The sequence below is a fragment of the Paenibacillus mangrovi genome (genome assembly GCF_022898935.1).
In the GTDB taxonomy this organism is placed as follows: Bacteria; Bacillota; Bacilli; order Paenibacillales; family Paenibacillaceae; genus Paenibacillus_AQ; species Paenibacillus_AQ mangrovi.
Genome location: NZ_JALIRP010000002.1, coordinates 401,060 through 631,745, shown reverse-complemented (window position 1 = coordinate 631,745; position 230,686 = coordinate 401,060). Strand labels below are relative to the sequence as shown.

Annotated in this window: 175 protein-coding genes, 2 pseudogenes and 1 other annotated feature (2 of these 178 cut by a window edge); of the genes and pseudogenes, 163 read left to right on the top strand and 14 right to left on the bottom strand. The window is 47.3% G+C overall.

Going from position 1 to position 230,686, the window contains the following annotated elements; translation table 11 throughout:
* The 6 genes from MUG84_RS07505 to MUG84_RS07480 form a co-directional block, all read left to right on the top strand.
* Window positions 1-1,288 carry the 3' portion of a DUF2207 domain-containing protein gene (locus MUG84_RS07505; RefSeq protein WP_244722744.1) on the top strand. Its footprint begins 500 nt before the window's first position, so 1,288 of the gene's 1,788 nt are visible here — the last part of the coding sequence; the start codon falls outside the window, past its left edge; it ends in the stop codon at window positions 1,286-1,288.
* A 46-nt stretch (window positions 1,289-1,334) separates the two neighbouring features.
* The gene (locus MUG84_RS07500; protein WP_244722741.1) at window positions 1,335-1,883 is read left to right on the top strand and encodes a LemA family protein; all 549 of its coding nucleotides are present in this window, start codon (window positions 1,335-1,337) and stop codon (window positions 1,881-1,883) included.
* A gap of 13 nt (window positions 1,884-1,896) precedes the next feature.
* On the top strand, window positions 1,897-3,909 hold the full coding sequence (locus MUG84_RS07495) for an S-layer homology domain-containing protein (RefSeq protein ID WP_244722738.1): 2,013 nt from the start codon (window positions 1,897-1,899) through the stop codon (window positions 3,907-3,909).
* A gap of 143 nt (window positions 3,910-4,052) precedes the next feature.
* The gene (locus MUG84_RS07490) at window positions 4,053-7,391 is read left to right on the top strand and encodes an ATP-binding protein (RefSeq protein ID WP_244722734.1); all 3,339 of its coding nucleotides are present in this window, start codon (window positions 4,053-4,055) and stop codon (window positions 7,389-7,391) included.
* 178 nt (window positions 7,392-7,569) lie between these two features.
* Entirely contained in the window at window positions 7,570-8,328 is a 759-nt protein-coding gene (gene tatC, locus MUG84_RS07485; RefSeq protein ID WP_244722729.1) for a twin-arginine translocase subunit TatC, read from the top strand.
* Complete coding sequence (locus MUG84_RS07480) at window positions 8,321-8,521, top strand: twin-arginine translocase TatA/TatE family subunit (RefSeq protein ID WP_244722725.1); 201 nt, start codon at window positions 8,321-8,323, stop codon at window positions 8,519-8,521. Before tatC ends, MUG84_RS07480 begins: the two co-directional genes overlap by 8 nt.
* Window positions 8,522-8,601: 80 nt before the next feature.
* Here the strand turns inward: MUG84_RS07480 and MUG84_RS07475 are convergent, their stop codons facing one another.
* Window positions 8,602-9,336: a hypothetical protein gene (locus MUG84_RS07475; RefSeq protein ID WP_244722721.1), complete on the bottom strand. Its 735-nt coding sequence runs from the start codon at window positions 9,334-9,336 to the stop codon at window positions 8,602-8,604.
* Between the two features lie 151 nt (window positions 9,337-9,487).
* Here MUG84_RS07475 and MUG84_RS07470 point away from each other — a divergent pair, with 151 nt between their 5' ends.
* Both MUG84_RS07470 and MUG84_RS07465 read left to right on the top strand, forming a co-directional pair.
* Complete coding sequence (locus MUG84_RS07470; RefSeq protein ID WP_244722717.1) at window positions 9,488-10,276, top strand: gluconate 2-dehydrogenase subunit 3 family protein; 789 nt, start codon at window positions 9,488-9,490, stop codon at window positions 10,274-10,276.
* A gap of 24 nt (window positions 10,277-10,300) precedes the next feature.
* Window positions 10,301-12,016, top strand: a complete 1,716-nt coding sequence (locus tag MUG84_RS07465; protein ID WP_244722714.1) for a GMC family oxidoreductase — start codon at window positions 10,301-10,303, stop codon at window positions 12,014-12,016.
* A 146-nt stretch (window positions 12,017-12,162) separates the two neighbouring features.
* Here the strand turns inward: MUG84_RS07465 and MUG84_RS07460 are convergent, their stop codons facing one another.
* Window positions 12,163-12,810 carry a 3'-5' exonuclease gene (locus tag MUG84_RS07460; protein ID WP_244722707.1) on the bottom strand — a complete coding sequence of 216 codons (648 nt, stop codon included), beginning with the start codon at window positions 12,808-12,810 and terminating at the stop codon, window positions 12,163-12,165.
* A 167-nt stretch (window positions 12,811-12,977) separates the two neighbouring features.
* Between MUG84_RS07460 and MUG84_RS07455 the strand changes: the two genes are divergently transcribed.
* The 8 genes from MUG84_RS07455 to MUG84_RS07420 all read left to right on the top strand — a co-directional run bounded on the left by MUG84_RS07455 (window position 12,978) and on the right by MUG84_RS07420 (window position 19,415).
* Window positions 12,978-14,048 (top strand): lactonase family protein, encoded by a 1,071-nt coding sequence (locus tag MUG84_RS07455; protein WP_244722704.1) that lies wholly within the window; start codon window positions 12,978-12,980, stop codon window positions 14,046-14,048.
* Window positions 14,049-14,111: 63 nt separating this feature from the next.
* Window positions 14,112-14,744, top strand: a complete 633-nt coding sequence (locus MUG84_RS07450; protein WP_244722701.1) for a VOC family protein — start codon at window positions 14,112-14,114, stop codon at window positions 14,742-14,744.
* 240 nt (window positions 14,745-14,984) lie between these two features.
* Window positions 14,985-15,350: a hypothetical protein gene (locus MUG84_RS07445; protein WP_244722697.1), complete on the top strand. Its 366-nt coding sequence runs from the start codon at window positions 14,985-14,987 to the stop codon at window positions 15,348-15,350.
* A complete protein-coding gene (locus tag MUG84_RS07440) occupies window positions 15,350-16,306 on the top strand; it encodes an FAD:protein FMN transferase (RefSeq protein WP_244722693.1) in 957 nt (318 codons plus the stop codon). Before MUG84_RS07445 ends, MUG84_RS07440 begins: the two co-directional genes overlap by 1 nt.
* A complete protein-coding gene (locus MUG84_RS07435; RefSeq protein WP_244722690.1) occupies window positions 16,306-16,845 on the top strand; it encodes a ferric reductase-like transmembrane domain-containing protein in 540 nt (179 codons plus the stop codon). Before MUG84_RS07440 ends, MUG84_RS07435 begins: the two co-directional genes overlap by 1 nt.
* A gap of 35 nt (window positions 16,846-16,880) precedes the next feature.
* Entirely contained in the window at window positions 16,881-17,582 is a 702-nt protein-coding gene (locus MUG84_RS07430) for a response regulator transcription factor (RefSeq protein WP_244722686.1), read from the top strand.
* The gene (locus MUG84_RS07425; RefSeq protein WP_244722683.1) at window positions 17,555-18,892 is read left to right on the top strand and encodes a sensor histidine kinase; all 1,338 of its coding nucleotides are present in this window, start codon (window positions 17,555-17,557) and stop codon (window positions 18,890-18,892) included. The genes MUG84_RS07430 and MUG84_RS07425 overlap by 28 nt, the downstream gene beginning before the upstream one ends.
* A gap of 37 nt (window positions 18,893-18,929) precedes the next feature.
* On the top strand, window positions 18,930-19,415 hold the full coding sequence (locus MUG84_RS07420; RefSeq protein WP_244722678.1) for a DUF2231 domain-containing protein: 486 nt from the start codon (window positions 18,930-18,932) through the stop codon (window positions 19,413-19,415).
* A gap of 244 nt (window positions 19,416-19,659) precedes the next feature.
* On the opposite strand, the gene MUG84_RS07415 is transcribed toward MUG84_RS07420, so the two are convergent.
* Entirely contained in the window at window positions 19,660-20,430 is a 771-nt protein-coding gene (locus tag MUG84_RS07415) for an alpha/beta hydrolase (RefSeq protein WP_244722675.1), read from the bottom strand.
* A gap of 256 nt (window positions 20,431-20,686) precedes the next feature.
* Window positions 20,687-22,300 (bottom strand): type 2 periplasmic-binding domain-containing protein, encoded by a 1,614-nt coding sequence (locus MUG84_RS07410; protein ID WP_244722671.1) that lies wholly within the window; start codon window positions 22,298-22,300, stop codon window positions 20,687-20,689.
* A 293-nt stretch (window positions 22,301-22,593) separates the two neighbouring features.
* Between MUG84_RS07410 and MUG84_RS07405 the strand changes: the two genes are divergently transcribed.
* From MUG84_RS07405 to rbsK (MUG84_RS07315), 19 genes are all read left to right on the top strand, one after another.
* The gene (locus MUG84_RS07405; RefSeq protein WP_244722666.1) at window positions 22,594-24,846 is read left to right on the top strand and encodes a helix-turn-helix domain-containing protein; all 2,253 of its coding nucleotides are present in this window, start codon (window positions 22,594-22,596) and stop codon (window positions 24,844-24,846) included.
* A 422-nt stretch (window positions 24,847-25,268) separates the two neighbouring features.
* Window positions 25,269-27,332: a hypothetical protein gene (locus MUG84_RS07400; RefSeq protein WP_244722661.1), complete on the top strand. Its 2,064-nt coding sequence runs from the start codon at window positions 25,269-25,271 to the stop codon at window positions 27,330-27,332.
* A 153-nt stretch (window positions 27,333-27,485) separates the two neighbouring features.
* Complete coding sequence (locus tag MUG84_RS07395) at window positions 27,486-28,427, top strand: dihydrodipicolinate synthase family protein (protein ID WP_244722660.1); 942 nt, start codon at window positions 27,486-27,488, stop codon at window positions 28,425-28,427.
* Window positions 28,424-30,064 (top strand): extracellular solute-binding protein, encoded by a 1,641-nt coding sequence (locus tag MUG84_RS07390; protein WP_244722659.1) that lies wholly within the window; start codon window positions 28,424-28,426, stop codon window positions 30,062-30,064. The genes MUG84_RS07395 and MUG84_RS07390 overlap by 4 nt, the downstream gene beginning before the upstream one ends.
* Window positions 30,065-30,116: 52 nt before the next feature.
* Window positions 30,117-31,007, top strand: a complete 891-nt coding sequence (locus tag MUG84_RS07385) for an ABC transporter permease (protein WP_244722658.1) — start codon at window positions 30,117-30,119, stop codon at window positions 31,005-31,007.
* Between the two features lie 51 nt (window positions 31,008-31,058).
* Entirely contained in the window at window positions 31,059-31,961 is a 903-nt protein-coding gene (locus tag MUG84_RS07380) for a carbohydrate ABC transporter permease (protein WP_244722657.1), read from the top strand.
* 11 nt (window positions 31,962-31,972) lie between these two features.
* Complete coding sequence (locus tag MUG84_RS07375) at window positions 31,973-33,190, top strand: sialidase family protein (protein ID WP_244722656.1); 1,218 nt, start codon at window positions 31,973-31,975, stop codon at window positions 33,188-33,190.
* A gap of 21 nt (window positions 33,191-33,211) precedes the next feature.
* Complete coding sequence (locus tag MUG84_RS07370) at window positions 33,212-33,388, top strand: LamG domain-containing protein (protein WP_244722653.1); 177 nt, start codon at window positions 33,212-33,214, stop codon at window positions 33,386-33,388.
* A 21-nt stretch (window positions 33,389-33,409) separates the two neighbouring features.
* Window positions 33,410-35,077 (top strand): ribulokinase, encoded by a 1,668-nt coding sequence (locus tag MUG84_RS07365; RefSeq protein WP_244722649.1) that lies wholly within the window; start codon window positions 33,410-33,412, stop codon window positions 35,075-35,077.
* A 6-nt stretch (window positions 35,078-35,083) separates the two neighbouring features.
* The gene (locus MUG84_RS07360; protein ID WP_244722645.1) at window positions 35,084-37,174 is read left to right on the top strand and encodes a beta-galactosidase; all 2,091 of its coding nucleotides are present in this window, start codon (window positions 35,084-35,086) and stop codon (window positions 37,172-37,174) included.
* Between the two features lie 948 nt (window positions 37,175-38,122).
* Window positions 38,123-40,084, top strand: a complete 1,962-nt coding sequence (gene rbsK / locus MUG84_RS07355) for a ribokinase (protein ID WP_244722642.1) — start codon at window positions 38,123-38,125, stop codon at window positions 40,082-40,084.
* A 21-nt stretch (window positions 40,085-40,105) separates the two neighbouring features.
* Complete coding sequence (locus MUG84_RS07350; protein ID WP_244722639.1) at window positions 40,106-41,482, top strand: acyclic terpene utilization AtuA family protein; 1,377 nt, start codon at window positions 40,106-40,108, stop codon at window positions 41,480-41,482.
* Window positions 41,479-41,790 carry a DUF4387 domain-containing protein gene (locus tag MUG84_RS07345; RefSeq protein WP_244722635.1) on the top strand — a complete coding sequence of 104 codons (312 nt, stop codon included), beginning with the start codon at window positions 41,479-41,481 and terminating at the stop codon, window positions 41,788-41,790. Before MUG84_RS07350 ends, MUG84_RS07345 begins: the two co-directional genes overlap by 4 nt.
* The gene (locus tag MUG84_RS07340; protein ID WP_244722618.1) at window positions 41,787-42,716 is read left to right on the top strand and encodes an ABC transporter permease; all 930 of its coding nucleotides are present in this window, start codon (window positions 41,787-41,789) and stop codon (window positions 42,714-42,716) included. Before MUG84_RS07345 ends, MUG84_RS07340 begins: the two co-directional genes overlap by 4 nt.
* 13 nt (window positions 42,717-42,729) lie before the next feature.
* On the top strand, window positions 42,730-43,614 hold the full coding sequence (locus MUG84_RS07335) for a carbohydrate ABC transporter permease (protein ID WP_244722615.1): 885 nt from the start codon (window positions 42,730-42,732) through the stop codon (window positions 43,612-43,614).
* Between the two features lie 42 nt (window positions 43,615-43,656).
* On the top strand, window positions 43,657-45,111 hold the full coding sequence (locus MUG84_RS07330) for an extracellular solute-binding protein (RefSeq protein ID WP_244723366.1): 1,455 nt from the start codon (window positions 43,657-43,659) through the stop codon (window positions 45,109-45,111).
* Window positions 45,112-45,204: 93 nt separating this feature from the next.
* On the top strand, window positions 45,205-46,377 hold the full coding sequence (locus tag MUG84_RS07325) for an ADP-ribosylglycohydrolase family protein (protein ID WP_244722612.1): 1,173 nt from the start codon (window positions 45,205-45,207) through the stop codon (window positions 46,375-46,377).
* A gap of 5 nt (window positions 46,378-46,382) precedes the next feature.
* Complete coding sequence (locus MUG84_RS07320) at window positions 46,383-48,491, top strand: ADP-ribosylglycohydrolase family protein (RefSeq protein ID WP_244722599.1); 2,109 nt, start codon at window positions 46,383-46,385, stop codon at window positions 48,489-48,491.
* A gap of 29 nt (window positions 48,492-48,520) precedes the next feature.
* Window positions 48,521-49,411 carry a ribokinase gene (gene rbsK, locus MUG84_RS07315; protein WP_244722595.1) on the top strand — a complete coding sequence of 297 codons (891 nt, stop codon included), beginning with the start codon at window positions 48,521-48,523 and terminating at the stop codon, window positions 49,409-49,411.
* 393 nt (window positions 49,412-49,804) lie between these two features.
* Here the strand turns inward: rbsK (MUG84_RS07315) and MUG84_RS07310 are convergent, their stop codons facing one another.
* Window positions 49,805-51,094: an S-layer homology domain-containing protein gene (locus tag MUG84_RS07310; RefSeq protein WP_244722592.1), complete on the bottom strand. Its 1,290-nt coding sequence runs from the start codon at window positions 51,092-51,094 to the stop codon at window positions 49,805-49,807.
* A gap of 399 nt (window positions 51,095-51,493) precedes the next feature.
* Between MUG84_RS07310 and MUG84_RS07305 the strand changes: the two genes are divergently transcribed.
* From MUG84_RS07305 to MUG84_RS27620, 18 genes are all read left to right on the top strand, one after another.
* Window positions 51,494-52,861 (top strand): ABC transporter substrate-binding protein, encoded by a 1,368-nt coding sequence (locus MUG84_RS07305; RefSeq protein ID WP_244722589.1) that lies wholly within the window; start codon window positions 51,494-51,496, stop codon window positions 52,859-52,861.
* 6 nt (window positions 52,862-52,867) lie between these two features.
* Window positions 52,868-53,818, top strand: coding sequence for a carbohydrate ABC transporter permease (locus MUG84_RS07300; RefSeq protein ID WP_244722586.1), 951 nt, complete (start codon window positions 52,868-52,870; stop codon window positions 53,816-53,818).
* A gap of 22 nt (window positions 53,819-53,840) precedes the next feature.
* Entirely contained in the window at window positions 53,841-54,716 is an 876-nt protein-coding gene (locus MUG84_RS07295) for a carbohydrate ABC transporter permease (protein ID WP_244723363.1), read from the top strand.
* 152 nt (window positions 54,717-54,868) lie between these two features.
* On the top strand, window positions 54,869-56,086 hold the full coding sequence (fdhA, locus tag MUG84_RS07290; RefSeq protein ID WP_244722582.1) for a formaldehyde dehydrogenase, glutathione-independent: 1,218 nt from the start codon (window positions 54,869-54,871) through the stop codon (window positions 56,084-56,086).
* Window positions 56,087-56,259: 173 nt separating this feature from the next.
* The gene (locus MUG84_RS07285) at window positions 56,260-56,412 is read left to right on the top strand and encodes a hypothetical protein (protein ID WP_244722578.1); all 153 of its coding nucleotides are present in this window, start codon (window positions 56,260-56,262) and stop codon (window positions 56,410-56,412) included.
* A 323-nt stretch (window positions 56,413-56,735) separates the two neighbouring features.
* Entirely contained in the window at window positions 56,736-57,485 is a 750-nt protein-coding gene (locus tag MUG84_RS07280) for a basic secretory protein-like protein (protein WP_244722574.1), read from the top strand.
* Window positions 57,486-57,797: 312 nt separating this feature from the next.
* Window positions 57,798-59,567 carry a sensor histidine kinase gene (locus MUG84_RS07275; protein WP_244722571.1) on the top strand — a complete coding sequence of 590 codons (1,770 nt, stop codon included), beginning with the start codon at window positions 57,798-57,800 and terminating at the stop codon, window positions 59,565-59,567.
* A complete protein-coding gene (locus MUG84_RS07270; RefSeq protein WP_244722567.1) occupies window positions 59,545-61,179 on the top strand; it encodes a response regulator transcription factor in 1,635 nt (544 codons plus the stop codon). The genes MUG84_RS07275 and MUG84_RS07270 overlap by 23 nt, the downstream gene beginning before the upstream one ends.
* 109 nt (window positions 61,180-61,288) lie before the next feature.
* Window positions 61,289-62,992 (top strand): extracellular solute-binding protein, encoded by a 1,704-nt coding sequence (locus MUG84_RS07265; RefSeq protein WP_244722564.1) that lies wholly within the window; start codon window positions 61,289-61,291, stop codon window positions 62,990-62,992.
* A gap of 89 nt (window positions 62,993-63,081) precedes the next feature.
* Window positions 63,082-63,981, top strand: a complete 900-nt coding sequence (locus MUG84_RS07260; RefSeq protein WP_244722561.1) for an ABC transporter permease — start codon at window positions 63,082-63,084, stop codon at window positions 63,979-63,981.
* Between the two features lie 21 nt (window positions 63,982-64,002).
* On the top strand, window positions 64,003-64,887 hold the full coding sequence (locus MUG84_RS07255) for a carbohydrate ABC transporter permease (RefSeq protein ID WP_244722558.1): 885 nt from the start codon (window positions 64,003-64,005) through the stop codon (window positions 64,885-64,887).
* 275 nt (window positions 64,888-65,162) lie between these two features.
* Window positions 65,163-65,864 carry an RNA polymerase sporulation sigma factor SigK gene (sigK, locus tag MUG84_RS07250; protein ID WP_244722555.1) on the top strand — a complete coding sequence of 234 codons (702 nt, stop codon included), beginning with the start codon at window positions 65,163-65,165 and terminating at the stop codon, window positions 65,862-65,864.
* A gap of 246 nt (window positions 65,865-66,110) precedes the next feature.
* The gene (locus MUG84_RS07245) at window positions 66,111-66,782 is read left to right on the top strand and encodes a GntR family transcriptional regulator (protein WP_244722553.1); all 672 of its coding nucleotides are present in this window, start codon (window positions 66,111-66,113) and stop codon (window positions 66,780-66,782) included.
* 76 nt (window positions 66,783-66,858) lie between these two features.
* Window positions 66,859-67,530: an RraA family protein gene (locus MUG84_RS07240; protein WP_244722550.1), complete on the top strand. Its 672-nt coding sequence runs from the start codon at window positions 66,859-66,861 to the stop codon at window positions 67,528-67,530.
* A 36-nt stretch (window positions 67,531-67,566) separates the two neighbouring features.
* Complete coding sequence (locus tag MUG84_RS07235; protein WP_244722548.1) at window positions 67,567-68,634, top strand: mannonate dehydratase; 1,068 nt, start codon at window positions 67,567-67,569, stop codon at window positions 68,632-68,634.
* 31 nt (window positions 68,635-68,665) lie between these two features.
* Window positions 68,666-69,445, top strand: coding sequence for a glucose 1-dehydrogenase (locus tag MUG84_RS07230; RefSeq protein ID WP_244722544.1), 780 nt, complete (start codon window positions 68,666-68,668; stop codon window positions 69,443-69,445).
* 12 nt (window positions 69,446-69,457) lie between these two features.
* The gene (locus tag MUG84_RS07225; protein ID WP_425313169.1) at window positions 69,458-70,216 is read left to right on the top strand and encodes a DUF4432 family protein; all 759 of its coding nucleotides are present in this window, start codon (window positions 69,458-69,460) and stop codon (window positions 70,214-70,216) included.
* Between the two features lie 57 nt (window positions 70,217-70,273).
* Window positions 70,274-70,504 carry a hypothetical protein gene (locus tag MUG84_RS27620; RefSeq protein ID WP_483310665.1) on the top strand — a complete coding sequence of 77 codons (231 nt, stop codon included), beginning with the start codon at window positions 70,274-70,276 and terminating at the stop codon, window positions 70,502-70,504.
* A 250-nt stretch (window positions 70,505-70,754) separates the two neighbouring features.
* On the opposite strand, the gene MUG84_RS07220 is transcribed toward MUG84_RS27620, so the two are convergent.
* A complete protein-coding gene (locus MUG84_RS07220; protein WP_244722542.1) occupies window positions 70,755-72,215 on the bottom strand; it encodes a HEAT repeat domain-containing protein in 1,461 nt (486 codons plus the stop codon).
* Window positions 72,216-72,361: 146 nt separating this feature from the next.
* Here MUG84_RS07220 and MUG84_RS07215 point away from each other — a divergent pair, with 146 nt between their 5' ends.
* The 25 genes and pseudogenes from MUG84_RS07215 to MUG84_RS07100 all read left to right on the top strand — a co-directional run bounded on the left by MUG84_RS07215 (window position 72,362) and on the right by MUG84_RS07100 (window position 109,366).
* Window positions 72,362-73,267, top strand: coding sequence for an AraC family transcriptional regulator (locus MUG84_RS07215; protein ID WP_244722540.1), 906 nt, complete (start codon window positions 72,362-72,364; stop codon window positions 73,265-73,267).
* 1,054 nt (window positions 73,268-74,321) lie between these two features.
* Window positions 74,322-74,561 carry a hypothetical protein gene (locus MUG84_RS07210; RefSeq protein WP_244722537.1) on the top strand — a complete coding sequence of 80 codons (240 nt, stop codon included), beginning with the start codon at window positions 74,322-74,324 and terminating at the stop codon, window positions 74,559-74,561.
* Between the two features lie 9 nt (window positions 74,562-74,570).
* A pseudogene (locus MUG84_RS27615) lies at window positions 74,571-74,642 on the top strand (dockerin type I domain-containing protein); the annotation flags it as partial.
* Between the two features lie 71 nt (window positions 74,643-74,713).
* The gene (locus tag MUG84_RS07205) at window positions 74,714-74,956 is read left to right on the top strand and encodes a hypothetical protein (protein WP_244722534.1); all 243 of its coding nucleotides are present in this window, start codon (window positions 74,714-74,716) and stop codon (window positions 74,954-74,956) included.
* Window positions 74,957-75,012: 56 nt separating this feature from the next.
* Window positions 75,013-75,498: a hypothetical protein gene (locus MUG84_RS07200; protein ID WP_244722531.1), complete on the top strand. Its 486-nt coding sequence runs from the start codon at window positions 75,013-75,015 to the stop codon at window positions 75,496-75,498.
* A gap of 277 nt (window positions 75,499-75,775) precedes the next feature.
* Window positions 75,776-78,142: a helix-turn-helix domain-containing protein gene (locus MUG84_RS07195; RefSeq protein WP_244722527.1), complete on the top strand. Its 2,367-nt coding sequence runs from the start codon at window positions 75,776-75,778 to the stop codon at window positions 78,140-78,142.
* 179 nt (window positions 78,143-78,321) lie between these two features.
* Window positions 78,322-78,609, top strand: coding sequence for an MgtC/SapB family protein (locus tag MUG84_RS07190; protein WP_244722524.1), 288 nt, complete (start codon window positions 78,322-78,324; stop codon window positions 78,607-78,609).
* Window positions 78,610-78,636: 27 nt separating this feature from the next.
* Window positions 78,637-78,954, top strand: coding sequence for an ACT domain-containing protein (locus MUG84_RS07185; RefSeq protein ID WP_244722521.1), 318 nt, complete (start codon window positions 78,637-78,639; stop codon window positions 78,952-78,954).
* A gap of 125 nt (window positions 78,955-79,079) precedes the next feature.
* Complete coding sequence (locus tag MUG84_RS07180) at window positions 79,080-80,024, top strand: ABC transporter permease (protein ID WP_244722519.1); 945 nt, start codon at window positions 79,080-79,082, stop codon at window positions 80,022-80,024.
* Complete coding sequence (locus MUG84_RS07175; RefSeq protein WP_280521205.1) at window positions 80,018-80,917, top strand: carbohydrate ABC transporter permease; 900 nt, start codon at window positions 80,018-80,020, stop codon at window positions 80,915-80,917. The genes MUG84_RS07180 and MUG84_RS07175 overlap by 7 nt, the downstream gene beginning before the upstream one ends.
* Before the next feature lie 37 nt (window positions 80,918-80,954).
* Complete coding sequence (locus tag MUG84_RS07170) at window positions 80,955-82,556, top strand: extracellular solute-binding protein (protein WP_244723357.1); 1,602 nt, start codon at window positions 80,955-80,957, stop codon at window positions 82,554-82,556.
* A gap of 86 nt (window positions 82,557-82,642) precedes the next feature.
* Window positions 82,643-83,506, top strand: coding sequence for a sugar phosphate isomerase/epimerase family protein (locus MUG84_RS07165; protein ID WP_244722517.1), 864 nt, complete (start codon window positions 82,643-82,645; stop codon window positions 83,504-83,506).
* 39 nt (window positions 83,507-83,545) lie between these two features.
* Complete coding sequence (locus MUG84_RS07160) at window positions 83,546-84,676, top strand: Gfo/Idh/MocA family protein (protein WP_244722505.1); 1,131 nt, start codon at window positions 83,546-83,548, stop codon at window positions 84,674-84,676.
* 97 nt (window positions 84,677-84,773) lie between these two features.
* Window positions 84,774-85,208, top strand: a complete 435-nt coding sequence (locus tag MUG84_RS07155; protein ID WP_244722503.1) for an OmpL47-type beta-barrel domain-containing protein — start codon at window positions 84,774-84,776, stop codon at window positions 85,206-85,208.
* A gap of 483 nt (window positions 85,209-85,691) precedes the next feature.
* The gene (locus MUG84_RS07150) at window positions 85,692-87,443 is read left to right on the top strand and encodes a sensor histidine kinase (RefSeq protein ID WP_244722499.1); all 1,752 of its coding nucleotides are present in this window, start codon (window positions 85,692-85,694) and stop codon (window positions 87,441-87,443) included.
* Window positions 87,409-89,001, top strand: coding sequence for a response regulator (locus tag MUG84_RS07145; protein ID WP_244722496.1), 1,593 nt, complete (start codon window positions 87,409-87,411; stop codon window positions 88,999-89,001). The genes MUG84_RS07150 and MUG84_RS07145 overlap by 35 nt, the downstream gene beginning before the upstream one ends.
* 108 nt (window positions 89,002-89,109) lie before the next feature.
* Window positions 89,110-90,438 (top strand): ABC transporter substrate-binding protein, encoded by a 1,329-nt coding sequence (locus MUG84_RS07140; RefSeq protein ID WP_244722492.1) that lies wholly within the window; start codon window positions 89,110-89,112, stop codon window positions 90,436-90,438.
* Window positions 90,439-90,614: 176 nt separating this feature from the next.
* Entirely contained in the window at window positions 90,615-91,391 is a 777-nt protein-coding gene (locus MUG84_RS07135; protein WP_244722489.1) for a carbohydrate ABC transporter permease, read from the top strand.
* Window positions 91,392-92,222: a carbohydrate ABC transporter permease gene (locus MUG84_RS07130; protein ID WP_244722486.1), complete on the top strand. Its 831-nt coding sequence runs from the start codon at window positions 91,392-91,394 to the stop codon at window positions 92,220-92,222.
* An 18-nt stretch (window positions 92,223-92,240) separates the two neighbouring features.
* Entirely contained in the window at window positions 92,241-94,904 is a 2,664-nt protein-coding gene (locus MUG84_RS07125; RefSeq protein WP_244722483.1) for a glycoside hydrolase family 38 N-terminal domain-containing protein, read from the top strand.
* Between the two features lie 206 nt (window positions 94,905-95,110).
* Entirely contained in the window at window positions 95,111-97,306 is a 2,196-nt protein-coding gene (locus MUG84_RS07120; protein WP_244722480.1) for a glycosyl hydrolase family 95 catalytic domain-containing protein, read from the top strand.
* Window positions 97,307-97,654: 348 nt separating this feature from the next.
* Window positions 97,655-101,104 carry a glycosyl hydrolase family 95 catalytic domain-containing protein gene (locus tag MUG84_RS07115; RefSeq protein ID WP_244722477.1) on the top strand — a complete coding sequence of 1,150 codons (3,450 nt, stop codon included), beginning with the start codon at window positions 97,655-97,657 and terminating at the stop codon, window positions 101,102-101,104.
* A gap of 189 nt (window positions 101,105-101,293) precedes the next feature.
* Window positions 101,294-104,884 carry a glycosyl hydrolase family 95 catalytic domain-containing protein gene (locus tag MUG84_RS07110; protein ID WP_244722473.1) on the top strand — a complete coding sequence of 1,197 codons (3,591 nt, stop codon included), beginning with the start codon at window positions 101,294-101,296 and terminating at the stop codon, window positions 104,882-104,884.
* Between the two features lie 210 nt (window positions 104,885-105,094).
* Entirely contained in the window at window positions 105,095-107,551 is a 2,457-nt protein-coding gene (locus tag MUG84_RS07105) for a GH39 family glycosyl hydrolase (RefSeq protein ID WP_244722470.1), read from the top strand.
* A 255-nt stretch (window positions 107,552-107,806) separates the two neighbouring features.
* A complete protein-coding gene (locus MUG84_RS07100; RefSeq protein WP_244722467.1) occupies window positions 107,807-109,366 on the top strand; it encodes a carboxylesterase/lipase family protein in 1,560 nt (519 codons plus the stop codon).
* Window positions 109,367-109,723: 357 nt separating this feature from the next.
* On the opposite strand, the gene MUG84_RS07095 is transcribed toward MUG84_RS07100, so the two are convergent.
* Window positions 109,724-110,272: a GbsR/MarR family transcriptional regulator gene (locus MUG84_RS07095; protein WP_244722464.1), complete on the bottom strand. Its 549-nt coding sequence runs from the start codon at window positions 110,270-110,272 to the stop codon at window positions 109,724-109,726.
* Between the two features lie 350 nt (window positions 110,273-110,622).
* Here MUG84_RS07095 and MUG84_RS07090 point away from each other — a divergent pair, with 350 nt between their 5' ends.
* The 20 genes from MUG84_RS07090 (at window position 110,623) to MUG84_RS06995 (ending at window position 147,938) form a co-directional block, all read left to right on the top strand.
* A complete protein-coding gene (locus tag MUG84_RS07090) occupies window positions 110,623-111,435 on the top strand; it encodes an HAD family hydrolase (RefSeq protein WP_244722461.1) in 813 nt (270 codons plus the stop codon).
* 5 nt (window positions 111,436-111,440) lie between these two features.
* A complete protein-coding gene (locus MUG84_RS07085; RefSeq protein WP_244722458.1) occupies window positions 111,441-111,764 on the top strand; it encodes a DMT family transporter in 324 nt (107 codons plus the stop codon).
* A 39-nt stretch (window positions 111,765-111,803) separates the two neighbouring features.
* Window positions 111,804-112,898, top strand: a complete 1,095-nt coding sequence (locus tag MUG84_RS07080) for a putative 2-aminoethylphosphonate ABC transporter substrate-binding protein (protein WP_244722455.1) — start codon at window positions 111,804-111,806, stop codon at window positions 112,896-112,898.
* Between the two features lie 104 nt (window positions 112,899-113,002).
* Window positions 113,003-114,031 (top strand): ABC transporter ATP-binding protein, encoded by a 1,029-nt coding sequence (locus MUG84_RS07075; RefSeq protein ID WP_244722452.1) that lies wholly within the window; start codon window positions 113,003-113,005, stop codon window positions 114,029-114,031.
* Window positions 114,032-114,045: 14 nt separating this feature from the next.
* Entirely contained in the window at window positions 114,046-115,755 is a 1,710-nt protein-coding gene (locus MUG84_RS07070) for a putative 2-aminoethylphosphonate ABC transporter permease subunit (protein WP_244722450.1), read from the top strand.
* 457 nt (window positions 115,756-116,212) lie between these two features.
* Window positions 116,213-117,271: an Ig-like domain-containing protein gene (locus MUG84_RS07065; RefSeq protein WP_244722448.1), complete on the top strand. Its 1,059-nt coding sequence runs from the start codon at window positions 116,213-116,215 to the stop codon at window positions 117,269-117,271.
* 36 nt (window positions 117,272-117,307) lie between these two features.
* Complete coding sequence (locus tag MUG84_RS07060) at window positions 117,308-121,672, top strand: S-layer homology domain-containing protein (protein ID WP_244722446.1); 4,365 nt, start codon at window positions 117,308-117,310, stop codon at window positions 121,670-121,672.
* Between the two features lie 632 nt (window positions 121,673-122,304).
* Entirely contained in the window at window positions 122,305-126,096 is a 3,792-nt protein-coding gene (locus tag MUG84_RS07055; RefSeq protein ID WP_244722444.1) for an OmpL47-type beta-barrel domain-containing protein, read from the top strand.
* A 351-nt stretch (window positions 126,097-126,447) separates the two neighbouring features.
* Entirely contained in the window at window positions 126,448-127,524 is a 1,077-nt protein-coding gene (locus MUG84_RS07050) for a HupE/UreJ family protein (protein WP_244722442.1), read from the top strand.
* 592 nt (window positions 127,525-128,116) lie between these two features.
* Window positions 128,117-129,175: an Ig-like domain-containing protein gene (locus MUG84_RS07045; protein WP_244722439.1), complete on the top strand. Its 1,059-nt coding sequence runs from the start codon at window positions 128,117-128,119 to the stop codon at window positions 129,173-129,175.
* A gap of 36 nt (window positions 129,176-129,211) precedes the next feature.
* Window positions 129,212-133,525: an S-layer homology domain-containing protein gene (locus MUG84_RS07040; protein ID WP_244722436.1), complete on the top strand. Its 4,314-nt coding sequence runs from the start codon at window positions 129,212-129,214 to the stop codon at window positions 133,523-133,525.
* 282 nt (window positions 133,526-133,807) lie between these two features.
* Window positions 133,808-135,484 (top strand): FAD-dependent oxidoreductase, encoded by a 1,677-nt coding sequence (locus tag MUG84_RS07035; RefSeq protein WP_244722432.1) that lies wholly within the window; start codon window positions 133,808-133,810, stop codon window positions 135,482-135,484.
* A 295-nt stretch (window positions 135,485-135,779) separates the two neighbouring features.
* Complete coding sequence (locus MUG84_RS07030) at window positions 135,780-136,460, top strand: helix-turn-helix transcriptional regulator (RefSeq protein WP_244722429.1); 681 nt, start codon at window positions 135,780-135,782, stop codon at window positions 136,458-136,460.
* Between the two features lie 36 nt (window positions 136,461-136,496).
* Window positions 136,497-137,672 carry a MalY/PatB family protein gene (locus MUG84_RS07025; RefSeq protein WP_244722425.1) on the top strand — a complete coding sequence of 392 codons (1,176 nt, stop codon included), beginning with the start codon at window positions 136,497-136,499 and terminating at the stop codon, window positions 137,670-137,672.
* A 31-nt stretch (window positions 137,673-137,703) separates the two neighbouring features.
* Window positions 137,704-139,176: a Na+/H+ antiporter NhaC gene (gene nhaC, locus MUG84_RS07020; protein ID WP_244722422.1), complete on the top strand. Its 1,473-nt coding sequence runs from the start codon at window positions 137,704-137,706 to the stop codon at window positions 139,174-139,176.
* A gap of 99 nt (window positions 139,177-139,275) precedes the next feature.
* A complete protein-coding gene (locus MUG84_RS07015; protein WP_244722418.1) occupies window positions 139,276-139,659 on the top strand; it encodes a RidA family protein in 384 nt (127 codons plus the stop codon).
* Window positions 139,660-140,059: 400 nt separating this feature from the next.
* Window positions 140,060-143,200: a DUF4838 domain-containing protein gene (locus MUG84_RS07010; RefSeq protein WP_244722415.1), complete on the top strand. Its 3,141-nt coding sequence runs from the start codon at window positions 140,060-140,062 to the stop codon at window positions 143,198-143,200.
* Window positions 143,201-143,286: 86 nt separating this feature from the next.
* A complete protein-coding gene (locus MUG84_RS07005) occupies window positions 143,287-146,268 on the top strand; it encodes a family 20 glycosylhydrolase (RefSeq protein ID WP_244722412.1) in 2,982 nt (993 codons plus the stop codon).
* Between the two features lie 194 nt (window positions 146,269-146,462).
* The gene (locus MUG84_RS07000; RefSeq protein ID WP_244722409.1) at window positions 146,463-146,888 is read left to right on the top strand and encodes a MarR family winged helix-turn-helix transcriptional regulator; all 426 of its coding nucleotides are present in this window, start codon (window positions 146,463-146,465) and stop codon (window positions 146,886-146,888) included.
* Between the two features lie 3 nt (window positions 146,889-146,891).
* A complete protein-coding gene (locus tag MUG84_RS06995; protein ID WP_244722399.1) occupies window positions 146,892-147,938 on the top strand; it encodes a beta-carotene 15,15'-monooxygenase in 1,047 nt (348 codons plus the stop codon).
* Window positions 147,939-148,005: 67 nt separating this feature from the next.
* Here MUG84_RS06995 and MUG84_RS06990 read toward each other — a convergent pair whose 3' ends face one another.
* A complete protein-coding gene (locus MUG84_RS06990; RefSeq protein ID WP_244722395.1) occupies window positions 148,006-148,632 on the bottom strand; it encodes an FMN-dependent NADH-azoreductase in 627 nt (208 codons plus the stop codon).
* Window positions 148,633-148,834: 202 nt separating this feature from the next.
* On the opposite strand from MUG84_RS06990, the gene MUG84_RS06985 reads away from it, so the two are divergent.
* The 15 genes and pseudogenes from MUG84_RS06985 (at window position 148,835) to MUG84_RS06930 (ending at window position 164,978) form a co-directional block, all read left to right on the top strand.
* Window positions 148,835-149,716, top strand: a complete 882-nt coding sequence (locus tag MUG84_RS06985; RefSeq protein WP_244722392.1) for a helix-turn-helix transcriptional regulator — start codon at window positions 148,835-148,837, stop codon at window positions 149,714-149,716.
* A gap of 14 nt (window positions 149,717-149,730) precedes the next feature.
* Window positions 149,731-149,856, top strand: coding sequence for a hypothetical protein (locus MUG84_RS27240; RefSeq protein WP_280521203.1), 126 nt, complete (start codon window positions 149,731-149,733; stop codon window positions 149,854-149,856).
* Between the two features lie 65 nt (window positions 149,857-149,921).
* Entirely contained in the window at window positions 149,922-150,566 is a 645-nt protein-coding gene (locus MUG84_RS06980; protein ID WP_244723353.1) for a formylglycine-generating enzyme family protein, read from the top strand.
* A gap of 37 nt (window positions 150,567-150,603) precedes the next feature.
* Complete coding sequence (locus MUG84_RS06975) at window positions 150,604-151,305, top strand: MBL fold metallo-hydrolase (protein ID WP_244722389.1); 702 nt, start codon at window positions 150,604-150,606, stop codon at window positions 151,303-151,305.
* Between the two features lie 371 nt (window positions 151,306-151,676).
* The gene (locus MUG84_RS06970) at window positions 151,677-152,534 is read left to right on the top strand and encodes an amidohydrolase family protein (RefSeq protein WP_244722386.1); all 858 of its coding nucleotides are present in this window, start codon (window positions 151,677-151,679) and stop codon (window positions 152,532-152,534) included.
* A 16-nt stretch (window positions 152,535-152,550) separates the two neighbouring features.
* Window positions 152,551-153,309: an SDR family NAD(P)-dependent oxidoreductase gene (locus MUG84_RS06965; protein WP_244722383.1), complete on the top strand. Its 759-nt coding sequence runs from the start codon at window positions 152,551-152,553 to the stop codon at window positions 153,307-153,309.
* Window positions 153,310-153,327: 18 nt separating this feature from the next.
* Window positions 153,328-153,432: pseudogene (locus MUG84_RS27610) on the top strand (hypothetical protein); the annotation flags it as partial.
* A 147-nt stretch (window positions 153,433-153,579) separates the two neighbouring features.
* A complete protein-coding gene (locus MUG84_RS27235; protein ID WP_280521202.1) occupies window positions 153,580-153,702 on the top strand; it encodes a hypothetical protein in 123 nt (40 codons plus the stop codon).
* A gap of 207 nt (window positions 153,703-153,909) precedes the next feature.
* Complete coding sequence (locus MUG84_RS06960) at window positions 153,910-154,875, top strand: ABC transporter permease (protein WP_244722380.1); 966 nt, start codon at window positions 153,910-153,912, stop codon at window positions 154,873-154,875.
* A gap of 11 nt (window positions 154,876-154,886) precedes the next feature.
* Entirely contained in the window at window positions 154,887-155,771 is an 885-nt protein-coding gene (locus MUG84_RS06955; RefSeq protein WP_244722377.1) for a carbohydrate ABC transporter permease, read from the top strand.
* Between the two features lie 12 nt (window positions 155,772-155,783).
* Window positions 155,784-157,406, top strand: a complete 1,623-nt coding sequence (locus MUG84_RS06950; protein WP_244722374.1) for an extracellular solute-binding protein — start codon at window positions 155,784-155,786, stop codon at window positions 157,404-157,406.
* Between the two features lie 105 nt (window positions 157,407-157,511).
* The gene (locus MUG84_RS06945; protein WP_244722371.1) at window positions 157,512-159,767 is read left to right on the top strand and encodes a glycosyl hydrolase family 95 catalytic domain-containing protein; all 2,256 of its coding nucleotides are present in this window, start codon (window positions 157,512-157,514) and stop codon (window positions 159,765-159,767) included.
* A 166-nt stretch (window positions 159,768-159,933) separates the two neighbouring features.
* Window positions 159,934-162,252, top strand: coding sequence for a helix-turn-helix domain-containing protein (locus MUG84_RS06940; RefSeq protein ID WP_244722367.1), 2,319 nt, complete (start codon window positions 159,934-159,936; stop codon window positions 162,250-162,252).
* A gap of 7 nt (window positions 162,253-162,259) precedes the next feature.
* Entirely contained in the window at window positions 162,260-163,837 is a 1,578-nt protein-coding gene (locus MUG84_RS06935) for an extracellular solute-binding protein (RefSeq protein WP_244722363.1), read from the top strand.
* 49 nt (window positions 163,838-163,886) lie between these two features.
* Window positions 163,887-164,978, top strand: a complete 1,092-nt coding sequence (locus MUG84_RS06930) for a DUF3626 domain-containing protein (RefSeq protein WP_244722360.1) — start codon at window positions 163,887-163,889, stop codon at window positions 164,976-164,978.
* A gap of 80 nt (window positions 164,979-165,058) precedes the next feature.
* On the opposite strand, the gene MUG84_RS06925 is transcribed toward MUG84_RS06930, so the two are convergent.
* On the bottom strand, window positions 165,059-165,418 hold the full coding sequence (locus MUG84_RS06925; RefSeq protein ID WP_244722356.1) for a LytTR family transcriptional regulator DNA-binding domain-containing protein: 360 nt from the start codon (window positions 165,416-165,418) through the stop codon (window positions 165,059-165,061).
* A 212-nt stretch (window positions 165,419-165,630) separates the two neighbouring features.
* Entirely contained in the window at window positions 165,631-166,704 is a 1,074-nt protein-coding gene (locus tag MUG84_RS06920) for a M42 family metallopeptidase (RefSeq protein ID WP_244722353.1), read from the bottom strand.
* Window positions 166,705-167,141: 437 nt separating this feature from the next.
* Here MUG84_RS06920 and spoVAC point away from each other — a divergent pair, with 437 nt between their 5' ends.
* The 16 genes from spoVAC (at window position 167,142) to leuS (ending at window position 182,854) form a co-directional block, all read left to right on the top strand.
* Window positions 167,142-167,645: a stage V sporulation protein AC gene (gene spoVAC / locus MUG84_RS06915; RefSeq protein WP_244722350.1), complete on the top strand. Its 504-nt coding sequence runs from the start codon at window positions 167,142-167,144 to the stop codon at window positions 167,643-167,645.
* A 42-nt stretch (window positions 167,646-167,687) separates the two neighbouring features.
* Window positions 167,688-168,038: a stage V sporulation protein AE gene (gene spoVAE, locus MUG84_RS06910; protein ID WP_244723350.1), complete on the top strand. Its 351-nt coding sequence runs from the start codon at window positions 167,688-167,690 to the stop codon at window positions 168,036-168,038.
* Window positions 168,039-168,276: 238 nt separating this feature from the next.
* Window positions 168,277-169,233 carry an AAA family ATPase gene (locus tag MUG84_RS06905; protein ID WP_244722342.1) on the top strand — a complete coding sequence of 319 codons (957 nt, stop codon included), beginning with the start codon at window positions 168,277-168,279 and terminating at the stop codon, window positions 169,231-169,233.
* Between the two features lie 4 nt (window positions 169,234-169,237).
* The gene (locus tag MUG84_RS06900; protein ID WP_244722341.1) at window positions 169,238-170,488 is read left to right on the top strand and encodes a DUF58 domain-containing protein; all 1,251 of its coding nucleotides are present in this window, start codon (window positions 169,238-169,240) and stop codon (window positions 170,486-170,488) included.
* On the top strand, window positions 170,485-172,716 hold the full coding sequence (locus tag MUG84_RS06895; RefSeq protein WP_244722340.1) for a transglutaminase TgpA family protein: 2,232 nt from the start codon (window positions 170,485-170,487) through the stop codon (window positions 172,714-172,716). Before MUG84_RS06900 ends, MUG84_RS06895 begins: the two co-directional genes overlap by 4 nt.
* 97 nt (window positions 172,717-172,813) lie before the next feature.
* Entirely contained in the window at window positions 172,814-173,341 is a 528-nt protein-coding gene (locus tag MUG84_RS06890) for a YqeG family HAD IIIA-type phosphatase (RefSeq protein ID WP_244722339.1), read from the top strand.
* On the top strand, window positions 173,338-174,465 hold the full coding sequence (gene yqeH / locus MUG84_RS06885; protein ID WP_244722325.1) for a ribosome biogenesis GTPase YqeH: 1,128 nt from the start codon (window positions 173,338-173,340) through the stop codon (window positions 174,463-174,465). Before MUG84_RS06890 ends, yqeH begins: the two co-directional genes overlap by 4 nt.
* Before the next feature lie 33 nt (window positions 174,466-174,498).
* Complete coding sequence (gene aroE / locus MUG84_RS06880) at window positions 174,499-175,365, top strand: shikimate dehydrogenase (protein ID WP_244722323.1); 867 nt, start codon at window positions 174,499-174,501, stop codon at window positions 175,363-175,365.
* A 61-nt stretch (window positions 175,366-175,426) separates the two neighbouring features.
* The gene (gene yhbY / locus MUG84_RS06875; RefSeq protein ID WP_244722321.1) at window positions 175,427-175,717 is read left to right on the top strand and encodes a ribosome assembly RNA-binding protein YhbY; all 291 of its coding nucleotides are present in this window, start codon (window positions 175,427-175,429) and stop codon (window positions 175,715-175,717) included.
* A 15-nt stretch (window positions 175,718-175,732) separates the two neighbouring features.
* Window positions 175,733-176,335 carry a nicotinate-nucleotide adenylyltransferase gene (gene nadD / locus MUG84_RS06870; protein WP_244722319.1) on the top strand — a complete coding sequence of 201 codons (603 nt, stop codon included), beginning with the start codon at window positions 175,733-175,735 and terminating at the stop codon, window positions 176,333-176,335.
* The gene (gene yqeK / locus MUG84_RS06865; RefSeq protein ID WP_244722317.1) at window positions 176,307-176,885 is read left to right on the top strand and encodes a bis(5'-nucleosyl)-tetraphosphatase (symmetrical) YqeK; all 579 of its coding nucleotides are present in this window, start codon (window positions 176,307-176,309) and stop codon (window positions 176,883-176,885) included. The genes nadD and yqeK overlap by 29 nt, the downstream gene beginning before the upstream one ends.
* Complete coding sequence (gene rsfS, locus MUG84_RS06860; protein ID WP_244722315.1) at window positions 176,882-177,229, top strand: ribosome silencing factor; 348 nt, start codon at window positions 176,882-176,884, stop codon at window positions 177,227-177,229. Before yqeK ends, rsfS begins: the two co-directional genes overlap by 4 nt.
* The gene (locus MUG84_RS06855; RefSeq protein ID WP_244722313.1) at window positions 177,226-178,116 is read left to right on the top strand and encodes a CvfB family protein; all 891 of its coding nucleotides are present in this window, start codon (window positions 177,226-177,228) and stop codon (window positions 178,114-178,116) included. Before rsfS ends, MUG84_RS06855 begins: the two co-directional genes overlap by 4 nt.
* 99 nt (window positions 178,117-178,215) lie before the next feature.
* Window positions 178,216-178,986, top strand: coding sequence for a class I SAM-dependent DNA methyltransferase (locus MUG84_RS06850; protein ID WP_244722311.1), 771 nt, complete (start codon window positions 178,216-178,218; stop codon window positions 178,984-178,986).
* A gap of 108 nt (window positions 178,987-179,094) precedes the next feature.
* Window positions 179,095-179,823: a 3-ketoacyl-ACP reductase gene (locus tag MUG84_RS06845; RefSeq protein ID WP_244722309.1), complete on the top strand. Its 729-nt coding sequence runs from the start codon at window positions 179,095-179,097 to the stop codon at window positions 179,821-179,823.
* Between the two features lie 241 nt (window positions 179,824-180,064).
* Window positions 180,065-180,301 (top strand) — a binding site (T-box leader).
* A gap of 108 nt (window positions 180,302-180,409) precedes the next feature.
* Window positions 180,410-182,854 carry a leucine--tRNA ligase gene (leuS, locus tag MUG84_RS06840; protein WP_244722306.1) on the top strand — a complete coding sequence of 815 codons (2,445 nt, stop codon included), beginning with the start codon at window positions 180,410-180,412 and terminating at the stop codon, window positions 182,852-182,854.
* An 80-nt stretch (window positions 182,855-182,934) separates the two neighbouring features.
* Here leuS and comER read toward each other — a convergent pair whose 3' ends face one another.
* Window positions 182,935-183,768, bottom strand: a complete 834-nt coding sequence (comER, locus tag MUG84_RS06835; RefSeq protein ID WP_244722302.1) for a late competence protein ComER — start codon at window positions 183,766-183,768, stop codon at window positions 182,935-182,937.
* Between the two features lie 152 nt (window positions 183,769-183,920).
* Here comER and MUG84_RS06830 point away from each other — a divergent pair, with 152 nt between their 5' ends.
* The 6 genes from MUG84_RS06830 (at window position 183,921) to holA (ending at window position 191,251) form a co-directional block, all read left to right on the top strand.
* On the top strand, window positions 183,921-184,514 hold the full coding sequence (locus MUG84_RS06830) for a ComEA family DNA-binding protein (RefSeq protein ID WP_244722300.1): 594 nt from the start codon (window positions 183,921-183,923) through the stop codon (window positions 184,512-184,514).
* A 54-nt stretch (window positions 184,515-184,568) separates the two neighbouring features.
* A complete protein-coding gene (locus tag MUG84_RS06825) occupies window positions 184,569-185,087 on the top strand; it encodes a deoxycytidylate deaminase (RefSeq protein ID WP_244722298.1) in 519 nt (172 codons plus the stop codon).
* Between the two features lie 180 nt (window positions 185,088-185,267).
* Complete coding sequence (locus MUG84_RS06820; protein ID WP_244722297.1) at window positions 185,268-187,934, top strand: ComEC/Rec2 family competence protein; 2,667 nt, start codon at window positions 185,268-185,270, stop codon at window positions 187,932-187,934.
* Between the two features lie 275 nt (window positions 187,935-188,209).
* Window positions 188,210-188,758 (top strand): RNA polymerase sigma factor, encoded by a 549-nt coding sequence (locus tag MUG84_RS06815; protein ID WP_244722283.1) that lies wholly within the window; start codon window positions 188,210-188,212, stop codon window positions 188,756-188,758.
* Window positions 188,755-189,945, top strand: coding sequence for a zf-HC2 domain-containing protein (locus MUG84_RS06810; protein ID WP_244722280.1), 1,191 nt, complete (start codon window positions 188,755-188,757; stop codon window positions 189,943-189,945). Before MUG84_RS06815 ends, MUG84_RS06810 begins: the two co-directional genes overlap by 4 nt.
* A 286-nt stretch (window positions 189,946-190,231) precedes the next feature.
* On the top strand, window positions 190,232-191,251 hold the full coding sequence (gene holA, locus MUG84_RS06805; RefSeq protein ID WP_244722276.1) for a DNA polymerase III subunit delta: 1,020 nt from the start codon (window positions 190,232-190,234) through the stop codon (window positions 191,249-191,251).
* Window positions 191,252-191,420: 169 nt separating this feature from the next.
* Here holA and MUG84_RS06800 read toward each other — a convergent pair whose 3' ends face one another.
* The gene (locus tag MUG84_RS06800) at window positions 191,421-192,635 is read right to left on the bottom strand and encodes an MFS transporter (RefSeq protein ID WP_244722267.1); all 1,215 of its coding nucleotides are present in this window, start codon (window positions 192,633-192,635) and stop codon (window positions 191,421-191,423) included.
* A gap of 130 nt (window positions 192,636-192,765) precedes the next feature.
* Window positions 192,766-193,038 carry a 30S ribosomal protein S20 gene (gene rpsT, locus MUG84_RS06795; protein WP_244722254.1) on the bottom strand — a complete coding sequence of 91 codons (273 nt, stop codon included), beginning with the start codon at window positions 193,036-193,038 and terminating at the stop codon, window positions 192,766-192,768.
* Between the two features lie 162 nt (window positions 193,039-193,200).
* Between rpsT and gpr the strand changes: the two genes are divergently transcribed.
* The 19 genes from gpr (at window position 193,201) to mtaB (ending at window position 213,714) form a co-directional block, all read left to right on the top strand.
* Entirely contained in the window at window positions 193,201-194,202 is a 1,002-nt protein-coding gene (gene gpr, locus MUG84_RS06790) for a GPR endopeptidase (protein WP_244722251.1), read from the top strand.
* 172 nt (window positions 194,203-194,374) lie between these two features.
* Window positions 194,375-195,697 carry a stage II sporulation protein P gene (locus MUG84_RS06785; RefSeq protein ID WP_244722249.1) on the top strand — a complete coding sequence of 441 codons (1,323 nt, stop codon included), beginning with the start codon at window positions 194,375-194,377 and terminating at the stop codon, window positions 195,695-195,697.
* Between the two features lie 32 nt (window positions 195,698-195,729).
* Window positions 195,730-196,113: a hypothetical protein gene (locus MUG84_RS06780; RefSeq protein WP_244722246.1), complete on the top strand. Its 384-nt coding sequence runs from the start codon at window positions 195,730-195,732 to the stop codon at window positions 196,111-196,113.
* 83 nt (window positions 196,114-196,196) lie between these two features.
* Complete coding sequence (gene lepA, locus MUG84_RS06775; protein WP_244722241.1) at window positions 196,197-198,014, top strand: translation elongation factor 4; 1,818 nt, start codon at window positions 196,197-196,199, stop codon at window positions 198,012-198,014.
* A gap of 174 nt (window positions 198,015-198,188) precedes the next feature.
* Window positions 198,189-199,358 (top strand): radical SAM family heme chaperone HemW, encoded by a 1,170-nt coding sequence (hemW, locus tag MUG84_RS06770; RefSeq protein WP_244723347.1) that lies wholly within the window; start codon window positions 198,189-198,191, stop codon window positions 199,356-199,358.
* Window positions 199,359-199,482: 124 nt separating this feature from the next.
* A complete protein-coding gene (locus tag MUG84_RS06765; RefSeq protein ID WP_244722235.1) occupies window positions 199,483-199,950 on the top strand; it encodes an N-acetyltransferase in 468 nt (155 codons plus the stop codon).
* A gap of 149 nt (window positions 199,951-200,099) precedes the next feature.
* Window positions 200,100-200,618: an RNA polymerase sigma factor gene (locus MUG84_RS06760; RefSeq protein ID WP_244722233.1), complete on the top strand. Its 519-nt coding sequence runs from the start codon at window positions 200,100-200,102 to the stop codon at window positions 200,616-200,618.
* Window positions 200,602-202,260, top strand: a complete 1,659-nt coding sequence (locus tag MUG84_RS06755; RefSeq protein WP_244722230.1) for a DUF4179 domain-containing protein — start codon at window positions 200,602-200,604, stop codon at window positions 202,258-202,260. Before MUG84_RS06760 ends, MUG84_RS06755 begins: the two co-directional genes overlap by 17 nt.
* Before the next feature lie 167 nt (window positions 202,261-202,427).
* Window positions 202,428-203,462 (top strand): heat-inducible transcriptional repressor HrcA, encoded by a 1,035-nt coding sequence (hrcA, locus tag MUG84_RS06750; protein WP_244722228.1) that lies wholly within the window; start codon window positions 202,428-202,430, stop codon window positions 203,460-203,462.
* Between the two features lie 16 nt (window positions 203,463-203,478).
* Window positions 203,479-205,029 (top strand): TCP-1/cpn60 chaperonin family protein, encoded by a 1,551-nt coding sequence (locus MUG84_RS06745; protein WP_244722226.1) that lies wholly within the window; start codon window positions 203,479-203,481, stop codon window positions 205,027-205,029.
* A gap of 61 nt (window positions 205,030-205,090) precedes the next feature.
* A complete protein-coding gene (gene grpE / locus MUG84_RS06740) occupies window positions 205,091-205,690 on the top strand; it encodes a nucleotide exchange factor GrpE (protein ID WP_244722223.1) in 600 nt (199 codons plus the stop codon).
* 50 nt (window positions 205,691-205,740) lie between these two features.
* Window positions 205,741-207,588, top strand: a complete 1,848-nt coding sequence (gene dnaK, locus MUG84_RS06735; RefSeq protein ID WP_244722221.1) for a molecular chaperone DnaK — start codon at window positions 205,741-205,743, stop codon at window positions 207,586-207,588.
* A 111-nt stretch (window positions 207,589-207,699) separates the two neighbouring features.
* Complete coding sequence (dnaJ, locus tag MUG84_RS06730; RefSeq protein WP_244722219.1) at window positions 207,700-208,821, top strand: molecular chaperone DnaJ; 1,122 nt, start codon at window positions 207,700-207,702, stop codon at window positions 208,819-208,821.
* A gap of 215 nt (window positions 208,822-209,036) precedes the next feature.
* On the top strand, window positions 209,037-209,408 hold the full coding sequence (locus tag MUG84_RS06725) for a hypothetical protein (protein ID WP_244722216.1): 372 nt from the start codon (window positions 209,037-209,039) through the stop codon (window positions 209,406-209,408).
* A 60-nt stretch (window positions 209,409-209,468) separates the two neighbouring features.
* Window positions 209,469-209,672, top strand: a complete 204-nt coding sequence (locus MUG84_RS06720; RefSeq protein ID WP_244722213.1) for a YfhD family protein — start codon at window positions 209,469-209,471, stop codon at window positions 209,670-209,672.
* Between the two features lie 185 nt (window positions 209,673-209,857).
* Entirely contained in the window at window positions 209,858-210,829 is a 972-nt protein-coding gene (gene prmA, locus MUG84_RS06715) for a 50S ribosomal protein L11 methyltransferase (protein ID WP_244722210.1), read from the top strand.
* Window positions 210,829-211,509, top strand: a complete 681-nt coding sequence (locus MUG84_RS06710; RefSeq protein WP_244722206.1) for a site-2 protease family protein — start codon at window positions 210,829-210,831, stop codon at window positions 211,507-211,509. Before prmA ends, MUG84_RS06710 begins: the two co-directional genes overlap by 1 nt.
* 97 nt (window positions 211,510-211,606) lie before the next feature.
* Window positions 211,607-212,371: a 16S rRNA (uracil(1498)-N(3))-methyltransferase gene (locus MUG84_RS06705; RefSeq protein WP_244722204.1), complete on the top strand. Its 765-nt coding sequence runs from the start codon at window positions 211,607-211,609 to the stop codon at window positions 212,369-212,371.
* A gap of 2 nt (window positions 212,372-212,373) precedes the next feature.
* Window positions 212,374-213,714, top strand: coding sequence for a tRNA (N(6)-L-threonylcarbamoyladenosine(37)-C(2))-methylthiotransferase MtaB (gene mtaB / locus MUG84_RS06700; protein WP_244722202.1), 1,341 nt, complete (start codon window positions 212,374-212,376; stop codon window positions 213,712-213,714).
* Window positions 213,715-213,796: 82 nt separating this feature from the next.
* On the opposite strand, the gene MUG84_RS06695 is transcribed toward mtaB, so the two are convergent.
* Window positions 213,797-214,771, bottom strand: a complete 975-nt coding sequence (locus MUG84_RS06695; protein WP_244722199.1) for a Na/Pi cotransporter family protein — start codon at window positions 214,769-214,771, stop codon at window positions 213,797-213,799.
* A 143-nt stretch (window positions 214,772-214,914) separates the two neighbouring features.
* Between MUG84_RS06695 and MUG84_RS06690 the strand changes: the two genes are divergently transcribed.
* The 9 genes from MUG84_RS06690 to MUG84_RS06650 all read left to right on the top strand — a co-directional run.
* A complete protein-coding gene (locus MUG84_RS06690; RefSeq protein WP_244723344.1) occupies window positions 214,915-216,288 on the top strand; it encodes a class I SAM-dependent rRNA methyltransferase in 1,374 nt (457 codons plus the stop codon).
* A 287-nt stretch (window positions 216,289-216,575) separates the two neighbouring features.
* Window positions 216,576-220,085, top strand: coding sequence for a helicase-exonuclease AddAB subunit AddB (addB, locus tag MUG84_RS06685; RefSeq protein ID WP_244722193.1), 3,510 nt, complete (start codon window positions 216,576-216,578; stop codon window positions 220,083-220,085).
* Complete coding sequence (gene addA / locus MUG84_RS06680) at window positions 220,043-224,152, top strand: helicase-exonuclease AddAB subunit AddA (protein WP_244722191.1); 4,110 nt, start codon at window positions 220,043-220,045, stop codon at window positions 224,150-224,152. The genes addB and addA overlap by 43 nt, the downstream gene beginning before the upstream one ends.
* Window positions 224,153-224,221: 69 nt before the next feature.
* Entirely contained in the window at window positions 224,222-225,400 is a 1,179-nt protein-coding gene (locus tag MUG84_RS06675; RefSeq protein WP_244722188.1) for an exonuclease SbcCD subunit D, read from the top strand.
* On the top strand, window positions 225,397-228,813 hold the full coding sequence (locus tag MUG84_RS06670) for an AAA family ATPase (RefSeq protein ID WP_244722184.1): 3,417 nt from the start codon (window positions 225,397-225,399) through the stop codon (window positions 228,811-228,813). Before MUG84_RS06675 ends, MUG84_RS06670 begins: the two co-directional genes overlap by 4 nt.
* A gap of 261 nt (window positions 228,814-229,074) precedes the next feature.
* The gene (locus MUG84_RS06665; protein WP_244722181.1) at window positions 229,075-229,464 is read left to right on the top strand and encodes a hypothetical protein; all 390 of its coding nucleotides are present in this window, start codon (window positions 229,075-229,077) and stop codon (window positions 229,462-229,464) included.
* Between the two features lie 154 nt (window positions 229,465-229,618).
* The gene (locus MUG84_RS06660; RefSeq protein WP_244722177.1) at window positions 229,619-229,978 is read left to right on the top strand and encodes a histidine triad nucleotide-binding protein; all 360 of its coding nucleotides are present in this window, start codon (window positions 229,619-229,621) and stop codon (window positions 229,976-229,978) included.
* Between the two features lie 139 nt (window positions 229,979-230,117).
* Window positions 230,118-230,291, top strand: coding sequence for a 30S ribosomal protein S21 (gene rpsU, locus MUG84_RS06655; RefSeq protein ID WP_036712328.1), 174 nt, complete (start codon window positions 230,118-230,120; stop codon window positions 230,289-230,291).
* Between the two features lie 16 nt (window positions 230,292-230,307).
* Window positions 230,308-230,686 carry the 5' portion of a GatB/YqeY domain-containing protein gene (locus tag MUG84_RS06650; protein ID WP_244722174.1) on the top strand. Its footprint extends 65 nt past the window's final position, so 379 of the gene's 444 nt are visible here — the first part of the coding sequence; it begins with the start codon at window positions 230,308-230,310; the stop codon falls past the right edge of the window.

Sequence of the window (230,686 nt, the reverse complement as noted above, 5' to 3'; positions counted from 1 at the left end):
CGTCATGAAGGACGATATATTGGCGTACGGACACGGTCCGCTCTTGGGGACGGTGAATATTACCCAGGATGGCTCCTTGGAGTATCAGGTTAGCCCTCTGCTGGCCGGTCAGATGCTGGAAGCACGGGTGCTGTTCCCTCAGATCTACGTGCCGGACAGCACCAAAATCAAGAACACCCCGATGCTTGACCAAATCAAGCAGGAGGAACTGAAGTGGGCGGAAGACGCGGACAGCAAGCGAGCAACGAACCGGAATCCGCTGCCGCGAGCTCTTGTCTATGCCATCGCCGTCATTGTCTTCAATTTGGGGCTTATCGTCTTTCTATACTTCAAATACGATAAGGAACGGAAGCCGGACTGGCACGGCGCCTATTATCGCGAACTGCCCGCTGACGTAACGCCGGCTGTCGTGAGCTATTTAATGGACTTTAAAATTCAGACCCGCGATGTCTTGGCAACGCTCATTGATTTGGTCCGAAAAAAACATGTCGAGATCCAGGTTGTTAAGGAAACGGGCGGTTTCTTGCGCAAAGAAAAGACCGATTACCGGTTCAAACTGATCGACGAACGAACCAACGGACTGAAGCAGCACGAGGCGTTCTTACTTCACTGGTTTTTCAACCAACTTGGCCTGGACAACGAAGTATCCCTCTCGGACCTCCATCAATACGTCAAGAAAAAGGCGAATGCCCGTATCTTTACAAGGCAGTTGGCCGATTGGAAAGCCACGGCGACCAAGGAGGCGAAGCAAATGGGGTATTTCGAAACGTCCAATCCAGGCCTGAAGATCGCTGTCATCGCGTTTGCCGCGCAATTTATCGCCCTGCTATTTCTCGTGCCCGCCGAATACAATTGGCTTGCATTCTTAACCATTCCGCTCTTTTTATATGGGTTAAAAATCAAACGTAGAACGAAGACCGGCGCGACCGAGCGGGCGAAGTGGAGGGCGTTCCAGCGGTTTTTAGCCGATTACAGCCGAATGGAATCCAGCGAACCGATGGCCGTTCATCTGTGGGAGCACTATTTCGTTTATGCAATTCCGCTCGGAGTGGCGAAAAAAATGATCGCGATTGCCAATATTGATATCCGGCATGCGGGTTACGGCAACGATACCGTTTACGGAATGGTGGCAGACACCGGATTTTATCGACATTTTGAACATTTCTCGGAATCTTTCGATAAGACGATATCCGCTGCGCAGAGCAACGCATCGTCGAGAGGATCAGGCGGCGGCTTCTCTTCAGGCGGCGGTGGAGGAGGAGGCGGAGGAGGCCGCGGCGCATTTTAAGGCGCTTGGTCTCCCATATCATTCATTTGGAAACGGGGGGATCGATGTGGTCGGATATATTGTGATCGGAGTCATTGTTTTACTGCTGCTGTGGCTCATTTTTACCTATAACCGCTTGATCTTGTTGAAAAACCGGGTCCGTAACAATTGGTCACAGGTGGATGTCGTGTTGAAAAATCGTTTCGACCTCATCCCAAATTTGGTGGAAACGGTCAAAGGATATGCGGCGCATGAAAAAGAGGCGTTCACCCGAGTCAGCGAGTTGAGAACGCAGTACGCTAGCGCCGGCTCAGTACAGGAACAGGCGGCGGTGAGCGGTGAAATATCCGGACTCATGAGCAGATTGTTGATGGTGGCGGAAAGCTACCCTGAGTTGAAAGCGAACGAAAACTTTCTTTACTTGAAACAGCAGCTAACCGCAATCGAGGACAAAATCCGCTTTGCACGGCAGTTCTACAACGACACGGTGGAGGCGTACAATACCGCAGTCATGAGTTTTCCAACCAACATGCTTGCTGGCCTATTCAACTTTAAACAGGAACGGTTCTTTCACATCGATGAAGCGGAAAAGTCCGGACCGCAAGTTAAATTTTGAAAGGGGCTTCCCTATGTTTGATAAGAAATCGAGTTATGCTGTTTTCTTTGTTGCCTTGCTGCTAGTTTGTCTCACTCCGCTTCAATCCGCTACGGCGTTTGATCTTCAGTTAAAACCGGATTTTAGGATAGAGGCGAACCCGAACATTATCACAAGCCTTTATATGCCAAGTTCAAACGGTGTAGAGCGATGGGCGTTTGAAACAGGGGGGGGGATCAGCTTGTCCTCGCCTGCAGTCGGTGCAGACGGCACCGTATATGTTGGATCTACAGATGGGAAGCTCTATGCAGTCGATAAAAAGGGAAAGAAGAAATGGGAGTTCACAACGAAAGATAAAGTGTACTCTTCGCCGATAATTGGCGCAGACGGCACCGTGTATGTCGGCTCTAGCGTTAATCTATATGCAATCACTCCGGACGGAGAGCTGAAGTGGGCGTTCGAAGCAGGAGGCGCCGTAAACTCCATACCGGCAATTGGCGCAGACGGTACCGTCTATTTTGAATGCGAGGATGGGAAGCTCTATGCGCTCAAACCGGACGGTACGAAGATCTGGGAGTTCGCAACAGGAGACGGAATGAGTTGCAAGCCCGCCATCGATTCTAACGGCACCATTTACATCGGTTCCCGCGATAAGAAGCTCTATGCGATTAAACCGAACGGAACGAAGAAATGGGAACTCACTACAATCAATGAAGTGAAAACCTCGCCGGCGATCGGCACAGACGGTATCATCTATATCGCTTCCGGCGCCGAGAGACTGTACGCGATCAAGCCGGACGGAACGATAAAGTGGGAGTATCCATTGGATAAAGGGCTATATGGAGGGACCGTTTTTTCCTCGCCAACAATCGGTGCGGACGGCATCATCTATGTCGGATCGGGGGGATCAGGCATTTATGCAATTAAACCTGACGGAACGAAGAAATGGAAATTTGATACGGATGGCATTTTGATTACTGCGCCTGCATTCGGCGCAGACGGCACCATCTATGTGGGATCGGCCGATAAGAAGCTCTATGCGATTAAGCCGGATGGAACGAAGAAATGGGAGTTTAAAACCAATGGCCAGATAGTCGCTGCATCCGCGGTCGGTCCTGACGGAGCGGTGTATATTGGATCTGGCGACCACAAATTATATGCCATTGGTATGGTATATGTTAACGGAGTAAGCCTGAATAAATCCGTGCTCAAATTGGACGCAGGGCAAAGCGAGTCGCTGCAGGTGACAGTCACACCAGGCGATGCGTCATATAAAGAAATCATATGGTCGAGCAGTGACGATCGCATAGCGAAAGTGGACGTTACAGGCAAAGTGTCGGGCATTGGGCCAGGCACGGCTACGATTACGGCAACGTCAGAGGATGGTGGATACTACAAACAATGCGTCGTGACAGTAACGGCCGTAATGAACAACAATCCTCCTGCACCGGCAAACGATCCCCCCGCCGCGGCAAACCATCCTCCTGCTCCGCAAGCGGATGCGGCGAACCTGAAGGACATTGCGGGGCACAAGTGGGGTGCGGAAATCGCTAAAGCGGTATCGCTCGGTATCGTATTCGGTTATCCGGATGGCACGTTCCGGCCCAACGGGAACGTTACCCGGGCCGAATTTGCCAGCATGCTCGTCAGAGGGCTGCACCCTGAGGAGGAAGGAGCGCCGCTAACCTTCAAGGATAAGGATAAAATCGGAGCATGGGCGGTGAAGGCAGTACGGCAGGCGGTGAAGCTCGATATCATCCACGGGTATGAGGACGGTACGTTCCGACCCAATGCGAACATTACCCATGCGGAAATGATCTCGATGGTCATTCGCGCCTCTGGCCTCGTGGCGGACAATCCGCCGCAGACCGGATTCTCCGACGATGCGGACATTCCAAAATGGGCGAAGTCCGCCGTTTCCAAAGCTGTGAAGACCGGCATCATCAACACGGGAGATTTCCCAGACGGAAAATTCGTGCCACAAGCGATGTCTACCCGCGCGGAAGCCGCGTCGGCTATCGTCCGCATGCTGGAGGTTCGAGAATAGAAATCTTCGGCGGCGATATCGATTCCATAAAGATCCTTTGACCTCGTCAAAGGATCTTTATTATCCGGCTTGTCGTAAGGCATTTCTGCACAATAAGCGAATACAATTTACAAAGATCCGATTGACGATCGGAGGTGAGCCGTTTGGCAGGCTGCAGTTATCAGTTGTTAGGCAGTTTGAAAATTACCCTCGATGGCGAAGACCAATCGGAAATCCCCGGCAAAAAAGCCACACTGCTGCTTGCTTACTTGGTTCTCTCTTTTGATGCGCCTCCAAGCAGAAGGCAAATCGCTTTTCATTTCTGGCCCGATTCCACCGAGAAGCAAGCGTTGTCTAATTTGCGGAAGCTTCTTCACGATCTTCGGGAATCTGTTCCGAGAATCGACCGTTATCTGAAGATTACGCACGCATCCATCTGTCTGAATCGTGAACTGCCTTTTTATTCGGATATACACGAATTCGAACAGGCGGCGCAAGGAACAACGGTTTACAAGCTGCGCAGAGCGGTAGAGCTATACAGAGGAGAGCTGCTGTCCGAATTCGGTGATGAGTGGCTCGCGGCGAAGCGGGAGCGGCTGGCGCAGACGTACTTGACCGTGCTCGACAAGCTTGTTTTGATTTTGGAACGTCAGCGGGATTACGCGTCGGCTTTGTTTTTCGCGCATATGCTGCTCGTTCAGGACCCGTTAAGGGAGGAAACGTACCGCACGGTGATGCGGCTGCACGCCTTGAACAAAGATATGGCCGGCGTCGTGCAATCCTATCGGAAGCTGTGCGATGTATTACAAGCCGAACTTGGAATCGCGCCTTCGGAGGAGACACTGCATCTATTTGAAATACTGACGAAAAACGGGAGTGGGATAATAACGGCCTTGCCAAGCAGAGTCCCGCTGATCGGCAGAATCGGCGAATGGGAAGGCCTGCTGAGCGCCTGGAAGCAAATCGCGGCCGGCGGAAACGCCTTGCTTCTATTGAAGGGGGAGGCGGGAATTGGCAAATCCCGACTAGCCCTGGAGTTTAAGGCATGCTTGGAAAGCTTGGGGGTTCAAACCGCCTTCGCCGGATGCTATCCGTCGGTCAGGTCGCTATCCTATACACCGGTAACCAACTGGCTCCGGAGCCTTCCGCTGCCAAAGCTCGGTTCGGTGTGGCTGTCCGAATTGGCGCGTCTGCTGCCCGAACTGTTAGAGCGGTATCCGGACTTGCCGAAGCCGTCTCCGATTCAAGAGAAATGGCAGTTGAATAAGTGGTATGAAGCGATCGAACGGATGCTGCTGGCCAGCGAACCTCTGATGCTTCTCCTTGACGATATCCAGTGGAGCGACGAAGAGACGCTTCAGCTTCTTTCCTACCTAATCCGCAGCGATTCCAAAGCCAAACTGCTCGTGGTGGCGACGATGAGAACGGACGAGGATCCGGGCGATGCCGTCGCGCATGTTCTAGACGAGCTTCGGTCCGAGCGAAAGTTGACCGAAATCGAGCTGGCTCCGCTTAGCCGAGACGAAACGAACCACCTGGCGGCCGCAACGGTCGGCGATGCGCTGGCGGACCGCCATTCCTCAGTTTTATACGCGGAAACCGGCGGCAATCCGCTGTTTATTATGGAAACGTTGCGGGAATGGCAAGCGAGCGGGGACAGCGGTGAATTTCGTCTGTCGCAAGTGGCGAAATCCGTTATCGAGAATCGGTTGAACAGGCTGTCGCCGGTCAATCGCCAGCTTGTATCGATCATCGCCGCCATCGGAAGGCCCGTATCCTCAGCGCAATTGACGGTGGTTATGGACGTGGAGGAAGAGATGATTCTTGTGCGCACGGAGCAGCTGGTGCAATTGAAGGTTTTGCAGGAGGCTGGGGGCGGGAAATACGGCTTCACCCATGACATTATCAAGGAAACCGCGTACAAGGTGAACAATGAGAGCAGGCGGCGCAGGTGTCACAGGCAAATCGCGGAGGGGCTGCTCGCCTATCACCGGGGGCAGATCGAAGCGGTTGCCGGAGAAATCGCCTTTCACTACGAGCTTGCAGGGATGGAACGGGAGGCCACCTCCTACTATGAAATGGCCGCAACGGCGGCGGAGAAGATCTATGCCAATGACACAAGGATCAATTATTACCGGAAGCTGTTCAGCCTACTGCCTCCCGAACAGACTTTGCCCGTTCTGATGAAGCTCGGCGACGCTTTGATCGTAACGGGAGATTGGAACGAAGCGGAGAACACTTACAAAGAGTGGCTTGAGCGTTACGGATACTTGGTTACGATCAATGAGCGATCCTATTGCGACGTCGCGCTAGGCAACTGCTTGCGTCTGCTGGGCAAATACGAGGAAGCCGGGTTCCATCTGGAACGGGCGTCCTACCATTTCAAGCTAACGGAGGACCATGACGGACTCAGCTTCGCATACGGAACGCTCGGTATTTTGTATTATTTTATGGCAAGCTACGACAAATCGCTTCGTTATTTCATGGAAAGAATGGAGTTGCCTCATACCGGTAAACAAACGCAAGACGATATCCGGTTCCTCGGAATGATCGGCTTCCTGCATTACGACCAATGCGAGTACGACCAAGCGATTCATTGGTTCCAGAGACAGATCGGCCTCGCCAAGGAAATCCGGGACGCGTTTTTTGTCGGAGAAGCGATGGGCGGACTGGCTTTGGTTTATTTTGAGACGGACGATATGGACCTCGCTTACGACCGCATCGTTGAGAAGCTGAAGATCAGCAAGTCGATCGGGGCGCGAATGGGCTTCGCCATGGGACTAGGTTTTTTGGGCAAATATTATCATTTGCTCGGTTCCCGCCTGCAAGCGGAACAATGCATCGCCTTCTGCCTTGAAGAAGCGGTACGGATTCAGGATTGGCATATTGCCTCCGTCGTGCTCGGCATCGAAGGCTGCAATCTAATGGAGCAGCATCGGTATGACGAAGCCGACCGGTGGATCGAACGTTCGGCGCGGTTAACCAAGAAGCTTCGCATCCCTTTCTTCGAATGCGAGGCGCTCTATTTCATGAGCTTGCTGAGGGAGCGGCAGAATCAATACGCAAACGCTGCGGATGCCGCCGAAGAGGCGCTGAAGCTCGCCATTCGGCTAGGGCGGCGGGACTTGCAGGTCAAGCTGAATGTACAGCTGCTGCATCTAAAGACGGGCTTGAGACGGATCAGCCCCGGTGAGGCGATGGACGAACTGCGGTATATGGCGGAACAATACGCCGGTGAGCAGGACCAGGCTGCCATTCGCTTCGCGATGTGGCAACTGGAGCCCGACTCGCCCGAACTTCGGACTGCAGCGTTATCCTTGAACGAGGCGCTGTACCGGAAGTCGGGCAAACAGGAATATTTCGGACGATTGCGCGAGCTTGGAGGCTTTGGCCAAGTCATCGCAGCACGCCCGATACCGAAGCTCGCGGCAGAGGTCGTGCAGCAGAACCAAATTCCCCCGAACCTATTGGGCGATATCGATCATTTTTTACTGTTATTGTAAATCTGTGGACCCCTGTGAAATCGCCGTAAAAATGCTGGACATGCGCTAATAATATGTCATCATGCGCATTTCGACATATTCAGCAATAATTCTGCACAATCTGGATACAATATACATTACCTTGGAGCATCGGAGCCGGAAAACTTGGCGACGAGGCGCCAAAAGAGGAGGCGGTTCATTGATTAACAGTGATGAGTGGATCACCCATTTGACGGAGCTCCGAAAACGCCTGATCTGGGTAATGCTCTTTTTTATCCTGACACTGGCCGCGGGCTTGTACATGTCGCCAAAAGTGCTGCTGTACATTAAAAATCGGCCTGCCGCCGCGGATATCGCGTGGAATGTATTTTCGCTGACGGATGGCATGTTCATTTATATGAAATGCGGTTTTCTGGTGGCTGTTTTTTTCACTGTTCCACTGGCACTGTATCATATATGGGCGTTTGTACGTCCCGGACTGACCGAAGATGAGGCCAAGAAAACCTTCTGGTTTGTTCCGTTGGCGTTCGTTCTTTTTTTCATCGGGGTGGCATTCAGCTTTTACGTCGCTTTTCCGATGATGGTTACTTTCCTCTCCTCAATGAACAAGACGGTGGGAGCCGTGGAGACCTATGGAATGGACAAGTATTTTTCCTTGATGTTCAGCGTGGTATTTCCGCTAGCTTTAGCTTTTGAAATGCCCGCTGTTGTGCTGTTTCTGACCCGGCTGGGTATTTTGGGGCCGGCGCTGCTGAGAAAAGCCCGTAAATATGTCTATCTTGCCCTTGCTGTAGTTGGCTCCATGATCTCACCTCCGGACTTTGTTTCCCATCTGTCTGTGACTATTCCGCTCATTCTGCTGTTTGAGCTCAGCATTCTTGTTTCCCGGTGGTACTTGCATCGGAAAGAGTTGAACAATCCACTTATTGATCCGAAGGGAGGCACCAATCATGTTTAACAATATCGGGTTACCGGGGCTGCTTATCATTTTGATGATTGCTCTGGTGGTATTCGGTCCATCCAAGCTGCCGCAGCTGGGGCGAGCTGTAGGCGATACGCTGCGTGAGTTCCGTTCTTCAACGAAAGGCGTTGTTGAGGAAATTACAAATGAAGCCGTAGTGGAGCCAGAAAAACTCGCTGAGAAAAATTAGTAGATTAATTCCCAAACCAAAACACCTCCTCAAGCGCCGCAAGTGCTAAAGGAGGTGTTCATGTATTTAGGGTCAGCGGCTTATTTGCTTGGTCCGCTTTGATTGTTGGTATGCAGTTCGGCATTCTTTTTGACCGTCTCAATATTACTCTGATTGATGGGCTTGCCAGCACGCATGTCGGTTTTAACCTTTTCAATGGCTTTAATGGCCTTCGGATCATGAACGGTGTAAATCTTCACCTTTTTGCCGTATGCGCCTTCAACTTCTTGCTCAATCAGGTTCAGGTTTTTATCATTAATATCCCGTGAACCGATAGAATAACCGGTACCTTTAGGGCTCATGTAGCCTTTGCCGGATGCACCTTCCTGCGGGCTTAGAACTTTATGCGGCTGAGGCTTTGAGTTTTCCGTATGGGTATGCTTCTCAGGATCCCCGATATATACCGAGTCCTCCAGTGCCAATACCGTAACTCCTGTAATCCCCGCTGCCTCAAGACGGTTTTCAAGCGTAATCGATTCCGGAGTATCGTGCAGGCTGGACGTTCCGATGCGGCTATAAACCCCTGTACCCATACCACTGTAGGTTGTTCCATTCTGATTGGTCGTGAGTGCCTTTTCGCCATTATATTTTGGAATCACCTTGATGCTGTTTACATGCGGATGGCTTTCCGTGGTGTTCGTATGATGCGTGCCCGGTTGAGACTGGATCCGCACCGGCTGGGTTTGCGCCTTCTGCTGCGTGCCGGTATTACAGCCGGTTAAGGCTATAGCAACACAGAAAGCGGGGACGGCCATTTTTGCCCAAGATCCTTTCATTGATGATCCCTCCCTGGATAGGTTGAACATACAATTATGATTATCTTTTGGGGAATGCATTATTTGTGGGATTTTTCGACAAAATAACAAGAAAATGATGCTAAACCCAATTCGTATTGGGAAAAATTACATGGATCAGGAGGTTAGCTGTATGGCTAATGAGACGGAAGAGCAGGATTTAAAAGACGATAAAGAACCCGATCAGTCCAGGCGGAACTTCTTGAAAAATACCGGATATGCGGTGGGCGGACTGATCGTCGGCGGAGTGGTAGGCAGCTTACTGAGGACACCCAAAAAACCGACAACGAATACCGGAAATACAGCCGTAAATAAACCACCTGCAGCTGAGACCGTCAACTTCAACCAGGCGCTGATGTATTTCACCCAGGAACAATTCCTGATTACGGAGGCCGCAACAGAACGCCTTTTCCCTGCGGATGATAACGGACCAGGCGCCAAAGAGATCGGGGTCGCTTATTATATCGACCACCAGCTTGCAGGCGAGTGGGGAACCAACGGCAAGGAATATATGCAGGGTCCATTTTTTAAAGGCGAAACCACACAGGGATATCAGGGGCGCCTAAAGCGCAGAGAGATTTTTGACATTGGCCTTCAGGAAATGCAGAACTACAGCAATAAGAAATTCCAGAAAAAATTCAAGGATCTTACACCTGAGCAGCAGGATACCGTACTGAAAGCCTTTGAAACGGATGAGGTCAAGCTTACCACGATTTCTGCCAGCGGTTTTTTCAAAACGTTGTTCGGAAGCACGCTGGAAGGCGTCTATGCGGATCCGCTGTACGGCGGAAACGGCAATATGGCCGGCTGGAAGCTGAAAAATTTCCCGGGAAACCAGATGTCCTATACGAAAATTATCGAGCAGGATAAATTCGAGAAAATGCCGCCTGTCAGTTTGAGAGAGCATTTACCACATGGCTAATACAAAAAAACAGAGGTGATATCAATGGCAACCAAACTGCCTAAAACAGATGTCGTCATTGTCGGTGTCGGCTGGGGCGGCGGTATTATCGCGTCGGAGCTGACCAAAAACGGCTTGTCTGTCGTTGGCCTGGAACGCGGCAAAGAGCGCAAAACAGAAGACTACTACATGGTTCACGATGAACTGCGTTATGCGCTGCGATATGAAATGTTCCAGGATTTATCTAAAGAAACGATCACGTTCCGCGGCAACGAAAAAATCAAGGCACTGCCTATGCGTTCATACGGTTCATTTTTGCTAGGTGACGGACTTGGGGGTTCGGGTGTCCACTGGAATGGACAAACCTTCCGATTCCTGCCGTATGATTTTGAGATTAAATCCAAAACAGTTGAGCGATATGGAAAAAGCAAAATTCCGGACGGCATGGTCATTCAGGACTGGGGCATTACATATGATCAGCTCGAGCCGTATTTCAACAAATTCGAGAAGACAGCAGGGATTTCCGGTGAGGAGAATCCGCTGGGCGGCAAACGCTCGGAAAAATATCCGACGCCACCGATGAAAATAACGCCGGGCATGAAATTATTCTCCGAATCCTGCAAAGGGCTGAGCTATCATCCGTATCACATGCCATCCGCAAATCTGTCTGAGCAGTACACGAACCCGGACGGGATCGCACGGGCCGCCTGCCAATACTGCGGTTACTGCGAACGATTCGGCTGCGAATACGGCGCTAAGGCAGATCCGGTCGTTACGGTGATTCCGGTAGCCATAAACACGGGTAAATTCGAGCTTCGCACGCACTCGAACGTGAGGCGGATCCTACATAAAGGCGGCAAAGCCACCGGCGTAATGTACATCGACACCACAACAGGTGAAGAATACGAACAGCCTGCGGATATCGTAGTGATGACAAGTTACGTCTTTAATAATGTGCGCTTATTGTTAATGTCCGACATCGGCAAACCGTATGATCCCAAAACGGGAACGGGTGTGATCGGAAAGAACTACGCCTACCAGGTGCTCAAAGGAGCAGGTATCGGGTTCTACGAGGACAAGGAGTTCAACATCTTTGCCGGAGCGGGCTCACTTGGCATGTGCATCGATGACTTTAATGGAGACAACTTTGATCACAAGGATTTGAAATTTATCCACGGGGCAAACATCTCTTACAGTCAGACCGGAGCCCGTCCGATCCAGAACAACACGGTTCCGCCGGGTACGCCGACTTGGGGCAAGGACTACAAGGCTGCCTCGGTTAAATATGCGAACCGCCATCTGAATGTGGGAGCCCAAGGATCCTGCATGCCGTTCCAACACCATTACCTTGATCTTGATCCAAACTATAAAGATGAATTCGGCGACCCGCTTATGCGTATTACGTTTGACTTTGAGGATCAGGACCGGGAGCTGGTGAAATACATGGGAGCAAAATGCGGTGAAATTCTGAAACAGATGGGCGCGGATAAAGTCGTTGCCAATACGGAACTGGCTCCTTATGAAATCACGACGTATCAATCAACCCATAACACGGGCGGCGTCATCATGGGTGACAGTCCCGATACATCGGCGGTGAACAACTATCTGCAAATGTGGGACGCCGAAAATCTGTTTGTCATCGGGGCTTCGGCTTTCCCGCACAACAGCGGTTATAACCCTACCGGCACAGTAGGCGCACTGGCCTACCGGGCTGCCGAAGGGATTTTGAAATACCATAAGAAGCCCGGAAGTCTCGTTTAGAAAAATACAAAAAAGACCGCGAAAGAGAGAAATTGAACTGTGACGGCACATTGGAAAAAGTGTCCATCTTGAGGGTTACAGTTCAAAAGCTGCTTCTGCGGTCTTTTTGTGTGTAAAAATCTATTATTGCGCTGTTTCTTGACGGGTCATCCGCTAATGAAATTCTTTGCTCCCGGCAGCAGCCGCGATTTGGCAGGCTTCGCTTTTTTCTTCGCTGGGGCCGAGAACGGTTTATAACCACCTGGATACATCGTTCCGATTTTGCAGCCTAAAGCCAAGGACAACTGTTCAGCCGAGCTATGCTCTTCTTGACGGATCAGATTCAGAAATACATGTGCACAGGCTCTGGCGTCATCAAGCGCATCATGGTGCTGAAGCGATATGCCGTACCAATCTGCGAGTACATTCAGTTTATGCAATGGCATCCAGTTTAGCATTTTTTTGCTGAGCAAATACGTGCAGTAATATTGAAAGTTCGGATAATCGATGGAAGCACGATCGAGACAATAGCGAAGCACGCTCATATCGAATGAGGCGTTATGTGCCACGACATGCTTTCCTTCCAGCAGCGGCTCCAGGGTAGGCCAAAGCTCGTGAAAAGCGGGCATTCCCCGTACCATCGACTCGGTTATGCCATGAATCTGTACATTCCTGTAATCAAAGGGCTGACCGGGATCGATGAGCCAGGATTGCTCCGATACGACAGCACCGTTCTGGACCTCGACAAGCCCTAAAGAGCAAGCGCTAGAGCGGTTCGCGTTCGCCGTTTCAAAATCGATAGCCACAAAATCCATATGTTAAAACTCCTTACTGATAGAATCCGTAGAGTGATGATTTAAAGAGGTATCTACCAATACTATAGCAGGAGCGGGAGAAATACAATCTTCCATTTCTTTTGCGGGAAGTATGCAGAGAATGATACAATGAAACGTAAAAAATATAGTGAAGAGGCGATAACCATATGACAGTAGAAAACCAGCGAATGCTCGTATTCGTGGGTTCGTATGCCGAAGAATCCTCGAACGGCGTGTATGTATATGAATTGGATGAACAGAGTGGAGAGCTTACTCGCCTGAATCAGATATCTGGACTTAAAAATCCAACTTTCCTCAATGTGGATACGCCGCAGTGCCGCTTGTACGCTATCAGCGAGACGGTTGCAGAGGACGGAACCAAACGCAGCGACGCCGTATCCTATCGGATCCTGCCGGATGAAGGCAAGCTTATAGAGACCAGCCGCGCCAATGCACTTAACGGTCCGTCCTGCCACATCCAGCGCAGTGCCGATAACCGTTATCTGACACTGGCGAGCTATCATAAAGGATCCGTCAGTCTCGTTGAGCTGAAGGAAGACGGTACGATCGGCAGGGTGCTGGACATTCAAGAGCATAAGGGACAACAGCAGGAGCAGAAATCACATGTGCACTCCTCCTTCTATAGTCCGGATCAACGTTTCTTGTTCGTATGCGATCTCGGCCTGGATACCATTTTTACATACCGGATAGATGAGTCGGAAGGGAAGCTTATCCTCCAAGGAGAAGCCAAAGTCAAAGAAGGCGCCGGACCGCGTCACCTCGTATTCCATCCTAGCGGGAAGTTTGCTTATGTCATCAATGAACTTCAATCGACCGTAACAGCGTTTCATTATGATGCCGATAAGGGGTCTCTTACGGAGATCGAAACCGTTTCGACACTGCCGGCAGATACCCAAGTGGAAAACGGCTGCGCAGAAATTACGATTTCGGAGGACGGTCGTTTCTTGTACGGCTCGAATCGGGGCCATGACAGCATTGTTGTGTATGCGGTGGATCAGCAAACAGGCAAGTTGGAAACCATCCAGCATGTATCGGCAGAAGGCAAGCATCCGCGGCATTTTTCCATCGTACCGGGTGGACGTTATGTGCTCGTTGTGAACCGGGATACCAACAATCTGGTGGTATTTACGAGAGATTCGGAAACCGGTAAGCTGATCTACACGGGGAAATCGATTGAAATCTCGAAGCCTGTATGCGTATGGGCTGACCGGTTTTAAGAAAAAAAGGGCCGCCGCAGCATTTTCACTTCTACAAAAAGCATAGATAGGGAGGTTAAAGAGATGCACTTTATGGACGTTAAATTGAAGACGGCAGAACTTGTCCCATTGAAGCTTTTTTACGAGAAGACTTTGCAGGTACCGGTCATTGATGAGGGAGACGGATTTTTCTCGCTGCGGATCGGAGAAACTAGGCTGACATTTGAGGAGACGGAAGAGGGACAGCCCTTCTACCATTATGCCTTCAATATTCCCGAAAACCAGTTCAAGGAGGCCAAGGCCTGGCTAGCGGATAAAGTCACACTCAACCAGCATGAGGGAGAAGACGAGGCGGATTTTGTGTCATGGAATGCCCACGCCGTTTATTTTGAAGATCCGGCCGGCAATATCGTGGAGCTAATCGCAAGGCATAACCTGGATAACGCTTCGGATGAGCCTTTTAGCGCTAGCAGCCTGCTCTGTGTGAGCGAAATCGGCATTGTGAGAAATGAAGTGCCGTCATTTGTGGAAGAACTGGTCGGTCAGGGCCTTTCCAAGTGGAGAGAAGGCAGCGAAGAATTTGTTCCGGTTGGGGATGAGCATGGGCTACTGATCGTTGTAAAAAAGGACCGGCGCTGGTTTTTTGCCGAAAAGGATGCGGGGATTTTTCCGGTATCTCTGAATGTGAAAGGTCATGGCATCTTGGAATTTAGATGAGATAGCTGCAAAAGCGGACTTTCGCGTAAGCGAAGGTGCGCTTTTTTTGTTGCTTTTTAAAAAGGCCATGAAGCCTGCTCGTTTGGTGTATTAAGAAGTTTTTGTTTCTCATGTAAACGTCAGAATTGGCATCTATAATGAGCAAGGAAGTTATGAACTTTAGGTTGCAGAAAGACGATGGACTAGATGCGTTTTGCAAGCATTCTAGCTGAGAATGTATAAGGAAAGGTTGGATGTCATATGGCACGTCAAACGACCAAATGGATCGTTGGGTTATCAAGTATTGCTCTGTTTACAGGCTTGCTGTATGTGGAAGGTGTAACCCGCGATCAAGCGCAATACGATTCCATGGGATCGATAAATAAACAGACAATGAATGTGGGAAACGGTGTGGATCCCTCCAATAACGAAGTACAACAGGATACGAATCAGAAGGACTCTTCGAATGGTGAACAACAGGATACGAATCAGAAGGACTCTTCGATTGGTGATCAGCAGTCCGGAAAAATCTCGGGGCTGAATGGGGACCAGAGTGAGTTGAGTATCCCATCCGGGAGTTATTCGCCAACAACCCGCCGCAGTCATTTAAGAACTCGGAGATCTTAATGAAGCAAATCAATTTTCGCGCAATGAATACAGAGATTATGGTACAGGTCAGTGATGATATTTCACATGATGATGTGCATTGGGAAGATCTCGTTCGTGCTCAGTTCTACCAGGTGGAGTCGATGGCTTCACGATTCATTCCGGAAAGTGAATTGTCGAGATGGAATGCGTCCCCTGTAGGAATTCAGTTTCCTGTGTCAAAGGGTATGTTTCAACTGCTTGCTGAGGCTTGGGAGCTTGCTATCGCGACAAATTTCAAATTTAATCCGTTTATCGGCTCGAAATTACAAGAATTGGGATATGACCGTTCTTTTGAGCTCCTTGAATCCGTAACCGGAGAATTCGAATGTATTCCGGTTGAGACAGACGCAGCCGATTCCGTTTTTTCAGATTTTGACGCGTTGATATTGAACCTGAATGATCATACTGTTGTAAAAAACTATGATGCTAAGGTGGATCTAGGCGGTATTGGAAAAGGCTGGGCGGTGGATCGAACCTATCATCTGCTAAAGGATCAGATGCATGCTTCTTCTGGTGCGATTGATGCCGGCGGTGATATGATGCTGTGGAATGAGCAGACTCCTTGGGAAGTTGGCATTCAGCATCCGACGGAGGAGGATCAGGAGATCATTCAGCTCTGGGTTAAACGTGCGGGAATCGCAACATCTAATGTCCTGTATCGAAGATGGAGGCATCATGAACGAGTTCAGCATCACATTCTTGACGGTCAGACGTTCAAGCCGGCCGCTTCTGACATTGTTCAAGCAACCGTGCTCGGTCCTACCGTTGCAAGTGCGGAGGTGGCGTCAAAGGTCATATGTATGCTTACGGCCGACGAAGTGAATGGATGGATGGCTAGTCATTTTCCGGGATATGGTTATGTTCTCGTTACACGAAACGGAGAAATTAAGCTGAATCGAGAGGTACGAGATTTTGTAGAGGAGCTGCTATGGTAATGATGGAATATTTGACAACTTGGGGCGTTATTAAAGCAGCGGGATTAAGCTCTTATTTATTATTATTTGTTTCGGTATGTCTGGGGACATTTGCGCACAGTAAGTGGATCGTGCCTCGAAAACGAGCATTGATATTAACCACACATCAATGGACAGGCTGGTTTGGCTTAATGTTCGGAATTCTACATGGCACCGTATTGACGATAGATTCGTATAAACCCTTTCACGTTGCCGAAATCTTGGTTCCTTTCTTAACAAATGATATGCGTGTCGCTACAGGTTTGGGTATTCTCACGCTATATATGCTGCTAGCTGTACAAATTAGTTCGGATCTGTTGAAAAGGATCGGAAAAAAAGTATGGAGAACCGTGCATTATTTACCCTTTCCTGCTTACTTGCTCTCATTGCTGCACGGTATATTGGCAGGTTCGGATTCTTCATCTATTGCCGCGAGAATGATGTATGCTATTACAGGAGGGATATTCATCATCGTTATTGTTCTTCGCATGAGGCTGAGACCGAAAACCCTTCAAACCTAAATAGATGACATGCTTCAAAATGAAGGAGAGATGACATGCGAATATTGCTTGCAGAAGATGACGTGCGTCTCGGACCACTTATTGTACACATGCTGAATAAAGAAGGGCACACGACAGATTGGGTACAGGATGGGGTGGAAGCGCTGGATTATATTCATAGTACGTGTTATGACCTATTGGTCCTGGATTGGATGATGCCGCGCAAGGACGGTATAACATTGTGCAAAGAGTTGCGAACGGAAGGATATACGGGAGGTGTCATCATGCTGACAGCCAAAGATACCTTGGATGATCGGATCAGCGGCTTGGACGCAGGGGCAGATGATTATATTGTAAAGCCTTTTGAGTTCTCTGAGCTATTCGCTCGAATTCGATCTTTATCTCGGCGTATTTCACAGACCATTCAGGATGATTGGATAGAGGTTCCGCCATATCGCTTGCTATTAAACGAGAGAAGGCTTGAATGCTTCGATGAACAGCTTGCATTAACGATCCGCGAGTTTCAATTAATCGAGTTATTGATGAGGAATGACGGAAGAGTACTGCCTCGTCAATTATTGATTGATCGAATTTGGGGATACGATTCAGAGGTTAACAGCAATACGCTCGACGCCTTGGTGAAGAAGCTGCGCAAGAAGCTTGAAGGTTCCAAAGGGAATCTGCAGATCCATAACGTTCGTGGAACAGGCTACACACTGGAGGTACCCGGATGTTTGCTCGGACGAGTAGAAATCTAACGTTCTTTTATGCAGGATTAATGATTGTGTTCTTGTTATTAATGAATATAACGAGTTATTTCGTGTTGTCTTCGATGATTTATAAGGATCTGAATGAGAAGCTGGAGACCGTCGTAACGCATGAAATGAAAGAACATGCCAGTGAACTGACTGGTGGCCCAAATCAGAATAAAGGCAAACAGAACTTTCAAGAGAGGGATGATGCTAATCAGGAGAACAAAATCATAGATTTGCCGCTTCGGCCATTCTATATACTGCTGAACAAGCAAGGAAATATTGTTCGAACGGATGCGGTAGATGCGAATTTAGCTCATGAGATAACACGGGATGTAAGGGATTGGGTTCCACAGGAACAAGAGAATTTACATCGGGTCTATCATGTCGAACAGAAACATATTTACCTGATGCTTGCAGGCAGAGCCATCTATGAGAATGGGAATTACGTGGGAAGTATCATTGCAGGCATTGATATGACCGACCAGCGAAAAATACTGGAACAAATGACAGATACAATGATCATCATATCGGTTCTATTCTTTCTCGTATCTATTGCATTTGCCTATGTGATGTCGCGCCGAGCTATGAAGCCGATTATACACTCATTTGCTAAACAGCAGAAGTTTACTGCAGATGCATCCCATGAATTGCGTACTCCGCTGACGGTTCTACAGTCTTCGCTTGAAGTGATGGAGAGTGAGCCTGATGGAGGAAATTCCCCTTTTGGCAGACAGGTTATGGCAGATATGAAGGAGGAAGTCCAACGGATGTCGCGGCTTGTTGCAGATCTACTGACATTGGCGCGGGCTGATGCATCCGCAGTTCGGCTGACATATGAGGAATTTTCGTTCGATGAGGAATTCGAGCGGGTGTATCGGAATTTTCAGCCTATTGCTCAGCAAAGAGACATTGATCTTGAAATGCAGGCAGCAACGGAAGCCATTGTACGAGCAGATCAAGAACGAATAAGGCAACTACTGGTCATCCTTCTGGATAATGCGGTTCAATACACGTCTTCAGGCGGGAAAATTGTGATGAGAGCTACAGTGAAAGGCACATTACTTACGCTGCAGATTCAGGATACGGGAATCGGGATTCCCGCTGACAAATTGGAGGAAGTATTCGAGCGTTTTAGCAGGGTTGATGAAGCACGGAACCGTACTCACGGTCACGCAGGTTTGGGGTTATCGATTGCGAAATGGATTGTCGAATCGCATCGCGGTACCATTGGGGTCGAAAGTGAAGTTGGTGAAGGTACGATATTTATCATTACATTTCCGATTGTGATCGGAACCACGAAACAGAAAAAATAACTTTATTTTAAAAAAGATTGTCAAAGGAGATATCAAAATGAGCACACCATTACATCCGTTAATTGTCCATTTTCCAATCGCATTATTATTTGTAGGAGCTATTGTCCAAATCATAGCGTTGTGGAGACCGAAAATATGGGATACCATCGCCAATTTTACACTGATTACAGGGCTCATTACAGGTGTGATTGCTTATATGACAGGTGACGGTGGCGAGCGCTTTGCAAGACAGGTATTCGGAACATCGGAATCCGCTATTCATCGTCATGAGAATTTCGCATTTTTTACATTGATTGTGTTCGGCTTATTGATCGCAATAAAATTGTATCGAATGTTCCCGCTCATTCCACAGCTTAAGAAATATGCCAAATACAGTCTCTCCAAAGTGTTTATTCCGTTGATGCTCGTTTTATCCTTAGCAGGAGGAACGCTGATCTTCTTAACTGGACATTATGGCGGCGAATTGGTGTATCAATCAGGGAACAAAACGGTCAATTCAAGTACCGCTAAAAATAACGATTAAGGCTAAATAGATTTGAAAATAATGATCACTGTTTTGAATTTGGCTGCTGAAAAGCAGCCTTTTTTGTATACGAGATAAAGCAAAGTTTAGAACGCTTTTCCTCAGCCCCTCACGGAAAAAGAGGAGAGCAAAATGAATTACAGCAGTCATTTAATCCCCTACCAGGCGATGTACCCGGCAGGGGATCTTACCGTTTACGCAGGAAGTGTTAATTCTATCTTCTAAAGCCGAAAAGATCAAAAAATCATTCAGGAGTGTTCTTCACAAAATGATGATGCCGGAGCCAATTGACGCAGCATCCGAGCCATTGCCGGCAGAGCGGGTTCCCTTCAGACATTCCCAGACCATGCGGGCCTTCCTCAAACACATGCAGCTCAAAAGGAACGGCTGCCTTGGATAATACACCGGCAAACAGCAGGCTGTTTTCCACAGGAACAACGGCATCATCGGAGGTAGTCCAGATAAAGGTCGGCGGGCTGCTTGAGGATGCCTGTCGGTTGGATGAAAAGGCCTGTATTTGATCTGGATGAGGGTTATCGCCCAGGAAACGCTCACGGCTTCCCTGATGTGCATAAGGCTCCTCGAATGTAATTACCGGGTAGCCAAGCAACAGAAGATCTGGTTTAACGGTACCCGTAACGGCAGCGATGGAAGCGAGATGGCCTCCTGCCGAGAATCCGATCATGCCGACTTGCTGCGGGTTAACCTTCCACTGATGAGGAGTTTCCCGAACCCAAAGAATGGCATCCTCAACGTCCCGAATCAGGTCCGAAGGCGTAATTTGGTCAAGCTGATAATGAAGAACGCCGGCATGAATGCCGAGCTCATTGAACCAGCGGGCAACAGGTTCACCTTCATGCGGAGCAAGCAAATAGTATCCGCCGCCAGGTAGAACTAATACGAAGGGAAGCGCTTCTTGATCCCTGCCTTCAACGGGGTACAGTGTTAGAAGAGATGTGTTTGGCGAAACCTCAGCTTTCGAAACTCCCTCTGTGTGATGACAAATCTGCAGCATAGTCTAAACTCCTCCTATGTAATCGGTTTCAATTCAATGAGCGATAGCTCTTCATTGGGGTGATTGGACTTCCAGGATGAAATTTAATTTGTTTTGTGTTCATTTTAGATTTTGTTTGTAATCGAGTCAATATCGTTCTAAACGTAATCGAGCATAAGAATTTATATTTTTTCAAGGTTGGAGGGAGCCGGAATAGAGGTCACTCTTTATGTATCGTGCAAGGGATACCAAGGGCTTATTTTCATGAAGTGCAACATTATTGCTTGTTGTAGTCTTCCAGGCCTTTCTGCATGATCGCGATCATATCATCTACATGCATGCTCTTCAGTTTCGCGACATAGGCATCCCATTCCTGATCAATACCACCTTGAACGACCCAGCGAATGAATGTTTGTCTTACATAGTCCTTGACGTTCATCTGCAATTGCGTCAGTTTATCGCGGTCGTCTGGCGAATAGGTGACATAATTAGGGAAAAACTTGTCGAGCGGCGCGACAATGGGCTCGTACAGCTTAACAGCTTGAGAACGGTTATTATTGCTATTTCCCGGCAAGAAGCGGAGCTTGGAGGCTAAGTCTGGCGTGATCGCCGAGACTGCATCCACATTGGGGACTTCACCATCGTTTGCGGTTTCCGGCATAATGTCATAAGTACCGTCACTATTTTTTTTCGTGCCTGCTCCAAACAATCCGTAAGTTTCCTGCACGGACCAATCGGGATCAGCCAGCAGATCGGCCAATCGGGCGGAGGCGATAGGATACTTATTATTTTTGAAAATGGTAAACTGATTATTTCGTACAATCCATGTTTGCTGCCGATACAGCTGCTTCCGGCCGCTTTCGGCTGAGGGAGGAAGCATAGGCACATAAACGTCTGGATTCGGATTGTTGTAGGCTTCAATGGAACCGACCATCTCCGGTTTGGCTACCAGCTTGGTATAATAAGCTCCCCAGTCGTCCGTAAACACTTCAGGAGGAATCAATCCATCTTTATAAAGTCGATGTAAATAAGCCAAGGGCTTTTTGATCTCAGGGTTGAGTGCTTGGAAGAGGACTTTGCCGTTCTCTACCGCCACATAGCTATCATCTGGTACCAAGAGGCCGAAGGAGCCGCCATACAAATCCAGTTGACCGCCTACGTATTGATCCCAGCGAAAATAATAGGGAATCATATCTTTTGGAATAACTCCGTTACCGGCATTTGCTTTAAATTGCGCAAGTGCATACGCAAATTGCTCGGTTGTCTTCGGAACCTCCAAGCCAAGCTGATCTAACCATTTTTTGTTGATTAACCATTGATCGCGTATGCCCAAATAAACGGGATTTTGTTGAATGAGTCCTAAGCTGTAAATGCTCCCGTCTGCGGCAGTCATCGCTTTTTGGGCCGCCGGATTTGACTCGAGTGCTTTTATCCAATTGGGTGCATACTGCAGCAGGCTTGAAAAAGGGATGATATCCCCGGCGTTTTGAGCAATGGCGATTTGATACGGAGACGCGTCGGAACGCAGTAGTAGATCAGGATACTGACGGGAGGCAAACATTAAATTCAGTTTATCCCTATTATCGACTGAGATTTGCTTAATATCGAGATTAATTCCGCTATTTTTCTCCAGCTCCTGAAAAAACTTCGACTGATTGTAGTCGCCTTTATAGGAAGTAACAACAACAGTTTTAAGTGTAATGGGCTGATTGACAATCGGATATCCGGTCAAATTGACGGCGACGCCGTTCTCTATGATCTGGTTGCTGTTCGTTTCTACATAGCTGCCTGAAGCATTGTTGGAATTAGAAATGGCCGATTGTTTGCATCCCGATAGAAAGAGGGCATTCCATAATAAAACGATTAGAAGCAAACCGGCTTTATTGTTCACACTCAATCACTCCTTTCACATATGGATCATCGGTTGAATTCAATACTGTTAAATATCCTAACAATAACAAAAAGAAGATCGCTTAGTAAATATGCCATTGTAGAGGCATGGTTCATTGTTCTAAAAGGGCATATCCACGATGGATAAAATATACAATCAATGAAGGATATGCTATATTGAATGCAACTAAATTGTGAAAGCGTAATCAATTCCCATTTACGAACAGGATTCTGTGAAAGCTTGTTTTATAGTTGAGTGCAAGGACTAAGAGGATACTAAAGAGGGGGGTAATTATGTTTTGGCTACAACGAAACGTTTTGCAGACAAAGCAGCTGTTTCTGCGCTATTTGTTGTCATATATGCTGGTATTGGCTATTCCTCTCTCGATTATCGTCCTACTGGTTTACAATTATTTCTTCCATTTGTTGCAGGAAGAAGTAATCAAGAACAACGACAATATTCTCCAGCACGTCGTAACTTCCTTAGATCATCAAATCTCGGGGATGAACACGGTTGCCTACCAAATATATAACAATCCGGACCTTACTACGCAGCAAATCGGCGATGGCCCGTATAATACTTCCAAAGGGATTCGTCAATTAAAAAGCTATATTTCCGGAAATAACTTTATTAGCGATGTCGTCGTTTATTACAAGCAATTGAACAAATTTGTTTCCTCAACGAGGACTTATACGCTGAAAGAATTTTTGGCAGTCTATTATGGCGGAGCGGTTTCAGAGGATCAATTTCTAACCGCAGTCCGGGACATTGACGGCAATGGGGTATGGGTACCGGATGATACAGGCGGAGGAGAATTGGGGCGTGTCGTAAGCTATCTTATACCCAACAGCTCGAATTACGATAAACGCATGGTATTGTTTATCATCAAACAGCATGCATTTGAACAAATGATGAGCAGCAATAAAGGCAATGTGGTGGCAATAAATCCGGAGCGCAAGATCGTCGCCGCGTCGAAAGAGATCAAACGTCCTCAAGTACAGGATTTAATGGCTTTCATTCAACCTGACCGGATTGAACATTCTGTCATCACAAATATCAGCTCCTCGCCCCATTTCGTCTCATACATCCAGTCCCCAGAAACCGGCTGGAGCTATTTTATGATCATGCCCGTAAAAGAAGCGATGAGCCAAGTCTATGCCGCCAAAAATGCTTTCCTTGAAGCACTTCTGGTTATTGTACTAGCAGGTGGTACGGCTATCTTGTTCAATATGCGTTTAAACTACCGCCCCATTCGCCAGCTGCGTTTGTTTGCCGAATCGGAGACAGGAAGCATAGCAGAAACCGGAAATGAGTTCGAAGCGGTACGAATGACGATTAACCGGATCAATCATACGAATAAGATATTGAAAGATCAGGTCAAGAGCAATCATAGCGCCGTCAAAGATTATCTTTTGACCCATCTGCTCAGCGGGGTTTTCCCGAATGCGGAAGCGTTTAACGAAAAAGGCAGCGATTTTGGCCTTTCCTTTAGCCTGCCATTCTTTCGCGTCGTCATCTTTTCCGCGGCTGCCTTAGAACCGCAGCAGAGAGAGAGGGCTTCTATGCTTTCAACGCTATTGGAACAGGCGCTTCCTGACGGAATCGAAGGCTATGGCCGTATAAATATCGACAATCGGCTGATTCTCATACTTGCCAGCGGACGGGAATCGGACCGTAAAACGCTGCATGATGCTTTAACGCATATGCAGCAGCTCTTAATGAATGAGCTGCACTCTCAGGTTGCGGTTGGTGTAGGTAACCCGTACGATGCAGCAGGACAGATCGGCAAATCGTGCTTGGAAGCATACACGGCGCTTGATTACCGATTGGTGAAGGGAGCGGATCAAATCATTTACTTTGAAGACATCCGTATCGCTGCCGTATCCGATTTTCCTTACCCGGTAGAGGAACTAAGAGCCCTGGAATTGTCTATCATAGAAGGTAATACGGATCGAATCTCCTTCATTGTGGCGGAACTGGTGGACAAAATTACCCAGTGTGACATACCCTTGTTCGAAGCCCGCTGTCTCTGCTTTGATATTATCAATACGGTGCTGAAAGCGATGCAGCAGATCAACAAAAAGTTCGTTGGCCTGGACAAGGGGAATATAGACGTCCTATCCCTAGCCCAATTTGAAACGGTAAAAGAGCTTGGGCAGAGCATCACTGATGTTTGTCAAACTTTGTGCAAGTATATTAAAGATACTCGCGAGAAGCACGATGACGAGCTGCTGCAGCAATGGGTCGCGTATATAGAAACGAATTATCACGATACGAATTTTACAGTCCAGAACATGGCAGATCATTTTAACATGTCTCTTTCCAACTTAAGCTATTATTTCAAGAAATGCTTCGGGCAAAGCATTTCCGATTACATCAATTATCTGCGCATCGAAAAAGCCAAGCAGCTTCTAAGCTCGACCGAGAAACCACTTATTGAGATTATTTCTGAGATTGGTTACTGCGACGTATCCAGTTTCGTACGGAAGTTTAAGAAGGAAGTCGGGACGACTCCGGGAGGGTTTCGTAAGTACAAAAGCATATAAACGGTACAATATTATACTTCTGCTATAGAATAGGAATGGATGGACCGGCTTTTGGATAGCGCATTATCAATGCGTTTTATCGAAAGCCGGTTCTTTTGTTACCGGGAAAATGGCCAGAAGACGGCATGCCAATCCGTAAGCAGGATTCATCAAAGTAAATAGAGGTTATGCTGCTTGGGCAAACAGGCTTTGCTGAAGAATGGCATATCGTCATTTAACGGCATATTTACGTTTTCAACCTGCATCTGCTAACTTGAAAAAGCGATTCGATTCGTAAAATGGATGTGCAAACGATTACAATTCACAAGCAATATTCCTGCAGGAGGAACAAAAATTATTTTACGCGCTTATGGATGGACAAGAGACAGCCCGTATATGTCCTCGTGATGCCATCGAAAAAACATGCTGGGGAGGTATGGAGCATGACCGATGAAAAAGATTCAAAGGAGAAGTTAACCCGTAGAAAGCTGCTTGCTTCAATGGGCATGACGGGAGCCGCAGCGCTTCTATATGGAGTATCGGCCGGAGGAGCAAATGCCAGGGAATCTTCCTCCGTCACCGATTCCGTTTATGGAAACCAGGGTAATCCGGAACATACACCAGGCAGTTTTATCTGTGCCCGCGGCGTTTTTAGACCTCAGGTGCGGATCACGCAGGAGTGGGAAGTGCTGGAATTAACTACACCAGCTGGTGTCACAACTGGATACCGGTGGGCCGGAGCACGACCACACACGACTACCGCAGATAACCCGCTTGCTGACGGAGGCATTAGCGAAAATGCATGGGTAGCTGTATATCAAACCGGACTTGAAAAATCATTGGCCCAAATCAGCGGCGCAAGTCTTATCGGTGGCGTCAAGCCGATCTGGCGTATTATTGATTCCGATTTATGGCTCGTGGATCCGACTGCTGCAGTCAAGTCTGTTCTGGAATTAGCAGCCGAGAAAGGTGGGACGGTACTGCTTCCCGCCGGTACGTACGACTTTACAGCATCGGGAGGTAATATAGACTTGCCTCCAAATGTAATTATTTGCGGAGAAGGGGTTGGCGTTACAAATCTACTGTGGGATGGGGCCGGATACTTATTCCGTTACTGGAGAAATTCGACCACCTGGAGCGGCGCTGTCGGAACCAGTCATGCCATTGTAGATTTATCCATAAACGGAGGCATCAATCCAAATTCGATTGCGGTTGAAATCTCGGATACATATGGGTTCAAGCTTCGCAATGTTAGTATGTACGGTTTTACAGGCGGCGATGGCCTTGTACTACATACCCGTAATTTCTGGGTTGAAGGAACGACACTGGAAAATGTCTCTATTAGTAACTGTAAGCGCCATATCGTATTCAAACGTCAACCGGGAACATCTAACATGCCATCGTATGGTTATACTACGTTCCGTAATGTCTCCCTAAATGTTCGGGACGGTCAGATCGGGATGCTAGTCGGTGACAATGCGTATAACAACGCTCAGCATGAAATTTATAATGCAATTTTGGAAGTGAATATTTGGACATCAGGCGGATCGATTGGCATTGGATTTGGCAAAAATGGCACTATTCGTGACTCCAGCGGTATTTTCAGATGCGAGACGCCTCCGGAAGGAGCGGGATTTACCGGCAAATTCATTCAAATCGATGATCCGGAAACGTCCGGAATCATTAATTTCGACGGGCCGATAAGAACCTCTCATTTAAGCAAAGCGGAGGATTGGAAAAATACATGGCGTGATCTGCGATACCAGAAGCTGCGGGACATAGGTGAACCTAAGCCAGGTGTACAAAACTATGCGCAATGGTTTAGGGTGTGTCGTATTGGAAAGGATAAATCGTTATTCAGCGGTCGAGTCAGAACTGTTACGGATTACGGCAAGGCATCTTACCGTACAGCATCAGCCGAATTTGCTTTCGGAGTTCGAGGCAATGAGGCCGGAGGGTTTAAACCGGTATTTACAGTTGACGGGGACGGGTTTAACGGATCGGGGGATTTGTTCGCGAAATTTGCTGTGTATGCAGACGCAGCATCTAACTACTGGTTATATTTCCGCCGTCCCAAATATACGAACTACTGCGTGTTTGAGTACACATACGACTTGTATCCTCAAGGAACGTACGAATATTGGGATAAGGTAGAATCACCGGAGACGGATCCTACTTTGATCAAAGTGTGGGACTCTGTCTCGTACCCGTCGCAGTCCTCATATATAGGTGATGAAATTGTATTCACTGGGCAGCGGACTATCGTTACGGTAAATGGCGGTAATATCACTTACAATGTTCCCCACCTGCTAGGCATTGCCCCTGAGTGGTATATGGCTTCGGCGTTATCAGCCGATGCCAATATGACTGGAATTTCTTCGGTTACCGTCGACAAGAGCAACATCACGATCACATTCAAATCCGTGACACCTGCAGGGTCCGGAAACATCATAATGGCAGTAGAGTGGGGGCGAAAGCAGTTTAACAACCGGTTCCGTCCATCGTGATAGAGCATAAAGGCCAGCTTCTTGCCAATAAGAAGATAGAGCGTCGTCTTCTAATAAAATTTGATTTCACGGCACTCCTGATCAAACAAATCTAATAAGGCCTTTTGTTGAAATGGAGTCTGACACACAATACAGAAAAAAGGGGGACGAAACATGTTGAAGAATGGCGTCTGGCCTACAATGATTACACCGTTTACGGAAACGAAAGAAATCGATTATGAAGCGCTAGAGCAGCTGATCGAATGGTACATCGCCAAAGGCGTCGACGGCCTCTTCGCGGTATGCCAATCGAGCGAAATGTTTTATTTATCGCTGGATGAACGTGTACAGCTAGCCCGATTTGTGGTCGAACGGGCGGCTGGACGCGTTCAGGTCATCGCCTCGGGACATATATCGGATTCGCTGCAGGATCAGGTAAAAGAAATAGGTGCCATATCGGCGGCAGGGATCGATGCTTTTGTCATCGTCAGCAACCGGCTAGCCGGAAGGGAAGAATCCGACGACGTTTGGAAGCGGCATACCGAGCAGCTGCTGCGCCAAATCCCTGAGACGAGTTTCGGCATCTACGAGTGTCCGCATCCTTATAAGCGGCTGCTAACTCCCGAGCTGCTTCGGTGGTGCGCGGATACGGAGCGGTTCCTGTTTTTGAAGGATACCTGTTGTGATCCCGATCAGCTTACAGCCAAACTGAACGCCGTTCAGGGGACCCAGCTAAAACTTTTTAACGCAAATGCAGCCACTCTTCTGATGTCGCTACAAGCCGGGGCATCCGGCTACAGCGGCGTGATGGCCAACTTCCATCCTGATCTGTATGTCAAGCTGATTCAGTTGCAGCGGAATCATGCTGATGAAGCGGTCCGGCTGCAGCAATTTCTAGGGCTGGCATCTGTGATTGAACGTCAGTCTTATCCGCTGAATGCCAAGTATCATTTAGGTTTGGAAGGGCTTCCAATCGGTTTGCACGGACGTTCTGGAGGCAATGCCGGTCTGAGTGCATCGATGAAGCTTGAGATCGAACAGCTTAGGGGAATGGAGCAGCAAATCCGGGAGATGTTTAATCCCATACATTTTAAAGTCGGGGGGAGTATCGAATGAAAAGCAGAGTATCCAAATTTCTATCCTGTATCATGAGTATTGCACTCATCGGGGGGACATTAATCGCTTGTTCCGATGCGAAGCAAAACGAAGGCGTAATGCCATCATCGGAGGGCAATTTGCTTGACGGCGGAATCACGAATGCCACAGGTTTTCCAATTACGAAAGAGCCGATTACTTTAACGGTAGGCATTGCAAACGGAGCCCATATGGGAGATGTCACCCAATATAACCTATGGAAGAAAATCGAGGAAAAAACGAACATAAAAATCAACCTGAAAGTATACAGCGATGCCGAAAAAGCGAACCTGATGTTCAGCAGTCGGGACTATCCGGATATTGGGCTCAGGATGGATGCTTCCGATCAGGCGATGTCGGATGCCATTGATGCAGGAGATATCGTAGGAATCGATAATCTCCTGCAATACACCCCTTCCTGGAAAAAGTTCTTTGACACGAATCCGGAGCTAAAGAAGCAGGCGCTGATGCCGGATGGCAAATTGTACGGCTTTCCTTACGCGGTATTGAATGAAACTTCCTATAACTTGCGGGATCAATGGTTTATCAACAAAAAATGGCTAGATGAATTGGGGCTCCAGATACCTACAACGACGGATGAATTCAAAAACGTGTTAATGGCTTTCAAAAATAATGCAGGAAAAGGTTCAATACCAAAGAACGTCATCCCATACTACATATTGTACGGCAACAACATCGGCGGGCAATTCGATATATATGGCGCGTTCGGCGTGTATACCCCAGGCAGCTATTTTATTGTAGAAGACGGCAAGTATAAATCGCAGGCCACGAATCCCGATCTCAAAGAACCGATCAAATACTTGGCCGATTTGTATAAGAACGGGTTGATCGTTCCGGAAGCATTTACAGATGATTGGGGGAGATATACGGCTGCTATTTCATCCATCCCTCCTTTAGTCGGTTCAATGACTTCGTTTGGAGATCAAGGACAAAACGTGAGCGACGGGAAATGGTGGACCCCGATAGCGCCTCTGAAGTCTCCAAACGGCAAGAATCCATTAATTCGTCGTCAGACCAAAAGCATCTGGCCGCGAAACTATGTCATCTTCAAAAACAATAAGTATCCCGTGGCATCAGCAAGATTGGCAGAGCTCCTAGCCGATCCGGAATGGTCTTTAACGGAGAACTTCGGCAGCGAAGGCGTATGGTGGAAAAACAGCAGTGACGGCAAGTACGAATTATTGAGTCCAACCACCGAAGTGGCGGATGCCGATAAAGCGCTGGGCAATTACGGCATAGCTCTTCTGGATGAAGATATGTTCAACAACAAGATCGTCAACGACAATTTCAAGAAAGAAGGAACGCGTGAGTGGGCATATGAAAACATTTACAAGAAATATTTACCGGAAAAAAACCTGAACTATCCTCCCATGCCTAGCGGCTTGTTAAGCGACGAAGAGAAGCAGAGAATGACCGATTTGAGCAAATCGCTTAATGATTACATCAAAACCACGATTGCCAACTGGATATCCGGCAAGGGTGACATCGATGCGGAATGGGATGCCTATGTCAAGAAATTGAAGGATCTGGGGCTGGATGAATATATGCAGTTGAATCAAAAACAACTGGATGCCGCAAGTAAGTTAGGCCATGAGTAGGCGAAATAATCCGTCTCGAGATACTAAGAGAGGGGTGATAACCATCAATCGCGTGAAACAAAATATCGGGCTTTACTTTTTAGTTCTTCCCGCACTGATTTACGTCATCATGTTTGATTATGTGCCTTTGTACGGCGTGCTGATTGCGTTTGAGAATTTCAAGCCGATCAAGGGGATATGGGGAAGCGACTGGGTAGGATTATACCATTTTGCACGGTTTGTACATTTGGATGTATTCTGGGTGCTGATCAAAAATACGTTATCTTTAAGTCTTTACTCGCTTATTGCGGGTTTTCCGATACCCATCATCCTTGCTTTGGCGCTTAACAGCGTGACGAGCAAGAAATTCAAAAAGGTCGTGCAGACCGTAACGTATGCTCCTCATTTCATTTCTACGGTTATTTTGGTAGGGATGCTGAATGTCTTTCTTTCCCCTAGATTGGGCGTTGTCAGCCAGTTGCTCAATTCCATCGGTTTGACTAAAGGGCCTTTGATGACATTGACCAACCCGGACGCCTTCAGCCATTTATACGTCTGGTCGGGAATCTGGCAGGGTATGGGATGGGGAAGCATCATTTACCTGGCTGCGTTATCGGGGGTTGATCCTTCTCTGCATGAAGCGGCGAAGGTCGATGGAGCTACCAAATTCCAGCAGGCATGGTATATTGATTTGCCATCGATCATGCCAACCATCGTAACGTTATTGATCCTCAGCTGCGGCAATATACTCGGTGTCGGATTCGAGAAAGCTTTTCTGATGCAGAATTCCCTGAATTTAAGCACCTCCGAAGTGATATCGACTTATGTCTACAAGAGTGGATTACTTCAATCCCAGTTCAGTTTCTCTGCGGCGGTCGGGCTGTTTAATTCGGTTATCAATTTGGTACTGCTGTTGACTGTCAACAAATTAGCCAAGAAATTAGGCCAAAATGGAATTTTCTAAGCAGGATGGTTTTGACGGTTTGGCTACGCAAAAACTTGTAGGAGGGAAAGAATGAAGAACGGCGTGCGCAGAAGCAAGGCGGATGTCGTCTACGACACCGTAAACATTGCCTTTCTGACCCTGTTATTAATGATCGTGTTATACCCACTGTATTTTGTCGTCATCGCATCTTTTAGCGACCCTTCCGCGGTCGGAACAGGCAAGGTGATTTTATTTCCGAAAGGATTTAACTTAAACGGTTATGACCTGATATTTAAATACAAGCAGTTATGGATCGGTTACCGGAACACCGTTCTTTATACGATTGGGGGGACCGCGCTCAGCGTCTCCCTTACCTTGATGACCGCTTATGCGTTCTCGCGCAAGGACATGGTGGGGCGAGGGTTTATCGTCATGCTGTTCATTATTCCGATGTTCATTCATGGCGGATTGATCCCAACCTATTTGCTTGTACGGAAATTGCATATGATCGATAATCCGCTGACCGTTATCATCCTTGGGTGCGTCAGTATGTGGAATATTATCATCACTCGTACTTTTTTTCAATCGACCATTCCGCAAGAGTTATTTGAAGCCGCGAAGATAGACGGGTGCGGAAACATCGGCTATTTCTTCAAAGTGGTACTTCCGCTCTCTAAAGCAATCATTGCCGTACTTGTTGTGTTCTCGGCCGTAGGGCAATGGAATTCATTCTTCAATGCCTTGATTTACTTAAACGACAGAAATTTAATACCGCTGCAATTAGTGCTGAGGGAAATTTTGAGCAGTCAAACGCAAATGATGCAGCAGCTCGAACTTGGCATTGGAGATCAGGACATGGCTCAGAAAACGTTTTTGGCTGAATCCGTCAAATACGGCATTATTATCGTCTCGAGCCTTCCAATCCTTTGTATTTATCCGTTTGCCCAAAAGTATTTTGTTAAAGGCGTCATGATTGGTTCGTTAAAAGGCTAGGAGGCAGATTAATGAGAACGCTTGCAGATGAGTTTATCAAAATCTATGAATCCAGCGATCCCGCATCGATCTTCTGTTATAGCCCTGGCATAGCCAGGCTTGCCTCGGGACGACTCGTGGTTACGATGGACATCGGCGGACCAGGCGTGCATGGGCCATGCGGGAAAATATTCACGTCTGATGACCGAGGGAAATCATGGACCCACAGGGGAGACTTTCCGTTTGTCCATGCCCGGCCTTTTGTCGCCGGCCGTTCGTTGTATGTATTGGGACACGATGGAGACCTCATGGTTATACGCTCTGATAATGAAGGAGAAGACTGGACCGAACCGGCGGTCCTTACAAGAGGCGAACAATGGCATCAAGCGCCGTGCAACGTTCATTATGCGAATGAATCGGTATATTTGGTGATGGAGAAACATCTTTATCACAAGATTGAGGTATGGGGGGTCGGCGAATTGGCACCGATTCTTATGCGCGGCAGGACCGACGCAGATCTGACCAGGACCGAAAATTGGACGTTCGCCTCGGAACTTGCCTTCTGCGATGCCGTTCCTGCAGAGAAGCTGAATTACTTCGGCGTTCCGTTCTTTCATGCCGATCCGCAGCGGTACATCGATATTGCACCTGGCCGAGGCTGCGCTCCTGCAGGATGGCTTGAGACCAACGTGGTTCAATTCACCGATCCGGATCATTATTGGCATGATCCGCGCGGACGGACGTTCCATCTGTGGATGCGGACCCATACGGGCGGAAGCGGCTATGCCGCGATCGCCAAAGTCGTCGAGCAGGATGACGGCTCGATGATAACAATGCTTGAGAACGTCCCTTCCGGCAAGCAGGTTGTATTCGTACCTTGCCCGGGGGGACAAATGAAATTCCACATGATCTATGACGAAGTGTCCCGGCTATATTGGTTGCTTAGCACACAGCCAACGGACAGTATGACCAGAGCGGAACGATTGCCCGCTGACCGTTACAATCTTCCCAACAATGAGAGATCACGGCTACAACTTCATTATTCCAGAAACTGTATCGATTGGTGCTTTGCAGGCCTTGTTGCGGCTGGACCTTCGGCTAGACATTCCCGTCATTATGCCTCGATGGTTGTTGACGGGGAGGATCTGCATATCCTCAGCCGATCAGGCGATGAGCAGGCATTCAGCGCCCATAACGGCAATTTCATTTCCTTTCATACCGTCGCCAACTTTCGTGAACTTGTGTATTAAACCGGCAGCACATTTAAATACGTGTCCCAGGAGGACCGCATCGGGGGGAACCCTGGCGGCGGCAGCAACTTTATTGGAAAAATGGATGAATTGAAGATCTATCGCAAAGCGTTAACGCAATCAGAAATCGATGGTTTGTATGATAGTGTGAAACGCGGAAGGCACAGCAGCACCGGGGAAACCGGTGCTGTTTATTGACAAGGGGAAGGAGGAGGCGTGGTGAAACGAAGGTATTCGATCGGCATCGATTTCGGTACAGAGTCGGGAAGAGCATTGCTGGTCGACCTCACTAACGGTGAGGAAGTGGCTACTCATGTAACCGTATATTCGCATGGCGTTATCGGCGAGAAACTTCCTGGGAGTGGTCAAAAGCTGGGAACCGATTGGGCACTGCAGCATCCGGGGGATTATATGGAGGTACTGCGGCGATCGGTGTCGGAAGTGCTGCGTACTGCAAGCGTAAACATGGAGGATGTCGTCGGTATCGGCGTCGACTTTACGGCATGTACGATGATGCCTCTGGATTCCACGGGAACACCGCTTTGTTTGAAGGCAGAATGGCGGGAAGATCCGCATAGCTGGGTTAAGCTGTGGAAGCATCATGCGGCGCAGACCGAAGCCAATCGAATGAACGAAATCGCCAAGGCACGCGGGGAAACTTTCTTACCCCGCTATGGAGGCAAGGTGTCATCGGAATGGATGATTCCAAAAATATGGCAGATTTTAAATGAGGCTCCCCATATATATGAAGCGGCCGACATGTTTATGGAAGCAGCGGATTGGATCGTCATGCAGATGACAGGCGAGCAGATACGCAACAGTTGCGCAGCGGGTTACAAAGCATTATGGAATAAACGGGAAGGTTACCCTTCGCGCGGTTTCCTCCAGTCACTTGACCCGGCAATGGCGGATTTGGCAGAGACCAAGCTGCGCGGCACCATTGCCCCTCTTGGTTCTAAGGCTGGAGGCTTGAGCTGGGAAATGGCGGGGGTGATGGGCTTGTGCCCGGGCACGGCTGTTGCCGTAGGAAATATCGATGCCCATGCGATGGTCCCTGCTTGCGGTGTTGTAACCCCCGGCAAACTGGTCATGGCTATGGGGACTTCGACTTGCCATTTGATGCTGAGCGATAAAGAAGTGCATGCAGAAGGAATCAGCGGCGTTGTTGAAGACGGCATTGTGGCTGGTTTGTACGGATATGAAGCAGGACAGGCGGCAGTAGGGGACATTTTTGCCTGGTACGTAGATCATGCTGTTCCAGCGTATATAAAGCAAGCAGCGACAGAAGCAGGGATCACGGTTTATGAGTGGCTAGAGCGGGAAGCTTCAGCTTATTTGCCGGGACAAAGCGGGTTAATTGCTCTTGATTGGTGGAACGGCAATCGCTCCGTGCTTGCCGATGCCGACTTGTCAGGGCTGCTGTTAGGCTGCACGTTACAGACGAAGCCTGAGGAAATTTATCGGGCGCTGATAGAGGCGACTGCGTTCGGCACTCGCAAAATTATCGAAGCCTTTACTGACAGCGGCATTGACGTCGATGAGTTATACGCCTGCGGTGGACTGCCGCAGCGAAATCGTTTATTGATGCAGATCTATGCCGACGTAACCGGAAGGGAAATCAAGATCGCAGATTCTGTGCAAACCGCTGCATTAGGGGCAGCAATGTTCGGGGCCGTTGCGGCTGGTTCGGAAGAGGGCGGTTATGATTCGATCGTGGATGCGGCCGCCAAGATGGCGCAACTGCGCAAGGAAACCTTTAAGCCGAATCCCGCCCATGCTGCCATCTATGACGAGTTATATAAACAATACTCGGAGCTGCAAGATATTTTTGGCCGTGGAGGCAGCCAGGTCATGAAAAAGTTAAAAGAGATTAAAGTAAAAGGATGATTCAATATGGCGACTTCTCACCTACCGGTTACAAAAATTGCTCATATGCTTCATGGTGCGGACTATAATCCGGAACAGTGGCTGCAATATCCGGACATACTGCATGAAGATATCCGATTAATGAAACATGCCGTCTGTAATGTCATGTCTGTAGGAATTTTCTCCTGGTCCAGTTTAGAACCGGAAGAAGGTGTATTTACGTTCGAATGGATGGATCGGCTGCTGGACAGCTTTGCAGAGAACGGCATCTATGCTTTCCTTGCCACACCGAGCGGGGCACGACCGGCTTGGATGTCCTCCAAATATCCGGAGGTACTACGTGTGGAGGCCAACCGTGTCCGTAATTTGCATGGATTCCGGCATAATCACTGCTTTACCTCGCCGGTTTACCGCGAAAAAACAGCGATCATCAACCGAAAGCTGGCAGAACGCTACGGTGCCCATCCTGCTGTGATCGGTTGGCATATCTCCAATGAATTCGGGGGAGAATGCCACTGCGCGTATTGCCAGAACGCATTCCGGAACTGGCTCAAGCAGAAATACGGTTCACTTGATGCACTGAACCATGCATGGTGGACAACATTCTGGAGTCATACATATACGGATTGGCTGCAGATTGAATCTCCGGCTCCACATGGTGAAACGCAAGTTCACGGGCTTGTGCTGGATTGGAGACGCTTCGTGACCGATCAAACCCTTGATTTCTACAAGCATGAAATTAAGCCGCTTAAAGAACTGGCCCCTCATCTTCCCGTGACGACCAATTTTATGGAAGCCTTCGAAGGTCTCAATTATTGGAAGTTCGCCGATGTGATCGACTTCGTTTGCTGGGATTCATATCCAACCTGGCACGGGACTAAAGACGAACATGACCTGGCGGCATGGGTCGGGCTTAACCATGACATGTTCCGTTCCATCAAGGGCGGAAAACCTTTCTTACTAATGGAAAGCACGCCTAGCCAGACTAACTGGCAGCCGGTCAGCAAACTGAAACGACCTGGTATGCACATGCTTTCTTCCATGCAGGCCGTTGCGCATGGATCGGATTCGGTGCAATATTTTCAGTGGCGGAAAAGCAGGGGGTCTAGCGAAAAATTCCATGGCGCAGTGATCGATCATGCCGGACATGAGCATACCCGTGTTTTCCGGGACGTATCAGAGGTGGGTCAAGTGCTGGCGCAGCTGGATGACATTGTCGGAACGACGGTTCACCCGCAGGTTGCCATTATTTTTGACACTGAGAACCGATGGGCCGTTAAGCAGGCTCAAGGTCCGCGCAATATCGGCGTGAATTATGAAGAAACGGTAAGAATGCACTATAAGCCGTTCTGGGACATGGGTATTCCTGTAAATGTGATTGATATGGACTGTGATTTTTCGCCTTATAAGCTTCTTATCGCTCCGATGCTTTATATGGTCCGCCCTGGCGTGGGAGAGCGGATAGAACGTTTTATCGAAAACGGCGGAATATTCGTGTCCACCTATTGGTCTAGCATCGTCGATGAAAACGACTTATGTTTCCTTGGCGGATTTCCGGGACCGCTTCGCAAAGCGCTTGGCATATGGTCGGAGGAACTGGAGGGGCTTCATGACCGTGATGCCAATACCATCCGGATAACAAGTGGCTCCATATCAGGTTTGAAGGGGGAGTTCGAAGTCCGCGAAATGTGCGATCTTATCCATCTGGAGACCGCAGAGGCGATTGCCGAATATGGACATGATTTCTATGCTGGCCGGCCTGCTTTAACCGTGAACCGTCTCGGCAAAGGAAGGGCCTATTATCTTGCAGCTCGGGCTGAAAAACCATTTTATCATGACTTCTACCGTAGTCTGGCTGCACAGGAAGGAATCTCGCGAGTTCTTGATACGGAGCTGCCACAAGGTGTAACTGTTCAACTTCGTACAGATGGCGTACAGGATTTCGTATTCGTGCTCAATTTTACTGACCGTCACCAAATAGTTCAGCTGGATGGGCATGAGTACACATATGTACTGGGTGATGTAGCTGCTCATCAGTCCATTGAGCTTCAAGCATATGGGGTAGTTATACTCAAGCGCCAGAAGACGGAATACGGAATACGGTCCATGCTCCAATGAATGACGCCACAAAAAAATGAACGTACAAATCGATCCCCTTAAAGTCGCTCCTGGTGAAAGAATCGCACGTTCCTCGTTATGAGATCCGGCCAACATGCAGAAAGACTGAACCTTAAACTCTCGTTTTAACGGACAGCCCGCTAAAAGAAACCGGACCTACGACATCGGCTCGGTTTTCACTGCGATGCGGAAGACAGCTCTGGGGTATATCGCCCAGAGCTATTTCTTATTTCGTATCATTTTTTCTCAACTCGATCAATGAGTATATTCAACGATTTATGCTTGTTTTCTAGCTCGAGTTTAAAGAATATTCCAGTGTCAACGACTTTAAAAAACCTACCGTCCCCTTCAAATTCAAGAGATAATTCGTTTCCGTACTTTTTGTAACCTTTAATACGCGGTAGTAATCTACAGTCTCATTTCCGATAAGAAGAGGTGAATTGTTTAAAATGTCAGTCAGTGCCTTTTGATCCTCTGTGTTATCAATGATGCCACTAGTCTTTTCATCGGATTCACTCGAATTTATACAAAGAAAATGATTGACACGGCATATTTTTCATGCTAATTTGGTGTCACGAAATCATTTTACTAAAATAGTTTCGCCACCACTTTTCCAACAATTCGACAACTCAGCTCAGATTTACTTACCTCGCCTTAGACATACTGGCCATCAAAGCAACAAATTCACTTCACGACAAAACTCACCATCGAGACAAGACAAAACTCACTTCTTCTTAGACAACTTCCCACCAAGAAAAGACTAACTCATCTCTCAAACATCACATCTTTAGAACAAGACACGCAGGCAGGATGACTTTAAGAATCTAATAAGGCTCATCGGTTAGATTTCAAGACTACACCGGTTGAGCCGTTCATCGCAAATCATTTTACAGGAATCAATTTGACATTATGAGATTGATTTACAGTTGAATAAAAAGAGGTCGTAGGATGGATAAATGGTATAGTCCTTCAGAATCTTCGGGTTCAAGCACCGTAACGATCAAAGATATAGCGAGACTTGCAGGGGTGTCAATTGCAACCGTTTCCAAAGTGCTGAACAACAAGGATCAGGATATCAGCGAAGAGACGAGGGCCAAGATTAACAAGGTGATCAGCGACTACAACTATATCCCGTACCGTAAAGTCGTCAAGCGGATGGGGGCGAAAAGCGACACGATCGGACTTGTGATTTCATCGGGCGAGGTTGCCGGTAAGGAGTGGATCCGGGGAGCTGAAGCTGCGGCATATCAAGAAGAAATGAGTCTGATTGTATGCCATACGGATGGTCTCGAGTCAAAGGAGAAACGTTATTTTAAAATGCTCCGGGACCGCAATGCGGAAGGTATCGTGTTTGTGCCGAATTCGGGTTCGGGGCGTAAACAGGAAACGCCGATGGCCTTGGCCGGAGAGGATTGGCCGATCGTGGTTGTGGATCATCAAGAAGGTGGGCCGGACGCGCAGCATCTGGTGCTCGATTTTGAGCAGGGGATGTATATGGCTGTTCAGTGTTTGGCCGAGCAAGGGCACGAGCGGATCGGTTTTATTGGCGGTCCTTTAGATCATGCGCCCGAGCTTGCCAAGTTCGAAGGGTATAAAAAGGCGCTGTATGAAAACCACATCAACTTCGATAAAAGTCTTATTTTTGAAAGCGCATCCGGCAGCGAGAAGTCAGGTGGATACGAAGGTGCCAAGCAGCTTTTGTCCATGGGGGCGACAGCGATCGCAACCGGCAGCGACGTAATCGCATGCGGTGTCTATGCGGCGGCGGCCGAGCAAGCGATTCGGATTCCGGAGGCGCTTTCGGTTATCGGTTTTGGCGATTCGGATATCTGCAAGCTAGTCATTCCGACGCTCAGCTCGGTGCAGTTCCCGTTTTATAAAAGCGGTTTTGCGGCGGTGATGGCCTTGCTTGACCAAATCCGGAACCAGGAAAAGGGAAAGAAGCAGGTGTTCCAGCCTTCGATCATTTTTCGTGACAGCGTGGCTGCACCGCTTCATATCGATCTGACGCCAAAAGAGAAAATCTCCATTGTAGGCAGCTTGAATATGGACATCATCATGCGGGTACCGCATATCCCGAAGGTAGGGGAGACGATATTGGCTCAGGATGTCAAAAACGCTGCCGGCGGTAAGGGGGCGAATCAGGCGGTCGGCGCGGGCAAGCTGGGGGGAAAGGTGTACATGATCGGCAGGGTTGGAAACGACCTGTACGGCCGGGAGCTGTACAATAGCTTGATCAAAAACGGCGTGGATGCAAGCGGGGTTATCTTCGACGAGCTGCTGCCGACGGGGAATGCCTATATCCACGTGTCCGACAAAGGGGAAAACAACATCGTCGTGAACCCCGGGGCCAATTCCAGATTAAGCCGGGAGCAAGTGCAAAGCGTGGAATGGATTTTTGACGAGGTGTCGTACTGTCTGGTGCAGATGGAGATTCCGGCGGACACGATCCATTATGTGGCGAGTATCTGCAAACGCAAAAACGTCAAACTCATCATCAAACCCGCACCTGCGCATAATTTCAATTTCGACAACTTTGAGGAAGGTTTCCTGATCGTTCCCAATGAAACTGAGCTGGCGTTGATGCTACCGGGCGGGCAAAACATTGAGGAAAAAGCGTATCAACTGCTGAACATGAACTATCAAAACGTCATTGTGACGCTGGGTGAAAAAGGCTGCCTGCTTGTCAATGCGGATACGAAGCAGTACTTCGATGCAGCGGATTTTCAGGCGGTGGATACAACGGCGGCGAGCGATTCCTTTATCAGCGGACTGATTGTGGCGTTGGCGGAAGGCAAGGACTTGATCGAAGCCATCCGTTACGGTTCCCTGGCGGCAGGCATTACCGTCAGCAGGGAAGGAGCGCAGCCGTCGTTGCCCGATCAAGATACGATGCGGATATACATGTAAATGCATAATAGGGAGGCACAGATGAACATGGAGGAATACAAAGTTTTAGCACCGTGCGGCATGCTCGGGTATGGATTTCCGAAAGCTTCATTTCAGAAAGGCATGGAGCATAAACCGGACGCCATAGTCGTTGATGCCGGATCGACGGATGCCGGACCGCATAAGCTGGGTGCAGGGACGGCCATCGTCAGTAGACAGGCCTGCAAAAAAGATCTAGAGCTGATGATTACGGCCGGAGCCGCTGCCGGGATCCCGGTAATTATCGGCTCAGCTGGCGGCAGCGGCGCCCGGATTCATGTGGAATGGACGCAGTCGATCGTGATGGAAATCGTGAAAGAGCATGGGCTTAGCGATTTGAACATCGCGATCATCTGGGCGGATATTCCCCATGAGGCGGTGAAGGCCAGTCTGGCGGCCGGCCAATGCGAGCCGCTGAATATGACGGTTAAGCCACTTACGGAGGAAAGGCTTGAAGCGACAACCCGCATTGTGGCTCAAATGGGCCATGAGCCGATCGTCAAAGCGCTGGAGGCTGGGGCTGACATCATTATTTGCGGACGGGCCTATGATCCGTCGCCGTTTGCGGCGGCAGCCATCCATAACGGTTTTGATACGGCCTTATCCTATCATCTCGGGAAAATCCTCGAATGTGCAGCGTTATGTGCCGATCCCGGAACGACCAAGGACTCTATGCTCGGCATTTTGAAGAAAGATTCCTTTATCGTCAAGCCGCTGAACGACAAGCGGAAATGTACGACCATCTCGGTAGCGGCGCACACGTTCTACGAAAAGGATCATCCGTATTTGCTGCATGGACCGGGATTGATACTCGATCTAGAGAAATGCACATTCACGGAACACGGAGACGGCAGTGTCGAAGTTCGGGGCAGTAGAGTCCATGAAACGCCGATCTATAAAATCAAGCTCGAAGGGGCGGCGAGAACCGCTTACCGCACGTTTGTCGTCGCCGGCGTCCGCGATCCTCTGCTGATTACGAGAATCGAAGAAGTGGAGGAACTCGTCAAGCAGCAGGTCCAAGAGTATTTCGATGATATTTCTGAAAACGATTACCAGATTCGTTTTATCAATTACGGCTTAAACGGCGTCATGGGACAGCTTGAACCTACACCGACGCCAGGCCATGAGCTAGGAATCGTGATCGATGTCGTGGCGAAAACCCAGGAGCTGGCCGATATGATCTGCAGCTCGGCCCGTTCCACCTTCCTGCATTACGGTTACGAGGGACGGAAAGCAACGGCGGGAAATCTCGCTTTTCCGTTTGCCCCGAGCGATGTGCCGTTTGGTGCCGTCTATGAATTTTCCGTTTATCATTTGATGGAAACCCGTGATGCGCTTGAAATGTTCACCTGCGAATTCATTCAGGGGGGATCGAGATGAAGTTATACGATGCTGCCGCCGTGCTGCGCAGCAAAAACAGCGGCCCTTTCGAAATCACGGTAGATACCCTGTTTGACAATGCCGTAACGTACAACAAGATCAAACAGTCCGGGGTCATCAACAAAGAAACGATTTCCGAGCTGTACAATATTGCGCCTGAGGAGATTACGCAAATCGTTTTTTTCGATCAAGCCTTGGGGTTTAAAGTTACCTTTGCCCGTGGCGTGTCTTCCGGTTCATTCCTGGACCGCGACGTTTATGGAGCGCAGCAGCATGCGCCGCTAATGGAGCTGGAGGTGGAGGTATGAGCAGGGTGAGAACGCTGCCCGCTGACCCAAGGCCTTCCAAGCTCAAGCAAATCCGGGCCGATAAAATCCTGTATCTGATGCTGCTGCCGGCCATCGTATTTTATACCCTTTTTCATATTTGGCCGATTTATGAGATGAAGCTTGCTTTTTACGATTACCGTATTATTGGTGACGATGCTTTTGTTGGCTTCAAGCATTTCAAGGAGCTGTTTAATACGCCTATTTTCACCCAGGTTATCGTGAATACGCTGGTCATCAGCGCGATGAAGATGTTTTTGCTGTTCCCGCTTCCGATTTTATTCGCCCTGGCTCTGAATGAGTTTATGAACGGCGGTTTCCGGAAAACGGTTCAGGTCGTATCCTATCTTCCACACTTTCTTTCCTGGGTTGTCATCGCCGGTGTATGGTATGAATTTTTGTCGCCTTCGACCGGAGCCATTAACCAAATTCTGACGTTTTTCGGATTCCAGCCTCATGATTTTCTGACAGAGAAGAGCAGCATCCGCTGGGTGCTTGTTGCGAGTGAAGCATGGCGCAGCATGGGATGGGATTCCATCATTTATTTGGCGGCGATCATTGGCATCAGCCCTACGCTGTATGAAGCGGCGCGCGTGGATGGCGCCGGACGCTGGCATATCGTGACTCGGATTGTTCTGCCGCATCTGTTTATTCCAATGGTAACGATTTTTATCTTGAATATCGGCTTTATCATGAACGCGGGACTGGATCAAATCCTGAACTTTACGAACGATTCCGTCGCCAGTCACATCGATATTATCGATACCTTCGTGTATCGCATGGGTCTCTTGAACGGCCAATATTCCTTGGCTACCGCCGCGAATTTGTTCAAGAGCGTCATCGGCGTGATTTTGGTTCTGTCCACTCATTTCTTATCGAAAAAAATGACCGGCAAAGGCGCTTGGTAGGGGAGGTAATCAAGTGGTAGGTAAAAAATTCACGCTGCCCAAGCTGGCTATCGGACTGGTGCTCAGTTTGATTACGCTGGTGATGTTTATCCCGGTTATCAATATTTTCGCCAGAGCCTTTTCCCATCCTGACAAGGTGCATGAGTTGACCGGACTTGGCGTCATTCCAAAAGGATTCTCGCTGATTAACTTCCAGGTGGTGCTGAGCAACCCGATTGTCGGACAAGCCATTGGCAATTCGCTGTTTATTACGATCGTCGGCACCTGCTTCAGTCTGTTTCTTACTACGATTACCGCCTATGTGCTGACCCGAAAAAATCTAGTCGGCAAAACGCCGATCATGATTTTTCTGATCATCATTATGATTTTTGAACCCGGTTACGTGCAGGAATATTTCGTTATGAAGGATCTGCATCTGCTCGACAGCCTGTGGTCTATGGTCTTGTACCGGATGATCAACGTATTTTATCTCGTCATTATGATGCGTTTTATCGAGGAAATTCCGGAATCATTAATGGAAGCCGCCAAAATCGACGGAGCAGGGCATTTGCGCGTATTTGTCCGAATCGTGCTGCCCTTGTCCCGGATACCGCTGCTTACCATCGGCATGTTTTATGCCATTGCCAAATGGAATGAGTTTTTCAAATCGAGCATTTTCCTGTCCAGTCCAAACAAGACGGTGCTGCAGGTGCTGCTAAGACAATTTGTCGTCGAGCGGGACACCTCAACCCTTGTGGGGATTACAGAGCTGCTCAAGAACAGCAATGTGGCGCAGCTGGATTTCAATGCATTAAAAGCGGCTACCATCGTGGTCGCCATGGTTCCGATTCTTTTGCTGTATCCCATTATTCTCAAGTACTATACCAGCGGAGTGATGGAAGGCGGCGTCAAAGAATAATAGATAGGCTATTAAAAAGGGGAGGTTGAAGTCGTGAAAAAAATGTTGGTCATGGTTATGGCGGTACTTATGATTCTTACGACGGCTTGCGGTTCAGGAGGAAAAGAAACCGCGGCAGAGACGCCGGGAAGCTCAGATTCGGGAAATGGGGAACCGGTTACAATCAGCATTGTTTATAAAGATATGACTGCGGACGATCCATGGATCAAAGCCGTTGAAGAGGGGATGAAGGCGGAAGGCAAAAACGTAAAGCTGGAATTCGTTCCCGTGCAAAGCGGTACGTACTCCGAGAAATTGGGACTCCTGCTGCAAAGCGGCACAATTCCGGATTTGATCTACTTCCAGGGCGGCGATTACCAGTTTGCTATCACACAGAAGATTTTGGAGGATCTGACGCCGTACATTGAAAAATCGACTTATGTGAAGGCGGCGATGGACCCTTACAATCAGGAGCGTACCAAAAATTATCCGTACCTGGTATGGTTGTCGCCGACAACAACCAAGGTACCGGTCGTACGCCAGGACTTTTTCATTAAAACGTCTTCTGGCAAGACGCTTCTGGAAAATCCGAGCATTGATAACTACTACAATTTCTTCAAAGAAGCGAAAGAGAAAAACGGCGCCAAGTTTGCTTACACGGTACCTGGGGATCTGGACGAGTTGGATGCCGTATTCGCCCAGGCGTTTGGCCTCACCTCAACCTGGCTTAAGGGAGATGACGGCAAATACGTATTTGGCAGAACGACGAAATTCGAAAAAGACAAATTGGAATTTTATGCGAAGCTGTATAAAGAAGGGCTGCTTGATCCGGAGTTTCTGACCAAGAAATGGGATACGAAGGAAAAAGCGTTTTATGACGGACAAGCGGCCGTGATCGCTGGAACGCAGGGCAAAGTTATCGACATGTATAACAGCAAATCGGTTTCGCAGAACGGAAAAGACGCTACCGTGATGCCGCTGCCGCCGGCTAAAGGTGTAGGTGAAGGTTACCTTCCGATCGATGTCAGCAAAGAAAGCCGCGGCATCGCAATTTCCAGCGTGTCCAAGAACAAAGACATGGCCTTTGCCGTCTTGGAATTTCTGGCCAGTCCAAAAGGACAAATGCTGGAGAAGCTGGGGATTGAAGGCGAGCATTACAACATTGAAAACGACAAAATCAAATTTACGGATAAATACGCCGAGTGGTATGCACGTTTCGTAGGCAACAACGTAAGCTTCAAGCCGGACCATGAATTCGACCCATCGACGCCATTCCTGTCCGAAGCGGCTACGAAATCGCTGGACCTGGTAGCGTCCAAATCGACCAAGGATAACGCATTTATTATTCCGGAAGATATGCAGGCCAAATCTGACGCGGCAATGTCCGTATACAAAGAATTTGCTGCGAATGTGGTGACAGGCAAAATATCCATCGACAAGTTTGACCAATTCGTTCAGGACTGGAACGCTGCGGGCGGTGGTGATTTGACCGCCAAAGCGAATGAAATCATCAAATAATTGAACTGTCAGGCGCGGGGCTTAGGCTGGCGAAGAGCCATATAAAGCCCCCGCCAAATTTCTGCATTTTTCGTATAAAGGAGTGAAAGCCAGGTGATTTCTTTTGCAGACCGGGTCAAAGGCGTCGTTTTCGGAACCGCATATGGCGATGCGATGGGCGCGGTTGTTGAGAAGCTGACATACAAGGACATTCAAGAGAAATATGGCAGAGTAGAAACCACGCAGCAGAGGTGGTGGAAGTCGGAACTTCCGGAAACAACGAGACTCGGGCGTATGAGAGGGTTTGGCATCGTCACCGACGATACGCTCATGACGCTGGCACTCATGAAGGTATACGATACGGAAAAGCGCCATTTGGACGCATATGATCTGGCTAATGAATTCGTGAAGGAAATTGCCTTCCGGCCGCGTTATATTCCAGAGTTCGGCAAGGAAGCCCTCATTATAGACAGGCTGTTTTATCCCGAAAAACATATATTTACCCGGCATGTACTGGCGAACTGCGAACCGCGCGAAGGCGGATACGGCAATATGGTCAACTGCGGGGCGGCGATGTATATTGCACCGGTGGGCATCGTCAATGCCTGCAATCCGAAAGCGGCCTATGACGAAGCGATTTTATTCGCATCCGGACATCAGGTCAGCTATGGGCTGGAAGCGGCAGCGGTCATGGCCTGCTGTGTGGCCAAAGCGTTCGAGCCGGGAGTCACGGTGGAGGAGATCGTGGAGACGGCGCTGGTATATGCGAAAGATGGCACGAAAGAGGCGATAACCGATATATGCGCGGCCGCCAAAGTTCTTCGTCCTATGAAACAGGACCGCGATACGGTCGTACGGTATTTCCATGAAATGATCAAGAAATATTCTCCCATGGGAGATGACGTCAACCGCAGTATCGACAAGGTCGGCATCCCTTCGAATCACTATACGCCAAGCCGGCTGTTTGCGATTGAAGAGCTGCCGCTGGCGTTAGCCTATATCGTATTGCATGAAGGAGATTTGACGGAGGCGGTTAAGGATGGCGTCAGTTCGGGAAGGGATACCGATTCCATCGGGGTCATGATCGGCGCGATTCTGGGCGCGATGCATGGCGTACAGGCGATACCGGCCGATGAAATCCGGGCCATTGAAGAAATCAACAAGCAGGAGATCGACAAGCAGTGCGGCATTTTTACGGAAACGGCCGCCTCTATGATCCGTAAGGATCTGAAAGAACAGGAAGCACGTAGGGAATATATGAACAATATTCAATTAGGTGGTGCATAACAGCGATGATTCCTTCTAATTATGTAGAAAAAGTGTACGCCGGTTATTTGGGTATGAATGTGGGCATCCGTCTGGGGGCTCCGGTGGAACCGACTCACTGGACGTATGAAAGAATATATCAAACGTACGGCGATATTAAGGACTATGTCAAACCGTTCAAAAATTTTGCGGCGGATGATGACGCCAATGGACCGTATTATTTTCTGAGAGCGTTGTATGATGATGCGAAAGACCGAGACATCACGCCAAATGATGTGGCGCGTGCTTGGCTTAACTATTCCCGGGAAGGCATCGGGATGTTCTGGTGGGGCGGATATGGCGTAAGTACGGAACATACCGTATACATCAATTTGAAGCATGGCATTCCAGCGCCGCAGTCCGGCTCCATTCCGCAAAACGGATTAATCGTAGCAGAGCAGATCGGAGGTCAGATTTTTATCGATACATGGGGACTGATCACCCCTGGGAACCCGAAAAAGGCGGCTGATCTGGGCGAGGCGGCAGCCCGGGTTTCCCATGACGGGGAAGGTGTGCTGGGGGCACGGTTTTTCTGTGCGGCGATATCCAAAGCATTTGAAACAAGTAATATCAAAGAGATCATTGCGGAAGGACTAGCGCAAATTCCGGCGGAATCTACGTATTCGAAAGTGGCGCATGCCGTGCTGGATTTCCATAAAGAACATCCGGATGATTTTCGTGCCTGCCGGGAAATGCTGGAGCGCGATTGGGGCTACGACAAATATACAGGCGTATGCCATATCATTCCGAACGCAGGTGTTTGCGTGCTTGCTATGATTTATGGGCAAGGTGATTTCAACCGGACTGTTGAAATTGCGACAATGTGCAGTTGGGATACGGACTGCAATGCCGGGAACGTAGGAACGGTTCTGGGCGTAGCGTGCGGTCTGGACGGAATTGCGGACCATTACCGCCAGCCGATTAATGATTCGATCGTTATGTCGGGCATTTCTGGTTTTTTGAACATTCTCGATATCCCGACATACGCCAAAGAGCTTTCCATTCTCGGATACCGCATTGCAAAGGAGCCATGCCCGCAGTGGTTGACGGACAGTTATAAGGAAGATGAGATCTACTTTGATTTTGAACTGCCGGGCTCAACGCATAATATCCGGGTTTCGGATCCATTTCTCTGCCTGGTGAAGCATTCCGAGGAGATGGCCTATCAGGGCAAGGGCTCGCTTGAGATCGTTTTTGACCGGATGGCACGCCCTCAGAATGCCAAAGTGTATTACAAACCCTTTTACACAAGGGATGAATTTAATGACGAACGTTATTCGCCGACGTTTGCACCCAAAGCATATCCGGGACAAAAGGTCTCTATGCAGGTTTACCTGGATCAATGGTCCGGCAACGAAGCGATGGGCATTGCTCCGTATATCCGGCTCGCTACAAGCAAAAAGGAGCTGGTACAGGGATATATCAAGCTCGTTGACAAGGAATGGTTGCATGTCGAATTTACGATACCGGATGCCGAAGGCGAACTGATCGATGAAGTCGGGATCGTGCTCGAAGCCTATTCGCCGGCCAAGTTCAAAAGCATGGGGCGCATTTTTATTGATGAGTTCCGCATCAGCGGCCCATCGGAATACCATATCGATTTTGCTAAACAGCAGATCAATTTTGGATGCGTAACGCCATTTTCGCATAATCATGGGGCATGGTCGCTGGAGCAGGATGCGATGTATCTGATGACGGCCGATCCGGCTGAGGCTTATACAGGGAATTATTTTGCCAAAGATTATTCGGTATCGATCCGGGTCAATCCGCAGTATGGTTTCTCGCATTTGGTTGCCGTCCGGGCGCAGGGCGCGATGCGCGGGTATCATGCCGGCCTGGACGAAGACGGTGAGGTGTCCCTGTATATCAACAATTTCGGTTATAAAAAGCTGGCTGGGAGCAAGTTCGTCTGGGAGCTGGATCGCGAGTATGATGTGAGGGTAACGGCGCAGGGTTCCACAATTACGCTCGCAATCGATGGCGAAGAATTGATCAAGCATCAAGACGACACATTTGCTTACGGTATGTACGGCGTCACCACCTTGGGCGCAGCAAGAACGTATTTCCGCGATATTCGGTTGACAGAGCGAGTATAACATCCAAAAAATCTGAATCGAGGATATATATGAAAATTATTGTGATAGGCAGTGCAAATATGGATATGGTGATGGAGACTAGCCGTATTCCAAATAGAGGAGAAACAATGCACGGGGAGAAATTCTTTTTGTCATCTGGTGGCAAGGGAGCCAATCAGGCGGTAGCGTGCGCCAAAATGGGCACGGATACCTGGCTGCTAGGTAAAGTGGGAGATGATCTGTTTGGCAAGTCGCTGGTTGAAAGCTTGACCGGCTATGGCGTAAAATCCGATTTTATCGCGATTGAACCTGACACCACCTCTGGTGTTGCCGTGATTACCGTCTGTGAAGGGGATAATGCGATCATTCTCGACGGTGGGGCCAATAAGAAGGTGACGCCTGCGTATATCCGGCAATTTGAGGTAGATCTGTTGTCGGCCGATGCGGTGCTGCTTCAGCTGGAGATTCCGCTCGAATCCGTTTATGAAGCCGTTCGGCTGGTGAAAGGCAAGGTTCCGTTTTTTCTGAATCCTGCTCCAGCGATGCCGATCGACGAAGATATTCTACAGGGATTGGATTACTTTGTACCGAATGAGCATGAAGTTGCGTTTTACACGGGGCGCGAGATTCATGACGTTGCTGACGCTTTGGCTGCGCTGGATCTGCTGCGGGCGAAGGGCATCCGCTATCCGCTGATCACGCTTGGGGACAAAGGGGTCGCGTATTATAACGGCACCTGCAATGTCCATAAAGAAGGACGCAAGGTGAATGTCGTCGATACAACGGCAGCTGGCGACACGTTTGCGGGCACGCTGGCCGCCATGATTTGCTCGGGTAAAGGAATGGACGAAGCGGTGGATTTGGCCCAGCAGGCTGCATCCATTGCGGTTACGCGTTCAGGTGCGCAGCCTTCGATTCCAGCGATTAGTGAGTTGTCGTAAGCAGCTGCAAGAGATATTTGAGCCGTCTTTCCATTCGGGAAGGCGGCTTATTTTTTATAAGGAAGAAATCGACAGTTTTGGTGGAAGGGATACTATGTCGATCTAAAGAACATAGAGGGAGTTTAGTGCATTTCCCAAAAATGAAACTTTCCACTCTATAACAGCTTATGCAAGTAATATTGAATGGGTACAACAAGAAAAGTTAACAGCTGGGGAGAAGGTTGGAATGATTACAAAGAAATATAAAGATGGTCTTAATTTTGAAGACGAAAATTAGATATTTGGGATTAATCGAGGGTTGAATCTTTGCTTAGTGTTCCGCTAAAGGGTACGAACTCGATGAATTAATAAACAGCCATGACTTAAATGTCATGGCTGTTTATGCGAGATTAATTAATACACAGTTACAGCACTCTTATCCGTTGTTGCTTCGGTTGTGATCGAGTACGAACCTACCAAATTTTTTACATTGATCTGGAAATTCATTGGACCGGTAGGGTCCGAAGGATCAATAACATAAGTTGCTTTGTTAACCCATATATGATTCGCTTGCTCGGTAGAAGTGAATGAAGTAGGATTGCCTCCGTTAATTTTAAAGTTACTAAGCTTAGCAACCTCTTGATCCGTTGTAAACTTCAACGTGACAGTGTCACCGACAGTCGCTTTAGTCGGATCTTCGTTGCTCGAAACGATTGTTACATCACTGATGACAGGAGCGGCTAGAACAGTTACAGAGCTTCCATCACTCGTTGCTTCTGTAGTAATGGAGTAAAGCCCAGCTGCGTTCTTCACATTAATTTGGAAGTTTACCGGACCAACAGGATCAGTTTCTTCCAGCACATAAGTTGCAGTATTAGTCCAATTGTTTTCTGACCCCTCAGATTTAAAAGAAGTCGGGTTGCTGCCGTTAATTTTGAAGCCGCTTAGTTTCGTAACTTGCTCAGTCGTTGTGAATGTTAGCGTGATCGTATCACCGATCTTTGCTAGTGAAGGATGTTCATTGCTGGATTTAATGCTGACATTGCTGATTACTGGTGCCGTTGGAGTTTCATTAGTCACCGCATCAATTGCTTTCAACAGGTTGGAGGCCATAGCTGCGCCCATCTCTCTGTTAGAAATTCCTTTTGGATCGAATGTTCCATCCGGGAAGCCATTGACTAGCTTATATTTTTGTGCAAGGCCAATGAAAGGAGCTGCCCATGTTGAAACTTTGCCTGCATCTTTAAAAGTGAGGTCTGCATCCTGCTCATCAAGATCACTTTTCGTTTCCAGCGATTTCACCAAAATCGTCGCTGACATTTCTCTTGTTACAGGAGCATTAGGGTCAAACTTGTCTTTGCCTACACCGTTAATGATACCTGCTTGATATGCAGCTTCCACATAAGGGAGAGACCATCCGCTTACATCTGTGAACGAAGATGTCGTAGCGTCAGCTTTCAAGCCCAATGATTTCACCATCATCGTAACGAACTGAGCACGAGTCAAAGTTCCTTTAGGGCTAAAGTGGCCTTTATTATCCATACCTGTCACGATACCCTTGTTAAACAAGTCTTGAATGGCATCCTTTGCATAGGAATTCTCAATATCAACGAAGGAGTTCGTTCCACCATCCGCATATGCGGCCGGAATAGCTGCCACAGCAACCGTAGCTGCAATTAATACACTTGTAAACATTTTTTTCATTTCTAGTATTACCTCCCAAAACCTGAGCTCGTAGTTATGTATTCTGAACAAATAGCCAGACAACACGAGTTACATTATGGGGCTTAATACCTAGTCGACGCAACTGTTACTTAAAGGGAGGTATTCCATATATTGATCATTGTATCCACCGGTTGATTTGCAACAAGACGTCGATCAATGCACATCGTGATTAGGTAAAGGAAAGAAGATCAAACTCAGACAAATAAAGATCAATTTCATGTATGCTAAATCTCAGTTCAAGCAAGTATGTTTGTAGAGAGTATTCAGACAAATAGTGCGAGTAGTTGAGAGGAAGTGATAACTACCTGCCAAGAGAGACGTGAAGTATGCAATTTCGAAGGCGCTTTCAAAACACTTTTAATCTTAAGGGGTGTATGTATGAAGAAATTGCTTCTTTATGCTTCTGCACTTTTAATTAGTGTAAGCTTGGCTGGATGCAGCAGCGGCAGTAACAGTGCTGCATCCAGTTCTAGGGATACTGTAAAAGAATCCCCAAAAGAAGACCAGGAAAGTAATAAAACCAGCAAAGGTGAAAAGAAAAAATTGGTCGTTTGGACCTTTGTCGATACACACAATAAATATTATCAGGAAGCAAAAAAAGAATTCGAAAGTGCACATCCGGAAGTGACGGTTGACATTAAGCTATTGGAAAATAGTGCACTTAATGACAAATATACGATTGTGGCAAAGTCTGGAGGCAAGGATGCTCCCGATCTAATCGATGTAGAGCAATCCGCGTTTCCAAGGTATATCAAAGGTAATATACCTTTTGAACCGTTGGACATCTACATGCAAAGGGATAAATTAACAGATGCGATTCCGAAAGGGCGCCAGGCGCTGTATTCCGTTGACGGAAAGCCTTATGGAATTGAAATTGCCGCGTGCGTTTCGGCATTATATTACCGTAAAGATATTTACGATCAGGCAGGCATTGACGTCTCCAAAATCAAAACCTGGGATGAATTTGTAGGCATATCCAAAAAATTGCTTGGTAAAGATAAATTTATTTTCCCAGGAACAATCAAAGATCAAGGAAGCTTTGAGATGTTGCTCCGGCAAGAAGGAGGCGATATCGTAACAGCGGACGGTAAAATTGGCTTTAATACGCCGGAAGCTGCAGCGGTGTTGAAACGGATTCGCGCTTGGAAAGATGCCGGAATTATGGATAAAAACAGCCCAGATGGACCGCAACTTTGGGCAGCCTTTAAAAAAGGCAAATATGTAGCGGGATTTGGCGCCGATTGGTGGGCAGGCTTTTTGCTTCAAAACGCTCCTGAATTAAGCGGTAAATGGGCGGCTGTGCCGATGCCTCAAGGAGGACCGAATTCCTTACCGACAACTGTAGCGGGCGGTACAGGAATGGCGATCTCCAAATTCAGCAAGAACAAAGACCTGGCATGGGAATATTTGAAGCTTACGCATTTGAATACGAAGATGGTTGTTAAAGGATTCCAAATCATCAACTTGTTCCCTGCTCTTGAGAGCGCATCCAAAGATCCGACACTGCATGCGCAAAGTAAAATGACGGAATATTTCGGCGGCCAAGATCTCGCCAATCTATATGGAAACCTGATTCCAAAAGCGCCAAATCAAAACCAAGCTTGGTGGCGTCCGCTTGTCACTAAAGCATGGGATAAATTTGAGCCTGACTATCAGAAGGGGAGAATGACTTCGGAAGAATTCCTGACGAACGTGGCAAAAGAAACACAAAGCTCGATTGACGCGGAAGCAAGTAGGCAAAATTAAGGGGTAATGGAAGAAGAGATGCAGGTTTTACGTATCTCTTCTTCCAACCTTGAAGTGAGGGGGATTTTTTTGTTTAACTCGGTATTTCGCTTTAAGATGGCGCCATTTCTTTTTATTTGTCCGTTCTTTATCGCCTATGCGATTTTTGGTTTATATCCCTCATTATACGGTTTATGGCTCAGCTTCCATCAAGGGATGGATACGTATAATTTTGCCGGGTTGCAGAATTACATCCTCGTTTTGAAGGATCAATTATTTTGGAAATCTATGTGGAACGGTACCAAACTCACGATTGGGAGCCTGTTTTTTATTTTGCCTTTTGCTCTGGGGATCGCGCTCTTAATTAATAGACCTCATATAGCTAAACGAAAAGGTTATTTCGCCACTTTTTTCTTCTCGCCGAACATTACTTCCGCGGTAGCTGTAGGGATCATGTTTGGATTTATTTTTAACCATGAAAGCGGCGTACTCAACATGTTTCTCGGATTGTTCGGCATTGAGAAAATATCGTGGCTAGATGACCCGTTATGGACGATGCCGTCGCTTATTCTTCTTTGTACTTGGCGATATTTAGGTATAAATATTTTATACTTTATGGCGGGGTTGCAAAACGTGCCCGCCGATTTAATTGAAGCTGCTAAAATCGATGGAGCTAACCCTTTTCAGCGCTTGTGGCATATTACAATACCCATGCTGCGCCCGATCATGACTTTTATTGTATTTCAAGCGATTCTTGGTTCTTACAGCATGTTTGGCGAAGTATTTATATTGGCAGGGAAAGGTTTTGGCCCAGAGCAATCGCTTATTTTCCCGACCAGCTATATGTATGATACGGCTTTCCGGGGAAATGATTTCCCTTATTCTGCAGCCTTAGGCTACGTCTTTACCATACTGATGCTCATCATCGGATTAATTCAATTAAAATTCTTTAATGTGAGAAATCAAGGTGAGGGTTAAGGAGGGTAAAAGCTTGAATGAGGTGACAGTTACACGGAGCGTTAAGGTTCAAGAAGAAGCAAGATTCGTTGCTATCAGGAAACAGGTAGTACGTGGGAGCTCCTATTTGGTGCTTATTGTAATCAGCCTCCTGTTTGTTGCTCCGTTTTTGTTTATGATAGGAACATCCTTTAAACCATATAATGACATTGTAGGCCAACCCTTGAATCCGTTCCCGATGCATCCCACTTTAGAAAATTTTACGCACCTGTTAGAAAAGCTTCCTGTTGGTACGCAGCTAGTCAACAGTTTAACGATTTCCGTATCAGTTACTTTGTTGTCCATTTTATTTAATTCCTTAGTGGCGTTTGGCTTTGCCCGCTATCAGTTTAAGTATAAAAGTGTTCTTTTTACTGCAATGCTCGCTACCATTATGATTCCTGGACAGCTAACGCTCGTACCATCGTTTATTATGTTCCGTTCCTTTGGCTGGCTGGATACTTTCAATCCATTAATTCTTCCTGGCATTGTTGGCGCATTTGGTGTGTTCCTCATTCGCCAAGTGATGGTATCGATTCCTGAAGAAATTTACGACAGCGCCCGTATTGATGGTTGTTCGGAATTAGGAACCTTCGTACGGATTGCTTTACCTCTCAGCAAAAGTGCAACAGGCATTGTCGCTCTTTTGACGTTCATGGGCTCTTGGAATGATTATTTAGGACCATTAATCTACCTGACGTCGGATACGAAGATGACTCTTGCTGTCGGCATTACATTGATGAACAACCCGTACGAGATCGATTATGCGTCGCCAATTACCGGTGCTTGTTTAATGTCCATTCCAGTCTTAATTATCCTGAGCATTGTGGGTCATAAATATTTTGTCGATGGCTTGACAGCCGGATCTTTAAAGGGATAACTGATATGAGGTCATTGTTTTGACGGAGATTACTTTAGATATTCAACTCAAATCGCTGGAATCAGGCTTTGCTGTTAAAAAAATTACTGCAAGAAGCCTGGAAGAATGCTCTAAAAGTTCAAACCGGAAATATTTGATGGGAGTGAGGAGCAATGGCTGAAAATCGGGCTGTAGTTTATGTTGAACCTGGGAAAGTGGAGGTACGGGATATTCAATATCCGGATTTGGTTCTGCGGGATGGGCCAGGCGTTAATTCGCTTAATGTCGGCAGAAAATGTGATCACGGGGTAATTCTGAAAGTAGTAACGACCAATATATGCGGCAGCGATCAGCATATGGTGCGGGGGCGTACAACTGCTCCAAGCGGACTTGTATTAGGTCACGAAATTACCGGCGAAGTGATCGAGGTAGGTCGTGATGTAGAGTTTATCAAAAAAGGCGATCTTGTGTCCGTACCTTTCAATATCGCCTGTGGACGCTGCCGGAACTGCAAAGAGCGCAATACCCACGTATGCCTCAATGTAAACCCGGATCGACCCGGTTCTGCTTATGGTTACGTCGATATGGGCGGCTGGGTAGGTGGCCAATCGGAATATGTAATGGTGCCTTACGCCGATTTTCAGCTGCTGAAATTTCCGGATAAAGAGCAGGCGATGGAGAAAATTCTTGATCTCACGATGCTCTCGGATATTTTCCCAACAGGTTACCATGGTGCGGTTAGTGCTGGTGTGAAGCCGGGCGCTACCGTGTATGTTGCTGGTGCAGGTCCGGTAGGTCTGGCTGCGGCGCATTCCGCACAACTGCTTGGAGCTTCGATTGTGATCGTTGGGGATTTGAACAGCGCAAGATTGGCACAAGCGAGAAGCTTTGGCTGTGAAACCGTCAACTTGTCGGAGCATCCGAATTTATCCGAGCAAATTGAACAGATCTTGGGTGTCCCGGAAGTCGATTGCGCAATTGACTGCGTCGGCTTCGAGGCACATGCCCATGGTAATAATCATAGCGAAGCGCCGGCTACGGTATTGAACTCGATCATGCAAGTCACCCGGGCTGGAGGAAGACTCGGTATCCCGGGACTGTATGTAACGGGAGACCCGGGAGCGATCGACGATGATGCCAAGATCGGAACTTTGAAAATCCGTTTGGGTTTAGGCTGGGCTAAATCCCACACGTTTGTAACCGGACAGACGCCGGTCATGCAGTATCACCGCGATTTGATGACGGCCATCCTGAAAGGCAAAGCGCAAATCGCTAAAGCCGTCAATGCCACTAAGATTTCGCTGGATCAAGCTCCTGCTGCTTATTCGGAATTTGATAGGGGAGCCTCGAAGAAGTTTGTTATCGACCCTCACGGTTTAGTAAAAGCGTGAATAAAAATGCAAAAAAGGACAACCGCAACCTACGGTTATCCTTTTTTGCATTTTTCTTAGGCCTACTCAAAACGCATTAGATTTGCTCCCCCCCTTCCAATGAAGCGTTTCGAATTTCCGACGGCGTCCTGCCCGTACAGTATTTGATCCCAAGAACAAGCCAGGTGAATCCAATGGATTTTCACGCTTACTGGTTCACCGTAGAGCAGAGTGCGGAGAATCTGTTCGAATTGCTGGCCGCCAAAAGAAGCTATGTAGGAATAGAACTACTGGACAAAATCGATGGAAAGATTGGTGTTTACCGGTTCGAGGTTGATGGAAATTGAGGATGCCGTTTCACGTAAAAATTGGTCATAATAAAATCAATAATAGTCAGTGGAGGATTGTGTCGGTTAGACTTATAATCGGTTTAATAAAGCAGCTTACAGGATTCTGTCGGTTGCTTTATTACAGGATGATAGGATCGTCAAGACAAAGTGATCAATGAGTCATGAGAAATTAACATACAAAGGAAGGAGGGATATAGTTTTTTAATAGTTAACATGATTTCATGCTGATTAAAGGTCATACCGCTTAAAAGTATAGTCATCTAGAATCTTATATTCTATCTATCAAATCTGAATAATAGATCTAGGAGGATCGATCTTTCATGAAAAAGCTGTTAAGTAGTGTAGTCTGTGCAGTTATACTTTTAAGTACTTTAAGTACCCATCATGTTTTGGCAAATGAAAGCGCTAATAAATCTCATGTTGTTGAATCTGGGGGACAATATGAAAAACGTGGATATATCTTAGAAGTGATTAATGAGGTGGATAATCCAGCAATCAAGCCTATTATTAGTGATTTTGTTGAACTATATTTTGATGTCTATCCAAAATTATTAACAAAGTATGCTGCTGACCCAAAAACTGCAACCAAAAAAGTGATTTTAAAATTCGATCCTACATACGATGGAGTAGCATATGCAGATGATGGGTTGATTGTTGTAAGCTCTAAATGGATCCTTAATCATCCATGGGATTTAGGGCTATTTACACATGAATTAACACACATTGTACAAGCGTATCCAAGGTATGACGATGAGACATGGTGGATTACAGAAGGAATAGCAGATTATGTTAGATATGTATACGGACCTCACCATGATGATTGGAAATTTAGAGAACCCAAAGAAACTGATAATTATAATAGTGGTTATGGAGAGACTGCACGCTTTCTCTTATGGATCGAACAAAACAAGAATAATAAAGTAGTAGATATATTAAACAAACAAATGCAACAGAATACTTTCCATATTAATGATTTTAAAGAAATAACAGGGCAATCAGTTGAAGATTTGTGGGCGGAATATATTAACAATCCTGATGTGAAAACCAAATATAAAATTAAATCAGAGTAAAGAAAGAACCTGTCAGTAATCAAAAGCGTTCGGTACTGGAAAGAAGCGGGCATGGAGTCCGTGTCGTTCGGGGATAAAAAGCTTGGAATGTCAATCGAGTAACAGGCGAATGGAATCAACGGGATAAAGGATTGTAAAAAACAGGCTGCCGGCTGAGTCGGCAGCCTGTCACATAAAAATTGGTCATAATAAATCAAAAATAGTAAGTGGAAGATTATGTTGATTAGACTTATAATAGGTTAATAAGGCAGCTTACGGGATTCCGTCGGTTGCTTTATTTCTTTCATGGGATATTAGGAGGTGGGGAAACAAATGCGTCTACGGCAATCATCTATTTATCTCAACCTGGTATTAACCTTTTTATTGTCGATTATTCCAATGTATACCTTAAGTCTATACATCAACATGTCAGGTGCGGCAAGCGTCCGTCAGGAAATTACGAATTCGATGCAATCCCGGGTTCATTTCTACTTATCCTCGTATGAAGCCGAATTGAGTCGGGTGACCAAATCCATGCGGGATTTCATTAATGACGGCGACTTGTCTACTTTAAGCAATTTGTACCCGAATATCCCCACCTTTGAACGGTTTAAAATGTTGAATCGGTTGGAGAGCAAACTCTTTCTATTGAATAATTCTAGCCAGTATATTTCAAGTTCGAAGTTGTACATCCCCTCGATGGGAATTACGATTCATGGGAGCGGCTATGACGAGGCGGCCATTCCGGCTAAAGAAATAAGCGAGATTCGCTCTGTGCAATATAAAACGCTGTCGCCTTTTACCATGCTGGACGCCCGCCTCTTCATGGGCAGCTTATTCCCCTTAGGTCTAACCGCAGCGCAGGCGCCGACTTCGATCATTAAGGTTGAGATTTCTTTGAGAAGCCTGAGAGACGTGCTTAAGCAAATTCCCAATACAGCGGAAGGGGGGGCCGTATTATTTGCGAGAGAGCAAGATTGGTATATCACTTCCACCCAAGAAGCCCGAGAAGCTGCGCTTATTCAAACCTTGAAGAAGCTATGGGAGAACAAACCCAACGATCATAAAGCGGGAAGCGAACGTCTCAAGATTGACAATCAGTTCTACCTCGTCACGTACGAACCATCCGAGATGCTGGATGCAACCCTGCTCGTGTATGTGCCGGAGAAACAAATTCTCGATCCCCTTAGTCATTATTTCGTGATGCTGTTAGTGCTGTCCGTATTATCAGTAGCAGTAATCATCTTTTTCTCTTATTGGATTTATCGGATGATCCATAAGCCTCTGCGTTCACTTGTATCCGCTTTTCGCCGCGTGGAGAGCGGCAATATGGACATTTCGATCCCCTACAAAACGGCCTTTGAATTCGGTTATCTGTATCGGCAGTTTAATGCTATGATCAGCCGACTGAACACGTTGATCCAGGAAGTGTACGAACAAAAGATTCATAGCCAGCGCGCGGAGCTGAAGCAGCTGCAGTCGCAAATCAATCCGCACTTTTTGTATAACAGCTTTTTTGTCCTGAAGCGCATGATAGCGGCGGATGACAATAAAAACGCAATTAGCTTTGTTGAACACCTCGGTAATTATTTTCAATATATTACGAGAAATGCGGATGATGAGGTAACGCTGGAAGCGGAGTGGTTACACGCCCGTACCTATGCGGACATCCAGATGGCTCGTTTCCGCAAGAGACTGCGGACCGATTTTGTTGATATGCCGTGCACGTATGCTTCTCTGAATGTACCAAGGCTTATCATTCAGCCTCTTCTGGAGAACGCCTACCAGTACGGACTGCAGAACAAGATTACGAACGGAATCATCCGCGTTTCTTGTGAAGTAAAGATGGAACTGATTTGTATTGCTGTTGAGGACAATGGAGAAGAATTGACTGACGAGCAATTGAGTATTCTTGAAGCCAAACTGAATTCTCATAATGAACATATGGAAACGACGGGATTAATCAATGTGCATCGGCGTCTGCAATTGAAGTTCGGGACCGATGCCGGTGTCCTTGTAAAGCGCAGCTTCCTTGGCGGGTTGCGAACCGAGATATGCATTCCGATTAGGGAGGTACCGAATGTACCGATTGTTGATTATTGACGACGAAGATGTGATTGTGGACGGGATGGCCGATCTATTTCAAGAGCAAACAGACATGGAGCTGGAGGTGTATCGTGCCTACAATGTGCTAGAGGCGATCGATTGGCTCAAGCAAACGAAGATTGACATTGTTCTGTCCGATATTCAGATGCCTGGAATAACCGGACTCCAACTACAGCAGCGAATTATGGAGCTTTGGCCACGTTGCAAGGTCATTTTCCTGACAGGCTATAACGAATTTACCTATATCCACGAAGCGATGCGAAACGGATCGTTCGATTTCGTGCTTAAAACGGAGACCGACGAAACCATTATCGGATCCGTCAAGAAAGCAATCGCGAAGCTGGACGAAGAGATGGACATGCATAGCACGCTTCAGAAAACAACGATTTTGCTGCAGCGGGCGCTACCTTATATTCAGAAAGATTACCTTCGCGATATTCTTCAAGGAGAATCCTATGCGCTCGGCAACCTTCACAATCAGTTTACTCAGCTGTCCATTTCACTCCACCCTTCCCAACCCGTTCTTTTAGTTGTAGGCCGCGTAGATGAATGGCGGGAGGGCCTAAGCACATTCGACCGGGCCTTGATCATATATGCGGTGCAAAATATTTCAGAAGAATTGCTAGGTGTTTCGACTCGTGTCACTTTCACGGATTACGAACGCTTCCGCATGGTTTGGTTCATCCAACCGAAATCAGATGCTGTAGATTCGTGGGATCAAATCCTTAGGTTTGTCCAAGGTACTTTGGAGCAAATCCAACATACAAGCAGGCAATTGCTCAAGATCAAACTCTCCATTATAGTAGCCAGCAAGCCTTGCGGGTGGGAGGAGCTGCCTATCCGCTTTATAACGATTAAACGTTTATTCGGATATGGGCTTGGCTTGGGTCAAGAGCTATTATTGACCGACCAAGCCTATGGTACGGATCACGGCCGATTCGAACCTGTAAAAAGTCCCTTACAGACTCATTTATGGATCGACTTAAAAAATGATTTGGAAGCCGGACGACGTGAAGCCTACTTGGCTGCATTTGATCGGATAACCGCTTTGCTTGCTGCCCAGGATGCGCAGACTGAGAAAGCCAGAACGGAGTGGTACTATATGCTAGTCGTCATTTACATCTCCATTCTGAATTACAGCTCTGTCCTCCGCCTGGCTGCCGAACAGATGGACCTAGATAAGCTGACGATGATGCAAGCCCATAAGACATGGAACTCGGCGTTTGATTATTTGCGAGAATTAGCGGAGTTGATTTTTAATCATCGATCTGAGGGATATACGAACTCCGAGAACGACGTCATCACGAAGATCAAGAAATATATACATGAGTATTTGAACGGAGACCTTTCCTTGACTCGTTTAAGCGATTTCGTGTCGCTCAACCCATCGTACTTGTCGAGATTATACAAGCATCATACAGGGGAGTCGGTTACAGAGACGATCAAACAAGTCAGGCTGCAGAAGTCCAAGGAGCTCCTTAGAAATCCCGGCATTCGGATGAGCGATATTTCGGAGCGTGTCGGGTTCCTGTCCGAACGGTCCTTTTACCGGTTCTTCAAATCGATCACCAAACTTACACCGCAGGAATATCGCGAACTGCAGAAGTAAATATTGGTTACAAAAGGTATAGATGCGTCAGTAGATAGCGCACAAACCACCCTCCTATAATACAGAGGAAGAGAGTAATACAACACTATACGATGAGGGGGAAGTTGGTTTGAACAGACGAAAGGTTATATCTACGGCTATGGCTTGCTTCATAAGTGTCGCCCTGCTAACTACGGCATGCAGCAATTCAGACAATCAAGCAGCAAGCAGTCAGTCCCCTGCCGGCGGCAAGAACACACCAACGACAGCAGATGCTGCGGGGCCACTTGGGAAATACGAGACCCCTATTGATGTCCATGCGGTACGCGGGATTAACGGAAGCTATAAATTCCCGCAGGGAGAGGATATCGGCAATAACCTCTGGACAAGGGCTTACAAGGACGAGCTTGGCATTAATCTGATCTATGATTGGGTTGCAGACAACTCCGGCGGAAGTGATAGTGCCTTTAGCAAAAAGTTGAACCTCATGATCGCTTCCGGCGAGCTACCGGATATTGTGGCTGTGAATGCCAAGCAGTTCAAGCAACTGGCGGAGAACGGACAGTTAGCTGACCTTACAGAGGTGTTCGAGAAATACGCATCCCCTTATACGAAGGATGTGGCCAAGCAGGATGGCGGTATGGCTATGACTTCCGCTACGATCGATGGAAAGCTTTTGGGGATACCCGGATTTAATGGGAATATTACAGATGCTAACGTTCTTTGGATTCGTTCGGACTGGATGAAGAAGTTAAACTTGCCTGACCCCGAAAATATGCAGGATGTATTCAACATCATGGAAGCCTTCGCTACCAAGGATCCGAATGGTGATGGCGGCAAAGGTGTTGTAGGATTGGCAGCGAACAAGAACATTTATGATGGTTTTGCCGATTTGGAGAGTTTCTTCAATGCATATCATGCTAATCCGAGCGGGACATGGATCAAGGATGCTTCTGGTCAGTTGACGTATGGGGCGATCCAGCCGGAAATGAAGCCTGCCCTTGCGAAGCTGCAGGAGCTGTACAAATCCGGATTAATCGATAAGGAATTCGGAGCGAAGGACGCTGCCAAGGAGGCGGAGCTTCTCGGACAAAATAAATTAGGCATTACGTTTGGGGCAAACTCCAATCCCTACTATCCATTTGACGATGCGCGCAAGCTGAATCCGAATATGGATTGGAAAGCGTATCCGATTCCTTCTATCGATGATAAACCAGCTCGTCCTTCCGTAGGCTTCCCGATCGGAACATACTATGTTGTGAATAAAAACTATAAGCATCCCGAAGTCATAGTAAAGATGTTTAACATGAACTTTGAGAAATTTTTCGGAGAAACAGGCGATTGGAACACATGGGGAGTGACGAAGGACCGTCTTGAAGCATTCAAGTGGCCGTTCGTGTATGGCTTTCCGCCCAATAAGGATGTTCCCGGACGTTACGAGGCATTGAAGAATGCTGTGGCATCCAATGATCCATCGGCAATGAACGGAGAGCAAAAGGCGGACTACGATGCTTATCAGGCGTTCATGAATGGCGATCAAACGTTTTGGTCGACGGTACGTCAGGCAGGTCCAGAAAATTCCTCCTTCGCCGTCCTGAATCACTATAAGGAAAACGATCTTCTGTATACAAATGAATATCGCACTAGCGTGCAGACCCAAACCATGACGCTCAAATGGTCGACACTGCTCAATTTAGAGAAAGAAATGATCACGAAGATCATCGTTGGCGCGCCGTTAGATGAATTCGACAAATTCGTGGATAACTGGAAAAAATCCGGAGGCGACCAAATTACGAAAGAAGTAAATGAATGGGCTGCAACTCAAAACAAATAAAAAGGTACAAATAATGAAAAGGAAACATGGAGAAAGAGATTGGCTTTTTTTTCCTTTCTTTATTTCACAACCGGAAGGTGGGATGACAGATGAAAACCGGTAAATGGCGCCGTGAGCTACCGTTGCATATCCTAGTATTTCCTAGCATAGTTATTGTTTTTATTTACTCATATATTCCTATGTTCGGTAACATTATAGCGTTTCAGGATTTCAATCCTATCAAAGGAGTTTTTGGCTCGACGTGGACTGGACTCACGAATCTGGAATACGTTCTGGAAATGCCGAACACGTACCGCATTATATGGAACACCATCTACATTGCTTCTATGAAAATCATTTTGGGAAATATCGTACCGATCATCATCGCTTTACTGTTGAATGAAATCCGAAAAAAGGCTGTGAAGCGCAGCATTCAAACGTTAATCTACTTTCCTTATTTCCTGTCATGGGTCATTCTTGCCGGTATCTTCATCGATATCCTATCTATTCAGAACGGTATTGTTAATCAGGCTTTGGGTTGGTTCGGCATCGATCCTATATACTTCCTTGGCGATAACAAGTGGTTTCCCATTACACTCGTTCTAACGGATACATGGAAAAATTTTGGCTTTAATACCATCGTATTTCTGGCTGCACTGACAAGCATTAACCCCTCCCTGTATGAAGCGGCCATCATTGACGGTGCCAACCGTTGGAAGCAAACTCTTCATATCACACTGCCGGGAATTTTACCGATCGTTATTCTGATGACTACGTTAAGTTTAGGTAATGTGTTAAATGCTGGATTCGACCAAGTGTTTAATTTATACAGTCCTCAAGTTTACGAAAGCGGAGATATTTTGGATACATTGATTTACCGCATTGGTGTCTCAGATGCCCAATATGGTCCGGCAACCGCTATTGGATTACTGAAATCGTTCGTTTCCTTTCTGCTGATCTCGGTGTCTTATTGGTTGGCGTACCGGTTTGCGAATTACCGAATTTTTTAACTGGAATAGGGGGGTAACACAATGATTCAACGCGCCTCCGTAACGCGGAGCCTATTCAATATTTGCAATCTTATATTTTTGATCGCGCTCTCGCTGCTCTGCATCCTTCCCGTCATCCAGGTCATCGCCGTCTCATTCAGCTCCAGCAGCGCTGCAGCGGCAGGGCTAGTCAAGCTATGGCCGGTCGAATTCTCACTGAAATCATATGAATTCATTTTGAAGAAGAAAGATTTTCTGGGGTCATTCCTGATTTCCATTCAGCGGGTAGTATTGGGTACTGGTATTAGTATGTTTTTAACCGTAACGCTGGGATACGCGCTTTCCAAAGAAGTGAAGGATTTCCGGATGAGGTCCGTTTATGCCTGGTATTTTGTAATTACTATCTTATTCAGCGGCGGATTAATTCCATGGTACTTGACGATCAAATACACGCATTTAATGGATACGATTTGGGCGCTAGTCATTCCGGGGGCGGTGACCGTGTTTAATGTCATTCTGCTGCTCAATTTTTTTCGGGGATTGCCCAAAGAGCTGGAGGAATCGAGCTTCATCGATGGAGCAAATCATTGGATAACACTTTGGAGAATTTATCTCCCGCTGTCCATGCCCGCTATTGCGACGGTCACGCTGTTCACAATCGTCGGGCACTGGAATTCCTGGTTCGATGGCCTCATGCTCGTGAATTCACCAAGTCATTACCCGCTCGCCACTTATTTGCAGACTGCTATCATTCAACAAGATTTCGCCAACATGCGCGCAGAGGATGTTAAAACCTTGTCGGAGATCTCGGATCGGACTACACGTGCGGCGCAAATCTTTATAGGCGCATTGCCGATCATGGCCGTCTATCCGTTTTTGCAAAAATATTTCATGACCGGCCTGGTAATGGGAAGCGTGAAGGAATAGAGAAGGAGTCGACACCGCATATGAAGAAGCCGTCCCGAAAGTGGACATTAGACATTATCCATCACTCCCATGGAGGCAGTTCATCTAACGGGTGGTTCTGATTCCTTTTTAAAAAAGGTAATCATGCCTACTGCGTAATTGCCGTCATGGGCTAAAAATTATCCGTACAGGCACAGTTGGGTCTTCGCCTACATAGAATGAACAAACCGCACTTGTGAGCATAAGTCACCCGGAGGAAGATGCGGCTTTCTAGTCATTCAGCAGGAGGTGTCATCGTGCCTGGATTATTCAGCTTTATTGCCTTGTTTATCAAAGAACTAACGCTGCTGGTCTCGTATGTCAAAAATAACGCGTTCCCTCAACCGCTCACAGAAAAAGAGGAGAGCAAGTACCTTCAATTGATGGCGGAAGGAGATGCCTACGCCCGCAACATGCTGATTGAGCATAACTTACGGCTGGTGGCCCATATCGTCAAGAAATTCGACAACACTGGAGAGGATCTGGAGGATCTGATCTCAATCGGCACGATCGGCTTGATCAAGGCGATTGAAAGCTTTCAGCCTAATAAAGGCACCAAGCTGGCTACGTTCGCCGCGAGGTGTATAGAGAACGAGATACTTATGCACCTCCGCTCCCTGAAGAAGACTAGAAAAGACGTTTCTCTGCATGATCCGATCGGAACAGACAAGGAAGGTAATGAAATCACTTTGATCGATATCCTTGGAAGCGAAGCCGAAGATGTAGCGGATATGGTGCAGCTGAAAATCGAAAAAAGCAAAATATACCGTAACCTGGACATATTAGATGAACGTGAGCAGGAAGTGATTAAAGGGCGCTTCGGGCTTGAGTTTGGCGGGGAGGAGCGAACGCAGCGGGAGATCGCGAAGGAGCTTGGGATCAGCCGCAGCTATGTTTCACGAATTGAGAAAAGGGCGCTTATGAAGCTGTATCATGAGTTTTATAAGGCAAAAAGATAAAATCAAAAGGATTGAATATCTTAAAAGAGGCTTATTGATGAGGCATGGTCGAATTGATAAACGCAGAACAAAAAAATCACCTGATCGTGGCGGCAAGCGCGAGCAGGTGATTTTATTTACGGAAAAAACGCGTCATATCGGGACTTGCCATTGCCATAAATTCATATCCAGGGTATGATAAACTCACATCTGAAATTTCAGATACCAGAATGAATGGCGATGAAGTATGGAAGGGAGGGGGGAAACGTGTTTGAACTTGAGCACACCGAGCTATCAGAGAAGGTATACCAACTTCTGAAGAAAATGATTTTGAACCGGGAGTTTGTCGGAGGACAAAGGCTCGATCTTCGGGATTTGGCTCTAAAAATGAATATAAGCCGTACACCGCTCAAAGAAGCCGTAAACCGGCTTGTGCTCGAGGGATTAATGGAAGTGAAGCCACGGTCAGGGACTTTTGTCACTACATTGGCTATTACTGATATCGATCAAGTTACAGAAATCAGGCTCATGATAGAGAAGTGGTGCGTGTCCCATTTAACGCCGCCGAAAGCGCAAGAACTTGCTATGACATTGGAACGTATTCTTGAAAACGCAGATGCTCCATTAACGGCTGATCCATTCGATTTCCAGGGCTTTCTGGAGCTTGATGTCAAATTTCACATTGAAATCGTTAAGATTGGCGGCAATCCGCGGATGCTGGAGCATTACAAATCGTTAAACAGTTTTTTGCATGCGGCCAGAGTCTTCTTCTTTCAAAGCTCCGATCGATCTGATGCGGGTCACGTGGAGCACAAGAACATTGTTGATGCGATTAAGCGCTTCGATCTGCAGGAGGCGTCCACAAAACTGGAAGAACATATTTTGAAAAGCCAATCCATCATGATCGAAATTTTGAAAAATAGTGGGGGCGTGCTTTAAAAGTACTTTTTTTTCTAAAATCTGAAATATCAGATTTTAGATTCAATAATTTCATTTGGTGAAGGAGCGTAAAAATATGACAAATGCACATAAGATTGCAGGATTCGAGATTGATTACTTAGAACAAAATCTGTACAGCGCAGTCATTGCAGACATTCTTGATGATCTTGGGTTTAGGAACCAAACATTCGGGCTTGGAATTCGTTTGGTAGATTCCAGCTTGAAAATCAGCGGGCGTGCGTTCACGGCCCAAGCGACCAAAGTTTTCAATATTCCTTCGGAGCCTTACAAACTACAAATGGAAGCGATAGATTCCGTGTCTCCAGGGGAAGTGTTCGTTGTCTCTACCGGAGCACCGGACGAGGCTGCGTTCTGGGGTGAATTGATTGCAACAGCTTGCAGGGCTCGTGGAGGAAGAGGCGCGATTGTGGACGGCTTGAACCGCGATACAGCAAAAATTATGGAAATGAAGTTTCCGCTCGCTTCCAGAGGGCAGGTGCCGACAGATTCAAAGGGGCGCATAGATTTGATTGCTTATCAACGGCCGATTGAAATTGACGGTGTTCGCATTCAGCCCGGCGACTATGTATTCGCGGATATGGACGGGATTGTTGTCATCCCCCAGGAAGCGGAAGAAGAAACGATCAGAAAGTCGCTTGAGAAGGCACAGGGGGAAAATACAGTGAGAGAGGCGCTGAAGGAAGGCATGCTGTGCACGGAAGCGTTCAAAACCTTTGGCATTTTGTAGTGGTATCATTCATTCTTTCATATAGGGGTTGATAGCTTGAAGCTTGGGCTTGGATTATACCGTGATCGACTGACTAAAGACAATTTCCGTTTCGCGAAGCAAGCCGGATGCACCCATATCGTCGCTCATCTGGTTGATTATTACAACGGCATCGAAGGGCTTCCATCCACGGACAAAAACCGGAATATGGGCATCGCGAAACCGAATGATGAAATTTGGTCTTATGAGAGCTTGGTCTCTTTAAAGAAGTCAATGAACGAAGAGGGCTTGGAGTTTGAGGCAATTGAAAATTTCAGCCCGGCCGACTGGTACGACATCTTGATGGATGGCCCGAAACGAAATGAGCAGATGGAGCATTTGAAGCAGATTGTCCGTAACGTAGGCAAAGCGGGTATCCCCATTATCGGGTACAATTTCAGCATCGCCGGCGTTTGGGGGCATGTGAACCGACCGGTTGCTCGTGGCGGAGCGATGACCGCTACCTTCAACCTTCAGGAGGGACCGGAAGAAACGCCGATTCCAAACGGACAAATCTGGAACATGACCTATGATTTCAACGCAAAGGAAGGGTTTATTCCGCCTATTTCCTCTGAAGAGCTTTGGGAGAGGCTGGAACGGTTTCTTCAGGAACTCGTTCCCGTTGCGGAGGAAGCCGGCGTGAGACTGGCAGCCCATCCTGACGATCCTCCGATGCCGACCATTAGAGGATATGGACGATTGGTCAATCAACCGCATTTATATCAAAAGTTGCTTGATATTGCACCAAGTCCGAGTAATGCTCTCGAGTTCTGCCTGGGAACGCTGCAGGAAATGACGGAAGGCAATATTTACGAGACGATTGAGCAGTATACGAAACAAAATGCGGTCGGCTACGTCCATTTTCGCAATGTGAGAGGGAAAGTGCCTCATTACCAGGAAGTATTCGTCGATGAGGGCGATATTGATATGATTCAGGCGCTGCGCGTGTTCAAGAAAAATGGCTTTGACGGAGTATTCATTCCGGATCATACGCCTCAAATGACGTGCAAAGCGCCTTGGCATGCGGGGATGGCATATGCACTCGGGTATATGAAGGCAGCTCTGGCGTTCGTTAATCAAGAATAAGGATTAAATCGTTTCCGGGAGGGGGAGCATCATGTTTCAGGATTTAGCTGGAAAAGTGGCAGTCGTTACAGGCGCTTCGCAAGGGATCGGTCGTGGAATTGCGGTTCGTTTTGGACAGGAGAAAATGAAGGTTGTCGTCAATTACGCGCGAAGCGAAGAGCAAGCCTTGCAAACGGTGGAAGAAATAAAGGCTGCCGGCGGAGACGCCATCGCTGTCAAAGCTGATGTTGCCAAAGAAGATGAGGTGATCAACCTTATCCAAACGGCGATCGAGACATTCGGCAGCCTGGACATCCTGGTGAACAACGCTGGCATTCAGACGACGGTGCCTTCTCATGAATTAAGCGTAGACGATTGGCATAAGGTCATGGATACGAATTTGACGGGAGCTTTCGTAGGGTGCAGGGAAGCGATTAAATACATGCTGGCGCATAATATTAAAGGTAACATTCTTAACATATCAAGCGTGCATCAAAAAATACCGAAGCCGTTCCATGCCCACTATGCTTCCAGCAAAGGCGGACTCAGGCTGCTCACGGAAACGCTCGCGCTCGAGTACGCTCCATACGGCATTCGCGTTAATACAATTGCTCCAGGAGCGATTGCAACGCAAATGAACGAGCATATTTTGTCCGATCCAAACCAAAACAAAGACGTACTTTCACTTATTCCTATGAACAAAATCGGCGAAACGAAACATATCGCCTCCGCCGCGGCATGGCTAGCTTCGGACGAAGCGGCCTATGTAACGGGGGTCACCCTGTTCGTAGACGGTGGAATGACGCTCTATCCTTTTTATCTCAAAGGTTAGGAGGAAGGAGACTTGTTTCGTTATAGACCTCAGCGCAATTATGGCTGCAGAATCCATGATCAATATACGTATTTCGGCTTACGTACGGTTGTACTTGAAAATGAGTTGGTTCGTATAACCCTATTAGTAGATAAAGGGACGGAGATAATTGAGTTTCTATACAAATCGAAAGACCTTGATTTCATGTGGCTTACCGAAAATGGCGTGAGTAATCCGCGCGATTATTTGCCGACATCTCCTGATCCGATTTCGACATTTATCGATTATTATTCCGGCGGGTGGCAGGAAGTGTTCCCTAATGGAGGGCCGACAAGTACTTACCTCGGCGCACAGTTTGGTCAGCATGGTGAAGTGGCGCATATGCCTTGGGATTATGAAGTGACACAGGATGTGCCAGAGCGTATTTCTGTCCGTTTTACGGTCAGAACGAAGAAGGTTCCTTTTCAACTGACCAAAACGCTGACACTTGAAAGCGGCTCTTCTACTCTCCTCATTGAAGAACAGTTGGAAAATGGAAGCAATATACCACTCAGGTATATGTGGGGACAGCATATTGCTTATGGTAAGCCGTTTTTGCATCCAGGGTGCACAATTTCCGTGCCGGACAAGGTAACAGTCGTGACCGAGTCTTCGGAATCGTCCGATGCTCCTTCTGGGAGAGTGGTCAGGGGTGCTGTCTACGATTGGCCATATGGTGTAACCGAAGCGGGGCGGACTATTGATCTTTCCGTTCTGCCGGATCGAAACACGCCTTCGGATATCTTCTATTAAAAGGGCTTTGACAGAGAGGCCTGGTATAAAGTCGAGAATTCGACTGTAGGAATGGGAATGAAAGTAGAATGGGACGGAGTGGAAATGCCATATTTGTGGTACTGGCAAGAATTTGGGGCAACCGAAGGGTATCCCTGGTTCGGTCGGCACTATAATATCGGTCTTGAGCCATTTTCCAGCTACCCGACTTTGGGGCTTGAGGAAGCGATACGAAACGGTAGCGCTGCGACGATCGAAGCGGGGGAGAATAAGCGTTTTTGGTTAAAAGCTACGCCATATCAGATTTGAATCTGATTGGGAGGGATTCGGAGTAAGCTATTGCTCAGTCAGCGCTTGCCCGGGCCTCTTTGTGCAGTGACGCTGTAATTTTGACTTCCGGATCGAGAGTTTAGACAACTGAGAGCGCTATCAACAAAAAAAGTGCCTCAAGATTTATTTGAGGGGCACTTTTTTTGTTACATTATGTTACAGAGGTTCAACTATCCTGTCTGTTCAATCAACTGTGAATAATGATATCTACGTACCATTCTCGATTAACTCAGAATGAACTTGCCTTATGTGTATCCGGGCACCATCTTGCCGATCGGAAATATTGGATTATTACTTCGATTGCTTCTTCAGTACGGAGGTGGCCCAAAGCTTCAAAGGCGTAGGCTCGTACATACCGATCCTTACTGGACAGTGCCTTCTTGAGTGCATGGAGAACAATGGCCGGGTCGCCCTCACGACCTGCGCGAAGGAGCGAAAGGCACGCCGTATAACCAATTTTATTGATGATATATTTTTGATTGCTAGCATACTGGTCGGTCGGCACTGCTGCCGCGACAGTCTCATCTTCCAGAGAAGTCTCCAAAGCCTCCGCAAGTGCTGGTACGATCAGATCCGCAGGTTGAACCATCATGCCCAGAGCTTCAATTGCATTACGACGAACCCACTCACTGCCATCTTTGGTTGCAGCGATTAGAGTAGGAACCGCGTCACTCGCATTGCAGCCCAACATCCCCAGTACAAAAGCCGCAAGTGCCCTTCGATTCTCCTCAGGATGACCGAGTGCCTTAATTAATCCGGGAACCGCAGCAGTCCCAGAGCCTTGCAGACCATACGCTGCACGGGTCGAAACCAGATTAGTTCCTTCCTGCAGATGCTTCAGCAGTTCATCCGCTCCCTTATAGCCCATCGTACTGAGGCCATAGGCGGCATTCAGAGCAGAAACCTCCTCATCCTGGAGTAATCGTCCAAGCTCTTGAATGCGTGAATCCTCAGCAACTAAATTTACAACGCTACGAGGTTCCTGCCCGAGTAGCCAGTGCCATACATCAAGCCACAGATCCTCATGCTGAACGGGGACGTCTTGAGGGATAACATAATTCGCATTTGAGTGATTCCATGTTGGGTATTTCGGAGTGCTTAGCCGAACAAATTGAAACTTAAGCATGTAACGGTCCAGCGTAGAGCTATTAATTGACGCCTTATGCCAAAGGTCAAAATGGACCAAAACCATCGTTCCTGCTTTTCCTGTCGGAAGGAGCGTTTCACCCTTATCTCCAAGAAACTTTTCGTAGTACTGTGTGCCGGGCATTATCGCTGTTGGGCCCATTTCTTCCGTAATATCCTGTATATAGTAGAAAATCATCGCCCACCATGGTCTGTGACTTCTCATGGAAGACCAATAACCGTCCTTATGCCAATTGCCACCTCCAGGTACTGGATTGCCCGGCTGATTATAATGGCAATGACGATGAGGATGCATGTGATAGTCCGGGCCAAGCACACTGGTTAAAGCGCCTTTCACTACGGGGGTCTCAAAGAACTGCTCAATCTCTGGCACACGCGGTAAAATATTATTTCCAGGATTACCTTCCGAATGCATGACATAATTGATTTTATTCAACACTTCTTGATGTAACTCTTGTGGCACCTCATTCTGTAGCACAACATAACCTTTCGTAATGAATTGAACTATTTGTTCATCCGATAACAAATGTTTGACATCCAGCATGAGCATTCACTCCTAGATTTGATGTATGTTACAATAAGAATATAGCTTTACATTCCATTCTTGTATTTAGAATTGAATCCGTTTTTTGCACAATCGTCAGGTGTTTTCTTGAAATAGTGATCTATATATCGGGGGTAGTAGTACTCTTGAACTTTGCGCAGTTTCACCCTTATGTTTACTATGCGACGGCTTATCCTTTTTCTAAGAGCCAAACCAGCATTTCTCGAATTTGTTATGCGAGCTCGTTATATCTAATTAGTGAAGGAAAAGGGATTCTTCATACCAATGGACGCAGTTATGAAGCACTCCCCGGCTCGCTATTCTACATCCCATCGGGACAATTGCACGATTGGATCGCTGATGATCATTCTCCGATGGTGCATATCTGCTGCTACTTTGATTGGCACTATATAGACAGACAATCGGTGTTTGAGTTTCCCAGCATCATCTGCTATAATCCCCTGCAGCTGAAGCCTGCTTTAATAGGTCCGAGTTTTCCGTATCCGATTAGCGAATACTCCAAAGTGGAGTCCCTGCGAGTGTGGATTGATTGGTTCCAAAGTTTCTATACATCCAATGAGTTCACGTCAGAAAAAACATTCATGCGCAACATACAGATCCAAAGAAATTTTCAGGGCTTTATCGAATATTTTCTCACATTCGCTCTTCATGAAGACAATGTACCCGACCCTCGAATCTACAAGACGCTTGAACAAATGGAGCATGACATATTGAACGGATGCTTGCACCCGCTCGAGGTCTATTATCATGAATTGCGAATCAGCCGGGGGTATTTCTTCGAAATGTTTAAGAAAGCAACTGGATTCTCTCCTAATCAATATATCCTTCATTTCCGGCTTAGCCGAGCCAAGTACGACTTGCGGTTTTCCCAATTGAGCATTACGGAGATTGCTGAGAAGCATCAATTTTCTACTGTTCATTATTTCTCCAGAATATTTCGTAAATTTGCCGGGCAAAGTCCAAGCGAATTCAGAGATTCTTATGATTCGATCCCTATACAACGTTCCCTGGAAATCAAAATAGAGCCTTAGCGGCTTATCACCTTTAACAAATCCATCGTGCCATCATTTCTTTCTCGAGATCGTTGAAGTCGGAATTGAAGTGTATAGAAATCATATCCAATGAGCTACTTGTTTTGGCCAAGCCACCTTCTTCTTTCGAGCTGCAACCGTTCAATATTCCCAATAGCGCAAAAGCTATCGTCACTTCTGAACTTCCGTTCCGAGCGGGGATTTCGAAAAAATGGGGTTATGCACGACCACCTTCAGCTCAGACGACTTTTTCCGCGAATCGGCGGATTGTATTGTTCACTGGCTCAAGCCTGGCCCGGATGGCAAGCAAACCGTTGAACGGTTTGTACGGCACCATATGGATCGTAGTCATATGTAACACAGCTTAAATTTATAATTGGGAATAGCTTGAGCTAGTACTTTCTCTGCCACCTCAGCAAAATCATGTCTCTTCCAGGTCCATGCAGCTAAGCATGGGCTTATTTTGTATGTTTTTATCATTACGATCGTTCAACTTTACGAAATTTCATTTGTATTTTACACGTATTTAACCCATTAATTACTAATAGATCCTACAATATATTTTAAATATTGAAAGTTTCTAATAAAAATTGAACAAATACAGAGTCGTTAAAAATGCGAAAATCGCTGTTTGAGCCAAAGCTTACCATCCAGAATGAGTTCAAGGTATCATTCGCTTTCAATATTGCAAAGTTGTTTTCCGAAGGGATGTGAGTATATGGGAGGTGTTGCCTACGGATTGAATTAAGCCTAAAAAATCAAAGGTTTCTTCATCGGATTCGAGTGTTTTCATGAAATTACAAAGTACAAGCTAAGATGAAAAACGGTAGAAATGGGGATTAGGTAATGAACTAAAAACGAATCCAAAACATGTTACGTCTAATCGGTTGTTTTGCGTTAGTCATGATGTTGATTTTCAACGCTGCATCTTTCATTTATGTCGTTGAAGCAGCTGATCTGTTACCGCAACAGGCGGCAGCGCTTCGCTGACTGGCAATAGCCGGCGACAGTAACGGTCACAACGGCTGACGGCAACTTTACGTCTTCTGCGATTGTGACAGTAGAGGCAGAACTGACGTTACAGAACATCATCGAAAATGCCCAGGCTAAGTACGATGCAGCAGTGGATGGCAACAAGGACGGTCTGTATGCGGCTGGTTCCAAAGCGCAATTGCAGTCGGCTATCGTTGCAGCGAGTGCGACAGCAAACGATTCGAATGCGACGCCGGAACAGGTGAATCATGCGAAAGCGGTAATTCAACTGTTCGACAAGCAACCAGATCAAGCGGACTGAAATGAAAAAGCTGATGTCAATAATGACGGTAAGGTTGATATTGTAGACCTTGAAATCGTAACCAAAGCGACTCTGCAATAAAATTACTTTGCAAATGTTTGGCTCTTATTTAAAACTATGGAGGTTTTCACTAGTGAAAAGAATTTTATCGTTTGATATTCACGATGTTCTCGACCGGCGCATACGCAGCAACCGATACTGCCGAAGCAAATTCTAAACTTATTGCATCGATTAAATTCGACAATAATTTGAAGGACGATGTAACTCAGCAAGATTTGATAGCAAAAGGGAATTATAGTTTTGTAGAGGGTGTATTACCAGGAACTAAAGCGTTGCACTTGGAAAGCGGCAACGGCAATTATATCAGTACGCCGCAAAGCGTTCTTATAGGGTAAAGATAAAAGGATTTAATTTGATCGGGTTTGACGGAAATATTAACAGCAGTAACACGGTGGGAAAAGCTACAAATTTCCTCAATGAAATTAAAAGTGAACCGGATTATGATCCAACAAAACCGATATTTGCAATGTCTCACTACCCTATTAGCGGAACCGTGTGGGGATCGGCATGGAGCAGCGCTGCAAGTAATAGTTTCGGCAAATTTATTGCCGACAATAATTTTTCACAGGTGTTTTATATGTCAGGTCATACGCAATACGACCCGACCGACGAACGTTCTCTCTATCAAGGTGCGGCTACGTATATGGATTCCGGTGCGGCGTCCTATTCCAGTTATCTTGATGACGGCCCGTACGACGGATATATAGAAGGCAACTATATCAAATATAAAACCACACCTCGCATCGTGAATTTCCTAGAGGTTTACGGTTCGAAAATTATTATCAAACATTATAATTTAAGTACGCATGAATTTGTAGGCACATTTCGGCCGAAATGGATTTGCATGCTCATGAGAGAGCCTCTGTATTGGCTGTGATTGATTATCTATTTGACTTGATGTTTTTATTTTAGAAGAAAAATATTAAGTGGGAAATGCACATGACAGATAATTTTATCTCTATAATTGATATTTAGTGGAATTCCAAATCGAGTTGGTTTGTTGTAGACAGAGGAAAAGTCATGATTTACATTTAATTTAAACAAAAAAACAGAAAAACAATCTATAATTAACGTAAATAAACGTAATTTAACATTGTGGATTTCTTGTCTTTAGAAGCGATTTCATGCAACGATAGAAAGAGTGGGAAGTTGTTATGAGAAAAGTAGCCGGATTTTTCTGCAATCATAAATGGTCAAATCGGTTTTATCATTATTTGTTTTCCTATATCATACTTGTCGTATCCATCCTTATCATTGTCAGTGGTGTCGTATATCAATCGTTTATCACCACACTGAGCAATGAAATCGAAGCCTCCACGTTTTCAACGATGAGCAAGATCAAAGATGAAATGGATACCCGATTAGGCGAAATGAACCGGATGGCCATGCAAATCGCTTCGGATCCTTCATTAACTCCCTTTAGAGTGTCGGAGAATGGGTATTCGTCGTACAAAACTGTGCAGGAATTGAAAAAATACAAATCGACCAACTTGTTCATCCGCGACATCGTCCTCTATTACACTTGTCCCACTTGCACATCCATGTATTCGGCCAGCGGAACGTACGATTCGGACATTTTTTTTCAATACATCTATCATTATCGGGATTGGAGTTTCGAACGGTTCGCCTCTGAGTTGCCCAATATGAATTTTCCGGGTATGCGACCTTTGGAGCCAGTTAAAATTAATGGAAAGCCGGTCAATATGTCTACTTACCTTTATCCAATCTCAACCAATTCGGCCAAGCCATATGGTGCCGTCATGTTTTTAATTGACGAAAAAACTGTAAACCAATTGATTCAAAATGTACTTGGGAACAATCGCGGGTTTGTGTTTATCAATAATGGGCGAGATATTATTGCGCATCATTCGAGCGGCGAAAGCGAGCAAAATGCCGAATTTGTCAAGCAATGGGTCGCTTCCGAGCCGGCAGCGGTTCCCGTCAGCGAAGTGAAGATCCAGCGCCGACACTATACCGTCATCAATGTGAAATCCGAGTTCAACGGCTGGTCCTACATTACCGTTATTCCGAGTGAACTGGTGATGAATAAAGTCGATCAAAGCCGCAAACTATTTTCCTGGACGATAATTGCAGTATTTGTGCTAGGCATATTGATGGCCGTCATTTTCGCGGAAAGAAACTACAGGCCTTTCCGAAAGCTGATAGCGTCCATTAGCAGCGGTAAGCGTGTACCGTCCTTGACCGTATCGAGAACAGCGGATGAAATCGACATCATATCCGACTACGTATCCGAGATGAATAAAGAGTGCGACGGGTTACTCAGCAAGCTGCAAAGCCAGGCGAGCATCGTAAAAGAGCAGTCACTGCTCAAGATCGTAAAGGGCAGCGCCAAAGAAACGGAACAGCAGGAGACGATGACCGCCATCTCGAGCTTGCAGCTGGATCGATCGCATTTTGTCGTGCTTTTGTTTATAATCGATAATTACAACCAATTCATTCGGGAATACACCCAATCGATGCAGGGCATCTTGAAATACAGCCTCATCAAGATGACTGAAGAGTCGGCCTCGGAGCTTGGGAATGGGTACGGCGTGGAATTGACGGACAATCGGGGAATCGTCATGCTGTTGAATATGAACGAAGAAGCAGCCAAGCTTGATCGTATTTCTGGCTTGGTCGACAAAGTAAAGCGGGTATTTAGCCAGGATTTCCATTTGACGCTGACTGTTGGAGTCGGAGATATTTGCACCAATATTTCGATGATCCCACAATCTTTCTTTCAGGCAAACCAGGCGACTCGGTATCGGTTTATTCGGGGACAAAACCAGATCATTTGCCATCGTGAGCTGCAAAACGCCAAGAAGCACGAGAACTGGTATCCTCTTGAGTTGGAAACTCAGATGCTGAAGGCGATCAAGCAAGGGAACAGCGGAGAGGTACAGAAGCTCATCAAAGAAACGATGGACAATATCGCTATCCGGCAGATGTCATTAGAGGCGGTGGAGTTTGTATGTTTCGACATTGTCAATACAATGATGAAAGCCCTCATGGAACTGAATATTGAAACCGAAAAAGGAATCGAGCAAATGGTGGAAGAACTGTATATTCCACGTTTCGAAACGATGGAAGAACTGGAAAGCTTCATTGTCGATTTTTGCTGTAAAGTATGCGATCACATCGTGCTTCAGAAGGAAAGCAAAAATTTCGTGCTACTCGCTAACATACAAGCTTATATTAACGACAATTTCAAGGACAATACACTCGATCTAAATCGGATTGCCGAAACATTCGAAATATCCGCTTCCTACACAACCCGATTTTTTAAAGATCATACTAGCTATTCGATCATGCGCTATATCGATCAACTCCGAATGGACGTCGCCAAACAAATGATCGCCACCACCGAGCTTACATTAAAAGAAATCATGTCTGAATCAGGATACAACGATGCCAACAATTTCATCAGGAAGTTCAAAAAAGCCGAGGGCGTTACGCCGATGGAATATAGGAAGATCATCCAAGGAAGTCCGCATGTTTTGGAAGCCAATATTGTAATGTGATCGATGATCGGACTTCTTATAGGTACTATTCAGAGGGGCTGGAGAAATCCAGCCCTATTTCCGTTTTGCTTTTCGTGTTTGTAAAAAGAAGCCGATGGACGAAAATACTGCCGGTGGCAGCATTCGGCTGAAAGGTTACTATAGACACATTACACGTTTTTTTTGGAGGGAGGGGAAGTATGGCGAGCGCAGTTTCGAATATTTGGCATTTGTCTCACAGGGAATTGCTTGTTCATATGATCTTCGCGGCTCTGCTAGGCGGATTGATCGGAGCGGGGGCGATATTGCGTAAAGGCTCTGTTATTACCGGACTGACGACTGGGGCTTCGGTTTGGGTTGTAGCGTCAATTGGGCTTTGCGTCGGCGCCGGATTTTTATTTGTCGCCTTTTTATACACGTTTTTTGTCATAGTCAGCCTGTACATGCTCAACAAATGGGAAAAGTATCTGATGCGCCATCATAAATAATTCGAGGTCAAATTTTTCGTTGCCGACATGCCTGGCGCTCTTGGGGCTATTGCGTCCGTTTTCGGCGAATATGGCATCGAGATTGCGAATGTGAAGATGGTGCCGAACGAAAGCGCGTCTGACACCATCGATAAGCCAACGATGCAAATCAGCTTTATGCTGAAAAATCTTAATGAAGAAAACTTGATCCGGGCTCTCGAGCGAACGGCAACTCTGGACGTTGTGCTCTGGAACGGAAACCAACCAGGTATCGTTAGCGAAAATGGACAGGACAAACCCGGCTTTGTCGTCCGAAAGTCGGCTACATGCCTGATTTTGCTGGCGATTCATCCTTGTACGAGGTGAATGTAAAATTAAGATGATCGAAGAAAGTACTGGCGATGGCAGAAATTCGGATCATCGGTTACTGTTGATGACAGGAACGTTCCAAAAATAAATATAAAAAAACAGTGGGAAGGTGTTTGCGTATCATGGGTGCTTTATCTGCAACTGAGATTCGGCAGCTAAACAAACGCAGTGTATGGAAATCCTTTTTAAAAAACTGGCGTTTATATGTAATGCTCGCCCCGGTCATAGTTTATTTGCTCGTTTTCCATTATTGGCCGATGTATGGGATCCAACTTGCATTCAAAGATTTTTTTGCGACAAAAGGAATTACCGGAAGCCCCTGGGTAGGCTTCAAGCACTTCCAGCGTTTTTTCGACAGCTATTATTTCTGGAGGCTCTTAAAAAACACGTTGGGCATCGGTTTATATGAGCTAGTGGTCGGCTTTCCGGTTCCGATCATGCTGGCGCTTATGATCAATGAAGTACGGCATAATTTTTACAAGCGGTTTATCCAAACGGTCACGTATATGCCGCACTTCTTGTCGACTGTCGTCCTGGCCGGGATGATTATGATATTCTTGGACCCCAATACCGGGATCGTCAGTCTGTTTATCAAGCTACTTGGCGGAACACCGCAAAGCTTTTTAACGGAACCCGCATGGTTTAAGACAGTTTTCGTTTTGTCGGGCGTTTGGCAGCAAATGGGGTGGAGCTCGATCATTTATTTGGCTGCTCTTAGCGGGATCGATCCACAATTGCATGAAGCGGCCAGGGTCGATGGAGCCTCCAGGTTGCAAAGGATTTGGCACATCAACATACCCGGCATCATGCCGACGATTGTCATTCTTCTCATCTTGAAGGCTGGTTCGATTCTCGGAGTAGGTTTCGAAAAAGTGTTTTTGCTTCAAAATGATTTAAATTTGCAAAGCTCAGATGTCATCTCCACGTTCGTTTATCGCAGCGGAATTCAGCAAGCCCAATACAGTTTCGCGATAGCCGTAGACTTGTTTAATTCCGTCATCAATCTGATTCTGCTGGTTACGGTCAACTTTATTGCCAGAAAAGCAGGAGGGTCAAGTTTATGGTAAAAGGAGGAGGGATATCGCAGCAAACAAGAGGAGACCGCGCATTCGATTGGATAAACTACGCACTGCTTGCTATCGTACTTCTCATAGTCTTGTACCCGCTTGTGTTCGTTCTTAGCGCCTCAATCAGCAATCCGCAGGCGGTAAATAGCGGGCAAATGTGGCTGCTACCGAAGGATATCACGTTCCTCGGCTATGAGAAAGTGTTTCAGAACAATGAAATATTAACCGGCTATCTCAACACCATTATGTACACAATACTTGGTACATCAATTAACCTCGTGATGACGATTCTTGCAGCATATCCGTTATCGCGAAGAGATTTGGTCGGAAGAAATGTCGTCATGGCGCTGTTCGTCGTTACGATGTTCTTCAGCGGCGGACTAATTCCTAGTTACTTGCTGGTAAAAAACCTCGGTATGCTGAATACGGTATGGGCGTTGATCATTCCCGGCGCAGTTTCCTTTTGGAACATTATTATCATGCGAACCTTTTTTCAGCAAAGTATTCCTAACGAGATTCAAGAAGCAGCGGCGATCGACGGCACGACCGATTTTCAATTGCTGTTGAAGATTATCCTACCGTTGTCTATGCCGATCCTTGCTGTCATGACGTTGTTTTACAGTGTAGGGCACTGGAACTCGTATTTCAACGCACTCATATATTTAACAGATCAAAATAAGTTCCCACTTCAATTAGTGTTAAGATCCATTTTGGTGCAGAATACGATGTCGGAAATGGCGGGAAGCTCGACATCGATGACCGATCAGGTTTTATTGACGCAAACGATCAAATATTCGGTTATAGTTGTAGCTAACCTGCCTGTTCTGATGCTTTATCCGTTTTTGCAAAAATATTTTACCAAAGGCGTCATGATCGGCGCTATCAAAGGGTAAATGCATGTAACCATTCGAGGGGGGTTTTTCTGTGAAAATGAAAAAATGGATTGCTTTATCGACGGTAACAATTATGGTCTTCTCGATATTAACTGCTTGCAGCGGAAGTGGAAACGGAAGCAGCGAAAAAACACCAGATGTGAAACAGACGGCGACCAATTCCAATCTGACAGCATCAGGGTTGCCTATTGTCAATACCCCGATCACAATCAAAATGTTTGGGACGAAGCGGTTCGACTCGCAAAACTATAACGACATCAAGATATGGAACGAATATAAGAAAATGACGAATATCACCGTGGAATGGACCGATGTTCCTAGTGCTCAATCTGACGAGAAAAGGAATATTGTTCTGGCAAGCGGCGAATATCCGGATGCGTTTTTTGGAAGCGGCTTTAATGTGTCAGATTTGCAGAAATACGGGCAACAGGGTGTTTTCATCAAGCTCAACGACTTGATCAACAAGCATGCGCCTAATATTAAAAAACTTATTGATGAAAACCCCGACATCAAGAAAGCAATCACAATGCCTGACGGGAATATTTATTCGCTTCCAACTATTAACGATCCGTCGTTTAAAGCCTTGCGTTCGGGGACTTTTCTGTGGTACAAAAAGGAATTGATTGATCAGTTAGGCATGACGGTGCCCAAAACAACGGATGAGCTGTATAGCTTCCTCAAGCAAGTCAAGGAAAAGGACCCGAACATGATCCCGTTTGGCGGTTACGGAATTAGCCCGGTAATATCCCAACTACAAGGTGCATGGGGACTTGGCAACCGAGGGAAAGGGAACCCTTACGTTGATGTGGATCCGAAAACGGAATCATTGCGGTTTATTCCAGCCTCCACGGAATATAAAGAGATGCTGCAGTATGTAACCAAGCTTTACAGCGAAGGACTGCTGGAAAAGGAAACATTCTCGGCAAACGGGGACCAAATGAGAGCCATCGGAACGCAAGGGAAGTACGCGCTTTATCCCGGCTATTTCCCGGAAATATCGTTGAATCAAAAAGGATATGTCAGTGGTGAGTCTTTGAAAGGCCCTAACGGAGATCAATTATATGCAAATGTACGACCATTGGCTATGGCGATCGGACAATTTGTCATTACCAGCAGCAATAAAAACCCGGAAGCCACGATGAGATGGATCGATTATTTGTACAGCGATGAGGGCTCCAAAATGTTCTTCATGGGCTTCGAAAATGTTACTTACACCAAAACTGCCGATGGTCAATTACAGTATACGGACGAAATTGTACACAACCCGAAAGGGTTGACGCAAGACCAGGCAATCGGTCAATACTTGGCATGGCCTGGCGGCAGTTATGCTGGCATTGTCAAGCAGCAGTTTTTTAAAGGACCGGAAGGGTTACCTGCCTCCATCGAAGCTATCAAGAAAGTAGAGTCCAACTTTCCTAAAGAAATTTGGCCGTCATTTACTTTCACAACTGAGGAATCGGACAAAATGTCTGCATTGCAAACGGATATCGGTACCTATGTGAATGAAATGCGTGCCAAATTCATTACAGGAAACGTGCCGTTCTCAGACTGGGACAAGTATACGGCAACTTTGCAGAAAATGGGCCTTGACGACTATATGAAAATTTACGAAGCCGCTTATGACCGATATAAGAAATAATAGACTTTTGATTTCAGCCCCCCTCTGCCTTCTGTAAGGGGATCGTTTTCTCAAACTAATAAAATTCCGATAGGAGATTTTCCGTCATGCAAGTGTCGACATCCTTAAACGTCTTTAATAATTCATTTTCGCGAATGGAAGCCCTTCGAAGATGTGCTGCAGCCGGTTTTCAAGCATTGGACATGAATTACTGGGATTTGCAGGAGCAAATGCTGGAAATCGGTTGGAGCGAGGAAGAAACGTGGGCGAAGGAAATACGCGCATACGCCGATCAACTGGGGGTTCGATTCACACAGATGCATGGGCCTGTTCACGGCGGGGCATTTAAGAACCTCGTGCCTGGCTTGACGCTGGATTCGTTTATCGGCCTTGCGGAGAGATCGCTTCGGACGGCTGCCATTCTGGGCATTCCCTGGGTCGTCTTTCACCCAACCGATATCGCGAAAGACGGGGTAGAAACGTACCATCAGATATTGGAATTCAATGTTAGCTTCTATCGCCGCTTGATCCCGGTGCTTGAAGAAACAGGTGTAGGCATCGCACTTGAAAATGGGTGCTACTACCCGGGTTTCAACCGCTGCTTTACGATTGCAGAGGAGCTCATCCAGTTGGTCGATGCTCTCGGTCACCGGCTGATCGGTGCATGTTGGGATACCGGTCATGCTAATGTGCAAATGATCGATCAAGCAAATGCATTCAGAATGCTCAGAAGCCGTTTGAAGGCGCTGCATATCCACGACAACGACGGTACAAAAGATCTGCATCTCCTTCCGTATCAAGGCACAATTGATTGGGCTAGGCTAGTGGGCGCTCTCAAGGAAATCCAATATAGCGGCGATTTTACGTATGAAGCGCATAACGGCGTAAATAAGCTGCCAGACGGGATAAGGGATGCCGGCCTGAAATTCGCGCTGGAGCTGGGGAAATACGTAATCGCCGATAATGATTAATTGCGTTACATATCGAGGATAAAAGAGGAGGCTGCCGTCTTGAGAATCGGAGTTATCGGATACGGAAACCGGATTAGCGGCGTTATTAAACACGTGCAAAAACAACGTTCGGACTGCCATGTGGCGGCCGTCGTAGATGTAAATCCGGAAAAAAAACAAAAGGCTGTGCAGGATAACGGGGACGTAAGGACGTTTGAAACGCCTGAGGACATGCTGAATGGGATGCAGTTGGACGGCATTATGATCGGAACACGCTGTTCGCTCCACACGCCTATGGCGCTCAAAGTACTGTCCAGCGGTCTTCCGCTATTCCTGGAAAAGCCGGTAGCAACGACTCTCGAAGATGCACATCACTTGAAGGAAGGCTATGAGACTTCGGGCAACCGCAAGGTGGTCGTTTCGTTCCCGTTGCGCGTCACGTCAATCGTCCAATTGGTGAAGGAAATCGTCGATTCCGGGAAAATCGGCACGGTAGAGCATGTTCAAGCCGTTAACAACGTGCCTTATGGGTATGTGTACTACCAAGGGTGGTATCGTGACGAGAACGAAGCGGGCGGCTTGTTCCTGCAAAAAGCGACGCACGACTTCGATTACATCAATCACGTCCTGGGCACGAAACCGGAAAGTGTCGCCGCAATGACATCGAAACAAATTTTCAAAGGGAATAAGCCCGCCGGACTGAAGTGCATCAATTGTGACGAGAACCGGAGGTGTCCCGAAAGCAAGGCGTTTGGGAAGGACGGCTCGAAGAATGAACATGCGTATTGTTCCTTCGCGGAAGATACGGGTAACGAAGACTCCGGCAGCGCACTGGTTCGGTATGAGTCAGGGATGCACGTCTCCTATTCGCAAAACTTTTTTGCGCGGAAAAAGGCGGGTGCCCGCGGCGCGCGTTTCCTCGGCTATAAAGGGACAGTCGAATTCGATTTCTACACAGGGCAGATAAAAGTGTTTATGCACCATTCGAACCTCGTCGAAACGTATGAAATCAGCGAAGACGGCAATCATTTTGGCGGGGATGCCGTGCTTGCGAAAAATTTCATCGAGCTGATGCAGGGCAGCACGGATTCGGTGTCGACGCTTGACGACGGCCTGCAGAGCGCGCTCCTGTGCTTGAAAGCGAAGCAATCGGCGATAACTGGAACGTTTCAGCAAGTTGCTTGGGACTAGAAGAGGAAACACAAGGGCTATTATTTCAACAAAGTAAGATTTGCCGCTTAAAGTGGCAAATCTTACTTTGTGATACGGATTAAGAAATGTTCTCGACGTGTGTGCAAGCGCTATCGATAACGAATCGGGTGTAGCCAATACCTACTACACAGTAGACGATGGCGCTGAGCAAACGGGAACTACTGTCGTATTGTCAGATGAAGGAGATCACAAGCTTGTCTATTGGAGTGTAGACAGAGCAGGCAACGTGGAGGAGCGACGTACGGCAGCCATTATGATCGACAAGACGGCGCCGGCGATTGTGGTATCCGTACCGGAAGACGGCAGTATTTATGAAGATTCCGGGGATTTGACGCCTCAGATTACAATGACCGATAACTTGTCAGGTGTCGACAACGGCAAGACGACGGTGACGCTCGATACGAATTCTTACCGATTTGGAACGGCGATTCCGCTTTATACGTTGCCGCTTGGTCAGCATTCACTCGTTGTATCTTCCAGCGACTTGGCCGGCAAGTGGGCCAGCTCATGATACTATGCCTATTGCTTCCCCTCTTGATATGGCTGCGAAAGTTCCCATGGTATCGTAAAATGATGATCTCAACGTCTTGCCTTATTTTTGTACTGGCATTTTATTGGTTGATACAAAGATTGCAATGAGGTTCGATGGGAGTGCGGCGACACCGAGATTCAGATCTTTATAATAAACCTCCAATATGTTACTGCAAGAGGACTTAGGACAATCCCAAGTCTTCGTATAGTGGTAATGTAAAGGGGGCTTTTTTTGTTAAAGTCATTATTTAATTTATACTAGCGAGCAGAATAATGGGATAAAGAGGGGTTATAACTCAGCTCGTAGAATATTACTATCTATGCAAAAACATAATGACAACAGGCTGCCGGCATAATCGGCAGCCTGTTCGGCTAAAGGGCAGAATATCGTGATCATAGCTTAAATGATGAACAGTTGGGAGTGAAGTGTCTGTTTAATTTCTTCAAGAAGTTGAACCATTCCTTGTTTGCTAAAGTTTTTATAGCCGTTATCGTTATACAATCCTCCCTAATTCTGATTGGCGGTCAACTTAACATTATACGCGTCGATCAATTCATAAAGGAACGCGAATATGGATATGCTCAAGCTGAGATTCTTGACGTTCAAGATGCATATAACCATAAATTAAAGCAAATACGTTCGAATGTATTCTCCTTGTTCTTCGAATCCAATCAGAGCGAATCCATCCTTGAGAAGATCAAGAATTATAAAGGAACAACTCAGGTGGACGACTTAAGGCATAAAGCGGAGATCGAGCAGTTCCTGCAATCGATGGCTTACACGGACGAGAGTATCGACTCGATACTGTTTATTAGGAATAAAGATGAGGAGAGATTTGCGTTCGTTAGGTATTTCGATCCGAGTCTTCTACCCGAATTTGATTCCATGATTTCATTAGATACCAACGAGTACGTAAAAGTATATCCGGCCGGGAATTCAAATAAGAACATGAATTCGAATAAAAATGACTTGGTTTTTGCTCTGAAAGTGAAGGATCCCAATGCGCTTGTCGAGAGCCAATCGGTCGGTTACTTAATAATAAGCGTGGATACCGATTTCCTGCAAAAAGCCGGATCTCATCTCCGAACGGATTCATTAATCGAATTAAAGAATGCTAACGGTACGATAAGAATGTCAGGAAGTACAATTCCAACGGATGCCTATCGGGCAAATATCGATGATGATAAGCTCGACTCTACGAATTATTTCGTTACGAAAGTCCAGAATTCCGCTGATGACATGGTGTTTAAGATGTTTATTTCTAAGAAAAAACTGAGCGAAAATATACTCGCCATGAAGAAGAACCAATGGATCACGCTCTCAGCCATTATGTTCTTGAACGTCTTCGTAGCCTTCTATATCTCCAGAGGATTATCCAAGCGAGTCCAAACCTTAAGCCGGAATATGCGGAAATACACTCCGGGCGAATTCGTCTATCCGATTCCGATACATAAAAACGATGAATTCACAATTTTGGAAGACACGTATAATCAGTTGATCTCCAAGTTATCGGAATTTATTCAACAGGAGTACGTTCTTGAGATTAAATCAAAGGAAGCGGAATTACAGCTGTTACATTCTCAGGTTAACCCTCACTTCTTGTCCAATATGTTGGAAATCCTTCGCATGCAGGCTATCAAAGAAAATAATGTGAATCTATCTGAGACCATTTATCAGTTGAGTGAAATTTTTAGATGGAATATCAGAAATAAAGAAACGGTCGTAACATTATACGAAGAGCTTTATTACGTCGAATATTACTTAAAGCTCCAACAATTCAGGTATCCCAAAGCACGATTTAATATCGAGTTTCCAGATCATTACCAAAACGAACGAATGGCCAAGTTTTCGATTCAACCGATCGTTGAGAATATTTTCAAGCATGCCATGAATAAAGGGAAAAATATCGACATTCGAATCATCGTAACGGAAGTTCAGGACAAGCTCCAAGTAAAGGTAACAGATAACGGAAAAGGAATCATGCCGGAAGATTTAAAACGACTACGAGCCAATCTTCAAATGACACTGTTCGAATCAAAAGAATCGACTTCCGTTGGAATCATGAATGTGCATTCGAGGCTGCGGTTAATATTCGGCATAAACTACGGGTTGGATATTGAGAGTAAGATAGGAGAAGGCACAGAAGTTACACTTTATATACCGAAACTTGAGGTGACACATGAGTTCAATTACGAGAAAAGTCATTATTGTTGACGACGAGCCGCTTATTCGAGAGGGATTGTTCGCCATGGTTGATTGGGAAAGCTTGGGTTTCGAAGTGGCCGGATTGTTCGAAGACGGTGAAGATGCATGGGAATTCCTGCAGTCGAATAAACAAATCGACGTCGTCATCACCGATATTCAGATGGACGTATGTACGGGATTAGGGTTGTTAAAGAGGATTAGAGACGCCGATTATAGAACGAGAGTTCTGATCATTAGCGGATATGACGAATTCAGATATCTTCGTGAAGCTATGATCAGGGGGATTGATAATTATTTATTGAAGCCGATTAACAAAGAGGAATTGATACGTTCTCTACAACAAATCCATGAAAGCCTTTTCATTGAATATCGTAAATCTCGCGAATTGTTCGAAGGAACTTTACTCATGAAGAATAATATTTTGAATCAAATTGTCATGAACAACTACTCGATTCGAGACGTTCACGAGAAATGCGGGATGCTGAACATCGATCTAGAAGATAGCGGGTTCCAAGTCGTCGTCATGGACACGATAACCCGGCAGAGGAAAGTTCCGTTGCTGGAAGAAAGGCAGTTAAGTGAGTTTGCCATACGCAACGTTGCCCAGGAAGCAATTGCTAGAGATGAGAGAGTATACGTTTTCGGGAATCAACAAAGTCAAATCATTTTATTATTCACCGGTATAAATCACAATAACCAAGCCGCGATAAGTAAGCGAATGGAAGAGATGATCGCGCTCATTCAAAAGGTACTCAAGATTCAAGTGGTCGCCTTTTTAGGCAAACCCTGCACAGCTTGGAGAGACATCTATTTGTCCTATCAAAGCGCGATGGAATTATACGACTATCGATATTTCGTCGATACCGCATCTGTCATTGATTATTCGAAGCAGAATAGGGAAAAGAAAAAGGAAACCGTCTCCAAAGAGCTAGGCTTCATCCATATGAATCTATTAATGGAAAATCATGATTACGAGGCCATTCTGAAGGAATTGGAATCAACAGGCAAGAAACTGCAAGAAATTCAGATGCCAGATCTTCACATCGTCCGGACGGTATTTATCGATTTCGCCTTATTTTGTATGAGCCACTTAAGGCAGATGGAGTTCGAGATTCTCGAGCATGCAAGCCACTTTCCAAAGTCCGTCGATGCACTCTTTCAAGCCGATTCTAAGGAAAAATTGTACGAGCATTTCAAACAACTAGCCCAAACGTTACTTCAAACGCTGCAGAGGCTGAAAATGAACCGAAACACGAATATCGTGGAAAAAGTGGTTAAATTCATTGATTCCCATTTTATGGATGGTTTGACCTTGCAGCAATTATCACAGCAATTTCATATTTCGGCCCCTTATCTCGGAAAACGGTTGAAAATCGAATTGGGCCAGCAATTCAACGAATATTTACATCATGTCAGAATTAGCAAAGCGAAGAACCTATTATTGATTTCCGATGAAAGCGTAAAGGATATAGCTGAGAAAGTCGGGTATGCCGAACCGAACTATTTTTACAGCCAATTTAAAAGAATTACAGGAAAATCACCGATGGAATTTAAGAAAGGTAATTAGGAACTGCATTATTTATTATAGTCGAACGTTAATTCCTGTACTTTTTGTGGCTCGCGGCCCTTTTTATAATTATTAATGTAGTCACAATACACAGAAGGGGGTTATAAAGTGAAAAGATTTATGTCTTTGTGTCTGGCTCTAATAATTACGGCGGCCCTTGCCGGATGCGGTAGTTCGTCTACCACCAATGGTGCGTCGAATGCTCCCGCTTCGGGATCGGCAGCTTCTCCTGAAGCATCCTCGGAGGCTAAGGCATCTGAAGATCCGGCCGAGCTGAACGTGCTCGTGTTCGAAACGCCAAACCTGACTGCACAGTACTGGGATGCTGCAATCAAGAGATTTACCGACAAGCATCCGAATATAAAAGTGAACAAAATTGTATCCCCTGACGTCGACCGTACGAAATACGCGAAGCAATTGCTTGCGACGGGCCAATTCCCAGATGTGCTTATGTCGATAAGCGTGCAAGATTTTTTAGCATCCAAATCGCTCATGGCGTTCGAGGACAAATACGTGAGCCAAGTACCGGGTGCGGATACAATGGCGATCGATGGCAAAGTTTATCAGCTTCCATGGGGTGCTCAAACGATTTCTTATATCTATTACAACAAAAAAATGTTCGAAAAAGCTGGCGCGACCGAACCGAAAACATGGGCTGAATTCGTCGATGTCGTTGGTAAACTCAAGGCATCTGGCGTAACGCCGTTGTTATACGGCGGAGCTAAAGACCCGTGGTCGACGACTTTCCTATTGGACGGCATAATCAGCACGGACGTCTATAGTAAAGTACCGGATTGGGTAGCTAAACGCAAGAAAGGTGAAGTGAAATTTTCCGATCCGCTCTTTAAGAACGCAGTACTGAAATGGAAGAGCCTGGTGGAATCCAAAGCATTCAACGAAGACGGATTGGCCATCAGTTATTCGCAATTGCAAGATGCGTTTCTGAAAGGCAAAGGTGCCATGTATCCGATGGGATCTTGGTTCGTTGCCGCGGCTAACGCTCAAACAGACATCGAAGTCGGCGTATTCCCGATTCCGACTGATGACGGATCGATCGTTACTCCATATTCTGTTGGCGGCCCTGCTTCTGTCAGTGCAACCACCAAGTACCCTGAAGCGGCTCAAATGTTCGCGACGGAATTCGTAACGGATCCCGCTACCGTTGTCGAAGCTGTTAAGTCGGACGCCTTGATTCCTTTGGAAGGCCAAAAAGTCGATTACGTGTATCCACCTTTATTCCAAAAGGTCGTTGAAATGAGCAATCAAGGTAAGAAAGTTAATGCTTTCGGATGGGAAAACGGCGACTCGGCCATGATTTCGGGAATGGTCGATGAATTCAACAAAGCCGCTCAAAATATGATACTCGGCAAATCTGTCGATGCGGAATTGGCAGCGCTGGATGCGAAATGGGATGAAATCAGCTCGCGTACCAAGTAAATCCAAATAAATTAAGAACAAACGAAATAGGGAGAGGAGAAGCCATTCTCTCCTCCTTATTTTTTTGAATTAAAGGGGTGTAGACTCTGAAAAACAAATGGTCCAACTTCTTTCTCTTCGTGTCCCACGGTCTGATCATCTACCTCGGTCTCGTCATCTTACCGGTCATCTTTTGCGTGTATTACAGTTTTACGAATTTTAACCCGTTGTATCCTGATTTTAATTGGATCGGGATCGACAACTATAAAAAGCTGGCGAGTGACGCCGAGTTCGGGCATGCGATCTACGTGACTTGCTTGATTGCATTCATCGTCACTTTGGCATCAAACGGATTGGGGCTGCTTTCCGCTCTGCTAGTAAACTTCAAGGGCTGGGTCTATAACGCATCCAGAACCGTTTTTTTCACACCTCAAGTATTGAGCCCCGTCATTGTCGGATTCATTTGGTCGATCATTCTGACTGATGAGGGCGTACTCAATAAGCTGCTAGGATACATCGGTCTGGGCGGTACGAGTTGGCTCGCAAATACGAGCGTTGTCGTTTACTCCATTATCGCCGTTATCGTTTGGCAATCGATGGGCTTCTGCACAGTTGTCTTCCTTGCAACACTGCAAAGCATTCCGAGCGACCTATACGAAGCCGCAAAAATAGATGGATGCAACCGCTGGCAGAAGTTCAAACATATTACGTTTCCGCTGCTTGCGCCGGGAATTACGATCAATACCGTAATGCTGTTGATTTCTTCCTTCAAAGTTTTCGACCATGTCGTCGTGTTGACGAATGGCGGCCCAGGAACGACGACCGAGACCATTTCTTTGAAAATCATCAACATGGGATTCAACGAAAATCAAATGGGGTACGCTTCGAGCATGGCCGTCGTATTGTTTCTGCTGATTGGCATCATTTCCGTTGTCGTCGTCACCTTATTGAAGCGCAGGGAGGTTGAATATTAAATGTCTTCCAAATGGTTATCCAGAGCTCATAAAATGATTACGATTTGCATCACATTAGTATTCTTCTTACCCTTGTATCTCGTTCTCGTTAATATTTTCAAGGAAAACGACAAGATCATGGCCGATCCGCTTGGCTTTCCAACGCGATTCACTTTGGAGAATCTGAAAGGCATCCTCACTAGACCGGATCATCTGTTGTTCACAAGCATGTGGAATAGCGTCGTAATTACTGCGATTTCTTTACTCGTCATCATCGTCTCCTCATCAATGGTAGCTTATTATTTAGTTCGGAACGACAGCAAAAAAACGAGATTGCTGCTTCTCTTTTTTCTATTTGGCCTCATGGTGCCTACGACGATTATTCTGATTCCGGTCGTTAAAGTGTTGATGGCGGCGCATTTAATGAGTTCGAAGATTGGTCTTATCGTTTTTTACATGGGCTACTATGTTCCTTTTGGCATTTTCATGTATTCCGGGTTCATACGGACCATACCGCGAGAACTGGACGAAGCGGCTTCGATCGACGGATCCGGCCCGCTTAGAACCTTCTGGAAGATTATCTTTCCGTTACTTGGGCCGTGTACTTCGAGTGTCATCATTTTCATTGGCTTATGGGTTTGGAACGATTTTTTGAATCCACTTATCATTATCGGACCGATTAAAGGAACGACGATCACGGCAGGCATTTATCGCGTCATTGGACAATTCTCGATCAATTGGGGACAAATGTTTTCGATGATGTTTCTGGCCTCGCTGCCGATTATCGTGTTGTACCTCGCACTGCAGAAACAATTCGTAGAAGGCATCACTTCAGGCTCATTGAAAGGATAACAGAAAGGAAGATAACGGATGTCAAAAATCAAAGAGGTGCTCGTGCTGCATCATAGTCACTTGGATGTCGGATATACGCACGCACAGCCCATATTGCTGGAAATGCAAAAAAGATATATCGATCAAGCGCTGGAAATGTGCGAGATGACCGAGGATTGGGAGGAAGTAAACAGGTTTCGTTGGACCTGCGAGTCTAGCTACCCCGTGCTGCGCTGGTTGGAGACGGCGAAGGCGAGTCAAATCGACCGGTTCAAGCATTATTTACATAACGGACAAATGAGTATCTCCGCTTCGTTTATGCATACGACGCCGCTATGCTCAGCTGAAGAAATAACCAGAATGCTGTATCCTGTCCGCCAGTTGCGCAGCCAATTCGATATCGAAATCAAGACGGCTATTCACCATGACATAAACGGTCAGCCATGGCCGTATAGCCAACTTCTATTGGATGCCGGCGTAGAATTTTTTATCATGGGCATCAATATCCACTTTGGCGGCGTTCCCTTTAATCGACCCAATGCCTTCCATTGGGAAGCGCCGGATCACCGAAAATTGCTTACCTTTAATGGCGAACATTATTCGCTTTTCAGCCAAATCTGCGACGTAAATGCACTAGATACACACATTATGGCTAAAGGCCTTGCTAAATATCTTCATAAAATCGAAGCAAATCCGGAGTATCCGTTTGACTTCGTGTACTTGACCGCGACGAATTTACCGCTTTACGACAATAACCCACCAGATCGCGAATTAGCGGGACTTCTTAAAACTTGGAATGCGGAACAGCGTGAACAAACCATCTCTTTCGTAACGCCGGAACAGCTCTATGCCAGAGTTCGGGCTCACGCGGCAGCATTGCCGACTCATGCCGGGGATTGGACGGATTATTGGAACTTTGGTTCTGGCAGCTCTGCCAAAGAAGTCAAGCTGAATCGCCGAACGAAGCAGGGAATGAAAGCTGTCGAGCTGCTAGATGCTTTCCAAGCGGAAACGGACGTCTCCTATCTATCGATCAAGAAGCAGGCATGGGAGCAAATCCATCTTTATGATGAACATACCTGGGGTGCTTTTAATTCGGTTTCGGAGCCGGATCATCTGAATGTCGCGATTCAGCACATGCATAAGGCGCATTATGCCTATCAGGCGAACAGCTTAACGGGATATTTATTGAGCACTCAAATTGAAAAGCTCGCGAACAATCCGCTGCAGTCGAAAGAGCCGGAAGGGATACTGCTTATCAATCCTTCTTCGGTGCCGATATCGCACGACATTCGGATTCCATCCAGTTTTACGTTTCCAGGGAGGCATCTGAACGCAGACCGAATGCGTCAAGTATTAATGAACAACGACACCCATCATCAAGGAACGAGTTATGGAACGGCCCAACTTCCTCCTTTCAGTTGGCGCAAGATACCTATTCGAAATTTACAAGAAGCGCCGCAGTCAAAGGGGATCCAGATGGATCCAGGTATCATTGAAACCGCGGGTGAAGGACCCTGGGAACGCAAGATTACAACGCGACTGGGTACAATCGAAACACCTTTTCATGTGTGCAACTATAACCCGTTAACTGGCCGAATCACTAGACTATATGATAAACAACAAGATTGGGAAGTTCTGGATGCAAACAGTCCTTGGACGCTATTCCAGTACGTGCAGGAAACGGTTGATCCGATCTATCATTCGAACAACCGCAGTGCCATTTTTCCCCGTAATGTTGAAAATGGGAATAACAGCATTACCGATTGGAATCATGACTGGAAAGCCAAGAGAAAATCTTATACTCGTCTGGAATCATGTAGTGTAGAAAGAAGCGCGCATAGCGCTACCTTGATATTACGATGGGATGCGCCCGGCGTCGAACAATTAGAGCAAAGATTCACCTTCTTTAGTTATCGTGCAGATATCGAGATCAAAGTCGTCTTGGGCAAGCAGGATATCACGACTCCTGAAGGCACCTATTTTGCCATTCCGTTGAACTTGCAAGCATGGCGCTGCCATTACGATACGGCCGGACAACTCGTGGAATTGGATGACCAGCAGCTTCCGGGCGTATGCAGAGATTATCTGACTGTCGATAAAAGCGTGTCGATCTACGACGGCCAGCATGGATTGACCATGAGTTGTCTGGATGCTCCGCTTGTCCAAGTGGGAGATTTCAACTTCGGCAAAGAGCAGAAGCATGTACCGAGGAAAGCGAATCCTCTGCTGCTTGCATGGCCGATGAATAACTACTGGGATACGAACTTTCAAGCTCGTCAACCAGGAGTTGTATCGTTCACCTATGTCTTATCTACTTTCCAAAAATTCAATCTGGATTCTACGATGGTTTCGTCTATCCAAGCCGTTACTCCTGTTTTTACTACTCCGGTTATCGATTGTAAAGAAGAGGCAGCTGGTCGCTTTATCGAGCTGATCGGAGAAGGCGTTCGAATATTCGATGTAAAACGTTCTGAGGATGGCACGGGCATTGTTGTCCGTCTTTGTAACTGTATGGATCAAGAAACGAACGTCAAGATTGCTTTTCCGGATAGAGTGATTGAAGCTGCGTATAAAACGAATGTTCTGGAGGAGACACAATCCGAACTTCCCGTGGTTCATACGAATAGAGTAAATATTTCTCTCGAAGGAAAAGAAATGATGCATTTATTCATTAGGCTGGCCGACTCTCTGGATTCATAATGTTGTTCTTTGCTTGAATGAAGAGATAAGTTTTATCTCCTAATTCAAGCTTTTTTATAAATATATGAAACCGTTTTCTTGAACTGGTCGGCCTTCCAAGATAGAATTAAAAAGACAGGTGATCTAGATAAAGTACTTCAAATCTACAACGATGCTCTGAAGCGATATCAAGAAAGAAGCGGGAAGTAATCCAGGAGGATGATAGAATGAAACCGGCAGACTGGAAAGAGAAGATGGCAAAGTATAATGGGGTATTCAAGGAGCCGCCAAGAAATGTGCCTTCGAATAAAGTAGTTGATGGACCAATAATTGGGAACGGTGATGTCGGCGTCGTGATTAGCGGACTGCCTGAACGGCAGCGCTTATGGATCTCGAAGGTTGATTTTTGGAAAGCGAAGCGGATCTGGCCCAATGGCAGCCCGTGTTTACTCGGGGGAATTGATATTCAAATTCCAGCTTTGAAGGAAGCTTCTTACGGTGCTGAACAACATCTGCATGATGCGAAAGTCGTGTCGACATTTCGCGGGGATTCCCTGGCCGTCACGATGACCTCATGGGTTGCGGCTGAGGAGAATGCAGTCATTGTTGAGCTACTTAGTGAAAGCCAGGAAGACATTTCAGTTAAAGTGGATTTATGGGTTCAGTCGGGACATGAATCGGAAACGGATAGTGGACAAGATGGCGATGTTGATTGGGTTTTGAGGAAATTTACTGGTTCCGATCTAGACTGGCCAACAGAAGGTACCGTGGCTATGCGATGCTTAGGTAATTCAAGTAATTCCTTCGAATTGCAGCCTGGTAAAAAAACATATATCGTTGCCTATGTGCTTACGAATCACAATGTAAAAGATTACGTACGAGAGTCGATTGAAAAAGCAAAGCTTATCGACGAGAGCCGTATAGATTCGCTTTATGCGGATCATGAAAACTGGTGGAGTCAATTTTGGGCCAAGTCTTCGATAGAGATTGGAGACGAGGTACTAGAGAAATTCTGGTATGGCTCTCATTACATCATGGCTTGCTGTAGTCGCAACAAAGCGTTTCCGCCAGGGTTATTTGGCAGCTGGATAACGACGGACACCCCCGCTTGGGGAGGCGATTATCACTTGAATTACAATTATCAAGCTCCATGGTGGGGAGTTTATTCGTCCAATCATATCGAATTGAGTGAGCCGTATGACACGCCGCTGCTCCAATATATGTCGAACGGTAGAAAGTATGCTGAACAATACTTAGAATGCAGCGGGATCTACTACGATGTTGGTATCGGACCCAAAGGATTTCCTAATGCCCTGTCCATTACGAATGCGAGTCTTACCTATGAACACGGTCATTTGTTCCTAGGGCAGAAGAGCAATGCAGCCCTAACTGCCGTGAATATGCTGATGCGTTACTACTATACTTATGATATGCAATATGCTAGCCAAGTTGCGTACCCATACCTCATTGAGGTAGCTAATTTTTGGGAGGACTACTTAACTTTCGAAGGAAACCGTTACGTTATTTATCGTGATGCGATTCATGAAGTTCCAACGTGGGAAGCGTCACATTCGAATGATGAATGGCTGAAGGAATTCGAGGATATGAACCCACTTCTTTCATTAGGGTTAATTCGGTCGGTGTTCAAAGGGCTGCTCGATATGTCCAAAGAATTGAGTCTCAATTCCGAGCGACGTGAAAAGTGGTTACATATTCTGGAACATATAAGCGATCTTCCAACGTATGAACGAGACGGGAAGACGATATTCCGATTAACGGAGCAGGGTCGAGATTGGTGGCCGGATAATACTCTAGCCATTCAGCATATTTGGCCTGCGGGAGCGATCGGACTTGATTCTGATCCCAAGCTTCTTGAAATTGCCCAAAATACAATTACCGTTCTAAACCGCTGGACGGATTACAATGGGTTTCCAACGATATTTACTGCTGCGGCGCGAGTCGGATATGATCCTGAAATCATCTTGCGCGAGCTGCGTCGCCAATGTTTAGAGCATAGTTTCCCTAACTTGTTTATTTTCTTTGGTGGGGGAGGGATTGAGTGTTGCAGCGGCGTACCGTCGGCAATAAATGAAATGCTGATGCAAAGTCATGAGCATGTCATTAGATTGTTCCCTGTCTGGCCACAGGAAAAGGCTGCACACTTTACTAACCTAAGAGCCGTTGGGGCATTTATTGTATCAAGTGAGCTGTCCAATGAGATGGTATCATATGTTGACATTATTAGTGAGGCCGGCAGAACGTGTCGCGTCTTCAATCCATGGCCGGATGAAGTAATCTGCATTAAGGAAATAGATGGAGATCAACAAAAGAAAATCGATTGGAAGCTATTTGAGAACATCATATCTTTTAATACGGAAGCAGGTAAAAGGTATACATTAAGACGTAAAACGCAGAGTGTTTGATCAATTCCTGATTGATATGCAAAAGTAGATCGGATGTCTGAAGGCATGTATCAGCCGCGGGCGACTATAAAATATAAGAGTTTCAGATCTAACGAGCTAATCTTTCTTTAGAGCTCGTTTTTTTCTTATAAATGTATGAATCCGTTTCCATAAAGGAAGGCGGTTATTAGAATAAAGATTTTTTTGATTAGATTTTAGAGTGAATCTTTAATTTCTTTACTATTTGTAAATCTTGGCTGATTTTAAAATAGCAATAAGGAGGGTGATCCACAAATCGATTCATACACGGTTTTCGCGCCTTGTTGATTTGAATCGAAAGACAAATCCAATCAAACAGGAGGAGATATTATGAAACTGTCAAGAACACTGAAACGAGTTCTGTCGCTGTCCCTTAGTCTTTGTTTTAGTGCAACAGTATGGAATTTGCCATCCACGCTGGCAGCTGACGAAATCGGTGGGGTTGAATCAAATGATGTCCTCCCGGGAAAGCAGGTCGAAGAAACAGTGGGTACAGATGACTGGGGAACCATCAGTAAGATTGTAGGAAAGATCTACGGCGAATGGAATGGCGACGGTTACAGCGGCGCCTATTCAGACCAAATGCCCAACACGGCGCTGCTTGGCAACGGCGATGTGGGTATAACATCAGCTGGTGCAAAAGAGCAGAAGACGTTCCTCATCTCGAAATCCGACTTCATTTCGGCGGGAGATCTGAAAGGCGTGTTTAATAGCGGAGACAATAATACCAAACCTCTGCCCATCGGCGGCATCACGATCCAGCAGCAAACAACACCTGTTCAAGGGAATCCGAACATTGCGCTGAATCGGCCGGTGAAGGTTGACGATTTCTTGTCCGGCTTCGGTCCAGAGCTGTTGGTTGACGGCATATCCAACGATGCTTATAAGAAATGGTGCACCACAAATCTAGCGACCCCGCACTGGGCGATTATCGATTTAGGAGAGCCTACGTCGATTGCCAGTTACAGTATGTATAACGCAAGCTTGGCGGGCGAACCTATCTCTCGCAATACCAAAGATTTTGCGCTGCAATACTTGCCTGACGAGAGCGGGGTTACCTGGGACAACGTCAACGAGCAGAGTGGCTGGGTCAATATGGACTCTGTGGCAGGCAACGATGCAGCTATTGTAAACAGAAATCTTGCGACTCCGGTCACGGCGCGCTACGTGAGGCTGTGGGTCACTAAAGCATCTACTGAGGCGGGTAAAGAGCATGTGCTGCGTATTCATGAGCTGGAACTCTACAGCAAACGCTTCAGCAATACGCCGACGTACGAGAAACAGGATATCTTGAACGCGCAGATCCAGACCAAGCTGAGTATCAATGGCGTGAATCTGTCGATGGAAACATGGCTATCCCCCTCAAAAAACTTGTTGGTTACAGAGCTCACGTCTTTGGGATCCGAGCCAGTGGATCTGGAGGTGAATTCCTGGGGGAAGGCGGACAACCGAAACTACCCGGCCACTGCTGACAAAGTTGACGGTTACGCGGTAGCCACAAGGGCGACGTTCAACAATGCGCCTCTTAACCCGAATTCATGGACGTCGAAGGCGGCACTTGCGACTAAGGTGCTGGGCGCCGAAAGCACGGTCTCTGCCAACAGCTTGAAAGGCACGGGTACCACGGCGTTTACGCTGGATGCCGGTCAGACGGTGCAGATCGTCACAGCGATCGGCGGCGGCGGAAAGACCTACGACTCAACGAACAAATTACTCACGATCGATCCGGTCTCCGAGGCGAGCGCTCTTCTGTCTCCGATCAACGATACTCAGGATATTGAAACACTGTGGGCCGATCATCAAAGCTGGTGGAAAAACTTCTGGTCTGCCTCATACATCAACCTCCCGGACTACGCCGACGTACAGAAATACTATTATGGGGCGCAGTATCTTCTCGGCAGCACCGCAAGATCCGGAAAAGTTGCCCCGGGGCTCTATGGGATATGGCACACCACCGACACCGCTAGCTGGTCCTCCGATTACCATCTCAACTACAACTTCATTGCCACGTTTTTCGGAGCCAACTCCAGCAACCGCCACGACCTGTCGCTGCCGGCCGGAGAGGCGATCTTGAGCTTCGTGCCCGAGGGTATAAGGCGCGCTGCGGACCCGAATCAGATCAGACGAATCAATGGAGACTATGTCAACAGCCGCCCGGATCTGCAAGATGGAATCGCTGATGCGGTTTTGTATCCGGTGGGTATTGGACCGTGGGGCACCGTCACGGATGATAATTATCTCTCCGAGGCGCTCAACGCCTCGTTCAGCAGTTATCCTTTGATTCAATATTACCGCTATACGCAGGACAAGACGTATCTGGAAACCTACGTTTATGACTATCTTAAGAAATGCGTGAACTTCTATGACGCATGGCTCGACAAGACGGGCGACACGTATACCTTGTATGCCGGTTACAACGAGGGCTCGTGGGCCAAAAACCCCGCGGTGGAACTTGCGGCGCTTAAGAATGTCTTGTCTGAATTGATTGCCGCTAGCGTCACGCTGGACAGAGATGCGGATCTGCGGGCACATTGGCAGGATATCTTTGATCACCTTGCTCCGCAGCCGACCAGTGTGTGGAATGGCAAGCAGGTCTATGCCCTCGCGGAAAAGGAGTGGAAGAACGGGCAATGGGTAGATCTGGCCAATCCTGTTCCGGGGGACGGAAATATCATCCCGCTGGACATCGTTGTCCCGGGTGGCCAGCTGGGTTACTACTCCTCGGACAGTGAGCTGCAGATCGCCAGAAATACGATCGACGTGTTCGGTACCAGGGCGTGGAGTCAGATCAACAATTTCCCTAGAATCTTCAACGACGCGGTTCACTCTAGATACCCCGCGGATGCAGTCTTGGGAAATATAACCAACACGATCAAAGCACAGATTCAACCTAATCTGCGCATTAGTGATGGTGTGCACGGCGTGGAGAAGATCGGTGCGACCGAGGCGATCAACAGCATGCTGCTCATGAGTGACCGGGGCATTATGAAAGTGTTCCCGAACTGGGTGAGCGGAAAGAACGCCTCCTTTGCCAGACTTCGCGCACCGGGAGCCTTCGTTGTGTCCGCTGCTTACGATGGAGCGTCAAACGAGGTACAAAATGTGACCATCAAGAGTGAGGCGGGCAAACCTCTGACCGTCGCCTCTCCTTGGGCTGTGGGCACCGATGTCTTTGACTCATCCGGCCGTGAGATTGAAATCACCATCGGAACCGCCCCCAACTGGGAAAGCGAAGCCACCGTTACCTTCGATACCGTTGCCGGAGAGACATACACATTGCGCAAGCTGAGCCCGAAGTATACGATTACGGTAGCCAGCGGTGCCTCGCTGCCTAGTAAGGCGAGAGCGGGCGACACGGTGACGTTGACAGCGGACACCCCGCAGGATTATTGGGTGTTCGACAGGTGGGTCTCTGACGACGTCGTACTGGACGATCTGACGAATCCGAACGCTACGTTCACCATGCCTACCCATAATGTCAGCCTCACAGCGACCTTCCGGAACACCGTCCCCCTGTTAGAAACATACGGTGTTCTCTACAATAAGGACTTCACACAGATCGAGTTCCCGATCCGAAGCTCAAATGGCAAAGGGTATTCTGCGTATCTGTCAACTACGGGGAAACCTGGAACGTTCAAGCTTTACAAAAACGCGGAGTACAATTCCAAAGGCGTTCGTTTCGAGGATTTGACCAAGGGTCAAACCGTCTATGTCTATGTACTGTACACGAAAGATGGTCAGGTGATCGAAAAGACGGATCCGATCATGCTGACACCCTGAAAAACTAAACAGACGGAAGGACTGGCAGCTTTTAGGTTGCCGGTCCTCTTTTGTGAGCGGCTTATTTTCATTGAAACGGAAGAATCGTAATAAATTCAACTTTAAATAGGAGAATTTTCTATTTTTTTAAATTTTACAACTTATATACTGATATGGAACTCATATATAATGATGAATGGAGGAAGCATTATGTATGCCAAAAAAAGCAGAAGAAAGAGGGCTATTGTCATAAGCGCTATCGCGAGTCTCGTGTTTTCAATGTTTACGGGTTTTCCCACTGAATCGCAGGCAGCAGCTGCTAAAGTTACTTACACGGGTTCGGCAGGGGCTCCGGAACACAAGCTATCATTGTGGTATCAATCGCCTGCTACAAATTGGGAATCCCAAGCGCTCCCGATCGGTAATGGTTCCATGGGAGGCATGGTATTTGGCGGCGTGGATCAGGAGCATATCCAGTTCAATGAAAAAACGCTTTGGACCGGCGGTCCGAACTCTACACGGTCCTATACTTTCGGTAATCGAGACGGTGCGGCAAGCCATTTGGCAAGCGTTCGCTCCAAATTGGATGCAGGCGACGTTAACGGAGCTGGCGATGAAGCGAGCTCATATTTGACCGGGACTCAAACGGGATTCGGCGATTATCAAAATTTCGGTGATATGTATTTTGATCTTGCTCTACCAAGTGCGATTACGGTTTCTGATTACCGCAGAGAACTGGATTTACAGGACGGTATTGCTAGAGTTTCCTATACATACGATGGCGTTGACTATCTTCGTGAGTATTTTGTCAGCTATCCGGATAACGTGATGGTGATGAGGTTTACCGCCAGCCAAGAAGGAAAAATATCGCTCGATGTTCGGCCGACAAGCGCCCAAGGAGGAGCCGTTACGGCAAGCGGCGACACGATTACAATCCGAGGGAATGTCAGCAATAATCAGATGCTGTATGAATCTCAAGTCAAAGTATTGAACGAAGGCGGCACAATCACGCCGGGAACAGGGAAAATCAATGTTTCTGGTGCAAATGCGCTAACCGTTATTTTAGCTGCCGGCACGGATTATGTGAATGAGTATCCGACATATAAGGGGGCCGATCCTCACAATTGGGTGACATCAACCATTAATTCAGCATCAAGCAAACTGTATGCGACGTTGAAAAATAATCATACGAATGATTATCAAGCTCTGTTTAATCGCGTGACTTTGAATCTGGGAGAGTCAACGCCGCAAATTCCTACGAATCAGCTTCTTTCTACATATAGCACAACGAAAGATAAAGCGCTCGAAGTGCTTTTCTATCAATATGGCCGCTACCTGCTGATCTCTTCCTCGCGTTCGGGTTCTCTCCCGGCGAACCTGCAAGGGGTTTGGAATAATTCAAACACACCGCCATGGGACAGTGATTATCATTTTAATATTAATGTACAAATGAACTATTGGCCGGCTGAAGTGGCAAATCTCGACGAAACGATGGTTCCTCTGATTGATTATGTGGAATCTCTATTGGCCCCTGGTCGGGTGTCAGCAGAGAAACATTATGGTGTTACAGGCGGAGGCTGGACGGTGAATACGATGAACAACCCGTTTGGATTCACTGCGCCAGGATGGGGATTTTACTGGGGCTGGGCGCCAGGGGCTAATGCTTTTATCGCAAATAACGTGTGGGAATACTATAAGTTTTCTGGCGATACGGCAAAGTTGAACCGGATTTATCCAATTCTAAAGGAAGCTTCTGAGTTCTGGATCAAGTACTTGGTTAAGGATTCTGATGGGACGTTAGTATCCTCGCCATGCTACTCACCTGAGCAAGGGGATATCAGCAAAGGCTGTGCGTTCGACCAGCAGCTGGTATGGGATTTGTTTACGAATACAATCGAAGCAAGCCAGAAGCTGAACGTGGATGAAGCCTTCCGAAATGAGATCATTGCCAAGCGGGATATGCTTTCACCCATTAAAGTTGGTCGTTATGGTCAAATTCAGGAATGGAAGCAGGACATCGACGATCCGAACAATACGCACCGCCATGTTTCTCAGCTTGTCGGTCTTTTTCCGGGGAAACAGATTAACAAAGATACGCCAGAATGGTTTGATGCAGCTAAAGTGACCCTGGAACATCGCGGGGATGATGGCACTGGATGGAGCAAGGCAAACAAAATCAACTTATGGGCCCGTTTGCTGGACGGCAATCATGCACATACGATTTTGCAAGGGCAACTCATGGGCAGTACGCTGAGCAATCTGTTCGATACACATCCTCCGTTCCAGATTGACGGCAACTTCGGGGCGACATCAGGCATATCCGAAATGCTGCTTCAGAGCCATTTGGACAACATTCACATTTTACCTGCCCTTCCTTCGTCTTGGTCAGATGGAAGCTATTCCGGACTGAAAGCTCGCAATGGATTCGAAGTTGGCGTATCGTGGGCGCAATCTCGGGCAACAAGCATCAAGATCAAATCGCTAGCCGGTTCCAGAGCTGTATTGTATTACCCGAATATTAAAGGTGCTGCTGTCGTGGATCAAAACGGCACACCAGTTACCTATACGACAGTCAGCAAAGATCAAATCGAGTTCAATACACAAGTGGGTTCGACCTATACGGTTAATTCCATACCGTCAGCACCGCCGGGAGATACGATCGTTAAAGTGGACGACCGGGATGCAAGCGTGACTTATAACGGCGCTTGGTCAAACTATAATGATGGCTCCGATTATTTAGGAACAGAGAAATACTCGTCAGCAGCGGGGAGCTACGCACAATTCACGTTTACGGGCACTTCCATCAAGTATATCAGCATGAAGCAGCAAAATATGGGGATTGTGGATGTGTATTTGGACGGTGTACTTGCTCAAGGCGATATTGATTTGTACGCGTCAAAAACAACCAAACAGGTGGTGGCATATTCCAAGGCAGGTCTGCCCTATGCCTCACATACGATTAAAGTTGTCAACAAAGGAACCAAGAATCCTGCTTCTCTCGGGACGATTGCGGCTGTAGACGCCTTTGAATATTCGTATTCAACAGATAACACAGCGCCAGTGACAAAAGAAGAGATAACCCCATCTCAGCCGGATGGACTGAACGGTTGGTACGTACATCCAGTAACGCTAAAACTTAGCGCTACAGACGATGCGTCCGGTGTATCCAAGACTGAGTACAGTCTAGACGACGGAACAACATGGCAAAGCTATACGTCGGAGATCACGTTCGAAAAAGACGGCGTGAACACGATCAGCTACCGTTCGACGGACAATGCCGGCAACGTAGAAGAGCCCCAAAACATCAGTATTAATCTGGACACCACTGCTCCGGCAATCACCGTCACCGGATTCGAACATGATATGTATAGCGACGCCGAGGATATTACACCCGTCATTACACTGAGCGATGACTTGTCAGGGGTTGACAACAGCAAAACTACAGTCACGGTAGATACGTACGCGATTCAGCAAGGATCGGCGATTCATCTCTATACGTTGCCGCTCGGTTCGCATGAGTTGACTGTAACGGCGAGCGATCTGGCGGGGAACACAGTCAGCAAAACGGTATCATTTCAGACCACGACAAGCGTTGATTCCTTGAAGGCTTTAGTAACAAACTTTAAGGATGCCGGATGGATCGATAATGCGGGTATCGTGAATAGTTTACAGCGTAAATTGGATGCGAACGCCTTAGAAGGCTTTGCCAATGAGGTGAAGGCACAAAGCGGTAAGCATATTTCAAGCAAGGCGGCGGACTACTTGCTGAGGGATGCCCAATATTTGTTGTATGTTAAATGATATGATGATTGAATGCAGGCGTCCGGATTACGGGCGTCTGTATTTTTGTTTAATACTCTGCGAAAGTTGAGACAAGTTGATATGGACAATCATAAAATCTATAATACAAGTTAATTATGGTACTACTCTTGAATCACATTTGGCATAGGAGAAGATCCTCTTACAATAGATTATGACGACAGCAATGTGACCTCTGGGGGGGAGAATAACGTGAAAAAATTCAATAATATATTGTCCACTGAGTTTGAATTTTTGTTAATCAAACCCAGTGATGCGGCTCCTGAGTGGCATCAGCAGCTTGAGTTGATTTTTGTCCTGCAGGGTACAGGCTGGTTGCACTGTGGAGAAGGGGCCAAGTCTTATGCGATCCGAGAAGGGGATATCTTTGCAGTCAACAGCTTCCAGATGCGAAGTATAGCTTTGGATCAGGGCGCTTTAGCACTTTCGCTGCTCATATCTCCGGCATTTATTACGTCGATTTGTCCCGAGCTCAAAAGGCCGGTGGTTAACTGCAAATCTTTTTTGTTTTCTGAAGATCGTCAACAACCTTTTGACCTGTTGCGCCGGGATTTTGCCCATGCTTTTCGAGCTCAATATAAAAATGAATCTCAGCTTTCCATACATCTGCGGGGGAAGTTGGTAGGTTTGCTGGATCATTTATTCCAGCATTTTTTGATTTGTGAACCTGCTAGCCATGAACAAAACTCAGCCAAGGAACATTTGCGTGCAGCTACAGATTATATTCACCAGCACTATCAGGGAAATATCACTTTAGCCGATCTGGCCAAACATACTTTTCTGAGCAGTTCCTATATTTCAAGGATTTTTCAGAAGTATCTTGGAGTTCCATTCAAAGCTTACCTTTCTCAGGTCCGCTTGATACACGCTACCGTACTTTTGGCAAGTGAAGCGACCATTACAGAGATCGCTTACAACAGCGGATTTTCAAGCGCTCATGCTTTCATAGAAGCTTTCAAGCAGTATCATGGTATGACACCGGGTCAATATCGACGTAACATCAAGGAGCCCAAAATCGAAAACACGGCCAGACCCACAGAGACCGAAGATGGTTTTTCAACCGCTTTTTCTTCACTGATGCGTTATGCAGACGTTGCATGTGAGGAAAGCGTTTACGAACCCGTTGATACGACCGAGATTACGGTGAATACGAATGAGACCATAAAGCCGCTGCATCACAATTGGAAGCGTCTCATTAACGCGGGTTATGGCAAGGATCTTTTGAACGGCTCCGTGCAAAAGCAGATTGCCCATCTTCAGCGTGAGATTGGATTCCAGTATATACGCTGCAAGGGAATCCTTGACGATGATATGATGCTGCTTACTACAGATGCCGATGGTAAACTCTCTTACAACTTTGTCTATCTAGACGCAGTGGTGGATTTTATACTTTCAACGGGAGCTTTACCGATGCTAGAGTTCAGCTATATGCCATCGATTCTCGCCCAAAATAAATCTTCCGTTTTTCGCTGGCCGTCAGTCATATCTGCTCCCACAGATATTGAGCAATGGGGGGAGCTGATCAAAGCGATCGTTAAACATCTTGTGCAGCGCTATGGGCAGAAATCCTTGCGCAGTTGGTTATTTTCCCCGTGGTGCGCACCTGAGTATTCGGGGCTTGGATTATTTACCCAGGAAGAATACACCCGGATTTATCTCACATCATATCGAGCCATTAAATCCGTTTGCAGTGAATTGATCATTTGCGGTCCGGGGAATTCCATTGATTCTCTTGCAGCCAACCGATGGTTTTTGGACATGTGCAAATCAGAGTTGTGTATACCGGATATTCTCTCTTTTCGTGCTTTCACCAGCATCGTTCCTGGCACCGAAAAGGGCAGTCTACGCCTAAATAAGACGAATGATGCATTGGACCTCGCTGTGAGTGGCGACGAGCAGTACCTTGCAAGCGCCATGAAAGCGATCCAAGGGGTAACTAAGGAGTATGGCCTTGATCTGCCCATGATGCTGGAGGAATGGAGCAACAATATCTGGCAGCGTGATTTGTGCAATGATACGAGCTATAAATCTGCCTATATTTTTAAATCTATATTAGAAAACTACGACAGCTACCATGCTATGGGATATTTCAGTGCCAGCGACCAACTCGATGAGATCGCGCCTGCTGCTGAATTGTTCCATGGCGGGTTTGGTCTTTTTACCCGTAACGGCCTTCCCAAAAGCGCTTATAGGGCGATGCAATTGCTAAGCCGCATCGGAGATGATTTGGTTGCATCTGACAAAGGCTATTTCATTACTAAAAAAGGTAGTGAAATCCAAATCTTCCTGTACAACTATACTCACTATGACATGCTGTATCGCTACCGCCATACCACCCATCTTACCAAAACGGAGCGGTATAAAGTGTTCAACGAAAAGCGGCCGCAATCTTTCCATATTCGATTGGATGGACTTGAGGAAGGAAAGTACACACTGCGCCGCTATAGTATTGGCCCCCATGGCGGCAGTACTTTTGACGCATGGATTCGAATGGGGGCGCCTGAACAACTCAGTCATGAAGAGGAAGATTTGCTCGCTCACCAGTCACATCCACTGTACTGCAGAGAATCCGCGCAAAGCGATGGAAACATAACGCTTCATGCCCATCTTCAGCCTCATGAGGTCCAATTAATCACCATCACACATTAATTGGGTAAACGCAGCAGAGAACCAGATACGCTATACGGTGTATCCGGTTCTTGTCTTTTTTAATACGTTTTTTGTCATGTTTAGTGTAATAGCTGATCGAAGCACGAAAAAATAAATGATTTCCTCCCATCAAATTCATTGAATTCGTATATTGTGAAACCGATTTTTTTTCTATAATGAACTTATATTACTGATTTAATCAATTTCAAAATAGCTTTTCTGCTTCAATTAATGAAATAGAAAGAGGGATTTAATATGGCGAAAGAATTCAGATTCGATGATGTACCCGTTGTAGAGACGAAAGCCGGCAAACTCAAAGGTTATTCATTCGATGGAATGCATATTTTCAAAGGAATCCCTTACGCACAGGCAAAACGTTTCCAGATGCCTACCGAAGTTGAGCCGTGGGAGGGTGTGAAGGAAGTTACCTCCTATGGCTTTGTCTGCCCGCTGATGGCACAGGAAAAGCCCAATGGCGAGCTGCTCGTGCCCCATCGGTACTGGCCACAGGATGAAAACTGTCAAAATCTGAACATCTGGACCGAGACGCTGGATGCTGAGGCCAAAAAGCCGGTCTTGGTGTGGCTGCATGGCGGTGGTTTCACAGCGGGTTCTTCGATCGAACAGGAGGCCTACGACGGCTTCAATATGAGCCGACATGGCGATGTCGTGGTAGTCTCGGTGAATCACCGTCTCAACATCCTAGGCTACATGGACCTTTCTCCTTTCGGAGAAAAGTATGCTAATTCTGCTAACGCTGGCCATGCTGACCTCGTAGCGGCGCTGAAATGGGTACACGAGAACATTGCCAACTTTGGCGGAGATCCTGAAAACGTGACGCTATTTGGCCAGTCCGGGGGTGGCATGAAAACGACTGGATTGATGCAAATCCCTAGTGCGGACGGCTTGTTCCACAAAGCGATTGTGATGAGCGGTGTATCTGACGGCAAGCTGTTGCCAATACCTACAGGTGACGGCACCATGATCGTCAAAGCAATGCTCGAAGCGCTCGGAATTGAAGAGAACGATGTGGAAAAACTGGAGACAGTACCCTATTATGAATTGGTACAGGCCTACAACAAGGTGTGCCCGATTGTTATGCAACAGGGCGGGTATATCGGCTGCGCGCCGATGGAAAACGATTTTTACAAAGGCGAACCGCTCATCAGTGGCTTTACCGAACACGCAAAAACCATTCCGATGATGGTTGGCTCTGTCATTGGCGAGTTTTCCTTCGCGCCTGTGCCTTTCAACAAATATGAGCTTTCCGATGAAGAGATGAAGGCGATTCTTACGAAGCGGTTTGGCGAACGCACTCAAGAGCTCATTGATCTATATCTGAAAGCATATCCAGAGAAAAAGGCCGTAGATTTGTTGGCGTTAGACAGAATTTTCCGCGTGTCTTCCAAGGTGCTGGCCAAACTGCAAGCGGAAGGTCAGCAAGCACCGGTGTATCTGTACAACTTTACCTTTGAATTCCCTTATCAAAATGGCAAAACGGCATGGCACTGCGCGGACATTCCTTTCTTCTTCCACAACGCGGATAAAGTGGAGATCTGCAATGTACCTGGTGTTTCCGACAAGCTGGAGAAGCAGGTGTTCGGGGCTGTGGTTAACTTTGCCCGCACGGGTAACCCAAACCACGAAGGGCTGCCGCACTGGCCAGCTGTCACGGCGGAGAACGAGCCTACGATGATCTTCGACCGCACCTGCGAAGTGCGCCATAATTACGACGATGCACTGCTGGCACTGATTGAAGAAGTCTTACCGCCATTCTCCCTGGCCGAGCTGTTTGCACAGGATGTCCAGCACTAAGTGATACGCTTTTTATAGTAAACATGTGACTATCGATTTTTTTTACAATTAATTGCATAAACATATTTGAAAATAAGCGTACTGTTTCCAGAGGAAACGGGCGCTTATTTTCATGTACACCCAGCATGGGGGTCATCTCTAGGGTGGCGTGCCCAGCTAAGCACACTTCTTCTAGCCGGTAGCGAAGAATTCTCCGGCGTATGGGGCGGTATGGTAGGAAAGAGAAAAAAGTAATTTTCAACAAACAAAGGGATGGTGTCCTATCGACACCATCCCTTTGTTTAATACAAGTTTTTTGTAGTCACGGAAGTTCGCTTTCTATTCATTTGGGAATGTTTGCGCTTCTATTTTGATCAATTACGACTCGGAGGGCTGATTGAAATATTCCCCTTGCTGCAGATCGTTGACAAATTGTTGCAGCCATTCGTAATATTTGAGCGCATGCCTTAGCTTATGTAAATCTGGAAGGGCAGCCTGTCGTTCATTATCCGATGTCTGTTCATTAAGAATGAGTTCTGTCAATTCGGGAAGAACATTGTTAATGGCTCCAGTCATTATATCAATTTCACGCTGGAGCTTCAGTGAAAAAAAGTTTTGAAATGCTAGAAAAAAGTTTGTCTCTGCCACATACAAATCCTTGCGCTCCTGCTTTTCCTCTAGTTTCATGACCATTTGGGAATTCATTAACGACCGAACTGCATAACTCATGTTGCTTTTGCTCATGTTCATGCGCGTCTTCATTTCTTCGAGCGTCATTGGTCGATCTTCAAAAAACATAATCCCGTACAATTGTCCGGACGAATGAGTCGAGCCGTACAAATCCATTGATTCAGCAATGGCTTCAATCACATGCTGCCTAATGCGCTCCCGCTGCTCCCTTTTTTGATTCTCCACATTTTGAGACACTAGATTGTTCACATCCCCGTTCATATCGCTGACCTTTATCGTTCATAAGATTCCAAAGTAATCCTTTTTTTATAGTATACAAAATATTTTTAACGGATGCGAGCGAGGAGAGGATTTACAGAAATTTCACGTTGGATTAATAGTCCGTTGACACATGATTACTCGTATTAGTGTACAATATTTTTTGTGTTAATGGAAAATAAACGGTATTTAGGGGTGGAAAAACAGAAATATTAAAAAAAAATTGAATTACATAATTTGTTATTCGCGCTCGCAGTTAAAGACACTGGTGTTCCTAACAGCTATTGCGATAACCAATTAAAATCAACTTAGATAAACGAGCGATTGCTATGGGAGTGATTACAATTTTTAATTTACGGGTGCATAGAGAATGCTTCCCAGTCCGAGGCCTTCTATTTGACAAGGATGGAACCTTGCTTGAATTTGTCGGGCTGTGGGGGAGATGGGCCGAAGCATTGGCTCGCCACTATTCCGAGTATTTTCCGAGTGACGCACGGCAACATATTGTCGATCTGATTCCTGCTTTGCTGGGAGTTGATGTTGATTCAGAAGGCCACATTGTCGATTACGATTGTAATGGTCCACTCGCGATGGCTTCTACACCCGATGTGCTTGCGGTATTGGCATGGCATGGTTATCGGTTAGGTCTGCCGTGGAGCGAAGCGATGACAATCGTTCGAAGGTGCAAGCAATTAGCCGACGAGGAAATGCAGAATACTCGACCGGTTCAGGCTTTACCCGGCTTAAAGGAATTTCTCGAGCGCTGTCGTGAGCTGCGAATTCCTTTGGGCGTAGTGACGGCAGATGATACGTTTGAAGCGGAAAAGCATTTGGAATGGATGGGGATTAGGCAATATTTTCAAGTTGTCATTGGAAATGACCTGGTAGATCTGGGAAAGCCCAATCCCGAGATGGTGGAAAAGGCTTGCTGGGAGTTGCGATGCTCCCCTAATGAAGTGGCCGTAATCGGGGATACGAACGGTGATATGAAAATGGGAAGAGCAGCGGGAGTTTCCCTGACCATTGGAATTTGTAGTCGAAAGCTGACTGAGTCAAGAGATAGCTATCTACACGATGCTGATGCCCTCATTACCGACTATTCACAAATAGGAATAGAAGTATTAAGTACGGATGAAGGGTGAGTACGATGGGTACCATTTTTTTGCTTCTTGCCATCGTATTCGAAGTGTCGGGTACGCTTTCGATGAAAATTTCCGGAGGGTTCACGAAATTGTGGCCTTCCATCCTGATGTTTGTGTTTTACGCTTGCAGCTTCACTTTGCTAAATTTGGCTTTGAAACATATTGAAGTTACCGTTGCTTATGCCACATGGTCCGGGATCGGCATGGTTTTGATTGCGCTAGCGGGATACTTCTTTTTCCAAGAACAGTTTAATGTTGCGAAGATCTGCTGGGTTGCTCTTATTGTGATTGGTACCATTGGTTTGAATTTAAACGGTAAGTCGTTATAACTATCAACTACGCATAATGCGTGAAAATGGAGGACAACAATGAATTTTAAATGGAAATCACTCGCAGCTACATTAATCGTTACAGGTTTATTGGCGGGTTGTGGAAATGGAACGAAAACAGATAACGCAGCACAAGACAGCAGCACGAGTCCATCGGCGACAACTGCATCGAATAAACCGGCAGAGTTAAACATTTATACGGCAATGGAAGATGAACAGATCACAACGTATCTCGAGTCCTTCAAGGCCCAGTACCCAGACATTAAGCTTAACATTGTTCGCGATTCAACAGGGATCATCACAGCTAAGCTGCTTGCAGAGAAAGACAATCCTCAAGCTGACGTGATCTGGGGTCTAGCGACAACCAGCTTGCTCGCCATGGACGATCAGAATATGCTGGAACCTTACGCGCCTAAAGGTGTTGATCGGGTGCTGCCGGAATTCAAAGATAAGGCGAACCCGCCAAAATGGGTCGGAATTGACATCTGGGAGACAGCATTTACTGTAAATAAAGTAGAATTGGAAAAACGGAATTTGCCGATTCCGCAATCGTACGAAGATTTGATTAAGCCTGAATATAAAGGATTGATCGCTATGCCGCATCCGGCATCTTCGGGAACAGGATATTTGACAGTTAACGAATTCATCCAACTGTATGGCAAGGATAAAGCATGGTCATACATGGACAAGCTGCATGAAAATATGATGGTGTATACACACTCTGGCTCCAAACCTGCGAAAATGGCTGCTGCAGGCGAAGTTCCAATCGGCATCTCGTACGGATACGCCGGCATCCAACAACAGAAAAAGGGCGCTCCGGTTGAGGTGGTATTCCCTAAAGAAGGATCTGGCTGGGAAATGGAAGCAAATGCATTGGTTAAAAAGGAAAATATTAAGCCAGAGGCCAAACTGTTCCTCGATTGGGCGATTAGCGATGAGCCAATGAAAGAATACAACAAGAATTATGCTATTTTGAGCATCAAGCAAGAAGATTCGAAAATTCCGGAAGGTTACAGTAAAGACCCTGTATCCCAATTAACGAAGCTGGATTTATACCAGGCTGCCAGAGATCGTGATTCAGTGCTTGCAGACTGGGAGGGAAAATACGGATCGAAAGCGGAGCCGAAACAATAATTCTGAGTGATTATGCTCTGTAATAAACGAGGGATGCCGATTTTTGGCATCCTTCCTAATTTATTAAATCGTATTAGAAAATTGGCAAAAAAGGGGTATTTGTAATGAATCAAGGTTACTTATCGGTGCGAAACCTTTCCAAACGATTTGGGAAGCAAGCTGCGCTGCAAGAAATCGAATTAGATATCAATAAACACGAGTTCATCTGTCTGCTCGGGCCAAGCGGCTGCGGCAAGACAACGTTACTTCGGATCATTGCAGGGCTCGAAAAAGCCGACCAGGGTCAGTTGACAATTGCAGGTAGAGACATCACCAGAGAACCGGCCGGGAAACGGAACTTCGGAATGATGTTCCAATCCTATGCTTTATTCCCTAATTTAACTGTAGCTGAGAACATTGCTTATGGACTTTCCAATCGTTTATCCAAATCCCAAATTGCCGATCGAGTAGACGAACTGCTCGGACTGGTGGAATTAGATGAGCAACGAAACAAGGTGCCATCACAATTGTCGGGAGGTCAACAGCAGCGGGTTGCTCTTGCACGTGCACTAGCGCTTTCACCGGATTGCTTGTTATTGGATGAACCGTTATCTGCACTCGATGCTAAAGTTCGAATCAAGTTGCGACGTGAGATTCTTCGCCTACATGAGAAATTCGGTATGACTACGATTATGGTCACGCATGATCAGGAAGAAGCCTTGACGATGGCGGATCGCATCGTTGTCATGAATCAAGCACGGATTATTCAAATCGGTACGCCGAAGGAAGTGTATGAAAAGCCCAACTGTCCGTTTGTTGCCGATTTTATTGGAGCAATAAGTTTTATTGAAACGGAAAAACAAGAAAGTGCTTTGCTGGCCATTCGGCCGGAACATGTTCAACTGGTTCGAGGAGATCAAGATAAGAGCAATCGTGCGATTGTACGGGATTACGAATATCACGGGGCCTATTACCGGGTGCTTGTGCAGTTATTGGATTCGCAGGATCATCCGATGCAGCAATTCGTTACCATTGATCTGCCTTCGCAGACGATGGCGAATTTCAACGTTAAAAAAAATCAGAAGCTGATGTTCAACTTGCCGCCCGAACACGTTATCCGGTTTGATTCTACAGCAAGCATCGCGGTGGGATAAGGAGGGCTTCCGTTATGAATTTATGGTTAAAACGAATTCGTCCTGATTCTAACGCTCTGAGTCAGAACCTGATCATCCTGATCATGACGCTAGTGTTAACAGTTACAATCCTGCTGCCGCTCGGAGAGCTCGCAATCAAAGCCGTAAGCAATCCAGACGGACAATTTATCGGACTCGCCAATTTCGCAAAATATTTCTCGACACCGGCGCTTGTTACTTCGTTATGGAATTCCATTAAGGTTTCATCGATCACAACTGTTATTGCAGTGACGCTTGGATTCGGGTTTGCGTTTGCACTTGAGAGAAGCGCAATTCGAGGGAAATCGTTTTTCCGCGCAGTAGGGTTACTGCCGCTTTTCGCGCCTTCGATGCTTCACGGATTAGCGCTTATCTATTTGTTTGGCAATCAGGGGCTCATCTCCACCGGTTTTTTCGGGCGGTTCCCGGAAGTCCGAATTGATCTTTATGGGCCGATCGGGATCATTATGTCGGAAGTCTTGTATACATTTCCACAAGCATTTCTTATGTTATCGGTTGCACTTATGAGTTCGGATTATCGATTATATGAAGCTGCGGAAACATTAGGTGCTAGTAAATGGCGAAAGTTTTGGACCGTTACCATTCCAGGAACGAAATTTGCGATCCTTAGCTCGATTTTTGTTTGTTTTGTCATGAGTTTTACGGATTTTGGTGCCCCTAAGGTTGTTGGAGGGCAGTACAATGTACTTGCGACGGATCTGTTTAAACAAGTCATTGGCCAACAAAATATGCAGATGGGGGCCGCAGTCGGTGTGCTGTTGTTGATCCCTGCTGTCTTATCGTTTGTCATAGACCGAATTGCACAGCGGAAACAAAACGGCTTCCTTAGCGCGAAATCGAGCCCTTATCGAATTGAAGCGAACAAGCTGCGCGACGGAATGTTATTTTTACTTTGCCTGGTTCTGTCCGTTGCGATTTTGTGTATTATACTCGTAGCAATCTATGGGTCGTTAGTAAAAGTATGGCCTTATAATTTGGAGATCTCTCTCTCGAATTATGATTTTTCAAATTTCGCCTCACAAGGTTCAAACCCGTTTGTCAACAGCCTGGTTATTTCGCTTTGTACAGCGGTAATTGGTACCATAGTAACATTTTTGTTTGCATATCTCATTGAGAAGTCCCGCGGATATCGTATCCTGCGCGCTTCCGCATATTTACTTTCCATGCTCCCGCTGGCGCTGCCGGGATTGGTGCTGGGGCTCGTTTACGTATTTTTCTTCAATAATCCGAACCAGCCGTTGAACGGGTTGTACGGGACCATATGGATCGTAATCATATGTAACATTGTACACTTTTATTCGGTTTCGTTTTTAACCATGACCTCCTCTCTTAAGAAGCTGGATAGCGAGTTTGAGGCTGCGTCGGAATCGATGAACGTACCATGGTATCGGACGTTGCTCCGGGTCACGGTACCGATGTCGTTTCCGGCGATTTTAGAGATCGCATTGTATTTTTTCATCAACAGCATGGTTACGGTCTCGGCGATCATCTTCTTATACACGCCTGACTTGAAGCCGGCTTCTGTGGCTATTGTCAACATGGAGGATTCAGGTGATATAGCTCCAGCTGCGGCGATGTCGGTTTTAATTATCCTTACGAACCTGATCGTCCGTGTGGTTGTGATGGGGGTGACGAAGCCGTTGCGTCGACGGACGGAAGCGCTGCTAGTTCGAAAACAGCTTTAATTCAAAATCATGTCTCTTTCAGGTCCATGCAACTAAGCATGGTCCTTTTTTTGTCTATTTTTACCATTATGATCCTTCAACTTTACGCAAATTTCATTTGTATTTTACATGTACTTAACCTATTAAATGTGGATAGAGCGTACAATATATTTTGTGCATAGGGGGGATTTTGGCTATTTTAATAAAAATATTGAAAGTGTTTAATAAAAATTGAACAAATACATAGTCATACAAAATGTGAAAATCGCTGTTTGAACTAAAGCTTTCCATCCAGAAAGAATTCAAGGTATCATCGCTTTCAATATGCAAATTTGTTTTCCGAGGGATGTGAGTATTTTTGGAGGTGTTGCTTACGGATTGAATTAAAGCCTAAAAATTCTTCATCGGATTCAAGTGTCTTCATGAAATAACAAAGTACAAGCTAAGATGAAAAAATGGTGGAAATGGGGAATGGCAAATGTACAAAAAACGAAACCGAAAAACGTTGCATCGAATCGGTTATTTTGCGTCAGTCATGATTTTAATTTTCAACTTGTCCGCAGCAACTTTCATGCCTGTTGCTGAAGCAGCTGCAGGCCAGACGTTAACAATGGACAAACTCCAGTACCTCAAGGGCGAAGCCATCACGCTATCGTACACAGGGGCTGGCGCAAGCGGGACGGATTGGGTCGGCATCTATAAAACCGGTGATGTTCCTCCAGGTTCCGGTGTATCGATCACATGGACTTATTTAAAGTCTGGAGACGGGAAAGTAAGTCTTAGCAATGGGCTGGCTCCAGGTAAATATGATGCGCTATTCTTGCTCGATGGCGGCTATGAGATCGTGGATCGCAAGACATTCGAAGTCGTTGACCACATCCCTGTTAACGGGGTGACGCTTGATCAACAGAACGTCATCATGACTGAAGGTGAAACTGTAACATTGACGGCTACGGTTACGCCGGCTAATGCGAACGATCCTCAAGTTTCGTGGACAAGCAGCGATCCTGCTGTAGTATCTGTTACCGCAACAGGCGGCAGCGCTTCGCTGACTGGCAATAGTCCTGGAACTGCGATAGTAACGGTCACAACGGCTGACGGCAACTTTACGTCTTCCGCGAGTGTGACAGTAGAGGCAGGTCTGACGTTACAGAACATCATCGAAAACGCTCAGGCGAAGTACGATGCAGCCGTGGAAGGCAACGAGGACGGTCTGTATGCGGCTGGCTCCAAAGCGCAATTACAGTCGGCTATCGATGTAGCAAATGCGACAGCAAACGATTCGAATGCGATGCCGGAGCAGGTGAATCAAGCGAAAGCGGCATTGAAAGCGGCTATTCAACTTTTTGACAAGCAGAAAATCAGCGCAGATCTCAATGGAGATGGAAAAATCTCTGTTGGTGACTTGGCAATTGTTGCAGGAGGATACGGCAAGCAACCAGATCAAGCGGGCTGGAATGAAAAAGCTGATGTCAATCATGACGGTATGGTTGATATTGTAGACCTTGAAATCGTAGCCAATGCGTCTCTGCAATAACAGGCTCGTACTTAAAATGATGGAGGTTATTCTGTAATGAAGAGATTTTTATCCGTTACGCTCGCACTAACGATGATATTCGGTGTGTTATCGACCAGCACATACGCAGAAACCGATACGGCCGGCAAAAATGACAAAATTGCATCGATTACATTCAACGATAATTTGAAGGACGATGTAAATAATGAAGATTTGATAGCACACGGGGATTATAGTTTTGTAGACGGTGTATTACCCGGGACCAAAGCTCTGCACTTAGAAAGCGGAGACGGTAATTATGTCAGTACGCCGAATAGCTTGAATTTTGGTGAAGAGAATTTTACCGTATCTTTCTGGTATAAGGGCGATACGAACAATAAACAGGTCATCTTATCAAACAAGGATTTTAGTAACGGCTCTAACGCAGGCTGGGCGATTTACACATCAGCTAATTCAATCAACATGAATTTTGGCTTCCCAACCGCAAAAGAAAAGAACATTTCCTTTGGGCGCAACACGTTCGATGCTTCCGATTGGCGTCATGTGACCTATGTAGTAGACAGAGAAAAAATGCTCGCATCGCTCTATATTGATGGTTACGAAATGGCTGAAACTACGCTGAAGCTCGGATCGTTAGATACATCGAATCCATTAAATATCGGTTCCGACGGATTGGGCAACCTCGGCGGTAATTCATTCGATATCGCTGATCTGATGATTTGGAAAGGCGCATTTAGCAGCGATGCAGTTCAAGCGAATTATAATAGTTACGATGTAAATAAAGTAGATTTGACCGCACTTAACAACACCATAGCAGAAGCAAATGCAATTATTGCTGGCGGCCTGGGCAACGGCTTCAGCGAATCCGATTTTGATTATTTGAAAAAGGTTTTAAATACGGCAACGACGGTTGCAACAACGCAAAAAGAAAAATTATATACACAGGAAACGATCAATTATTACGAACGTGAGCTAGACAACGCCATCTTCATCTATCAAAAAAGCAATAAAACATTAACTCCCGCCGATTTAAATATGATTGTGGACAGCGACACGGAAATCAGTGATAATCCCGCTGCAATCGCGCGCGTGGAAGATGATTTCAGAAAAAGCCTGAAAACATTCCCGCAAGCCGACGTCATGTTGATTCCCGGCGACGTTACCGGCGGTAACAATGCCGTTGAATATCTGTGGATGCAAGAGCTGACAAAAGTATACGATAAAATTAAAGCTGAAGGTTTATTTGACAATATCGCGCTTTATCTGGTAAGAGGCAACCATGATATGGGCGGCGCCGAACAATTTGTACCTGTCGGTTCGGCGGGCGCGTGGAACGAAACTACGCAATCGTACGATAACAATTTCTTTAACGATGCTTATCGGGTCAAGATCAAGGGATATAACCTGGTGGTATTTGACGGCAACTATGACAACAACAACACGTCAGGAAAAGCGAAAGATTTCCTGGATCAAATTACAAAAGAACCGGATTACGATCCAACCAAACCGATATTCGTATCTTCTCACTTCCCGATCAGTGGAACCAATTGGGGATCGGAATGGAGCACATCGGCAAGTAATAATGTAGGTAAATATATTGCAGACAATAATCTGTCGCAGGTCGTCTATCTGTCAGGTCATACGCATTACGACCCAACCGACGAACGTTCTCTCTATCAAGGTGCGGCTTCGTATTTCGATGCCGGTTCGACGAATTATTCCAGTTATATTGATGGCGGTCCGTACGGCGGATATATTGAAGGTGCATATATCAATTATCATACCACACCGCGCATCGCGAATTTCTTAGAGGTTTACGATACAAAAGTGATCATCAAGCATTACAATTTAAGTACAGATGAATTTGTAGGCATACCTTCTGTAGTCCACGTTGGTGAAGGCCAAGATGCCTTTACGTATAGCAAAAGCGATATTAGAGAACTCATCGCTCCGCAGTTTGATGAGGGCCTTAAGATCAAATCCTTAAAAAGTAACGAAGTTACTTTTACAATGAAGCAAGCGAATGACAATGTGCGTGCGTTGGAATACAATGTTCAGCTGATCAACAAGCTTACGGGAGAAGTTGACAATTCGTTCAACAGTCTTTCGCTGCCGCTAGACAAGCCATTCGATGAATACAGGGAATATACGATGACAGGTTTGTTGCCGGATACTCCATATATACTCAGAGTGTTCGCCGCGGATTCCATGTATAACCGTTCGTCGCAGGACATTGAACTTAATGTTAACAGAGTTAATTTAACCAGCGTCATTGCGCCTTCTGACGTAATAGATGTGGCATTAGGAGCGGCGAAGACAGCGAACGCCCTTGGATTGCCAAGTACAGTATCCTTGGTTACCGATTCATTCATGGTAGATGCCAATGTGACATGGAATGTAGATGCTTCAAATTATGATCCCAATGTAAGGACTCCACAGACCTTCACTGTAAATGGAACTATAACTTTGCCAGCTATAGTAGCAAATCCTAATGCAGTGCCTTTGACAACAAGCATTAGAGTAACTGTTAATAAGGCCTCAGTGCCGACCGATACCGCTACCGTTACCGCTTCATCATTTTACAATAGCAATTATTCTCCCAACAAAGTGATCGATGGTATCAAAATGGGGGCACCGGGTGTTGGTGAATGGGCGTCCCTTGGAGAAAAGAATCCATGGATCCAAGTGAATTGGCCGACGAATCAAACGATCAACCAGATTACCTTCTATGATCGGGCAAACCCAACCGACTGGTCGCAAGGCGGAACGCTTACCTTCAGCGACGGAAGCACTTTGGAGGTTTCAGGAATCCCGAATGACGGGAGCGGTTATTCTGTAAATTTCCCTGCCAGGACGGTGACATGGGTCAAATTCCAGATATCCAGTAATAGTGGGGGAAGCAACGGTTTGTCGGAAATGGAATTTGCGTGGATTATTCCGGCTGAGGTACCAACGACACCTCAATCTACTCTGACAGGTTTACAGCAGGTGGACCTGGGCCAAACCTTTGATGTAACAATGGGACTAAACGACGAAACGCAAAGAGTATTCCAGTCGGTGTATGCCCAAGATTTAACGCTTCACTATGATCCGACGATTTTGCAGCTTGATTCGATTACATCACTGAAGGACGGATTCCAAGTTATCGGTCAGAAGGAGATAGCGCCGGGACAAATTCGGATTATGGCTGCCAGCTTGGGCACGGACGTCCCTGCCCAAGGCGATTTGCTTGCATTCAAATTTACGGCCAAAGCTGCAACGCAAGCTTCTGCTAAGACGACAGTATCGATCGATAATGTTGTAATTGCAAACGAAAAAGGGAAAGAGCTGCAGGTAGCTGGTGCCTCCCATGAGGTAACCGTGTCCGAGGACGGCGGTCAAGTTGGCACGATTCCTGCTGTACCTACAGGCTTGAAAGCAAAAGCAGAAGGTGCATCACAAATCAATGTAACATGGAAAAATTCAGCTGATGCAACAGGCTATGACTTGATGGTGGATGGGGCGATTCACATGGATGTTGCAAATCCATTCGAACACACAGGTCTTGCAGCAAATACAAGCCATACCTATAAGGTGAGAGCTAAAAATGCGGCAGGAGCTAGTGAATGGAGTACACAGGTAACTGAAAGCACGAAGAGCGAAAAGCCAAATCCAGATCCAAAGCCTGAACCAAAACCAGAACCAAAACCAAAACCAGATCCAAAACCAGAACCAAAACCAGAACCAAAACCGGATCCAAAACCAGAACCAAAGCCAAAAGATGTATTCAATGGCAAGATTGTTAATGAAGAAAAATTAATTGAAGCGATCGAGTCCAAGGTAGAGGAAGCCAAGAAATCTAATGCTAAGATGGAACCGGCTGACATCAAAGGACACTGGGCTGAAAAGACCATTGCTACGTTCGCGAAGCTACAAGTGATCACTGGGTTTGAGGATGGCACGTTCCGTCCGAACAGTCCAATTACACGTGCTGAGTTTGCAACGATCATCGCTCGCGTATTCGATATCCATGCCGACAGCGCTAATGATGGGGTTGAACTGAGCGACATTCAAAGTCATTGGGCTAAAGATGCGATTAATAACCTTGCAAGCGCAGGCGTTATTAACGGATACGGAGACGGAAGCTTCAAGCCGAACAAAACGATCAGCCGCGAAGAAATGGTCATCATTCTGTCCCGTATTGTGGACTTAAGTAAGGTTGACAAAGACGAATCCAAAGGTAACTTCACGGATATGTCAAGTGCAAGCTCTTATGCAGTGAATAAAATTCAAGATGCGGCAAAAGCTGGCATCATCAACGGAAAGGGCAATGGGGTATTCGATCCGCAAGGAAGCTCCACACGTGCAGAAGCTCTAACGATCATTCTGAATGCGTTGAACCTTGATCCTCAAATTGAAACACTCTTCAACAGCTTGAACTAATCCTCTTCTGCTGAAGAGTAAGATTTTTAATAAAGAGATGGTGTTCTTACGACACCATCTCTTTTTCACAAAAATATTCGCCTCGTTTCAGACCGTCGACAAATTGTCCCAGCCATTTGTAATAGCTAGGTCCATGCATCTAAGCATGGTCCTATTTTGTATGTTTTTACCATTACGGTCGTTCAACTTTACGCAAATTTCATTTGTATTTTACATGCACTTAACCTATTAAGTGTGGATAGAGCGTACAATATATTTTGTGCGGAAGGAGAATTTGAACTATTTTAATAAAAATATTGAAAGTATTTAATAAAAATTGAACAAATACTTAGTCATACAAAATATGGAAATCGCTGTTTGGACTAAAGCCTTCCATCCAGAAAAAGTTCAAGGTATCAATCGCTTTCAATATGCAAATTTGTTTTCCGAAGGGATTTGATTATTGGGGAGGTGTTGCTTACGGATTGAATTAAAGCCTAAAAATTCTTCATCGGATTCAAGTGTCTTCATGAAATAACAAAGTACAAGCTTAGATGGAAAAATGGTTACCCAGGCTAAGTACGATGCAGCAGTGGAAGGCAACTATTTTGCGAATGTTTGGCTCTTATTTAAAACTATGGAGGTTTTCACCAGTGAAAAGAATTTTATCGTTTACCCTCGTACTAACGATGGTATTCACGATGTTCTCGACCGGCGCATACGCAGCAACCGATACTGCCGAAGCAAATTCTAACCTTATTGCATCGATTAAATTCGATGGTAATTTGAAGGACGATGTAACTCAGCAGGATTTGATCGCTAAAGGGAATCATAGTTTTGTAGACGGTTTATTACCAGGAACCAAAGCGCTACACTTGGAAAGCGGCAACGGCAATTATATCAGTACACCGCAAAGCTTGAAATTTGGTGAAGAGAGTTTTACCGTATCCTTCTGGTATAAGGGCGACACGAAAAATAATAATGTCATATTATCTAATAAGGATTACAGTAACGGCGCTAACGCAGGCTGGGCGATTTACACATCGGCCAATTCGATCAACATGAATTTTGGATTCCCGACCGCCAAAGTAAAGGACATTTCTTTTGGGCGCAACACGTTTAATGCTTCCGATTGGCGCTACGTGACATTTGTTGTAGACAGAGATAAAATGGTCGGGACGTTGTATATTGATGCTTACAAAATGGCTGAAACTTCGCTAAGACACGGATCGTTAGATACGTCGAATCCATTGATTATTGGTGGTGATGGATTGGGCAACAAAGGCGGTAATACATTCGATATCGCTGATCTGATGATTTCGAAAGACGTATTAAGCACTGATGACGTTCAAGCGAATTATAATAGTTACGCTGGACATGAAGTCGATATGAACGCACTTAACGACGCTATATCACAAGCAAATACAATCGTAGCAGGCGGTCTCGGCGACGGCTTCAGCCAAACCGATTTTGATTATTTGAAAAAGGTTTTAGATTATGCCAATACGGTTGCAACAACGCAAAAAGTAAAATTTTATACACAGGAGACCATCAATTATTACGTCCGTGAACTAAACAACGCCATATTCATATATCAAAAAAGCAATAAAACATTAACTCCCGCCGAGTTAAATATGACTGTGCACAGCGACCCGGAAATCACTGGTACTGTCGAATCAAAAGAGCATCAGAAATCAGATTTGAGAGAAGACATGAGCGTATTCCCGCAGTCCGACGTAATCGTGATGCCTGGTGACATTACCGGAGGTAACAATCCCTCAGAATATGTGTGGATGGGTAATATGGCTGACGCAGTCGATGAACTTAAAGATGAGGGCGTATTGGACAATACTCTTTTATATATGGTAAAAGGTAACCATGATATGAACGGCTCCGAAAAATTAATTCCTGTCGGTTCTGCGGGAGCGTGGAACGACTCAACGCAGTCGTACGAAAACCATTTTTATAACAGTGCTTATAGAGTAAAGATAAAAGGATTTAATTTGATTGGGTTTGACGGAAATATTAACAGCAGTGACACGGTGGGAAAAGCTACAGATTTCCTCAACGAAATTAAAAGTGAACCGGATTATGATCCAAAAAAACCGATATTTGCAATGTCTCACTACCCTATTAGCGGAACCGTGTGGTCAGAAAGATGGAGTAGCGCTGCAAGTAATGCTTTCGGCAAATTTCTTAACGAAAATGATTTTTCACAGGTGTTTTATATGTCAGGTCATACGCAATACGACCCGACCGACGAACGTTCTCTCTATCAAGGTTCGGCTACGTTTATGGATGCTGGCGCGGCGTCCTATTCGAGTTATATTGATGACGGTCCGTACGGCGGATATATCGAAGGCGCGTATATCAATTATAAAACCACACCTCGCATCGTGAATTTCCTAGAGGTTTACGGTTCGAAAATTATTATCAAACATTATAATTTAGCTACGCATGAATTTGTAGGCACACCGAGTGTAGTAAATGTTGGCGATGGCAAAGATGCCTTTACGTATAGCAGGAGCGATACAAAAGAACTTATAGCTCCGCAGTTTGATGAGGGTATTAAGGTCGATTCCGTAAAAAGCGGAGAAGTTGAGTTTACAATAAAGCAATCAAATGACAATGTGCGCAATCTGGAATATAATGTTCAGCTTATCAACAAGCTCACCGGCGAAGTGGACAAAGCGTTCAATAGCCTTTCGCTGCCGTTAGACAAGCCATACGATGAATACAGACAATACAAGATTACAGGTCTATTGCCGAAAACTCCATATTTACTTAGGGTATTCGCCGCGGATGACATGTATAACCGTTCGTACCAGGATATTGAATTTACAACTGGGGATGCGAGATTGAGTAGTATTACTGCGCCTGCAGCGGTATCTGCGAGCAACGGTTCGCCTAAGACTGCGACAGGTCTTGGATTGCCCTTAAAAGTAACTCTTGTAACCGATGATGGTGGGAATGTGGACGGAAGTGTGAATTGGGATTTAAGCGACGTTAGCTACGATCCGGCTATCAAGACGGTGCAGACCTTCTCGGTGCCAGGGACCGTAACCCTGCCTTCCGGAGTTGATAACCCGAACAGTGTACCATTGACAACGAGCATTAACGTAACTGTTCTTGCAGCTGGAGATAGATCTATATCCTTAGACAAAACCCAGTATTTAAAAGGAGAACCCATTACCCTATCCTATGCTGGGGCAGCATCAAACGGGTATGATTGGGCCGGCGTCTACTCTGCCGGAGTAAAACCAGGTGATACGTATTCTCTGACATGGGATTATATGCGTCCTGGAGACGGAAGATTAAGTTTAGGTAATTCACTGGCCCCTGGCACTTATGATATACACTTTTTGCTCGATGGCGGTTATACGTCAGTGGATAAAAAGACATTCGAAGTCGTTGAATCTGTGACGTTACAGAGCATAACACAACCCGCAGCCATCCAAGGATTGGAGAGCGGAACAGCAAAGACGGCAGAAGCCCTTGGCTTGCCTTCCACCGTGGAACTGGTTACCGGTGGAGGAAGTAAGAATGCCAATGTGACATGGAATGTAGATGCTGCAAACTATGATCCAGCTCAAAAGATTGAACAGACCTTCACGGTAGATGGAACTGTAACCTTGCCTGCAGGTGTGGCAAATCCGAACCATGTAGATTTAGCAGTAACCATCAGTGTAACGGTAAATGCGGCGGAAGCAGTCGATCAACAACCACCAACGACAACGGACAATGCGCCAAGCGGCTGGGTCAATCAAGACGTTACGGTAACCTTAAGCGCTATCGATAACGAATCGGGTGTAGCCAATACCTACTACACAGTAGACGATGGCGCTGAGCAAACGGGAACTACTGTCGTATTGTCAGATGAAGGAGATCACAAGCTTGTCTATTGGAGTGTAGACAGAGCAGGCAACGTGGAGGAGCGACGTACGGCAGCCATTATGATCGACAAGACGGCGCCGGCGATTGTGGTATCCGTACCGGAAGACGGCAGTATTTATGAAGATTCCGGGGATTTGACGCCTCAGATTACAATGACCGATAACTTGTCAGGTGTCGACAACGGCAAGACGACGGTGACGCTCGATACGAATTCTTACCGACTTGGAACGGCGATTCCGCTTTATACGTTGCCGCTTGGTCAGCATACACTCGTTGTATCTTCTAGCGACTTGGCCGGCAATCAGGGAAGCAAGACTGTTCAATTCCAGACGGTGGCCAGCATCAATTCCTTAAAGGCATTGGTTACACGCTTTGCTAATAACAATGGGATCGATAATGCCGATATTACCAAAAGTCTGCTGGGAAAATTGGCAAACAACAATTTAAAAGACTTTATGAATCTAGTGAAGGCTCAAAGCGGGAAGCATATTTCAAGCGAAGCGGCAAAATATTTGCTGCGAGACGCTCAATATGTATTGTCACAAAAATAGGATCGATCGGTAATAAACCGGGGGGGAATCAATTCCCCCCCTCATTATTTGGACGATTACCGGCATCGGTGTGGATGGTGCTGTTTGCAATCAACAAGATATAGGCGAAACCAAAACATTAACGCTACGGTTACGCCGGCTAATGCGAACGATACCCGAGTTTCGTGGACAAGCAGCAATGTTACTGTAGTATCTGTCATCGCAAACCCGGGACCAAAGCTCTGCACTTAGAAAGCGGACAGACTTATACAATAAACTTCAAAATGAGAGCTTTTTTGACAATACGGAGAAGCTGAGCTTTCGAAATCCATTCTCTACTTGGTCCATTTTAAGAAAAGAGGTCCAGCAGCTATGAACCTGCGAACTTTCCTCCCCTTGTTCATCATCGTATTTTTTTTGGGGACTGCCACAACAGCACATGCGCATTCCACAAGCATGGGTTACTCGGGGTTAGATGTTAAAGGGAATCAGATTAACTATGAACTTTTTCTTGATGAAAAAGACTTGCTGGTGCATTTTGATACGGACAAGAATAATCATATGGAGAACGAGGAACTGGCCTCGCAAAAAGAAGAAATCGAATCGATTATTCAGAAAGATCTTCGTATCGAAGTGAATTCGAAGCCTTTAACGATGGAACTGCTTTCGATGAACACGGCGGAAAAAGGTCCCACAAAAGGCGTTGAACTGCAACTCAAGTTTACCGCCGATGAAGCGATCGAACAAATAAATATTCATTACAATCTGGTGTTTGAAGATGCGCCTGTTCATACGAGTGTACTCATGGTCCGTTCAGGGGAATTTGTCTATCAGGATATTCTGAATATCGATAAAAAAGATATTCAAATCACCTTTCCTGAGTCCGAGATTGCTCCGACTGAGACTAGCTCCGTCCTATGGGAATACTTTGTACTTGGAATCGAACATATTTTAACCGGCTATGATCATTTGGTATTTTTGTTATCCTTAGTATTAATCGCGACTTGCTTCAAGGATGCGTTCAAGATTGTTACCGCATTTACAATCGCCCACAGCATTACCCTTTTCTTGGTGGCAACGGGCCGCATTCACGTTATCCCGTCTTGGGTTGAAGCATTGATTGCCCTGACGATCTGTTATGTGGCAGTGGAAAATATATTTGTTCAAAAGGCGAAATGGCGGTGGATATTAACGGCCTTATTTGGCTTGATTCACGGGATGGGCTTCGCCGGAGCTTTGGCCGAAACGGGACTTCCAAAGGAAAATCTGATTGGCTCACTCTTGACGTTTAATTTAGGTGTGGAAACGGGCCAGATTATGATTCTATGCCTGTTACTTCCGCTCTTGTTATGGCTGCAAAGGTTCCCATGGTATCGTAAAATGATGATCACTACTTCTTGCCTAATTTTTGTACTGGCATTTTATTGGTTAATACAAAGATTGCAATGAGGCTGAATGCATTGAGCCTTAAGAGATGGTGTTGATTAAACTGTACCCTATCGAGTAGACACTTTGAAAAAGTCACTCGTTAGGGTATTTTTGTCTATAACAAGAAGATGGGAAAGAGGAAGGACGCTGGAAGAGAAGTATGAAGGTCCATGCAGCTAAGCATGGGCCCTATTTTGTATGCTTTTACCATTTATGATCGCTCAACTTTACGATAATTTCATTTGTATTTTACATGTATTTGACCCATTAATCACCATTAGATCGTACAATATATTTTGTGCGAAAGGGGAAATTTGACCATTTCAATCAAAATATTGGAAGTGTTTAATATAAATTGAACAAATACAGAGTCGTTCAAAATGCGAAAATCGCTGTTTGAGCCAAAGCTTTCCATCCAGAAATAGTTCAAGGTATCATTCGCTTTCAATATGCAAATTTGTTTTCCAAAGGGATTTGATTATAGGGGAGGTGTTGCTTACGGATTGAATTAAAGCCTAAAAAATCAAAGGTTTCTTCATCGGGTTCAAGTGTTTCCGAGAAAGAACAAAGTACAAGCTAAGATGAAAAAAAAGGTAGAAATGGGGAATGGCAAATGTACAAAAAACGTAACCGAAAAACGTTGCGTCGAATCGGTTATTTTGCGTCAGTCATGATTTTGATTTTCAACTTATCCGCAGCAACTTTCATGTCTGTTGCTGAAGCAGCTGCAGGCCAGACGTTAACAATGGACAAACTCCAGTACCTCAAGGGCGAAGCCATCACGCTATCGTACACAGGGGCTGGCGCAAGCGGGACGGATTGGGTCGGAATCTACAATACCGGAGCCATTCCTCCAGGTGCCGGTGTATCGATCACATGGACTTATTTAAAGTCTGGAGACGGGAAGGCTAGTCTCAGCAATGGTCTGGCCCCGGGTACGTATGATGCGCTTTTCATGCTCAATGATGGGTATGAGATCGTGGATCGCAAGACATTCGAAGTCGTTGACCATGTCCCTGTTAACGGGGTGACGCTTGATCAACAGAACGTTACGATGACTGAAGGTGAAACCGTAACATTGACGGCTACGGTTACGCCGGCTAATGCGAACGATCCTCAAGTTTCGTGGACAAGCAGCGATCCTGCTGTAGTATCTGTTACCGCAACAGGCGGCAGCGCTTCGCTGACTGGCAATAGTCCTGGAACTGCGATAGTAACGGTCACAACGGCTGACGGCAACTTTACGTCTTCCGCGAGTGTGACAGTAGAGGCAGGTCTGACGTTACAGAACATCATCGAAAACGCTCAGGCGAAGTACGATGCAGCCGTGGAAGGCAACGAGGACGGTCTGTATGCGGCTGGCTCCAAAGCGCAATTACAGTCGGCTATCGATGTAGCAAATGCGACAGCAAACGATTCGAATGCGATGCCGGAGCAGGTGAATCAAGCGAAAGCGGCATTGAAAGCGGCAATTCAACAGTTCGACAAGCAGAAGATCAGCGCAGATCTCAATGGAGACGGAAAAATCTCTGCTGGCGACTTGGCGATCGTTGCAGGAGGATACGGCAAGCAACCAGATCAAGCGGGTTGGAATGAAAAAGCTGATGTCAATCATGACGGTATGGTTGATGTAGTAGACCTTCAAATCGTAGCCAAAGCGTCTCTGCAATAACAGGCTCATACTTAAAATGATGGAGGTTATTCTGTAATGAAGAGATATTTATCCGTTACGCTCGTACTAACGATGATATTCACGATGATATCGACCAGCGCATATGCAGCAACCAGTACTGCCGAAGCAAATTCTAACCTTATTGCATCGATTAAATTCGATGGTAATTTGAAGGACGATGTAACTCAGCAAGATTTGATAGCGAATAAAGATTATAGTTTTGTAGACGGTTTATTACCAGGAACCAAAGCGCTACACTTGGAAAGCGGCAATGGTAATTATATCAGTACACCGCAAAGCTTGAAATTTGGTGAAGAGAGTTTTACCGTATCCTTTTGGTATAAGGGTGACACTAAAAATAATACTGCCATATTGTCAAACAAGGATTTTAGTAACGGCGCTAACGCAGGCTGGGCGATTTACACATCGGCCAATTCGGTCAACATGAATTTTGGATTCCCGACCGCCAAAGTAAAGGACATTTCTTTTGGGCGTAACACGTTTAATGCTTCCGATTGGCGCTACGTGACATTTGTTGTAGACAGAGATAAGATGCTTGCGTCGCTTTATATCGATGCTTACAAAATGGCTGAGACTGCGCTGAGACACGGATCGTTAGATACGTCGAACCCATTGAATATTGGTGGCGATGGATTGGGCAACAAAGGCGGTAATGCATTCGATATCGCTGATCTGATGATTTCGAAAGACGTATTAAGCACCGATGATGTTCAGGCGAATTATAATAGTTACGCTGGACATGAAGTCGATATGAACGCACTTAACGACGCTATATCAGAAGCAAATACAATCGTAGCAGACGGTCTCGGCAACGGCTTCAGCGAAACCGATTTTGATTATTTGAACAAGGTTTATAATTATGCCAATACGGTTGCAACAACGCTAAAAGTAAAATTCTATACACAAGAAACGATCAATTATTATGCACGTGAACTAAACAACGCCATATTCATTTATCAAAAAAGCAATAAAACATTAACTCCCGCCGATTTAAATATGATTGATAGCAGCGACCCGGAAATCAGTAGTAATCCCGCAACAATTGCGCGCGTAGAAGAAGATTATAGAAAAGTCTTGAAAGTAATGCCGCAGGCCGATGTATTGGTGCAGCCTGGCGATATTACCGGTGGTAACAATGCCAATGAATATGTGTGGATGGATGAGCTTAATAAAGTATACAAGAAACTTAAAGCTGAGGGCTTATTTGACACCACGAGGTTATATTTGGTAAAAGGCAACCATGATATGAACGGCACCGAACAATTTATACCTGTTGGTACGGCGGGCGCGTGGAACGATTCAAAGCAGTCGTACGATAACGATTTCTATAACAGTGCTTATAGGGTAAAGATAAAAGGATATAATTTGATTGGTTTTGACGGAAATCTTAACAATAGTAACACGGTGGGAAAAGCTACAAATTTCCTCAACCAAATTAAAAATGAACCGGATTATGATCCAACAAAACCTATATTTGCAATGTCTCACTACCCTATTAGCGGAACTGTGTGGGCAGAGAGATGGAGCAGCGCTGCAAGTAATGCTTTCGGTAAATTTATTGCCGACAATAATTTTTCGCAGGTGTTTTATATGTCCGGTCATACGCAATACGACCCGACCGACGAACGTTCTCTCTATCAAGGTGCAGCTACCTATCTCGACTCCGGTGGGTCGAACTATTCCAGTTATATTGATGACGGTCCGTACGGCGGATATATAGAAGGATCGTATATCAATTATACAACCACACCTCGTATCGCGAATTTCTTAGAGGTTTACGGCACGAAAATTATCATCAAGCAGTATAATTTAGCTACAGATGAATTTGTAAGCATACCTCGTGTAGTCAACGTTGGCGAAGGCAAAGATGCCTTTACTTATAGCAGGAACGATACAAGAGAACTCATAGCTCCGCAGTTTGATGAGGGCAGTATTAAGGTCAAATCCTTCGAAAACAACGAGCTTATTTTTACAATGAAGCAAGCCAATGACAACGTTCGTGTGCTGGAATACAATGTTGAGCTGATCAACAAGCTTACAGGAGAAGTGGACAAATCGTTCAATAGTCTTTCGCTGCCGCTTGACAAGCCATTCGATGAATATAGGGAATACAAGATGACAGGCTTGTCGCCGGTTACTCCATATACACTCCGAATATTCACCGCGGATTCCATGTATAACCGTTCGTCGCAGGAAATTAACATTAATGTAAACAGTGGTAATTTAAACAGCATTACTGCGCCTGCTGACATAACAGAGGGGAAAATCGGATCGGCGAAGACAGCGGACGGCCTTGAATTGCCAGAGAGAGTATCCTTGGATACCGATGAAGGCTGGGGGTTTGCCGATGTGTCATGGAATGTAGATGCTTCAAACTATGATCCCGCTGTAAAGACTGTACAGACCTTCACTGTAAATGGAACTGTAACTTTGCCAACTGGGGTGGCAAATCCCAATAACGTGCCTTTGACAACAAGCATTAGAGTAACTGTTAATAAGATTCCAGTGTGGACCGACGCAGTTACCGCTTCATCTTATTACAATGCCGATCATTCTCCCGACAAAGCATTCGATGGCATCATATTTAAACCGGGCAGCGAATGGGCGTCCAAAGGAGAACAGAATCCATGGATCCAGGTGAATTGGACGACAAATCAAACGTTCAACAAGATTATCTTCAATGATCGGCCTAATTTAATTGACTGGGCGCCCGGCGGAACGCTTATCTTTAGCGACGGAAGTACGTTTACGTTTTCAGGAATCCCGAATGACGGGAGCGCTTATTCTGTAACTTTCCCTGAGAAGACGGTGACATGGGTCAAATTCCAGGTATCCGGTGGAGTCGGAGAAAATGTCGGTTTGTCGGAAATGAAAATCTTCGCGCCGATGCCTCCTGCTCAGACTACATTGACTGGTTTACAGCAGGTGAACCAAGGCCAAACCTTTGATGTAACAATGGGACTGACCAGCGTTACGCAAAGCGTATACCAGTCGTTGTATGCCCAAGATTTAACGCTTCATTATGATCCGGCGATTTTGCAGCTCGATTCGATTACATCACTGAAGGATGGATTCCAAGTAGTTGGTCAAAAGGAGATAGCGCCGGGACAAATTCGGTTGATGGCTGCCAGCATGGGCACGAACGTGCCTGCCCAAGGCGATTTACTTGCATTCAAATTTACGGCCAAAGCTGCAACGCAAGCTTCTGCTAAGACGACAGTATCGATCGATAATGTTGTCATTGCCAACGAACTTGGGAATGAGCTGCAGGTAGCCGGTGCCTCCCATGAGGTAACCGTGACCGAGGACGGCGGTCAAGGCGGCACAATTCCTGCTGTACCTACAGGCTTGAAAGCAAAAGCAGAAGGTGCATCACAAATCAATGTAACATGGAAAAATTCAGCTGATGCAACAGGCTATGACTTGATGGTGGATGGGGCGATTCACACGGATGTTGCAAATCCGTTCGCACACAAAGGTCTTGCAGCAAACACAAGTCATACCTATCAGGTGAGAGCTAAAAATGCGGCAGGAGCTAGTGAATGGAGTACACCGGTAACTGAAAGCACGAAGAGCGAAAAGCCAAATCCAGATCCAAAGCCTGAACCAAAACCAGATCCAAAGCCAGAACCAAAACCGGATCCAAAACCAGAACCAAAGCCGAAAGATGTATTCAATGGCAAGATTGTTAATGAAGAAAAATTAATTGAAGCGATCGAGTCCAAGGTAGAGGAAGCCAAGAAATCTAATGCTAAGATGGAACTGGCTGACATCAAAGGACACTGGGCTGAAAAGACCATCGATACGTTCGTGAAGCTACAAGTGATCACTGGGTTTGAGGATGGCACGTTCCGTCCGAACAGTCCAATTACACGTGCTGAGTTTGCAACGATTATCGCTCGCGTATTCGATGTCAATGGCGGCAGCACTAAAAATGTGGTTGAACTGAGCGACATTAACAGTCATTGGGCTAAAGACGCGATTAATAACCTTGCAAGTGCAGGCGTTATTAACGGATATGGAGACGGGACCTTCAAGCCGAACAAAACGATCAGCCGCGAAGAAATGGTCATCATTCTGTCCCGTATTGTGGACTTAAGTAATGTGGACAAAGATGCTTCGAAAGGCAACTTCACGGATATGTCAAGAGCAAGCTCTTATGCAGTGAATCCAATTAAAGATGCGGCAAAAGCCGGCATCATCAGCGGCAAGGGCGATGGGGCATTTGATCCGCAAGGAATCTCCACACGTGCAGAAGCTCTGACGATCATTCTGAATGCATTAAACCTTGATCCTCAAATTAAAACACTCTTGAACAGCATGAAATAAGTCGAGCAACATGTTCAAGTTGCAGGATGAACGTTCGTAACCGGATAAACTATATTACAGATTCTTATTTTATTGGTTGATTGAAAGATTGTAATTAGGCCATAAATTGATAGAGCTAGCGGTATTTTTTGCTAGCTCTTTTTTTTATTGCTAAGCCTTACTGATTGATTTGACAGCCGGAATTTATTGTAGCACCAAGGGGATATATAACTAAAAATTCTCATATGATAGTGTTACATATCTTCTAAATGTTGAAATTTTTTGATGAGGAGGTTAGAGATCTTGGGTAAACAATGGGATTCAAGCTTTGATGTGGTCGTCGTTGGTTCAGGAGCAGGTGGATTGACTGCTGCTTTAACTGCCAGGCTGCGCGGACTCTCAGCCATTGTGATAGAAAAGACAGAGCTTTTTGGTGGTTCCACGTCTAAATCGGGGGGGACGGTGTGGGTGCCAAATAATTTTTATCTTGAAGACGCTGGTGTTGGGGATTCGTATGAACAAGCGAGTGCATATCTTGATGCAACCATTGGTGATCGTGTACCCAAATCTTTAAAAGAAGCGTACCTGGTCAGAGGACCTGAGATGATAAAATACCTCCACGAAAATACGAAACATGTAAGATGGGAATATACGCCGGGGTACTCAGATTATTATCCGGAGCTGCCTGGTGGAAAACCTTGTGGGCGGGCAATGGAAGCGCAGCTTTTTGATCTTCGTACATTGGGGGAGGACGAAAAGAATATGCGTAAATCCGGGCTGCCAACGAAAGGCATGGTGTTAAAGTCAAGCGAATTTCACAAAGTAAATATGATTACAAGAACATGGATTGGTAAAAAGACATCATTGAAAGTAGGCATGCGTCTCATTCGTACGAAGCTAAGTACATTTCATCCGGCTACACTAGGGGAAGCGCTCGTCGCCCGGTTATATGCTTCACTTAGAGAAGCAGGTGGCGAGGTTTGGTTGTCAACTCCATTCCATGATCTTGTATTTGAAAATAATCGTGTCACAGGAATTATTGCCGAACAGAATGGCAAAAAAATAAAAATTGAAGCTCGTCTTGGTATTATTTTTGCCTCAGGAGGTTTTTCACACAATCGTAAATTGCGTGAAAAATATTTACCACTACCGTCCAATCCAGATTGGACTTTATCATCTGAAGGACAAACAGGCGATGTCATTGAAGCTAGTCGCAGATTAGGAGCAAAATTGGATTTGATGAATAAGGTATGGGGGACGCCGACGTCGATTCCGCCTGGTTCTCCGGCATTTATGCCTGTTGCAGAACGGGCAACCCCAGGTCTAATTATTGTGAATAATCAAGGTGAGCGTTATTTGAATGAATCGGTCCCTTATCATGAATTTGTTGATAAAATGTATGAAAATAATAAAGAAGGGGCAACTACGGTTCCATCTTGGATGATTTTTGATCAAACGGTGAAAAAGCGTTATCTTATTCTTGGCATCATGCCGGGTCAATCATTCCCGAAAACATGGTTTGAAACAGGATATGCTAAAGTTGCAGCTACACCGGAAGAATTAGCAATAAAAATTGGCGTTCCACAAAAGAAACTAGCAGCTACCATTGAGCGGTTCAATACATTTGCTATTGATGGCAATGATAAGGATTTCCATCGTGGTGTAAGCGCTTACGATCGATATTATGGTGATCCAACATTAAAGAATCCCAATTTAGCTCCACTAAAAAAAGCTCCTTTCTATGCTATTCCGATTTATCCCGGGGACATTGGGACAAAAGGTGGATTAGTTACAGATCACTTTGCAAGGGTCCTGCAAGAAGACGGGCAGCCTATAGAAGGATTATATGCTACTGGGAATTGTGCAGCCTCTATGATGGGAGAAACCTATCCAGGACCTGGTGCAACCATAGGCCCAGCAATGACGTTCGGCTATATTGCAGCTAGTGAGATGGCAAAAGTTGCATCAAGTTCAAAGTAGCAATTTCGTTAATCTTCATTTATGTATAGCCTCCATATCGATTCATATGAAATCACTCTTTCAATAAAGCCTATACTGTCATTTAAGTGGCGGTATAGGCTTATTTTTATGGACATAATCACCTTTAATTTGATATTGAAAACGATTTATTGATGTGATATTGAAAACGATTTATTGATGTGATATTGAAAACGATTTATTGATGTGATATTATTTTATCAAGATAATAAATTATTATTTCGATAATACAAAACACATAACTTTGTTGAAATTATCGGAAAGGAGTAGAGGCTTGATGGTGAATGAGGATCGGCAGTATCTTGAGAAATTTTTTCCGATTGCTTCATTTATCGCGGCAATCATTGGACCTAAATGTGAAGTCGTAGTGCATGACATTAGCGATCCGGAACGCTCTATTATTTTTATTGAGAACGGATATATCAGTGGACGTCAAGTGGGAGATGCATCTACTGACCTCGTATTGAAAATTCTCAAGTCTGAAGCTTATCACGAGGAACATTTTATCGCCAACTACAAGGCTTCGGGGAAATTTGGACAGAGCTTCCGCTCATCTACCTATTTTATCAAGAATGATAAGAATAAGCTGGTAGGCCTGTTGTGCTTGAATATTGACGTCACTCATATGGAAGTAGCTGCTGAATGGGTTCAACATATTTTGCAGGGAGGACCTAACCCGTATATAGCGCCTCCTGTGGCTGAATTACCTCAGGAAGAGAAGCAAACAACGGAATATTTGCAAGGGAATGCGGATGATTTGCTGCAGCACATGGTATCTTCGGTCATTGGTAGACTAACGATCCCGCCAGACCGTTTATCATCGCAAGAGAAGATTGAGATTGTGCGCGAATTGAACGAGCTTGGCGTTTTCCTGTTGAAGGGCGGCGTCTCACAGGTGGCAGCTTCATTATCCATATCGGAGCCGACGGTTTATCGCTATTTACAAAAACTTAAATAAGGTTACATTCAGATAGGTAAACAGGAAGGTGGCATCATGAATTATAACTTTGATCAAGTGATTAGCAGATTCGGTACCAATAGCGCGAAGTGGGACGGAGTAGCTGACAGCCTGGGGAAAGATATGATCGTTCTCTCCGTTGCGGATATGGATCTACAAGCGCCTCCTAAAGTTGTGAATAAGGTGGCTGAAATGGCGCGGCACGGAATATACGGGTATACGGATCCGTTTCCTCCTTATTATGAGACCGTCCAGCAGTGGCTTCATAAAGCCTACGGATGGGACGTACCGCAAGAATGGATTGTGTTCTGTCCGCGGATTGTACAGGCGGCATCTGTCATTATTCAGAGATTTACGGAACCAGGCGATCGTATTCTGATGCATACTCCGGCGTATCAGCCTATTGCGGGTGCGGTTGAAATCAATGACAGGAAGCTCGTGGAAAGTCCGCTGCTGCTTAGAAATGGACGGTATGAAATTGACTTTGAGGATATGGAACGCCAGATGCAGGCGGGGGTGAAGATCGTTCTGCTCATTTCGCCGCATAACCCGACAGGGCGCGTATGGACGAAGGAAGAGCTGGACAGCATAGCAGAGCTATGTATCCGTTATGACGCGTTAATCGTATCGGATGATATTCACGCCGACTTTATTCACGAAGGACATGAACATACCATGATCGCCAAATTGTCGGAACAGGTAGCAGATCGCTCGATCATTTGCACCTCGCCAGGCAAAACTTTTAACCTGGCCAGTCTGGAAATCGCCAACATTATTATTCCTAACGAACAATTAAGAGAGCGTTTCCAGTATGGCTTAAGGCAGGCCGGCATTCATAATCCAACTTTTTTTGCCGTACCGGCTTTGGAAGTCGCATATACAGAGTGTGATGATTGGCTGCAGGAGCTTCGGGCTTATATTACGGACAATATTTCTTTTACGGAAGCTTTTTTTGCCGAGCATATGCCTGAATTGAAAATTGTTAGAGCGGAGGGGACCTATCTTCTATGGGTGGATTGCACAGCCTATAGCAGAAATGAAAGCGATTTAATCGAATGGATTCAGAATGAAAGCCGGGTTAGCGTCAGCTTTGGCACCTCCTTCGGTGCCGCCGGGGAAGGATATATTCGCCTGAATATAGGGACTCCTAGAGCGCTGTTGCAAGAGGCCTTTGAACGTATGGCCAATAATTACCCTTTGCGTCATCAATAATTTTATTCCATCATCTTAGGAGGAACCTTCAATGGCTAAGCCAAGCAAGGAAAAGACGATTAAGCAACCTACTCTGTTTTTAGCTCTCATTCCTATTATTACAATGGTTTTACTGCTATGCTTAGGATATGTCCTGTTCGAATTGCCGCCTGAGCCGTTAATCATCGCATCGACAGTAGTTGCGGGGATTATTGCCATTAAGCTGGGTTACAGCTATGACGATATTATGGGCTCGATTGCGCAAAAGATCGCCAAGACGATGCCGGCCATCCTAATTCTGATTACCGTCGGATTTATGATTGGCGCTTGGATGATCGGCGGTACGATCCCAATGATGATCTTTTACGGGCTTAAAATCATTAATCCGCAATTTTTACTAATTACTGCATTCCTTGTGACTTCCGTCGTGTCTTTATGTACAGGTACCTCTTGGGGATCGGCAGGCACGATCGGGATAGCATTTATGGGTGTAGGAGCAGGCCTGGATGCGAACCTGGCTGCTGTTGCCGGTGCGGTAGTAGCCGGTGCATATTTTGGTGACAAGCTGTCCCCTTTATCAGATACAACGAATCTTGCAGCGCTATCCACAGGAGTTAACCTGTATGAACATATCGGTCATTTGCTGTATACAACCGTTCCTTCATTTATCGTTGCCGGTACGGTCTATCTTATAACCGGATTCAATACCCATGGGGCCGGGGCGGCCATTCCTGAGAAGGTAGTTACGATTATGGATACGCTAAGTACCGTGTTCCACTGGAACATATTATTGATTCTTCCGGTATTGATTGTATTGTATGGCTCTATTCGCAAGAAGCCTACGATCCCGGTTATGTTGTTTTCCTCAGTAATAGCGATGGCGAATGCGCTGATATTCCATGGATTCTCACTACATGATGTGATCACTGCTGTAATCAATGGCTTTGATATATCGATGATTAAGGTTCAAGGTTTTGATGCGGCTGCAGTAATCCCGGATATTCCACGGCTTCTGAACCGTGGCGGTATGAACTCCATGATGGGTACATTGTTGATTTGCTTCTGTGCCATTACGTTTGCAGGTACGATTTCGCTCACTAAATCTCTGGAATTGATCGTAAACAAGATCCTCCAATATGCACGTTCGACGGGTTCGTTGATTCTGATCACGATTGCTACCGGGCTTACGATGATCGGGGTAACTAGCAATGGACAGGTATCGATCCTGATGCCTGGTGAAATGTTGCGTGAAGCTTATATCCGTCGCGGTCTGCATCCGAAGAACCTGGGCCGGACGATCGAAGACTCAGCTTCCATTATTGAACCTATTTTGCCGTGGACTGCGGCAGGGGCCTATATGGCAGGTACACTCGGCGTAGCCACTCTTTCATATTTACCATGGGCTATGCTGTGCTGGACAGGTATTATTTTCGCGATTATTTGGGGCTTCACAGGGTTCGGAATTGCTAAGTTGACACCTGAGCAAAAACAGGAAATGTTGAAGGAATATGATCAGGCAGCGTAACTAAATAGCTTCATAGTATTGATAAATAGGTAATACCAGTTTGTAAAATGTTCAAATATATAAAGCGCAAGGTGATGCGTGGATGAGGAGAGAACCATCATGACACAACAAGAAAGAAAGACGATCGCAACTCCAAATGCCCCAGGTGCTATTGGGCCTTATTCCCAGGCTGTACAATTTGGAAATATGCTTATTACTTCCGGGCAACTTGGAATGAATCCTGCCGGAGAGTTCCCAGCCACTGCCTCGGAACAAGCCAAGCAATCGTTGTCCAACGTGAAGGCGATTTTGGAAGCGGCAGGTTATGGAATGGAGCATGTAGTCAAGACGACGGTATTCCTGCACGATATGAATGATTTTCAAGTAGTTAATGAAGTTTATGCAACTTTTTTTGCAGAGCCTTATCCGGCACGCAGCGCCGTTCAGGTTGCGAAGCTTCCGAAGAACGGACTTGTTGAGATTGAGGTTATCGCTGTTAAATAATTTATGATGGTATCGATGAGCCTCCGGGAAACCGGGGGCTCTTTTTCTAGATTATAGAATTATAAGTTTTCAGTGAAGCTGAACAAATTCTATAATCGCAAGAAAACTTCTGCTAAAAGCGGTCTGTCTTCTGTGAGAGTACGTCGATAGACGTTTTTCTTATGTTAAGATTAAAAGTTTGAAAAAAGTTCAACCTTATGCTGTCGGAACATTCAAAATACAATAATGATGTCCGAACACTTCAGCAGCGTAAACGATGAAAGTACAACTTGTAAGCGCTTCATACAGGTAACCCGAAATTAGGTTTTTGAGGAAAATGAGGAGGCGATGCGATTGATCCAACGGGTGATTTCTCGAGAATCTTAAATTGATTTTAAATTGAGGGAAAAGGGGTGGCTTTATGAGAAGGAAGACGTATTTAAAATGGCTTAGTGTGATCATGTCTCTCTGCTTCATCTTGCAAGGTAATGATTTAATTGTACGTGCTGACGCCTCGGATCAGTTTTCGGTCCTTCAGGAAAATGAGTTGACGTTAGTGGAGAATCATCATGCAGACTCAGCTATCATTTGGTGGAGCAAGAATTCCGATTCGGAGATTGCTTCTTACGCGGCCTCAGAGCTGCAGAATTATGTCCGTAAAATGGCAGGCGTTACGGTTCCTGTTCTTGAAGGGAAGCTTTCGGAGGAGGATGCTGCCCAGACCGGCGAACTATCGAGCGCGATTATCGTTGTAACCGACGAAGAAGCAAACCGTTATAACGTGAGCAATCAAACAGTGGATATCTCGGGACAATGGCTTGCTTCTGCCGCGATGAAACTATCCGATGCGAAAGAAGATTCGTTCATTGCAGAGGTCAGCGGCAATCGTTTGGTTCTAGCAGGTTCAAATGACAGAGGGACTTTATATTCGGCCTATGATTTGCTTGAACAAATAGGTGTCAGATTTTTTGCCCCGAATTTTAAGTATTATGAAGACAATGCCGAATACGTACCATCGAAAAGCTCCATTACAGTTTCGGGCGCAGGTACTGTGATCGAACCCAGCTTTAAGATTCGCCGGAAATACGTCGAGGAGGGCTGGAGTCATACCGCAGATAATATGCCTCAATTGGTAGACTGGATGGCAAAAAATAAATTAAATACGCTCGTAGTTCCTTACGATTATATTGCTATTGGAAAGACAAAGTGGGACGATTTTCGCGATCAGCTGATCCCTGAGCTGAAAAAGCGTGGCATCATCGTTGAAGTTGGGGGACATGGCTTTGAAAGCTTCCTGCGAAAGGACAAATACCAGCAAGCACATCCGGACTGGTTTGTTCCTGGGTTTAACGTGTTCAATATCACGAAAGATGAAGCTGTAGCGGAGTACGTGAATCAAGTTGTCGCATACTTGAAGGAACACCCGGAAATCGGCATTTTCGATGCTTGGCCGCCGGATTCAGCAAGCTGGCCTACGGTTGTCGTAAGTAAATTTGGCAGTGGATCAAATGCTTACGCTTATGTCGTGAATAAACTATATGAGAGAGTAAAGAGTGAATTGCCGGGAGTTCGAATTGAGGCCATCGCCTACGCTACGCACACAGACCCGCCTAGCCCCCAATATATGTATGACGACTCAATCATCATTGATTTTGCTCCTTATGGTCGGAGCTATGTGGAAACGATCTTTGATCCGAATTCAACAGTGAACAAAACGCCGATTAGCCTCATTAATAAGTGGAAAGCTGTTTTTCACGGTGACCTGTCGATGTATGAGTATTACCGAAGATATGCGTTTCATTCGGTACCCTTTGTGATGCCTCAGCTGATCGGCCAGGAGCTTCCCTTTTATCGGTCATTAGGAATAGCCGGTATTGGCACATACTCTGAGCCAGGTGACTGGATTACTTTTGAAATCACACATTACATTTTGGCCAAGTTATCCTGGAACGCCGATTTGAATGCACAGACATTAATCGATGACTATATTCAGTCCAGATACGGCGCCGCTTCTCAAGAAATGAGCGAATATTTCCGGCTTGTAGAGGAAGCGGGGAGAACCATATTCAGTTCACCGGCAGGCAATTATAACATTATTGCTAACGTTACCAAGATGAGAAATAACTATTTACAAGCTAAATCACAATTGGAAAGCGCGCAGTCAAAGGCAGCGAGCGGAACCGGAGCGGCGTTCTTGCTTCAGCGCTTGGCGTGGAATATTGATTATGCGATTGCCGATACCGAGACAGATTACTATCGCTTACTAAATGATACGAACAGCTCTAAGGCAGCCAAAATGCGTGCGCAAGATGCAATTAACGCGCATCGATTCGATGGAATTATGCTGCAAAACACATACTCCATGCGTAGATATATCGCCACATTAGGGAATACAGATTGGATGTACGATGTGAGTCGCGGGAAGCTCAGGTACGCTCCAATGGTGACCACGATGGGAACGTATCAAAATAACTTCGTAACTAATATCGTGGATGGCGACGAAGGTACCGTCTTTTGGTCCAACACGAGTCCGGGTATTGGCGATTACGTTGGAATCGATCTGCAGGCTGTGAAGCCGATCCATTCCATTCATCTGTCCATGGGTACGAATGATTATATCCGGAATGGTGTCGTTGAGGTTTCTACGGACTTTAAAGATTGGACGACGATTGCTGCGGTTACGAATCAGCAGGATGTTCAATTGACGGTTGATGCAGGCACGCAGGCGAGATATATACGGATACGCTCGATGGCTAGTCAAACGCAATGGATTCAGATTCGTGAATTTAGCGTTGAGCTTGGTCGAGTAGATATTACTCCACCTGTAACGACAGCGACTGTAGCACCAACTGTGCCGGATGGAAAGAACGGTTGGTATGTACATCCTGTTACGGTTAGCTTTGATGTTTATGATGATTCCTCAGGGGTAGCTCGTACGGAGTACACTTTGAACGGTGGAAACGCTTGGCTCACCGCGACGGGTGATGTAACGGTAGAACAGGATGGCCTCAACTCATTGAGCTATCGATCTGTGGATCAAGCCGGAAATGTCGAAGCCGAGAAAACAATCAACTTAAATGTGGATAGAGCGGCGCCGACGATCACGGTAACAGGTATCGATCAAAATGATATAAGCGATGCTGAGGACTTATTGCCTGTAATTTCACTTAACGATGATGTATCTGGTATAGATCCTAGCATGACGAAGGCGACTCTGGATTCAAATGACTACAAGCTGGGGGATAGCATTCCGCTCTATAAACTGCCGCTTGGTTCACATTCCCTTACTGTGAATGCACAAGATTTGGCGGGAAATGAAGCCAGTGTGACGGTGACGTTCCAAACGTTAGCCAGTATCGATGGGCTGAAACAATTGGTGCAGCGCTTTGAAGCGGACCATTGGATCGATAATGCGGGAATCTCTAACAGCTTGCAAATGAAGCTGGAGCAAAGCAACCTACAATCTTTCATTCAAGAGGTACAGGCACAAAGTGGTAAGCACATTACTGATGAAGCTGCCGAATACCTGCTGCGAGACGCAAAGGCATTATTGCCGCAATAGGCCTTCAACAATCTCCCGCCGCTTTTCATGGCGGGGGATATCCCCTTTTTTTCGCACATATAGTGGTTAACAAAGGAGGAATTTGAATGAAAAGATCAAAAAACAAAACCGTTTCAATGACCTTGGTTGTTATGTTATTGCTTCAAATGTTGATCATCTCACCTAATCATGCCAAAGCTGCAGCAAATCCCCCAAATACCCCTTCCATATTGCCTAAACCTGCAAGCTATACCATGGGCACAGGCCAGTTTATTTTAACAGACAGCACTTCGATATATGTAGCTGGGAATACTGCCGAAGAGACAGATGAATTAGACAAAATTGGTCAAATGCTTGCCAAGAAGCTGAATGTTCCAACAGGATTCCATATCAACGTTATCAAATCAGCTAATCCTCAAGCTGGAAGCATTTATCTTACTACAATAGGAGGAACTTCTAGTCAAGGTAATGAGGGATATGATTTAAGTACAACTACGGATCGAGTTACACTGACTGCTTATACACCGGAAGGTGTTTTTAGAGGCAATCAAACATTAATACAGCTCTTACCGGCAGATATTGAAAAGAGCACAGTGACTTCCGGAGTACAGTGGGTCATTCCTTCTTCAACGATTAGCGACAAGCCTGCATACAGTTATCGAGGATTAATGTTTGATGTGGTCAGACATTTTTTTACAGTTGATCAAGTGAAACGGCAGATTGATCTTGCATCACAGTATAAGATAAACAAGATTCATTTACATCTATCCGATGACCAGGGATGGCGTATTGAAATTAAATCCAGACCTGATCTAACACGAATTGGAAGTACGACACAGGTGGGTGGCGGCCCCGGGGGATATTACACACAGGACCAGTTTAAGGATATCGTAAATTATGCAGCAGAACGATATATCGAAGTGATTCCGGAAATTGAAATGCCTGGACATACGAATGCAGCCTTAGCTTCGTATGGAGAATTAAATCCTGATGGACAAAGAAAACCTATGCGTACGGATACAGAAGTAGGGTACAGCACATTGATGGCCCACTCTGAGGTTACATATGCTTTTGTCGATGATGTCATCAAAGAACTTGCCGCGATTTCACCTTCACCATATATTCATATTGGCGGTGATGAATCTTACACAACTTCTGCATCGGATTACGATTATTTTATTGGAAGAGTCACAGGTATTGTGAATAAATATGGTAAAAAGGTTGTTGGATGGGATCCATCAGATAATTCAAGCGGTACGGCAAGTGATTCCATTCTGCAAAACTGGCATTGTACGAGTACGACTGGAACTTCAGCAATAGCAAAAGGGATGAAGATGATCGTATCTCCCGCAAATGCTTATTTAGATATGAAATACTACACCGATACGCCAATCGGCTTAAGTTGGAGAGGATATATCAATACAAATAAAGCATATAGCTGGGATCCAACAGGTTGTGTTTCCGGAGCATCTATTTATGGAACAGAAAGTGCATTATGGGCAGAAACGATTGATACTCAGGATAAAATGGATTATTTATTATATCCGCGATTAATAGCGAATGCCGAGGTTGGCTGGACAACGAAAAGTAATCGAAACTGGGATGATTTTAAAGCAAGACTCAAAGACCATGGTTTAAGAATGAAGAATAAGGGGATTAAGTACTTCGAAGACCCCATTGTATGGGAGCCTCCTGTCGTACCGATCCATTCAGAATGGAAGATGGATGAAGGAACTGGAACCACGGTAAAAGATTCCTCAGGCTATTTAAATGGAGCTTTGGTCGGTGGTGCAACATGGACAACGGGTAAATATGGAAATGCAGTTAGCTTTGATGGGAGCAGCGGATATATCAACTTAGGGGGCCAAGAGATCAAAGGACCGGATTGGACTTTAGGCGTATGGGTCAACGGACAATCGAGTACCACTAGGACTGAGGCGCTAATAAGTGGTTCATCATCAGCTATTAAGATTAACCAGTGGAATAAAACGGGTAAAGTAGGGTTTACTGTATATGGTGTGGAGGACTATGTTTTCAATTATAGTATTCCTTCGAACCAATGGACTCACCTGGCCTTTGTGGGCACAAGCAGCGGAACATCGCTTTATGTCAATGGTGTATTAAAAGAAACAAACCCAAATACAATGAATTGCCCGATGACATCTGTCGGAGTTGAAGGGCAGCCTGGAACGGGTACCAAAACTTCATTTTTCAAAGGCAGCTTAGATGAGTTAAAGATATTCAACAGAGCTTTAAGTGCCAGCGAGATTGCAGCATTGACCCAAGTTGATTGGAACGTCCCGCCGGTTACTGTCGCAAAGCTGGATGGAACCAAGTTTGGCGAATGGTATCAAACTCCCGTTACGGTAACGCTTAGTAGCACGGATGATTCCTCAGGGGTAGCGAAGACGGAATATAAGCTTTCGGAAAATGGAGAGTTTGCCCTTTATACAGGACCGTTTACGCTGACGGATGGCATATACACGATTACATTCCGCTCCGTTGATCAAGAAGGAAATACAGAAGCGGATCAAATGTTACAGGTTAAAGCAGATTCGACCGCACCGTCTGCAGCGCTAACGGCCAATGGCACCTTACTAAACGATGGGACGCAATTCGAGAACGATCAAACTGTAACGCTGGAAGTTGACGCAGAAGATAACCTGTCAGGTGTAGACGGAATCTCAATCCTGCTTGATGATGAGGCATATGCCGCTGGCACAGATATGGATTTGACCGGCCAGCTCGGTTCGCATAGTGTTACGGTAACCGTAACGGATAAGGCAGGCAATGAGCATAAGGAACTGTATACGTTTAATGTAACCACAAGCGTGCATGCGATGAATCAGCTATTGATACGCTACGAAACATCTGGTGAATTGACGGGCCCAGTTCTCGTACAACTCGAGAATAGTCTGAAGCAAGCAGAAGATCAACTGAATAAAGGCTCGATCGAGAAAGCAGCGAAGCATATGAATGATTTCGTCAAACATCTGATGAACCGGACCGATAAGGATCAGGTGCCGGATCATGTGGCCCTCGTGCTCAAAGAGAGTGCAAATCAGTTGATTGCATTGTGGTCTAAATAGCTTCAACCAGTCGAAAAGCCTGTCAGAGTCTCATCAAGACTCCGGCAGGCTTTTTGCTGTAATATCACACCATACGCGATATATTAAAATGACGTTGTACAAAAAATCAGAGTGGTACGGAACTGACTATGTACTTTTAATTTATTGTGCTTTATAGTTAAGGTAGATTAACTATAAATCGAGGTGTACTAAGCGTGAAAAATGATCTCATTCAACAAATTAACCCATTACTAAATCGTTTAAGTGTTCAATTAGCAAGCAGATTTGAGCATCAAATGGATAATGAGCTAACAGTGAAGCAGGTTTTATTATTAGAGCTCATCCGGACCGGCTGCGCTTCAACGAAGGATTTAGCTGCCCAATTGAATATATCGATGAGTGCTGTTAGTCAAATTCTGAATAAACTAGAGGCCAAAGAATATATTACCCGCAGTATTAATCCAGAAAATCGTCGTGAAATCCTTTTAAAGCTGGCGGCAAAGGGTGAGCGGCATTTCGAAGAAGCGCAAATGCTCGAAGATGAGATCAATCGCGATGTTTATGGGCAGCTGCCTCTGGAAGACTTGAAGCATTTCGTCCTAATACTCGGAAAACTAAATGAAATTGTGAAAGGGGAATAGTCTATGCGTGTCATTGAAAGAGGAAAGAATATTTGGTTAATGATGCTCGGCCTTGTTCTATGCAGCAATTTCATGCTCTATCGCACTCACATCGGAAACAATCTTCTCCCCTCAGACACAAAAGCAGTCGTTCTAGGGTCGTTAATAGACCTGGTGATCATGCTGCCTCTATACTCAATGTTATTCAGCAAGAAGTTCTCTCTCAAGACAGCGATGATTCTGTCAGCCACAGGCTGTATCTTGGCTAGATTGCTCATTCCCAAGCAGTTGTTGGAACCTTTTGCAGCGATCACTTGGGCCGGCATTGCAGTGGAGGCTGCGTTCATTATATTTGAACTGATGCTCATTGCTACGCTTGTGCGTGTCATACCCAAAATCGTGGGGAAGGTGAAAAAGAGCGCATTACCACTCGTTTTTGCTTTCCCGTATGCAATCGATGAATACATAAAGAAAAATCCAATTGTTCAAGTGATCTGTTCAGAGGCGATGATGTTTTATTATGCATTTTTCAGCTGGAAAAAGACGCCGCCAACAGGGATCACATTGTATAAACGCTCAAGCTATATCGCATTCCAAGTGATGATGATTCATGCGATTGTTATCGAAACATTAGGCATCCATTTGTGGCTGCATCATAAATCGATGGTTATTTCGATCATCTTACTCGTTCTGAATCTATATTCGGTGATTTTTTTCTTAGCGGATATGCAAGCAGTTCGGTTGAACCCAGTCCACATCCATCAGGGCTCCATGTTTCTCTCGATTGGATTACAAAAGCGTATAGAAATTCAATTTGACAATATCGAGTGCATCAAAGAAGATCCTGCGATTCTAGAAAGTAAGCTATCGAAAGATACTCTGGAGTTTGTTGCGCGGGATTTTGAAAAAGTTCATCCAGACCTTATTTTAAAAATGAATACACCAGTCAAGGCAACCCTATTCATGGGCATCCAAAAGAAATACTCCCAAATAGCAATCCGCTCGGACCAGCCAGAGCAGCTTAAAGAAATGATTGTTCATGCAATGGAGAATAAAAACGTAGAGGGATAAACGAAAAAAAGCAGTACCACCGCCAAAAAGCGTTGGTACTGCATGTAGTGTGACAGTTTAAAGTGAATTAGAACGTGCTGGCTACTTTAACAGCTTTTTCAAGACCTGCGGCTATGATTTCTTTTGCCTGATCTGGGAATTGATTGTGACCTTCAATCACTACGGTCTCTATATTTTTCACACCGAAGAAGCCCATCATGTTAGCTACATATTTAACGGCCATTTCTAGTTCAGCAGCTGGCCCTTCCGAATATACACCGCCACTTGCATTTAATAATGTAATTTTCTTATCTCCAATAAGACCTACTGGGCCATCTGGCGTATATGCAAATGTTTTGCCCGCACGGTTCAAATAATCAATATATGTGTGCAGTACAGCTGGGATGGTTAAATTCCAAAGCGGGAAACCAAATACAACTTTATCGGTTGCAAGGAATTGATCTAAATATTTATCAGCAACGGCAACGGCTTTGGCTTCTGCTGCTGTTAAATCCATTCCGTTGCCCGCTTTAAATGTGCCGTTAATCAAATCTACTCCTACGTATGGCAATTCTTCCTTGTACAAATCAAGCTCTATCACCGTATCATGTGGATGAGATTCTTTGTAGCTTGCCAAAAAAGCATCATATAATTTCACACTAACCGCTTGATCTGCTGGACGGTTGTTTGCCTTTACAAATAAAACTGTTGACATTCTCTTTTCCTCCTATGCCTTACGCTAAACGTTCTCTATTTTTTACGTTAGCTTTTGTTTATAGACCATCAAAAGAAAATACCATATGTCCATTTGCTTGGCTATGTCATATATCACACAATAAGTCTCAAACAACATACAGCAATATAAGTCAAAAAAATCATATTTTCTTCTGGTATCTTGTTCATGAGGAGGTTATGAATTGAGCTATAGTCCCATCATTCAACAGTCAATTGAATATATAGAGACACATTTACATGAGGAATTATCTTTAGAGAGCATGGCTAAGTTTGCCGGATTTTCAAAGTATCATTACCATCGGATTTTCCAAAAAGAAGTTGGGGTGACCGCATCAGAGTATATTCGATATCGTAGAATTGCTAACTCGTCGAACATGCTGCTGTATACAGATGAAAAAATAATAGATATTGCGGTCTATTATCGCTTTGAAACCCAAGAATCATTTACTCGTTCCTTTAAGAAATATTATCGATTACCGCCAGGACAGTATCGCAAAATCATGGGCAAATTAACGATGCAAAGGGAGGAAATGAAGATGAAAAATGAACAATTATTAAAAGGATGGCAATTAAGCGGAAGTCACCCTTTTAATTATCAGATGGGGATTGACCGGGAAACCTTCCATCAAGGGAAAGCATCCGGATTTTTAAAATCTGTTACGGTACAGACGTTAGGTGAATTTGCAACGATGATGCAGCAATTCAAAGCGGACCGTTACCTTGGCAAGAGATTAAAGCTCTCAGGCTTTATCAAAACAAAAGCGGTTGATGGATTTTGCGGGTTCTGGATGCGAGTGGATGATGCTCTTCATGATGTGCTGCAATTTGATAACATGAGTGACCGCCCCATCACAGGAGATACGGAGTGGAATCATTACAGCATCGTTCTAGATGTACCTGAAAAAAGTGCAATTATAGCTTTTGGTGTGCTGCTCTCCGAGAGCGGGCAGGTCTGGATTGACGGACTTCAATTCGAGGAAGTGGATACCAAGGTACCGACAACGAATATTGATTTTACATATGACCTTTTGGACGAGCCTATCAATTTATCATTTGAGGAGTAGAGAGGAGATTCAAGATGAATAATGCTAAAAAACAGAGTCTTGGCATAGTTGTTGGTTTTGTTATCGTTGTTACGGTGATGGCTGCAAAGTGGTTGATAGGAAATGTTTTTGTTAGCTTTATAAAAGATATAATAAGTTAGAAAACCGGGATCATTAGGAGGAAGCTCGAGTGTCAATTGAAATACAGAGGTACATAGACTATCCAATGGTAAAAATTCCAGGGGGAGAAATCGAATTAAGAGACGATCGAATAAAGAGGGAATGGAAAGCTGAAATAAGACCGTTTCTTCTTGCCCGGTATCCCGTAACGATGGGCCTATACTATGGAATTACAAATAATACACCTCGTTGTTTGGACGGAGATCTAAAACCGGTTGTGAATATTTCTTGGAATGATGCCATTTCTTTTTGTAATCTACTTTCAAAGAAAGCTGGACTGAAAGAGTGTTATGCTATAAGTCATGATGGTGAAACCATTGTTTGTGATTGGGAATCAGACGGCTATCGACTTCCTTCAGAAGCAGAGTGGCAATATGCATGTAAAGCAGGGACTAATGGTTATAGATACGGAGAGCTTGATAAGATTGCCTGGTATAATGAAAATTCAGGAGGCCAAACCCATGAAGTAGGAAGAAAGGAACCGAATGCGTGGGGACTGTATGATATGTTAGGGAATGTTTGGGAGTGGTGCTGGGATTTATATGATGAACAAGTGTACGGCTCCTACCGAATTTTTCGAGGAGGCAGCTGGGCTGAAGAGGCTAGGGGGTGCGGGGCTTCTTGCCGTCGGCGCAGCCATCCGTCATTTTGCATAGAAGACCTCGGATTTCGTCTTGCTAAGTCCTGTTAGGATTCTTTGCTCACCTATTCACAAAGGAGAAATAGATATGAAAATCATCCAATTAGATTTGAAATTTATGTATAACGAAATTGAAATGGTCATTCATCCTACGGTCATACAAGATGATCACGAAACCATTTTAGTCGATTGTGGATACCCTGGTATGCTTCCTCTATTAGAGGAAGAGCTTAATAATAAAGGAATTTCACCGGAATCCTTAACAAAGGTACTTATTACGCATCATGACGATGATCATATGGGGGCTTTATATGAATTAATAGAAAAATACCCGAATATTCAAGTGATCGCCAGTGATATGGAACAAGATTATATTTCAGGGCAAAAAAAGTCTCTGCGTCTTATTCAGGCTGAGGAAATGCTGCAGTACCTACCGGAGTCAGAGAAAGATTTCGGCTTAGCATTTATTGATCGTTTGAAAAATATCAAGAATGTACCCGTAGATTTGGTTGTCACAGATGGCGACACGTTGGAGTGGGCTGGAGGATGCACCATATTATCTACGCCAGGCCATACCCCAGGTCACATATCCATATATAATCAGAAATTGGATACGGTCATCACCGGAGATGCTGCAGTTATTGAAGATAATACATTGAAAGTTGCGAATCCTAATTTTGCACTCAATCTTGCGGACGCAGAAAAATCATTAAATAAACTAATAAACTTAAATGCTAGAAAATATTATTGTTATCATGGCGGGCTGTATGTGAATGAGCATTTTGAATAATTGCTTTTTTGAAAATGCTATAATAGCATACCCCCTTCAGGTACACAGTGAAAAAACGTCTATGGTAGCATAGATGAAACATTGTAGACCAGAAGGGGATTTTTTGCCGCCAATCCATCTTTTCCTTTATCCAGTAAATTTGTATAATATAGTTGTACTAGAATCAACCTCAACGATTACATCTTCTGAACCTGCGTAGATTACATCTTATTTACCCTCACATTGACACTTAATACTTACACCGCAATGATGATCAAACCCAATTAACAAGTATGGTAGATTCCTTAAAATGACCGTGCCAGGCCTCAGTGGCATGCCTACATATTGCGGTCACGCTTCTTTATTAGAACATGAGAGACGGGGGAAGGTTCATGTATATTGATACGCATCAGCATTATTGGTGCCCAGAACTGGGTTACTATGACTGGCTGAAGTCGGAAAATGCGATATTGCAACGCGATTATTTGCCTGAGCATGCAGCAGAGTGGCAAAGGGAGCTTGGCATAGAAGCTTCTGTCGTCGTACAGGCGGCGCCAACTCCTGAAGAAACCAGCTTCTTGCTAGGGTTAGCCGAACGAAACCCGTCGATATCAGGCGTGGTAGGCTGGTTAGATCTGGAGTCGCCGGAGTTTCCAGAAGAGTTTGAGCGTATGAGGCTGAACCGTAAATTGGTCGGTCTAAGACCGATGCTGCATACTATATCTGATAAAAATTGGGTTTTGCAGCCGCAAGTGGTTAGCAATCTGAGAGTGATGGCAGCAGAGCAATTCCCGCTCGATATCGTGATGCAAGGGGAGCATTTGGATCGGATTGTTGAGCTTCAAAGGCAAATACCAGACTTGCGATTGGCCATTGATCATCTAGGTAGTCCTGACGTTCGTGGACAGAGGATGGAACCTTGGCTTGAGGCAATGACACAGCTTGCTGCAAATGAGCAAACGGTATGTAAGCTCTCGGGCATGATGACTTTGACAGGTGAGGGCGATCAGATGAAACAGCTGTATCCTTATGTAGAGCAGGTTGTAAGGTTATTCGGTCCGTCTCGCATCATGTTTGGTACCGATTGGCCTGTAAGTCTGTATGGGGGGGCCATCCAAGAGGTCTTCGAATTGTTCGAGGGGCTGCTTCATTCCCTGGTTCCTGCTCAGGACCATGATCGTGTTCGTTACCATAATGCTTTTCAATTTTACGGATTAGATCCGTTGAATCATACCGCAGGTTCTAATTAATGAGTGGGGGATTTCGATGAGTATAACTGGAAAAATAGCTATTATTACGGGTTCAACCAGCGGAATCGGTGAAGCAACCGCGATAACTTTAGCATCACAAGGCGCAACCGTGCTTGTATGTGGACGGGATACCATTCGGGGTGAAGAGGTCTTGAAGATCATTCGAGATCAGGGTGGACAGGCGGAATTTGTCTCCTGTGATCTGCTCGATCCGCAAGCACCGGAGAGGATTGTAGAGGAAGCCATCCGATTATGGGGAAGGATCGATATCGTAGTCAACAATGCAGCTATGGTAAGTAACAAGGTGATCGACAACATTTCGATGGAGGACTGGGACCGGCTGTTGCAGGTGAACCTGAAGGCACCGTTTTTTCTTATTCAGTCGGCGCTGCCCTTTTTACGCGAAAGCAAAGGAACTGTAATCAATGTCAGCTCAATAAATGCAATACGAAATTTAAGCAACAATCTTATTTACGATACGATAAAGGCCGGCTTGAATCATATGACGCAAGGACTGGCGAAAGATCTGCTCAAGGATGGAATCCGCATCAATGCAGTTATGCCCGGCGGTACAAAGACCCCCCTCTTGAAAGAATGGTGGCAGCATATGACTATGGATGCATCTATAGCTGAGCAGCTTTACATTGATGCTTGTAGCGATCCGAACAATGCTGATCCTCAGCAGATTGCTAGTGTTATAGCTTTTCTTGCATCTGAGCAGGCTTCCTGGGTGAATGGAGCGATTATACCTATTAATAATGGTGTTCATCTTTAATTACGAGCGACATTCGCAGCTTGGAGCGATCGCGGAACGTATGAAGAGGTGCTTCAGGAATTAAAACTTTTGTGGCATGTTTACTCTCGTCCCTATAGGAGCCGATTAAGAGCCAAAATGTAGTTTAGGCAGTCATTCAGCGATTGGTGCAAAAGTCTGATCTGATTTAAATATATGTATCTTAAAAGGGGTGAGCTGACATTAACGGTGCCGCCACGCATTACGGCCACTACGGGATTTATTCGCAGCCCTGGGTGGTGATGTAACGGCATGAATGCGGAAGAAGCTTCCCTGAAATTTGTAGGGAAACTTCATGAATTGATCGCTGCGGTAGCTCTGCCGGCTACGCTTTCACAGTACGGTCTCCCCAATCAGCGATCGAAAGCTTGGTGAACACTCACCAATAATGAAAGAAAGCAGCCGATTATTTGGCTGCTTTCTTTCTTATCCCTCATCCTAATCCAACTAATATATTGTATATGCCCGAATCTAACAAATTCGATATCATCTAATCTTTTATCTATTGTGCATTGGAAGCGTTATCATATATGTTGTGAATGGTTCTAACGCAATAAAACAACACAAAAGGAGGTGAATTTCGTGAGGAACCAGACGGCTGCTGCCACAGGTAAACTTCAAGTAAAACAACCCGGATCGCAGCGGCACAACAAGTTCATCCAATCATTTTGGAGTCAAAAGTTTCTATATCTCATGGTGCTGCCCGGGTTCCTGATTGTTCTTGTTTTTGCCTATTTCCCGATGTACGGAGTGCTGATAGCCTTTAAAGACTACAATGTAGCCAAAGGGATCTGGGGAAGTGAGTGGGTGGGCTTCAAGTATTTCCATGAATTTATCAACAATCCCATGGCGATGCGAACCGTCAAAAATACGTTAATTCTTGGCATATACAGCCTAGTGTTCGGTTTTCCCGCACCCATCGTGCTAGCCCTGCTTCTTAATGAAATTCGGGTGCTGGCATTTAAGAAATTCGTACAAACGGTATCGTACTTTCCACATTTCATTTCGACCGTTATCATCGTGGGAATGCTCAAGGAATTCACTTCATTAGACGGTATGTTCAATACCATCGCCGGTTGGTTCGGGAAGGAGCCTGTCAACTTTATTACGGAACCGCAATATTTCCGTACTTTGTTCGTAGGTTCAGGAATTTGGCAAGGGATCGGCTGGGGTACTATTTTGTATCTAGCCGCGCTCAGCAATGCGGATCCAACACTCTACGATGTGGCTTCAATCGACGGTGCGAACCGTTGGCAGAAAATGAAGCATATTTCACTACCTGCTATCATGCCAACAACGATTATTTTGTTTATCTTGTCCGTTGGCGGCATTCTGGGTACCGACTTCATGAAGGTCATGCTGATGTACAACCCGGGAACCTATGAGACAGCCGATGTGATTGGTACATACGTGTATAGGATCGGTTTGGAAGGTGGACGATTCGAATACAGCGCCGCCGTTGGCTTGATGTTGTCCGTGGTCTCTTTTCTGTTCGTTCTGGCAACGAACCGGTTGTCTCGCAAATTTTCCGAAACAAGCTTATGGTAGGTGAAATTTAAATGAGGTATAAACATAGCCTTGGTTCGCGCTTGTTCGACGTATTCAATTACGGGCTGATGCTGCTACTGATCGTCATCACGGTATACCCGCTGCTGCATGTCATATCGATTTCGTTAAGCCATGCCGATTTTATCGCGCTGGGAGAGGTGAGCTTTTTTCCAAAAGGCTTCAATATGAAGGGATACCAGATCATTTTTGAGAAGCCACTACTGTACACGAGCTACACCAATACGATCATGTATGCCACCGTTGGTACGCTGCTGACACTGCTGCTGACTTCGTTAATGGCATATCCCCTGACGGTATCGAAGTTTCGAATCAAGAAGCCGATCACGATTTTCCTTGCTGTGACGATGTTTTTCAGCGGCGGTATGATTCCGACGTATTTGCTGATGAAAGAGCTACATCTGCTCAATACATTTTGGGTGATGGTGCTGCCCGGCTGTATCAGCGCTTATAATGTCATTATCTTTCGTACGTTCTTCCAGAATATCCCTAGTGAACTGCGGGAATCGGCATATATGGATGGCGCAAATGACTTAACTGTTCTGTTCCGAATTTATTTGCCGCTTTCAAAGGCATTGCTTGCTACCTTCGCTTTGTTCACGATTGTAGGGCATTGGAATGAATGGTTCAGCGCACTCATTTATTTGCAGGACGAGAAACGTTATCCGCTTCAAATGTTCTTACGTAGTATTATTTTTACACAACAAGGATATGGCAGCAGCGAAAAGGCGACAGAGTTGATTCAGAACCGGCAAATCAATCCGAAGAACATACAAATGGCGGCAATTGTCATCACGATGGCACCCATTTTATGTATTTATCCGTTCGTTCAGAAGCATTTCGTGAAAGGCGTTATGGTGGGATCAATAAAAGGTTAGAGGAGAGCTGGCATGAAAAAAACGTTATTGGGAATGTTGATGACTCTGTTACTTATTTCAACAATGCTTAGCGGCTGCGGCAGCGGCAGCGGCTCGGACACCAGTGAATCGAAAACAGGTGAGAATGGTACTGATCATGCGAAAGCATTAAATTTGAAGGTCGTGATCCCTCACTTTGGGGGCGATCCAACAGGGACGATTGTGCAGCAGGAATATGAGAAGGAGATCCAGAATTATTTGGGAACGGAAGTTAAGATTGAATGGACGCGTATCCCATGGGGGGAGTATTCAGAGAAAACAAAGGTTATGCTGACAAGCGGCGATATTCCGGACGTGATGCTGGTACGCGGTCAGGATAATATTATTAAATTCGGTGAGCAAGGGTTGTTCGTAGACCTGTCCCAGTATATGGACAAGATGCCGAATTACAAGACGTATATTGATGCGACAGCTAACAATGAGCAGTATTTAATGAACGAGAAGAAGCAGCTGTTCGCCTTCTATGACGGCTCTACGAATCCGACAGACATTACACCAAGCCAATATGCCGCGGCCTACCGTCTTGATGTCTTCCAGAAGCATAATATCAAGGTGCCGACGACGCTCGATGAGATGTATGATGCAGCCAAACAATTGAAAACGCTGTATCCGGACTCTTATCCGGTTGGTCAGAGCGAGCAGTATATTGAGTATGAAGGGATTCTGAACGCAAATCATACCGCGGGAGGAATTTATTGGAACGGGGAGAAATATGTATACGGCCCAACAGAAGAGGCTTACAAGGAAGCGCTTATGTTCTTGAACAAGCTGTATACAGAGAAGCTGCTCGATCCAGCATTCTGGTCTGACAATATGGATGAAGCCAAGAGTAAAGCAACCTCGGGCAAAACATTCATTTACCCGCTGCTGTGGTCCGGCTATGTGGCTGATTTTAATGCCAACAAGCAAGCCGGCGTGACTTGGGCGCTTGCGATGGGCGCAGACAACCCGAAATACGGTAAAGCCTGGAAAAGTGGCAGCGAGCAGAAAGGCAAAGGCGTAGGCAACGGATCAGGTCTCGTCATTTCAGCGAAATCCGAGAATGTGGAGCAGATTGTGAAGCTGCTTGATTATCAGTACAGCGACAAGATGGTCGATTTGCTGATGTGGGGGATTGAAGGCAAGTCTTATGAAGTGACAGACGGAAAGAAAGAGTTTCTACCAGCATTGAAAAATTCAGACGATTTCGTCGGCGAGCTTGCTAAATTAGGCGTTTCTGTGTCGATGCGTACGAGACCAGGGATCGTGTTTACGCCGCAGGAGGCGATTGCGAAATATACTTCCATTCCGGATGTCATGTTCTATCATGATGGAAAGGCGCAGCTTGAGAACTATTGGTTCGCTTCTGATAAATACGGCGGCAAGGAATCGATCGCGCCGATGGATCGTGCGCCGAAAATTATGTTCACGAAGGATGAAAGAGATCTTAGAGCCAATACGATGACGCCGATCGATACGTATGTGAAGGAAAGCGCCGTGAAATTCATTAAGGGCGAGATGAGCTTCTCCGACTGGGATAAGTTCCAGGAGACGATCAGAAAAATGGGCGATTATGAGTCGGTATTAAAAATGTATAACGATAAAGTAAAACAATAAAGAATCTGGATAGAACGCAAGGCCATAGCAGAACGGGCGCCTCCTGATATTTTACGGATGGTTTGCCCTTTTCTGCTTTCAAGACGGATGAGGAGGGTACATCACATGGACAACAAATATGATCTTCAGTTCGACGAACCGATTAAGAGGTGGGATGAGGCGCTTCCACTTGGCAACGGATTAACTGGATGTCTGTTATGGGGAAACGGCGCTCCATTGCGATTTAGTCTGGATCGCGGCGACCTATGGGATCTCCGGTTGGCCCCGGAGGTGCTGGATGAAGGTTTTACCTACGCAGAAATGATCGATTGCGTGAAGCGTGGTGATCAAGAGGGGCTTTTGAAGCGATTTGATAACATGTATGAAAAATATCCATATCCGACAAAGCTTCCGGCTGGACGGTTAGAGCTAAGCTTTAGCCAATCCGTTGATCGGCTGGTAAGCCGTCTTTCCCTGTGGGAAGCATGTGCGCACATCGAGATGACCTTCTGGGATCGCAGCATTAAAGTATCCAGCTATTTGCATGCCGTGAACGGTCTTGGCTATATTCGGATTGTTGGTGATTCAAATGCAGCTGGAAGTCTCGATCTTATACCACCGGATTATGCTGGAGAACAGCAGGATAACAACGCTAATCCCGTATTTCATACGAGTCTCACTCGGCTTGGTTATCCAGCCGCTGGGATGCATTCGGAAGGTCATATACGTTGGTTCCATCAGCGAACGGTTCATGATCTCGAATATGCCATTGTCATAGCAGAAGGCGAGGGAGCTACGGGAGAACGCGTGATCGTGTATACCATTGCTGCGAATCACGATGGGGACGATTGGCTTGAAAAGGCGAAGAGGAAGACTGCATCCGCGTTGATGGCCGGTTATGATGCCGCGTTCGACGATCATGTTACATGGTGGACCCGTTATTGGGGTCAGAGTTCGATCACACTTCCGGATGCGAAAGCGGAGAAGATGTGGGTACTGAACAATTATTTGTTCGGTTCTTGTTCACGAAAAGGCGCTCCGCCGATGCCGCTGCAAGGAGTATGGACCGCCGATGAAGGGAAGCTTCCTCCTTGGAAGGGTGATTACCATCACGACTTAAATACCCAGCTCAGTTACTGGCATTACTTAAAGGCGAACCATCTTGAAGAAGGGGAGAGTTTCATCGATTTCCTCTGGAATTTACGTCCAGAAGCCAAACGTTTCGCGGAACGCTTCTATGATGCGCCAGGCATGAATCTCCCATCGGTTATGACTCTTGCTGGTGGAGCAATGGGTGGTTGGCCGATGTACAGCTTGAGCATAACAAATCAGATCTGGTTATGTCAGGCATTCGATCATTACTGGCTCAGCACGGGTGATCCTGAATTTCTACGCGATAAAGCTTATATCTACTTTAGGGAAACGGCGGAATGCGTTCAGCGATGGCTCATGCCAGGGGAGGACGGCAAGTTTAAGATGCCGGTATCAAGCTCGCCGGAGTTCCATGATAACAGCCTGGAAGCCTGGCTCGATCAGATCAGTAATTATGATTTGTCTCTGTTGATATACCTGTTCCGACGTCTGCATGATATGGCTGAACATCTTGGATACTTAGCTGAAGCAGAGCAATGGGCGAATGTGATGGAGAATCTGCCAGATCTCGCTGTATCCAATGACGGTGTACTGATGATTAACCCCAAAGAAACACTTACCGCAAGCCATCGCCATTTTTCACATATGATGTCGATATATCCGCTCAAGCTGCTCGATCGGAAAGGGTCGAAGCGGGATCGCGAGATTGCCGATAAGACGATCTTCAATTTGGAAGTGCTCGGCAAAGGCCAATGGGTTGGTTATTCTTTTGCCTGGGCGGCAACGATGTACGCATGGCAAGGCAATGGGGAAGCTGCACTCTACCATTTGCAGCAAATGTGGCGGTATACATGCTCACCGAACGGGTTTCACCTAAACGGCGATTACAAGCAAGTAGGCGTATGTATGTTTCATTACCGTCCATTTACGTTAGAAGGAAATTTCGCAGCTATATGTGCACTGCAAGATATGCTGCTTCAGGTGGATGACGGTACGATATGCGTATTCCCAGCGATACCGGCGGCATGGTCTGATAATGCAGCTGAGTTCCGCGATTTCAGAGGCGAGATGGGTGTACTCGTATCGGCTAGGATCCGTGCAAATAAGCTAGAATACATTCAACTGCGGACTGAAAGAGAAGGTTCATTCCGAGTCCAAAACGACTTTGGCTGTGAAAGACTGTTAATCATCATCGGAGAACGAACATATGAAATCGCCTGCCCAGTAAGCGAAAGATTTAGCGTGGATCTTCAAGCAGGAGATGTATGCAGTATTTCAATTCATGCATGACAAGTAACGAATAAGGCAGCAAAGCTTCGTGCGAATACTTTGCTGCCTTATTTGTATATCTAGCATTTTGAATGGGAACATGATTGAAATAGTACTTTTTTCCACATTTATGATATATTTATACAACTAGATGTATGCGCATACATTTCTGAATAGGAGGCTGCATATGAAGCATTTGGTCACATCGTTTCCCCGCAAGGCGACAGCCCAAATGAAGAAAAAAACGCTGGTTGCTATATTTTTGCGTTTCTTCGTGCTCATTGTGCTGCTCCTTATTTCCACCTCAACCATCGCCGTCTATTCGAATTACCGGATGATCGATGACGCACGTGAAGCGAACCGTAACTATTTGCGGGCTGCGTCCTCTTCCCTTGACGGCTTATTGGACAAGATAAAGGATCAGGGTTACAGCATCGCGTCTGATACAAGCTATTTGAATTTACTCTCGTTCACGGATAAATCGCAAACCCATTATGCTTCAACAGCGTATTTGCTAAGCAGCAAGCTGTATGACCTGTTTGTTAGCGATAGTGCTGTGGATGATTCCTTTATATATTTCTCCAAGCTGAACACGATCCTGGCAGGCTCTGGTTCATACGATCCAGTGTTCTATCTAGAAAGGAACTACCATTTTAGGGATTATCCGTTGACTTTCTGGGATCAGCAGTTCAAGAGCGGCATCGTATCATCCATCCTACCGGCGACCGATGTGTATAGACAGAGCGGTGCTGCAGGCGAGAAGAAATACAAGACGATCATCCCGCTCGTCCTGAACATAGAGAGCGTGATCGGCTCCAGCAGCTTTATGGTGGTTAACATTGACGAACAGAAGATCTATCAAATGATCAACAATATGAACATCACGAAAAAAGGCGACATCTATCTGATTGATACGCTCCACAATCGCATTATCAGTTCAACCGACCGGGACAAGCTAGGCGATACGTTCGACATCGGCGCGCTTCAAATCAATCCAAGCAGCGGTACGTCAGAATCGGAAATGTTGATCCACGGGGACAATAACATATTATCATTTCATCCTTCTTCATGGGACAATCTCGGTTTCCTCGTCGTGACACCTGAGAAGGCGTTGACTGCTCCGGTCTATAAGTTCCTGTATATGACCATCGGTGTCATTGCTTTGTTCATGCTGATCGGGACAGCTGTGTCCGTTGTTTTCTCTCGCGGCATTTATTCGCCGCTTGCCGAAATGGTTCATGTCGTTAAACGCTTGGCCAAAGCGCCATTCGAGAGCGGCAAATCCGAGTACGATTATATCAAAGAGAGCATCACGACATGGCATCAATATCAACAGGAGACGATGCCGTCGCTGATTCAAATATTTTTGTATCGTGCACTTAACCAGCAGCTGAATAAGGAAGACATTGAACGGTTGTCGGAGAAATATGATTTTTTTCGCGGCGGGGGCAGCCTTGCGCTGGCTGTCGTAAGGTTTGATTTCTTGAGAGATCATCACCAGCAAGCCGCTGAGTTACACCAGACTTTAATTTCGCTTCACAAGCCTTTGTTAGATATAAACAGCAATGAGATGGTGTTGTTTCTTCAAGAGCAAGATGATGTAGGCGTGACGGTCTTTGTTACGGAGGAGCTGCATCCGCTCTTATCCCGGTATGAAGAGGATCTAGTGGGTGAGATTAGCCTTACGGTCGGCATTAGCAAGATCTTCAATCAGCTGGAGTATACTCAAAGGGCTTACAAGGAAGCGACTGAAATTCTTGATCTGCGCAGTGTAGGAGAGTGCGGAATGATTTTTAACGCAACTACCTGTGCTCCGGGCAGGACTGGGGTTTTCTTTTCCTCCGATATGAAGGAGACGGCGCGAAAATATTTGGAGAACGGTCATGTGGAAGGGGCGTCTGAGCTGTTGGATCAGCTGTTTGAGGGAGCGCGAATCCAGCATATGCGATTTGCGGTATTTCGGCAATTCGTAAGTGATCTGCTCTATTTCGCCGTAGAAACGGTCTATAACCGTCGAATGGATGAAGAAGGAATATTCGGGATGCCCGCTAGCGAAATGATCGCGTATGTCAATTCGCTGCATCATCCAAGCAGAATTGAAGCGGCCTGCCGCACTGTATTCGAAAATGTAATCGCTCAGGTTCATTCCCAGCAGCAATCGTCGCAGGCAATTACAGGCATGCTGGATTACATATCCACCCATTTGGCTGAAGTGAATTTAACGTCGATATCGGAGCATTTTCATATGAATACGAATTATGTATCGCAATATTTCAAGAAACATCAGGGCGTCACGTTTACCGATTATATCAATCGTATGCGTATTGAAAAGGCTAAGGAGCTTCTCATGAACACCGATCACACAGCGACTGATATCGGTAGGCTCGTCGGGTTCAATAATGCGAATGCATTTATTCGAATGTTTAAGAAGCTAGAGGGCACAACACCGAACGAGTATCGTAAGAGCGCCCGTACAATATATAACTATTCTTCGATGGAGGGGTGATACAAGTATGTGGTTACTTCGTAGAAAGCTGATTATTATGATCTGTGTCGGCATTCTAGCCGTCGTGTCAGCGGTATGTTTGCCATTCAACGAACTCGTGTCTGGCACGACTTCGACACCCCCCGTCGTTATCAAAGCCGCAGTTCCAGCGTTTGATCGCGATCGGAATACACCGATCGATAAGGAGTTTGAGCGTCGGACGAATCTGACATTCGATTGGCTGCAGTTTCCCGTCAATGAATATATCAAACGAATCAATCAGATGTTAACCTCAGCCGGGCAGAAGCCGGATATTTTTATCATCAACAAGGATATGGTTCAGCGGTTCGGTCCGATGGGAATGCTGCTTGATTTGCGGCCTTACCTTGACCAAATGCCTAACTTAAAGCGTTGGATTGAAGGGTATCCCCAGATTGTGGAGGATATGATGACCGAAGACGGTAAGCTGTATGGCATTGATGGATTGAACACCTATGGACAAATGCCGATCGGATATATTTTTCGCGAGGATATTTTCTACCGCAATGGCATGCTGCTTCCCAAAACATTCGATGAATTGTATGATTCGCTGAAAATACTCAAGCAGATTTATCCGGATTCCAAGCCGATATCAAATCGTTCAGGCCCGGCTAATTTGTTCGAGCAATTCTATATGGCTTATCATACCCAAGGAGGTATATATTTCGATAGCCAAAAGATGGTCTATAAATTTGGCCCTACCGAACCTAATTTTAAGAAGGCCGTTATGATGGCCCGTAAATTTTATGAGGCCGATCTGATCGACCCTGATTTCGCAACGGTCTCAGATCCACAGTTTTTCGAGAATGTGATTGGGGGCAAGACATTCGCTCTATTCGGGGAATATTTTATCGAGATGGATGGCTGGAAAGAGCAAGGCAGAAAGAGGGATTCCTTCTACAGTTTAAAAGCAGTGCTTCCACTCGTTACCGATAATGGCTTGCAGGCGCTTCAGCCGGTCCAGTATCCAAATTCACGCGGAACTTGGGTCATTGCGATCAATGCAAAATCCCCGCATATTAAAGAATTAATCGCACTTCTTGATGCGCAATATTCCGAAGAAATCGTAGAGTTGACGAATTGGGGCATTGAAGGTGATACGTTCAATCGAGTGAACGGAGAACACAGATATACTTCTCGATTACAGACCAAGCTTAATCCCTATGGGGAGGTAACTCCGCAGGAAATGGGTGTGGATGGTCGATCTGGGATATGTGTTCCCTATGATCAGGATGCGGAATATGCGAGGAAATGGGGTGCCGCTGGACTTGAATCCCAGCAATTGTATACTGCGAATGCAGACAAAATCGGTTTTTTCGCAGGACCATCCATCTCCTTTTCACAGGAAGAATTGATTGAGATCACGAAAATTATGTCACCAATCAAAAATTTCGTCACCTTAAAAGTAATCCAGTTCGTAACGGGAGAACTTGGGATGGGAAAAGACTGGGATGACTTTCAGGATGAGCTTGCAAAGATGGGAGCAGGTAACGTCCTTAAACTCTATCAAGAAAAATATGCGAAGCTGCCAAATGAGAGAAAGGTTATATATAAGTCAATTAGGTAGGCTATGAATTTAATAAGGCTAACATATTGAAAGGAGGACCCAACTGTATATGGAATTATCAAAGGCACAACGATTGGCATTGGAGCATGTTACAGCGTATGCAAGGGATCATAAGCATGAAGCCACAGCAACAATGAATCACATCCTTAAAATGTCTAATATCTCAGAACAACTATTTGAAAATGCTGTTGATCATCTAAAATCTCACGCAAGGATTGGTATGCATTTTCATCCAGATCGACCAGATTCAAAGATGAAAAGCATTGCTGATGCACTGCTTGAGCAGGGAATATATAAGAGCCAGTTTGAAACATTTTTGTCTAATGGTAGCGTATCCGCTTACCCTGGTGGTGCACGCGACCTTTGGGAGAAGAGAATGTTTGGGGGAGCATATCAACTCGAGGGCACAACCAATAACCAACGGCCTAAATATGGGGCGCTGAATTTGATGTTACATCCAGATGGGCCTGCTCCGCGTTTTGGATCTTGCTACTTTCTTCTATCCCCTGAGGTTTCACATCGTTCCACATACACCTATTTGGATTCGCATCAAGACCCACAAGAAAAGGGGACTTATGAAGAGTTTGATCTCATTTTGGCTGCACTTTTAGAAGAGTCGTTCATAAGAGATTTTGCAATTGGTGAAAGAAATCTGACGCCAACACGATTAATCAATCATTTACTGGTTCATCTGAAAAGGCCGTTTACGGACCCAGCAAACCAAGAACCAAACCGCAATCTAAATCATTATATTGAAGCCCAGATTCACGGGGATATTTCTCTAAAAGAAGACGTAGATATACTGGTCGCAGATCCTTCATTCAAAGGCACTCATGTAGGGAGAACCTTGGAACAAATATGCCTGAAGTATTCCATAGATCTTTATTGGCACATGGGATTTGAACTTATGGTAGACGAGGTTCCAGCGGATTTTAGAGGTCCATCCATGCCGTCCTTGGCAAAACGCATAGCGCAAAATCATTACATCAATGCAAACATCATTGGATCTGCTGCTGTAGACTTGAAACGTAATCCATCAGCTTGGAGCGATCGCGGAACGTATGAAGAGGTACTTCAGGAATTAAAACTTTTGTGGCATGTTTTAGTGAGATATGGAAAGCCAAGTCGAAAAATGAACTAAAGGGTGTGAGTGAACGAACCGAAATAAAGAGCAGCAGGCATCCGGATAACCGGGCAGCTGCCGCTTTGTAGCAAGTCCCGCTAAATCAACTGCTCCGAAGATAGAAAGTCGGGCGTACGGGGCATGCGTCTTTTGATTTCTTCCAGGGTTCGTTTCGACACCGTAATGGTGCGAGGATAAGCGAATTCATCACGGAAATGCAGGGTATTGCCGACGATATTTGTAATTTTGTTCACATTGACGTAGAGGTTGAAAGCAGCACGGACAAAATTAGGCAGGGATTTCATCGAGGCTTGTTCGGCGGCGGATAATCTCTTTTTTATAATGTAGTTCCTGCCGTGGAAAATAACCTGCTCCTGACTTCCCGTTTTGAAGAAAAAAGCATCGGTGACCGGATCAAAATTCTGATACTCGTTCATCACCTTATCGGTTTGGTTCATCTTTCAAAAGCCCCCTTTAGAAGATGATAACTGTTAGCGCTTTCATTTTAACATAATTAAGGGCAGGAGATAATGTTTTTTTGTGAAATTTATTAATTTTTTTGTAGGCTTGGACAAAAAAATATTTTTACGATAAACCTTGGCACGATGAAAAAGCCTGCAAACTTCCCGATTTTCGGGGGCTTTGCAGGCTTTTCTGCTCATCGCAGTGATTATGCATTTTCCAAAATCGTGTTCAGTGTAGTTCGGTCGAGACCTTTTACGAGCTTGATCAAAAGTTCCTTGGCTGCATCGTAATCATCGGTATGGATGATCGAGGACGAGGTATGGATATACCGTGAGCAGATCCCGATGACGGTAGAAGGTACACCGATACCGCTCAGATGCACTTGACCGGCGTCGGTGCCGCCTTGAGATACGAAGTACTGATATTTAATCTTGTGAGTATCTGCCGTATCCTGCACATATTCAACCAAACCGCGGTGAGTCAGCATCGAAGGGTCAAAAATGCGGAGCAGTACACCTTGGCCGATATGGCCGAAGGAGTTCTTATCACCTGTCATGTCATTGGCCGCACTCGCATCCAGAGCGAAGAAAATATCAGGCTGAATCAAGTTGGCAGAGGTGCGTGCGCCGCGAAGTCCAAGCTCTTCTTGTACGGTAGCACCGCAGTAGAGTGTGTTCGGCAGCTTTTCTTTATGAAGAGCTTCCAGTAATTCTATAGCTAGACCTACGCCGTAACGGTTATCCCATGCCTTCGCCATAATTTTCTTCGGATTAGCCAGCGGGGTGAAATCACAGATCGGAACGATTTGCTGGCCCGGCCGGATGCCGAAGGATTCCGCATCTTCGCGGTTATCCGCGCCTATGTCGATATACATAGTCTTGATGTCTACCGGTTTATTGCGCTGCGATTCATCCAGCAGATGTGTCGGTATGGAGCCGACCACGCCGATGACTGGACCGTTTGGTGTCATAATTTTCAGGCGCTGTGCCAAAACAGCTTGGCTCCACCAGCCGCCCAGCGGCTGAAAACGGATCATGCCGGTTTCGGAAATGCCCGTAACCATAAATCCGACTTCATCAAAATGACCTGCTACCATGACCTTTGGACCCTGCTCATCTCCGCGCAGCACGCCGAAAAGGCTGCCCAGGCGGTCTTGAATGAATTCGTCCGTATATGGGGTGATCATTTCCTTTACATAAGCACGAAGCTCTTTTTCAAATCCTGAAGCTGCAGGAAATTCTGTCAGCTTGCGGAACATGTCCATCGTTTTTTGATCCATGTTTTATAGTTCTCCTTTACTGAATTCTATTGTAACGATATGTATTTCCACTCTATAGTATGAACTCCTCAAGACGGAATGTCCATGATGGCGGAATGAAGCACCAACGTCTATTTTTGAGAATAGGATAGATGTAGATGAACGTCCTGCTATAGGTGCAGAAGGGAGCATCATCATGGAGTTCATGTCTTCACACAGGGAAATGATTCTGATTTGTGTGCTGTTGATTTTGCTTGTGATTGTTCTGATGTGTCTTTTTTAATCGCTTGAATGGGGCTTTGGTGCCTTGCATGCGTCCATTCCAAAACAGCTGCCAGAGCAGAAAGCTTGTGGCGGCTGTTTGCTGTGTTTCGATTCTTAGCATCGATCCCTTCAATACATAACAATCTATTGCATGACAAATAATGAAAAGGAATGATGAAGAGGAGGTGCTGGTATTGCCTGCGAGCACAAAAAGTAAAGGGGCCAAATTCAATCTGGATACCTTGACCCATCAGGAATATAAAAGCATTGCGCAGAAGCACGAGCCCAAACGGAGTACTTTTAAGAACTGCGTGTTAGCTTTTTTAATCGGCGGAGGTATCTGTCTTCTCGGAGAGGCTATACAGCGGGGATTTATGTCCTGGTTTGGGATGTCCGTCACAGAAGCGGGAAGCCCAACGGTTGCGGTCCTGATTATAATATCCGTTATCCTGACCAGCATTGGCGTATATGATAAGATCGCGCAAGTCGCGGGAGCCGGAACCGCTGTTCCTGTTACGGGTTTTGCCAACTCTATGTGCTCCGCCGCTCTGGAACACAAATCGGAGGGGTACGTACTTGGCGTTGGCGGCAATATGTTTAAGCTCGCTGGTTCTGTCATTGTATTCGGGACCGTGGCGGCATTCTTTGTCGGGCTAGTATACGCTATCTTGGGGCTAGATGGAGTACAGCAACCATGATGCTATCGCGAACGCGGTAGCACTTGAAATGGAGGAGTAATGATGCAGTTTTTTTGGGCATTTGTCATCGGCGGATTGATTTGCGTCATCGGACAAATCATGCTGGATGTGTTCAAGCTGACCCCGGCACATACGATGAGTACGCTGGTGGTCGCCGGCGCTGTGGCGGAGGGCTTTGGGCTGTATGATCCATTGGTAGAATTCGCAGGAGCCGGGGCGTCGGTACCGATCACCAGCTTTGGCAGCTCTCTCGTGCATGGAGCATTGTCAGAGCTTGAAAGGGATGGCTGGATCGGTATCGTCACCGGTATCTTTGAAGTCACAAGCGCGGGGATATCCGCGGCGATCATCTTCTCCTTTTTGGCCGCCCTGCTCGTTCGTCCGAGAGGATAACTGTACGATCGACATATCATTTATTACACCCTGATCTCAAGAGCGAGCAGGGTGTTTTGCTGTTTGCACCGATGTATGTTGGGGTATACGAGTAAATTAGGAGACCTGCACAATGTACTTTGAGGGAATAATTCATGTACAATGTAAGATATATGCTTCTTATCTCAAGATTTAACAATTTGATCCGTGGGCAACCAATATCTACATAAAATTGCATGATATAAGGAGGCGCGAATATATGCCCGTAAGCAGCGAATCCCTGCAAACCATTGCAGCCGTAAGATCCAATCTTGAATCTTGCATTTTAGGCAAAGCCTTTGAAATCCAGCTTTTGCTTACTGCTCTCTTGGCAGAAGGGCATATTCTGATTGAAGACGTACCGGGAACAGGCAAGACCCAGATGATTAAGGCTCTGGCCAAATCCATGAGCGGAGATTACAGACGCGTACAGTGCAACCCCGATATTTTACCGAGCGACATTACGGGCGTATCTGTATTCCATCCCCGCGAAGAGCGTTTCTTTTTCCGGCCGGGTCCGGTCATGACGAATATTTTGCTTGCGGATGAAATTAATCGTGCAACGACGAAAACACAATCAGCTCTACTTGAAGTGATGGAGGAACGAAATGTAACGGTCGACGGGGAGACATATGAGCTGCCCAAGCCGTTTATGCTTTGCGCGACCCAGAATCCCATTGATTTTGAAGGCACTTACATGCTTCCTGAAGCGCAGCTTGACCGTTTTATGATGAAAATCAGTATGGGTTACCCTGACGCCGCTACTGAAAGAAGTTTGCTGCAAAAGCATGCGCAAGGACAACCTGTAGACAAGTTGACACCCGTAACGCATATGGATCAGATCGCTGAGATGCAGAAGGAAATCAGACATGTGTTTATTGGGGATGCGGTTACAGATTATTTGCTTAAGATCGTTCGCATGACCCGCCAGCATCCATCCGTTCTCCTTGGAGCAAGTCCGCGCGCTTCGCTCTCCCTGATGATGGCCAGCAAAGCATATGCATTTATTGAGCAGCGTGATTTTGTCCTTCCTGACGACATCAAAGTACTGGCTCCATATGTTCTTTCGCATAGGATTATTTTGCGTCCCGAATCCCGTCTGGATCATGTAAGTGCGGAATCGGTCGTAAAAAATATTTTGCAGCAGGTGCATGTGCCTGTCGCCTTGGAGCGATGACGTCATGAAGGCGCTGCTGAAGACAATCAGATCCGTTCTGCGGAACCGCCGTTTCTGGATTGTGCTTGCAGTGTGGGCTGCCAGCCTTTTGTTCGTATTGTTTCAGGGCGGTAAAACTTCGCTTATGCTGTTTGTGATGATCAGCGTCCTGGTCATCTACCTGATTGCCGGAGGTTTGGGCGGGATTCGCCGGGTTCAAGGCCACCGCAATCTTTCCGCAGAACAGGAGCAAGGTGAAACGCTGCATGCGGGAGACCAGATGAAAGTGAGACTCCATTTTTCAGTGCCGGGATTCCTCCCGATGCCTTACGTCATTATTCGTGAAGTCATGAAGCGGCATAACGGGGAGACTTGGTCGTTCGAGGAAAGCGTTATTCCTGATCTTCGGGGAGGCGGTGAGCTGATGTTCCAGACCCCGCCGCTGGAACGTGGGAGATATTTTTTTACCGAGACGGAATGTGTTACAGAAGATATTTTCGGGTTCATCGAACATAAAGGAACCTTTCATGTGCCGGGCCAATTTCATGTGTTCCCGCGGACCGTGTCCATTCCAGGCTGGAAGATGATGGACAGGAATTCCAAGCTGGCTGGTCCTCAGAGATCGGCGGCTTCCCGGCGTGAAACGACACAAATTAACGGTGTGCGGGATTATGTCTATGGTGACCGTATTTCACGTATTCATTGGAACGCCACCGCCAAGACCGGCTCTTGGAAATCCAAAGAATTTGAATATGATTCTGTACCCAAAATTATGATCGTCCTGGACGCCATCTCGGCTAACTATGCATCGGGTTCCCAGTTTGAGCTTGCCGTGTCAACCGCCGCTTCGCTGATGAATTATGCATCGAGGGAACGGCTGTGCATAGGACTTGCCACCGCTGGTGAGCAGTTTAAGATGTTTGCGCCAAGTGAGCATCACAGCGATCGGCAGCGAATGATGAGTCATTTGGTGGACGTTACGGCTGACGGGTACGGAAGTCTGCTGTCTAAACTAGAGAACAGGGGCCGCTTTATTCCATCCGGCTGCTTGTTCGTTCTGATCAGTCCGCAAAGCGACAATAAAACGCTTGAACTGCTACGCTGGGTTGATACCCACGGGTTAACCCCTTCACACATCCTGGTGTCATCATCGCCAGCGGACAAGGAAAGCACCAAGCAAGGCTGGGTTTCAATGCTTAAAGCGAGGGGGACATTCAGCTGTTCGGTCTCTGAGCTGCAGGATCTGCCCGCCGCGATTGGAGGAGGATTACCATGAAAGCATGGAATTCTTACCTGAGAAATTCGTTTTTTTATTCCCTATCATTGGTTTGGATATGGATTATGGGACTGCAGTGGATTTCATTCATGGACTTCACATGGTATACGGAAACGAAGTCGATCGTCCTGATCAGTATGACCGTCGTCGTGGTTGTGGAAATGCTGCTTCCCGCCAAAAGAATGTACCGGCTTATCCTTGAAGGAGCGGCGATCCTGTACATTATACATAGGGAATTGGTCAAATATTGGGTTTATATGCCTTCAGGCACATTAGCGAACCGCATCGGACAGTTTATCGAGCATATGTCTCCATATGTGTGGATTGCCGCAGGGGCGTGGGTCCTTCTGCTTATCAGCGGTATTTTGGTAAGTACTAAGCGCAGAATTATTGTATTCTCAGGACTTCATGTGATCGCTTTTTGCATACTGGATTCTTTTACGACTAGCAATCTCTGGCAAGCAGTAGCCTGGACTGTATTTGCGGCGATGGGCTGGCTGGTCAGCGAGCATTTTAAGCGTTTTCAGGCTCGGTTCCCATCAGGGTGGAAACAGTTGAAGAAGTATCCGCTAAAAATTTTTATCCATGCTGCAGTTCTGTTTTCCGTTATTTTTATTGCCGGAGTCAGTGTGCCCACCGTATCGCCGACGTTAACGGATCCTTATACCGCTTGGATTGACGGCTCGGGGGCATCTTCCAAAATAGTGGACGTGAGCGGTGAAATGGAAACCACAAAGTTGAACAGCACTTCGGGGTACAGCCAGAACGACAATAACCTCGGCGGAGGCTTCAATTTTGACTATACCCCGGTCATGTCGGTGAAGTCCGAACAGCGCAGCTATTGGCGCGGGGAAACCCGGAAGGTATATACGGGGACTGGCTGGTCTGACGAGCGTACAGGCAGTAACTATGAGGACGTGAATATCGGTTCAGCGCTGCAAAGCAAGGACACCACCCTATCAGGCGAAACGGAGACGCTGGAGCAGACCGTTACGATGCTGAGCGATCAGGTGTACCCCGTCCTTTTTGGTGCTTACCATGTATCCAAGATTGAGGAGATGGACAACACAGATGCCGGGAAAATCTTGTGGGAAAGCGGCCAATCCGTCCTCCACCGGAACCCAGGTTCCAAGGAATCCAAGTATCCGAAGTCTTATACAGTTATCTCGGAGGTTCCTATCATTCCGGAAGATGAGGTCCGCAGCAAATCCTTCAAGGAGCTTTATGGCGGAGACAAAACTCATGATGCCTATCTGCAGATTCCCAAGAGCTTTCCTGAAAGAACTCGAAAGCTAGCGGAGCAGGTGACAGCTTCGGCAAATACGCCGTATGAAAAAATAGGATTGTTGCAAAACTACCTAATAAACAATTTTAATTACACGAATCAGCCCGACCTATCCAAAAAGGTAAGCACTGACTTCGTAGATAGCTTCCTGTTTGAAATTAAAGAAGGTTACTGTGATTATTTCTCCACATCCATGGTCATGATGGCCAGGTCACTAGGCATTCCTGCACGCTGGGTCAAGGGTTATGCGCCTGGCCAGCAGCAAGTGGGCGAGGATGATGTTTTGCAGAGACAAGGCAACCAGCTGACGGACAACGGTATTTATACCGTTACCAATGCTGATGCGCACTCGTGGGCTGAAGTTTATTTTGGACCTTACGGATGGGTTCCTGTCGAAGCTACGCCAGGTTTCGATATGCCTCTGCTTACCCACAAGGAAGACAGCAAGCCGGTGACGGCTCCACAGGTAGAGGAGGAAACGAAGCAGGAGATTCAGAAAGAGACATCCGGGACTGGAGCATCTGTGAATGATTCAGGCCTCTCCGGAGCGGCGGTTGCCTGGATTACCGCTCTCATCATTGCACTGTTTGCGGTTTACACCCTGTGGCTGATGCGGATCCGTTTGAGATTCTTCCTTATCGGCATACGTAAAGGCGAAAAGCTGTCTCCGGACCAGAAAGTGATCGTGATGACTGAAAGATGGCTCGGCAAGCTGAAGCGCAAGGGAATCCAGAGGGGTTCTACCGAAACGCTGCGGGAATGCGTAACAAGGTGGGAAAAGGAAATGCCGGCCTTATCACCGTCCCTCGGACCGCTTTTACAGCTGTTTGAGAAAGCAAGATACAGCCCGTCGTCGGTTTCTGAAACCGAATGGCGGAGCGTAAACGATCACAGCCGTGAGCTGAGAGCAGCCCTGAAAAAGGTAGAAGATCTGGCGGCATAACTTATGCTTAAGCCTAGCGCCCTCACGGGCGTTTTCTTTTTTACTAACCACGTAGATTATGGTATAGTTTGTCCTATGAAACTGAGGTGACAACAATTTGTTCGAAAAGCTAATCCCTAAATTAAGGGTGAATACGGTATTTGATATCGATTTGGAAGACCTGTACGCCAAGGGGTACCGGGGAATCATTACAGACCTGGACAACACCTTGGTTGGGGCGAAAGCGCCGCTGGCAACCCCGGAGCTGATCACCTGGTTTGAACAGGTCAAGAAGCTTGGGTTTAAGCTTGTCATTGTATCGAATAACCGAATGGACCGCGTTGCGGCATTTGCCACACCGCTGAATATTGAATTCGTGCATCAGGCGCGCAAGCCCCGGAATGCGCCGTTTCGCAAGGCCATGGAGATGATGGGACTGAGCGATGAGGAAACCATCGTGGTCGGCGATCAGATGATGACCGATGTATACGGCGGCAACCGCATGGGCCTTTTTACGGTGCTGGTGCTTCCGATTTCAATTGGTGACGAGGGCTGGGGGACCAGAATCAACCGGCGCCTGGAAAAAATCGCACTGAAGCGCTTGCGTAAACAAGGACTATGGCTTGAGGAGGAAAAACATCAATGAAAGGCCCGATTGAAGGACCAAGCGTCCAAAAATGCAGCGGCTGCGGCATTGAGCTGCAGGCGCTAAATCCCGATTCGTCGGGGTATATTCCGGAGAAGTCGCTGGGTAGAGATCCAATCATTTGCCAGCGCTGCTTCCGTATTAAAAACTATAACGAGGCTTCTTCCGTAACCGTGGATCAGGACGAGTTCCTGCGGCTCCTAAGCCAGATCGGCAGCAAGAACGCGCTCGTCATCCATATCGTCGATTTGTTCGATTTCGAGGGCAGTCTGATTTCGGGGCTCCAGCGTTTTGTGGGCAACAATCCGGTCCTTCTGGCTGTGAACAAAATCGATCTACTTCCCAAAGTGACGAACTGGAATAAAATTATCAACTGGGTGCAGAAACAGTGCAAAGAGCAGGGGCTTAAAACCGAAGAAATTATTCTGTGCAGCGCTAAAAAGAACCAGGGATTCGACCGCCTTCTGGAAGCGGTGGCGGACTACCGCGGCAACCGCGACGTTTACGTGGTCGGCGCTACGAACGTGGGCAAATCCACTTTAATCAACCGGCTTATCCGCGATTACAGCGATCTGGAACAGGAATTGACCGTTTCACGTTACCCGGGCACAACTCTTGATATGGTTAGCATTCCGCTGGATGATGGCCGCCATATTATCGATACTCCCGGAATCGTATATCCTTGGCGCTACAGTGAGCTTGTAGACCGCAAGGATCTGGGGGCAATCATGCCTGAAAACCAGCTGAAACCGATGGTGTACCAATTAAATGAGGGACAGACCTTGTTCTTCGGAGGCATGGCGCGGTTCGATTTTATTCAGGGTGAACGTCAATCTTTTACATGTTTCTTAAGCAGCCGGCTGAATATCCACCGGACCAAGCTGGAAAAGGCTGATGCTTTGTATGAGGAGCATGCGGGAGAACTGCTTGCCCCGCCTAACAAAGAGAACCTCGCCCAAATGCCGGAGTGGACTAGACATGAAATCCGTGTTCCTAAGGGAGGCAGAATGGATCTGTTCATTTCCGGTTTAGGCTGGATTAAGGTGAACAGCGACCAAGGTGCATTAACTGCTATCCATGCGCCAAAAGGCGTGAAAGTACTCGCCAGACCTTCCCTGATCTGAAGAAACGAGAATACGGGAGAGGCAGGATGAAGAATGATAACCAAAACAGAGCTACTCTCTAGCACTGGCGGACTGCTGCTTGGCGTGATCGGTGATCCTATAGCCCATTCCAAATCGCCTGTCATGCATCAGGCTGCGTTAACGGCCCTGGGGCTGCCTGGCGCTTACGTCCCCATGCATGTGAAGCGCGAGTATGTAGGCGATGCCATGGCAGGTATCAAGGCTCTCGGCTTTCGGGGCATCAATGTTACGATCCCGCATAAGCTCGAAGTGATCCCTTATCTGGACCATCTGGATGAAACGGCGCTCCGCATCGGTGCCGTTAATACGATTGTTAACGATAATGGTATCCTGACCGGATATAACACGGATGGAATCGGGTATGTGCGTTCCCTGAAGGAAGAGGCCGTCTCCGATTTGAAAGGGAAAAAGATTATGGTTCTGGGGGCAGGTGGCGCGGCGCGAGGAATCGTGTATGCTCTGTCACTCGAAGGCACGGATCGTATCTATATCGCTAACCGCACGGCTGATAAAGCGGAGGCGATGGCTGAAGAATGGAAGGATCTTGCCGACATCCGGGGGCTTTCCATACAGGAACTGCCTGCAATTCTCGGAGAGATTGATATCCTGATCAATACAACCTCGGTAGGGATGCATCCGAAGGTGACGGAAACACCGGTGGATGTGAATCATATACCAGAGCATGCGGTGGTTAGCGATTTAATCTATAATCCACTCCAAACCAGGTTGCTGGCGGAGAGTAAAAGGAAAGGCTGCACGGTGCACGGCGGCCTCGGAATGTTCGTGAATCAAGGCGCCTATGCGCTTGAATATTGGACCGGCATGCCCGCTCCGGTAGCAGAAATGCGGCGTGCGGTACTGGACAGTATGAACGGTTAACTTCCCCTCTTGGGGTATAAAGAATACAAATCAGATGAATATTAAGGAGTTATGAATATACATGTTAACGGGTAAGCAAAAACGCTATCTTCGATCCCTCGCGCATCATTTGGATCCGATTTTTCAAGTAGGCAAGGGAGGAACCAATGAACAGCTGGTCAAGCATATTAACGAAGCGATCGAGAAAAGGGAATTGATGAAAATCAGCGTCCTGAACAATTGCCTTGAAGATAAACATGAGATTGCTGAAGAACTTGCCGAGCAAGCGAATGCAGAGCTGGTTCAGGTGATCGGCAGCACAATCATTCTTTATAAAGAATCCAAAGATCATAAACAAATCGAATTGCCATAAGCGGGAGGGTTCACCATGAAGGTAGGCATCATGGGCGGTACCTTTGACCCGATTCATATCGGTCATCTGCTGGCAGCTGAAGCAGCAAGGGATTCGTTCGGGCTTGACCAGGTCTGGTTCATGCCAAGCCATATCCCGCCCCATAAGGAACAGGCTGGAGCATCCGGCGAGGACAGGCTCGGCATGGTGGCTGAAGCCATATCAGACCATCCCTGTTTCCGCACACTCGATATTGAAATCAGAAGGGGCGGAGTTTCCTATACCATTGATACGGTAAAAGATATCCGCAGCTCTTTTGAAGATATAGATTTTCACTTTATTATCGGCGCCGACATGGTCAATTATCTTCCCAAATGGGAAGGCATTGAGGAATTGGTTGGTCTTATGAGCTTTATCGGCGTCGGACGACCGGGGTCCGAGCTTGATCTGGATGTGCTCCCGCCTTATTTGAAAGGCAAGGTACTTCTTGCAGATATGCCCCAGGTTGATATTTCCTCCACGGAAATCAGGGAAAGGCTGGCCACAGGTCATTCGATCCGCTATATGGTAACGGACAGTGTCTATGACTATATCAGAAGGAGAGGATTGTATGGAATTCAGCCGAGAAGAACTGATTAAATCGGTCTCGCAGCAAATGCCAGCCATGCGCTGGAAGCATACGCAGGGCGTGATGGAATCCGCCGTTCAGCTTGCAAAGCGATATGGCGCAGACCCTGTAAAAGCGGAGCGCGCCGCAATCTTACATGATGTAGCCAAGTACTGGCCCGTCAAGCAGATGGAATCGGTGATCCGGGAGAATGATCTATCCAAGGATCTTTTGTTTTACGATAAAGCATTATGGCATGCCGAGGTGGGTGCCTTTGTCGCCAAGCGGGATTACGGCGTTGAGGATGCGGAAGTGCTTGATGCGATCAAATATCACACATCCGGAAGAATCGGCATGACGCTGATGGACAAAGTGGTATGCCTTGCGGATTACATTGAACCTGGAAGAGACTTTCCTGGCGTGAATAATATCCGCGAACTGGCCAACCATAGCCTTGAAGAAGGATTGATTGCAGGATTGGATTCAACGATCAGCCTGCTTGTATCGCGGCGGCAGATTATATATCCACTGACAGTCTTAGCCCGTAATGATCTTATTAAACAGTTGGAGGCGAATTCATGACCCTTACATCAGAACAATTGTTAAACCTAGCAGTAGAGGCTGCTGAAGATAAAAAAGCAATGAACGTGGTGGCGCTGGATTTGCAAGGCGTTTCGCTGATCGCGGATTATTTTGTGATTTGCCATGGTAATTCAGATGTGCAGGTACAGTCCATTGCGACGGAAATCCGCAAGCGTGTGAATGAAGCAGGCTCGGAAGTCCGCGGAATCGAAGGAATGAACTCGGCGCGCTGGGTGCTTATGGACCTCGGGGACGTGATTGTCCATGTCTTCCACCGGGATGAGCGCGATTACTACAATATCGAGCGTCTGTGGTCGGATGCCAAGGTTGTGGAGACGGTATGAGTCTAGAAGCAGGAACGATACAGACTTATGAAGTCATGCGTGAAGTATCTCCATATGGGTATTTCCTGGATGCGGACGGGCAGGATGTTCTGCTGCATTATTCCGAACTGACGCGGGAGGTTAAGCCTGGAGATAATGTCGAAGTTTTTATTTTTTATGACACGGAAGACCGTCTGGCGGCCACGATGAAGAAGCCTTACCTGACTCTGGGTGAGATGGCCAAGCTGGTCGTTGCCGATGTTCATCCGCGGCTCGGGTGCTTTCTTGAGATGGGACTTGGAAGGCAGCTGCTGCTGCCGATTCGCGAGCTGCCTGAAATGAGAGAACTCCATCCGCAGGTAGGGGACTCGGTATTCGTCATCATGGAGCATGACAAGCAGGGACGCCTTCGCGCCAAGCTGGCGGGAGAGCAGGAATTGTCCCGTCATGCCTTTAGCGCTCCAGCCACCTGGCTGAACCAGTGGTTTAAGGCTACCGTATACAGGCCGCTTCAGATGGGAACCTTCGTCATTGTGGACGGTGGCGTGGTAGGCCTTGGAGTCATCGGCATGATCCATTCTTCGGAACGTCTTAATATGCTGCGGCTCGGCGAGGAAGTGGACGTGCGCGTCAGCCACATCCGCGAAGACGGCCGCGTAAACCTGTCCATGGCCCAACGCAAAGAAGTGGGACGGGACCTGGATTCGGAGCGGATCCTTTCCTTCCTGAAGGAGCGTCCGACAGGCGGAATGCCATATTCGGATGCAACGCCTCCCGATATCATCAAGCAGCGCTTCGGGATCAGCAAATCAGCCTTCAAACGGGCTTTGGGCAAACTGATGAAGGAAGGCCTCGTGACACAGAAGGAAAACTGGACCTATCTGGTGAAGCCGGATAATGGAGAGTAGAGTTACTAGTTCCCGAGCCGTACAGTATGTACGGAGGTCATCATATACAATAGTGATTTTTACAGTAAGCTGAAAGTGAATGGAAAGTGCGGTGACATCATGTCTTCATACCGAAAATTTGCATATGTCTACGATGAATTGATGGAGGATATGCCCTATCCGGAGTGGCTCCGGTTCGCACGTCAGGCTTGGGAAAAGCATGGCAGCATGCCGAAGAGCGTCGTCGAGCTCGGCTGCGGAACGGGCAGCATTACGATCCCGCTTGTCAATTCAGGCTTCGAAGTGACGGGCATCGATTTGTCCGCAGACATGCTCTCTGTGGCAAGAGGGAAAATGGATAGCACGCCGCAGGGCAGCAGACTTTACCGTGAGGGCTCCATCCGCTGGGTGCAGCAGGATATGCGGGAATGGGAAATTCCGGAGCAGGTGGATGCAGTCATTTCCTTCTGCGATTGCTTTAGCTATTTGCTTGAGGAGAGAGACGTCATCTCCGCGTTTGTACAAACTTACAAGGGACTGAAGGAAGGCGGCATTTTCCTGTTCGACGTTCATCACCCGAACACGATCATCCGCTACGATGAAGAGCAGCCTTTTGTGTGGGACGCACGGTCGGTATCTTATATTTGGACCTGCGAACTGGATACTTCTCGCTGCGAAATTGAGCATCATTTGAGCATTTTTGCAAAAGAGGAGCAGAGCGATCTATACCGCCGTTTTGAAGAAACACATGTCCAGCGCGCGTATGACCCGGAATGGATGAAAACGGAGCTGGTCAAGGCAGGTTTCCGTGATGTGAAATGTTATGCGGATTTCGAATGGGTGGAAGCCGGAGACGACGCTCAGCGGCTTTTTTACGTAGCGGTTAAATAATCTCCGGATGGGTACGATAAAGCCTCGGAACACGGCTTCCGGGGCTTTTTACTCTCTGATACTCCGATTAAATATATAAAGCCCGAAAAAAGAAAGGATGAGTTCAACGTGAAACTGACTGATTTGAAGAATAAAACGGCCATCGTTACAGGTGCCGGAAAAGGCATCGGCCTGGCGATCGCAACGGCATTGGCCAAGGAAGGCGTGAACCTCGGAATGATGGCAAGAACTGCTTCGGATCTGGAAGCCCTTAAGGATTCGCTTACCAAAGAGTACGGAGTCTCGGTCCATACCGCAACAGCGGACGTGTCCTCGCGCCAGGAAGTGGATGCGGCTGTTTCCAAACTCGGACAAGAGCTTGGAAGCATTGATATTCTAATCAATAATGCCGGCATGGCCGCATTCGGCACCGTGGCTGAGATGGACCCCGAGCAGTGGGAACGCATCATCCAGGTGAACCTCATGGGAACCTATTATGTGTCCCGTGCCGTTCTGCCAACCATGGTCGAACAAAACAGCGGCAATATTATCAACATTTCTTCGACTGCCGGCGAAAAGGGATTCGCCACAGGTTCGGCCTACTGCGCATCCAAATTCGGAATCATGGGGCTGACGGAATCGCTGCTTCAAGAAGTTCGCAAAAAGAACATTCGCGTGGTTGCGCTGACGCCGAGCACGGTCAATACCGATTTGGCCCGAGACAATAACCTTAGCATCGGGGATGAAGACCGGATGATGCAGCCGGAGGATGTGGCGGAATTGGCACTGGCGGCTTTGAAGCTGCCGGCCCGTGTGTTTGTGAAGTCGGCTGGAATCTGGACGACCAATCCGCAGTAAGGATATTCCAATGGGTTCAAAGACTGCCTCTTATGGATCGGAAACAATGAGAGGGCGATACACACGGCACGTCTCTGGTAGAAAGAACGCTCTATGCAGACTCCTATGGGATTTGAAAGCCGTATGGCCGCGGGCGTTACGATGCCGTTAAGGGACGCTCCCGAATGCGGCAGGATACGTTGACTCCATTGATTTTTTTATATATAATATGGTTCAATGTTTCTACCATGAGAAAATTGCAAATGAAGCGACGATGAGGGGTAGTAGTCTCGGGGATGTCATGCAGAGAGCCGGCGGTGGGTGCAAGCCGGTTGACGAATTGGGATGAACTCGCCTTTGAGCTATGATGCGACGCGCGTGCAAGAACGCGTCAAGGATCATCGACTCACCTGCGTTAAGGGTGCAAAGGGAGCGGGGATAGAGCATATCCTTCGCTAACTAGGGTGGTACCACGGGAATCAAACCTCTCGTCCCTAGCGATGATACGCTATGGATGAGAGGTTTTTTGTTGCAAACATGAATGAAGAGAGCCGTGCTGCTCCGAATCTACGGCGGGCAGCGGGCGCATTTTAGGAGGCAAATGAGCATGAGTAACCAAGAGCAGGTTCAAGGCCACGGCTACCAGCACAAGGTGATTGAACCGAAATGGCAAAAGTATTGGGATGAGCATCATACGTTCAAAACGGGCGAAGATTCCGCAAAGCCGAAATTTTACGCGCTGGATATGTTTCCGTACCCGTCCGGAGCCGGACTTCACGTCGGCCATCCGGAAGGCTACACGGCGACGGACATCGTCTCCCGCTTCAAGCGGATGAAGGGCTATAACGTGCTCCATCCGATGGGCTGGGACGCGTTTGGTCTGCCTGCGGAGCAGCATGCCATGGATAAGGGCGAGCACCCGCGCGAAATTACGATCAAGAACATTAACACGTTCCGTCGCCAGATCAAGTCGCTCGGCTTCTCGTACGACTGGGACCGGGAGATCAGCACGACCGATCCGGAATACTATAAATGGACCCAGTGGATTTTCATCCAGCTGTACAAACGCGGCCTCGCTTATGTCGCCGAAGTGCCGGTGAACTGGTGCGAAGCGCTCGGCACCGTACTCGCCAACGAGGAAGTCATCGACGGCAAGAGCGAGCGCGGCGGTCATCCGGTCGTCCGCAAGCCGATGCGCCAATGGATTCTGAAAATTACGGAATACGCCGACCGGCTGCTGGAGGATCTGGATGAGCTCGATTGGAGCGAAAGCCTGAAGGATATGCAGCGCAACTGGATCGGCAAATCGAAAGGCGCCGAGGTACAGTTTGAAATCGAGGGGCATGATGCCAAGCTGACGGTATTTACGACGCGTCCCGACACGCTGTTTGGTGCCACTTATTGCGTGCTTGCGCCGGAACAGGAGCTGGTGGAACGCATTACGACGCCTGAGCAGAAGGATGCGGTGAAGGCCTACCAGGAGCAGGCAGCCCGCAAAAGCGATCTGGAGCGTACCGACCTGGCCAAAGACAAATCCGGGGTGTTTACCGGAGCATATGCCGTCAATCCGGTGAGCGGCGAGAAGCTGCCGATCTGGATTGCTGATTACGTGCTGGCAGGTTACGGAACAGGAGCCATAATGGCGGTGCCGGGACATGATTCCCGAGACTGGGAATTCGCCAAGAAATTTGGCCTGAACATCGTGGAAGTGGTCAAAGGCGGAAACGTGCAGGAGGAAGCTTACACCGGGGATGGGGAGCATGTGAATTCTGATCCGCTGGACGGACTCCACACCGAAGAAGCCATCGCCAAAATGATCGCGTGGCTTGAAGAGAACGGCAAAGGGCAGGGCAAGGTAACCTACCGCCTGCGCGATTGGCTGTTCAGCCGCCAGCGCTATTGGGGTGAGCCGATTCCGATTCTGCATCTGGAGGACGGCACGATGAAGACCGTTCCGGAGGATCAGCTGCCGCTGCTGCTGCCGGATGTGGATCAAATCAAGCCGTCGGGCACAGGGGAGTCGCCCCTGGCCAACGTCACCGACTGGGTGGAGACGGTCGATCCCGAGACAGGCATGAAGGCCCGCCGCGAGACCAATACGATGCCGCAATGGGCCGGCAGCTGCTGGTACTACCTACGCTACATCGATCCGCATAATTCGGATGAGCTGTGCTCGAAGGAGAAGCAGGAGACATGGTTGCCAGTCGACCTGTACATCGGCGGAGCCGAGCACGCGGTGCTTCACCTGCTGTATGCCCGTTTCTGGCATAAGGTTCTCTACGATTTGGGCGTTGTCAGCACGAAGGAACCGTTCCAAAAGCTGGTGAACCAAGGGATGATTCTAGGAACGAACAACGAGAAGATGAGTAAATCCCGCGGCAATGTCATCAATCCGGATGAAATCGTCGAGAATTACGGCGCGGATACGCTCCGTATCTATGAAATGTTCATGGGGCCTCTCGAAGCGACGAAGCCTTGGAACGAAAGTGGCGTGGAAGGCGCTCACCGCTTCCTGTCGCGCGTGTGGCGTCTCGTCGTGAACGAGGACGGCAGCCTGAACTCGAAGATCACTGACAATGAGGGCAGTGACGAATTCAAACGCGTGTGGCATAAAACTATCAAAAAAGTCACAGAAGATATGGAGCATCTCCGCTTCAACACGGCGATCAGCCAGCTGATGATTTTCATCAACGATGCGTACAAAGCCGATTCGATTCCACGCAAAGCGATCGAGGACTTCACGCAGCTGCTTTCGCCATTTGCTCCGCATATTTCCGAAGAGCTGTGGGAACGTCTTGGACATCAGGAGAGTATCACATACGCGTCCTGGCCAGCTTTTGATGAAGCATGGACGGTAGATTCCGAGGTTGAGATCGTGATCCAGGTTAACGGTAAAATCGTACAACGTGCAAATATTGCCAAGGACATGAGCCAGGAAGCCATGCAGGAATACAGCATGTCTCTGGAAGGCGTTCAGCAAGCCATCGCCGGCAAGACCGTTCGTAAAGTGGTCGCAGTTCCGGGCAAGCTGGTTAACATTGTAGCCAACTAAATCAAATGATGATTGAAAAGCATTCAATCCCCGTACAAATTTGTACGGGGATTTTTTTGGAAAAGAGGAGCTATTTGTCGCTACAACGTTTTGAAATCGCCAAAGAGTACATCGATTTTGTTCAAATCATCGTCGTATTTGGCATGTGTCGTTGCGATCAGCTGATGAAACACACCATCTAGACTTTGCTTGAGCAGGGCGAGGGCCTCTGCGGTAATTCCGCCGGGAACGGCGACCCTCTCCTGAACTTCATGGGGGCTCAGCCCGCTCTCTGTGAGCAGCTTGCCTGTTCCGAGAAGCATTTCTCCAGCGAGTGTCGTCAGTTCATCACGCCCGATCCCTGTCTTTTCCACGGCGGCTTCGATCCATTGATCCAGAAAGAAGCTGATGAAAGCGGGTCCGCAGCTAGAGAAGTCTGAAGTAATTCGTACATGGGCTTCCTGAATGTGCAGCGGTTGGCTGATAAAGCTAAGAAGTTTCTCCAGAAGCAGCCTGTCTTCTACAGTAATTCGACTGCCATACATGCACAAGGAAGCTCCGCTAAGCGATAAATGTGTGACACTGGGAATGATTTTGGCAATTTTACAGGTCAGGACACTTTCCAGATGGTGAATTTGAATGGGGCTTGTGATCGAAACAAGAATCTGATCCGGTGTCACAACACTTCTGATTTCATCGATCAAGTCTTTATACTGAAGCGGTTTTACGCATAGAAATACAATGTCGCTGTTTTTGACGTTCTCTACATTACTGCTGCATACATTCAGTCCGGGATGACGCTGTGCCAGCAAATTCACTTTGTCGAGTGTACGATTGCTGGCGAAGATTTGCTGAGGCATGAGCGCACCGGAAGTAATGAAGGCATCGAGCAACAAGCTTCCCATACTGCCGGTTCCGATGAATCCTACCTTCATATAGGTTCCCTCCTTTCGTGCTTTGCGGTAACGGCGCAATCCTTCTCCATAATGTATGCATATGCATGGGTACCTGATGACGGTTTTTCGGCAGGGCAGCACCATTTTATTCGTGAACTGAAATATCATAAATATGAAATTGAGGTGTTTACATGAAACGATTGACCGTAGGAATTAGCGCATGCTGCGCTATTTTGGGGAGCGTCGTGATTCTGCTCTCGGGCATGGGGCATGGAGACGGACTCCAGGAGTGGAAACCGCTGAATGCCGAGCTTGCCAGCTCCTTGGAGGAGCAGTACAAGTCCGTGCCGGCCGGCACAACAGGACACTCATCGTCCACCGATGGGAAAAACGTTAATCATAATAATCCGAAGGGAGCTTTGGTAGAAAACACAAAGTCTGAGCCTAACACGCAGGCCTTGCCCTCACCTCATTCAGAAACGCCTCCCGCAACGCCGGAACCGCAGACTGTAGCTGTGGATCATTCATCGCCCGGCGCCGCCACGGCAGCTGGAGCAGCGGTGAGCCCTCCTGCCTCGGAAACCTCGTCTGTCCGTAAAATAAACGTGAATACGGCGCAAGCAGCCGAACTCATGAATATTCCCGGGATTGGCGCCAAAAAAGCGCAGGCCATTATCGATTACCGGAATCAGCATGGCCCTTTTCAAAAGGTGTCAGATTTGGACAAGGTTAAAGGAATCGGGGCCAAAATGCTTGAGAAAATGAAGCCCTACGTAGAGCTTTAGCCCGGAGATGTGCTACAATGTTTACATTCATTCTACGAAAAACAGGTGATAAATGTGAACGATGAAACGCGCAAGGACTGGGACACATACTTTATGGATATTGCTTACATGGTTTCCACGCGTTCTCGCTGTCCCCGCAGACATGTGGGAGCGGTACTGGTTCAGGGTAAAAAGCTACTGGGTACGGCCTATAACGGCGCTCCGATGGGAGTTCCTGACTGCTCCGAGGCTGGTTGCATGATTGCAGAGGAGTTCGTAATGGTAGAGCATGCCGGCAAGCAGGAAATGATCAAAAAGCAGCGCTGCGTGCGGACCATCCATGCTGAACAGAATCTGCTGCTCTTCACCGACCGGATTGACCGTGAAGGTAGCTCCGTGTATGTGACGGACGAGCCCTGCTGGACTTGTGCCAATATGCTCGCCAATAGCGGGGTAACGGAGATTGTATTTCATCGTTCGTATCCAAAGGATACCGATAAGGTTACTGAAATGATGAAGCAAAAAGGGATTGCTTTTCGGAGGCTTCAGTCGTATGAACCTCCTAGCGAAACCGTGATGACAGTTTCCAACTAGAATCGAATATGGAGTATCCGGGGAAGGACCTCTGCCGCTGCGGCTTATAGCCGCAAGCAGAGGTTCTTTTCGTTTTTTAATCTATTAGAATTTATATATTTCCGGGGTCCCTGCAAAGTACCTGAATCGGCTGCGAAGCCAAGGCCCCACTTTGTGGGGTTACTTTAGGGAGGGAGAAGAATGAGAGGTAGACCTTTGATCGTATGCAGCGCCTCATGGCTGCTGGGCAGCAGCATAGCCTATACATGCTCCGGCTTAAGATTGTTTTTGATCTGGATAGGGATTACGCTGCTGCTTGCCGTCACTGTATTCATGTTTAGAAATCTGCTTCGGAGCATGCTGATCCTATGGGTGGCGTTGACCATGTCAGGGTTGTACTGGGAATGGAATGATGCGCGGAATGTGACAGCGTTGCCGGAAGCTCTGGCTATGGACGTAGCTGATATGGATGGTGTGATGCTGCATGCCGAAGGCGTGATTGTCTCTTCCGTCAATGTAGACGGAGACAGGGCAGATTTTCAGGTGAAGCTAGAAAGCGTGAATATTCGGGAAGATAACGGTGGTGCAGGCACACGAACCCCCTCGGAATCTCCACAGAGAGAACTGCAGGAACGGGTGATGGTTCAAGTCAAGCTCCAGAGCAAAGAGCAGCAGACAGTGGCCGGCAGCTGGCAGCGGGGTGACCGGGTTAAGTTGAACGGTACCTTTGAAGCCCCTTCACCCGCAAGGAATTTCGGCGGATTCGATTATAGAAAATACCTTCATACCCAGCGCATTCACTGGCTCTATAAAATAAAAGGCACGCAGAATGTGCAAACCTCGCCTTCTTCCCTTTGGAGCACATTGACGATTTGGCGCTGGAATGACCAGGTCCGCAGTGGTCTAGGAAGCAAAATATCGCAAATCTATCAAGAGCCGCATGCAGGTTTTATGAAAGGTCTGCTGATCGGGATGCAGGATGATATCGATCCGGAGACTTACGCGCAGTTTTCGCAGCTTGGCCTGACTCATATTTTGGCTATTTCAGGCATGCATGTTGCCGTATTCGTCGCCACCCTGCTGTTTGTATTGTCACTGTTTAAGGTGACACGCGAGAAATCGCTGCTTATCGTTATCATTTTGATTCCTGCTTACGTTCTTCTGTCCGGAGCAAGTCCTTCGGTTGTTCGGGCGGGGATTATGGGCATGATCGGCCTTTTTGCAGCGAGGAACGGCTGGCTGAAGGACGGCCTGAATATTTTGGCGGCGGCAGCACTCTTAATGATGCTGTGGAATCCGTATTACATGCTGAGTGTCAGCTTTCAATTGTCTTTTCTCGTCACGGCCGGTCTTATGCTGTATGTCCCGCTGGTGCACCCTCTTCTTGCCTTTCTTCCCAAGCGCCTCGCGGCGGCAGTCGGTGTGACACTGGTTGCCCAGCTTGTTTCCTTCCCGCTCACCATTTATTATTTCAACCAGTTTTCATTGCTGTCTTTTGCCGCCAATTTCGTATTAGTTCCGCTGATTACTTTTCTTACCTTGCCACTCGGTGCCGCGTCGCTGCTGCTGGGCTGGATATGGCTGTCGGCAGGAAGGGCACTGGGGTGGGCCGCTCAGATTCTGAATGACGGGACATTTTGGCTGGTGAGGTGGATGAACGGATATCCGCAATTTGGAACGATATGGAGATCTCCTTCGTTGATTTGGATCTGTGCCTACTTTGCCTTGCTATATCTACTTTTATATGGAGCGAAACGGTACTTGAGAGGATCTGAAGTAAGGATGTCAGCCAGTGCTTCGGATGATACTGTGGAGCTTGAAGGCGTTCATCCTAGTTTCCGGGGAGGAGATGCACCGTCTCTGCCTAACCATAAAATAACATATGCATTAACCACGATTATGCTTGGGTTCATATTTTTGATATATTGGGGATATAGACCGACTTTCTTGCATGGTGCGGGATTGGTCCAATTTCTGGATGTGGGTCAGGGAGACAGCATCCTCATCACGACACCGGAAGGACGTAATATCCTGGTGGACGGGGGAGGTACAGTACAATTCCGAAAGCCTCAGGACAACTGGAAGGAACGCAAAAATCCCTTTGAGGTGGGTGCCAAGGTGCTTGTACCGCTGCTAAAACAGCGCGGAATTCACCATCTGGATGCGGTTATCGTAACGCACGGCGACCAGGACCATGCCGGAGGAATTCAGGCTGTTCTAAACCAGATTCCGGTAAAGGCTTTACTCTTTAACGGTACTTTGTCAGGGACTGCATCGCTTGATAAGCTAATGGATACAGCCCTTAGACGCAACATTCCGTTATATGCGGTCCATCAGGGCATGCAGCTGAAGCCTGATGTACATACCGACATTTCTTTTTTGTCGCCTATTATGGAGTATTCGGTCCAGGAGTCCATCCCTTTTGTGAAAGATCAGAATTACTACTCAATCGTATTTGTATTGACGATGAATGAGGGACGATTCCTGTTCACTGGTGATATGGATAAAGCTGCAGAAGAGGATATTTTGAGCTTGGGGATCACAAATCCCCAAAACACGTTGTCAGCACGGGCGTCCGGAGCGGGAGGTGTTTATGATCTGCCTACAGGCGGCATAGACGTCATTAAGATTGCACATCATGGATCCAAGTCGTCGACCGGAGAAGACTGGCTTCATTATTGGCATCCGAAAGCGGCCGTCATCTCAGCGGGTGTAAACAATTTGTATGGACATCCTCATGCGGAAGTGGTGGAGCGGATTGCTGGAGAAAAGGCCAAATTATTCCGGACGGATTTGAACGGGGAAGTGCAGATCAAGGTAAAAGAAGGCGAGCTGCAAACACGTTTCAAACTAAATTCAAGAGAATAAACGATGAGAACAAGCTCATATGTTTACAAAATCTTAAAGATTTGACTTAAAAAAACACATAAAATAGATAAGTTGATACAGCTTATAATTAAGGTGACGGTCCCACTAGAATTTGGTATTCTTAATTGAGGTTTACCATTTCGATTACGGGCTTAAGCCACTCGTAACGTACATAAGATGTTATGGACTTATAACGGATAAAAAAGTTGATTACAAATTGCAACAATTTTACGCTCTTACACGTCTGTAAGATTGCAGGGAGAGGGGGATCCTTTGTGGTAGAGCAGGGACTCATCAGAGCCGCTCAATCGGGCGATCGCGACGCTCTAATCACCCTATTAAGAGAAATTGAGCATCAGGTGTACCGTACAGCCTATTACATTTTAAATGATGAACAGGATGCCATGGATGCTTCACAGGAGGCGTTGATCCGCATTTACACCAAAATCAGCTCCTATGAAGAAAAAGCACAGTTTAAAACATGGGTTCAACGGATTGTGACCAATATTTGCATCGATAAATTCCGGCGTACGAAACCTACCGTCTCGATTGATGAACACGAGCTCGTATTTCAGGATAAACAGAATGTGGAACAAGCTGTCATGTCCTCTTATTTAGCTCAGGATATTCAGGAGGCTATTGATCAGCTGCCCGACCATCATAGAACGGTTATTGTTCTCAGGTATTTGCAAGATTTTTCTTATAATGAAATAGCTGATTGTCTGAACCTTCCGCTGAATACAGTGAAATCTTATTTGTTCAGGGCCAGGCAACAGCTCCAGAATATGCTTCAAGAGCATCAGAAAGGTGGTGTATCAGGATGAAATGTCCAGAGGTGGTGGAATGGATGCACCGTTATTTGGATTATGATTTAAGCGAGGAAGAAACCGTTCAATTATATGACCATTTAAAACAATGTCCTGAATGTGCGGAAACCTTTCGGATGCTGAAATCATTATCCAGGGATCTCGAGGATTTGCCAAAAGTAATGCCCAAATTCAGTATTGTCGATGCCATTATGCCCCAACTTGACGCTATAGATAAGGCCCGGCAGGAAAAGAGCGCCTCCCGCGAGGAGCCTCCGGCCGAGATGGTTCCAGTACCTGTACGTCCCGTGCGTACAAGCAAATTCCGGAACTCCGTAGCCGGTCGTACGGCTATGGGAGCGGCCGCAGCGGTCGTTATTCTGGGAGTGGCTATTTTCACCTATTCGCCGAAGCATTTGCCGACGGCAGAAGAGCCTTCTTTCGAATCCCAGAAAAAGATGGCCGAAACAGCAGCTTCTTCAAATGCAGGGACGCAGGCCAGCGGTGTTCAGCCGAATGTGGAACAAAAAAACGCAGCGAACGATATTCAAGATGGGCAGGAATCGGCGGACGGAGCTTCTTCTCTGGAAAGCGTGCCGGCTACTTCCCCAGATGATGCTGCAGCCAAGAAACAACCTGCCAAGCCAGCAGAGCCTACGAGTAAGCCAGAGGACAAGGCAGTAACTCGTAGCGGAGGCTCCTCGGAACCATTGAAACAGACTCCGGATAACAGCAAAACGGATTCAGGTACTTCGAAGAAAGCTTCCAGCAACGAAACGACTACTTTGGCTGACGGAGGCGGCGACAGTCAGGATAAGACCGCAGCTGACAGCGGCAACACGACGGAAACGCCAGAAACGCCAGAAACGCCAGCATCCGATCTAAAGAACAATATTCAGGATCCAGGTGTGAAGGAAGATAATCCACCAATGGGGATTGCTTCGATTAAAAACACGCCGCTTCAAATTAAATCCCCTGATGGCAAATATGTCGTTACAGTGGAGGAGAACAAGCTGAACATTTACAGCGTCTCCGATAAAGACGGGCAGAAGACGGCTACCAAGACCATTGATCTGCCTGGGACATGGGTGTCAGGTGTATGGTCCGCGGACAGCACGGTCTTTACCTATCAAACGACGGATGATCAGGGCGTAGCAACGAGCAAAACCTATCAGGTAAGCGGCTCGGATGCTTCCAATCCCTGACAAAGCGAACCAGATTAAATATAAAAAAACAGGTTTACATCATGCACAAAATCAAGAGATATGGAATAGGATATACGGTTAGAATTGAGCCAGAGTCGTCGTATGACCACAGGTAGCAAGGTTTCTAGAGCCTTGCATGGCCGGTGTTTATCATAGATGAGCTGGGACCAAAGGGACCTTCCCGTACGGGAGGGTCTCTTTGGTGTTTTACGCTGCCCCGATTTTTGATAATATATTAAAGCAGGCCGAATGTAATCCGGCTACATAGAAGAAAGGGGGTCCAGGAATGGACGTCAAAGCTGCCGCAAAGGCCATCAAACAGGGAGAGATTTCACCAGTCTATTTGCTATATGGGACGGAAAAATATCAAATGAACGAATTTGTTTCCTTCCTCGAAGAGCAGACCCTTTCCCCGGAAGAGCGCGACTTTGCGCTGGTCCATTACGACCTCTCAGAAACGCCACTGCAGGCGGTCGTCGAAGAAGCGGATATGGTGCCCTTCATGGTGCCGCGCAAGCTGATTTTGGTGCAGGACGCCTCTGTATTTACAGCAGGCAAGGATAATGCCAAGGTGGAGCACCGTGTGGAATCGCTCCTTGAATATATGAAAAATCCGGCTGAATACAGCGTGGTGGTATTTATTGTAAATCAGGAGAAGCTGGATGAGCGCAAAAAGATCGTTAAAGAGATCAAGAGCAAAGGGACGCTGCTTTCCTTTATGCCTCTTGGCAGTGAGGATCTGCTGAAGTGGATCGGCAGTAAGGTGAAGGAACGCGAATGTACACTGGAGGAAGGGGCGGCTGAATTGGTGGTCCGTAACGCCGGAACCAAGCTTCAGACGTTATCGGCCGAAATCGATAAGCTGTGCCTGTATGCCGGCAAGGGCGGGAGGATCAGCGTAGATATCGTAGAGCAGCTGATCGCGCGTAATACGGAGCAAAATGTGTTTGCACTCGTAGAGGATATAGCCAATCTGAGAGTGGACCGCGCGCTTGCGATTTTTTATGAGCTGCTTAAGCAAAAGGAAGAGCCGATCAAAATCGCAGCACTCATTGCCCGGCAATTCCGTATCATTTTGCAGGTCAAAGATCTCGGTGGGCAAAGCTACTCCCAGCAGCAGATTGCTTCGCAGCTCGGGCTTCACCCCTATGCCGTGAAAATCGCAGGGGAGCAGGCAAGAAAATTCCAGGCTGCGCAATTGAAACAGATTCTGAGCAGGCTTGGCACGCTGGACTTTCAGATGAAGACAGGAGCCATCGATAAGGTTCTGGGACTGGAATTATTCTTGCTTAGGTTGGCTGCATAGGATGTAAAAGTAAGGGACTGTACGGACCGTAGCCTGCGCTAAGCGCGGGCGGTGTGCGTACAGCCCTTTTTGTATCTATAGAATTTATATATTTCCGGGGTCCCCGCAAAGTACCTGAATCAGTTGCGAAGCCTGGCCCCACTTTGTAGGGTTATTTTGTGCTGCTGCTTTAGTGATTGATCGTAGCAGAGGGGGACTCTATATCCGGCTGGCGGGTGAACCGCTGTGACCAGAAGGCCAGAGCCATGGTAAGCAGCATCAGAATGCCCGTAAGTAAAAACACCGTATGAATGCTGAACACGCCGCTGATCGCGCCGCCTACGAGCGGACCGAGCATCCCTCCAAGCTGGTTGGCGGTTTGGCTTAAGCTGAATGCCCTGCCGCGGAAGTCGCTTGATGTGAAACGGACGATCAGACCGTTGAGGGCCGGGAAAACCGCACAAAAGAAGCAGCCGTACAAAAAGCGCACAATTGAGAATCCCCAAATGTTATGGAAAGGTATCTGAAGCAGGGAGCCGACTCCTCCGGCAAACAGTCCGATGAGCAAAATTTTCTGAAAGCCGATTTTATCGGCGAGCTTACCCCAGCGGGGGGCGAAGATAATGCTGGCAATGCCCACCAGCGAGAAAATAACGCCAGCCAGGATGGAGGCATCGGAAGCCGAATGGCCGATCTCTACGATGTACAGCGGGAGAACAGGCTCGATCGTCATGACGGAGAACTGCGTGAACATCGTCAGGACCAGCACGACAAGCAGCATTTTATTATGCATGGCAAGCTTGACGGTGTTAAGCACGGAAACGCGGTCCTTGCCTGGCACAAATTTTTCTTCTTTGACATAAAAGATAACGAGCATGGTGGCCAGAAAGCAGAGTACACCTGCGCTGGCGAAAGCCGCGCGATTATCGAACAGCTTTGCCAGCACGCCACCGAGAAGCGGGCCCATGATGCTGCCTGTGGCTGTAGCAGTCGACATCGTGGACAGCGCGTAGCCGACCTTATGCTCCGGCGTGTTGGTACCCACGATGGCGATCGCCCCAGGGATAAATCCGGAGAGCAGTCCCTGCAGAATCCGCAGAATAAGCAGCTGTACTGGACTGGTTACGAAGGCAGTCAGCAGATAAATGACGCATAGGACAAATCCTGCACGGACGATCATGGCTTTACGCCCGTATTTGTCACCGACGGAGCCCCAGAAAGGGGAGGATAGTGCTCCGGCCAAGAAAGCGCTGCTGAACAGCAGTCCAGACCACATTTCAACGTTTTCGGTCACCCCAATTTGAATTAAAAATATCGGGAGGAACGGAACCACCATGGAGAAGCTTGAAGATACGATAAAAGAGCCAAACCATAACACCCAAAGGTTTTTCTTCCAGATTTCCATTGCTCGCCAACTCCTGACTCGGGGGTCTAAGGATTCATGCAAATCCTTTATGTATATGTTGAACTAAAAAGCCCTGACCAGCTTTTCAGCTGTTCAGGACTCTTCAATTTCATCGTATGGATAGCGCATCTTATGCTTGTGCATTTAGAGCGTTAAGTTTTTTCGCCAAGCGGGATTTCTTACGGCTCGCTGCGTTTTTGTGTACGAGGCCTTTGCTTACAGCTTTGTCCAGCTTTTGGGAAGCGGCTTGAACTGCAGCTTTTGCAGCTTCAACTTCATTATGTGCCAGCGCAGAGTCAGCAGCTTTAACAGCTGTACGAAGCGCGGATTTTTGGGAAGCATTAAGCGCACGGCGTTTGTCATTCGTTTTTACGCGTTTTATGGCGGATTTAATGTTTGGCATTGCATTCACCTCCTGTAAGGCATTCGAATAGATCGAAATGATTCACAACTTAAAATATTTTAGCATGAGGTACCACAAAATGCAATACTTAAAAGGCTTTTGCATAATCAGAGACTTCCTCCCGCACACTATAGCGAAAAGGCATAGGAGGATGGTTTTCAGATGGAGTTGGATTTACAGCAGTATTCTGTGCGTACAGATTTGGCGGTTGATTCTAGAGAAATGGCTGCCAAGCAGTATCCGGATTCAATCCCCGGCGTGGATGAAGAGGTATCCGATAAGGACGGAATTAAAATAACCCGGTTGAATGTGCTGACCGATGAGGGCTCGCAGGCGATCGGCCGCGTTAAAGGACATTATGTTACGCTGGAGGTTCCGGGTCTCCGCAACGGGGATACAGGGCTACAGGAGCGGGTGACGGAAGCTTTTGCGAGAGAGTTCGAGGATTTCCTGACACTGATCGGTATTCAGAAAAAAGACACTGTCCTGATTGTGGGGCTGGGTAACTGGAATGTAACGCCGGATTCGCTTGGGCCGCTGGTGGTGGAAAATGTTCTGGTTACCCGTCAGTATTTTGAGCTGATGCCGGATCAGGTTGCGCCGGGCTACCGCCAGATCAGCGCCATTGCACCGGGCGTGCTTGGAATCACGGGAATCGAATCGAGTGAAATCGTGCAGGGAATCGTAGAGCGGACCAAGCCGGATTTGATCATTGCGATTGATGCACTAGCCTCACGTTCACTGGAAAGGGTCAATACGACGATCCAGATTGCGGATATCGGCATTCACCCGGGTTCGGGCATCGGCAATAAACGGCGTGGGTTGACCAAAGAGGTACTCGGTGTTCCGTGCATTGCCATTGGTGTGCCGACGGTGTGCTACGCATCAACGATCGTGAACAACGTGATGGAAATGATGAAGCAGCACTTTGGCAAGGAAACAAACCAGACACGTGAGATTATGGGGCTGCTCAATAATATTTCCGAGAACGAACGGCTGGCGCTCGTCAAAGAGGTGCTGGAGCCGCTCGGCCATGATCTGATCGTGACACCGAAGGAAATCGATGAATTTATCGAAGATATCGCCAACATTGTGGCAAGCGGCCTGAATTCATCCCTGCATGATGCTGTGGATACAGGCAATTCTGGGGCGTTCACTCACTAGATCAAAAATATAGAACACTGATAATCAAGGAGCCTGTGAATCTAGCGAGGCTTCTTTTTTTGGCTAAATATCAAATTCGAATATACAAACATATCATTTCTGGTTCTATCGAATCTCTTTTGCTCATAGTTTTGAAGTATAAGAGAGTTCAGGAGTCAGGAGGACAACACATATGAGGAATGGGTTTCAATTATGGAACATCGCCAAATGGAGAGCCAAGATGCTCCACATGCTGTCCATGGGACGAACATTTTTGCTGCTGACGTTAGGGTCGTTCATATTTTTCGTACTACTGGGTCTGGGCGGAATGGCGGAGCATAAATTGAACTCGTCTCCCGTCTCTTCCATGAAAGGATTCGCGGCCTCGCTGTCGAGCAAATTTTTTATGGACATGCTGGGCATGGAGCTTCCGCATCTGGACAAAGAAAAGGGAGCCTCAACCTTCTCGGGAGAAAAAATGACCACCTTCGTGTTTCAAATGCTGACGAGTGTGAATCCGCGGGATCCGAAAAGTCTGATCGCCAAAGAAATGCCTGGAATGGGTGCGAACGACCCGGTGCTTCTGAGAAGCGCGGCAGGCAATCAAAACCTGGATCCGCCAGAGGATTTTCATCTGCCGCCAGAAACGAACGAGAAGAATGAGCAGCCTTCGAATATCGATCAACCGAAGAAACCGGACAAGACACCGGATAAAACCCAGGTCAAAGAACCGGAGCCCGGTGGCAAAAAAGAGCCTGGAGATCCGGGGAAAGCGGTGGAAGGAACGAAAGAGACCCATACGCCGGCACCTCCGGCAAAGGCGTCCGGTAAAAAAGTTGTCATGATCTATCATTCGCATCCAAGAGAAGCCTATAATCCGCTGATGGGTAAGACAAGCTCAAATCCTAGCTCCAAGTCGCCATCACAAAATGTCATGGTGGTCGGCAAATATTTAGCTGATCAGCTGGAGAAGCTGGGAGTAGGAACGGTCCATTCGGAAAAAGATTATGCTTCGACGGTAAAAGATTACAATTTTAACTTTTCATATAAATATTCCCGCCAGACGGTGAAAGAAGCGTTTGCTCAAAACAGCAGCCTGGATTACCTGATTGATATCCACCGCGACTCGCAGCGGCATGATAAGACGACAACGGTTATTAACGGAGCCAGCTATGCACAGGTCTTCTTCATTATCGGCCATGAGAACAGCAACTGGCGCAAGAACGAAGCCTTCGCAAGCAAGATCCATGAGCAACTCGAGAAATCATATCCTGGAATATCACGGGGTATTTGGGGGAAAACTTCGGCACAAGGTAACGGCGAGTATAACCAATCCCTATCAGGCAACAGTATCTTGGTTGAAGTTGGCGGAATTGACAGCACGAACGAAGAACTGAAGCGGACAGCGGAGCTGCTGGGCCAGATCATTGCCGATTTATATTACAAGGATCAGAAGGCTGAGAAAGCGAATACTGACAAGTCGGTATCTACCGATACGGCGGGTGCCAAAAGCTAAATCCAAGGGAATGGGACAAGGAGGAACCGGTGATGTCGAAATGGACCAAACGGATATGGATGGTGGGGATCTGGGCAGGGATCGGCGTGCTGATCGGAATGCAGCTGGCGGGGTCCGCCGGCTCATCTTTACCCGGAAAAGATCCGGCATATGCGAATCAGCAAACAGTGAAGGCCGCCAATACCACCCTAGTTCCATCTCGTAATAGCTCGAATCACTTCAAGGTAGAGGAAAAGCAGCCAGAACAGGTGGAAGCTCAGGACATCAGCCCAAAGACGCCGGAGCAAATTCTTTCAACAAGCACCAGCAAGCCAACAGTGGATGTGCTGGCAGACAAGACGGCCGGACTGCTGCAGGACTTGTCCCAGAAGGGGATCCAGCTGGTTGTCTCCCTGTTCGATTCCATCACCAATTAATCCTATGTCTCTGGGATTGCCCGCCTTTATTTCAACTGCTATAATGAATTGATTGACACATCAGGCTGTTTTGGGGGTAGGGCATGACAGACGTACAAGCTAGGCAAAAAAATATTCGTAATTTCTGTATCATTGCACATATAGACCACGGTAAATCAACGCTTGCCGACCGGATCTTGGAGTATACAGGCGCATTGACCTCCCGGGAAATGCAGGATCAAGTGCTGGATCAGATGGATTTGGAACGTGAACGCGGCATTACCATCAAGCTGCAGGCCGTGCATCTGACATACAAGGCGGATGACGGTCAGGAGTATCTGCTCAATCTGATTGATACTCCGGGGCACGTCGACTTTACCTATGAGGTATCGCGAAGCCTTGCAGCATGTGAAGGCGCACTCCTGGTCGTGGATGCTGCACAGGGAATTGAGGCGCAAACGCTGGCCAACGTGTATTTGGCACTGGACAACAACCTGGAGATCATTCCGGTTATCAACAAAATAGACCTGCCAAGCGCCGATCCGGATCGTGTAAAGCAGGAGATCGAAGATGTCATCGGCCTGGATGCGAGCGAGGCAGTTCTTGCTTCAGCCAAGGCGGGCATCGGCATCAAGGAAATTCTCGAGCAGATCGTCAAGCAGGTTCCGGCTCCTTCAGGCGAATCTGAAGAGCCACTGAAAGCTCTTATTTTCGACTCGCACTATGATCCGTACAAAGGCGTTATCGTATACGTTCGCGTCATCAACGGAAGCATCAAAGCGGGATCGAAAATCAAAATGATGGCGACAGACAAAACCTTCGAGGTTATCGAAGTAGGCGCCTTTAAACCGCGGATGACGATTGTAGACGAGCTCAAGGTCGGCGATGTCGGCTTTATCGTTGCCGGAATCAAGCATGTCGGGGATACCCGCGTCGGTGATACCGTCACCGACGCGAAGAAGCCGACGGCAGAGCCGCTTCCGGGCTACCGGAAGATCAATCCGATGGTATACTGCGGCTTGTATCCGATCGAAACGTCGGAATACAACGATCTGCGCGAAGCGCTCGAGAAGCTTCAGCTGAACGACGCATCGCTCAGCTTTGAGCCTGAAACCTCGAGCGCGCTGGGCTTTGGTTTCCGCTGCGGCTTCCTCGGACTCCTTCATATGGAGATCATCCAGGAGCGCATTGAACGGGAATTCAACATTCCGCTCATTACTACAGCGCCGAGCGTTATTTACCGCGTCACGTTGACGAACGGCGATGTCATGGTAATCGATAACCCATCCAACTATCCGGAGGTCGGCAAAATCGATTCGGTCGAGGAGCCTTACGTCAAAGCGGCGATCATCGTTCCGAACGACTACGTAGGTACGGTCATGGAGCTGTGCCAGGGCAAACGCGGCGAATTCGTGAACATGGAGTATTTGGATACGACCCGCGTCACAATTACGTACGAAATTCCGCTGTCGGAAATCGTATACGATTTCTTCGATCAACTGAAGTCCGGAACGAAAGGTTATGCATCATTCGACTACGAGATTTCCGGTTACCGCAAATCGAATCTCGTGAAGATGGATATCCTGCTGAATAACGAGCAGGTTGACGCCTTGTCGTTCATCGTGCACCGTGAGCGTGCTTACCAGCGCGGCCGCATCATCTGTGAAAAGCTGCGCGAGCTCATTCCGCGCCAAATGTTCGAGGTGCCGATCCAGGCATCCGTCGGAACGAAGGTCGTTGCGCGTGAAACCGTAAAGGCGATGCGCAAAAACGTCCTTGCCAAGTGTTACGGCGGCGATATTTCGCGTAAACGGAAGCTGCTCGAGAAGCAGAAGGAAGGCAAGAAGCGCATGAAGCAGGTCGGCAGCGTCGAGGTGCCGCAGGAAGCGTTCATGGCTGTTTTGAAGATCGACGACAACTAGAATGTTATTTTTTAGGGGAGAGCCGCTGGCGGCTTTCCCCATAGTATTCGGGTCTAATGCAAAGGACCAGAATTAGCTCTATAGCAGACAGCCCCACTTAGTGTGGGGTTTTTAACATATTAAGGAGGGAATTGAATCATGACAATCATTCAGCCGCATCCCACGGACGCCGAGATGTCTCAGGGAAGCCAGAAACCGCAAGCGGTCTATCTTCACATTCCCTTTTGCACCAACAAGTGCTTTTATTGCGATTTCAACTCTTACGTGCTGAAGAATCAGCCAGTCATGGAATATTTGCAGGGCCTTGAGCGCGAAATGGAGCGAACCGTTAAAGAGGTACCTCCGGGCGAGATCAAGACCATTTTCGTTGGCGGCGGAACACCGACTGTTTTGAAGCCGGATGAAATGGAATATTTTCTGAAGACGGTTCGCACCTATTTTCCCAACTGGTCCGATTCGATCGAATTCTCCATGGAAGCCAACCCGGGCACAACGGATCTGGAAAAGCTTTCAGCGATGCGAGAGGGCGGCGTGAACCGCATCAGCTTCGGCGTGCAGTCCTTTCAGAATGAACTTCTTAAAGGCATCGGCCGGATTCATGACACGGATGACGTCTATCAGAGCCTGGAAAATGCCCGCAAAGCCGGCTTCGAGAACATGTCTATCGACCTGATGTTCGGCCTGCCGAACCAGACCGTCGAGATGCTGGCAGAGAGTGTGGACAAGGCGCTGGCACTCGGACTGCCGCATTACTCCATTTACAGTCTCAAGGTGGAAGAGAATACCCTTTTCCATACGATGTATAAAAAGAACCAGCTGCCGCTTCCAAACGAAGACGACGAGCTGCAGATGTATCAGCTTCTGATGGATCGCATGAAAAAGGCGGGGTATGAGCAGTATGAGATCAGCAACTTTGCCAAGCCAGGCTACCACAGCCGCCACAATATGGCCTATTGGCTTAATGAAGATTATTACGGGCTTGGTGCAGGAGCTCACGGTTACGTGGGGCATCAGCGCCATATGAATATTAAGGGCGTTAATCCGTATACAGAAGCCACGAAGGAAGGATTGCCGCGGCTTGAGACCTTCACCGTTCCGAAAGAGGAAGCGATGGAAGACTTCATGATGGTCGGGCTGCGCGTACTGAGCGGGGTTTCCGAAAGCCACTTTAAAGAACAGTTTGGTCTTGCGATCGAGGAAGTCTTTGCCGAGCCGCTGCATAAAATGCTGGATGCCGGATTGATGGAGAAAACGGGTGAAGGCTATCGTCTCAGCGAACAGGGGCTTCTGTTTGGAAATGATGTATTTGGCACATTTATCGGGTCATTGACGGCGAAAGAATAGCTTGAACTTCTATACGTGATGTTGTATATTTATTCATATTATAAAACAGCACGTATTAAGGATGCGCAAAAAAGCTCTGGCAAAAGCCTGTTTGCATCATCCTTACCATAGGAGGAGAAGTAAGATGCCGGCTGTAGTCACATGCAGAATTGCGGTCCCGGAAGATGTTGAGCCGCTCTATCAAATGATCGATGGATATGCGCAAAAGGGAATTATGCTGCCCCGGTCCCGCAAGCTGCTGGAGAAGCAGCTGGACCAATTTGTAGTTGCAGAAATAGATGGCATCGTGATTGGCTGCGGCTCGCTCTGCCGATTGGGAAGTGATCTGGTTGAAATTCGTTCCCTTGGCATTATGGACGGACATAAAGGTCTTGGGATCGGCTCCATGCTGGTCAGCAAGCTGACAGAAGAAGCAAGACGTCAAGGGATTCCAAAAATTATGGCCTTAACGTATGAGGTTTCATTTTTCGTGAAAAATGGCTTTTCCGTCGTGGAAAAGGAAATTTTCCCTGAGAAGGTATGGACCGATTGCGTGAACTGCAGCAAGCAGTCCTGCTGTGATGAAATCGCCGTGCTGAAGATGCTCGATTGATTATTTAGAAGATGCATATTATTAAACCACTTCCTTATCAAGTCATGTAATATGACTGAAGAGAAGTGGTTTTTTCATGTACATAAATGAACGATTATCCGTTGTTATCGGTCATATAGTCAAGACGCGTATGAAGGAGGTGCAACCAATTGAATGACCGTGAGCTTTTTGAAACTTATAAGGAGCAGGTCTTCCATCTCTGCTACTACATGATGCAGAACCGTTCGGACGCCGAGGATCTCTGTCAGGAAGTGTTCGTCAAGGCGATGCTTGCAGACAGGTCCGAGGTTCGGGAGCTCAAGTCCTGGCTGCTCAGAATTGCTTCGAATGAATGCAGCAGAATCCTGAAGAGGCGCAGGAATGGCTTGGCCAAAGAGCTGCGGGCATACCTGCTTACAAGGCCCCGCCTATCCAACCCGGTGGAGGAAATAGTGGATCAGCGTGCAATCAGAATGGAATTTGACCGTATGTACGGGGAGCTTCCGGACAAAGTCCGCATAGTCGTTACCCTGCGTTATGTCAATGAGATGACTGTACCGGAAATCGCGAACGTCATGAATATTCCTGAAGGAACGGTAAAATCAAGATTGAACCGGGGAATCAAGCTGCTGCAGCATATGGCAGTATTCAAGGAAAAGGAGATGATCAGAAATGAGTCGATTCTATGACAATGGGGATGGGGTTCAGGAAAAGATTCAAGCTCCTCCCCGGCCGGATTATGACCAGATGTGGAACAATATTGAGCAGGAGGTATCCAGACGGAAAATGGCATCTGCAGAGGCCAAGCCGTCTTCAAGATCCAGAAGAAAATACATTCCTGCGGCCATTGTATTTTCATGTTTTATGGTTGTAGCCGTTCCTGTTTTTGCAGGTGTAACTTTGAATTGGGATAGCTTGTACGGCGGCCGCAGTGTAACCAATGCTCTAAATAACGGAATAGGCCAGCGCTATGATCTGAATGTAAGCAGCAAAGGTGTCAACATGAGTCTGAAGGGTGTTGTAACGGACGGAGAAAAAATGAAGCTGCTGGTATCGCTCGATGCCGGAATGAAGCCGGATGAATATGATGCCGTGGAGCTGGAACATATGGTGATCAAGGACGAAAGAGGCAAGGAAGAACCCGTCAACGGATACTTAAAATACGATGAGGCCAGCGGAAAGCTGCTAGGGATCTATGAAACGAAGGATATACTGCAGCGCAGCCAAAAAACATTTACGTTGGAAGCGGATAGTCTCGTCTATTACAAAAACAAGGACGTACTCTTGAGCAAGGGGCCGAAAGCAGGCGATTCTCTTTCAACCGGTGAAGCACGTTATCCTGAAATTCGCATACAATCCTTAACGGAGACCAAAACCGGGTTAGCCGTCCGGTATACCGTTTCCGCAGCGGATGCAAACGATCAGGGACGGGGAGACCCGCATTTGATCGTAAAAAGTGGAAGTGGAAGCAGCCGGGGAACGCTAACTCAGCTTCCTCCCGAAGATACGGGGATCCTTATTGAGCAAGTCTTCGGCAATATGACCACGAAAGACTGGAATGCGGCAGAGCTGGAATTCAATTATATGAAGGAAACGAAGCGGATTGAAGGTTCATGGACATTCCATTTTCATGCAGACGGCAAGAAAGCAAGCGAAGCCATTTACTCGCAGCCTCTGCAAACGAGCGACGAGTTCAAGAAGAAATCAGGAGTCCTGATTGATCAATTAACCATAACGCCGCTAGAGATCATCGTCAGCATCAAGGATGGAACTCCTATGTCCGACCGCATGGCCGAAGGAGAAGTTTATTACAATAATGTCCGGCTGGTGGTGGGCGATCGGGAAATAACGGGATGGTACACGATCAAAGGAGACGATCCCAAAAAGTATAAGCATATGTACGCGTTTGAGTCTCCGGAATGGTATAAGGACTGGTCCAAGGTTCCGATGAAATTGATTCTGAAGGATGCCTACGTCACAAAGAGGGATACGTCAACAAACTGGCTTACCCTGAACACGCCATCCGGCAGCAAACAGAGCGCCGATCTGAAACTCGAATCTTACGTCGTCCATTTCACTTATTATATGGATGGCAAGGATCTGGTCGTCGAGTCTGATTCCGAATCAAAGGAATTTAAAGGCATAAGCCAAACCACCCTCCGCGTGGACGGCAAGACTATTTATCCTAGGATCTCTCCGAGGGGACCGAATGCGCCAAGCAAAAACATCGAGCGGTATCCAGATTTCAAAATGAACCATACACTGGAGCTGAATCCGGGATTCTACAGCTATTATGATTCGAGCCGGGACGTAGAGATTACACTTCATTAATAAGAACACGGCAGCGAAGAGCTGACGTATTTATACGGAATCTGCAACCATGCCGAACTGACTTGACAATGCTCACGTCAGTTTGGTATTTTTGTATTAGCGGTTAGCACTCATCTTAGTCGAGTGCTAACGATGGCGAAAATCATCGACCAGAGGGAGGGGAAGACATGCTAACCGAACGTCAAAGATTAATACTTAATGCTATTGTTGACGACTATATCCGCTCTGCGGAACCTGTCGGCTCACGCAGCATATCGAAACGGGGAGATGTCGGGTTCAGTCCTGCGACCATTCGCAATGAAATGGCGGATTTGGAGGAGCTTGGATTTTTGGAGCAGCCTCATACATCGGCCGGACGCATCCCTTCTCACAAAGGTTATCGATATTACGTGGATCATCTTGAACCGATCTATGAAGCGCTCCCGACAGAGCTGCGCTCGCTGCGTACCTATTTTGCGGAGAAGCTGAATGCGACGGAGCAGGTTATCCAGCATGCCGCCATGATTCTGTCCCATATTACGAATTACACTTCCATCCTGCTCGGGCCGGAAGTTTTTCATACTTCTCTCCGTCATTTCCAGCTGCTCTCGCTGAATGAGACCACTGCGGTGGCCATTATAGTGACCAGTACAGGACAGGTTGAGAGCAAAACCGTAGCTATACCGGCTGGTGTTTCTGTTTCAGACATGGAGAAGGTGGTAAATCTGCTTAACAGCAAGCTGGTCAATGTGCCTCTTTATAAGCTCAAGTCCAGTCTGTACCGCGAGCTTGGCCAGGAGATGCAGCGTCACCTGACCCATTTTGAAGAAATCATGGGCATCCTGGACAATATATTTGTGGACACGGAGACCGATCAGCGTGTGTACTTAAGCGGTGCAACCAATATGCTGAATCAACCGGAGTTCAAAGACGTAGATAAGGTCAAGGACATCCTGGATCTTCTTGAAGAAACGCCGACACTTACGAAAATGATGGCTGCCACGCAGGGCTCCGCGGGTATTCAGGTGCGGATCGGTACCGAGAACGACCATGAGGCCTTTGCCAACTGCAGCTTGATCACGGCGACCTATTCGCTTGACGGAGAGGCGCTGGGTACCATCGGCATTCTAGGTCCAACAAGGATGGAATACGCGAGGGTGATGAGCCTGCTCGGCATTCTTTCCAATGACCTGACCAAAATGCTGTCGAAGCTTTATAAATAAGGAGGCTTGAGGACGGATGAGTCAAGGTCAGCAACCGATTCGCGAGGGCGAAGAGCGGTATGCGGCACTGCTCAACAACAGCAATGCCGTCCGGGCCATCACCTCGGCGGTCGAAGGGACGCTCGGTCCCAAAGGGCTCGATGTCATGTTGGTGGGTGACCGCGGAGAAGTGATCATTACGAATGACGGGGTCACGATTCTGGACAAAATGGATGTCAGCCATCCGGCGGCCAGATTACTGATCCAGGTGGCCCGCTCTCAGCAGAAAAAAGTGGGAGACGGGACGACCACGGCGACCGTTCTTGCGGGGGCGCTTGTACAGGAAGGGGTATCTCAGATTGTGAGAGGCGTACCCGCATCCAAGGTCGTCGCAGGGATGCAGCAGGGGATTAAGATGGCTGCCGAATCCCTCAAGGGCAGAGCCAGAGAGATTCAGGATCTGGACGATCCTTTGCTTACGAAGGCCGTTTATGTGGCCGGCCGAGAGCGGGAGGACATTGTTGCTCTTGTTATGGAAGCTGCTTCGGTCATCGGTATCCGCAAGCTGAAAGATCCTTCTTATCTGCTCGCTGATGCGGTTACGGCTCATGAAAAGGGTAATAATGAAGTATTTGAAGGTCTTTTGCTTAGACAAATGCCTTTATATCCTTATGATGCGCCTATTCTTGAAGATACCCGTATTTTGGTCCTGCATGATGCGTTAGAGCCTGAAAGCATGGATGAGGAAGTATTAACGACCGAAGCCGGCTTTGGCCGGTATATGGAGCTGCGGGAACGGTTCAGCCGGGAGCTTCAAGTGCTAGCTGAGCTCGGTGTAGGGCTGATTCTGCTGGAAAAGGGCATTCACCCAGACGCGGAGCAGTTCTGCATGGATCATGGAATCATGGTCATTCCGCGGGTGAGCCGGAAAGATCTGGCACGCGTGAGTTCCATGACCGGCGCTGTTCCGCTGCGTCGGACGGCGTTACATAAAGAACGGGATGCGCTGGGCAGACTGCTCGGCGACTCCCCTAGGGCATGTTATGATGAGGTTTTGGAGCGTGTCCGGATCAGCAGCGGCGGACAAAAGGAGGAACCTTTTGTAACGCTTATCGTTGGGGCCAGTACAGCTGAAGTGGTAGGCGAGTCCGCAAGGATCGCTGCTGATGCGGCTTCGGCGCTTCAAGCTGCCATTTCTGGGGGGATTCTCCCTGGAGGCGGTACTGCCGAGCTCGCCGTTTCTTATGAGCTCGAGCGGCAACGCGAAGCTGTGAAAGGGATGGAGGCTTTCGGCATTGCTGCCGTTGCAGCAGCCCTTCGCAAGCCCATGTCGCAGATCCTTCTAAACGCCGGATATAATCCGCTCGAGAAGATAGAGGAGGCCCGCGCCGCGCAGCTTGCAGAGTGCTGTGACGGCATGGGCGTGGACTGCGACTCCGGCCTTGTGATTCATTACGAGGAGAAAGGTATCGTAGACCCCGCGCTTGTTAAAATTCATGGTCTGCAGACGGCCGGAGAGGTCGCGGCTGCAGTGCTGCGCATTCATAACGTCATTAAAATGAGAAGCGCGCATGGATATGAGGAATGACAACGAAAAGCGCAAGGTTGACACAAAAAGATATAGAGCATATTAAGGAGGTGAAGACATCTTGAAAGAAAACCAAGAGTTTCAAGAGATGGATAACGAAATGAATGAAAACCGCGAGGACGTGGTGGTAGAAAACGATAACCCGGCTGCTCAGCCCGACACCGATGCTTCTTCTACGGAAGAGGGGAATGTGGCGGACAACGCACATTTGCAAAGCGAGGTGCAGCGTCTTCAGGCGCTGGCTGATGACTATCAACAGCGCGCTCTGCGGACCCAAGCGGATTTTGATAACTTCCGCAAACGGACGCAGAAGGAAAAAGAGGATTTTGCCAAATATGCATCGTCCAAGCTGATTACCGAGCTGCTCCCGATTATCGATAATTTCGACCGGGCGATTTCTGCTGCTGGTGACATTGCCGACACGGATTCCTTCGCCAAAGGCGTAGGCATGATCTTCCGTCAGCTCGACGGCGTGCTGAAATCCGAAGGCCTTGAGCCAATGAATGCGGTAGGACAACCTTTTAATCCGGAATTCCATCAAGCGATTATGCAGGTCGAAAGCGATGAGCATGAAGAAGGCATCGTCGTTGAGGAAGTGCAAAAGGGCTACATGCTCAAAGATCGAGTGCTCCGCCCCGCTATGGTTAAAGTCAGCATGTAATTTGATGGCTGTTTAAATATATTTATTTATTCTTAAGGAGGATATTTCTCATGAGTAAAGTTATCGGTATTGACCTTGGAACCACCAACTCCTGCGTAGCCGTAATGGAAGGCGGCGAAGCCGTTGTAATCCCTAACCCGGAAGGCGCGCGTACAACCCCTTCGGTTGTAGGCTTCAAAAAAGACGGCGAGCGCATCGTCGGCGAAACAGCAAAACGTCAGGCTATTACCAACCCGGACCGCACCATCCATTCCATTAAACGTTACATGGGTACGAACCATAAAGAAACCATTGAAGGAAAAGACTATACTCCGCAAGAAATTTCGGCCATGATTCTGCAAAAGCTGAAATCCGATGCTGAAGCATACTTGGGCCAACCGGTTACCCAAGCGGTAATCACCGTTCCGGCCTACTTCAACGACAGCCAGCGTCAAGCGACTAAAGATGCAGGTAAAATCGCCGGCCTTGAAGTTCTTCGTATCGTCAACGAGCCAACAGCAGCAGCCCTGGCTTACGGTCTGGAAAAGTCCGAAGACCAAACGATCCTGGTATATGACCTGGGCGGCGGTACCTTCGACGTATCGATCCTTGAGCTGGGCGACGGCTTCTTCGAAGTAAAAGCAACCAGCGGGGACAACCACCTCGGCGGTGACGACTTTGACCAAGTGATCATCGACTACCTTGTGAACGAATTTAAAAAGGAACAAGGCATTGACCTCAGCAAGGACAAAGCTGCTATTCAGCGTTTGAAAGACGCAGCGGAAAAAGCGAAGAAAGAGCTTTCCGGCATCCTGACAACGACGATTTCCCTGCCATTTATCACTGTGGCAGACGGCGTGCCTCAGCACTTGGAGGTTAACCTGACCCGTGCTAAATTTGAAGAAATCTCTGCTGATCTGGTAGAACGTACACTCGGACCAACTCGTCAAGCATTGAGCGATGCGGGCATGACTCCGAACGATATCCATAAAATCGTTCTGGTCGGCGGTTCTACGCGTATTCCAGCCGTTCAGGAAGCCATTAAAAAGCTGACAGGTAAAGAGCCTCATAAAGGCGTTAACCCGGATGAAGTGGTTGCCCTCGGTGCAGCAGTTCAAGCCGGCGTCCTGACCGGTGACGTAAAAGACGTGGTATTGCTGGACGTAACTCCGCTGTCTCTCGGTATCGAAACCGCTGGCGGCGTGTTCACGAAAATGATCGAGCGCAACACGACGATCCCTACAAGCAAATCGCAAGTTTTCTCGACTTACGCGGATAACCAGCCAAGCGTTGAAATCCACGTGCTCCAAGGCGAACGCCAAATGGCAGCGGGCAACAAAACGCTCGGACGCTTTATGCTCGGAGACATTCCTCCAGCACCGCGCGGCGTACCGCAAATCGAAGTTACTTTTGACATTGATGCCAACGGTATCGTTAACGTGTCTGCAACGGACAAAGGCACCAACAAAACGCAAAAAATTACGATCACTTCTTCCAGCGGTCTGAGCGATGATGAAGTAGAACGCATGATGAAGGATGCCGAGGCTCATGCCGAGGAAGACCGTAATCGTAAAGATCTGGTTGAAGCGAAAAACAACGCTGACCAACTCGTGTACTCCACAGAAAAAACCATCAAAGACCTTGGCGACAAGGCCGATGCGGGCGAAGTGGAAAAAGCGAATGCAGCGAAAGATAAAGTGAAAGCTGCGCTCGAATCCGACGATCTGGAGCAAATCAAAAAAGCAACCGAAGAGCTGACTGAAATCGTGCAACAGCTGTCTGTGAAATTGTATGAGCAAGCGGCTCAGGCTCAGCAAGCTGCAGAAGGCGCTCAAGGCGGCCAGGAAGGCGCGCCTAAAAAAGACAACGTAGTTGACGCTGATTACGAGGTTGTTGACGAGGACAAAAATCAAGGTTAACCTATAGAAAGTTATGTTCAGGAAGGGAAGGTCAAAGCCGGGGCATCCCAGGCTTCGGCTTTCCTTTTTCCATGAGCGGCATACTCTAAAGGAAACAACGGGGGTGGAAGAGTGGCTGATAAGCGTGATTACTATGAGGTACTGGGCGTAGGCAAAGACGCTTCAGATGATGATATTAAAAAGGCATACCGCAAGTTGGCCCGGCAGTATCATCCGGACGTGAACAAAGCGGCTGACGCGGAAACCAAGTTTAAGGAAGTCAAAGAAGCTTATGACGTGCTCAGCGACAGCCAGAAGCGCTCCACTTATGACCAATACGGACATATTGATCCGAACCAGGGCATGGGCGGAGGATTCCAGGGTGCTGATTTCGGCGGCTTTGGCGATATATTTGATATGTTTTTCGGAGGTGGCGGCGGCCGTCGCGATCCAAACGCACCGCAGCGGGGAAATGATCTGCAGTACACCATGACGATCGAATTTAAAGAGGCCGCATTCGGCAAGGAATCGGATATCACCATTCCTCGTACCGATAACTGTGATACCTGCCACGGGTCCGGTGCCAAACCTGGCACGAAGCCACAAACCTGTTCCGTGTGCCACGGCTCCGGCCAGCAGGAAGTGGTTCAAAATACACCGTTTGGCCGTATGGTGAACCGCCGCAGCTGTTCAAACTGTAACGGCACAGGTCAGATTATCAAGGATAAATGTTCAACTTGCCACGGCAGCGGCAAAGTGAAAAAACAGCGCAAGATCCACGTCAAAATTCCTGCCGGTGTAGATGACGGAGCACAACTCCGCATGACCGGTGAGGGAGAAGGCGGCCTTCGCGGCGGTCCTTCGGGCGACTTGTATATCGTAATCCGCGTGAAAGCTCATGATTTCTTTGAGCGCGAAGGCGATGATATCTACTGCGAAGTTCCACTGACTTTTGCTCAGGCAGCTTTGGGTGACGAAATCGAAATTCCTACGCTGACCGAAAAAGTGAAGCTGAAAATTCCTGCCGGAACCCAGACCGGAACATATTTCCGTCTGAGAGGCAAAGGCGTTCCTCACCTGCGCGGATCCGGACAGGGTGACCAGCATGTGAAGGTCGTTGTCGTGACGCCAAGCAAGCTAAGCGAAGAGCAAAAAGACTTGCTGCGTCATTTTGCTTCCCTCGACGGAGAGCAGACGCATGAGCATGAGCAATCCTTTTTTGACCGTATGAAGCGTGCTTTCCGTGGAGATTGATCAAGACGAATAGACTGGCAATATATGAACCGGCCCAACAAGGGCCGGTTTTTTGTCGTTTCAAATGAAGGAACTTTGTACCAATTCTCAAGCAAATGTTGCTATTTCCACATACGTACGCATATTCATTCCGGCTGAAGCAGAATCTAACATCAGGCGAACGAGAGGCCTAATTTTGCATGCACGAGACTAACGATACAAGCAGGTGAACGTACTTGAGTGAAAAAAATATTCTAGCTTACTTTAAAAGCCCGGAGGAAGCCCAAAGTGCGGCCAAAAAGCTACAGGCTCTGCGCATAGTGGACATGTCGATCGACCGCTTCAGCAGATACCCGGGAACCGAACTGTACGGTTCGGGGTTACCTTTTGCCGGAGATATGGTCAACTTGTCTGCCGCAACATATGGAACCTCGATGAGCGGTGAATCCTCTGCCATTATGGCAGCAGCGGATCCGTCGTCCAGCGGAATGAGTGACGGAGGTCAAGGCGAAATAACGGGAAGGGATATTTTGCTGACCATTGTAGTGCAGGAAGATTGCTTTGACAGAGCGATGAAGATCGTTGAAGATGCGGGCGGAATGGCATAAACAGGCGGGGATACCTGCGAGGGCGGCCATCATGTAACAAATGCAGAGAGGGTGCTGAACATGGTAAAGCGTGATAAAAAGGGACGCATTATGACGAAAACGGAAAAAATCAAGGAACTCATGTCCATGAAAAACGAGGATGTGGAATTCTCCGGGGTTTTGGCTGATCATGATGATGTGGAAGCGATCCGCCGCAGTGAAGCCGCCGATGAGCGCCAGCTCCGTCAGATGGAACGCGACCCTTGGAATGTAACAGAAGAATAGTCAGAAGCAGCATGAATGGATGAACAAAACCGTGGTTGACCCTGAGGGCAATCGCGGTTTTTTTGTAACTTTCGTATGACGGCCCAGCTTTTATCAAGAGCTAATTTACTTAAAATTTTGTACTCGGATGCTCATGTATAGTACAATAAAACTTATGCACGATGTTGAGGAGGAAATGAAAAACGATGTTATGGCATGAGATTACAATACATACAACAGAGGAAGCCGTGGAGATGATTTCCAATTTTCTGCATGAAGCGGGTGCAGGCGGCGTATCGATCGAGGAATCCGGTACTTTAAACAAAAAGCGCGACACTTCGTACGGCCAGTGGTATGAGCTGCCGCTGAACGATATACCTGAAGGGCAAGCCGAAATTAAAGGATATTTTTCCGAGGAATCACCTGCTCAGGATATTCTAGAGGAAGTGAAGCAACGAATCGAAGAGCTGCGGACGTTTGATATTGATCCAGGCGAGGTCCGTTATGAATTTAGAACGGTGAACGAGGACGACTGGGCTACAGCCTGGAAGCAGTATTTTAAACCGCTGCGCGTATCCGACCGGTTGACGATCAAACCAACTTGGGAAGAGTATACGCCGGAACATGAGTCGGAAAAAATTATCGAGCTTGACCCGGGCATGGCTTTCGGAACAGGAACCCATCCCACAACTGCTCTTTGCCTGCGTACGTTGGAGAAGGTCGTTAAGGGCGGTGAGGAAATCATTGATGTAGGCACAGGATCGGGCATTTTGGCCATTGGAGCGGTTTTGCTTGGGGCAAAGCATGTGCTTGCACTGGATTTGGATCCAGTGGCAGTATCCAGCGCCCGTGAGAACGCGAGCCTGAATCAAATGGATCAGAGAATTACCGTTAAGGAAAGCGACCTGCTGGGTCTTCTGAATGGCAGCGGTGGAGAGAATCTGGGGATTACGCTGCCGGTCAATATCATTGTGGCCAATATCCTAGCCGAGATTATTTTGCTGTTTATAGATGATGTGTATCAGGCACTAGAGCCGGGCGGCGTCTACATTGCGTCTGGTATATATAAAAATAAAGTAGAAATCGTACAGCAGGCACTTGAGGATTCCGGTTTTGACATAGAGGATGTATGCCGTGATGAGGACTGGGTCGCATTTGTAGCTAGAAAGAGGTCATAATGGATTTTCTGAACAGCATACTCAGAGTGCCGCTGGAACAGCTCCCCTTCTATTTGCTGGTGCTGATCATTGCGTTTACAGTGCACGAGTTTTCACACGCTTATTTTGCTTATAAGTTCGGCGATCCGACCGCTAAGCTGCTGGGCCGGGTCACGCTAAACCCTGCGGTCCATTTCGATCTGCTCGGGATCATTTTGCTGCTGATTGCAGGCTTTGGCTGGGCTAGACCAGTGCCAGTTAACCGCGATAACTTCAAAAATCCGAGGCTGATGGGTGTCGTCGTTTCTGCAGCCGGACCGCTCAGCAACTTTTTCCTGGCTGTGATTGGAACCTTTATCTATGCGCTCTTGATCAGCACGGGAGCACTGGCTTCCATATCGAACCAAAAATTGCTGGAAGCAATAGTAATGTTCTTTTCGCTGTTCGGCGTGATGAACTTCTTCCTGTTTTTGTTTAACCTGATCCCGCTGCCGCCTTTGGACGGATATCGGATCGTGGAGGATTTGGTTCCCCGCCGGGTTAGAGCCAAGTTCCAGCAAGTTGAGCAGTGGTCGGTATTTATTTTCCTGTTGATTTTGTTCATTCCGCCGCTGCAGCGGTATACGATTACTCCTCTGTACACATTGGCCCAAAACTTATATGTTCATTTCATGCAGGTCTTTTTGCATATTTTGTCATAGTCTTGGGTTATACAAAGGATAAAACATGTACTGGTCATAGCCGGGTCAAATGTTGTATGATGAAGCTTGTGATTTTTAATATAGGAAGTTGATGAGAATGCAGCGATATTTCGTATCGCCAGAGCAGTTCAAAGAAAATACAGTAGAACTTTCCGGTGAGGATGCACGTCATATTTCGAAGGTCATGCGCGGCAAAAACGGCGATAAGCTCATTGTCAGCGACGGGATTTCCCGGGAAGCGCTTGTGGCGATCACAGCCATCGAGTCGGGTGTTGTTACCACCGTTATCCTTGAGCAGCTGGAAATGACGCATGAGCCCGCTGTGAAGGTGACGGTTGCCCAGAGCTTGCCCAAAGGAGACAAGATGGAAACCGTGATTCAGAAGTGTACGGAAATCGGTGCAGTTTCCTTTGTTCCTTTCATCTCGGAGCGGACGATCGTCCAGTACGATGCCAAGAAGGAATCGAAGCGGCTTGAGCGCTGGAACAAAATTGCCAAAGAAGCAGCCGAGCAGAGTCATCGGAATACCGTTCCTGTCGTTTCGGCGCCGCTCTCTTGGAAGCAGTTATTGCCGACGTTTCAGAATTATGATGCGGTTTATTTTTGCTATGAAAAAGAAGAGGGTTTTCAGCTGCGTGATGCGCTGAGGCCGTTCATGCAGGCTTTGCCGATAGACCATGCGCCGGGTGTTCTGCTCCTTGTGGGTCCCGAAGGCGGATTCAGTGAAGAAGAATGCCGGCAGGCAGAGGAAGCTGGAGCCGTGAGCGTCGGGCTCGGCAGGCGGATCCTGCGCTGTGAAACAGCGGGAATGGTTGCCCTTGCATGCATACTTTATGAATCCGGAGAAATGGGGGGAGTTTGAAAATGCCATCCGTTGCATTTTATACACTAGGCTGTAAAGTGAATTTTTACGATACCGAAGCCATCTGGCAGCTGTTCAAAAAAGAAGGCTATGAGCAGGTGGATTTCGAACAGACCGCAGATGTTTATTTGATTAATACATGTACCGTTACGAATACAGGGGATAAAAAGAGCCGTCAGATTATCCGCCGTGCCGTACGCCGCAATCCGGAAGCGATTATCGCGGTTACCGGATGCTATGCACAGACGTCTCCGGCCGAAATCATGGACATTCCTGGCGTAGACCTCGTCATCGGTAACCAGGACCGGGACAAAATCATTCCTTTTGTCAATGAAATCCGCGAGAAACGCGAGCCGATTAACGCCGTGCGCAACATCATGAAAAATCGCGTGTTTGAGGAAATGGACGTACCGGATTTCGCGGACCGTACCCGCGCTTTCCTGAAAATCCAGGACGGCTGCAACAACTTCTGCACCTTCTGCATTATTCCATGGTCCCGTGGATTGTCCCGCAGCCGTGATCCGAAAAGCATCGTGACCCAGGCTCATCAGCTTGTGGAAGCAGGCTATAAAGAAATCGTCCTTACAGGTATCCATACCGGCGGTTACGGTGACGATCTGGAAAACTACCGTTTATCGGATTTGCTATGGGATTTGGACAAGGTAGATGGCTTGGAGCGGATTCGCATCAGCTCTATTGAAGCCAGCCAGATTGACGAGAAAATGCTGGATGTGCTGAACCGCTCGTCTAAAATGTGCCGCCATCTGCATATTCCGCTGCAGGCGGGAGATGACACCGTTCTAAAACGGATGCGCCGCAAATATACCACCGAGGAATTCTATAGCAAAATGCAGCTGATCCGTCAGGCTATGCCTGATGTGGGCATTACGACAGATGTGATCGTTGGCTTCCCGGGTGAAACGGATGAAATGTTCCGTAACGGCTACGAGCTGATGAAGGCGATCAATTTCTCCGAAATGCACGTCTTCCCGTATTCCCAGCGGAACGGTACACCAGCTTCGCGGATGCAGGATCAGATTGACGAAGAGATCAAACATGCCCGCGTGCGTGAACTGATTAGCCTCTCTGAGCAAATGCAGCTCGCTTATGCGGAGAAATTCGTTGGTCAGGTGCTGGACGTCATTCCGGAGGGTACCTCCAAAGGAACTCACGGTCCAGGCAAAATGCACGGCTTCAGCGACAACTATCTTCAGCTTATATTTGAAGGTTCCGAAGATCTTCAAGGCCAGCTCTGTCGCGTGAAATTGACCAAGGCAGGGGTAAACGAATGCGAGGGACAGCTTGTCCGTGTCCTTGACGGCACTTCAGGTGCAGCGGTTTAAATATAAGAAGTGATGGAAACAAGGATTTCATTTCCTGTGCAAACATGGAGGTGAAATCCTTGTTGCAATATAAATTCGGATATCATTGCCCCTGGCCGGTTCTTTTCCAGATCGGGAGGTAGCATATCGGCAGCGCCAAGAGGGAACAGATGATATTAAACAGGGTCTGGGCATGAGCGATTTGGGACCCGCTGTCTGTGGAAAAGGATGCAGACATCCACTCCAGCTGGGGGATAAACGGCATAAACAGAAGCGCGCCCCCCACGTTCAGTACGACATGCGTCCAGGCTACAAACTGGCCGGATTTCGTACTGCCGATGGCGGCGATTAATGCTGTAACGCAAGTGCCAACATTGGCACCAAGTACGATTGCAATGCCGATTCCTACCGGCAGCGTTCCCATGGCGGCAAGCGCGATGGCAAGGCCGATAACGGCGGCACTACTGTGCATCAGCGCGGTCAGTGCCGCTCCGGCTGCAACGCCCCACCATACGTTATGGGTGGCTTGTTCGATAAACCATCCGAACAGTCTTGTGTTTTCCAGCGCTGGACCGATCATTTGCATGACCCGGATGCCGAGCATAACCATGGCAAATCCTGCTGCGGCGAGAGCTATCAGTTGAACCGGCTTAAACAGTTGCGAACCCTTCCGCATGGAAAAAAGCTTGTATTCGTCAGCAATCACGGATAGAGCCCACATCATAATCGATATGCCCAGCATGGGCAATGCAATCTGGCTGATTTGCAGTCCGATAAGCTCAGTGGTGATGCAGGTACCGATATTGCTGCCAAGAATGATGCCGAGTGTACGCTCATAGGTGAGGAGTCCGGCATTGACGAGGCCCATAGTCAGGACCGTAACAGCCGTGCTGCTTTGAAGTACCGCTGTTACGCCCGTACTGAACAGCATCCCTTTAAGCGGGGAAGAGGTCGCTTTTCGCAGTAAGGATGAGAGTAGAGGGCCAGCCCAGCGGCCCAGCGCCGTTTCCATTACCTTCATGCCCGCGAGGAAAATGACCAGCCCGTAGATGACGGGAAAAATAATGGTATTAAACATGGGAAAGTTTCTCCTTTGATGAGTTCTTGTCCATGTATTACGTATATGTCGCTACCGGGACAACCATGACTTTGGTAAACTGGCAGCGGAGATTTCAAAGTTGAATGAATTAAAGAAATAGCACATGAGTAGGAGTGGACATGTTGGCATCCGTCGTTCTTCAGAAAAGCCGCAAAAAGCGGCTGGAGCAGGGTCATCCCTGGATTTATAAAAATGAAATCGAAACGGTAGAGGGCAATCCTCAGCCGGGAGATCTCATCCATGTGACGAACCATCAAGGGCGTTCCCTGGCAACGGGTTATTACAATCCGGCATCGCAGATCACGGTCCGTGCGGTCTCTTACCGCGAAATAGAACGCATGGATCAGGCATTTTTCGAAGATCGTTTCCGCAGCTGTCTCAATCACCGGGAACGTTTCCTCAAGGAAGGAAATGCCTATCGTCTTGTGTATGGCGAAGCTGATTTTCTTCCCGGGCTGATTGTGGACCGGTTTGACGATGTACTGGTCATTCAGCTGCTTACACTTGGGATGGATATCCGCCGCAAAGAAATCGTGAACGCTCTTGTGGAAGTGATGAACCCGAAAGGCATCTATGAGCGAAGTGATGTTCCAGTACGCGAGCTTGAAGGATTAGAGCAGACTAAAGGGCCGGTATACGGGGAATGCCCAAGATATGTTACGGTTCTGGAGAATGGCCTTTTGGTGCGCGTGGATATCGAAGAAGGCCAGAAGACCGGGTACTTCTTTGACCAGAGGGAGAATCGGGCATCCATTGAACCGCTGATGACCGGTTGGGGCGAACGCAGCGGCATCACGGTGCAGGAAGTCGAAGAGGATGGACAAACCCTGCTACGTCCAGTAAATAAAAGCGGCAAAGTCGTTACGTTTCCGTACTGGGACGGAGCGACGGTGCTCGAATGCTTTTCACATACGGGAAGCTTTACACTTCATGCCTGCAAATACGGCGCCAAAAAAGTGACTTGTCTCGATATTTCGCAGCATGCGATTGACAGCGCACGGGAGAATGTGGAGCTGAACGGCTTTGCCGATCGGGTTGAATTCGTGGTGGATGATGCATTCCAATATCTGCGTTCACAGGTTAAGGGGCTTGAGGAAAGACAGAAACGTTCCGCCGGCTCTTCGGACAAGGTGGATACCTCACAGAAAATGATCGCAGGCGGCGGCAGAACCTGGGACGTGGTCATTCTAGACCCGCCGGCGTTTGCCAAGACCAAAAGCGCTGTGAAGGGAGCCTGCAGAGGCTACAAGGATATCAACCTGCACGGCATGAAGCTGGTAAACGAAGGCGGATATCTGGTTACAGCCAGCTGTTCGTATCATATGCGCCCGGACTTGTTCCTGGAGACGATCCAGGAGGCGGCTGCGGACGCCGGCAAAATCCTGCGCCTGATCGAATGGCGCGCCGCAGGCAAGGATCACCCACAAATTCTCGGGGTGGACGAAGGACATTATCTAAAATTCGCGATCTTCGAAGTAAGAAGCAGAAACTTCTAAGAATGGCTGGGCAGTTATTAAGGTGCGAAATGGGACCTTGATAGCTGCCCTTTCTTTTTAGTTGTCTTTTCTGAACACCAATCATTACCGTTAAACGATTCTGAATGATTAATGTTAAAATAGTGTGAGCTTTAAATTTGATAGATTCAGAGTATAAAGGTCAGGTCGTGAACAAACATACGTTCTGTTCTCTTGCTGATATGATATACTGGATGAGATGTTTACGAATTGTTTACGGAAGCAATGATCCATTTTCATAGATTACATAGATTTGAAGGAGGAGCATCATGGCGGTTCATTTTCTTATAGGACGTTCCGGAAGCGGAAAAACGACAACCATTCTTGAAGATATATCTGCCCGGCTGGAGAAGGCGCCGCAGGGAAAAGCGATGATCCTGCTGGTTCCAGAGCAAGGATCGTTTCAGGCAGAGCATGGGCTGGTCACAACAGGACGGATTAAAGGCAGCGTAAGGGCGCAGGTGCTGAGCTTCCGCCGTCTGGCATACCGCGTCATGCAGGAAACCGGGGGTACAGCCCGTGTAGGAATCAGCGATGATGGTAAGAAGATGCTGCTGTACAAAATCATTCAGCACCGCAAGGATGAGCTGAAGCTGTTCGGGGCCTCGGGCGAGCAGCTGGGGTTTGTCGGGCGTCTGGGAGACGTGTATACCGAAATGAAGCGGTATTGCATCGATTCCTCCACCGTGAAGCAGGTTCTGGATCAGATGGTGGCCGCCTCTGCAGCTACCCCGATTCTCCGCAGCAAGCTCGAGGATTTGTGGACGGTGTATAAGGATTTTGAGCAGGAAATGTCCCCGCTCTATATCGATGAGGAAGACAATTTAATCCGGCTGACCGAGGCGGTAAAAGATTCGTCCTATTTGCTGGGGGCGGACATCTGGATTGACGGCTTCCACGGGTTTACCCCGCAGGAGCTTCAGGTCGTGGGCCAGCTGATGCTGCATGCGGCTTCCGTCACGGTATCGCTGACACTGGACAAGCCGTACGATGGCCTTCGGATGCCACATGAACTGGATCTGTTCCATCCGACGGCAACGACCTACGTCAAGCTGAGAGGAATGGCAGAGGAGCTTGGACTGGAAGTACGTGATACCTTGCTTGCCCCATCGGTGCTGCCACGCTTTCAAGAGAGCCCGCTCCTGGCGCATCTGGAGCGAGGATATGACCGTAGGCTGCGGTATCAAGGATCGGAGGCTGTAGGAAACGGTATTTCCATTCATTCCGCATCCAGCCGCCGCGCTGAAGTCGAAGGAGCGCTGCGGGAGATGCTGCGGCTTGCGCGTGAAGAGGGCGTCCGTTTCCGCGAAATGGCTGTTTTTGTGCGGAATCTTGGGGAATATGAACATCTAGTCATGCCGCTGTTCCAAGATTATGGCGTCCCGCTGTTCCTGGACCAGAAAAGGAGTGAGCTTCACCATCCGCTGGTCGAATTTCTACGTGCAGCACTGGATGTCATCCGCCGCTTTTGGAGACATGAGGATGTATTCCGGTGCGTGAAAACCGATCTGCTGCTTCCGCCAGGCGGCTCACTGACACGTGAGGATATGGACCGTCTGGAAAACTATGCGCTTGCGAGCGGAATCCAGGGCTATCGCTGGACCGCTAAACGTCCGTGGAAGGGCATTCCGAGTCTATCCTTGGAAGAAGGGGGTTCCCCGCAGCGAAAGAACGGTGAGGAGCTTCTCGCGCTAATGGAGCGCTGCCGAGATGCTGTGACCGGTCCGCTTTCGGCTTTTGACAAACGGATCAAGCGTTCCAAGACAGCCCGTGAGATGAGTACGGCGGTATTCGGACTGCTCGAGGACGCCGGCATCCCTCAGAAGCTGGATATGTGGAACCGCGAAGCGCTGCAGAATGGCCGTCCTGAGGCCGCCAGAGAGCATAGGCAGCTGTGGGGCGAGGTGCTGAATCTGCTGGACCAGATTGTTGAGATGATGGGTACGGAGAAAATGACGTTTGACTTGTTTGCCGGTATTCTGGAAACCGGCCTCAGTGAGCTGAAATTGGGTCTGGTGCCACCCTCGCTGGATCAGGTGCTTGTCGGAACGATGGACCGTACACGGACGGGCGGCATCAAGTATGCGTTTTTGCTGGGGGTTAATGACGGGGTCATCCCCGCGGTATATCAAGAGGACGGCATAATTACCGAGCAGGAGCGGTCGGTGCTTGCGGATACGGGCATGGAGCTAGCTCCGGGAATATCGCGTAAACTGCTGGATGAACGCTTCCTGATCTATAACGCGCTTACGTCTGCGAGCCGGCATGTCTGGATCAGCTATCCTTCGGCTGACGACGAAGGCAAGGAATTGCTGCCTTCAGAAGTGATTAGACATTTAACTAGAATGTTCCCGGGTCTTCGGGATCAGTCTCTGTCGGCACAGCCTGAAGCTGATCATACAGCCGGAGAGCATGAAAAATATATTGAACATCCCCGCCAGACACTCAGCCATCTCATTGTTCAGCTTCGAAGATGGAGACAGGGCGCGAAGATGCCGGAGCTATGGTGGAACGTGTACAACTGGTATTTGCAGGATTCACGTTGGCGCAGTCAACTGGATATGCTGCTGCGCTCCCTGTTTTACCGGAACGAAACGATGACGCTGAAGGCAGATACAAGCCGTAGGTTGTACGGCAGTAAGGTCCGTACCAGCGTTTCGCGGATGGAGAGATTCGTAGCTTGTCCGTTCTCCCATTTCGCGTCCCATGGCCTGAAGCTGAAGGAACGCCAGCTGTATCGGCTGAAAGCGCCGGATATCGGGCAGCTTTTCCATGCGGCTCTCAGCGAAATGGCTGCCAAACTCAAGGAGCAGCACCGCAGCTGGGGAAGTCTGTCGGCAGAGGAATGCCGCAGGGAAGCAGAGATGACAGTCGAACGTCTGGCTCCAATGCTTCAGGGCGAAATCCTGCTCAGCTCCAAGCGTTACGGGTATATTTCCCGAAAGCTGAAAAGCATCGTCGGAAGAGCCTCCGTTATATTAGGGGAACATGCTCGGCGCGGAAGCTTTGAGCCGGTTGGGCTGGAGCTGGATTTTGGACCAGGAAAACCGCTGCCTCCACTGACCTTTGAACTGGAAAACGGCGCGGTCATGGAGGTTGTCGGGCGGATCGACCGGGTGGATATGGCGCAGGGGGAAGACGGTCTTCTGCTGCGCGTGATCGACTATAAATCCGGACAAAAGGATCTGAGGCTTCATGAAGTGTATTACGGTCTGGCTCTGCAAATGCTGACCTACTTGGACGTACTTCTGACCTATTCCGAGCAGTGGCTTGGCAGCAAGGCGCTCCCGGCAGGAACGCTGTATTTCCATGTGCATGATCCGATTCTGCAGTCAGCGAACGGCATGACGATGGATCAGGCTGCAGAAGAGCTGCTCAAACGCTTCAAAATGAAAGGACTGCTGATGGCAGACCGTGATGTCGTCTCCAAAATGGACACGTCGCTGGACAAAGGACATTCATCCATCCTGCCCGTGGCCGTCAAAGCAGACGGCAGCTTCTATAGCAGTGCATCGGTGGCAAGCCCAGAGCAGTGGGATTATCTGCTGAGCTCCGTCCGGAGCAGCATCGAGAACATTGGAACACGCATTACCGAAGGGGACGTGCGGATCGAGCCGTACCGGATTCAGCAGGAGACGGCCTGCACTTTCTGTCCGTTCAAGCCGGTATGCCAGTTTGATGAGGCCGTCGAGGGCAACCACTACAATCTGCTGGGCAAGCCGGATAAATCGCAAGTATGGGAACTGCTGTCCCAGAGCAAAGGAGGAGAAACATCTTGAGCCTAATACCGAAACCTGAAGGCTGCAAATGGAGTGATGACCAGTGGAAGGCCATTTCCGAAACCGGTGATCACATTCTCGTTGCGGCCGCAGCCGGATCGGGCAAGACGGCTGTGCTTGTGGAACGGATTATCCGCAAAATAATTGATACGGAGCAGGGATTTAGCGTGGACCGTCTGCTCGTTGCAACCTTTACCAAAGCGGCAGCATCCGAAATGCGGGACCGGATCAGGGAAGCATTGGACCAGGAGCTTGAAAAGGACCCGGAGAATGTCCATTTGCGCCGCCAGCTGTCTCTGCTAGGACGTGCCTCGATTACCACACTGCATTCCTTCTGCCTTGAAGTCATTCGGCGCTACTATCAGATGATCCCGCTTGACCCGAATTTCCGGATCATTAACGAAAACGAAGCAGAGCTACTTCGGCAGGAAATCTTGGAAGAGATGTTTGAGGAGAAGTATGGACTGGAAGGGGAAGGCAGCGACTTCATCAGGCTCGTGGACTGGTTCAGCGGAGAGCGAACCGATGACGCCATGCATCTTCTAGTTCAAAGGCTGTATGATTTTTCACGAAGCCATGCTTGGCCGGATCAATGGTTAAGGGATACAGCCGGAGCCTTTGCTGTCAGTGATACGTCGAGTCTTGGACAAACCGCATGGGTACAGAGTATTCTGCAGGATGCGCGCCTTGCCTTGGCTGGAGCGGAAGGGCTTCTTAAGCAAGCTCACAGCCTTGCGATGGTACCGGGGGGGCCGGGTGCATACGTGGATAACCTGATCGCGGATCTCGAGATGATTCACACGTTGCAGGATGCCATGGAGCATCGTTCCTGGGAAGACCTTTATGATGTTTTCCAGGGCATTTCTTTCGGGAAATTAAAGAGTGTACGCAAGGACGAGACTGATCCACAGCTGCAGGAGCGTGTCAAGGAGCTTCGTGAGGCCGTGAAAAAAACGGCCGCCGATCTTCGCGGCGCCTTGTTCGGACGTTCTGCCGAGGCTTTTCTTGCCGAGCTGAACGAGGCTGCCCCCCTCATGAGAGAGTTGGCAGAGCTTGTGATCGAGTTCGGAGAACGATATGAGATGGAAAAGCGCAAAAGAGGAGCGGTGGATTTCAGCGATCTGGAGCATTACTGCCTGCGGATTCTGCTTCACAGCGATTCGACGCCAGAACATCCGATGCCTTCCGATGCAGCAGTGGAATACCGCGAACAATTCGATGAGGTGCTGCTGGATGAATACCAGGATACCAACAGCGTCCAGGAAACGATCGTTAATCTGATCTCTAGGGATCAGCCCGGCAACCGTTTTATGGTTGGCGACGTGAAGCAGAGCATATACCGGTTCCGTCTGGCGGAACCGGGGCTTTTTCTGGATAAATACCGCAGATATGACAGCGATGGAGGGAACGGAATCCGCATCGACCTCGCACGGAATTTCCGCAGCCGGATGGAAGTGGTGGATGCGGTCAATGTGATTTTTCGCCAAATCATGAATGAAACGGTTGCCGAGATCAGCTACGATGAACGCGCTGAACTTGTATACGGGGCGTCCTTTCCAGGCTCGGAGCTTCAAGAGGAAAGTAGCAAATCCAATCCATATGTACCCGAGCTTATTCTGATTGACCGTGCCAGTAATGGAGCCTCTGCCGAGGAAGAAACCCGCGATGGAGAAAGTGACGGCGATGGTCTCTTGCAGGAAAGCGAGATCCTAGAGATGGAGACGGCACAGCTCGAGGCCAGAGCCATTGCCAAAAAGATCCGTCATATGATGGGGGATACCGCTGCTAAACCGCTCTTGGTGTACGACAAGGTACTCAAAGAAATGCGGCCAGTGCAGTTCGGGGATATGGTAATTCTTCTTCGCTCCGCCTATATCTGGGGCCCGCTCATTATGGAGGAGCTGAAGCAGCTCGGCATTCCGGCCGATGGGGAGCAAGCGCGCGGCTATTTTCAGGCCACGGAAGTGGAAATCATGCTGTCCCTTCTGCAGATTATTGACAATCCGCAGCAGGATATTCCGCTGGCAGGCGTACTCCGCTCACCAATTGTAGGTTTGTCGGAAGAGGAATTGGCGCAGATCCGCTTAGTGCAAAACGGCTCCTTTTACGATGCGCTTATCGCGTCGGTACGGCTGGGAAATGAGGAGCAGGATGAGGCTGTGAAGGAATGGGAACAGGCTGAATCTGAAGCGGCGGTTGCCTTGGAGATGCCGCTTCCTGACCGAGTAGAGTGTAATACAGGCATTCTAGAATTGCCTGCCGTACCTGTATTAGATACAGACCACGGCATTCCGCTGAAACTGAAATATAAGATCACTGATTTTGTGAAGCAACTGCAAAGCTGGCGTGATGCATCCCGCCAGGAAAGCCTGGGCGACCTCATATGGCGCGTTTATAGGGAAACGGGGTATCTCGACTGGGTTTGTGGCCTACCGGGTGGCGCCGAGCGTCAGAGCAATCTGAAAGCTCTGTACGACCGGGCAGTCCAGTTTGAACAAACGACAGCGTCCAGAGGGCTCTTCCGTTTCCTAACGTTCATATCAAGGCTTCGCGACCGGGGCGGCGATTTAGGCGGCGCCAGCAGTACGGAGCATCGGGACAATGCGGTACGGATCATGACGATTCATAAAAGCAAAGGGCTGGAATTCCCGGTTGTATTTTTGGCCGGGATGTCCAAGACTTTCAATCAACAGGATTTGAATGCTTCATTCCTGATGCATAAAGAGCTTGGATTTGGACCGAAATTTGTGGACGAAGAGAAGCGGGTAAGTTACCCGACCCTTCCGAATCTTGCCATACGGCGCAGATCGCAGCTGGAACTTCTAGCTGAGGAGATGAGGGTGCTTTATGTAGGCCTGACGCGGCCGAAGGAGAAACTTTTTCTAATCGGCACGGTCAAGGATTTGAATAAGAAGGTGTCCTCCTGGGCCCAGGTGCAGGAAGAGCCTGAATATATGCTTCCGGATTATCTGCTCGCCAGAGGGCGCAGCTATATCGACTGGGTAGGACCGGCATTGATCCGTCATCCCGGCGCTGCCAAACTGTGCGAAATGATGGACCTGGGGTCCACTGTTTCTCCAGTTCTTTCCTCCGATCCGTCGGAATGGAAAGTATCCGTACTGCCCGCAGAGGAGCTTACGCTAGCTGCCCTTGGCGGCTGGGAGGAGGAAGAGGAATCTTCGCCTGAAAGGAAAAATCGCCTTCAAGCCTTAATGAAGCGGCAGCCCATTAATGTGGATCCCGAGGAAAGCTTGCTGGATCAGTCTGAGATCGGTTCCCGTCTGAACTGGCAGTACCCTTATGAATCGGCGTCAAGGTTGGCCGCCAAAACCTCCGTTACGGAGATGAAGAAGCTGCTCACTCTGCAGGATCAGCCATCCGGGAACTGGATCGAGGAAGACCAGCTTCGTAGGTTAATAACTGACAGCAACCGGAATTCGGCTTTTACACTTCCGCTTCTGCGGCCGAAATTTATGGAGCAGAAAACCTTAACCCCTACGGAGCGCGGTACCGTGTATCACACGTTGATGCAGCACATCCCGTTGGGTCAGGGGAAAGTAACTGTAGAGACCGTTCAGGACACGGTGCAGCGTTTGGTAGAGCGCGAGCTGCTGACTCTTGAGCAGGCGGAAATCATCCGTCCTGATGAAGTGGGGATGTTTTTCACGACAGAAGTCGGTGAAAGATTGCAGTCCGCTGAATGGACGGCCCGTGAAATGCCCTTCAGCTATGGTTTAACCGCAGAGGAAGCTCATAGTGGGCTGTTATCGCGACAAACAGGTTTGTATGAGAAGGAACCGGATTTATTTGAGGTATCGGCCCTTAGTGGAGAAACGGTACTGATTCAAGGCGTAGTCGATTGTCTTTACCGTGATGAAGGGCGGCTTATTCTCTTGGATTACAAAACAGACAGAGTACTGGAGCACCGCGGCGGAATCGATGCGCTTGCGGAGCAATACCGATTCCAGCTGAAGCTGTACACCAGAGCATTGGAAGAGATTTTGCATGAAGAGATCAGTGAGAAATGGCTGTACTTCTTTGATGGGGGACATGCCGTCCGTTTATAAGGAAAAGCTGCGAAATTGACGTATTCATTTATATTATTAGCTTACGCATGGGAAAGGGGAGAGTGCAGCATGCGGATACTGCACACCGGAGACTGGCATTTTGGAAAAACGCTTGAAGGCCGCAGCAGGTTGAGAGAGCAGGAGGATTTTGTGGACGAGCTTGTCCGGATTGCGAATGAGCAGCAGGCGGATCTGATTATGATGGCAGGAGATGTGTATGACTCCGTCAACCCCCCTGCGGCTGCGGAGCAGCTATTTTACGAAGCCTGCGCAAGATTGACGGAGAATGGCCGGCCGCTGGTGGCCATATCCGGCAATCATGATCAGCCTGAGCGCGTTTCTTCGGTTTCGCCACTGGTCGCGCGTCAGGGGATTACGCTGATCGGGCTTCCGGTAGCTGAGGCGGTAACGGTGCGGGTCTCCCGCACAGGGGAGATTGCGAAGATTGCCGCGCTTCCCTATCCTTCCGAATCACGGCTGAACGAGCTGTTGTCAGCTGAGGGCAAGGAGGACGAGCTGCGCAGAGCTTACAGCGCCCGTGTCGGGATGCTGATGGGCAAGCTAGCCCAGGAGTTCAGAGCGGATACCGTCAATTTAGCTATGAGCCATATTTATGTTCTGGGAGGCCTCGAATGCGACTCGGAACGTCCGATCCAGGTTGGGGGCGCATATACGGTTGATCCATCGGCACTCTCCATCAGGGCCCAGTATACAGCGCTCGGCCATCTTCACCGGCCGCAGGCGGTAAAAGGTGACGGAATCATCCGCTACAGCGGCTCTCCCCTGGCCTACAGCTTCTCTGAGGCCGGCCAGTCCAAATCGGTCATGATGCTTGATGTGGTTCCCGGAGGACTACCTTCACTTGAAGAAATTCATCTGTCCTGCGGCCGTCCTTTGGTGCGCTGGAAGGCAAAAGGCGGGCTGGAGGAGGTATACCGCTGGCTGGATGAAGGAAGGGATGCGGAGGCCTTTATCGATCTGGAAGTATCTCTGACCGAATCGATGTCGATCGGCGAAATCCAGCGGCTGCGCAAAAGCAGGGACGGATTTGTGCATATCCGTCCGATTTATCCGGAGATGGAGCAGGCAGAACTGCAGTATGAACGTTCAGGGATGCCGGTATCGGAGCTGTTCCGCAAGTTCTACCAGCGCCAGAGTGGTGGCGCTGAGCCAGAGGATGAACTAATACAGCTGTTTCTCGAGCTTGTGGAGGAAGATGAACAGGCTAAGGAGGGGGACGCTGAATGAAGCCGATAACGCTTAAGCTATCCGGTCTGCAGAGCTACAGGGAAATGCAGCAGATCGATTTTGAGGATTTATGCGATATGGGGCTGTTCGGCATATTCGGGCCGACGGGCAGCGGCAAGTCCACGCTGCTGGATGCTATAACCCTCGCCCTGTATGGTAAGGTCGAAAGGGCTGTCAACGGGACACAGGGGATTATGAATCATTCGGAGGATACCCTGTTCGTTTCCTTCAGCTTTGAACTTGCGTCCGCTGAGGGGAAGCACTGTTACCGTGTTGAGCGGAGATTCAAGCGTACGAGCGAGCTGTCGGTCAGTAACACGGTCAGCCGGTTCATCGAGATAACAGAGGAAGGCGAGAACGTGCTTGCTGACAAGCTGGCTGAGGTTACACGCTGTGTTGAGGACAAGATCGGTCTGAAAATGGATGACTTTACCCGCGCCGTTGTGCTTCCGCAGGGCAAGTTTGCCGAATTCCTGTCGCTAAAAGGCAGTGAACGGAGACAAATGCTGCAGCGGCTGTTCCACCTGGAACAGTACGGAGATCAGCTTGGAATGAAGCTCAGTCGCCGGATAAAGGAGAACGACGGGGCTTTAAAAGCCGTGGAGGCAGAGCAGCAGGGGCTTGGCGAAGCAGGAGAAGAAGCCCTCGCAGCAGCGGAAAAGCAGCTTCAGGACGCAGCACATCATGCAGAAGCTGTTCGTTCCAAGCTTCAAGCTTTGACTCGCGAGGCTGAAGAAAAAGGGAAGATCCGCGAGCGCCAGCTGGAAAAGGGCAGGAAACAAGCTCAACTAGATGAGCTGCAGGCTTCGGGTAAGGAGATGCTTCGTCTGGAGCAAAGGCTCGAGAAATCCGCCGCTTCCGCCGCTATATTGCCTAATCTTGTTTTGTGGAGGGAAAGCGGGCAGGAATGGAGACAGAAAGAGTCGGAGAAGGCTGTACTTCAGGCCGCGGCCGCAAAGGCCGAACAGGCGGCGGCGAAGGCCAGTGCATCAGATGATGCGGCTCAGGCGGCTTTGACGGCGGGCGAGCCCAAGCTTTTGCAGCGGCAGGAACAGCTGGAGCAGGCGGTTCAGCTGCAGAAGGAAAAAGATGAAATCCAATCCCTCTATAAGCAGCTTGCCGTTCAGCAGCAAGAAGCTGCCGGTAGAATAGATCAGCTGCGGCAGTCACTCGTCAAGGAACAAGAGCTGCTGAACCGGGGAACCGAAAAGCAGTCGGAGCTTCAGGAAAAATTGAACGGCTTGGAAATTACGTCTAAAGAGCGAGACATGCTGCAAAAAGCCCTTCAGCTTCGTCAGATGCTGCTCTCCGGGGAAGACCGGCGGATCAAGGCGCAAAAGGAGCTTGAACAGCAAAACGAGAAGCTCACGGCTGCTCAAGAAAAGCATGAACAGAACGCACGGGAGCATCACATGCTGCTCCAGCAGGAGAAGCAGCATGCCTACAGAGCCGCTGCATTTATTGCCCGTACAGAAGATCAGACCAAGCTGGCGGAGCAAGCTCTCGCCGAGCTGGAACGCTCTGAGCATCTGCTACGCGAGGAATTAAAGCGGCACCAGCTGCGCAGCTTGTCGATTTCCCTTGCTGCAGAGCTACATGAAGGACAGCCATGTCCGGTATGCGGTTCATTGGAGCATCCGGCGCCTGCCAATCCGGCAGAAATGGAACCAGCTGCGCATGAAGAAATGCTGGGGCAACTTCAAGGACTCCGGACCCGGCTGCAGGATGTCAAATATGCGCAGCGTCATTTGCACCAGGAGTGTACCCATCTATGGGACAAGGAGCTGGCTCCTGATGTGGCTGGTGCTGCTGATCTGGATCACTCGGCTGCGAGCGTCGAGCAGGTAGATGCTCGGCTTGCTGCTGGCTTCTCAGCCGTTGTCTGGGAGGAATGGATTGCCGGTCTTGAGGCTGCCCGAAATGAACTGACGGGTGAGCTTGCGAATGTGAAAAAAGAATCCTCCGAGCTGAGAGAGAAGCGTGACGTACTGCGGCAGCAGGCCGTCAAGCAGGCGGCTGAAACCGAGGCAGGCAGCGGTGTGCTAGAACAGCTTAAGATCAGGCTGGAACAGCTGTCTGAGGAAGTGAAGCTGCTCAAGGACCGCTGGTCCGAGGAGTTATCTGATCTGCCACAAGAGGAAGTTGAAGCACGGTGGACACAGATGCAGCAGAAGGACCATGAGGCGGAAGACGTGAAGGAACGTCTGCGTAGAAGCGTTCCTTTTCTCGAAGAGAAAAAAAATACCGTCCAGTCCATTGAACGGAGCCTCATGGAGGCAGAAAAGCACCTTGTTCAGCTGGACGCCCAGCTTCAGGGCAAACAGGAGCTGCTGAGAGAAAAGCAGGAGCGCCTTCAGGCCCGGATTGGCGACAACCGAGCTGAAACACTACTTGAAGCTTGCGCTCAGGAACTAAAGACGCTGCGTGAAATGGCTGCAAGGGAGAAGCAGCTCAGACAAGCTGCCGAGCAGGCCAAGCATGAAAGCGCCAAGGCATACGCCATAGCTACTCAGGCCGTAGACTCGGCCGCTGCCCATCTTGAATCTGCAAGCAAGCGTTGGGAGAAGCTGCTGGGCGATTCGCCTTTTGCTAGTGTTACCGAGGTGGAGGAGGCCCATATCCTGCCTCAGGAGACCGAGCTTCTCACCACCAAGGTGCGAACACATCGTGATCGCGAACGCGATCTCTTGTCGGCGATCCGTCACATTGAAGAACAGCTGCTTGGCTGCTCGCTGACTGAAGAGGAGTGGCTGAATGTGAGCCGAGAGCTGTCGGAGTCCCGTCAGGCGGACGAGGAAGCTCTTCAAGCCAAAGCCCGTGCCGAACGTGATGTAGAGGATATTAAAAAGCGCCACGTCCGCTGGACAGAGCTTGAGAAGCTGCGCCTCGAACGGCAACATGCGTCGGAGAAGCTCGCCAAGCTGCAGTCCTGTCTGCGCGGCAATGCTTTTGTGGAATATATCGCGGAAGAACAGCTGATGCAGGTCAGCCAGTCTGCTTCCCAGCGTCTGAGATTTCTAACCAAGCAGCGTTATGCCCTGGAGGTGGATTCCGGCGGCGGGTTCCTGATCCGGGACGATGCCAATGGCGGCGTCAGAAGACCTGTATCCACGCTTTCCGGCGGCGAGACCTTCCTGACGTCGCTTTCGCTCGCTCTGGCCTTGTCGGCACAGATTCAGCTCCGGGGTCAGTATCCGCTGCAGTTCTTTTTCCTGGATGAGGGCTTTGGTACGCTTGATCCTGATTTGCTGGATACGGTTATTTCTTCTCTGGAAAAGCTGCATAACGATCATCTGTCGGTTGGCGTGATCAGTCACGTGCCGGAGCTTCGTGCGCGTCTTCCGCGCAAGCTTGTGGTTGTCCCGGCCGAGCAGGCAGGCGGAGGTTCCAAAATTACAGTGGAGCAAATGTAACGTGATGTAATTCACAGTTACAGCTGCAGGCTGCTGTTATAATACAGTTAAACCGACATCTTTCATGAAGCACCCCGGCGGACGTATGGTAGGGATTCACTGCTCCTTAACATACGTCCGTACGAAGCGAAGCTGATATCAGCGGAGCGGGTGCTTCTTTTTTTGCTTCTGTATCCTTTCGTTTTTTACACCTAATGAGTAGCCATTCGCCCAGTCCTGAATATGATGATGTTATAAATCGCTGACTGGGGAGGAACGAAAGTGGAGAAGTTTGAGGCCAAAGAAGTATGCATAAAACATATGTACCGTTATGTCAGAATCACCATGTCGGATGGAAGCACCTACGATGGCTTTATTGAACATGTGGATGATGAAAAGGTATACATCGCAGTTCCTGTAGGGCATGAAAACATGCCGTATTATCATGGCGCTAATGTCAGCCCATATCATCATGGTGGTTATATTAGCCCGTATCACCATTATGGATGCTGGGATCCGTGTTATCGGTACCCTGCTCAGGATACCCGCGCGTTTTTCCCTCCATTCGGCTTTGGTTTCGGTTCCCCCTTCTTTGGATTCCCATTTGGATTCCGCCGGTTTGGGCTGCCGCTATTAGGCCTGACTGCACTTTCTCTGCTGCCTTTTTTCTAATCCTAGGCACATATAAGGGGAAACGCTTCAGATACGAAAAAGAACTTTCTCCAAGGAAAGTTCTTTTTTTAGATGAATATTGGACGTGCTCCCATCGAATCCGGTATGATATTAGTAATGGAAAGTTAATCTTACATATCGGAGGCGACGAATTATGGACTGTCTCTTTTGCAAAATTTCAGAGGGCAGCATTCCTTCGCAAAAAGTATTTGAAAATGAAAGAATTCTGGTATTCAAGGATATTCAGCCTGCCGCACCTGTACATGTGCTGATTATTCCAAAAAAACACATCGCTTTCATGAATGACGTAGAGGAGCAGGATCTCCCGCTGATCGCCGAAATGCATCAAGTAGCCCAGCAGGTGGCGAAGGAGCTTGGAGTAGCTGATACCGGATACCGTCTCATAAACAATTGTGGACCGGACAGCGGACAGGCTGTGCATCATATCCATTATCATTTGCTTGGAGGAGCCAAATTAGGCGCCCTGACAGGCATTTCGGAATCACACGCTTAGAATATGTTTCCATTATTTTTAGGTGCTTTCTGAAAAAATAGGCATCAAGGTTGACACCCTATTTCTCTTTCACCTATAATTAAATTTGATGAACCGTGTTATTGCTCTTGGACGGTCTGGTCGGAGGGAGGGAAAACTGGTGTCTGAAACTAAAGTTCGCAAAAACGAGTCTATTGATGCTGCACTTCGCCGCTTTAAGCGCTCCATCGCTAAGGATGGTGTATTGGCTGAGGTGAAGAAACGCAAGCATTATGAGAAGCCAAGCGTGAAGCGCAAGAAAAAGTCCGAGGCTGCTCGTAAGAGAAAGTTTTAGGAGGAACTGAACTATCATGAATCTTAGCGAACGATTGAACGAAGATATGATACAAGCGATGAAGAGCAAAGATAAATTCAAGCTCTCCACAATTCGAATGGTTCGTTCAACGATCAAGAATCTTGAAATAGATTTGAAAAGAACTTTGGATGACAACGAAGTGCTTGATATCCTCAGTCGTGAAATTAAACAGCGCAAAGATGCCCTCCAAGAATTTAAAAAAGCGGATCGTGACGATCTTGCAGCAAATGTCGAAGCAGAAATTGAGATTATCGGTCAGTATCTTCCCGAACAGCTTTCCGAAGAAGAAATAAAAGTTATTGTACAGCAGACCATCCAGGAAACCGGTGCTTCTTCGAAAGCCGACATGGGGAAAGTGATGAGCGCGCTGATGC

Bases quoted from the DNA above. Each gene is read 5' to 3' on its own strand.
- MUG84_RS07495 (WP_244722738.1), top strand. From the start codon at position 1,897: ATGTTTGATAAGAAATCGAGTTATGCTGTTTTCTTTGTTGCCTTGCTG.
- MUG84_RS07480 (WP_244722725.1), top strand. From the start codon at position 8,321: ATGTTTAACAATATCGGGTTACCGGGGCTGCTTATCATTTTGATGATT.
- MUG84_RS07475 (WP_244722721.1), bottom strand. From the start codon at position 9,336: ATGAAAGGATCTTGGGCAAAAATGGCCGTCCCCGCTTTCTGTGTTGCT.
- MUG84_RS07470 (WP_244722717.1), top strand. From the start codon at position 9,488: ATGGCTAATGAGACGGAAGAGCAGGATTTAAAAGACGATAAAGAACCC.
- MUG84_RS07465 (WP_244722714.1), top strand. From the start codon at position 10,301: ATGGCAACCAAACTGCCTAAAACAGATGTCGTCATTGTCGGTGTCGGC.
- MUG84_RS07460 (WP_244722707.1), bottom strand. From the start codon at position 12,810: ATGGATTTTGTGGCTATCGATTTTGAAACGGCGAACGCGAACCGCTCT.
- MUG84_RS07455 (WP_244722704.1), top strand. From the start codon at position 12,978: ATGACAGTAGAAAACCAGCGAATGCTCGTATTCGTGGGTTCGTATGCC.
- MUG84_RS07450 (WP_244722701.1), top strand. From the start codon at position 14,112: ATGCACTTTATGGACGTTAAATTGAAGACGGCAGAACTTGTCCCATTG.
- MUG84_RS07445 (WP_244722697.1), top strand. From the start codon at position 14,985: ATGGCACGTCAAACGACCAAATGGATCGTTGGGTTATCAAGTATTGCT.
- MUG84_RS07440 (WP_244722693.1), top strand. From the start codon at position 15,350: ATGAAGCAAATCAATTTTCGCGCAATGAATACAGAGATTATGGTACAG.
- MUG84_RS07435 (WP_244722690.1), top strand. From the start codon at position 16,306: ATGATGGAATATTTGACAACTTGGGGCGTTATTAAAGCAGCGGGATTA.
- MUG84_RS07430 (WP_244722686.1), top strand. From the start codon at position 16,881: ATGCGAATATTGCTTGCAGAAGATGACGTGCGTCTCGGACCACTTATT.
- MUG84_RS07425 (WP_244722683.1), top strand. From the start codon at position 17,555: ATGTTTGCTCGGACGAGTAGAAATCTAACGTTCTTTTATGCAGGATTA.
- MUG84_RS07420 (WP_244722678.1), top strand. From the start codon at position 18,930: ATGAGCACACCATTACATCCGTTAATTGTCCATTTTCCAATCGCATTA.
- MUG84_RS07415 (WP_244722675.1), bottom strand. From the start codon at position 20,430: ATGCTGCAGATTTGTCATCACACAGAGGGAGTTTCGAAAGCTGAGGTT.
- MUG84_RS07405 (WP_244722666.1), top strand. From the start codon at position 22,594: ATGTTTTGGCTACAACGAAACGTTTTGCAGACAAAGCAGCTGTTTCTG.
- MUG84_RS07400 (WP_244722661.1), top strand. From the start codon at position 25,269: ATGACCGATGAAAAAGATTCAAAGGAGAAGTTAACCCGTAGAAAGCTG.
- MUG84_RS07395 (WP_244722660.1), top strand. From the start codon at position 27,486: ATGTTGAAGAATGGCGTCTGGCCTACAATGATTACACCGTTTACGGAA.
- MUG84_RS07390 (WP_244722659.1), top strand. From the start codon at position 28,424: ATGAAAAGCAGAGTATCCAAATTTCTATCCTGTATCATGAGTATTGCA.
- MUG84_RS07380 (WP_244722657.1), top strand. From the start codon at position 31,059: ATGAAGAACGGCGTGCGCAGAAGCAAGGCGGATGTCGTCTACGACACC.
- MUG84_RS07375 (WP_244722656.1), top strand. From the start codon at position 31,973: ATGAGAACGCTTGCAGATGAGTTTATCAAAATCTATGAATCCAGCGAT.
- MUG84_RS07360 (WP_244722645.1), top strand. From the start codon at position 35,084: ATGGCGACTTCTCACCTACCGGTTACAAAAATTGCTCATATGCTTCAT.
- rbsK (WP_244722642.1), top strand. From the start codon at position 38,123: ATGGATAAATGGTATAGTCCTTCAGAATCTTCGGGTTCAAGCACCGTA.
- MUG84_RS07350 (WP_244722639.1), top strand. From the start codon at position 40,106: ATGAACATGGAGGAATACAAAGTTTTAGCACCGTGCGGCATGCTCGGG.
- MUG84_RS07345 (WP_244722635.1), top strand. From the start codon at position 41,479: ATGAAGTTATACGATGCTGCCGCCGTGCTGCGCAGCAAAAACAGCGGC.
- MUG84_RS07340 (WP_244722618.1), top strand. From the start codon at position 41,787: ATGAGCAGGGTGAGAACGCTGCCCGCTGACCCAAGGCCTTCCAAGCTC.
- MUG84_RS07330 (WP_244723366.1), top strand. From the start codon at position 43,657: ATGTTGGTCATGGTTATGGCGGTACTTATGATTCTTACGACGGCTTGC.
- MUG84_RS07320 (WP_244722599.1), top strand. From the start codon at position 46,383: ATGATTCCTTCTAATTATGTAGAAAAAGTGTACGCCGGTTATTTGGGT.
- rbsK (WP_244722595.1), top strand. From the start codon at position 48,521: ATGAAAATTATTGTGATAGGCAGTGCAAATATGGATATGGTGATGGAG.
- MUG84_RS07310 (WP_244722592.1), bottom strand. From the start codon at position 51,094: ATGAAAAAAATGTTTACAAGTGTATTAATTGCAGCTACGGTTGCTGTG.
- MUG84_RS07305 (WP_244722589.1), top strand. From the start codon at position 51,494: ATGAAGAAATTGCTTCTTTATGCTTCTGCACTTTTAATTAGTGTAAGC.
- MUG84_RS07300 (WP_244722586.1), top strand. From the start codon at position 52,868: ATGGAAGAAGAGATGCAGGTTTTACGTATCTCTTCTTCCAACCTTGAA.
- fdhA (WP_244722582.1), top strand. From the start codon at position 54,869: ATGGCTGAAAATCGGGCTGTAGTTTATGTTGAACCTGGGAAAGTGGAG.
- MUG84_RS07285 (WP_244722578.1), top strand. From the start codon at position 56,260: ATGGATTTTCACGCTTACTGGTTCACCGTAGAGCAGAGTGCGGAGAAT.
- MUG84_RS07280 (WP_244722574.1), top strand. From the start codon at position 56,736: ATGAAAAAGCTGTTAAGTAGTGTAGTCTGTGCAGTTATACTTTTAAGT.
- MUG84_RS07275 (WP_244722571.1), top strand. From the start codon at position 57,798: ATGCGTCTACGGCAATCATCTATTTATCTCAACCTGGTATTAACCTTT.
- MUG84_RS07270 (WP_244722567.1), top strand. From the start codon at position 59,545: ATGTACCGATTGTTGATTATTGACGACGAAGATGTGATTGTGGACGGG.
- MUG84_RS07260 (WP_244722561.1), top strand. From the start codon at position 63,082: ATGAAAACCGGTAAATGGCGCCGTGAGCTACCGTTGCATATCCTAGTA.
- MUG84_RS07255 (WP_244722558.1), top strand. From the start codon at position 64,003: ATGATTCAACGCGCCTCCGTAACGCGGAGCCTATTCAATATTTGCAAT.
- MUG84_RS07240 (WP_244722550.1), top strand. From the start codon at position 66,859: ATGACAAATGCACATAAGATTGCAGGATTCGAGATTGATTACTTAGAA.
- MUG84_RS07230 (WP_244722544.1), top strand. From the start codon at position 68,666: ATGTTTCAGGATTTAGCTGGAAAAGTGGCAGTCGTTACAGGCGCTTCG.
- MUG84_RS27620 (WP_483310665.1), top strand. From the start codon at position 70,274: ATGAAAGTAGAATGGGACGGAGTGGAAATGCCATATTTGTGGTACTGG.
- MUG84_RS07220 (WP_244722542.1), bottom strand. From the start codon at position 72,215: ATGCTGGATGTCAAACATTTGTTATCGGATGAACAAATAGTTCAATTC.
- MUG84_RS07195 (WP_244722527.1), top strand. From the start codon at position 75,776: ATGAGAAAAGTAGCCGGATTTTTCTGCAATCATAAATGGTCAAATCGG.
- MUG84_RS07190 (WP_244722524.1), top strand. From the start codon at position 78,322: ATGGCGAGCGCAGTTTCGAATATTTGGCATTTGTCTCACAGGGAATTG.
- MUG84_RS07185 (WP_244722521.1), top strand. From the start codon at position 78,637: ATGCCTGGCGCTCTTGGGGCTATTGCGTCCGTTTTCGGCGAATATGGC.
- MUG84_RS07180 (WP_244722519.1), top strand. From the start codon at position 79,080: ATGGGTGCTTTATCTGCAACTGAGATTCGGCAGCTAAACAAACGCAGT.
- MUG84_RS07175 (WP_280521205.1), top strand. From the start codon at position 80,018: ATGGTAAAAGGAGGAGGGATATCGCAGCAAACAAGAGGAGACCGCGCA.
- MUG84_RS07170 (WP_244723357.1), top strand. From the start codon at position 80,955: ATGAAAAAATGGATTGCTTTATCGACGGTAACAATTATGGTCTTCTCG.
- MUG84_RS07165 (WP_244722517.1), top strand. From the start codon at position 82,643: ATGCAAGTGTCGACATCCTTAAACGTCTTTAATAATTCATTTTCGCGA.
- MUG84_RS07145 (WP_244722496.1), top strand. From the start codon at position 87,409: ATGAGTTCAATTACGAGAAAAGTCATTATTGTTGACGACGAGCCGCTT.
- MUG84_RS07130 (WP_244722486.1), top strand. From the start codon at position 91,392: ATGTCTTCCAAATGGTTATCCAGAGCTCATAAAATGATTACGATTTGC.
- MUG84_RS07125 (WP_244722483.1), top strand. From the start codon at position 92,241: ATGTCAAAAATCAAAGAGGTGCTCGTGCTGCATCATAGTCACTTGGAT.
- MUG84_RS07120 (WP_244722480.1), top strand. From the start codon at position 95,111: ATGAAACCGGCAGACTGGAAAGAGAAGATGGCAAAGTATAATGGGGTA.
- MUG84_RS07115 (WP_244722477.1), top strand. From the start codon at position 97,655: ATGAAACTGTCAAGAACACTGAAACGAGTTCTGTCGCTGTCCCTTAGT.
- MUG84_RS07110 (WP_244722473.1), top strand. From the start codon at position 101,294: ATGTATGCCAAAAAAAGCAGAAGAAAGAGGGCTATTGTCATAAGCGCT.
- MUG84_RS07100 (WP_244722467.1), top strand. From the start codon at position 107,807: ATGGCGAAAGAATTCAGATTCGATGATGTACCCGTTGTAGAGACGAAA.
- MUG84_RS07090 (WP_244722461.1), top strand. From the start codon at position 110,623: ATGGGAGTGATTACAATTTTTAATTTACGGGTGCATAGAGAATGCTTC.
- MUG84_RS07085 (WP_244722458.1), top strand. From the start codon at position 111,441: ATGGGTACCATTTTTTTGCTTCTTGCCATCGTATTCGAAGTGTCGGGT.
- MUG84_RS07080 (WP_244722455.1), top strand. From the start codon at position 111,804: ATGAATTTTAAATGGAAATCACTCGCAGCTACATTAATCGTTACAGGT.
- MUG84_RS07075 (WP_244722452.1), top strand. From the start codon at position 113,003: ATGAATCAAGGTTACTTATCGGTGCGAAACCTTTCCAAACGATTTGGG.
- MUG84_RS07070 (WP_244722450.1), top strand. From the start codon at position 114,046: ATGAATTTATGGTTAAAACGAATTCGTCCTGATTCTAACGCTCTGAGT.
- MUG84_RS07065 (WP_244722448.1), top strand. From the start codon at position 116,213: ATGTACAAAAAACGAAACCGAAAAACGTTGCATCGAATCGGTTATTTT.
- MUG84_RS07060 (WP_244722446.1), top strand. From the start codon at position 117,308: ATGAAGAGATTTTTATCCGTTACGCTCGCACTAACGATGATATTCGGT.
- MUG84_RS07050 (WP_244722442.1), top strand. From the start codon at position 126,448: ATGAACCTGCGAACTTTCCTCCCCTTGTTCATCATCGTATTTTTTTTG.
- MUG84_RS07045 (WP_244722439.1), top strand. From the start codon at position 128,117: ATGTACAAAAAACGTAACCGAAAAACGTTGCGTCGAATCGGTTATTTT.
- MUG84_RS07040 (WP_244722436.1), top strand. From the start codon at position 129,212: ATGAAGAGATATTTATCCGTTACGCTCGTACTAACGATGATATTCACG.
- MUG84_RS07030 (WP_244722429.1), top strand. From the start codon at position 135,780: ATGGTGAATGAGGATCGGCAGTATCTTGAGAAATTTTTTCCGATTGCT.
- MUG84_RS07025 (WP_244722425.1), top strand. From the start codon at position 136,497: ATGAATTATAACTTTGATCAAGTGATTAGCAGATTCGGTACCAATAGC.
- nhaC (WP_244722422.1), top strand. From the start codon at position 137,704: ATGGCTAAGCCAAGCAAGGAAAAGACGATTAAGCAACCTACTCTGTTT.
- MUG84_RS07015 (WP_244722418.1), top strand. From the start codon at position 139,276: ATGACACAACAAGAAAGAAAGACGATCGCAACTCCAAATGCCCCAGGT.
- MUG84_RS07010 (WP_244722415.1), top strand. From the start codon at position 140,060: ATGAGAAGGAAGACGTATTTAAAATGGCTTAGTGTGATCATGTCTCTC.
- MUG84_RS07005 (WP_244722412.1), top strand. From the start codon at position 143,287: ATGAAAAGATCAAAAAACAAAACCGTTTCAATGACCTTGGTTGTTATG.
- MUG84_RS06995 (WP_244722399.1), top strand. From the start codon at position 146,892: ATGCGTGTCATTGAAAGAGGAAAGAATATTTGGTTAATGATGCTCGGC.
- MUG84_RS06990 (WP_244722395.1), bottom strand. From the start codon at position 148,632: ATGTCAACAGTTTTATTTGTAAAGGCAAACAACCGTCCAGCAGATCAA.
- MUG84_RS27240 (WP_280521203.1), top strand. From the start codon at position 149,731: ATGAATAATGCTAAAAAACAGAGTCTTGGCATAGTTGTTGGTTTTGTT.
- MUG84_RS06980 (WP_244723353.1), top strand. From the start codon at position 149,922: ATGGTAAAAATTCCAGGGGGAGAAATCGAATTAAGAGACGATCGAATA.
- MUG84_RS06975 (WP_244722389.1), top strand. From the start codon at position 150,604: ATGAAAATCATCCAATTAGATTTGAAATTTATGTATAACGAAATTGAA.
- MUG84_RS06970 (WP_244722386.1), top strand. From the start codon at position 151,677: ATGTATATTGATACGCATCAGCATTATTGGTGCCCAGAACTGGGTTAC.
- MUG84_RS06965 (WP_244722383.1), top strand. From the start codon at position 152,551: ATGAGTATAACTGGAAAAATAGCTATTATTACGGGTTCAACCAGCGGA.
- MUG84_RS27235 (WP_280521202.1), top strand. From the start codon at position 153,580: ATGAATGCGGAAGAAGCTTCCCTGAAATTTGTAGGGAAACTTCATGAA.
- MUG84_RS06955 (WP_244722377.1), top strand. From the start codon at position 154,887: ATGAGGTATAAACATAGCCTTGGTTCGCGCTTGTTCGACGTATTCAAT.
- MUG84_RS06950 (WP_244722374.1), top strand. From the start codon at position 155,784: ATGAAAAAAACGTTATTGGGAATGTTGATGACTCTGTTACTTATTTCA.
- MUG84_RS06945 (WP_244722371.1), top strand. From the start codon at position 157,512: ATGGACAACAAATATGATCTTCAGTTCGACGAACCGATTAAGAGGTGG.
- MUG84_RS06940 (WP_244722367.1), top strand. From the start codon at position 159,934: ATGAAGCATTTGGTCACATCGTTTCCCCGCAAGGCGACAGCCCAAATG.
- MUG84_RS06935 (WP_244722363.1), top strand. From the start codon at position 162,260: ATGTGGTTACTTCGTAGAAAGCTGATTATTATGATCTGTGTCGGCATT.
- MUG84_RS06930 (WP_244722360.1), top strand. From the start codon at position 163,887: ATGGAATTATCAAAGGCACAACGATTGGCATTGGAGCATGTTACAGCG.
- MUG84_RS06925 (WP_244722356.1), bottom strand. From the start codon at position 165,418: ATGAACCAAACCGATAAGGTGATGAACGAGTATCAGAATTTTGATCCG.
- MUG84_RS06920 (WP_244722353.1), bottom strand. From the start codon at position 166,704: ATGGATCAAAAAACGATGGACATGTTCCGCAAGCTGACAGAATTTCCT.
- spoVAE (WP_244723350.1), top strand. From the start codon at position 167,688: ATGCAGTTTTTTTGGGCATTTGTCATCGGCGGATTGATTTGCGTCATC.
- MUG84_RS06905 (WP_244722342.1), top strand. From the start codon at position 168,277: ATGCCCGTAAGCAGCGAATCCCTGCAAACCATTGCAGCCGTAAGATCC.
- MUG84_RS06900 (WP_244722341.1), top strand. From the start codon at position 169,238: ATGAAGGCGCTGCTGAAGACAATCAGATCCGTTCTGCGGAACCGCCGT.
- MUG84_RS06895 (WP_244722340.1), top strand. From the start codon at position 170,485: ATGAAAGCATGGAATTCTTACCTGAGAAATTCGTTTTTTTATTCCCTA.
- yqeH (WP_244722325.1), top strand. From the start codon at position 173,338: ATGAAAGGCCCGATTGAAGGACCAAGCGTCCAAAAATGCAGCGGCTGC.
- aroE (WP_244722323.1), top strand. From the start codon at position 174,499: ATGATAACCAAAACAGAGCTACTCTCTAGCACTGGCGGACTGCTGCTT.
- yhbY (WP_244722321.1), top strand. From the start codon at position 175,427: ATGTTAACGGGTAAGCAAAAACGCTATCTTCGATCCCTCGCGCATCAT.
- nadD (WP_244722319.1), top strand. From the start codon at position 175,733: ATGAAGGTAGGCATCATGGGCGGTACCTTTGACCCGATTCATATCGGT.
- yqeK (WP_244722317.1), top strand. From the start codon at position 176,307: ATGGAATTCAGCCGAGAAGAACTGATTAAATCGGTCTCGCAGCAAATG.
- rsfS (WP_244722315.1), top strand. From the start codon at position 176,882: ATGACCCTTACATCAGAACAATTGTTAAACCTAGCAGTAGAGGCTGCT.
- MUG84_RS06855 (WP_244722313.1), top strand. From the start codon at position 177,226: ATGAGTCTAGAAGCAGGAACGATACAGACTTATGAAGTCATGCGTGAA.
- MUG84_RS06850 (WP_244722311.1), top strand. From the start codon at position 178,216: ATGTCTTCATACCGAAAATTTGCATATGTCTACGATGAATTGATGGAG.
- leuS (WP_244722306.1), top strand. From the start codon at position 180,410: ATGAGTAACCAAGAGCAGGTTCAAGGCCACGGCTACCAGCACAAGGTG.
- comER (WP_244722302.1), bottom strand. From the start codon at position 183,768: ATGAAGGTAGGATTCATCGGAACCGGCAGTATGGGAAGCTTGTTGCTC.
- MUG84_RS06830 (WP_244722300.1), top strand. From the start codon at position 183,921: ATGAAACGATTGACCGTAGGAATTAGCGCATGCTGCGCTATTTTGGGG.
- MUG84_RS06820 (WP_244722297.1), top strand. From the start codon at position 185,268: ATGAGAGGTAGACCTTTGATCGTATGCAGCGCCTCATGGCTGCTGGGC.
- MUG84_RS06810 (WP_244722280.1), top strand. From the start codon at position 188,755: ATGAAATGTCCAGAGGTGGTGGAATGGATGCACCGTTATTTGGATTAT.
- holA (WP_244722276.1), top strand. From the start codon at position 190,232: ATGGACGTCAAAGCTGCCGCAAAGGCCATCAAACAGGGAGAGATTTCA.
- MUG84_RS06800 (WP_244722267.1), bottom strand. From the start codon at position 192,635: ATGGAAATCTGGAAGAAAAACCTTTGGGTGTTATGGTTTGGCTCTTTT.
- rpsT (WP_244722254.1), bottom strand. From the start codon at position 193,038: ATGCCAAACATTAAATCCGCCATAAAACGCGTAAAAACGAATGACAAA.
- gpr (WP_244722251.1), top strand. From the start codon at position 193,201: ATGGAGTTGGATTTACAGCAGTATTCTGTGCGTACAGATTTGGCGGTT.
- MUG84_RS06785 (WP_244722249.1), top strand. From the start codon at position 194,375: ATGAGGAATGGGTTTCAATTATGGAACATCGCCAAATGGAGAGCCAAG.
- MUG84_RS06780 (WP_244722246.1), top strand. From the start codon at position 195,730: ATGTCGAAATGGACCAAACGGATATGGATGGTGGGGATCTGGGCAGGG.
- lepA (WP_244722241.1), top strand. From the start codon at position 196,197: ATGACAGACGTACAAGCTAGGCAAAAAAATATTCGTAATTTCTGTATC.
- hemW (WP_244723347.1), top strand. From the start codon at position 198,189: ATGTCTCAGGGAAGCCAGAAACCGCAAGCGGTCTATCTTCACATTCCC.
- MUG84_RS06765 (WP_244722235.1), top strand. From the start codon at position 199,483: ATGCCGGCTGTAGTCACATGCAGAATTGCGGTCCCGGAAGATGTTGAG.
- MUG84_RS06755 (WP_244722230.1), top strand. From the start codon at position 200,602: ATGAGTCGATTCTATGACAATGGGGATGGGGTTCAGGAAAAGATTCAA.
- hrcA (WP_244722228.1), top strand. From the start codon at position 202,428: ATGCTAACCGAACGTCAAAGATTAATACTTAATGCTATTGTTGACGAC.
- MUG84_RS06745 (WP_244722226.1), top strand. From the start codon at position 203,479: ATGAGTCAAGGTCAGCAACCGATTCGCGAGGGCGAAGAGCGGTATGCG.
- dnaK (WP_244722221.1), top strand. From the start codon at position 205,741: ATGAGTAAAGTTATCGGTATTGACCTTGGAACCACCAACTCCTGCGTA.
- MUG84_RS06720 (WP_244722213.1), top strand. From the start codon at position 209,469: ATGGTAAAGCGTGATAAAAAGGGACGCATTATGACGAAAACGGAAAAA.
- prmA (WP_244722210.1), top strand. From the start codon at position 209,858: ATGTTATGGCATGAGATTACAATACATACAACAGAGGAAGCCGTGGAG.
- MUG84_RS06710 (WP_244722206.1), top strand. From the start codon at position 210,829: ATGGATTTTCTGAACAGCATACTCAGAGTGCCGCTGGAACAGCTCCCC.
- MUG84_RS06705 (WP_244722204.1), top strand. From the start codon at position 211,607: ATGCAGCGATATTTCGTATCGCCAGAGCAGTTCAAAGAAAATACAGTA.
- mtaB (WP_244722202.1), top strand. From the start codon at position 212,374: ATGCCATCCGTTGCATTTTATACACTAGGCTGTAAAGTGAATTTTTAC.
- MUG84_RS06695 (WP_244722199.1), bottom strand. From the start codon at position 214,771: ATGTTTAATACCATTATTTTTCCCGTCATCTACGGGCTGGTCATTTTC.
- addB (WP_244722193.1), top strand. From the start codon at position 216,576: ATGGCGGTTCATTTTCTTATAGGACGTTCCGGAAGCGGAAAAACGACA.
- addA (WP_244722191.1), top strand. From the start codon at position 220,043: ATGGGAACTGCTGTCCCAGAGCAAAGGAGGAGAAACATCTTGAGCCTA.
- MUG84_RS06675 (WP_244722188.1), top strand. From the start codon at position 224,222: ATGCGGATACTGCACACCGGAGACTGGCATTTTGGAAAAACGCTTGAA.
- MUG84_RS06670 (WP_244722184.1), top strand. From the start codon at position 225,397: ATGAAGCCGATAACGCTTAAGCTATCCGGTCTGCAGAGCTACAGGGAA.
- MUG84_RS06660 (WP_244722177.1), top strand. From the start codon at position 229,619: ATGGACTGTCTCTTTTGCAAAATTTCAGAGGGCAGCATTCCTTCGCAA.